This is a genomic window from Citrobacter sp. CK198 (assembly GCF_030333295.1).
Taxonomy (GTDB): Bacteria; Pseudomonadota; Gammaproteobacteria; order Enterobacterales; family Enterobacteriaceae; genus Citrobacter_B; species Citrobacter_B koseri.
Map to the genome: position 1 here is coordinate 472,907 of NZ_JAOWGE010000035.1, position 213,706 is coordinate 686,612.

184 protein-coding genes, 1 tRNA gene and 2 pseudogenes are annotated in these 213,706 nt (G+C 54.5%); 107 read left to right on the plus strand and 80 right to left on the minus strand.

The features are described 5' to 3' along the window. Positions 1 to 346: 346 nt before the first annotated feature. Positions 347 to 892: an oligoribonuclease gene (gene orn / locus OGY62_RS20070; protein WP_049011514.1), complete on the minus strand. Its 546-nt coding sequence runs from the start codon at positions 890 to 892 to the stop codon at positions 347 to 349. A gap of 106 nt (positions 893 to 998) precedes the next feature. Here orn and rsgA point away from each other — a divergent pair, with 106 nt between their 5' ends. From rsgA to mscM, 3 genes are all read left to right on the plus strand, one after another. Continuing rightward, on the plus strand, positions 999 to 2,051 hold the full coding sequence (gene rsgA / locus OGY62_RS20075) for a small ribosomal subunit biogenesis GTPase RsgA (protein ID WP_058668459.1): 1,053 nt from the start codon (positions 999 to 1,001) through the stop codon (positions 2,049 to 2,051). Between the two features lie 91 nt (positions 2,052 to 2,142). Further along, positions 2,143 to 3,111, plus strand: coding sequence for an archaetidylserine decarboxylase (asd, locus tag OGY62_RS20080; protein ID WP_012134448.1), 969 nt, complete (start codon positions 2,143 to 2,145; stop codon positions 3,109 to 3,111). Between the two features lie 16 nt (positions 3,112 to 3,127). After that, positions 3,128 to 6,454 carry a miniconductance mechanosensitive channel MscM gene (mscM, locus tag OGY62_RS20085; protein WP_024130797.1) on the plus strand — a complete coding sequence of 1,109 codons (3,327 nt, stop codon included), beginning with the start codon at positions 3,128 to 3,130 and terminating at the stop codon, positions 6,452 to 6,454. Between the two features lie 84 nt (positions 6,455 to 6,538). Here the strand turns inward: mscM and yjeM are convergent, their stop codons facing one another. Continuing rightward, a complete protein-coding gene (gene yjeM / locus OGY62_RS20090; RefSeq protein ID WP_047459482.1) occupies positions 6,539 to 8,041 on the minus strand; it encodes a glutamate/gamma-aminobutyrate family transporter YjeM in 1,503 nt (500 codons plus the stop codon). 218 nt (positions 8,042 to 8,259) lie between these two features. Continuing rightward, the gene (gene epmA / locus OGY62_RS20095; protein WP_012134451.1) at positions 8,260 to 9,237 is read right to left on the minus strand and encodes an elongation factor P--(R)-beta-lysine ligase; all 978 of its coding nucleotides are present in this window, start codon (positions 9,235 to 9,237) and stop codon (positions 8,260 to 8,262) included. Positions 9,238 to 9,561: 324 nt separating this feature from the next. Here epmA and frdA point away from each other — a divergent pair, with 324 nt between their 5' ends. From frdA to OGY62_RS20120, 5 genes are all read left to right on the plus strand, one after another. Then, on the plus strand, positions 9,562 to 11,346 hold the full coding sequence (gene frdA / locus OGY62_RS20100; protein ID WP_047459485.1) for a fumarate reductase (quinol) flavoprotein subunit: 1,785 nt from the start codon (positions 9,562 to 9,564) through the stop codon (positions 11,344 to 11,346). Continuing rightward, positions 11,346 to 12,080, plus strand: coding sequence for a fumarate reductase iron-sulfur protein (frdB, locus tag OGY62_RS20105; RefSeq protein WP_012134453.1), 735 nt, complete (start codon positions 11,346 to 11,348; stop codon positions 12,078 to 12,080). Before frdA ends, frdB begins: the two co-directional genes overlap by 1 nt. Positions 12,081 to 12,090: 10 nt before the next feature. Then, positions 12,091 to 12,486 (plus strand): fumarate reductase subunit FrdC, encoded by a 396-nt coding sequence (frdC, locus tag OGY62_RS20110; protein WP_012134454.1) that lies wholly within the window; start codon positions 12,091 to 12,093, stop codon positions 12,484 to 12,486. Positions 12,487 to 12,496: 10 nt separating this feature from the next. Next, positions 12,497 to 12,856, plus strand: a complete 360-nt coding sequence (gene frdD, locus OGY62_RS20115) for a fumarate reductase subunit FrdD (RefSeq protein ID WP_012134455.1) — start codon at positions 12,497 to 12,499, stop codon at positions 12,854 to 12,856. A gap of 109 nt (positions 12,857 to 12,965) precedes the next feature. Beyond that, positions 12,966 to 13,499, plus strand: a complete 534-nt coding sequence (locus OGY62_RS20120; RefSeq protein ID WP_047459488.1) for a lipocalin family protein — start codon at positions 12,966 to 12,968, stop codon at positions 13,497 to 13,499. A gap of 16 nt (positions 13,500 to 13,515) precedes the next feature. Here OGY62_RS20120 and sugE read toward each other — a convergent pair whose 3' ends face one another. Next, on the minus strand, positions 13,516 to 13,833 hold the full coding sequence (sugE, locus tag OGY62_RS20125; RefSeq protein WP_012134457.1) for a quaternary ammonium compound efflux SMR transporter SugE: 318 nt from the start codon (positions 13,831 to 13,833) through the stop codon (positions 13,516 to 13,518). 255 nt (positions 13,834 to 14,088) lie between these two features. Between sugE and OGY62_RS20130 the strand changes: the two genes are divergently transcribed. Further along, entirely contained in the window at positions 14,089 to 14,688 is a 600-nt protein-coding gene (locus OGY62_RS20130; protein ID WP_286460459.1) for a LuxR C-terminal-related transcriptional regulator, read from the plus strand. Between the two features lie 30 nt (positions 14,689 to 14,718). Here the strand turns inward: OGY62_RS20130 and ecnB are convergent, their stop codons facing one another. The 3 genes from ecnB to efp form a co-directional block, all read right to left on the minus strand. Then, the gene (ecnB, locus tag OGY62_RS20135; RefSeq protein ID WP_024130801.1) at positions 14,719 to 14,865 is read right to left on the minus strand and encodes a lipoprotein toxin entericidin B; all 147 of its coding nucleotides are present in this window, start codon (positions 14,863 to 14,865) and stop codon (positions 14,719 to 14,721) included. Between the two features lie 108 nt (positions 14,866 to 14,973). Beyond that, positions 14,974 to 15,108 carry a lipoprotein antitoxin entericidin A gene (ecnA, locus tag OGY62_RS20140; RefSeq protein ID WP_024130802.1) on the minus strand — a complete coding sequence of 45 codons (135 nt, stop codon included), beginning with the start codon at positions 15,106 to 15,108 and terminating at the stop codon, positions 14,974 to 14,976. A 189-nt stretch (positions 15,109 to 15,297) separates the two neighbouring features. Continuing rightward, on the minus strand, positions 15,298 to 15,864 hold the full coding sequence (gene efp / locus OGY62_RS20145) for an elongation factor P (RefSeq protein WP_012134461.1): 567 nt from the start codon (positions 15,862 to 15,864) through the stop codon (positions 15,298 to 15,300). Positions 15,865 to 15,905: 41 nt separating this feature from the next. Between efp and epmB the strand changes: the two genes are divergently transcribed. Both epmB and OGY62_RS20155 read left to right on the plus strand, forming a co-directional pair. Next, a complete protein-coding gene (gene epmB, locus OGY62_RS20150) occupies positions 15,906 to 16,934 on the plus strand; it encodes an EF-P beta-lysylation protein EpmB (protein WP_110494772.1) in 1,029 nt (342 codons plus the stop codon). 183 nt (positions 16,935 to 17,117) lie between these two features. After that, positions 17,118 to 17,981 (plus strand): YjeJ family protein, encoded by an 864-nt coding sequence (locus OGY62_RS20155; protein ID WP_286460460.1) that lies wholly within the window; start codon positions 17,118 to 17,120, stop codon positions 17,979 to 17,981. 179 nt (positions 17,982 to 18,160) lie between these two features. On the opposite strand, the gene OGY62_RS20160 is transcribed toward OGY62_RS20155, so the two are convergent. From OGY62_RS20160 to OGY62_RS20170, 3 genes are all read right to left on the minus strand, one after another. Beyond that, positions 18,161 to 18,514 (minus strand): DUF4156 domain-containing protein, encoded by a 354-nt coding sequence (locus OGY62_RS20160; protein ID WP_024130803.1) that lies wholly within the window; start codon positions 18,512 to 18,514, stop codon positions 18,161 to 18,163. Between the two features lie 248 nt (positions 18,515 to 18,762). Beyond that, complete coding sequence (gene groL / locus OGY62_RS20165; protein WP_012134466.1) at positions 18,763 to 20,409, minus strand: chaperonin GroEL; 1,647 nt, start codon at positions 20,407 to 20,409, stop codon at positions 18,763 to 18,765. A 43-nt stretch (positions 20,410 to 20,452) separates the two neighbouring features. Then, on the minus strand, positions 20,453 to 20,746 hold the full coding sequence (locus OGY62_RS20170; protein ID WP_000027827.1) for a co-chaperone GroES: 294 nt from the start codon (positions 20,744 to 20,746) through the stop codon (positions 20,453 to 20,455). 275 nt (positions 20,747 to 21,021) lie between these two features. Here OGY62_RS20170 and yjeH point away from each other — a divergent pair, with 275 nt between their 5' ends. Then, positions 21,022 to 22,272, plus strand: coding sequence for an L-methionine/branched-chain amino acid transporter (yjeH, locus tag OGY62_RS20175; RefSeq protein WP_286460461.1), 1,251 nt, complete (start codon positions 21,022 to 21,024; stop codon positions 22,270 to 22,272). An 84-nt stretch (positions 22,273 to 22,356) separates the two neighbouring features. Here yjeH and OGY62_RS20180 read toward each other — a convergent pair whose 3' ends face one another. Next, on the minus strand, positions 22,357 to 22,833 hold the full coding sequence (locus tag OGY62_RS20180; protein ID WP_071257314.1) for an FxsA family protein: 477 nt from the start codon (positions 22,831 to 22,833) through the stop codon (positions 22,357 to 22,359). 338 nt (positions 22,834 to 23,171) lie between these two features. Here OGY62_RS20180 and aspA point away from each other — a divergent pair, with 338 nt between their 5' ends. The 17 genes from aspA to OGY62_RS20265 all read left to right on the plus strand — a co-directional run bounded on the left by aspA (position 23,172) and on the right by OGY62_RS20265 (position 40,712). After that, the gene (aspA, locus tag OGY62_RS20185; protein WP_024130804.1) at positions 23,172 to 24,608 is read left to right on the plus strand and encodes an aspartate ammonia-lyase; all 1,437 of its coding nucleotides are present in this window, start codon (positions 23,172 to 23,174) and stop codon (positions 24,606 to 24,608) included. 114 nt (positions 24,609 to 24,722) lie between these two features. Continuing rightward, positions 24,723 to 26,024, plus strand: coding sequence for an anaerobic C4-dicarboxylate transporter DcuA (gene dcuA, locus OGY62_RS20190; RefSeq protein ID WP_012134471.1), 1,302 nt, complete (start codon positions 24,723 to 24,725; stop codon positions 26,022 to 26,024). A 121-nt stretch (positions 26,025 to 26,145) separates the two neighbouring features. Continuing rightward, positions 26,146 to 26,493, plus strand: coding sequence for a divalent cation tolerance protein CutA (gene cutA / locus OGY62_RS20195; RefSeq protein WP_012134473.1), 348 nt, complete (start codon positions 26,146 to 26,148; stop codon positions 26,491 to 26,493). Further along, a complete protein-coding gene (locus tag OGY62_RS20200) occupies positions 26,469 to 28,178 on the plus strand; it encodes a protein-disulfide reductase DsbD (protein ID WP_286460462.1) in 1,710 nt (569 codons plus the stop codon). The genes cutA and OGY62_RS20200 overlap by 25 nt, the downstream gene beginning before the upstream one ends. Positions 28,179 to 28,214: 36 nt before the next feature. Beyond that, positions 28,215 to 28,790: a transcriptional regulator gene (locus tag OGY62_RS20205; RefSeq protein WP_024130805.1), complete on the plus strand. Its 576-nt coding sequence runs from the start codon at positions 28,215 to 28,217 to the stop codon at positions 28,788 to 28,790. Positions 28,791 to 28,905: 115 nt separating this feature from the next. Further along, positions 28,906 to 28,981: transfer RNA gene (locus OGY62_RS20210), tRNA-Phe, on the plus strand. A gap of 498 nt (positions 28,982 to 29,479) precedes the next feature. Beyond that, a complete protein-coding gene (locus OGY62_RS20215) occupies positions 29,480 to 29,854 on the plus strand; it encodes a CDI toxin immunity protein (RefSeq protein WP_071257308.1) in 375 nt (124 codons plus the stop codon). A 672-nt stretch (positions 29,855 to 30,526) separates the two neighbouring features. Next, a complete protein-coding gene (locus tag OGY62_RS20220) occupies positions 30,527 to 31,129 on the plus strand; it encodes a tyrosine-type DNA invertase (protein WP_012134478.1) in 603 nt (200 codons plus the stop codon). 404 nt (positions 31,130 to 31,533) lie between these two features. Further along, positions 31,534 to 32,172 carry a tyrosine-type DNA invertase gene (locus tag OGY62_RS20225; protein ID WP_012134479.1) on the plus strand — a complete coding sequence of 213 codons (639 nt, stop codon included), beginning with the start codon at positions 31,534 to 31,536 and terminating at the stop codon, positions 32,170 to 32,172. A 473-nt stretch (positions 32,173 to 32,645) separates the two neighbouring features. Beyond that, positions 32,646 to 33,194 carry a type 1 fimbrial major subunit FimA gene (fimA, locus tag OGY62_RS20230; protein WP_049008432.1) on the plus strand — a complete coding sequence of 183 codons (549 nt, stop codon included), beginning with the start codon at positions 32,646 to 32,648 and terminating at the stop codon, positions 33,192 to 33,194. Between the two features lie 72 nt (positions 33,195 to 33,266). After that, positions 33,267 to 33,806 carry a type 1 fimbrial minor subunit FimI gene (gene fimI, locus OGY62_RS20235; RefSeq protein WP_286460463.1) on the plus strand — a complete coding sequence of 180 codons (540 nt, stop codon included), beginning with the start codon at positions 33,267 to 33,269 and terminating at the stop codon, positions 33,804 to 33,806. A 56-nt stretch (positions 33,807 to 33,862) separates the two neighbouring features. After that, positions 33,863 to 34,567, plus strand: coding sequence for a fimbria/pilus periplasmic chaperone (locus OGY62_RS20240; RefSeq protein ID WP_161799976.1), 705 nt, complete (start codon positions 33,863 to 33,865; stop codon positions 34,565 to 34,567). A gap of 82 nt (positions 34,568 to 34,649) precedes the next feature. Next, a complete protein-coding gene (locus OGY62_RS20245; RefSeq protein WP_214143870.1) occupies positions 34,650 to 37,274 on the plus strand; it encodes a fimbrial biogenesis usher protein in 2,625 nt (874 codons plus the stop codon). A gap of 10 nt (positions 37,275 to 37,284) precedes the next feature. Continuing rightward, positions 37,285 to 37,815 (plus strand): type 1 fimbrial adaptor subunit FimF, encoded by a 531-nt coding sequence (gene fimF, locus OGY62_RS20250; RefSeq protein ID WP_049008429.1) that lies wholly within the window; start codon positions 37,285 to 37,287, stop codon positions 37,813 to 37,815. 12 nt (positions 37,816 to 37,827) lie between these two features. Then, positions 37,828 to 38,331: a type 1 fimbrial minor subunit FimG gene (gene fimG, locus OGY62_RS20255; protein ID WP_286460464.1), complete on the plus strand. Its 504-nt coding sequence runs from the start codon at positions 37,828 to 37,830 to the stop codon at positions 38,329 to 38,331. 16 nt (positions 38,332 to 38,347) lie between these two features. Next, positions 38,348 to 39,250, plus strand: a complete 903-nt coding sequence (locus OGY62_RS20260) for a fimbrial protein (protein ID WP_058668445.1) — start codon at positions 38,348 to 38,350, stop codon at positions 39,248 to 39,250. 79 nt (positions 39,251 to 39,329) lie between these two features. After that, entirely contained in the window at positions 39,330 to 40,712 is a 1,383-nt protein-coding gene (locus OGY62_RS20265) for an EAL domain-containing protein (protein WP_286460465.1), read from the plus strand. 129 nt (positions 40,713 to 40,841) lie between these two features. Here the strand turns inward: OGY62_RS20265 and OGY62_RS20270 are convergent, their stop codons facing one another. The 3 genes from OGY62_RS20270 to dcuC form a co-directional block, all read right to left on the minus strand. Next, the gene (locus OGY62_RS20270; protein ID WP_080750339.1) at positions 40,842 to 42,740 is read right to left on the minus strand and encodes a methyl-accepting chemotaxis protein; all 1,899 of its coding nucleotides are present in this window, start codon (positions 42,738 to 42,740) and stop codon (positions 40,842 to 40,844) included. A 356-nt stretch (positions 42,741 to 43,096) separates the two neighbouring features. After that, positions 43,097 to 44,791 carry an NAD-dependent malic enzyme gene (locus OGY62_RS20275; protein WP_286460466.1) on the minus strand — a complete coding sequence of 565 codons (1,695 nt, stop codon included), beginning with the start codon at positions 44,789 to 44,791 and terminating at the stop codon, positions 43,097 to 43,099. 27 nt (positions 44,792 to 44,818) lie between these two features. Beyond that, positions 44,819 to 46,186: a C4-dicarboxylate transporter DcuC gene (gene dcuC, locus OGY62_RS20280; protein ID WP_198447254.1), complete on the minus strand. Its 1,368-nt coding sequence runs from the start codon at positions 46,184 to 46,186 to the stop codon at positions 44,819 to 44,821. Between the two features lie 347 nt (positions 46,187 to 46,533). Between dcuC and OGY62_RS20285 the strand changes: the two genes are divergently transcribed. Beyond that, positions 46,534 to 47,427, plus strand: a complete 894-nt coding sequence (locus OGY62_RS20285) for a MurR/RpiR family transcriptional regulator (protein WP_047463819.1) — start codon at positions 46,534 to 46,536, stop codon at positions 47,425 to 47,427. Positions 47,428 to 47,464: 37 nt separating this feature from the next. Here the strand turns inward: OGY62_RS20285 and OGY62_RS20290 are convergent, their stop codons facing one another. Further along, positions 47,465 to 48,835: a class-II fumarase/aspartase family protein gene (locus OGY62_RS20290; RefSeq protein WP_286460467.1), complete on the minus strand. Its 1,371-nt coding sequence runs from the start codon at positions 48,833 to 48,835 to the stop codon at positions 47,465 to 47,467. Between the two features lie 414 nt (positions 48,836 to 49,249). Between OGY62_RS20290 and OGY62_RS20295 the strand changes: the two genes are divergently transcribed. Both OGY62_RS20295 and OGY62_RS20300 read left to right on the plus strand, forming a co-directional pair. Further along, entirely contained in the window at positions 49,250 to 50,287 is a 1,038-nt protein-coding gene (locus OGY62_RS20295) for a porin (protein ID WP_012134495.1), read from the plus strand. Between the two features lie 10 nt (positions 50,288 to 50,297). Next, on the plus strand, positions 50,298 to 51,074 hold the full coding sequence (locus OGY62_RS20300) for an SGNH/GDSL hydrolase family protein (protein WP_012134496.1): 777 nt from the start codon (positions 50,298 to 50,300) through the stop codon (positions 51,072 to 51,074). A 255-nt stretch (positions 51,075 to 51,329) separates the two neighbouring features. Here the strand turns inward: OGY62_RS20300 and OGY62_RS20305 are convergent, their stop codons facing one another. Beyond that, on the minus strand, positions 51,330 to 53,537 hold the full coding sequence (locus tag OGY62_RS20305; RefSeq protein WP_049011916.1) for a TonB-dependent receptor: 2,208 nt from the start codon (positions 53,535 to 53,537) through the stop codon (positions 51,330 to 51,332). 341 nt (positions 53,538 to 53,878) lie between these two features. On the opposite strand from OGY62_RS20305, the gene OGY62_RS20310 reads away from it, so the two are divergent. Continuing rightward, complete coding sequence (locus OGY62_RS20310) at positions 53,879 to 54,946, plus strand: LacI family DNA-binding transcriptional regulator (RefSeq protein ID WP_326999281.1); 1,068 nt, start codon at positions 53,879 to 53,881, stop codon at positions 54,944 to 54,946. A 38-nt stretch (positions 54,947 to 54,984) separates the two neighbouring features. Here OGY62_RS20310 and OGY62_RS20315 read toward each other — a convergent pair whose 3' ends face one another. The 7 genes from OGY62_RS20315 to uxaC form a co-directional block, all read right to left on the minus strand. Next, the gene (locus OGY62_RS20315) at positions 54,985 to 55,404 is read right to left on the minus strand and encodes an RbsD/FucU family protein (RefSeq protein WP_012134501.1); all 420 of its coding nucleotides are present in this window, start codon (positions 55,402 to 55,404) and stop codon (positions 54,985 to 54,987) included. Between the two features lie 45 nt (positions 55,405 to 55,449). Further along, the gene (locus OGY62_RS20320) at positions 55,450 to 56,214 is read right to left on the minus strand and encodes an SDR family NAD(P)-dependent oxidoreductase (protein WP_012134502.1); all 765 of its coding nucleotides are present in this window, start codon (positions 56,212 to 56,214) and stop codon (positions 55,450 to 55,452) included. 117 nt (positions 56,215 to 56,331) lie between these two features. Beyond that, positions 56,332 to 58,206: a TRAP transporter large permease gene (locus OGY62_RS20325; RefSeq protein ID WP_012134503.1), complete on the minus strand. Its 1,875-nt coding sequence runs from the start codon at positions 58,204 to 58,206 to the stop codon at positions 56,332 to 56,334. A 76-nt stretch (positions 58,207 to 58,282) separates the two neighbouring features. Then, a complete protein-coding gene (locus OGY62_RS20330; protein ID WP_012134504.1) occupies positions 58,283 to 59,326 on the minus strand; it encodes a TRAP transporter substrate-binding protein in 1,044 nt (347 codons plus the stop codon). 372 nt (positions 59,327 to 59,698) lie between these two features. Further along, entirely contained in the window at positions 59,699 to 61,162 is a 1,464-nt protein-coding gene (locus OGY62_RS20335) for a mannitol dehydrogenase family protein (RefSeq protein ID WP_049011920.1), read from the minus strand. Between the two features lie 73 nt (positions 61,163 to 61,235). Further along, positions 61,236 to 62,780, minus strand: coding sequence for an MFS transporter (locus OGY62_RS20340; protein ID WP_047459551.1), 1,545 nt, complete (start codon positions 62,778 to 62,780; stop codon positions 61,236 to 61,238). A gap of 20 nt (positions 62,781 to 62,800) precedes the next feature. Continuing rightward, the gene (uxaC, locus tag OGY62_RS20345) at positions 62,801 to 64,210 is read right to left on the minus strand and encodes a glucuronate isomerase (protein WP_286460468.1); all 1,410 of its coding nucleotides are present in this window, start codon (positions 64,208 to 64,210) and stop codon (positions 62,801 to 62,803) included. A gap of 478 nt (positions 64,211 to 64,688) precedes the next feature. Here uxaC and uxuA point away from each other — a divergent pair, with 478 nt between their 5' ends. From uxuA to pmrB, 15 genes are all read left to right on the plus strand, one after another. Beyond that, the gene (gene uxuA / locus OGY62_RS20350) at positions 64,689 to 65,753 is read left to right on the plus strand and encodes a mannonate dehydratase (RefSeq protein WP_012134508.1); all 1,065 of its coding nucleotides are present in this window, start codon (positions 64,689 to 64,691) and stop codon (positions 65,751 to 65,753) included. A 150-nt stretch (positions 65,754 to 65,903) separates the two neighbouring features. Continuing rightward, a complete protein-coding gene (gene hemP / locus OGY62_RS20355) occupies positions 65,904 to 66,140 on the plus strand; it encodes a hemin uptake protein HemP (protein ID WP_077956852.1) in 237 nt (78 codons plus the stop codon). A 75-nt stretch (positions 66,141 to 66,215) separates the two neighbouring features. Then, positions 66,216 to 68,198: a TonB-dependent hemoglobin/transferrin/lactoferrin family receptor gene (locus OGY62_RS20360; RefSeq protein ID WP_286460469.1), complete on the plus strand. Its 1,983-nt coding sequence runs from the start codon at positions 66,216 to 66,218 to the stop codon at positions 68,196 to 68,198. 45 nt (positions 68,199 to 68,243) lie between these two features. Then, on the plus strand, positions 68,244 to 69,272 hold the full coding sequence (gene chuS / locus OGY62_RS20365; RefSeq protein ID WP_198447250.1) for a hemin-degrading factor: 1,029 nt from the start codon (positions 68,244 to 68,246) through the stop codon (positions 69,270 to 69,272). Beyond that, on the plus strand, positions 69,269 to 70,090 hold the full coding sequence (locus OGY62_RS20370) for a heme/hemin ABC transporter substrate-binding protein (protein ID WP_200076098.1): 822 nt from the start codon (positions 69,269 to 69,271) through the stop codon (positions 70,088 to 70,090). The genes chuS and OGY62_RS20370 overlap by 4 nt, the downstream gene beginning before the upstream one ends. Beyond that, entirely contained in the window at positions 70,090 to 71,082 is a 993-nt protein-coding gene (locus tag OGY62_RS20375; RefSeq protein WP_047459566.1) for a FecCD family ABC transporter permease, read from the plus strand. The genes OGY62_RS20370 and OGY62_RS20375 overlap by 1 nt, the downstream gene beginning before the upstream one ends. After that, a complete protein-coding gene (locus OGY62_RS20380; RefSeq protein ID WP_286460471.1) occupies positions 71,075 to 71,854 on the plus strand; it encodes a heme ABC transporter ATP-binding protein in 780 nt (259 codons plus the stop codon). The genes OGY62_RS20375 and OGY62_RS20380 overlap by 8 nt, the downstream gene beginning before the upstream one ends. Before the next feature lie 105 nt (positions 71,855 to 71,959). Continuing rightward, positions 71,960 to 72,913: a nickel/cobalt transporter gene (locus OGY62_RS20385; RefSeq protein ID WP_049011927.1), complete on the plus strand. Its 954-nt coding sequence runs from the start codon at positions 71,960 to 71,962 to the stop codon at positions 72,911 to 72,913. A 109-nt stretch (positions 72,914 to 73,022) separates the two neighbouring features. Continuing rightward, a complete protein-coding gene (locus OGY62_RS20390; protein WP_047459570.1) occupies positions 73,023 to 74,654 on the plus strand; it encodes a sensor histidine kinase in 1,632 nt (543 codons plus the stop codon). After that, on the plus strand, positions 74,651 to 75,370 hold the full coding sequence (dcuR, locus tag OGY62_RS20395) for a two-component system response regulator DcuR (protein WP_012134518.1): 720 nt from the start codon (positions 74,651 to 74,653) through the stop codon (positions 75,368 to 75,370). Before OGY62_RS20390 ends, dcuR begins: the two co-directional genes overlap by 4 nt. A 597-nt stretch (positions 75,371 to 75,967) precedes the next feature. After that, positions 75,968 to 77,308: an anaerobic C4-dicarboxylate transporter DcuB gene (dcuB, locus tag OGY62_RS20400; RefSeq protein ID WP_012134520.1), complete on the plus strand. Its 1,341-nt coding sequence runs from the start codon at positions 75,968 to 75,970 to the stop codon at positions 77,306 to 77,308. Positions 77,309 to 77,394: 86 nt separating this feature from the next. Further along, entirely contained in the window at positions 77,395 to 79,041 is a 1,647-nt protein-coding gene (gene fumA, locus OGY62_RS20405; RefSeq protein WP_012134521.1) for a class I fumarate hydratase FumA, read from the plus strand. A gap of 197 nt (positions 79,042 to 79,238) precedes the next feature. After that, entirely contained in the window at positions 79,239 to 80,882 is a 1,644-nt protein-coding gene (eptA, locus tag OGY62_RS20410) for a phosphoethanolamine transferase EptA (RefSeq protein WP_047459576.1), read from the plus strand. Then, positions 80,879 to 81,547, plus strand: coding sequence for a two-component system response regulator PmrA (pmrA, locus tag OGY62_RS20415; RefSeq protein ID WP_012134524.1), 669 nt, complete (start codon positions 80,879 to 80,881; stop codon positions 81,545 to 81,547). The genes eptA and pmrA overlap by 4 nt, the downstream gene beginning before the upstream one ends. Further along, positions 81,548 to 82,633: a two-component system sensor histidine kinase PmrB gene (pmrB, locus tag OGY62_RS20420; protein WP_219936233.1), complete on the plus strand. Its 1,086-nt coding sequence runs from the start codon at positions 81,548 to 81,550 to the stop codon at positions 82,631 to 82,633. It abuts the gene before it with no gap. Here pmrB and pmrR read toward each other — a convergent pair. Together pmrR and proP are read right to left on the minus strand one after the other, a co-directional pair. Next, positions 82,627 to 82,716: an LpxT activity modulator PmrR gene (pmrR, locus tag OGY62_RS20425; RefSeq protein WP_052194426.1), complete on the minus strand. Its 90-nt coding sequence runs from the start codon at positions 82,714 to 82,716 to the stop codon at positions 82,627 to 82,629. The genes pmrB and pmrR overlap by 7 nt on opposite strands. Before the next feature lie 178 nt (positions 82,717 to 82,894). Beyond that, complete coding sequence (gene proP / locus OGY62_RS20430) at positions 82,895 to 84,397, minus strand: glycine betaine/L-proline transporter ProP (RefSeq protein ID WP_047459579.1); 1,503 nt, start codon at positions 84,395 to 84,397, stop codon at positions 82,895 to 82,897. 708 nt (positions 84,398 to 85,105) lie between these two features. Here proP and kdgT point away from each other — a divergent pair. Beyond that, the gene (kdgT, locus tag OGY62_RS20435) at positions 85,106 to 86,104 is read left to right on the plus strand and encodes a 2-keto-3-deoxygluconate transporter (RefSeq protein WP_012134529.1); all 999 of its coding nucleotides are present in this window, start codon (positions 85,106 to 85,108) and stop codon (positions 86,102 to 86,104) included. Positions 86,105 to 86,121: 17 nt separating this feature from the next. Here kdgT and OGY62_RS20440 read toward each other — a convergent pair whose 3' ends face one another. Next, the gene (locus OGY62_RS20440; RefSeq protein WP_071257261.1) at positions 86,122 to 87,015 is read right to left on the minus strand and encodes a diguanylate cyclase regulator RdcB family protein; all 894 of its coding nucleotides are present in this window, start codon (positions 87,013 to 87,015) and stop codon (positions 86,122 to 86,124) included. Continuing rightward, the gene (gene crfC / locus OGY62_RS20445) at positions 87,012 to 89,366 is read right to left on the minus strand and encodes a clamp-binding protein CrfC (RefSeq protein ID WP_199976369.1); all 2,355 of its coding nucleotides are present in this window, start codon (positions 89,364 to 89,366) and stop codon (positions 87,012 to 87,014) included. The genes OGY62_RS20440 and crfC overlap by 4 nt, the downstream gene beginning before the upstream one ends. A 431-nt stretch (positions 89,367 to 89,797) precedes the next feature. Here crfC and OGY62_RS20450 point away from each other — a divergent pair, with 431 nt between their 5' ends. The 16 genes from OGY62_RS20450 to phnP all read left to right on the plus strand — a co-directional run bounded on the left by OGY62_RS20450 (position 89,798) and on the right by phnP (position 101,671). Beyond that, entirely contained in the window at positions 89,798 to 90,133 is a 336-nt protein-coding gene (locus OGY62_RS20450; RefSeq protein ID WP_003031835.1) for a zinc ribbon domain-containing protein YjdM, read from the plus strand. Positions 90,134 to 90,253: 120 nt separating this feature from the next. Further along, positions 90,254 to 90,700 (plus strand): VOC family metalloprotein YjdN, encoded by a 447-nt coding sequence (yjdN, locus tag OGY62_RS20455; RefSeq protein WP_104867883.1) that lies wholly within the window; start codon positions 90,254 to 90,256, stop codon positions 90,698 to 90,700. A gap of 132 nt (positions 90,701 to 90,832) precedes the next feature. Next, positions 90,833 to 91,621, plus strand: coding sequence for a phosphonate ABC transporter ATP-binding protein (gene phnC / locus OGY62_RS20460; protein WP_012134537.1), 789 nt, complete (start codon positions 90,833 to 90,835; stop codon positions 91,619 to 91,621). A gap of 23 nt (positions 91,622 to 91,644) precedes the next feature. Continuing rightward, a complete protein-coding gene (gene phnD, locus OGY62_RS20465) occupies positions 91,645 to 92,661 on the plus strand; it encodes a phosphonate ABC transporter substrate-binding protein (RefSeq protein WP_024130817.1) in 1,017 nt (338 codons plus the stop codon). Positions 92,662 to 92,765: 104 nt separating this feature from the next. After that, on the plus strand, positions 92,766 to 93,545 hold the full coding sequence (phnE, locus tag OGY62_RS20470) for a phosphonate ABC transporter, permease protein PhnE (RefSeq protein WP_012134539.1): 780 nt from the start codon (positions 92,766 to 92,768) through the stop codon (positions 93,543 to 93,545). A 20-nt stretch (positions 93,546 to 93,565) separates the two neighbouring features. After that, positions 93,566 to 94,291, plus strand: coding sequence for a phosphonate metabolism transcriptional regulator PhnF (phnF, locus tag OGY62_RS20475; RefSeq protein WP_024130818.1), 726 nt, complete (start codon positions 93,566 to 93,568; stop codon positions 94,289 to 94,291). Between the two features lie 4 nt (positions 94,292 to 94,295). Continuing rightward, a complete protein-coding gene (gene phnG, locus OGY62_RS20480; RefSeq protein WP_286460472.1) occupies positions 94,296 to 94,748 on the plus strand; it encodes a phosphonate C-P lyase system protein PhnG in 453 nt (150 codons plus the stop codon). Then, positions 94,745 to 95,329 carry a phosphonate C-P lyase system protein PhnH gene (gene phnH / locus OGY62_RS20485; protein ID WP_012134542.1) on the plus strand — a complete coding sequence of 195 codons (585 nt, stop codon included), beginning with the start codon at positions 94,745 to 94,747 and terminating at the stop codon, positions 95,327 to 95,329. Before phnG ends, phnH begins: the two co-directional genes overlap by 4 nt. Continuing rightward, positions 95,329 to 96,396: a carbon-phosphorus lyase complex subunit gene (locus tag OGY62_RS20490; protein ID WP_286460473.1), complete on the plus strand. Its 1,068-nt coding sequence runs from the start codon at positions 95,329 to 95,331 to the stop codon at positions 96,394 to 96,396. Before phnH ends, OGY62_RS20490 begins: the two co-directional genes overlap by 1 nt. Before the next feature lie 46 nt (positions 96,397 to 96,442). Further along, positions 96,443 to 97,234, plus strand: a complete 792-nt coding sequence (phnJ, locus tag OGY62_RS20495) for an alpha-D-ribose 1-methylphosphonate 5-phosphate C-P-lyase PhnJ (protein ID WP_174234025.1) — start codon at positions 96,443 to 96,445, stop codon at positions 97,232 to 97,234. Beyond that, positions 97,231 to 97,989, plus strand: a complete 759-nt coding sequence (phnK, locus tag OGY62_RS20500) for a phosphonate C-P lyase system protein PhnK (RefSeq protein ID WP_047459591.1) — start codon at positions 97,231 to 97,233, stop codon at positions 97,987 to 97,989. Before phnJ ends, phnK begins: the two co-directional genes overlap by 4 nt. A gap of 123 nt (positions 97,990 to 98,112) precedes the next feature. Further along, positions 98,113 to 98,793 carry a phosphonate C-P lyase system protein PhnL gene (gene phnL, locus OGY62_RS20505; protein WP_047459594.1) on the plus strand — a complete coding sequence of 227 codons (681 nt, stop codon included), beginning with the start codon at positions 98,113 to 98,115 and terminating at the stop codon, positions 98,791 to 98,793. Further along, the gene (gene phnM / locus OGY62_RS20510) at positions 98,790 to 99,926 is read left to right on the plus strand and encodes an alpha-D-ribose 1-methylphosphonate 5-triphosphate diphosphatase (protein WP_114848690.1); all 1,137 of its coding nucleotides are present in this window, start codon (positions 98,790 to 98,792) and stop codon (positions 99,924 to 99,926) included. The genes phnL and phnM overlap by 4 nt, the downstream gene beginning before the upstream one ends. A 2-nt stretch (positions 99,927 to 99,928) precedes the next feature. Beyond that, positions 99,929 to 100,483: a ribose 1,5-bisphosphokinase gene (gene phnN / locus OGY62_RS20515; protein WP_012134548.1), complete on the plus strand. Its 555-nt coding sequence runs from the start codon at positions 99,929 to 99,931 to the stop codon at positions 100,481 to 100,483. Then, positions 100,470 to 100,904 carry an aminoalkylphosphonate N-acetyltransferase gene (gene phnO / locus OGY62_RS20520; RefSeq protein ID WP_198447244.1) on the plus strand — a complete coding sequence of 145 codons (435 nt, stop codon included), beginning with the start codon at positions 100,470 to 100,472 and terminating at the stop codon, positions 100,902 to 100,904. Before phnN ends, phnO begins: the two co-directional genes overlap by 14 nt. An 8-nt stretch (positions 100,905 to 100,912) precedes the next feature. Beyond that, entirely contained in the window at positions 100,913 to 101,671 is a 759-nt protein-coding gene (gene phnP / locus OGY62_RS20525) for a phosphonate metabolism protein PhnP (RefSeq protein WP_286460474.1), read from the plus strand. Positions 101,672 to 101,726: 55 nt separating this feature from the next. On the opposite strand, the gene yjdP is transcribed toward phnP, so the two are convergent. Together yjdP and rpiB are read right to left on the minus strand one after the other, a co-directional pair. After that, a complete protein-coding gene (yjdP, locus tag OGY62_RS20530; RefSeq protein WP_286460475.1) occupies positions 101,727 to 102,059 on the minus strand; it encodes a DDRRRQL repeat protein YjdP in 333 nt (110 codons plus the stop codon). 69 nt (positions 102,060 to 102,128) lie between these two features. Further along, positions 102,129 to 102,578 carry a bifunctional allose-6-phosphate isomerase/ribose-5-phosphate isomerase RpiB gene (gene rpiB / locus OGY62_RS20535; RefSeq protein WP_024130821.1) on the minus strand — a complete coding sequence of 150 codons (450 nt, stop codon included), beginning with the start codon at positions 102,576 to 102,578 and terminating at the stop codon, positions 102,129 to 102,131. A 359-nt stretch (positions 102,579 to 102,937) separates the two neighbouring features. Here rpiB and OGY62_RS20540 point away from each other — a divergent pair, with 359 nt between their 5' ends. The 6 genes from OGY62_RS20540 to alsK all read left to right on the plus strand — a co-directional run bounded on the left by OGY62_RS20540 (position 102,938) and on the right by alsK (position 109,139). Beyond that, positions 102,938 to 103,828 (plus strand): MurR/RpiR family transcriptional regulator, encoded by an 891-nt coding sequence (locus tag OGY62_RS20540; protein ID WP_047459603.1) that lies wholly within the window; start codon positions 102,938 to 102,940, stop codon positions 103,826 to 103,828. A 53-nt stretch (positions 103,829 to 103,881) separates the two neighbouring features. Continuing rightward, on the plus strand, positions 103,882 to 104,817 hold the full coding sequence (alsB, locus tag OGY62_RS20545; protein WP_012134557.1) for a D-allose transporter substrate-binding protein: 936 nt from the start codon (positions 103,882 to 103,884) through the stop codon (positions 104,815 to 104,817). Positions 104,818 to 105,043: 226 nt separating this feature from the next. After that, complete coding sequence (alsA, locus tag OGY62_RS20550) at positions 105,044 to 106,576, plus strand: D-allose ABC transporter ATP-binding protein AlsA (RefSeq protein WP_012134558.1); 1,533 nt, start codon at positions 105,044 to 105,046, stop codon at positions 106,574 to 106,576. Next, on the plus strand, positions 106,555 to 107,535 hold the full coding sequence (gene alsC / locus OGY62_RS20555) for a D-allose ABC transporter permease (protein ID WP_012134559.1): 981 nt from the start codon (positions 106,555 to 106,557) through the stop codon (positions 107,533 to 107,535). The genes alsA and alsC overlap by 22 nt, the downstream gene beginning before the upstream one ends. 10 nt (positions 107,536 to 107,545) lie before the next feature. After that, positions 107,546 to 108,241: a D-allulose-6-phosphate 3-epimerase gene (alsE, locus tag OGY62_RS20560; protein WP_047459608.1), complete on the plus strand. Its 696-nt coding sequence runs from the start codon at positions 107,546 to 107,548 to the stop codon at positions 108,239 to 108,241. Beyond that, positions 108,225 to 109,139, plus strand: coding sequence for an allose kinase (alsK, locus tag OGY62_RS20565; protein ID WP_047459611.1), 915 nt, complete (start codon positions 108,225 to 108,227; stop codon positions 109,137 to 109,139). Before alsE ends, alsK begins: the two co-directional genes overlap by 17 nt. A 14-nt stretch (positions 109,140 to 109,153) precedes the next feature. Here alsK and OGY62_RS20570 read toward each other — a convergent pair whose 3' ends face one another. Beyond that, on the minus strand, positions 109,154 to 111,424 hold the full coding sequence (locus tag OGY62_RS20570) for a hybrid sensor histidine kinase/response regulator (protein WP_286460476.1): 2,271 nt from the start codon (positions 111,422 to 111,424) through the stop codon (positions 109,154 to 109,156). A 114-nt stretch (positions 111,425 to 111,538) separates the two neighbouring features. Here OGY62_RS20570 and OGY62_RS20575 point away from each other — a divergent pair, with 114 nt between their 5' ends. The 6 genes from OGY62_RS20575 (at position 111,539) to OGY62_RS20600 (ending at position 117,767) form a co-directional block, all read left to right on the plus strand. Next, positions 111,539 to 113,059, plus strand: a complete 1,521-nt coding sequence (locus OGY62_RS20575) for a sugar ABC transporter ATP-binding protein (RefSeq protein ID WP_058668426.1) — start codon at positions 111,539 to 111,541, stop codon at positions 113,057 to 113,059. Next, positions 113,056 to 114,051 carry an ABC transporter permease subunit gene (locus OGY62_RS20580; RefSeq protein WP_047459617.1) on the plus strand — a complete coding sequence of 332 codons (996 nt, stop codon included), beginning with the start codon at positions 113,056 to 113,058 and terminating at the stop codon, positions 114,049 to 114,051. Before OGY62_RS20575 ends, OGY62_RS20580 begins: the two co-directional genes overlap by 4 nt. A gap of 101 nt (positions 114,052 to 114,152) precedes the next feature. Then, positions 114,153 to 115,094 carry an ABC transporter substrate-binding protein gene (locus tag OGY62_RS20585; RefSeq protein WP_286460477.1) on the plus strand — a complete coding sequence of 314 codons (942 nt, stop codon included), beginning with the start codon at positions 114,153 to 114,155 and terminating at the stop codon, positions 115,092 to 115,094. Between the two features lie 125 nt (positions 115,095 to 115,219). Further along, entirely contained in the window at positions 115,220 to 115,900 is a 681-nt protein-coding gene (locus tag OGY62_RS20590) for a D-lyxose/D-mannose isomerase (protein WP_024130824.1), read from the plus strand. A 14-nt stretch (positions 115,901 to 115,914) separates the two neighbouring features. After that, positions 115,915 to 116,775 (plus strand): ketose 1,6-bisphosphate aldolase, encoded by an 861-nt coding sequence (locus OGY62_RS20595; protein ID WP_115609748.1) that lies wholly within the window; start codon positions 115,915 to 115,917, stop codon positions 116,773 to 116,775. Next, positions 116,772 to 117,767, plus strand: coding sequence for a carbohydrate kinase family protein (locus OGY62_RS20600; RefSeq protein ID WP_286460494.1), 996 nt, complete (start codon positions 116,772 to 116,774; stop codon positions 117,765 to 117,767). The genes OGY62_RS20595 and OGY62_RS20600 overlap by 4 nt, the downstream gene beginning before the upstream one ends. Positions 117,768 to 117,854: 87 nt before the next feature. On the opposite strand, the gene OGY62_RS20605 is transcribed toward OGY62_RS20600, so the two are convergent. Next, entirely contained in the window at positions 117,855 to 118,586 is a 732-nt protein-coding gene (locus OGY62_RS20605; protein WP_012134571.1) for a response regulator transcription factor, read from the minus strand. Between the two features lie 289 nt (positions 118,587 to 118,875). On the opposite strand from OGY62_RS20605, the gene fdhF reads away from it, so the two are divergent. Both fdhF and yjcO read left to right on the plus strand, forming a co-directional pair. Further along, on the plus strand, positions 118,876 to 121,023 hold the full coding sequence (fdhF, locus tag OGY62_RS20610) for a formate dehydrogenase subunit alpha (protein WP_077956844.1): 2,148 nt from the start codon (positions 118,876 to 118,878) through the stop codon (positions 121,021 to 121,023). Positions 121,024 to 121,205: 182 nt separating this feature from the next. Beyond that, entirely contained in the window at positions 121,206 to 121,895 is a 690-nt protein-coding gene (gene yjcO / locus OGY62_RS20615) for a Sel1 family TPR-like repeat protein YjcO (RefSeq protein ID WP_012134575.1), read from the plus strand. Positions 121,896 to 121,998: 103 nt separating this feature from the next. Here the strand turns inward: yjcO and gltP are convergent, their stop codons facing one another. The 7 genes and pseudogenes from gltP to nrfA form a co-directional block, all read right to left on the minus strand. Then, the gene (gltP, locus tag OGY62_RS20620; protein ID WP_024130825.1) at positions 121,999 to 123,312 is read right to left on the minus strand and encodes a glutamate/aspartate:proton symporter GltP; all 1,314 of its coding nucleotides are present in this window, start codon (positions 123,310 to 123,312) and stop codon (positions 121,999 to 122,001) included. Between the two features lie 346 nt (positions 123,313 to 123,658). Further along, the gene (nrfG, locus tag OGY62_RS20625) at positions 123,659 to 124,390 is read right to left on the minus strand and encodes a heme lyase NrfEFG subunit NrfG (protein WP_502873558.1); all 732 of its coding nucleotides are present in this window, start codon (positions 124,388 to 124,390) and stop codon (positions 123,659 to 123,661) included. Next, a pseudogene (gene nrfF / locus OGY62_RS20630) lies at positions 124,387 to 126,601 on the minus strand (heme lyase NrfEFG subunit NrfF). The gene nrfG and the pseudogene nrfF overlap by 4 nt, the downstream one beginning before the upstream one ends. Before the next feature lie 18 nt (positions 126,602 to 126,619). After that, a complete protein-coding gene (gene nrfD / locus OGY62_RS20635) occupies positions 126,620 to 127,576 on the minus strand; it encodes a cytochrome c nitrite reductase subunit NrfD (RefSeq protein WP_012134581.1) in 957 nt (318 codons plus the stop codon). Next, a complete protein-coding gene (gene nrfC / locus OGY62_RS20640) occupies positions 127,573 to 128,244 on the minus strand; it encodes a cytochrome c nitrite reductase Fe-S protein (RefSeq protein ID WP_012134582.1) in 672 nt (223 codons plus the stop codon). The genes nrfD and nrfC overlap by 4 nt, the downstream gene beginning before the upstream one ends. Next, entirely contained in the window at positions 128,241 to 128,807 is a 567-nt protein-coding gene (gene nrfB, locus OGY62_RS20645) for a cytochrome c nitrite reductase pentaheme subunit (RefSeq protein ID WP_024130827.1), read from the minus strand. The genes nrfC and nrfB overlap by 4 nt, the downstream gene beginning before the upstream one ends. A 112-nt stretch (positions 128,808 to 128,919) precedes the next feature. Next, entirely contained in the window at positions 128,920 to 130,356 is a 1,437-nt protein-coding gene (gene nrfA, locus OGY62_RS20650) for an ammonia-forming nitrite reductase cytochrome c552 subunit (protein WP_012134584.1), read from the minus strand. A 435-nt stretch (positions 130,357 to 130,791) separates the two neighbouring features. Between nrfA and acs the strand changes: the two genes are divergently transcribed. From acs to actP, 3 genes are all read left to right on the plus strand, one after another. After that, positions 130,792 to 132,750 carry an acetate--CoA ligase gene (gene acs, locus OGY62_RS20655; protein WP_012134587.1) on the plus strand — a complete coding sequence of 653 codons (1,959 nt, stop codon included), beginning with the start codon at positions 130,792 to 130,794 and terminating at the stop codon, positions 132,748 to 132,750. Positions 132,751 to 132,886: 136 nt separating this feature from the next. Beyond that, positions 132,887 to 133,201 carry a DUF485 domain-containing protein gene (locus tag OGY62_RS20660; RefSeq protein WP_024130828.1) on the plus strand — a complete coding sequence of 105 codons (315 nt, stop codon included), beginning with the start codon at positions 132,887 to 132,889 and terminating at the stop codon, positions 133,199 to 133,201. Then, positions 133,198 to 134,847 carry a cation/acetate symporter ActP gene (gene actP, locus OGY62_RS20665; protein WP_012134589.1) on the plus strand — a complete coding sequence of 550 codons (1,650 nt, stop codon included), beginning with the start codon at positions 133,198 to 133,200 and terminating at the stop codon, positions 134,845 to 134,847. Before OGY62_RS20660 ends, actP begins: the two co-directional genes overlap by 4 nt. Positions 134,848 to 134,886: 39 nt before the next feature. Here the strand turns inward: actP and OGY62_RS20670 are convergent, their stop codons facing one another. Further along, entirely contained in the window at positions 134,887 to 135,576 is a 690-nt protein-coding gene (locus OGY62_RS20670) for an LrgB family protein (protein ID WP_012134590.1), read from the minus strand. Continuing rightward, entirely contained in the window at positions 135,569 to 135,979 is a 411-nt protein-coding gene (locus OGY62_RS20675; protein ID WP_058668419.1) for a CidA/LrgA family protein, read from the minus strand. The genes OGY62_RS20670 and OGY62_RS20675 overlap by 8 nt, the downstream gene beginning before the upstream one ends. Before the next feature lie 103 nt (positions 135,980 to 136,082). Between OGY62_RS20675 and OGY62_RS20680 the strand changes: the two genes are divergently transcribed. Further along, positions 136,083 to 136,970 (plus strand): LysR family transcriptional regulator, encoded by an 888-nt coding sequence (locus OGY62_RS20680; protein ID WP_012134592.1) that lies wholly within the window; start codon positions 136,083 to 136,085, stop codon positions 136,968 to 136,970. A 99-nt stretch (positions 136,971 to 137,069) separates the two neighbouring features. Here the strand turns inward: OGY62_RS20680 and OGY62_RS20685 are convergent, their stop codons facing one another. The 4 genes from OGY62_RS20685 to soxR form a co-directional block, all read right to left on the minus strand. Then, positions 137,070 to 138,716: a Na+/H+ antiporter gene (locus tag OGY62_RS20685; RefSeq protein ID WP_049011571.1), complete on the minus strand. Its 1,647-nt coding sequence runs from the start codon at positions 138,714 to 138,716 to the stop codon at positions 137,070 to 137,072. Between the two features lie 152 nt (positions 138,717 to 138,868). Further along, the gene (gene ghxP, locus OGY62_RS20690; RefSeq protein ID WP_024130830.1) at positions 138,869 to 140,218 is read right to left on the minus strand and encodes a guanine/hypoxanthine transporter GhxP; all 1,350 of its coding nucleotides are present in this window, start codon (positions 140,216 to 140,218) and stop codon (positions 138,869 to 138,871) included. Between the two features lie 324 nt (positions 140,219 to 140,542). Beyond that, positions 140,543 to 141,211, minus strand: a complete 669-nt coding sequence (locus OGY62_RS20695) for a glutathione S-transferase family protein (RefSeq protein ID WP_012134597.1) — start codon at positions 141,209 to 141,211, stop codon at positions 140,543 to 140,545. A 318-nt stretch (positions 141,212 to 141,529) separates the two neighbouring features. Further along, positions 141,530 to 141,988 carry a redox-sensitive transcriptional activator SoxR gene (gene soxR, locus OGY62_RS20700; protein WP_049011570.1) on the minus strand — a complete coding sequence of 153 codons (459 nt, stop codon included), beginning with the start codon at positions 141,986 to 141,988 and terminating at the stop codon, positions 141,530 to 141,532. Positions 141,989 to 142,074: 86 nt separating this feature from the next. Here soxR and soxS point away from each other — a divergent pair, with 86 nt between their 5' ends. Further along, complete coding sequence (gene soxS / locus OGY62_RS20705) at positions 142,075 to 142,398, plus strand: superoxide response transcriptional regulator SoxS (RefSeq protein WP_012134599.1); 324 nt, start codon at positions 142,075 to 142,077, stop codon at positions 142,396 to 142,398. Positions 142,399 to 142,400: 2 nt separating this feature from the next. On the opposite strand, the gene pdeC is transcribed toward soxS, so the two are convergent. After that, positions 142,401 to 143,987, minus strand: coding sequence for a cyclic di-3',5'-guanosine monophosphate phosphodiesterase PdeC (gene pdeC / locus OGY62_RS20710; protein ID WP_012134600.1), 1,587 nt, complete (start codon positions 143,985 to 143,987; stop codon positions 142,401 to 142,403). A gap of 576 nt (positions 143,988 to 144,563) precedes the next feature. On the opposite strand from pdeC, the gene OGY62_RS20715 reads away from it, so the two are divergent. The 9 genes from OGY62_RS20715 to OGY62_RS20755 all read left to right on the plus strand — a co-directional run bounded on the left by OGY62_RS20715 (position 144,564) and on the right by OGY62_RS20755 (position 155,766). Continuing rightward, entirely contained in the window at positions 144,564 to 144,845 is a 282-nt protein-coding gene (locus OGY62_RS20715) for a YjcB family protein (RefSeq protein WP_012134601.1), read from the plus strand. 156 nt (positions 144,846 to 145,001) lie between these two features. Next, positions 145,002 to 145,520 (plus strand): ferric citrate uptake sigma factor FecI, encoded by a 519-nt coding sequence (gene fecI, locus OGY62_RS20720; protein WP_134769878.1) that lies wholly within the window; start codon positions 145,002 to 145,004, stop codon positions 145,518 to 145,520. Then, positions 145,517 to 146,473 carry a ferric citrate uptake sigma factor regulator FecR gene (fecR, locus tag OGY62_RS20725; RefSeq protein ID WP_012134603.1) on the plus strand — a complete coding sequence of 319 codons (957 nt, stop codon included), beginning with the start codon at positions 145,517 to 145,519 and terminating at the stop codon, positions 146,471 to 146,473. The genes fecI and fecR overlap by 4 nt, the downstream gene beginning before the upstream one ends. Before the next feature lie 97 nt (positions 146,474 to 146,570). Beyond that, entirely contained in the window at positions 146,571 to 148,886 is a 2,316-nt protein-coding gene (gene fecA, locus OGY62_RS20730; protein WP_286460478.1) for a TonB-dependent Fe(3+) dicitrate receptor FecA, read from the plus strand. Positions 148,887 to 148,986: 100 nt separating this feature from the next. Beyond that, positions 148,987 to 149,889, plus strand: a complete 903-nt coding sequence (locus OGY62_RS20735) for a Fe(3+) dicitrate ABC transporter substrate-binding protein FecB (RefSeq protein ID WP_286460479.1) — start codon at positions 148,987 to 148,989, stop codon at positions 149,887 to 149,889. Continuing rightward, positions 149,886 to 150,872 (plus strand): iron-dicitrate ABC transporter permease FecC, encoded by a 987-nt coding sequence (fecC, locus tag OGY62_RS20740; RefSeq protein ID WP_114848701.1) that lies wholly within the window; start codon positions 149,886 to 149,888, stop codon positions 150,870 to 150,872. The genes OGY62_RS20735 and fecC overlap by 4 nt, the downstream gene beginning before the upstream one ends. Then, entirely contained in the window at positions 150,869 to 151,825 is a 957-nt protein-coding gene (fecD, locus tag OGY62_RS20745) for a Fe(3+) dicitrate ABC transporter permease subunit FecD (RefSeq protein WP_130028466.1), read from the plus strand. The genes fecC and fecD overlap by 4 nt, the downstream gene beginning before the upstream one ends. Then, on the plus strand, positions 151,826 to 152,593 hold the full coding sequence (gene fecE, locus OGY62_RS20750; RefSeq protein WP_286460480.1) for a Fe(3+) dicitrate ABC transporter ATP-binding protein FecE: 768 nt from the start codon (positions 151,826 to 151,828) through the stop codon (positions 152,591 to 152,593). A gap of 455 nt (positions 152,594 to 153,048) precedes the next feature. Beyond that, positions 153,049 to 155,766 carry a cation-transporting P-type ATPase gene (locus tag OGY62_RS20755; RefSeq protein ID WP_427031734.1) on the plus strand — a complete coding sequence of 906 codons (2,718 nt, stop codon included), beginning with the start codon at positions 153,049 to 153,051 and terminating at the stop codon, positions 155,764 to 155,766. A 109-nt stretch (positions 155,767 to 155,875) separates the two neighbouring features. Here the strand turns inward: OGY62_RS20755 and OGY62_RS20760 are convergent, their stop codons facing one another. Both OGY62_RS20760 and ssb1 read right to left on the minus strand, forming a co-directional pair. Next, positions 155,876 to 156,307, minus strand: coding sequence for a universal stress protein (locus tag OGY62_RS20760; RefSeq protein ID WP_275376297.1), 432 nt, complete (start codon positions 156,305 to 156,307; stop codon positions 155,876 to 155,878). Between the two features lie 261 nt (positions 156,308 to 156,568). Then, positions 156,569 to 157,105, minus strand: a complete 537-nt coding sequence (gene ssb1, locus OGY62_RS20765; protein WP_047459655.1) for a single-stranded DNA-binding protein SSB1 — start codon at positions 157,103 to 157,105, stop codon at positions 156,569 to 156,571. 250 nt (positions 157,106 to 157,355) lie between these two features. Here ssb1 and uvrA point away from each other — a divergent pair, with 250 nt between their 5' ends. Continuing rightward, positions 157,356 to 160,178 (plus strand): excinuclease ABC subunit UvrA, encoded by a 2,823-nt coding sequence (gene uvrA, locus OGY62_RS20770; RefSeq protein WP_012134614.1) that lies wholly within the window; start codon positions 157,356 to 157,358, stop codon positions 160,176 to 160,178. A 95-nt stretch (positions 160,179 to 160,273) separates the two neighbouring features. Here the strand turns inward: uvrA and OGY62_RS20775 are convergent, their stop codons facing one another. From OGY62_RS20775 to dnaB, 5 genes are all read right to left on the minus strand, one after another. After that, on the minus strand, positions 160,274 to 160,630 hold the full coding sequence (locus OGY62_RS20775; protein WP_012134615.1) for an MmcQ/YjbR family DNA-binding protein: 357 nt from the start codon (positions 160,628 to 160,630) through the stop codon (positions 160,274 to 160,276). Positions 160,631 to 160,879: 249 nt separating this feature from the next. Continuing rightward, on the minus strand, positions 160,880 to 161,593 hold the full coding sequence (aphA, locus tag OGY62_RS20780) for an acid phosphatase AphA (protein WP_012134616.1): 714 nt from the start codon (positions 161,591 to 161,593) through the stop codon (positions 160,880 to 160,882). A gap of 307 nt (positions 161,594 to 161,900) precedes the next feature. Further along, the gene (gene tyrB / locus OGY62_RS20785) at positions 161,901 to 163,094 is read right to left on the minus strand and encodes an aromatic amino acid transaminase (protein ID WP_286460481.1); all 1,194 of its coding nucleotides are present in this window, start codon (positions 163,092 to 163,094) and stop codon (positions 161,901 to 161,903) included. A gap of 148 nt (positions 163,095 to 163,242) precedes the next feature. Continuing rightward, positions 163,243 to 164,322: an alanine racemase gene (gene alr, locus OGY62_RS20790; RefSeq protein WP_275155470.1), complete on the minus strand. Its 1,080-nt coding sequence runs from the start codon at positions 164,320 to 164,322 to the stop codon at positions 163,243 to 163,245. A gap of 118 nt (positions 164,323 to 164,440) precedes the next feature. Further along, the gene (gene dnaB, locus OGY62_RS20795) at positions 164,441 to 165,856 is read right to left on the minus strand and encodes a replicative DNA helicase (RefSeq protein WP_012134629.1); all 1,416 of its coding nucleotides are present in this window, start codon (positions 165,854 to 165,856) and stop codon (positions 164,441 to 164,443) included. A gap of 81 nt (positions 165,857 to 165,937) precedes the next feature. On the opposite strand from dnaB, the gene OGY62_RS20800 reads away from it, so the two are divergent. Beyond that, positions 165,938 to 166,921, plus strand: coding sequence for a quinone oxidoreductase (locus OGY62_RS20800; RefSeq protein ID WP_012134630.1), 984 nt, complete (start codon positions 165,938 to 165,940; stop codon positions 166,919 to 166,921). 176 nt (positions 166,922 to 167,097) lie between these two features. Here the strand turns inward: OGY62_RS20800 and pspG are convergent, their stop codons facing one another. The 5 genes from pspG to tssD form a co-directional block, all read right to left on the minus strand. Next, the gene (pspG, locus tag OGY62_RS20805; protein WP_012134631.1) at positions 167,098 to 167,340 is read right to left on the minus strand and encodes an envelope stress response protein PspG; all 243 of its coding nucleotides are present in this window, start codon (positions 167,338 to 167,340) and stop codon (positions 167,098 to 167,100) included. Positions 167,341 to 167,502: 162 nt separating this feature from the next. Then, positions 167,503 to 168,540, minus strand: a complete 1,038-nt coding sequence (gene dusA / locus OGY62_RS20810; protein WP_286460482.1) for a tRNA dihydrouridine(20/20a) synthase DusA — start codon at positions 168,538 to 168,540, stop codon at positions 167,503 to 167,505. A 215-nt stretch (positions 168,541 to 168,755) separates the two neighbouring features. Beyond that, complete coding sequence (locus tag OGY62_RS20815; protein WP_200031342.1) at positions 168,756 to 169,439, minus strand: DUF2931 family protein; 684 nt, start codon at positions 169,437 to 169,439, stop codon at positions 168,756 to 168,758. 21 nt (positions 169,440 to 169,460) lie between these two features. Next, positions 169,461 to 170,150, minus strand: a complete 690-nt coding sequence (locus OGY62_RS20820; RefSeq protein ID WP_286460483.1) for a DUF2931 family protein — start codon at positions 170,148 to 170,150, stop codon at positions 169,461 to 169,463. Next, entirely contained in the window at positions 170,147 to 172,129 is a 1,983-nt protein-coding gene (gene tssD / locus OGY62_RS20825) for a type VI secretion system tube protein TssD (protein ID WP_286460484.1), read from the minus strand. Before tssD ends, OGY62_RS20820 begins: the two co-directional genes overlap by 4 nt. Positions 172,130 to 172,639: 510 nt before the next feature. Between tssD and zur the strand changes: the two genes are divergently transcribed. Then, positions 172,640 to 173,155 carry a zinc uptake transcriptional repressor Zur gene (zur, locus tag OGY62_RS20830; protein ID WP_012134638.1) on the plus strand — a complete coding sequence of 172 codons (516 nt, stop codon included), beginning with the start codon at positions 172,640 to 172,642 and terminating at the stop codon, positions 173,153 to 173,155. Positions 173,156 to 173,248: 93 nt separating this feature from the next. Here the strand turns inward: zur and OGY62_RS20835 are convergent, their stop codons facing one another. From OGY62_RS20835 to OGY62_RS20850, 4 genes are all read right to left on the minus strand, one after another. After that, positions 173,249 to 173,458, minus strand: a complete 210-nt coding sequence (locus OGY62_RS20835) for a CsbD family protein (protein WP_024130835.1) — start codon at positions 173,456 to 173,458, stop codon at positions 173,249 to 173,251. A 137-nt stretch (positions 173,459 to 173,595) separates the two neighbouring features. Next, the gene (gene dinF / locus OGY62_RS20840) at positions 173,596 to 174,915 is read right to left on the minus strand and encodes an MATE family efflux transporter DinF (protein WP_286460485.1); all 1,320 of its coding nucleotides are present in this window, start codon (positions 174,913 to 174,915) and stop codon (positions 173,596 to 173,598) included. Between the two features lie 189 nt (positions 174,916 to 175,104). After that, positions 175,105 to 175,713, minus strand: coding sequence for a transcriptional repressor LexA (gene lexA / locus OGY62_RS20845; RefSeq protein ID WP_012134642.1), 609 nt, complete (start codon positions 175,711 to 175,713; stop codon positions 175,105 to 175,107). A 123-nt stretch (positions 175,714 to 175,836) separates the two neighbouring features. Beyond that, complete coding sequence (locus OGY62_RS20850; RefSeq protein ID WP_012134643.1) at positions 175,837 to 176,205, minus strand: diacylglycerol kinase; 369 nt, start codon at positions 176,203 to 176,205, stop codon at positions 175,837 to 175,839. Between the two features lie 170 nt (positions 176,206 to 176,375). Between OGY62_RS20850 and plsB the strand changes: the two genes are divergently transcribed. Continuing rightward, positions 176,376 to 178,796: a glycerol-3-phosphate 1-O-acyltransferase PlsB gene (gene plsB / locus OGY62_RS20855; protein WP_049011993.1), complete on the plus strand. Its 2,421-nt coding sequence runs from the start codon at positions 176,376 to 176,378 to the stop codon at positions 178,794 to 178,796. Between the two features lie 91 nt (positions 178,797 to 178,887). On the opposite strand, the gene ubiA is transcribed toward plsB, so the two are convergent. The 5 genes from ubiA to malK all read right to left on the minus strand — a co-directional run bounded on the left by ubiA (position 178,888) and on the right by malK (position 184,139). Beyond that, the gene (gene ubiA / locus OGY62_RS20860; protein ID WP_012134645.1) at positions 178,888 to 179,757 is read right to left on the minus strand and encodes a 4-hydroxybenzoate octaprenyltransferase; all 870 of its coding nucleotides are present in this window, start codon (positions 179,755 to 179,757) and stop codon (positions 178,888 to 178,890) included. Between the two features lie 12 nt (positions 179,758 to 179,769). Further along, complete coding sequence (ubiC, locus tag OGY62_RS20865; protein ID WP_012134646.1) at positions 179,770 to 180,267, minus strand: chorismate lyase; 498 nt, start codon at positions 180,265 to 180,267, stop codon at positions 179,770 to 179,772. Positions 180,268 to 180,448: 181 nt separating this feature from the next. Next, a complete protein-coding gene (gene malM, locus OGY62_RS20870; RefSeq protein ID WP_286460486.1) occupies positions 180,449 to 181,390 on the minus strand; it encodes a maltose operon protein MalM in 942 nt (313 codons plus the stop codon). A 154-nt stretch (positions 181,391 to 181,544) separates the two neighbouring features. Then, the gene (locus OGY62_RS20875; protein ID WP_024130837.1) at positions 181,545 to 182,897 is read right to left on the minus strand and encodes a maltoporin; all 1,353 of its coding nucleotides are present in this window, start codon (positions 182,895 to 182,897) and stop codon (positions 181,545 to 181,547) included. A 132-nt stretch (positions 182,898 to 183,029) separates the two neighbouring features. Further along, positions 183,030 to 184,139, minus strand: coding sequence for a maltose/maltodextrin ABC transporter ATP-binding protein MalK (malK, locus tag OGY62_RS20880; RefSeq protein ID WP_012134650.1), 1,110 nt, complete (start codon positions 184,137 to 184,139; stop codon positions 183,030 to 183,032). Positions 184,140 to 184,510: 371 nt separating this feature from the next. On the opposite strand from malK, the gene malE reads away from it, so the two are divergent. From malE to malG, 3 genes are all read left to right on the plus strand, one after another. Continuing rightward, a complete protein-coding gene (gene malE, locus OGY62_RS20885) occupies positions 184,511 to 185,701 on the plus strand; it encodes a maltose/maltodextrin ABC transporter substrate-binding protein MalE (protein ID WP_286460487.1) in 1,191 nt (396 codons plus the stop codon). Between the two features lie 128 nt (positions 185,702 to 185,829). Further along, positions 185,830 to 187,374 (plus strand): maltose ABC transporter permease MalF, encoded by a 1,545-nt coding sequence (gene malF / locus OGY62_RS20890; protein ID WP_286460488.1) that lies wholly within the window; start codon positions 185,830 to 185,832, stop codon positions 187,372 to 187,374. Positions 187,375 to 187,388: 14 nt separating this feature from the next. Continuing rightward, on the plus strand, positions 187,389 to 188,279 hold the full coding sequence (gene malG / locus OGY62_RS20895) for a maltose ABC transporter permease MalG (RefSeq protein ID WP_012134654.1): 891 nt from the start codon (positions 187,389 to 187,391) through the stop codon (positions 188,277 to 188,279). A 105-nt stretch (positions 188,280 to 188,384) separates the two neighbouring features. Here the strand turns inward: malG and psiE are convergent, their stop codons facing one another. Further along, positions 188,385 to 188,795 (minus strand): phosphate-starvation-inducible protein PsiE, encoded by a 411-nt coding sequence (gene psiE, locus OGY62_RS20900; RefSeq protein ID WP_012907714.1) that lies wholly within the window; start codon positions 188,793 to 188,795, stop codon positions 188,385 to 188,387. Between the two features lie 141 nt (positions 188,796 to 188,936). On the opposite strand from psiE, the gene OGY62_RS20905 reads away from it, so the two are divergent. Then, positions 188,937 to 189,389: an acyltransferase gene (locus OGY62_RS20905; RefSeq protein WP_024130839.1), complete on the plus strand. Its 453-nt coding sequence runs from the start codon at positions 188,937 to 188,939 to the stop codon at positions 189,387 to 189,389. Here OGY62_RS20905 and OGY62_RS23440 read toward each other — a convergent pair. The 6 genes and pseudogenes from OGY62_RS23440 to pgi form a co-directional block, all read right to left on the minus strand. Beyond that, positions 189,372 to 189,470, minus strand: a pseudogene (locus tag OGY62_RS23440) (hypothetical protein); the annotation flags it as partial. The gene OGY62_RS20905 and the pseudogene OGY62_RS23440 overlap by 18 nt on opposite strands. A gap of 16 nt (positions 189,471 to 189,486) precedes the next feature. Continuing rightward, positions 189,487 to 191,583, minus strand: a complete 2,097-nt coding sequence (locus OGY62_RS20910) for a YjbH domain-containing protein (RefSeq protein WP_012134657.1) — start codon at positions 191,581 to 191,583, stop codon at positions 189,487 to 189,489. Continuing rightward, positions 191,583 to 192,320 (minus strand): capsule biosynthesis GfcC family protein, encoded by a 738-nt coding sequence (locus tag OGY62_RS20915; protein ID WP_286460489.1) that lies wholly within the window; start codon positions 192,318 to 192,320, stop codon positions 191,583 to 191,585. The genes OGY62_RS20910 and OGY62_RS20915 overlap by 1 nt, the downstream gene beginning before the upstream one ends. After that, entirely contained in the window at positions 192,317 to 192,955 is a 639-nt protein-coding gene (locus OGY62_RS20920; RefSeq protein ID WP_286460490.1) for a YjbF family lipoprotein, read from the minus strand. The genes OGY62_RS20915 and OGY62_RS20920 overlap by 4 nt, the downstream gene beginning before the upstream one ends. Positions 192,956 to 193,062: 107 nt before the next feature. Further along, a complete protein-coding gene (yjbE, locus tag OGY62_RS20925) occupies positions 193,063 to 193,305 on the minus strand; it encodes an exopolysaccharide production protein YjbE (RefSeq protein WP_012134661.1) in 243 nt (80 codons plus the stop codon). Between the two features lie 459 nt (positions 193,306 to 193,764). Continuing rightward, entirely contained in the window at positions 193,765 to 195,414 is a 1,650-nt protein-coding gene (gene pgi, locus OGY62_RS20930; RefSeq protein ID WP_012134663.1) for a glucose-6-phosphate isomerase, read from the minus strand. A gap of 305 nt (positions 195,415 to 195,719) precedes the next feature. On the opposite strand from pgi, the gene lysC reads away from it, so the two are divergent. The 3 genes from lysC (at position 195,720) to OGY62_RS20945 (ending at position 198,515) form a co-directional block, all read left to right on the plus strand. Further along, complete coding sequence (gene lysC / locus OGY62_RS20935; protein WP_286460491.1) at positions 195,720 to 197,081, plus strand: lysine-sensitive aspartokinase 3; 1,362 nt, start codon at positions 195,720 to 195,722, stop codon at positions 197,079 to 197,081. A gap of 92 nt (positions 197,082 to 197,173) precedes the next feature. Then, positions 197,174 to 198,112, plus strand: coding sequence for a ketopantoate/pantoate/pantothenate transporter PanS (gene panS / locus OGY62_RS20940; protein ID WP_047459702.1), 939 nt, complete (start codon positions 197,174 to 197,176; stop codon positions 198,110 to 198,112). Positions 198,113 to 198,242: 130 nt separating this feature from the next. Next, entirely contained in the window at positions 198,243 to 198,515 is a 273-nt protein-coding gene (locus OGY62_RS20945; RefSeq protein WP_012134667.1) for a YjbD family protein, read from the plus strand. On the opposite strand, the gene rluF is transcribed toward OGY62_RS20945, so the two are convergent. After that, the gene (gene rluF, locus OGY62_RS20950) at positions 198,512 to 199,387 is read right to left on the minus strand and encodes a 23S rRNA pseudouridine(2604) synthase RluF (protein ID WP_012134668.1); all 876 of its coding nucleotides are present in this window, start codon (positions 199,385 to 199,387) and stop codon (positions 198,512 to 198,514) included. The two genes, OGY62_RS20945 and rluF, sit on opposite strands and share 4 nt — an antisense overlap. 227 nt (positions 199,388 to 199,614) lie before the next feature. Between rluF and pepE the strand changes: the two genes are divergently transcribed. Continuing rightward, positions 199,615 to 200,304, plus strand: a complete 690-nt coding sequence (pepE, locus tag OGY62_RS20955) for a dipeptidase PepE (protein ID WP_012134669.1) — start codon at positions 199,615 to 199,617, stop codon at positions 200,302 to 200,304. Between the two features lie 116 nt (positions 200,305 to 200,420). Here pepE and OGY62_RS20960 read toward each other — a convergent pair whose 3' ends face one another. Beyond that, on the minus strand, positions 200,421 to 202,052 hold the full coding sequence (locus tag OGY62_RS20960; RefSeq protein ID WP_024130841.1) for a Na/Pi cotransporter family protein: 1,632 nt from the start codon (positions 202,050 to 202,052) through the stop codon (positions 200,421 to 200,423). Between the two features lie 210 nt (positions 202,053 to 202,262). Further along, on the minus strand, positions 202,263 to 205,946 hold the full coding sequence (metH, locus tag OGY62_RS20965) for a methionine synthase (RefSeq protein ID WP_286460492.1): 3,684 nt from the start codon (positions 205,944 to 205,946) through the stop codon (positions 202,263 to 202,265). 197 nt (positions 205,947 to 206,143) lie between these two features. Between metH and iclR the strand changes: the two genes are divergently transcribed. Further along, on the plus strand, positions 206,144 to 206,968 hold the full coding sequence (gene iclR / locus OGY62_RS20970; RefSeq protein ID WP_047459716.1) for a glyoxylate bypass operon transcriptional repressor IclR: 825 nt from the start codon (positions 206,144 to 206,146) through the stop codon (positions 206,966 to 206,968). 83 nt (positions 206,969 to 207,051) lie between these two features. Here the strand turns inward: iclR and aceK are convergent, their stop codons facing one another. From aceK to metA, 4 genes are all read right to left on the minus strand, one after another. Continuing rightward, positions 207,052 to 208,779: a bifunctional isocitrate dehydrogenase kinase/phosphatase gene (gene aceK / locus OGY62_RS20975; RefSeq protein WP_115615260.1), complete on the minus strand. Its 1,728-nt coding sequence runs from the start codon at positions 208,777 to 208,779 to the stop codon at positions 207,052 to 207,054. A gap of 97 nt (positions 208,780 to 208,876) precedes the next feature. Continuing rightward, a complete protein-coding gene (gene aceA / locus OGY62_RS20980; protein ID WP_115626198.1) occupies positions 208,877 to 210,181 on the minus strand; it encodes an isocitrate lyase in 1,305 nt (434 codons plus the stop codon). A 31-nt stretch (positions 210,182 to 210,212) separates the two neighbouring features. Then, positions 210,213 to 211,814 carry a malate synthase A gene (gene aceB / locus OGY62_RS20985; protein WP_286460493.1) on the minus strand — a complete coding sequence of 534 codons (1,602 nt, stop codon included), beginning with the start codon at positions 211,812 to 211,814 and terminating at the stop codon, positions 210,213 to 210,215. A 268-nt stretch (positions 211,815 to 212,082) separates the two neighbouring features. Then, on the minus strand, positions 212,083 to 213,012 hold the full coding sequence (metA, locus tag OGY62_RS20990) for a homoserine O-acetyltransferase MetA (protein ID WP_012134677.1): 930 nt from the start codon (positions 213,010 to 213,012) through the stop codon (positions 212,083 to 212,085). 156 nt (positions 213,013 to 213,168) lie between these two features. On the opposite strand from metA, the gene OGY62_RS20995 reads away from it, so the two are divergent. Continuing rightward, positions 213,169 to 213,615 carry an acetyltransferase gene (locus tag OGY62_RS20995; protein WP_049010140.1) on the plus strand — a complete coding sequence of 149 codons (447 nt, stop codon included), beginning with the start codon at positions 213,169 to 213,171 and terminating at the stop codon, positions 213,613 to 213,615. Positions 213,616 to 213,706 lie beyond the last annotated feature (91 nt).

Genomic DNA, 213,706 nt, shown 5'->3' on the forward strand with positions numbered 1-213,706 from the left:
GGAAACGAGACTCGAACTCGCGACCCCGACCTTGGCAAGGTCGTGCTCTACCAACTGAGCTATTCCCGCTTAATCTTCGTTTTTCAGACTGTTATCTGAAATTCTGTGATTAAATTTGTTGCTGTCGTAATTCGCATTTCTGCGTCGTTACGGGAGGCGCATTATACGAGAAATCCTTTCTGCTGCAACCCCCTAAAACGCAATTTTTTCCGTTTTCGTTCTGAGTGTTGAATTTATCAGCAAAGCGTACAATTTAGCGCCAAATTCACCCCGCCGCAAGCACACCCGGCAGGCAAATCGTAAGCCGGATAAGACTCTTCGCTTCGCCATCCGGCAAATACGCCGTTTACAGCTTAATAAAATTCTCGCGGTAATAAGCCAGCTCCGCCACCGACTCGCGAATATCATCCATTGCCTGGTGCGTCCCCTGCTTGGTAAAACCGGCAAGGATTTCCGGCTTCCAGCGACGCGCCAGCTCTTTCAGCGTACTCACATCCAGATAGCGATAGTGGAAATAGGCTTCCAGTTCAGGCATGTACTTAAACAGAAAACGGCGATCCTGGCCGATGCTGTTGCCACAAATCGGTGATTTACCTGCCGGAACCCACTCTTTTAAAAATTCAATGGTCGCCAGTTCTGCGGCGCGATCGTCAAACGTGCTGGCTTTCACCCGATCCACCAGACCACTTCCGGTATGAGTACGCACGTTCCAGTCATCCATTAACGCCAGCTGTTCAGCAGACTGATGCACTGCAATCGTCGGCCCTTCCGCCAGGATATTCAGGTTGGCATCGGTCACCAGCGTCGCGATCTCAATAATGCGATCGCGCTCGGGATCCAGGCCGGTCATCTCAAGATCTATCCAAATGAGGTTGTTTTCATTGGCACTCATGCTATTTTCCACCCTTCAGAGGTCACAGTCAGTGTGACTATATTCATCTAAAATAGCGTGTATCATAGATGTTTTGCCCATTGCGGGCGACCAGGAGCCAGTACGATTGAGTAAAAATAAACTCTCCAAAGGCCAACAGCGCCGCGTGAAAGCCAATCACCAGCGTCGTCTAAAAACGTCCACGGAGAAGGCAGACTTCGATGACAACCTGTTCGGCGAGACCGCTGAAGGTATCGTCATCAGCCGCTTTGGCATGCATGCCGACGTAGAATCCGCCAATGGCGAGATTCACCGCTGCAACATCCGTCGCACGATCCGTTCGCTGGTCACCGGCGATCGCGTCGTCTGGCGTCCGGGTAAAGCGGCGGCTGAAGGCGTCAACGTCAAAGGGATCGTCGAAGCCGTACACGAACGCACCTCCGTGCTAACGCGCCCGGATTTCTACGACGGCGTGAAGCCTATTGCCGCCAATATCAACCAAATCGTCATTGTCTCCGCCATTTTGCCGGAGCTGTCACTCAATATTATCGACCGCTACCTGGTGGCCTGCGAAACGTTGCAGGTTGAACCGATAATCGTGCTCAATAAAATCGATCTGCTGGATGACGAAGGGATGGACTTCGTTAATGAGCAGATGGATATCTATCGCGGCATCGGCTATCGCGTGTTGATGGTATCCAGCCATACGCAAGATGGCCTCAAACCATTAGAAGAGGCGCTAACCGGCCGTATCAGCATCTTTGCCGGGCAGTCTGGCGTTGGAAAATCGAGCCTGTTGAACGCCCTTCTGGGCCTACAGGAAGCGATCCTCACCAATGATGTGTCGGATAACTCCGGTCTGGGGCAGCACACCACGACCGCCGCGCGCCTGTATCACTTCCCGCACGGCGGCGATGTGATTGACTCCCCTGGGGTACGCGAATTTGGCCTCTGGCATCTCGAACCGGAACAAATCACCCACGGATTTGTCGAATTTCATGACTACCTGGGCCATTGCAAATATCGCGACTGCAAGCATGATACCGACCCAGGTTGCGCCATCCGTGAAGCGGTAGAAGACGGTAAAATTGCAGAAACCCGTTTCGAAAATTATCACCGCATTCTGGAAAGCATGGCACAGGTAAAAACACGTAAAAACTTTTCTGATATGGACGACTGACAACTACGCTAAGCATCGCTAGAATCGTCCCCTTTTTTCAGGATGCCGGCGTCAATGCCGGTTCAGGAACAACAATGGCCTGGAGGCTACCTTGTTAAACTCATTTAAACTTTCGCTACAATACATTCTGCCGAAACTATGGCTCACTCGCCTGGCGGGCTGGGGCGCGAGAAAACGAGCGGGCTGGCTGACCAAACTGGTTATCGATCTGTTCGTGAAATACTACAAGGTCGATATGAAAGAGGCGCAGAAGCCGGATACCGCCAGCTATCGCACCTTTAACGATTTCTTTGTTCGTCCGCTGCGTGACGACGTCCGTCCGGTGAATACCGATCCAAACGTACTGGTGATGCCGGCTGACGGCGTGATCAGCCAGTCAGGTAAAATCGAAGAAGATAAAATCCTGCAAGCAAAAGGTCACAACTACAGCCTGGAAGCGCTGCTGGCAGGTAACTACCTGATGGCGGACCTGTTCCGCAACGGTTCGTTTGTCACCACCTACCTCTCTCCGCGCGACTACCACCGCGTACACATGCCGTGCAACGGCATCCTGCGCGAGATGATCTACGTACCGGGCGATCTGTTCTCGGTGAATCACCTGACCGCGCAGAACGTGCCAAACCTGTTTGCCCGTAACGAACGCGTGATCTGCCTGTTTGACACGGAATTTGGTCCAATGGCGCAAATTCTGGTCGGGGCGACCATTGTCGGCAGCATCGAAACCGTCTGGGCGGGAACCATTACGCCGCCGCGTGAAGGCGTGATCAAACGCTGGACCTGGCCGGAAGGGGAAAGCGAAGGGTCTGTGGCGCTGTTGAAAGGTCAGGAGATGGGCCGTTTCAAACTGGGTTCAACCGTGATCAACCTGTTTGCGCCGGGTAAAGTCACGCTGGCTGAACAGCTACAAAGCCTGTCAGTGACCAAAATCGGTCAGCCGCTGGCCGTTTCTACCGAACTCTTCGTGACCCCTGAAGCGGAACCCGCGCCGCTGCCGGAAGAAGAGATCAACGCCGAACACGACGCCAGCCCGCTGGTTGACGACAAGAAAGACGAAAGTTAAATAAAGGATCGCTGCTGTGCGCCTGATTATCACTTTTCTGATGGCCTGGTGCCTCAGCCTGGGGGCGTACGCTGCGACGGCCCCCGACGCCAAACTGATTGCCCAGGAACTGGAGCAGGCTAAAGCGGCAAAACCCGCTCAGCCAGAGGCCGTAGAGGCCCTCCAGTCTGCGCTGAACGCGCTTGAGGAACGAAAAGGTTCTCTTGAGCGCGCCGAACAATATCAGCAGGTTATCGACAATTTCCCTAAGCTGTCCGCGACGCTACGCGCACAGCTCAATAACTTGCGCGATGAACCGCGCAGCGTGCCGCCAGGCATGTCCACCGATGCGCTAAGCCAGGAGATCCTCCAGGTCAGCAGCCAGTTGCTGGATAAAAGCCGTCAGGCCCAGCAGGAGCGAGAGCGCGCCCGTGAAATCGCCGATTCGTTAAGCCAGCTTCCACAACAGCAAACGGATGCCCGTCGCCAGTTAAATGAGATTGAGCGGCGCATTGGCACCGCCAGCGGCAACTCCCCGCTCAACCAGGCGCAAAATCTGAGTATGCAGGCCGAATCCGCCAGACTCAAAGCGCAGGTTGATGAGCTGGAACTGGCGCAGCTTTCGGCGAATAACCGTCAGGAACTGGCGCGAATGCGCTCCGAACTGGCGGAAAAACAGAGCCAACAGCTGGATGCCTGGTTGCAGGCATTACGCAATCAATTAAACAGCCAGCGCCAACGAGAAGCAGAGCGAGCGCTGGAAAGCACCGAACTGCTGGCAGAAAACAGCGCTGACCTGCCGCCGGGCATTATCGAACAGTTCAAGGTGAACCGCGAGCTGTCACAGGCGCTTAACCAGCAGGCGCAACGCATGGATCTGGTGGCCTCACAGCAACGCCAGGCCACCAGCCAGACGCTACAGGTTCGTCAGGCCCTGAACACCCTGCGGGAACAGTCGCAGTGGTTAGGCGTATCGAATATGCTGGGGGAAGCCCTGCGCGCGCAGGTATCGCGTCTCCCGGAAATGCCCAAGCCGCAGCAGTTAGATACCGAAATGGCGCAACTGCGCGTACACCGTATGCGCTACGAAGACCTGCTCAACAAACAACCGCAACTACGTCAGATTCGCCAGGCCGACGGTCAAACGCTGACCTCTGAGCAGAGCCGCATTCTTGACGCCCAACTGCGTACCCAACGCGAGCTGCTGAATTCACTGTTGCAGGGCGGTGATACGCTGATCCTCGAACTCACCAAGCTGAAAGTGTCCAATAGTCAACTGGAAGACGCGCTGAAAGAGGTCAACGAAGCCACTCACCGTTACCTGTTCTGGACGTCTGACGTGAGTCCGATGTCGCTCTCGTGGCCTATCAGCCTCGTTCAGGATCTGCGTCGACTGATCTCACTGGATACGTTCAATCAGCTCGGCAAAGCCAGCATCATGATGCTTACCAGCAAGGAGACACTGCTGCCGCTGTTTGGCGCGCTGGTGCTGGTTGGTTTTAGTCTCTATTCGCGCAAACATTTTACCCGTTTTCTGGAGCGTTCATCCTCCCGCGTCGGGAAAGTCACGCAGGATCACTTCTGGCTGACGCTGCGCACCGTGTTCTGGTCGATTCTGGTCGCCTCCCCGCTGCCCGTACTGTGGGCCACGCTGGGCTATGGGTTGCAGGAGGCATGGCCTTATCCTCTGGCCGTCGCCATCGGCGACGGGGTGACAGCAACGGTTCCGCTGCTGTGGGTCGTCATGATTTGCGCCACCTTTGCCCGCCCTAACGGTCTGTTTGTGGCGCATTTTGGCTGGCCCCGAAACCGTGTCGCGCGCGCCATGCGCTATTACCTGATGAGCATCGGGCTGATTGTCCCGCTCATTATGGCGCTGATTATGTTTGATAATCTTAACGATCGGGAGTTCTCCGCGTCGCTGGGGCGTCTCTGCTTCATCCTGATCTGCGGCGCGCTCGCGATTGTCACGCTGAGCCTGAAGCGCGCCGGTATCCCGCTGTACCTCGATAAAGAGGGCAGCGGCGACAATATGGTCAACAGTATGCTCTGGAACCTGCTGATGGGCGCGCCGCTCATTGCGATCCTTGCGGCCGCTGTCGGCTATCTGGCCACCGCGCAGGCGCTGCTGGCGCGACTGGAGACCTCCGTCGCCATCTGGTTCCTGCTGCTGGTTATCTATCACGTCATTCGCCGCTGGATGCTGATTCAGCGTCGCCGTCTGGCGTTCGATCGCGCTAAGCATCGCCGGGCCGAAATGCTGGCGCAACGTGCGCGCGGCGAAGAAGAACCCGCCCACTCCACCAGCCTCGAAGGGGCCGTCGAAGTGGATGAAAGCGAAGTGGATCTCGACGCCATCAGCGCCCAGTCGCTGCGCCTGGTACGTTCTATCCTGATGCTTATCGCCCTGCTGTCGGTCATTGTGCTGTGGTCGGAAATCCATTCCGCCTTTGGCTTCCTGGAGAATATCTCGCTGTGGGATGTCACCTCCACGGTGCAAGGGGTTGAAAGTCTGGAGCCGATTACGCTGGGCGCGGTGTTGATTGCGATCCTGGTGTTTATCATCACCACGCAACTGGTGCGTAACCTGCCCGCCCTGCTGGAGCTGGCGCTCTTGCAGCATCTGGATCTGACGCCCGGCACCGGCTACGCCATCACCACCATCACCAAGTATCTGTTGATGCTGATTGGCGGGCTGGTCGGTTTCTCGATGATTGGCATTGAATGGTCGAAGTTACAATGGCTGGTCGCCGCGCTCGGTGTCGGTCTGGGCTTTGGTTTACAGGAGATCTTCGCCAACTTTATTTCCGGCTTAATCATCCTGTTCGAAAAGCCGATTCGTATTGGCGATACGGTGACCATTCGCGACCTTACCGGCAGCGTGACCAAAATCAACACCCGCGCCACCACCATCAGCGACTGGGACCGTAAAGAGATCATCGTGCCGAACAAAGCGTTCATCACCGAGCAGTTTATCAACTGGTCGCTGTCTGATTCGGTAACGCGTGTGGTGCTGACCATCCCGGCGCCGTCAGACGCTAACAGCGAAGAGGTGACGCAAATTCTGCTGACTGCGGCGCACCGCTGTTCACTGGTGATCGACAACCCGGCGCCAGAAGTATTCCTGGTTGACCTGCAACAGGGGATTCAGATCTTCGAACTGCGTATCTATGCCGCAGAGATGGGGCACCGTATGCCGTTGCGCCACGAAATCCACCAGTTGATTCTGGCGGGCTTCCATGAGCACGGTATTGATATGCCATTCCCGCCGTTCCAGATGCGCCTGGAAAGCCTGAATGGCAGGCAGACTGGAAGAACGCTGACATCCGCCGCCAGGAAAAGTCGCCCGGCGGGAAGTTTGTAAGCCGTAATAATGCCGGATGGCGGCTTCGCCTTATCCGGCCTACAGAACAGCAATGAACGCGTAGGCCGGGTAACGGCAAAAAGATTACTCCACCGCCCACCGAGGCTGTTTCGCCATCCGGCGGCTGTAGTTCTGATAAATCGCCATCGCTAACAGCGAGAAGAATATCGGGCCGCCGGTCATCCACAGCGCACTATTCCAGTCCCCGGCTTCAATCACCGGCTGAATGATGGTAAACACATTCGCAAACGTCACCACCAGCACGACCACGCCCGTTGCCAGCATCGTAGAAACATGGGTTTTGAAGATCACAAATGGCCGTTCCAGGCCTTCGCGAGACTTAAAGAACGGGAAGGCCAGCGCGAGGAACAGGTACGGCAACGTCATCGACACGTTCGCCATCAGCGTCAGTTTGTTGTAGAACGCCGACGCGGTATCACCGCCAAAAGAGACCAGCAGAATAAACAGACTCACCAGCAGACACTGCATCCACATTGCGGTGGCTGGCATACCTGCCGCGTTCAGCGTCGTCATCGGCGCAGGCCACAGCGCTTTTGGCGTTCCCTGGATAATGGCCTTCAATGGCGAGTAGCTCAGCGTAAAAAACGCGCCGGTATAGGCAAGGAACATGGAGAGGCCAGTGATACGCGCAAACCAGACGCCGGTCGCCATTGCCGCTTCCGGCGACAGATGCAGCGCGTTACCCAACGTCATCCCCAGGCTTTTCATCAGAATATAGGTGATATTTCCGAGGTTAACGGAGCCATTACTTAATACCTGTTGCCAGTTGGTGCTAACGCCCCATAAAAATATCGCCAGCGAATAACCAACGGAAATAACAATTGCCGCAAAAACAATTCCTTTCGCAAAGTTCTTTTCCGGCTTTTCTGTTTTATCCACCAGGCCGCCTACCGCTTCAATTCCGCCGTAGGCAAAAATAGCGAAAACAACAAATGAGAGCATGGCCAGGCCGGATTGATATCCGGGATTGGGCGAGGAGACAAAATTAATATTTTCCGCAAAATGCCCACCATTTAATAACAAAATAGCGACACTCACTAACAACAAAACTAAATTAAGACACATCACGGCAATCCCCCCTACTGCCGTAATACGCGCAATTTTATTAATTCCCTTTGATGCGATACAGGTCACCAGAATCATCCAACCGACGGCGAGCAGACCAACAACCTGCGTCGGTTCAAGCCCGGCGATCCGCCAGTGCTGCGTCATATCTGCGCCAAACAAGAACGTAGAGAAAGGCACCCAGACTTTTGCCGCAGTGCTCACCATCCAGATAACATAGGAGGAGAACCACATAAAAGTGCCGATAAACGCATAACGCGGGCCAACGCTATTATTCATCCACGAATAGATTCCGCCCTCTTCTTTTCGATAAGCAGAACCCATTTCAGCCATCATTAAGGCAAATGGAATAAAGAATAATAATGCAGAAAAGATATACCACGGGATCGCGCTATACCCCATTAAATAAAACGCCGACGGGCTATTGGCAAAACCAAAAACGGACGTAAATATCATCAGGATGAGGCCAGCCAGGCTCATCTTCTTTATTGTCTGGTTCATGAAACCATCCCTTACTCTGGGCACGTTGGCTAAACGGCGCTCACCGGTTTGCACTGCCCCCTTGCAGAGGTCAGCAATAAAAATCAACACAGAATTGATACCTGAATGGTATCAAACATCCAGACTTATATTGTGGCTATAAGAGGGGAATTGAAAAAATGTGCTATAAAATGGCGCTCATTGCGCCATTTTGTTTCGCAAAAGAGGGGTTTTCAGATTTATGCCCGATCAACGGTAAAAGCGATAACCTCAGCGAGGCTTTCCGCCCCCAGAGCCAGCATCACCAGACGATCCACGCCCAGCGCCACGCCGGAACAGTCAGGCATCCCCACCTTCAGCGCCTCCAGCAGATTGTTATCGATAGGCTGCTGCGGTAAGCCTCGCGCGGCGCGCTTACGGTTATCCTGCTCGAAGCGTTGTTGCTGCTCGCGCGCATCCGTCAGTTCGTGGAAACCATTCGCCAGCTCAATACCTTTGAAGTAAACCTCGAAGCGTTCAGCCACCCGATGGTCTTCAGTGCTGATTTGCGCCAGCGATGCCTGGCTTGCCGGAAAATGGTACACAAACGTCGGCTTCTCTTTGCCAATGTGCGGTTCCACGCCCATAGTAAACAGCAGTTGCAGCAGCGTATCGCGATCTTCTTCGGTATCCGCGATATTGCTTAAATCCAGCTTCGCCGCCGCTTCGCGCAGTTGAGTTTTATCCGCAGACAGCGGATCAATCTCCAGATGGCGCTGAAACACCTGCTGGTAAGAAAGACTCTCCGCAGGTTGACATTCCAGCACCTGTTGCAGCAGGTCGTCCACTTCGTTCATCAAACGGTACATGTCGTAGTGGGGACGATACCACTCCAGCATGGTGAATTCCGGGTTGTGATGACGCCCCATCTCTTCGTTGCGAAAGCTACGGCACAGCTGGAAAACCGGGCCGCATCCCGCCACCAGCAGGCGTTTCATGTGGTATTCCGGGCTGGTCATCAGATAAAGGTTCATGCCCTGAGAGTGGCCAGGGCCGACGAAACGCGTTTCGAACGGGAACAGATGAATGTCCGTTACCGTCGCCTGGCTCATGCAGGGCGTCTCAACCTCCAGCACTCCACGATCGGCAAAGAAACGACGGATCTCCGTCATAATTGCCGCACGTTTTAACAGGTTAGGAATGGACGCGCTCGGCTGCCAGGTTGCCGTTTCGCTCATGGTACTTTCTCCGATTTAAGACAAGGGCACGAAGTCTACTCGTAACACGCCAGTGAAACAAATTTTGTGCGGGAATAATGCGCTCCGCCGGAAAAGTAAAAAAAGTGAAGCCAGGTGGTTTAGTAATTAAATTAATCAGAATCAATGATAAATCGACCCGTTGATGCGCTAAAAAAATCGAACACGTCAAATTTCCCTCACATCCGTAAGACTATACTGTTGTACCTATAAAGGAGCAGTGGAAACGCGTTCGCAACCCGCATCAATCAGGAGTTCAATCTGATGGTGTACGGGGACGAAATAACAACAATCTGGAGGAATGTCGTGCAAACCTTTCAAGCCGATCTTGCCATTATAGGCGCCGGTGGCGCGGGATTACGTGCTGCAATAGCTGCCGCGCAGGCGAATCCTAACGCTAAAATCGCACTGATCTCAAAAGTGTACCCGATGCGCAGCCACACCGTTGCTGCCGAAGGGGGTTCAGCCGCTGTCGCCCAGGATCATGACAGCTTTGACTACCATTTTCACGATACGGTAGCGGGCGGAGACTGGCTGTGTGAACAGGATGTCGTGGATTACTTTGTCCACCATTGTCCAACTGAAATGACGCAACTTGAGCAATGGGGTTGCCCGTGGAGCCGTCGCCCGGACGGCAGCGTCAACGTACGTCGTTTCGGCGGTATGAAAATTGAGCGTACCTGGTTTGCCGCGGATAAAACCGGCTTCCATATGCTGCATACCCTGTTCCAGACCTCTTTGCAGTTCCCACAAATCCAACGCTTTGATGAACACTTCGTCCTGGATATCCTGGTCGATGACGGTCATGCCCGTGGCCTCGTGGCCATGAACATGATGGAAGGCACGCTTGTGCAGATCCGCGCCAACGCGGTGGTGATGGCTACCGGCGGCGCAGGCCGCGTGTATCGCTACAACACCAACGGCGGCATCGTGACCGGCGACGGTATGGGCATGGCGCTGGGCCACGGCGTACCGCTGCGTGATATGGAATTCGTTCAGTATCACCCGACCGGTCTGCCGGGTTCCGGTATCCTGATGACCGAAGGCTGCCGTGGTGAAGGCGGTATTCTGGTCAACAAAAACGGCTACCGCTATTTGCAGGATTACGGCATGGGCCCGGAAACGCCGCTTGGCGAGCCGAAAAACAAATACATGGAACTGGGGCCGCGAGACAAAGTGTCTCAGGCGTTCTGGCACGAATGGCGCAAAGGCAACACCATTTCCACGCCGCGTGGCGATGTGGTTTACCTCGACCTGCGTCATCTGGGCGAGAAAAAACTGCTCGAACGTTTACCGTTCATCTGCGAACTGGCGAAAGCCTACGTGGGTGTCGATCCGGTTAAAGAGCCGATTCCGGTTCGTCCGACCGCGCACTACACCATGGGCGGCATCGAAACCGATCAGAATTGCGAAACCCGCATTAAAGGTCTGTTTGCCGTTGGCGAGTGCTCCTCTGTGGGTCTGCACGGCGCTAACCGTCTGGGTTCTAACTCTCTGGCGGAACTGGTGGTCTTTGGCCGTCTGGCGGGCGAACAAGCAATGGAACGCGCCTCAACCGCAGGCACGGCTAACGACGCCGCGCTTGACGCGCAGGTTGCGGGCGTTGAACAACGTCTGAAAGACCTCGTTAACCAGGAAGGCAACGAGAACTGGGCGAAAATCCGCGATGAAATGGGCCTGTCGATGGAAGAAGGTTGCGGTATCTACCGTACGCCGGAACTCATGCAGAAAACCGTGGATAAGCTGGCGGAGTTGCAGGAACGCTTCAAGCGCGTTCGTATCACCGATACCTCCAGCGTATTCAACACCGACCTGCTGTACACCATCGAGCTGGGTCATGGTCTGAACGTAGCGGAATGTATGGCGCACTCCGCGCTGGCACGTAAAGAATCACGCGGCGCTCACCAGCGTCTGGACGAAGGCTGCACCGAGCGTGACGACGTCAACTTCCTCAAACATACCCTCGCCTTCCGCGATGCTGATGGCACAACTCGCCTGGAATACAGCGACGTGAAAATCACCACTCTGCCACCGGCAAAACGTGTGTATGGCGCTGAAGCGGAAGCCGCCGATAAGAAGGAGAAGGCGTAATGTCTGAGATGAAAAACCTGAAAATTGAGGTGGTGCGCTATAACCCGGAAACCGACACCGCGCCGCACAGTGCTTTCTACGAAGTGCCTTACGATGAAGCGACGTCGCTGCTGGATGCGTTAGGCTACATCAAAGATAACCTGGCGCCGGACCTGAGCTACCGCTGGTCCTGCCGTATGGCGATCTGCGGTTCTTGCGGCATGATGGTTAACAACGTGCCAAAACTGGCGTGCAAAACCTTCCTGCGTGATTACACCAAGGGTATGAAGGTTGAAGCCCTGGGGAACTTCCCGATCGAACGCGATCTGGTCGTCGATATGACGCACTTTATCGAGAGCCTGGAAGCGATCAAACCGTACATCATCGGCAACCCGCGTACGCCGGATCAGGGGCCAAACACCCAGACCCCGGCGCAGATGGCGAAGTATCACCAGTTCTCCGGTTGCATCAACTGTGGTCTGTGCTACGCCGCGTGCCCGCAATTCGGCCTGAACCCTGAGTTCATCGGCCCGGCTGCGATCACGCTGGCGCATCGTTATAACGAAGACAGCCGCGACCACGGTAAGAAGGAGCGTATGGCGCAGTTAAACGGTCAGAACGGCGTATGGACCTGTACCTTCGTGGGCTACTGCTCCGAAGTCTGTCCGAAACACGTCGATCCGGCTGCGGCCATTCAGCAGGGTAAAGTGGAAAGTTCGAAAGACTTTCTTATCGCCACCCTGAAACCACGCTAAGGAGTGCAACATGACGACTAAACGCAAAGCCTATGTGCGGCCAATGACGTCCACCTGGTGGAAAAAACTGCCGTTTTATCGCTTTTACATGCTGCGCGAAGGCACGGCGGTTCCGGCAGTCTGGTTCAGCATTGAACTGATTTTCGGCCTGTTTGCCCTCAAACATGGCGCGGAATCCTGGATGGGCTTCGTTGGCTTCCTGCAAAACCCGGTAGTGGTGATCTTAAACCTGATCGCCCTGGCGGCAGCCTTGCTGCACACCAAAACCTGGTTTGAGCTGGCGCCAAAAGCCGCCAACATCATTGTTAAAGACGAAAAAATGGGGCCAGAGCCGATCATTAAAGGTCTCTGGGTTGTTACTGCGGTTGTCACCGTAGTCATACTGTATGTTGCCCTGTACTGGTAAGGAGTCCGGGATGATTAATCCAAATCCAAAACGCTCTGACGAACCCGTATTCTGGGGCCTGTTCGGTGCAGGTGGTATGTGGGGCGCGATTATTGCGCCGGTAATGGTTCTGTTGGTGGGTATTCTGCTGCCGCTGGGACTTTTCCCGGGCGATGCGCTGAGCTATGAACGCGTACTGGCGTTCGCCCAGAGCTTCATTGGCCGCGCGTTCCTGTTCCTGATGATCGTCCTGCCGCTGTGGTGCGGTTTACACCGTATGCACCATGCGATGCATGACCTGAAAATCCATGTGCCAAGCGGCAAATGGGTATTCTACGGTCTGGCGGCGATTCTGACCGTTGTCACGGCAATCGGCATCCTCACAATCTAAGCCATACGCCCTCTTATCTGCGCGATAAGAGGGCGCTTTTTTATTTCCCCTTCCCCCTTATTTTTCCCGCCAGGTTCTACACTTAGAAAAAACCGCTAAGGAAAATCCCATGCGCCTGCTGCCTGTCGTTGCCGCCGTTACCGCTGCGTTTCTGGTCGTCGCGTGTAGCACGCCTGTCCCGCCCAGGGGCGTTACCGTTGTCACTGACTTTGATGCCAGACGCTACATGGGCACCTGGTATGAAATCGCGCGTTTCGATCACCGCTTCGAAAGTGGTCTTGAAAAAGTGACGACAACCTACAGTCTGCGGGACGACGGTGGCCTGAACGTCCTCAACAAAGGCTACAACCCGGACAGGGGCATGTGGCAGAAAACAGAAGGGAAAGCCTGGTTTACGGGCGACCCCAGCCGCGCCGCGCTGAAGGTATCGTTCTTCGGCCCCTTCTACGGCGGGTATAACGTCATTGCGATCGACAGAGAGTACCGCCATGCGCTGGTGTGCGGCCCGGATCGCGACTACCTGTGGATACTCTCACGCACGCCGACGCTCTCCGAAGAGATGAAGCAGCAGATGCTGGCCGTCGCGACCCGGGAAGGGTTTGATGTCAGTAAATTAATCTGGGTAAAACAACCCGGCGCTTAACGCTTTTCCCGGAGGATTAGTGAGCGCTGAGCTTCAGCCCAATAATCCCCGCTACGATCAGCGCAAGGCTCGCCAGACGCGCAGGACTGGCGGATTCGCCAAGCAGCAAAATGCCGGTGATGGCAGCCCCTACCGCGCCGATGCCCGTCCAGACCGCGTATGCCGTGCCAACCGGCAGGGTTTTCATCGCCCATGACAACAGCGCCATACTGACAATCATCGCCGCAATGGTAATGACGCTGGGCGTCAGGCGACTGAATCCGTGGGTATATTTCAGACCAACCGCCCAAACGACTTCAAGCAGACCCGCAATGAACAAAATTATCCAGGACATATCTGGCTCCAGAAAAATGGGGCCGTCCCCGGTGAAAGATACATTTGCAGGTCGTCCTGCAAAGCAGAGGTGTGAGAAAGCATTTTTGCCTGCGAAAAAATCAAATTCAACCCTTTTATTTTCCACCGTTGCAAAAGCATGAATTGGGCGCAATTCGCAGCGCAGTTCACGCATTCGACGCTCATCGGACTTCTCTATGATGAGACGCTTTCTGAGGTCAGGAAGCCATCGCCTACTTCTGGATGCGGAAAGTTTATGTTAAAAATTTTAGTGATTGACCGCTGCCATTTCACCCGCACGGGGATAGAGGCCTGGCTTAATCATTCTGGCTTATTTGATTCTTCGTTCCTGGTATCAGGGTTGAATAACCTGCTACTGGCAAAAGAGCATATTTCCCAGTGGAAACCTCATCTGGTTATCGCTGACTTATATAGTTTTTTCAACTACAGCCACTCTTTTAAGCCAGCAGCGCCGCTCCTGATGGCCTGCGGAGCCACGCCTTTAATTTTGCTGCAATCAGGCGGCGGACAGTACCAGGCCGATAGCAACCCGCTGTATCAGGTTCATGCTGTAGTGTCGAAACAGGCCACGCTGCATGAGCTATCGCGGAATATTCAGGACGTGCTGCTTGCCCAGTCCGTTACTGACACGCCAAAAACCGCCACGCCGCTGCTTACGCCGCAAGAGGAAAAGGTGCTGACAATGTGGATGGAAGGTGCGGGAAACAACGCAATCGCGGCTGCGCTCGGTATTCACGGCAAAACGGTCTACACCTACAAACGCAATATCCGCATGAAATTGCATATGGATAATCGCTACTCGCCGTTTTTATCCTTACCGGAGCAAATCAATTAACGGTACGACGCCACGCCGTACCGTTCACATTTATTGCTGGGCTCTGGTCGCGGCGCCTGAAATGGCGCTGCCGCCTTCAGAGATATCCTGCCCAACGCCGCGTGTTGTATTACACGCAGTTAGCACGGAAGAAAGCACCAAAACAGAAAAGATCGCTGCAATTGTTTTCTTAACCATAACGTCTTCCTTTTCTAGCCAATGTTGTTTGTGTATAGCCACTTAAGCATAGACAAGATCCCGCAATGTGACGGGCGTTCGACGATTTTTTAAGACACCTGGAAGTAATTAGCTGGCAGCGTGAGAGATAGAATTGCCGAGATGTTTGATGTCTTCACCAAAGCCACGCGCGGTATTACACCCCGTCAGCAACGCGCCGGTGAAAAGGATGAGTGCTACAAGACTGATAAGACGTTTCATCATTCCTGCCCTGGAAAAGGTATGGCGCAGCTCAATGCTGCACCATAAATTCAACTTAGCAAATTGCTGACAAACTCCACGTCTGTTTTACCGGATGGCGGTAATACCCATGCGTCACGCAGTCGCCGTAGGCCCGATAAACTTGCGCCATCGGGCATTTCAGACGTTGTCATCAATATTAATGTCAGCGTCTTATTTAACGCGGGATACGTATTCGCCAGAGCGCGTATCCACTTTGATCACTTCGCCAATCTGGACGAACAGCGGAACTTTAACCACTGCGCCAGTAGACAGCGTAGCCGGTTTGCCGCCAGTACCTGCGGTATCGCCTTTCAGGCCTGGATCGGTATCTACGATTTCCAGTTCAACAAAGTTCGGCGGGGTCACGGTGATCGGCTGGCCGTTCCACAGGGTCACGATGCACTCAGCCTGATCCAGCAGCCATTTCGCGCTGTCGCCGATCGCTTTGGCGTCAGCAGACAGTTGTTCGAACGTTTCGTTGTTCATGAAGTGCCAGAACTCACCGTCGTTGTACAGGTAAGTCAGGTTCATATCGACAACATCGGCACCTTCAGCAGAGTCGGTGGATTTGAAGGTTTTCTCTACACGAGTGCCGGTCAGCAGGCGGCGCAGTTTTACGCGTGCGAACGCCTGGCCTTTACCCGGTTTAACGAATTCACTGGCTTCAACCGCATAAGGTTCGCCGTCCAACATGATTTTAAGACCAGCACGAAAATCGTTGCTATAGTACGTTGCCATAAGGCCCTCTGAAAATTGTTAACTGGTAGCTAAGCCACAAAATGGCGCATATTGTAACCCTAAATACCCCATCCAGAGAAGATTGGTTAGCGCAACTTGCCGATGTTGTGACCAATCCCGATGAACTACTGCATCTTTTGAATATAGACGCAGATGAAAAACTGTTGGCCGGACGCGACGCCAAACGCCTGTTCGCCCTGCGCGTACCGCGATCTTTCATCGCGCGTATGGAGAAAGGCAATCCCAACGATCCGCTTCTGCGTCAAGTACTTACCTCGCAGGACGAATTCGTAACCGCCCCCGGTTTTTCCACCGACCCGCTGGAAGAGCAGCACAGCGTCGTGCCCGGATTACTGCACAAATACCGCAACCGTGCGTTGCTGCTGGTAAAAGGCGGATGCGCGGTAAATTGCCGCTACTGCTTCCGTCGCCACTTCCCGTATGCGGATAATCAGGGCAACAAACGCAACTGGCAGGTCGCGCTGGACTACATCGCCGCACACCCTGAGCTGGATGAGATCATCTTCTCCGGCGGCGATCCTTTGATGGCGAAAGATCACGAACTGGACTGGTTGCTTACGCAACTGGAAACGATCCCGCACATCAAACGGCTGCGTATCCACAGTCGTTTGCCGATCGTGATCCCCGCGCGCATTACGGATGGGCTGGCAGCCCGCTTTACGCGCTCTTCTCTGCAAATTCTGCTGGTGAACCACATCAACCACGCCAACGAAATTGACGACACGTTCCGTCAGGCCATGACGACGCTGCGCAACGCGGGCGTTACCCTGCTCAACCAGAGCGTACTGCTACGCGGGGTGAACGATAACGCGCAAACTCTGGCAAACCTCAGCAATGCGCTGTTTGACGCCGGCGTCATGCCCTACTACCTGCATGTGCTGGATAAAGTTCAGGGCGCGGCGCATTTCATGGTGAGCGACGATGAAGCGCGGCGAATTATGCGTGAACTGCTGACGCGGGTATCCGGTTATATGGTGCCCAGACTGGCGCGTGAAATTGGCGGGGAACCGAGCAAAACACCATTAGATTTGCAGTTACGCCAGCAATAATTGTTCAAACGAGTGTCCGGTTTCGGACACTCGCCCTTAAAATCGCTTATTTGAATCCGTTCATATAGCGCGACGCTTTCCATATTATGTTATTTTAATAACATAACACACCGAATATATTTCAAAATTATATATTGATTCAAATTAAGTTACCTGATTAATAATTGGTTAGGGAGAACCTTTATGGCGATGAGTATCAAAGGCGTTAATACAGGCGTTATTCGCAAAGCGAATGAGTTTATTGCGCTGGCATTAAAAATAAAAGAACCGAGGAATAAAGAGTCGTTGTTTTTTCTGACGGCGCTGGAATTAAGAGATCTGCTGATCGCTCTGGAAAGCCGGCTGCACCAGAAGCATCACCTGTCCCCCAACGCTCGCCAACAATATGAAAAAGCACGGGATAGAGTCAGTAAAAAAATGCTTGAGGGTATTCCGGCCATTCAGGAAGAGGAACTCAAAAACGCAGATATTAATCGCCGGGTGAATACATTAACGCTGGTAGACGACCAGAGCGAAAACATCATGCTTTCTTTTACGCTGCATGACGGTAAAACATGCGAGCTGATGATTAATGAATTACAGATTGACGTTCTGGTGCGCGCAATTATTCGTGCTATAGATAATGCCGGTATGCGTGAGCTGGTGCTGCGTATTACATCACTACTGGATTTTCTGCCATTATATGATGCTGACTGTCTGGATAACGGTAATCTGGAATATGACGCCTACGCGCAACCTGAATGGAAGCACAATCTCTTCAGCCATTATCTGGCGGTGCTCTATCGTTATACCGATGAGACAGGTAAAACACATTTTAGCGGCGCCGTGGTGAAAAACCGCACCCCTTCTGGCAGCAAAGAGGCAGAGGCCATTTCACGCCGACTGCTTGATTTCAGCCCACGGCTGAAGAAGCTGGCCGGGAAACCGTGCCAGGTGTTTGTCAGAACGCTAACCGCTGATAAGACGCACAAACTCACTCAGGAGCAGTGCCTGCGCGCGTTGCATCATTTACGCGTTCAGTCGGTTGAGAAAACGAAAAACGCCTGATGGCGCTGCGCTTATCCGGCCTAAGACCACATGCGCCTGTATAGACCCACTGTATTACACAAAATCATTCAACCTGCATCGCAGCGGCAAGCAAAGAAATCCCCAGCAGCACAGATAACTATGTGACTGGGGTTTCACAGCGCAGCCAACAAAGAGGCAGGTTGAAGAATGAAGTGTAATCAGTTAGGGCACTTATAAACCTGACCGTTCATTTCACTGGCGGTCGGGACAAAGCTGGACAACATTCCCTGCGTTGGGCTGCTGACGCCATAAATCACATTTCCGCCCATTGCCGCAGCCTGGTTACGCAGGTCGTTCGCTGCACCACGCATGGAGCCGCCCTCTTCACCGTGCTGACCAGAAAGCCAGTTGCTTTGCTTACCGGTCGCAGTGCCGATCAACTGGCACTCTGCGCCAGGCTTGTCTTCCACAAAACGCACACTTTGCCCGGCAGCGGTCAGTTGGTTGCTGGAGCTACAACCCGCCATCAGCAGCGCAGCACCGACGATCCCTGCTAAATATTTTACGTGCATGTTATTCCCCATAATCAATGAGCTGGACGCCACTCACGTCGTCCATGTCTGAATCTTATACTAAAAAGATGACCAAAAGAAAAACCCCCGAACATTTCTGCCCGGGGGTTTCTAAATTCTGGGAGATGAGCCCCAAATCATTCTGGTTGCAGGAAGGCGTAATCCCCAGAAGCTTACTCAAGTAAGTGACTGGGGTTAGCAAACGCAGCCAACGCCTCTGCGGCCTGAAGGATGCAGGGTGTGGGCAATTACATCATGCCGCCCATTCCACCCATACCGCCCATGCCGCCGGCTGCACCTAAGTCAGGAGCATCGCCTTTCGGCAGGTCAGTTACCATGCACTCGGTAGTGATCATCAGACCAGCCACGGATGCCGCGTACTGCAAAGCAGAACGGGTTACTTTGGTCGGGTCCAGGATACCCATATCGATCATGTTGCCGTATTCTTCGGTTGCTGCGTTGTAACCGTAGTTGCCGTCGCCGCTTTTAACGGTGTTAGCCACAACAGACGGTTCTTCGCCGCAGTTCAGCACGATCTGACGCAGCGGGGATTCCATTGCGCGCAGCGCAACTTTGATACCCACGTTCTGGTCTTCGTTCTGGCCTTTGAGTTCCGCAATTTTAGACGCGACGCGAATCAGCGCAACACCACCACCAGCAACCACGCCTTCTTCAACCGCAGCACGGGTCGCGTGCAGGGCATCTTCAACGCGTGCTTTTTTCTCTTTCATTTCAACTTCGGTCGCAGCGCCAACTTTGATAACCGCAACACCGCCTGCCAGTTTCGCTACGCGCTCTTGCAGTTTTTCACGGTCGTAATCGGAAGTAGCTTCTTCGATCTGCTGACGGATCTGAGTGACACGGCCCTGGATCGCAGACTCTTCACCCACGCCATCAATGATGGTGGTGGTGTCCTTGTTGATCACAACGCGTTTTGCCTGACCCAGGTCTTCCAGGGTAGATTTTTCCAGCTCCATACCGATCTCTTCAGAGATGACGGTACCACCGGTCAGGGTTGCGATATCTTGCAGCATCGCTTTACGACGGTCACCGAAGCCCGGCGCTTTAACCGCCGCCACTTTCACGATGCCGCGCATGGTGTTAACCACCAGCGTAGCCAGCGCTTCACCTTCCACATCTTCCGCGATGATCAGCAGCGGTTTGCCTGCTTTCGCAACGGCTTCCAGAACCGGCAGCATTTCGCGGATGTTAGAGATTTTCTTATCAGCCAGCAGGATGAACGGGCTTTCCAGTTCTACTGCGCCAGTTTCCGGCTTGTTGATGAAGTAAGGAGACAGGTAGCCACGGTCGAACTGCATACCTTCAACCACGTCCAGCTCATCCTGCAAACCAGTACCGTCTTCAACGGTGATCACGCCTTCTTTACCGACTTTGTCCATCGCTTCAGCGATCAGTTTACCTACGGTTTCGTCGGAGTTAGCGGAGATAGTACCAACCTGAGCAATGGCTTTAGAATCAGAGCACGGTACGGACAGGGTTTTCAGTTCTTCAACCGCAGCAGCAACCGCTTTGTCGATACCACGTTTCAGATCCATCGGGTTCATGCCCGCAGCAACGGCTTTCAGACCTTCAGTGATGATGGACTGAGCCAGTACGGTCGCGGTGGTGGTGCCGTCGCCTGCCGCGTCGTTCGCTTTAGAGGCAACTTCTTTCACCATCTGCGCGCCCATGTTTTCGAACTTGTCTTCCAGCTCGATTTCACGCGCTACGGAAACACCATCTTTCGTGATGGTCGGCGCACCGAAAGATTTATCCAGAACCACGTTACGGCCTTTCGGACCGAGGGTCACTTTCACTGCGTCTGCCAGTACGTTTACGCCGCGCAGCATTTTCACACGAGCGTCGTTACCGAATTTTACGTCTTTAGCTGCCATTTTCTCTTTCCCTTAAATTCGTATGTTCAGTGTCGTTCGCGGATTACGCTTCAACAATTGCCAGAATGTCGCTTTCAGACATGATCAACACTTCTTCATTGTCGATCTTCTCAGATTTCACACCATAGCCATCGTTGAAAATAACGATGTCGCCAACCTTAACGTCCAGCGGCTGCACAGTACCGTTATCCAGGATGCGACCCTTACCGACAGCGATGATTTCGCCACGCGTTGATTTACCCGCTGCGGAACCGGTCAGAACAATGCCGCCAGCAGATTTGGATTCAACTTCTTTACGTTTGACGATCACACGATCATGTAACGGACGAATACTCATTGATAGCTCTCCTTTGAGAAAGTCTTTATCAGTTATGGGTGACGCCGGCCCGTGAACGGTTTCCCGGCTAGTGACCAGAGAGATGGGGATGGGTTTTTGCCCCTTCAAGGGGGCAGATGAAAAAAAATTCTTATCAGCAGAAAATCGCGCGAAAACGGTAGCTCACCTCACATTTCATAACGATTTAAGGCGGCCCGTCATAAGTAAATCCGATTGTGTTACCATCGAAAATCTGCGCAGTTGCCCAAAAATTGGGCGTAACCGGATAGTGACTCATGAGTGGACTAAAACAAGAGCTGGGACTGGCTCAGGGCGTGGGCCTGTTGTCGACATCACTGTTAGGAACCGGCGTCTTTGCCGTCCCGGCGCTGGCCGCGCTGGTGGCGGGCAATAACAGCCTGTGGGCCTGGCCTGCGCTCATCGTTTTAGTCTTTCCTGTGGCGATTGTTTTTGCCATCCTGGGACGTCATTTCCCCAGTGCGGGCGGCGTGGCGCATTTTGTCGGGATGGCGTTTGGTTCGCGAATGGCGCGCGTCACCGGATGGCTGTTCCTGTCGGTCATCCCCGTCGGCCTGCCGGCGGCGCTGCATATCGCCGCCGGGTTCGGTCAGGCGATGTTTGGCTGGCACGGCTGGCAGCTTTTACTGGCGGAATTCGGCACGCTGGCGCTGGTGTGGTTCATTGGCTCTCGCGGCGCCAGTTCCAGCGCCAACCTGCAAACGATCATTGCCGGGCTGATTGTGGCGCTGATTGTCGCCATCTGGTGGGCGGGCGATCTCAAGCCGAACAAAATTCCATTCCCTGCCCCTGCGGATATTGAGCTGCCCGCCCTGTTCGCCGCGCTGTCGGTTATGTTCTGGTGCTTTGTCGGCCTTGAAGCGTTCGCCCATCTGGCATCGGAATTTAAAAACCCTGAACGCGATTTCCCGCGCGCGCTGATGATCGGCCTGCTGCTGGCCGGCTCCGTTTATTGGGCGTGTACGGTGGTGGTTCTGCATTTTGACGCCTACGGCGCGCAAATGGCGGCGGCAGCGTCGCTCCCTGACATCGTCGTGCGATTATTTGGCGTACAGGCGCTGTGGGTCGCCTGCATTATTGGTTATCTGGCCTGCTTCGCCAGCCTGAATATCTATATCCAGAGTTTCGCCCGCCTTGTCTGGTCACAGGCGCAGGACAGGCCAGATCATTATCTGGCACGCCTTTCTGCCCACCGCGTTCCCCGCAATGCGCTGAACGCCGTACTGGGCTGTTGCGTACTCAGCACATTGTGCATTTACATCCTTGAGATCAATCTCGACGCGCTGATCGTCTATGCCAACGGCATTTTCATTATGATCTACTTGCTGTGTATGCTGGCCGGGTGTCGGTTGCTGGCAGGACGCTATCGCGCGCTGGCGGTGACTGGCGCTCTGCTGTGTCTGTTATTGCTGGCAATGGTGGGATGGAAGTGTCTGTACGCGCTGATTATGCTGACGGCGCTGTGGCTGTTTTTACCCCGCAGGTTGGCTAAGCGTCAGCATTCGTAGGCCCGGTAAGCATAGCGCCACCGGGCATTTATGCCGGATGGCGCCGCTGAAGCGGTTTATCCGGCCTACGGTTCAACGTTTGATTTAATCCTTGCGGTCGTCTTTATGATCTAAACGGTCACGCTCGTCCTCTTTACGCTGAAACTCACCGTCAAACGTCTCGCCGCCGCCCGTTCCGGCGCTAAAACCGCCGCCAGGCATACGGGAAAAACGCAAATGCGGCAGCAGCTTCATGGTCAGGTGTTTCTGCACGGGCGGCAATAAAAGAAGCAGCCCCAGGAAGTCGGTGAAGAAGCCGGGCAGCACCAGCAGCAGGCCCGCGATGATCAGCGACACGCTCTTGATCATCTCCGCCGCCGGACTTTCGCCAGCCGCCATTTTCTGCTGCATCAACAAAAAGTTCTTGAAACCCTGGTTTCGCACCAGCGACATACCAATGACCGAGGTGAAAATCACCAGGATCAGCGTCATCAGGACGCCCAGCACATGGGCGACCTGGATAAAAATAGAAATCTCAATGTAAACATAGAGAAAGATGGCAATAAACGGTATCCAGCGCAAAGGACTCTCCTGTAAATGACAGCCGTTTTCATCACGTCTGTCTGATATGGGTGCGCGATTCGCATGCGTCAGATGTTGAGACGGTTAGCAAAATTTCAAGCTGTTTGTACACTTATTTTTAGTGGTAATCCCAAAGCGGTGACCTATTTCACAAAATAATAAATAAGGGGTAACTTCCCACACTTTAAGTGATCCAGGTTACGGTAGAAATCCTGAAGCAGAATATGATCTCGAGTATCAGACCGATGCAGGGGATAATCGTCGGTCAGGAAACATTCGAAACCACATATATCCTGTGTGTTTATGTAATTATTGGCAGCTTGAAAAAGAAGGTTCACATGTTAAACAACATTCGTATCGAAGAAGATTTGTTGGGTACCAGGGAAGTTCCAGCGGATGCCTACTATGGTGTTCACACTCTGAGAGCGATTGAAAACTTCTACATTAGCAATAACAAAATCAGCGATATCCCTGAATTTGTACGCGGTATGGTAATGGTAAAAAAGGCAGCGGCCCTGGCCAACAAAGAGCTGCAAACCATCCCTAAAAGTGTGGCCAACGCCATCATTGCCGCATGTGATGAAGTCCTGAATAACGGCAAATGCATGGACCAGTTCCCGGTAGACGTTTACCAGGGCGGTGCAGGTACTTCCGTCAACATGAACACCAACGAAGTGCTGGCCAATATCGGGCTGGAGCTGATGGGTCATCAGAAAGGTGAATATCAGTACCTGAACCCGAACGACCATGTGAATAAATGTCAGTCCACCAACGACGCCTATCCGACCGGTTTCCGTGTTGCCGTTTACGCGTCTATCGTCAAACTCATTGATGCAATCAATCAGTTGCGTGAAGGCTTCGAGCGTAAAGCCGTTGAGTTCCAGGACATCCTGAAAATGGGTCGTACCCAGTTGCAGGATGCTGTACCGATGACCCTCGGCCAGGAATTCCGCGCTTTCAGCGTACTGCTGAAAGAAGAAGTGAAAAGCATTGAACGTACTGCTGAGCTGCTGCTGGAAGTTAACCTCGGCGCGACGGCAATCGGTACTGGCCTGAACACCCCGAAAGAATACTCTCCGCTGGCGGTGCAGAAACTGGCTGAAGTCACTGGCTTTGCCTGCGTACCGGCAGAAGACCTGATTGAAGCAACGTCCGACTGCGGCGCTTATGTCATGGTACACAGCGCGCTGAAACGTCTGGCTGTGAAGATGTCTAAAATCTGTAACGACCTGCGTTTGCTCTCCTCAGGCCCACGCGCGGGTCTGAACGAGATCAACCTGCCGGAACTACAGGCGGGCTCTTCTATCATGCCAGCGAAAGTAAACCCGGTAGTACCGGAAGTTGTTAACCAGGTATGCTTCAAAGTCATCGGTAACGACACCACCGTAACGATGGCAGCCGAAGCAGGCCAGTTGCAGCTGAACGTAATGGAGCCGGTTATCGGCCAGGCGATGTTCGAATCTATCCACATTCTGAGCAATGCCTGCTACAACCTGCTGGAAAAATGCATTAACGGCATTACCGCAAACAAAGAAGTGTGCGAAGGATACGTTTATAACTCCATCGGCATCGTCACCTACCTCAACCCGTTCATCGGCCACCACAACGGCGACATCGTTGGTAAGATTTGCGCCGAGACCGGTAAGAGCGTCCGTGAAGTGGTGCTGGAGCGCGGCCTGTTGACTGAAGCAGAGCTGGACGATATTTTCTCCGCACAGAACCTGATGCACCCGGCTTACAAAGCAAAACGTTATACTGATGAAAGCGAACAGTAATCGTACAGGGTAGTAACACAGGAGGCACGTCAGATGACGTGCCTTTTTTCTTGTCATAAGTTACCAAATAACAACAATTTAATATCAACTTGTTAAACAACAAGGAAGGCTAATATGATAGTTTTAGAACTTATCATCGTTTTGCTGGCAATCTTTTTGGGTGCCAGACTTGGGGGCATCGGTATTGGATTTGCAGGTGGGCTTGGCGTTCTGGTTCTTGCAGCCATCGGCGTTAAACCAGGGAATATCCCGTTCGATGTTATTTCCATCATCATGGCGGTTATCGCTGCCATCTCCGCAATGCAGGTTGCGGGCGGTCTGGACTATCTGGTTAACCAGACGGAAAAACTGCTGCGCAAAAACCCGAAATACATCACGATCCTTGCACCGATCGTCACTTATTTCCTGACTATCTTTGCCGGTACTGGCAACATCTCTCTGGCAACCCTGCCGGTTATCGCTGAAGTGGCGAAGGAGCAAGGCATCAAACCTTGCCGTCCGCTCTCCACCGCGGTGGTTTCCGCACAGATTGCGATCACCGCATCGCCTATCTCTGCGGCGGTTGTGTACATGTCTTCCGTCATGGAAGGTCATGGCATCAGCTATATTCACCTGTTGTCCGTGGTGATTCCGTCCACTCTGCTGGCGGTACTGGTGATGTCCTTCCTGGTCACAATGCTGTTTAACTCTAAACTTTCTGACGACCCGGTTTACCGCAAACGTCTGGAAGAAGGGCTGATCGAGCTGCGCGGCGAAAAGCAAATTGAAATCAAACCGATGGCAAAAACCTCGGTCTGGCTGTTCCTGCTGGGCGTTGTCTGCGTCGTGGTTTATGCCATCGTCAACAGTCCAAGCCTCGGTCTGGTCGCAACACCGCTGATGAACACCACCAACGCGATTCTGATCATCATGCTGAGCGTCGCGACGCTGACGACCATCGTCTGCCGCGTCGAAACGGACTCCATCCTGAACTCCAGTACCTTTAAAGCGGGTATGAGCGCCTGTATCTGTATTCTGGGCGTAGCATGGTTGGGCGATACTTTCGTTTCTCACAACATCGACTGGATCAAAGACACTGCGGGTAGCGTGATTCAGGGCCATCCGTGGCTGCTGGCCGTCATCTTCTTCTTTGCTTCCGCTCTGCTGTACTCTCAGGCAGCCACAGCGAAAGCGTTGATGCCAATGGCGCTGGCGCTGAACGTCTCTCCGCTGACCGCTGTCGCGTCTTTCGCTGCGGTTTCCGGCCTGTTCATTCTGCCGACCTACCCAACGCTGGTCGCTGCGGTTCAGATGGATGACACCGGTACAACCCGTATCGGTAAATTCGTCTTTAACCACCCGTTCTTTATCCCAGGTACGCTGGGTGTTGCCCTTGCCGTTTGCTTCGGCTTCCTGCTGGGCAGCGTCATGCTGTAAGTTCTCCTCGCGGGGCGTATACGCGCCCCGCTTTCTTACCTCCGCTTTGACTAACATCCCGCCGCCTTCCGTTGTATAGTGACCACACTCTTGCTGCTCTTTCTGTTCTTTCGAGGTGTTTATGCTTGATGATAATAGTCAGGATATCTCCATCCCCGAGGCCGTCGTGGTGCTCTGTACCGCGCCGGATGAAGCAACAGCCCAGGATCTGGCCGCTAAGGTGCTGGCAGAAAAACTGGCCGCCTGCGCCACGTTACTGCCGGGCGCGACATCCTTGTATTACTGGGAGGGCAAACTGGAGCAGGAATACGAAGTGCAGATGATTTTAAAAACCACCGTTTCGCACCAGCAAGCGCTTCTTGAATGCCTGAAGTCTCATCACCCGTATCAAACGCCTGAACTTCTGGTTTTACCCGTCACTCACGGAGACACTGATTACCTCTCATGGCTCAACGCATCCTTACGCTGATCCTGCTGCTGTGTAGCACATCCGCCTTCGCCGGATTATTTGACGCACCAGGCCGCTCGCAGTTTGTCCCTGCTGACCAGGCTTTTTCCTTTGATTTTCAGCAGAATCAACATGACCTGAACCTCTCCTGGCAGGTGAAAGACGGCTACTATCTTTACCGCAAACAGATAAGCATCACCCCCTCTCAGGCCGAAATGGCCGAAGTCCGGCTCCCGGCGGGCGTCTGGCATGAAGATGAGTTTTATGGCAAAAGCGAAATCTACCGCAAGCGCTTAAACATTCCGCTCATCGTTAACCAGGCCGCACCCGGCGCGACGTTAACCGTGACGTATCAGGGCTGTGCTGACGCAGGCTTCTGCTATCCGCCGGAAACCAAAACCGTGCCGTTAAGCGAAGTGAGCGCCAGCACGGTGGCTAAATCCACGCCGTCGCCGGTCGCGGCGCAAACGAAAGAGACGCCGCAACCTGCCGCCCGGCTGCCTTTCTCCGCACTGTGGGCATTGCTGATTGGTATCGGGATCGCCTTTACGCCCTGCGTCCTGCCGATGTATCCGCTGATTTCCGGCATTGTACTCGGCGGTAAACAACGCCTCTCAACCGGACACGCGCTGCTGCTGACCTTTATCTACGTACAGGGTATGGCGCTTACCTACACCGCGCTGGGGCTGGTTGTGGCCGCTGCCGGGCTACAGTTCCAGGCGGCGCTCCAGCACCCTTATGTGCTAATCGGCCTTGCGCTGATCTTCACGCTGCTGGCGCTGTCAATGTTCGGACTGTTCACGCTACAGCTGCCTTCTTCACTGCAAACTCGCCTCACGTTGATGAGTAACCGTCAGCAGGGCGGCTCTCCTGGCGGCGTATTTGTCATGGGTGCGATTGCCGGGCTTATCTGCTCGCCATGCACCACCGCGCCGCTGAGCGCCATTTTGCTGTACATCGCCCAGAGCGGGAACATGTGGCTTGGCGGTGGAACGCTGTATCTCTACGCGCTGGGCATGGGGCTGCCGCTGATTCTGGTCACCGTGTTTGGCAACCGTCTGCTACCAAAAAGCGGCCCGTGGATGGAACACGTCAAAACCGCTTTTGGCTTTGTGATCCTCGCGCTACCGGTCTTTTTGCTGGAGCGGGTAATCGGCGACGAGTGGGGGCTGCGTCTGTGGTCGCTGCTGGGCGTCGCCTTCTTCGGCTGGGCGTTTATTACCAGCCTGCACGCCAGACGCGGCGGGATGCGCATTGTGCAAATCATCCTGCTGGCGGCGGCGCTGGTCAGCGTACGCCCGTTACAGGACTGGGCGTTTGGCGCAACGACCGCCCAGACGCAGGCGCACCTGAACTTCAAGCCGATTACGACAGTCGATGCGTTAAATCAGGCGCTGGCAGAGGCAAAAGGAAAGCCGATAATGCTGGATCTCTACGCCGACTGGTGCGTCGCCTGTAAAGAGTTTGAGAAGTACACCTTCAACGATCCGCAGGTTCAGCAGACGCTGGGCGACACCGTGCTGCTACAGGCTAATGTCACCGCCAACAATGCGCAGGATGTCGCCTTGCTCAGGCACCTGAATGTGCTGGGTTTACCGACAATACTGTTTTTTGATGCGCAAGGCCATGAGCACCCGAATGCGCGAGTGACGGGCTTTATGGATGCGACGACCTTTAGCGCACATTTGCGCGATCGCCAACCGTGAGCGACACTTTCTGTGGGAAAGACGGAGGAGAATACCGTGCAACGTGAAGATGTCCTGGGAGAAGCCCTGAAATTACTTGAGGTTCAAGGGATAGCAAACACTACGCTTGAGATGGTGGCAGAACGCATTGATTATCCGCTTGATGAGTTACAGCGCTTCTGGCCCGATAAAGAGGCTATTCTGTACGACGCCCTGCGTTATCTGAGTCAACAGGTAGACATCTGGCGTCGCCAGCTTTTGCTTGATGAAACCCTTACCGCAGAACAAAAACTGCTGGCGCGCTATAACGCGCTTTCGGAGTGCGTGAGCAACAACCGCTACCCCGGTTGTCTGTTTATTGCTGCCTGTACGTTTTATCCCGATCCTGCCCACCCTATTCACCAACTGGCCGATCAGCAAAAACGGGCGGCGCATGACTTCACCCACGAATTGCTGACAACGCTCGAAATTGACGACCCGGCGATGGTGGCGAAACAGATGGAACTGGTGCTGGAAGGTTGCCTCAGCCGAATGCTGGTCAATCGCAGCCAGGCTGATGTGGATACTGCTCACCGTCTGGCGGAGGATATACTGCGCTTTGCCCGCTGCCGTCAGGGTGGCGCGTTGACGTAATTAGAGCCAATTTTGCGCTTTTTGCGTGAAAAGCAGGCAGTCAGCTGTCTTTTGTCATTTTTTTCATGGAAAGCCGTTGACGCCTGCGCCCCTTTACGGTTTAATGCGCCCCGTTGCCCGGATAGCTCAGTCGGTAGAGCAGGGGATTGAAAATCCCCGTGTCCTTGGTTCGATTCCGAGTCCGGGCACCAAAATTTAAAGAAACCAGCCTACGGGCTGGTTTTTTGCTTTCTGGCGTTCCGGTAGATTTCTGGTCATTGCAGGACGTTATTTGCTTGCTGGATTTCTCGTCGTTTTCTTAGATGTTCGTTGCATTTAAAGACATATATACCCTCTGACAAGCCTATCTCTTACTTCCAGCTACGGTTATTTTCATTTCTAACTGTTCATAATGATGCAAAAGCACGAGGAAAACGGGGGAATCTGACAACATACGCCCTCCACTAGTCATATGGGGATCTTCACAAGTCCGTCCACCCGCAACATACACTTCTTTCCCTTTCACTTCTTACCATTACCAGAATCCCCCACCATAAAATGATTTATCAGTAGTAATACTACTTGAGCTGAACGTATTGCATTATTAAACCTGAGTGTCCGCTCTGAGCGAGGAGCGGAAGTTCATAATTCCTTTAGACAATCCTCCAGGGAGGTTATGATAAAAATATACAGCCACAAAGGGAGTGGACATGACATTGTTTGAGGAATGTAAGGAGTTGCTCAAGGCAGATTTTGATGTTGTGGAAGGGGATGATTTGAGTATGGTAATGGATATTTTTCATCAATATCCATGGCATAGCGGTAATCTCATATGGTCAGAAATGGATTTCAGCGATTATGAACTCACTCATGATATGTTTAATGGGAGCGGCTTAGGCAATGAAACTGTATTTGTCATAGCGGATGATGCCGATGTGCCCGTGTTCAGAACCCATCTACAACTCATTGTCGATAATATCTACGATGTCATCGCCATATCACCTAACCTATTTATTTTTAACGATAAGATAATGATTACGCCTTTATTCCCTCATAATTTTATACGGTTGGGTCTGCGAAAGTGATGAGCAGAAATACTGACCTGCTCCCCGTTGATCAACTCAGACTGTTGTTAGCAACGTCTCCTCCTGGCACAGAGCTGCCTGTCAGATTAGATTAAACTCTGTATTGTGACAAAGCCAGATCAAGTCTGAGCTAATACATATGAAGAGTGTATACAGGCTTCGCACCGCAGCAAACCGTTCTGACTTAATGGTAGATATCACAGCGAGAAAGATTGAAAGACATATACAAACTAAAGAAAACCTGCACCCCCGGTAAAAATGAACTGTGTGAAAGAGTGGAATAGCCTCTTGAAATAACAATACACTGCACACGCCGAAAAAATCAGTCCATTAAGAATAATATATTTATGTAGAATCTTATGTGGTTCATTCACCTTATCTTTTCGCCATTCAATTATCCTTAAGTTAAATTTATCATATTACTATATGATAACTACAGCGATAGTCCCGTCATTACGGATATGTAATTCATCTACGAGATCAAAAAACAAATTAGTTCTGCATATGACTAATTATTCATTTGTGACGCCACATAAATTTAAGAACATATCATTATTTTTAACTACACCTGGTTATTTCCTGAAGAAAAAGCTATTATTCGGCAGATTTTAATCCATTAGAAGAGAGTCAGGTATAAGCGGAATGTCGGCAAAATAAAGGATAACAGGTGATATGAAAAATAATAATGGACTAGAGAAACGCAGGTTTATGACACAAAATGAAATCAATTTAATTCTTAATGCTGTTAGTACAGGAACCTATGCAGTGCGTAATCGCTGTCTGGTTTTGCTGTGTTTTATTCATGGGTTAAGGGCAAGCGAAATATGTCGTCTGCGTATCTCAGATATTGACCTTAAGGATAAATGTATACATATTTACCGATTAAAAAAAGGATTCTCAACTACCCATCCCTTACTTGAAGAGGAAATTCGTTCGATAAAGTCCTGGCTGAAAATTCGCCTTACAAGCCAACATTCAGAAACTGAATGGTTATTTTTATCACGTAAAGGCAATCCCCTTTCAAGACAGCAATTTTATCAGATAATCGCCAGGGCCGGGAAGAAAGCAAAACTAGCAATTTGTGCCCACCCGCATATGCTTCGCCATTCCTGTGGATTTGCTCTGGCAAATATGGGGATAGATACCCGCTTGATTCAGGATTACCTTGGCCATCGCAATATTCGTCATACTGTCTGGTATACTGCCAGTAATGCTGGTCGTTTTTATGGCATCTGGAATAAAACAAAAAACAGAGATGTCTGTAGCAGACTGTAAGGAAAGAAAAATATAGACAGTAAATAAGTCTGAATAAAGCTATGTGCCATGGATGGCACTGCAATAGTCGCATTATCAGTATGGTTATCTATTTTATGTTTCTGCACTATATCCTGTGTTATTTTTTCTTACCAGTATAATTGACACCTCTGACATGGTCTGAATAGTTATTCCCCCGCTGAATACGTTTTTCCCCTCTGAGAATATACGGAATAGTCTTCTTGTGATGTCTGATGAAATCTTTAGAATGAAGTCGCCCAATGACATGGGGCTTTGTGAGCTTCATAGAATAAAATGGGATAGTGGTCAATATGTGCAATTAATAATACATCCCTAGCTTTAGCTATCAGTTATTCGTATCACTGGAGCTGACTCTTTATCATTCTGATACCAGGAGAAATATTATGAACCGACGCCGTTTTCTTACTGCCAGAGAAGTTCAGGCCATGATGAAAGCCGTACGTCATGGTCAGACAGGAGAGCGAGATTATTGCCTTATCCTGCTGGCCTTTCGTCATGGAATGCGTATAAGTGAACTACTGAACCTGCATTACCGGGATTTTGATCTTTATGAAGGTCGGATCAATATCCGCCGACTGAAAAATGGTTTTTCTACTATTCATCCCCTCATGCCGGACGAGTGTGAAGCCATTGAATGCTGGAGCCGGGTTCGTGCGAGTTGGAAAGGAGCGCAGAAAATAAACGCGGTGTTTATTTCCCGTAAAGGCTCACAACTTTCCCGCCAGCAGGCATACCGTATAATACGTTCTGCTGGCCAAAAGGCCGGAACCAGCACCACCACACATCCGCATATGCTGCGACATGCATGTGGTTATGAACTTGCTGAAAGAGGTACAGATACACGTCTAATCCAGGATTACCTTGGTCACCGAAATATTCGCCACACCGTACGTTATACAGCCAGTAATGCCGCCCGGTTTGCAGGATTATGGGAAAGGGTAAATCCGCTAGAGGAAAAGCTACTAAAACAGAAGATCAAAAATGATGAACTATATAGTTCATTGATAACTAAGGAAAAATAAGACATTGAACAGGTCAATTGGGACCAAACTGTCTATATCGTAGAGGAATTTTGTAATTTTCTGCAACCTGTAAGTCCATTTTTTTTGCGAAAAAAAAATATCCAACTGATTTAAAATTGTTTTTTTACTCACATTTTTTTACGTTTCATACATCCTCACCTTTTTTCCGCACCTTTTCTCCGCACGTCGAGTTCTGCTTTCCACTTGTCTTGTTGATATAACTCACGATCACCTCAGATATATTCATCTATATAAAACCAAAAAATAAGAATTAAATTCCAGAGCAACGCATAAAAAAACGAAATTAAGAAATTTATTGCTACGAGTCAAAATGGTCCCAATTGACTCATCAGTTGGGTAAAAACTGCGCAAGATCGGCAGTCGAACTATTCGGCTTAAACCTGAAATGCCAGGAAGGTACAACGACTGCCAGTTTCGGTTCGTAATATCGACATTGTTTAAAGGAAAACCGCATGAAAATCAAAACACTGGCAATCGTTGTTCTGTCAGCACTGTCCCTGAGCTCCACAGCAGCCCTGGCCGACACCACCACGGTAAACGGCGGCACCGTGCATTTTAAAGGGGAAATCGTTAACGCCGCTTGTGCAGTTGATGCCGGTTCTATCGATCAGACAGTTCAGTTAGGCCAGGTTCGTTCCGCCAAACTCGCTGCTGAAGGCAACACCAGCTCCGCTGTGGGTTTCAACATTCAACTGGATGATTGCGACACGACCGTTGCGACCCAGGCATCCGTTGCGTTCACAGGTACTGCTGTTGATGGCGCCAACCCTACCGTTCTGGCGCTACAGGGTTCCGCATCAGGCGGCGCGACTAACGTCGGCGTACAGATCCTCGACAAAACTGGCACCGCTCTGGAGCTGGATGGCGCAACCTTCAGCAGCGCTACCACGCTGAATGACGGTACTAACATCATTCCTTTCCAGGCTCGTTACTACGCAACTGGCGCAGCAACTGCCGGTACTGCGAACGCAGACGCAACCTTCAAAGTGCAATACCAGTAATTCAAACGTCTGACAGGGAAGCATTCCGGGCCAGGATGGCCCGTTATCCATAACAGGACAGGGGTGATAACGATGCAAGGAGTGAGATCAGGTCTGCTGATATTTCTGTTTCCGTCGCTGGCACTGGCTGGCAATCACTGGAACGTGACGTTGCCCGGGGGAAACATGCGTTTCCAGGGGGTCATTATTGCCGAATCCTGCCGCGTTGAAGCAGGAGATCAACAGATGACGGTCAATATGGGGCAGATCAGCAGTAATCGGTTTCATTCGTCAGGGGAAGATGCCAACCCCGTGCCATTCGATATTCATCTACAGGATTGCAGCACTGCCGTGAGTCAGCGCGTAGGCGTGTCATTTCGCGGAGTTGCCGACGGCAAAAACCCGGAGGTGCTTTCAGTTGGCGAAGGGCCGGGGATAGCAACCGGCGTAGGCATCGCTTTATTTGATAAAGACAATCAATTGATTCCACTCAACAGCCAGCCGGGCGCCTGGACGCGGCTGTATAGCGGCCCCACCACGCTTCATTTCGTGGCGAAGTATCGGGCGACCGGGAAGCAGGTCACCGGGGGAGCCGCCAATGCTCAAATCTGGTTCTCTCTGACCTATCAGTAATTAGCCAGCAGGCATGCCGGAAACAGGAAACAACGGTGAGTACGAAAGGGGAAAATGTGAAAAAAACACTGGAGATGACACGCGGCTTACTGGCGGGCTTTTTGATGCTCGCCGCAAGCGGTTTTTCCACCAGCGCTGAAGCAGGCGTGGCGCTGGGCGCAACCCGGGTTATCTATCCGGCTGGACAAAAACAGGTTCAGTTGGCGGTGACCAATAACGACAATAACAGTACCTATCTGATTCAGTCATGGGTTGAAAACGCCGATGGCGGCAAAGATGGTCGTTTTGTCATCACCCCTCCGCTGTTTGCGATGCAAGGTAAGAAAGAGAATACCTTGCGCATTATTGATGCCACCAACAACCAGTTACCGCAGGACCGGGAAAGCCTGTTCTGGGTAAACGTAAAAGCCATTCCTTCGATGGATAAATCAAAGCTCAGCGATAACACCTTACAACTGGCGATTATCAGCCGCATCAAACTCTACTACCGCCCAACGAAACTGGCTCTGCCACCGGATCAGGCGGCGGAAAAACTGACCTTTAACCGTGACGGTTCATCGCTGACGCTCAACAACCCGACGCCGTATTACCTGACGGTGACCGAACTCAATGCCGGTACGCGCGTACTGGAAAATGCGCTGGTGCCGCCAATGGGTAAAACCTCGGTCAAGTTGCCACCTGATGCCGGTAGCAACATTACCTACCGGACGATTAATGACTATGGCGCACTGACCCCGCAAATGAAGGGCGTTCTGCGTTAACACAGGGGCCGTCCACCAACAGGACTCCCCCGCACATTACAATTAAGAACTGACAGCCGGGCGACTTCGGACCGGAGGGACTATGTCACATCTCAAATACGGACTGGACCGTTTGGGTTCCCAACGCGCCCGGCGCAAAGCATTCTCTATTTTTGTCCTTGCGCAGATACCATTGGCGCTTTGCCTCGCGGGTTTCGCGCGGGCAGATCTCTATTTTAACCCCCGTTTCCTGGCCGACGATCCCTCGGCCGTTGCGGATCTCTCTGGATTTGAAAACGGGCAAGAGGTGCCGCCTGGCGCCTATCGCGTGGATATCTATCTGAACGATGGCTTTATAACTACCCGCGACGTCACGTTTAACGCTGGCGCAAACGGTCATCGACTGGAACCGTGCCTGACCCGTAGCCAGCTCGCTGGCATGGGGGTCAGCACGTCGGCCATCACCGGTATGGATACGCTGGCGTCCGACGCCTGCGTACCGTTGACGGAAATGGTCAAAGATGCCACCACCCGCTTCGATGTCAGCCAACAGCGCCTGTACCTGAGTGTCCCGCAGGCTTTCATGGGCAATCGCGCGCGCGGTTATATTCCACCGGAACTCTGGGATGACGGGATTAACGCCGGTTTGCTGAACTATAACTTTACCGGCAACAACGTACATAACGATGCCAGCGACAGCAGCAATTACGCGTATTTAAACCTGCAAAGCGGCCTCAACCTTGGCGCCTGGCGTCTGCGTGATAACACCATCTGGAGCTACAGCAGTGGCGGTAGCGCGTCCAGTAATGAGAATAAATGGCAGCATGTGAACAGCTGGCTGGAGCGCGATATTACCCCCCTGCGCGCCCGCCTGACGCTTGGCGACAGCTACACCAACGGCGATATCTTCGACGGGATTAACTTCCGTGGCGCCCAGTTAGCCTCTGACGACAATATGCTGCCGGATAGCCAGAAAGGCTTTGCGCCGGTCATCCACGGCATTGCGCGCGGCACGGCGCAGGTCTCTATCAAACAAAACGGCTATGAAATCTACCAGAGCACGGTGCCGCCGGGCCCCTTCACAATTAACGATCTCTACGCCGCAGGCAACGGCGGCGATCTCCAGGTCACCATCAAAGAGGCCGATGGCACCAGCCAGGTCTTCAGCGTGCCGTGGTCTACGGTGCCAATGTTACAGCGTGAAGGGCACACCCGTTATGCAGTGACCGCTGGTGAATACCGCAGCGGCAACGACCAGCAGGAAAAACCAAAGTTCTTCCAGAGCACCCTCCTGCACGGGCTCCCGGCAGGCTGGACGCTGTATGGCGGCACCCAACTGGCCGACAACTATCGCGCCTTCAATTTAGGGGTCGGTAAGAACATGGGCGAGTTCGGCGCGGTTTCGCTGGATGCAACTCAGGCCAACGCCACCCTGCCTGACGACAGCTCTCACCAGGGGCAATCGATACGCTTCCTTTATAACAAGTCGCTCTATGAGACCGGCACCAACGTCCAACTGGTGGGATACCGTTATTCCACCCAGGGCTATTACAGCTTTGCCGACACCACTTACCGCAGGATGAGTGGCTATGACGTTGAAACCCAGGATGGCGTGATTCAGGTCAAACCCAAATTCACCGACTACTACAACCTTGCTTATAACAAGCGGGGCAAGGTTCAGATGAGCATAACGCAGCAGTTGGGACGCACTGCCACACTGTATGTGAATGGCAGCCGTCAAACTTACTGGTCAACCAACAAGGCCGACGAACAGCTACAGCTGGGGTTAAATGCCGCCGTTGACGATATCAACTGGACGCTGAGCTACAGCCTGACCAAAAACGCCTGGCAACAGGGCCGCGACCAGATGTTAGCGTTCAACGTCAATATTCCGTTTAGCCACTGGCTGCGTTCCGACAGCAAATCCGTCTGGCGGCACGCAAGCGCCAGCTACAGCATGTCGCACGACCTGGATGGCCGGATGACTAACCTGGCCGGTCTTTACGGCACGCTGCTGGAAGACAATAACCTGAGCTACAGCATGCAAACCGGTTATGCCAGCGGTGGCGAAGGCAACAATGGCGGAACCGGCTACGCGGCGATGAACTATCGCGGCGGCTACGGCAACGCTAACGTGGGCTACAGCCACAGCGATGGATTTAAACAGCTGTACTACGGGATGAGCGGCGGTGTACTTGCCCATGCCAACGGCATCACCTTAAGCCAGCCATTAAATGACACGGTAGTGCTGATTAAAGCGCCTGGCGCCGGAGACGTGAAAGTCGAGAACCAGACCGGCGTACGTACCGACTGGCGCGGTTATGCCGTCATGCCGTACGCCACTGAGTACAGGGAAAACCGCGTCGCGCTGGATACCAACACCCTGGCGGATAACGTCGATCTCGATGATGCGGTGGTCAGCGTCGTGCCGACCCACGGCGCCATCGTCCGCGCCGAATTTAAAGCCCACGTCGGGGTAAAAATCCTGATGACGCTGACGCACAACGGCAAACCCGTGCCATTCGGCGCTATGGTCACCTCCGGCGATAACCAGAGCGGCAGCATCGTGGCAGATAACGGCCAGGTCTACCTGAGCGGCATGCCGCTGGCGGGAAGCGTTCAGGTGAAATGGGGCGAAGGCCCGAGGGCTAACTGCATGGCCCGGTATCGCCTGCCGGAAGAGAGCCAGAAACATGTGCTGAGCCAGCTCTTTGCAGAGTGCCGTTAAGGAAGGAATGATGATGAAAAAACCACTGTATTTCCTCGGCGCTGTGCTGACGCTGGCCTGCGTCAATGTCTTCGCCGCCGACAGCACGATTACGATTAGCGGCTACGTCCGCGACAATGCCTGCGCTGTCGCGGGAGAGTCAAAAGATTTTACCGTTGACCTGATGAATAACGCCGCTAAACAGTTTAATGCGGTGGGGGCGACAACCCCGCTCGTCCCATTCCGTATTGTCCTCTCTCCCTGCGGTAACTCGGTTACGGCAGTCAAAGTCGGCTTTACCGGCACGGAGGATGGCAGCAACACCAGTCTATTGAAGATCGATAGCGGTGCCTCGGCAGCCGCAGGCATGGGCGTGCAGATCCTCAATAACCAACAGACGATGCTGCCGCTCAATGCCGCGTCATCATCCATCGCGTGGACCACGCTCACGCCTGGGCAGACCAACATCCTCAACTTTTATGCACGCCTGATGGCTACGCAGATTCCGGTCACCGCCGGGCACGTCAATGCCACAGCAACATTCACGCTTGAATTTCAGTAACCGGAGGCTGAGATGAAATGCAACTATGTAGGGTGGCTTCTGGCAAGCGTACTGACAGCGGCTTCTTCAGGGCTTCAGGCCGCTGATATCACGATTACCGTCAACGGGAAGGTGGTGGCGAAGCCGTGCACGGTGTCTACCACCAATGCCGCCGTTGACCTCGGTGACCTGTATACCTTCAGCCTGGTAACCACAGGTTCGGCTTCCGCCTGGCACAGTACCGCGCTGGAACTCACTAACTGTCCGATCGGCACCTCCCGGGTCATCGCAACCTTTAGCGGAACCGCAGACAGCACCGGTTATTACAAAAACCAGGGGACCGCCGGCAATATTCAGCTCGAATTGCAGGATGACGCAGGCACCACGTTAAACAATGGCGCCACGAAATCCGTTCAGGTGGATGACTCAACGCAGTCCACCCGCTTTCCGTTACAGGTCAGAGCGTTAACGGTCAACGGCGGCGCCACCCAGGGAACTATTCAGGCGGTGATTAGCGTCACCTATACCTACGCCTGAGTCAGGAGAGTTTGTCATGAAAAAAATCATCGCGCTATTCACCACGCTGCTGCTGATGGGTTGGTCGCTGGATGCTGCGGCATTCACCTGTAAAGTCAATGATACCGGGCAGACCATGACCTCAGGGTCAGCGAATGTCTATGTAAACCTGACGCCATCTGTTGGAGTGGGTCAAAACCTGGTCGTAGATTTATCCTCTTCAGTTTCCTGTAAAAACGACTCCTCCGGCGGCTCTATCATTGACTACATCAATTTAACCAGCGGTTCCGCCTTCGGTGGCGCGCTTGCGGCGTTTACGGGGAGCGTTTACTGGGCGGGGAATACGTATCCTTTGCCGATGAACGGTAATTCATCCGTCTATACCATCACTCATACGGATTATCGCGGATTGCCGCTGCGCATGTATCTGACCGCGACCGGAGCAGCGGGAGGCGTCGTCATCAACTCTGGCGAACTCATCGCGCAATTGAATATGCATAAAGTGGCCAGCGACGGAAACCCGAATAATTTCATCTGGAATATTTACGCCAACAATAATGTTGTTGTCCCTACTGGGGGATGCGACGTATCAGCGCGTGATGTCACCGTGACGCTTCCAGACTATCCCGGCTCAATGGCCGTGCCGGTTACTGTCCACTGTGCGCAAAACCAGAACCTCGGCTATTACCTTTCAGGTACGACCGTCGATGCCGCCAACTCTATCTTCAGCAACACCGCGTCCTCCTCAGCGGCGCAGGGTATCGGCGTTCAGATGACCCGATACGGTAGTGTTGTTCCCGCTAACAACACCGTAGCACTGGGCACGGTCGGCACATCGCCGGTAAATCTTGGCTTAACCGCAACCTACGCGCGCACCAGCGGCCAGGTCACGGCGGGCAACGTACAGTCGATCATCGGGGTGACATTTGTTTACCAGTAACCCTCCCTCCCCGCTGGAGAAAACAAGGGTGGACTATATCCTGTCTCCCTGTTCAATGGCGGCGGAAGGAATCGCCAGAATGATGACCAGTAGTCAACGGCGACCGGTGCTGCTGCAACACCAGACGCAGGAGCGCCTTTCGCTACAGCTAACATCCGAGGTCGGAAGGATTGTCGTTTTTCTCCCTGACGATCCTTACTGGCTGCTGTTTATTCTTAAGGAAGCCGCCTTCCTGCTTGCTGAGGCAGAAACACCGCTGCCCATGCTGATCCTTAGCCGTAGTCCATCCGCCTGGCTATGGCAAACGCTGCTCTACCATGTTCCTGATAAACGGCAACTTACCGCCGTCCGGGCGGTCGCCTCCGACCTTCCTGGGGAACAACTGGCAGCGCTGCTACAGGGTGACTTCCTGCAATACCCGAAACTCCAGCAATTGTCCTTTTTAGACGTGCAGATACAGGGCAAACCGGCAGCGGGGTTAAGTAAAACGGAATTGAGCGCCACCCTCTCTCTTCTGTACGGGTACAGCATCAACACACAGGCGAAGATCCGCGGTGTGAGCCAGAAAACACTTTATAATCAAAGAACGTCAGGACTAAAAAAGATGGTGGCGTCTCACCCGCATCTGATTACCCGCTTTCCTGGAAGCCAGAGCAAGACTCACAACAATCAGCTCATCGCCGCGCTATCTCCCTTTGAGCGCGAATTTATCCATGCCATTCATAGCCAACAGGTATTCCCGGTATTTCAACCCATAACCGACGGCCACCTGCGGTTGCAGGGGGTTGAAATCCTTTCCCGCTGGAGAAGAGGCGACAACGTATTGCTTCCCGGCGAATTTCTGCCGCAGATCCACGCCGAATACGCCTGGCTCCTGCTCACGGCCTTTGTGCTACAAATAGCAATCCAGAACATTAACCAACACCAGGGTAAGTTCTGGTTCTCAATAAATATTCCACCCTGCATCGCCAACCACGAAAACCTGCTGCGGATGATGGAAACGGCGCGCCAGCAGCTACAGCAGCCGCAATGGTCGGGTCGATTAGTGCTGGAATTTGCAGAAACGGTCGATCTGCATCAGCAAGGAAGAACAGCAGAAAATATGGACAAAATCCAACGGCAAGGCTTTCGCATCTTCCTCGATGACTGCTTTTCACACAGCAGCGTAATGTTTCCCGTCAGGACAATCCGCTTTAGCGGCTACAAGCTGGATATGAGTATCGTGAATGATTTTCAACGCGATCCACATGCACTGGCGCTGATAAAGAGCCTGCTCTACTACTGCCAGTTGACGCAGAGTCGCTGTATTGCCGAAGGCGTCGATAGTCTGGAGAAATTCAATCAGTTGAAAGCGCTGGGAGTTGACCGCTTTCAGGGCTATCTTTTCTCGCCGCCCATCACTCACGATCGTCTGCCGGAGATAATCCAGCAATTTTTACCGAAACATCCCGCACCTCGCTGAACGCACGCTGCGCCTTACTGATTTCATAGAGCGCCGCATGACAGGGGATAACTTTTCTGAGACCGACGTGTTCCACGGTCCGGCGAAGGGCTAACCCCCATCATGCTGCGCGTTTTGTTATACCGCTTTTCAGAGTTTGAAGCTGCCGACCACTTTTTCAAGCATCTCGGTTTGCGATTCCATTGACTGGGCCGCTGCGGCAACCTCTTCTACCAGCGCCGCATTCTGCTGGGTCGCGCTATCAAGCTGAGTAATGGCGATATTAATCTGCTCAATTCCGCGACTTTGCTCATCGCTTGAGGAGCTGATCTCAGAGATTAAAACGCTCACGTCTTCAACCTTCTCCATTAAGCCGTCCATTGTCGTACCCGCCTGGCGAACCAGACCGCTACCTTGCTCAATACTGCTGACCGATTCTTCAATGAGCTTCTTAATTTCCTGCGCGGACTGAGCGCTTCGCTGCGCAAGAGAACGCACTTCACCGGCAACGACGGCAAAACCACGGCCATTCTCACCGGCCCGCGCCGCTTCAACCGCCGCGTTCAGCGCCAGAATATTGGTCTGGAACGCGATGCCATCAATTACGCTGATGATTTCCACCACTTTTGAGGATGAATCATTGATGTTGCTCATTGTGGCAACCACGTCATTGACCACTGAAGCCCCCGCCTTCGCCGCGTCGGAAGCCTGTGTCGCCAGCCTGTTCGCCTGCAACGCATTCTCCGCATTTTGCCGTACGGTGCTGGTGAGTTGCTCCATCGACGCCGCCGTTTCAACAATGGAAGCGGACTGTTCTTCCGTACGGGAAGAGAGATCCAGGTTTCCTCCGGCGATCTGCCGCGAAGCGGAAGAAATTGCCGAGGAGCTGTGCCCAACCTGCTGCATCAAATCCTGAAGGAACGCGATGAATTTATTAAAGTTATTGATGATGGCATTAAATTCCGGGCTTTTACTTTCCACAAGCCGTTGCGTGAGATCGGCGCCGCCGCCGGATAGCGCCTCTATGTTCCTGTTCAGCAGCGTCACATTCCTGAAAATGTTGCGCACAATCAGCATCAGGACAAGAACAATGATAAGGCCGATCACCGTCTGCACGAGCGTGAGTGTTGTCAGTATCGCATTAGACTGGCGCACCAGGTTGCTGCTGGGCGTATCAATCACCAGATACCACGGGCTGCCTTCTATCGACAAAACAAACAGCGAATGGGCGCCGTCTTCGCCGTCATAGCCGCCCTCATATTCCGCTTTTTGCCCCTGGCTCAGCAGATTGAGCAGCGGTAAAGCTGACGGAATATTCAAATCGCGCACATTCATCAATGCGGTATTGCCTTGAGTCGGCGCGCCGTTCCCAACAATTTTGCCATCAGACTCAACAATTAATACGGTTCCCTCGACCGCCTTCCCCATCTCTTTTGCCAGTTGGTTAAAAAAGCCCAACGTCACATCAATAGTGGCGACACCCCAGGCCTTTCCCTCTTTCCAGATTGTCATCGCGCAGTTGGTTCTCGGCTGCGGGCTGGCCGAATCCTGGTAGGCTTTGGCCCATGCACACTCACCTTTTGGCGCAGCCATACCGTCTTTATACCACGGCTGTTCCCAGTATTTTTCTGACTCCGGCTGGTTCCAGACCGTATTAAGCTGGAGCACGCCACCGGCATCGCGCGCATAAAAAGTGCTGAATTTGTCGCGGCCCGGCTCGCGCAGCCCGGGTAATGGCCAGATGCCGCCGCCAAAAACGTTCAGATCGCCATACTGGTTCACAAACAGCGGCAAGAGCGCGTCAATTTGATCGCTCTGAAGCCCGGAAACCAGTTCGGTGATCGTGCGCTGCTGCGCTTTAACGCGGTTCATTTGCTCTTTTATCGCGTCACTTTGCAACTCGACCGTGGCTCTTATATTTCTGGTTTCCGTTGCAATAATCTGCGGAGAGACAAATTGTTTGATAACAACAAACGTAACCAACAGTAATATAACAAAAAAACTTATAAGCAGGAGTGTCACTCGGGCTTGAGTTGTTTTCCACATCATGGGGTAGGGTCTCGATCGGTTTGGATAAGTGTTATAACGACATTTATCCGCAATTCTTTACTTATTTCGATCGCTCTGAATAAGGTTTTCCCCACATAAAATAAAAACAGCATTTTAATTAACCGTCGTCCATCTGACCTTGTATAAGGCCGCACATCCGCTTTCAAAAATAATTAAATACATATCATGAAGTTGCACAATCCGCGCAATGCATCGCAGGCTAATGAAGTTTTATTTTTCAACTTATGATGTCAGTTTTATTCCTTACCTTTATTTTTTATCGCCTTGTATTTTTTATTAATACGCCCGGCCCCGCTCCGGCGCGACTGCCGAAGCGGGGCATTCATAGCCAAAAACTAGATAGCACGGCGTTTATAAGGACGATAGTGCGGTAGCCAAAAATGCGCCATAATGCGCTGTGTTAGCACAGCATCATCCAGCGCATCCGCTACGCCAGACAGCTGCGCCGCCTTCCCCACTTCAAAGGCAATACGGCGGGTTACGTCGCATATCATGTTGATTTCCGGCAGCAATCCTCCGCCATGATGACGCACCGAAGGCGAGGCGTCGGCAAGCGCGCGGCTCGCCGCCATCAGCATCGTTTCCGTGATCCTCCTGGCGCCGCTGGCAATTGCGCCAAGACCGATGGCAGGAAAGATATACACGTTATTACACTGCGATACCGGTATCGTACGTCCGGCAAAATCTACCGGCTCACAAGGGCTTCCCGTTGCGATAATCGCCTGTCCATCAGTCCAGCGGATAAGATCCTGCGGCCGGGCCTCCATTCTGGAGGTCGGGTTAGACAACGGCATAATAATCGGGCGCTCGCAGTGGCGATACATCGTACGCACCACCTCTTCAGTGAACAGCCCCGCCTGCCCTGAAACGCCCAACATCACGCCAGGTTTCGCGTTATGAATGACCTCCAGCAAGGACGGCGTCGCGCCAGCGTATGCCCATCCAGATAGCATTTCAGGAGGCTGCGCCAGCGGAACCTGAAAATCAGCCAGCGACGAGGCGGTGGTCATCACCAGGCCGTCGCGATCCACCATGAAAATCGTTTTGCTGGCCTCTGCGGCGTCCATACCTTCGGCCACCCGGCAGGCGATGATATGGCGGGCAATGCCGCAACCCGCCGCCCCTGCGCCAACGATGACCATCGTCTGCTGATTAAAATCACGCTGGCTGGCGCGGCAGGCCGCTAAAATTGTCGCCAGCGCGACCGACGCCGTTCCCTGAATATCATCATTAAAACAGCACAGCTCATCACGATAACGATGCAGCAAAGGAACCGCAGTATGCTGGGCAAAGTCCTCAAATTGCAGCAATACATCCGGCCAGCGACGTTTCACCGCAGCGATGAACATACCGATAAACGCAAAGTAGTCTTCACCGATGATGCGCGGATGCCGCCAGCCCATATAGCGGGGATCGTCTAATAATCGCGGATTGTTTGTCCCGACATCCAGCATAACGGGCAACGTATGCGCCGGATTTACCCCGCCGCAAACGGTATACAGAGACAGTTTGCCAATCGGTATCCCCATTCCCCCAACGCCCTGATCGCCCAGTCCCAGAATGCGTTCCCCGTCCGTCACCACAATCACTTTGATATCGTGTCTCGGGATATCATGCAGAATATCGTCAATTCGTTCGCGATCGGGCCACGAAATAAAGACCCCTCTGGCGCGACGATAAATCCCGGAAAACTTTTCACATGCCGCGCCAACAGTCGGGGTATAAACAATCGGCAGCATTTCCGGGAGATGTTTTTTCAGCAGGTAATAAAATAGCGTCTCATTCGTATCCTGGATATTACGCAAATAAATATGCCGCGCGTTATCAGACTCCGCCTCCAGATATTGTTGGTAAGCGCGTTCCGCTTGCTCATCAATATTTTCGATAGCGCAGGGCAGCAATCCATTAAGATTAAAATCATTCCGCTCTTGCTGAGTAAAACTGCTCCCCTTATTCAATAACGGCGATTCCAGTAACAGTTTCCCCGTAAACGGGACGTATAAAACATCGTGTGTCACGTTGCTGTCCATGAGTTAAATCCGGTAATAAGAAAAGCGCTAAATCAGCACATAGTTGGCAATCAACATCGCGGCAATCCCCGCCAGCGCCGGGAGCAGCGTTCTTCTGACGATCATAAACGGTGAGCATTCGCCCGCTTTGCTCACGGCGATAATGATGCCCGCAACCGGAGAAATAGAGCGCCCCATTCCCGCCATCAGTTGCATAGGCAGAATCATATTGACCGCGCTTTCACCAAACTTTGCCGCGATAGAGGGCGCCAGCCCGGAAAAGGAGAAGAATGCCGCCACGCCAGAACCGGTTAATACCGCAGTAACGCCCACCAGCGCCGTCATCACCAGCGTCATACTGGTAAAGCCCAGACCGGCGCTTTGCACGGACTGAAGGAGATAGTCCACTGCGCCGATCTTCTGTAGCCCCTGGGCATAGATATCCGCGCAGACCAGTAAAGAAACGATACTGGTAAACATGCTTCCCATTCCTTTGAAAAATACCTGCAACCCTTTGCAACAGGCGCGGAAATCACGCGTGGTGAACAGCTCGAAGAAAAAAGCGACCACCGCCCCGAGGATCATCGCCGTCACAACGTCAATTTTGATGGATGCGATCGCCAGCGGGCTGAAAACCAGAACCAGAATGACGGGCAATACAGGCAGCAGCGCATAAATGGCGGGCACTTTGCGTCCTTCTTCTTCCGCTTCGGCAACCTCTTCCATCCCCGGAACAAACCCATCTTTTTTATCGAAATATTTGGCGGTAAAGAAAATCACCACCGCGACGGCCAGCATAACCACAACTGCCACCGGCATCTGATAGTGCGCAAAGTAAATCGCGCTTTCCATTCCGGCATGTTTGGCCGCAAGATTCGCCGTTCCAACCGCCGGGCCAAGATCCATAAACGCGCACAGGCCGATCATCGCGGCAGCGGACGCTTTACTGACGCCCAGCCGCACCAGAACGGGAAAGAACGTCACCAGTAATAACATCGCCAGCCCGGCTGCGCTGGAGATCGCCACATGCAGAAGCTGCGCGCAAATGTAGCCCAGCGCAAGAATAAGATAAGGCGCTTTAATGACCTGCAAGGGACGAATACACATATTCACCATCGCATTCGAGGCTTTGATGTGATCCATATAACTGGCGAATCCCCCCGCCGCCATAATAATTAAGCCGATACCCGCGATTTGCGTGGTCAAAGACTCTTTTGCAAAACTGAAGATATCCAGCCAGGTTGACCCGGTAGATTTTGCTTTTCCATAAAGAATACTATTCTCTGGGTAAAACAGAACGGTAACTGTTAATAACGCCAGCCCCGCGAATAATAACACAGTTTGCGGCTGGTAATTTTTCACAATTAACCACGCGGCAATTACTGTTATCACTATTGCTATAATAAATGCAGTCATAACAACAATCCCTATACCATACAAATCAGAGATGTCAGCCTTATGCAAGCAGCGTTTTCACCAACAGCTAAAAACCTGCTCATACATATTGCCATGAGAATATGTCCGTCAGTTCACGGTATTAAATAATTGTACTGTCGATTTAATCGTAATAAACCACCGTGCTATAAAATATGGGAAAGGGCTTTTCCCATATTTTTTTGTGAGTAAGATCGCATCTTATCTACATGGGGCGCGATCCCGCAGAAAATAAGACGTTTTACTAAATTGCCAGCCACGGAATGATTGACGGCAGAGGTATCTTTTCATATAACAATCTCAATATAAAACGTCACCGGGTACTGCACATGTACAGAAAAAACACATTAAGTCTGGATGAGTATAATTCACTCACCCAAAATATTGGTGACCTGACCGAGTCTGAATGTCGGCTTAATGACTATATTAATAAACACTTCAGCGAATTACCTTATCATGGGATTGTCGATCTTTCCCAGAATGCCGCCGTGAGCAAAGCAACCATCGGGCGCTTTCTGAATAAAGTTGGTTTTACTGGCTATGCGGCTTTCAGAAGAGCGCTGGATACCACGCTGTCAAAAAACAAAATCGCCGCGCCTTTTGAGAAAAACAGTCGCCAGCGACCTAAAAACACCACCAAAACAGAACAGATTGTTGAGACCTTTAATAATAAAGTCACTTCATTATTTAATGGTTTTAAACAGACTATCAGCATCGATAGCCTGAATAAATTCATCGAACTGGTACTCAACAGCCAGCGCCATATTTATGTGGTCGGCCCTTCCTCCTCCCACGCGATGGCGCTGCATTTTTGTACGTTGTTAAAGTACTTTCGCAGCAACATCACTCTTCTGCCTACCGACATCAGCGAGCTGCCCAAGTGCCTGATAAACATCGAACCAGATGATGTTCTGATCGTATTCTCCTACTATCGCTTTAACCGGGTCGCACTCAATATCGCGAAATGGTTCAGAAAGAAAAATGCGACCGTCGTGCTGATCACCAATTCTGATGCTAATCCTTACGGTAAATTCTGCGATCTTCAGTTTGTACTGCCAAGCGACGTGGAGTCCATTTTTCAAAGCCGAATTCTCGGTTTCTTTTTTATCGAACTGATTCTGCATCTGGCTTATGAGAAGAGTGACAATGAAGGCAACTTTGCCCAACTGGAAGAGTTGTTTCTCTTCTTTGAGACATTTTCCGCTTCTTCACATAATACCTGACCAGCAGAGTCGGGAGGGACGCTCCCGACATAAAGCGCTACGCAATATCGATGACTTTCATTTCATCAAACCGCGCGAGGGTCTCGGCAATCAGCGCATCGTTGCAACCAATATAAGACAACGGCTCGCAGGCATCGGCAATTTCTTCTGCGGATAACGACGCCCGAATTTCCGGGCTGGCGTGGACAATGTCGATAAGACTTTGCTCACCATTTGCCTGACTGAGCAGCGCTTTAACTAAATTATAAGCGGGTTCTCGCCCTATTTTGTTCGCCAGACTCATCGTAATCGATTCCGACATAATGAAAGATTTCGAGCAGTCAAAATTAGCGCGCATTCTGTCTTCATTCACAATAAGGTGGGAAAGCAGCTTTTTGGCCCGGCTAAGGCTGACCGATAAGGCGTTCGACGCCTCGGGTAGAATCGTCCAGTTCAATACTCTCATCGACGCCGCGCGCACATCCTGCTGATCCAACATCGCAGGCGCGCCGGAGGCGTACATCCAGCCCATCCTCGCCAGCGTCTGAATCATATTGCTGGCGCGCGGATTAGCCTTGTGCGGCATGGTGCTGGAGCCTCCGCCGCCCTCGCCTTCAAGCACTTCCGCGATGGGGGTGCGTCCCAGGGTTTCCACGTCATTCGCCAGGCGGCAGAGCGTACCGTGAATCAGCGCAAAGCATTGAACCACTTCAACAATTACATCCTGGCTGGCATTGTTTATACCACAGGGAACGTTTAGCCCCAGCGCCCGCATCAACCGCTCACGCGTCGCCATTCCCTGAGAACCGACGGAGGCAAGATTCCCCACCGCGCCACCAAACAGACCCGTAATCGCCCGGGGATAGAGCTGTTGCAGCCGGTTCAGATGCCGATTCACCTCCGCCAGATAGCCGGAGACATGCAGCCCCCAGGTCGTGGCGGAGGCATCAACCGAATTGGTGCGCGCAACCATAACGGTGCGGGCATGCTTTAAGGCCATGCCCTTCATCTCTTCCCCTACCTCAATCAGTTGCTGATATACCCGTTGCAGCGTCTGCTGTAATCGCATCGCCACACCGGAGTCCAGAAGATCCTGGGTGGTGCATCCCCAGTGGAGATAGCGGCTAACCAACGGAGAGCCAGCAGCCGAAATCTGGTCGATCAAGGGCTTAATCGCCATGCCCACCGTTTGCGTTCCCTGGGCTAAGGCAGGCCAGTTTATCTCGATGTTCTGACATGCCTGCTCGATTTCAATCGCCGCCTGTTCAGGAATAATGCCCAGCTCGCTTTGCACGCGCGCTACCGTTGCTTCAAATGTCAACCAACAGCGAAGCAGATTGTCGTCAGACCAGATTTCCCGCATCCGACTCTCGGTAAAGAGCGATGAATAGAGGTCAGAATCAAATACTGTTGTTTGCTTACCGTACATACTGCGACTCTCCGGCAATATAAAGCATATTAATATAAAAGGTCGTGAATGAATCTTGCGGGATCGGCCAACTGATTAACAGGGGAAAATAAAATTCCCATTCATAAAATACGTCATGAGAATTTTGCTTTCCCTTTTTAACGCCCGAAAAACACAAAAATGAGATAGCTATCACAATGAGTTGCCTTGTTAGTGCAACGCGTATTTCGCTTTGCTTTAACTTTTCGCAAATAATCACCATTAAATTTAGCAACACGATAAAACAGGACATCGTTATGCGCTAAAAATCACATTTTGTAATGAGAAAAAATAATTCCCATATCATGACTTTCCTTTTTTCCAGAACAATCCCCCCTGCGATAAACCGCTCACTCGAACAGACAAATAAGCTAACTATTGTTTTCTGGGGATGCTATGAAAATAAAAATGATTTCACTCATTCTACTGACGGGGATGACAACCTCCTCATATGCGATGAGTATCTATAATAAAGATGGAAATACGCTGGATATTTATGGCCGTGTGGAAGGTAAAATTGCCAGCGGAGAAAACTCTTATGCCGGAAGCGAAACACGAACGAATCTGGGTGGCCGTCTGGGGATTTACCTCACCCGGGATTTGGATTTTATCCCCGAGACAAAGATCGTAGGCCGTCTGGAATGGCAGGTGCGAACCGAAAAAAACGACAGCAATACCGGGGATAGCGATTTAAAAGCGCGCTACTCCTATATTGGTTTGTCCAATAAAACCTGGGGCGAACTGATTGTCGGCAGGACCAAAAACCCGTTGTATCAGGTCATGAAAATGACTGATAAATATAAAAACTTTACGCCGAATATTTACAGCTACGGCATCACCACCATTGATGACTCCTACCAGTTCAACCGCCAGGACGGCACCGTACAATGGAATGCTAAATTTGCAGGCAATGAGATACAGCTGGCGTGGGTCGCGGGCAATGGCAGCAGTAATGAAGCCCTGGATTATGGCGCAATGGCCAGTTACAGAAACACGCTCAGACTGGGGGATTTCAGACTCACACCGGCGATTGCCGCCAGCCGTTATAAACGCCAGGATGGCGTAAAAACCACCGATGGCCGGAATCAAAACGACCAGATCATGGCAGGCTTGCAGCTCAGCTATAAGAACGTTGAAGCCGCCGTCACCGCATTACGCACATCCATTGCGCGCGATAATAAAAGCGACAATGACTTTAAAGGCATGGATTCATTACTGTCCTGGAAATACGGTAAATTTAAATTCCTTACCGGTTACAGTTTCCTGGATGAGAAAGATAAATCCGTCTATGAAAAAGAGGACTGGCGTGTCGAAACACAAATAACATTAGCCGATGATACCTGGTTATCATTTACTTACGATAAAGCCTTCGCCAATAAAAACCAAAAAGTCAATGATGACGCGCTCATCGTTGGACTCCGCTATGACTTCTGACAGGTGATTTATGAAAAGAATAATGCAGTTATCCCTTGCATCAACTTTTTTATTTGGCAGTTTATGTGTGCATGCTGATGCGCTATTAGCGCCCTCACCCTATGCAAAAATAGAGGGGGATAATAAAATTGTCGCGCTGTATGGCAACTCGTTTACGTTCTATAACAACAATATTAATACCCGGTTGCGAGATCTGACGCGCTCTTTACTGCCGAATCACGCGAAAGGGTATAAATATCGGGGGATCACCATCTCAAGCGGTCATTTAGGCTGGCAAATTCATAATCTCGCCTATCAGAATACATTGCAAAAATGGGACGTTGTCATCTTGCAAGGCAACTCCACGGAGACGATCTCACAGAAAGAGAGCACCCGGCAGAATTTCATCGAATCCGCGACAAAAATGGCGGATATGGCGCATCAGGCAGGTTCAAAAGTCGTGTACTTCATGACCTGGGCAAAGCGGGATCAACCAGAGGATATACAGAAACTTGCTGACGCCTATGTTTCCATTGCGCAGAAAACTGGCGGCTATGTCGCGCCGGTCGGCCTGGCTTTTGAAAAAGCGCGTAAAGCACACCCGGAAATTAATCTTTATTACCACGATGGCGTACACCCTTCCATCGCAGGAACCTATTTAGCCGCCTGTGTGTTCTTTGCCACGCTGTATAACCAGTCGCCAGTGGGCGGAGCGCTGCCCGTAGACACGGATATGACCCCAGCCACCGCAAAAGCATTGCAGCAGATTGCGTGGGAAACCGTCAGCGAGTTTCAGAAATCATCATAGCCGGTTCGGTTGCCCGATGGCGCAAGCTTATCGGGCCTACAATCTCACCACACCGTAGTACCGTAGGCCGGATAAGGCGAAGCCACCATCCGGCATTACTACCGGGCATCCCTGCCCGTTTTTAACTCAGTACCGTAGGCCGGATAAGGCAAAGCCGCCATCCGGCATTACCCGCACCATACCGTAATACCGTAGGCCGGATAAGGCGAAGCCGTCATCCGGCATTACTACCGGGCATCCCTGCCCGTTTTTAACTCAGAAGTCGTAATTAACAGACAGCTTCAGGGTACGCGGTTCGCCACGGAACACATACACGCCATCGTAGTCGGATACACCAGACCAGTATTGCTCGTTGGTGACGTTATCCACCCCTAAACGCCATACCATCTCATTCTGCTCCTGGTTTACGCGCATCCGGTAACGAACGCCGAGGTTAAGCGTGGTGTAACTGTCCAGCTTCTTCTCATTAGCGGCGCCGTCATACTGCGAGCCGGTGTGATTCAGTCGCGCGGTAGCGGTCAGCCCATCAACCTGCCGGATATCATATTCAGCACCGAGAACGGCGGTGAAACGTGGAGTACCGGAAGCATCATTCCCCTGGTTGACGCCATCCTGCGTTTTGGTCAGTTTCGGCTGTAACCAGGTCGCACTGCTGTTCAGACGCAGACCGTAGACCGGCTCACCAAACAGGTTAACTTCCACACCCCGGTTACGCTGCTCGCCATCAGTCGAATATTCCTGCGTCGTCTCGTTCTTAATCACGGACGGTTTCTTAATCTCAAACAGCGCCAGGCTACCGCCGACGGTGCCGAAATCAATTTTCACGCCCACTTCATTTTGCTTAGAGTGCAGAATACCGATGCTTTTACCGTAATCCGGCGACTCCTGATCGGTAATGTTTTCACCCGGCTGTAATGCCTCGGTGTGGTTGGCATACAGTGACACCGTGTCCCACGGCTTATATACGATACCGTAGGTCGGCATCCATCGACTTTCCGTATAGCGAGAAGCAGTGTCTTCTTCACCGGTCGCATTGCTGTAGTTACGCACCACCACTTTCTGATTACGCGCGGCGACGGTCAGCAGCACCTGGTCATCAAAGAATCCCAGCGTATCGCTGAGGAGATAACCCTGAGTACGGTTTCGGGAGGTTGTCAGCGGATCGTGATAGTTGCCGCCGGCGAGATCCCACTGCGGCATCGGCACGTCATGGTTGTCATAGATATTGGTCATGGAGCCAGGGTTGGCCCAGTTCATACGCCATGCCGTTTTATCGCGTTTGATCACCGCCGAATAGCCCAGGTTCACCTTATGGCTGACCGACCAGGTATCAAATTCGCCGCGAATACCCGCCATACTGCTGAACGCGTCAATAATACGGTTGGTATACAGCACATTGACGACAGCATCACCCGATCTGTCCAGTAATTTTGGCGCGGTATAAATCCCGGTTTCATGCGCATGTTGCGCCCCGGCGCCGCCGTAGACCGTCCAGTTATTCAGGATGTCGTATTCAGCGCGCGCCATACCGAACTGGTTGGTAATATCACTGTAGCCCCACTTCTGGCTGTAGTTATCCGTGTTGTTCGGTACATCCGGCACGAAATCGACGCCGCTTAAGTTAATCCCCATCGTCCCGCCGTGGAACGTCTTTTTCTGGGCAGCGACATCCAGCGAGGAGCGCAGTTTATCGCCGCGATAATCCAGCCCGAGGGCGGCCAGCGTCGTGCGCTTTTTCTCGTTATCAACGGCGGTTTCGCCTTCACGATGCAGAATGTTTACTCGCGCGCCAAACTGATTGTTATCGCCAAAACGACGACCGGCATCCAGCGTGGTGCCTACCTGAGTCGAAGAGGTGTAATCCACCCCCAGGCGCGTCAGCGGCAGGTCATCAGCATGTTTCGGCTCCATGTTGACCATACCGCCCACGCCGGAACTTGCTGCGCCGTTCACGAAAGAGCTGGCGCCTTTAAACACTTCCACGCGCTCAAACAGCGAAGCATCCACGACCTGACGCGGCAGCACGCCAGCCAGACCGCCCCAGGTCACGTCATCCCCCGCCAGCTCAAAGCCGCGAATACGATAGTTTTCTGAGAAGTTCCCGTATCCCTGTACGGGCTGTACTGCGGCGTCGTTTTTCAGCACCTCGCCGATGGTCTTCGCCTGCTGGTCTTCCACCAGTTTTGAGGTGTAACCGATAACGTTAAACGGCACATCCATCGCTTTTTGTTCGCCCAGAACCCCCAGTCGTCCTCCGTGGGCAACCTGCCCCTCCAGGAACGCGGGCACCTGCGCGTCGCCACCGGCTTTAAAACCACTGTTTGCGGATTTGGCCTCAACGACCATCGTATCTTCTTTCCCGGTAGTGTCTTCTGCTGCGTAAACACCGTGAGCGGCGGCACCAATCGCGAATGCCAGCAAGGATTTTTGCAGAGAATAATTATTTTTTGCGCTGCTTTTCATCATTAATCTCATGAATACAAGGACACGAAAAAACCCGTTTAAAATGGGGTTTTATTGAATGAAACCCGAACAAAAATGCTCGTTTTATGTATGGGAAGGGTTTTCCATATATATGTTCTGTGTCCATCCTTGATACGAAGAATAATCACCGAAACCCGCACAGCCAACATGATAATGAGAGTGAAACTCATTATCAATGTTATTTAGATTTTTCATTGTGTGAACAACGGTTACGGGATTTATGGCATTGACACGATTAGCTGTAACGTTACACTAAACCGTTGTAGTTTATACTCTGCTATCCAGATGGCGATACTGAATGAGCCGCCATTCACCGATTGCTGCAAAGGAGATGTATGGCAAACATTCGAGATGTCGCAAAGCATGCGGGCGTTTCCGTCAGCACGGTGTCCAATGTGCTTAACGGCCGCGCCGATCAAATGCGCCCGGAAACGCTGGCGCGCATTCAGCAAAGCATGCAAACGCTCAACTATTTCCCCAACCGGGTCGCCCAGCAACTCAAAACGGGGCAGGCAAAAATGATCGGGTTACTGGTGCCATCCATCGTGAACCCCAGCTTTGCGGCACTGGCGCGTGAAGTGGATCTGGCCGCCAAAAAACACCTCTACCGCGTGCTGATCGGCAACACCTATCGCCAAATCGAAGAAGAAGAAGCGTTTCTGGAAGATATGTTTGCTCATGGCGTTCGCGGGATTATTGTGGCCGCCTGTGATATCGAAAAGCCGCATTTCGCCCGCGCGGCGGCGCAGGGCATGATAATGGTGAACTACGATGGCCGTATGCCCGCAAGCGTTGACTCTGGCGGTTTCGCGCTGGACAGCGTGTCGATGGATAACGTTGAGGCGGGCCGAATGGCGGCAGAGCATCTTATCGCGCGCGGGTGTCGCCGCCTCGCGTTTGCGACCGTCGCAGGAATGACCCCCAGCCGCGCGCATAAAATAGAAGGCTTTCTCAGCGCGGTACGCCAGCACAACATGTATCGTGAAGGGATGATCATCGAAGGAAAAGCGATGGCCGCCTACGGAGATACCGAAATGACCGAACTGGGCCGTTCTCTGGCGCAAACCCTCTGCCAGCAATCCCTTCGTCCTGACGGCATCGTCGCCATTAACGATGCGCTTGGCATTGGTTTGATGAGTGGTTTGCACGAAGCCCGCATCCGCGTACCGGAAGAGATCTCTCTCGTCGGTATCGACAATATTTCACTCTCTGGCCTGGTTTACCCCGGCCTGACCTCTATTATGCCGCCGCTCACGGAGATGGCGGACGTGATGGTTGAGCGCCTGATCGCCCGAATAGAGACTCCGGCAATCCCTCCCGACGAGTTTTTGTTTCCCCCTTCCCTGGTATGCCGACAATCGGTGCGGGAAGCGGAAAATATACGATGAGAATAACGCGAGAAGAACGTCGCGTTCTTCTCGTCTTCTCAGAGTAATGTCGGGCCGACGGTGAGGAGAATATTGGCAAAACGGCGGGTTTCGCCCGACGCGATCACCAGCAGCGTATCCGATGATTTCGCCAGCGCGTAAAACGCATTTCGCTCAACATGAGCAAGTTCCGTCATTTCTGAAAGCAGACCACGGTATTCACGCTCAATCGTGTTATCAAATTCAGCCGGGCTCGTCATTAACGTCGCTTTCTCTACGTTAATATAACCAAGAATTTTCTCCAGAATCATCACGCTGCCAATTAAGCCGGGAGAAAAGTTAAGCCAGATAATACGTGCCTGCGGTGACGAGTTTGTCAGGAAAGAGTAATTCGCATCCGCGATCAGAATATTGGCTTTATGACCGCACTGCGCCAATGCCTGTAATAAATCAGGATGAATAATATCTGACTTTATCATAAAGAGTCCCTTTTAACTCAGGCGGGTTTTACAACCCGCCCGCTTTTACGCCCGATAAATACCGCCATTAATATCAATCGTCGCGCCGGAGACGAAACCATCATATTCAGAGGCGAGGAAACAGATTACCCGGGCGACATCTTCAGGCGTACCGGCGCGCCCCAAAGGAATAGCCTGAATCGTCTGGTCGGCAGACGCCTGCGTCGTATGCTGATTATGAAAACGGGTGCCCAGAATCAATCCTGGGGCCACGGCGTTCACCCGAATGCCAGATTCGCCCAGTTCGGCGGCAAGTGAGCGCGTCCAGGTCAAGACGGCGCCTTTCGTGGTGGAATAAACCAGAGAGCCCGCATGGCCGCCGGAACGACCGGCTAATGACGCCAGATTCACAATGCTCGCCCCATCTGGCGAGGCTTTCAGCCAGGGTAACGCCTGCTGGGTGACATTGAGCATCGTGGTCATATTCACGTCAATAACGGTACGCCAGAACTGTGGTTCGATCTCGCCGAGCCATTTTCGGGCGATAATTCCACCAACGTTATTCACCAGAATATCGATGCCGCCAAGAAACGCCGCGCCCTGCGCAACGCACCGCGCGGCATCTTCCTCATTCGTTAAATCAGCATAACCGCAAGCCGCCCGGCCTCCCTTTTGCTCCGCAATGGCCATTAATTCTCGTGGGCCTTCTTCGCCGCTGAAATAATGAATATAGATATCACATCCGGCCTCAATTAATTTTCTGGCCGTTTCTTTACCAATACCCTGTTCCGCACCGGTAATAAAAACTTTTTTACCCACTAATGATCCCATTTCATACTCCACTTATTCAGATTTAAACATCGCCAGGCGATAACCTGTCGCGTTACTGCTATTTTCAGCGCGCGGACATCCCCGCCACTGAGCGTGGCGAATATCCGTAATGAATAATCAGTAGCCTGCCAGTCCAGGCAACCAGGTGGTTAATGGCGGTGCCATCGCCACAATGATGATGCCGACGAAAACAACCGCCAGATATTTCGCCATTGGCCGAATAACATGTTTCATCTCCACACCGCAGATGGCGCAGGTGGTATACAGCCCTAATCCAATCGGCGGTGAAAATAAGCCAAAGCCCATCGCCAGAATCATGACAATACCGAAATGCAGCGGGTTAAACCCAAGCTGAATGGCGATTGGCACCAGGATAGGGGCGAAAATGATCAACGCTGGCGCACCTTCCAGAACCGCGCCAAAGATAATCAGAATCACAATGGTCAACAGCAGGAACAGCCAGGCGCCCTGCTCCATTCCAATCCCCACCAGCAGTTCAGCAATTTGCTGCGGAATCATCTGTATCGTCAGCGCATAAGAAAGGCTGGTCGCGCAGGCGACGATGAACAGCAGTACGCCGGACATGGCCGCGATATCAATAAACATTTTCACCGTCGCTTTCAGCGTCAGCTCGCGAAACGCCAGACGACCGACAACGATGGCGTAAATCACCGCAAAGGCAGAGATTTCTGTCGAGGTCGCAATCCCCATCATCACCCCACGGCCAATCATAAAGATCATGACCAGCCCCACGGCGGCGCCAAGGTAGAGCTGCGCACGCGGGCGTAAAACCGGGTAAGCCTCGCTGACGTTAATTTTTCCGCCGAAACGATTGGCCGCGATCATCAGCAGTACCAGCAGGCAGACGGCGGGAACCAGGCCGGCGATAAACAGCGCGCCGATGGAGATATTCGCCACAAACCCCATGACGATCAGGTTTACGCACGGAGGAATGGTCTCCGCCATCACCGCCGATGCGGCGAACACCCCTGCGGCCTCTTCGCTGTCCTGCTTAGCGCGACGCACCGCAGGCATCAAGACACCGCCCACCGCGGCGACATCCGCCAGTTTGGAACCGGAAATCCCGGAGAAGAAGGCCATCGACAGCACGGTCGTCATGTTTAACCCGCCGCGAAAGCGCCCCATCCCGCGCACAATCAGCTCAACCAGACGCGTTGACATCCCGTTGATTTCCATTGCCGCCCCGGCAAGTAAAAAGAACGGAATCGCCAGCAGAACGAAGTGATCCACCCCGGCGGCAACCTGCTGAGAGAAAAAGACAAACGGTAACGACGGATCGCAAATAAAGAACACCATTGCGGACATGCCCAGCGTAAACGCGATAGGCACACCGGCCAGGATACCCAGCGCAAAACAGATCAGCATCAGTCCCGCCGCCGCGCTGGCCGGATCGGCCATCAGCGAGAGTTTCAGATACCCCAGCGCCGCCAGCACCAGGATTCCGCCGCCGCTGAGCAGAACAACCCGCGCGCGTTCATGCAGCGCATGTTCCAGCGCGGCCACCATCATTACCACGGAACCGATCAACACCGGGATAACGTAAATCGTCTGCGGCAGGCCGGTCTCGGTCGTTTGTACCCGCGCGGCCTGCACCAGGTCATAGCTGGAAATCACCAGCCCCACCGACACCAGAAACAGCACCCAACGACTGGCATGGATAACATAAGGGCGCACCTGCTCGGGCAAAAAACGCAGGAACAGATCGACGCCAATATGCCCGCCTCTGCCTGTGGACGTGGCCACGCCAAAAAAGACGAGGGCAATCATCAGCGCACGCGCCACCTCTTCCGCCCAGTGAATCGGTGAATGCAATGCGTAGCGCCAGATAACTGATGCGAATACCACCAGTACGTTGATAAACAGCACCAGTGCCCCGGCCCAGGATGTTAAGGTCGTTAAGCCTCTGCTCAGTCGGCCTAACAGCATCAGCAAAGCATTTTCATCCTTTGCTTTCATAGAGATATCTGCCATGTTGGACTCCTTTCATGGGCTTACCGGGTGATACCGCCGACCCACCCCAAAACCGGCTGAATCGGCGGCTCACGTATTACGACTTATCGCCTGGCGCCGCGGCGGTAATCTCATCAACAATCGGTTTCATATCAGGATATTGATCGAGGAATGCCTTCCAGACCGGCTGCACCTGCTGCGCAAAGTACGCGCGATCGGTCTCGCGGAATGTCACCCCTTTGGCTTCCAGGTTTTTAATCGCTTCCTGCTCTTTCTGGCTTGCCTGCTGGCGCTCGTACTCTGTGGCTTCCTGCGCCGCCGCAAGGACGTCGGCCCGCAGCGCTTCTGGAATTTGCTCGAAGCTCTTCTTATTCATGGCGATCATCAGCGGGTTAAAGCTATGGCGGGTCAGGGTGCCATTCTTGATAATTTCATAATATTTGCTGGAGTAGATGGTCGGCGCATCATGTTCAACGCCGTCGATAACGCCCATTTGCAGACTGGAATAGACCTCGCCGCCCGGCATCGGAATCGCCACCGCGCCCATATGATTCAGCGTGGCGATAAAGTTAGGCACTGGCAGAACGCGGATTTTCAGATTCTTTAAATCTTCAGGTTTTTCAATGGCCTTTTTGGTATACACGTTACGCGCGCCTAAGTTATAGCCATAACCCAGCACCATAACGTTGGCTTTATTCAGCATTAACGCAGAAAGCTGCTCGCCCGCTTTTCCGTCCAGCGTTTTGCCAACCTGGTCGTAATCTTTAAACAGATAACCCAGATCCAGAACGCCGATTTCAGGCACCAGCGTGGCCCAAATCGAGGTGCCGGAGATCATCATATTGATTGCGCCAATGCGTACCTGCTGCGTGGCATCGGCCTCTTTTCCTAACATCCCGTTGGCGAAATAGTTGAGCTTAATTTGCCCTTTCAATTTTTCGTTTTTGTTCAGGTTCTCCTGAAAACGGGTAAACCAGATATAGTGCGCGGAGGAATCATCCCCGGGCAAAGAGGAGTAAACGCGAAAATTAAGCGCTGCCTGAGCAAAAGAAGTCACCACACTGCCCGCTATCAGCGCGGTACTTAAGCAAGCTAAAGCTAAAAAACGTCTGGTCGAACGAAGCTGTTTTATTTCCATCATGATTGTCCTTCCACATACCATTAGGGTAGCGATAACGCCGTCTGGCACCGCTAAATCGCCAGGAGAGTAAATGAGAAAAACTGCTGTATGTTTCTTCTGTAACGTTTTAGTGTAACGTTACAGAAACTATCCGCCTCCCTGTACAAAAGCAAGTCGCTTCCTTTCATCAGTGGGAGTGATATGTGAATTTTGTGGCGGACATCGCTAATTCGCGCAGGTACGTTACATCGTTAAAACGACATCATTGCTGTTTAGTCACTGTTTAGCGCAGAAGGAAGCGACGGGAGAGAAAAAAGAGGAAAAGGGTTGGTGAATGGGGGGCGTCAGTCAACGCAGGAGTGCCGTCGTTATCTGGCGGCACTCCTTTACGCTTTACCGTTCAGAGATATAGCGGGCGACCGTCGCTTTCGCGCCGTTTTCCAGCAGCGACAGGTAAGCCTGCGTTACCTGCGCCACAAACAGCGGCTCATGCGGTAATTCGTTCCCGAAAATGGCCTCCACGCCCAGCAGCGCTTTTACCCGCGCCTCGCCTTCCGCGCTCTGCATCACCGCATTCTGCAAGACCGGCAACAGCGGATCGCTGACGTCAATACGGTTTCCCTGTTCGTCCACCCCGCCGACGTAACGCATCCAGCCCGCAACGCCCAGCGCCAGCAGATCAAAACGATGGTGGTGAACCAGGTGCCAGCGAACGGAATCCAGCATGCGCTGCGGCAGTTTCTGGCTGCCGTCCATCGCAATCTGCCAGGTACGGTGACGCAGTCCCGTGTTGCTGTAGCGCGCAATCAGCATATCGGCATAGCGAGTGAGATCCACCCCCGTCACGTTCAGCGTCGGCGCCTGCTCTTCCAGCATCAGCGCCCTCGCGGCGCGTCGGAAGTGCTCATCTTCCATACACTCATTAATGTGCTGATAGCCGGAAAGATAACCCAGATAAGCGAGGAAAGAGTGGCTGCCATTAAGCATACGCAGCTTCATCTCTTCAAACGGCAGCACGTCAGCCACCAGTTCGGCTCCGGCCTTTTCCCATTCCGGGCGGCCTGCGACAAAGTTATCCTCGATAACCCACTGGCGGAATGGCTCGCAGGCCACGCCTGCCGGGTCGCGCACGCCGGTAAGCTGTTCAATCTTATCCAGCGTTTCCGCCGTCATCGCCGGGACGATACGATCCACCATCGTGGAGGGGAACGTCACGTTCTGCGCAATCCAGGCAGCCAGCCCGGCATCAACGGCTTGCGCATAGGCGCATATTACGTTGCGCATAACATGACCGTTTTCCGGCATATTGTCGCAGGACATCACGGTAAACGCCGGGAGACCCGCCGCTCTGCGGCGCGCCAGCGCGGCGACAATAACGCCCGGCGCTGATTTTGGCTGCTGAGGGTTTTGCAGATCGGCAACGATAGCCGGGTGATCGAGCATCAACTGGCCGGTAGCCGGAGAGTGACAGTAACCTTTTTCCGTGATCGTCAACGATACAATGGCAACCTGCGGCTCGCACATGGCAGCCAGCACCGTTTCCAGGCCATCCACCTGCGCATGCAGCGCGTTCTTCACTACGCCAACCACGCGGGCGGTCCAGGCATCGGCCGACATTTCCGCCACCGTATAGAGGCGATCCTGATTTTTCAGATCGGCGATCTGCTGCTCGCCGCCAATCAGGTTAACTTCGGTGTATCCCCAGTCGCTGCCGTGTTCCGCAGCCAGAATATCCGCATAAACGGCCTGATGCGCACGATGAAACGCGCCGAATCCCAGGTGAACAATTCGCGGAACCAGCGCGTTGCGATCCCAGTTCGGAACGGTGGCATTCGCGTGTAATAGCTTATTTTGCATCTTTCTACTCACTGTATAAAAAGAGGGATTGGCGGCAGCAGGCCTATTGCGCCCTTGCTGCCGCCAGGCTGTATCAGCTCAGTATGGAGGTGGGTTCAGCGGGCTTTACCCGTTCAGGCGCGCTTTGACACCAGAGCGAGTCATAGCTGTAGCCCGTCAGGTCTTCCACAATATGGCGGGCTTCCGGCGTCACATCCTGTTTAAGACCGTCCGCTTTGAGACGTTCAATTTCGTCCACGAAAATTTTGTGCGTGCGCTTATTCAGATGGAAGGTCAGCGCTTGCCACAGTGCAATGATCAGAAGCCCGGCCGTACCAACGAACAGCAGCATGGCAATAGTCGTGATCGCTTCCTGCGGCTGCGTCTGGCTGCCTTTCACGAAGCCGCCGCTTTGCAGAAGCAGGCCCACGGCAAAGGTCGCAATAGCTACCGTTGTCTTACGGGAGAACGTCATGACGGCGGCAAACAGCCCTTCACGGCGCTGACGGGTGATCATTTCGTCAATGTCCGGGATGAACGGGAACACGTTCCACGGCGTGAACTCCAGAATGCAGCGCCCGACCTGGTAAACCCCGGCGAGAATCACCAACAATACGATTTTGTTGTCGGTCGGGAACTGGTAAACCAGGAAGAACCCGCCCAGGCACAGCATCATCAGGCTGTAGGAGAAGACATAGAGGCGAGAAGGGCCATATTTAATAATCGCCACGCCCGCCGCCAGCGTGACCGGCAAGCCGACGATACTCATCGACAGCAATGTTCCCGCCAGCGAGGATGAAACATTCAGGCAGTAGACGCAGAAAAAGACGAATACGGTGTTGTAGACATCCTTGGCGGTAAAGGAGAAGAGATAGATCGCCAGATGTTTACGGAACGCGCGCACTTTTAACGTTGAGGCATACTCTTTGAACAGGTTGCCAAACGCCGCCAGTTTTTCGCCAGCGGTCATCGGCTGACGCTCTTTTTCCATTTCCGCCAGCATTTCCGGCGTCAGTTCACGTTCCCAGGTCACTTTCCAGGAGATAAACACACAGACCGTAAACAGCACGGCAAATACAACGCCGTTGATCAGATATGCATCCGCGTTGTTTTCACCCAGCCAGCCGATCAGCAGGCCCGGAATAAAGGTGGCAAGGAACGTCCCGGATGCCGACAGGAACATGCGGCACGTTGACAGTTTGGTACGGTCATTGAAGTCTTTGGTCATCTCAGACGGCAGCGTTTCCCACGGGATCAGCACCATAGCGGCGATAATCTCAAAGGCCAGATATACCGCGAGGTAGAACCAGAAGTTCATGCCGTTCATCCATAACAGGATATAAACCAGCATGAGTGGCGCGCCAATGAGCAGGAAGAAACGGCGGCGGCCAAATTTCTTGCCCAAATAATGCTTATAGAAATGGTCCGTGAAGCTGCCCATAAACAGGCTCACGATCGCATCGACAATACGCGCGATCGCCACAATAGACGCCGCTTCAATCGGCGACAGACCAACAAAGGTGGTATAGAAGAAAAGCAGCCAGGCACCGATAACGGTAAATGCGCCGCCCCCCATGATATCCGTCAGGCCGTAGCCGATACTGACGGGAATGGTGACTTTTCTGTTCTTACGGGTCATCGTTTATTCCTGCATCAGTCTTATCGAAAACGGAAATAGCGGCGGGCGTTATCCACGCAGATGCCACGAATCATATTATTGAGGATCGCATCGTCCTCCGGCACTTCCCCTCTTTCGACCCACCCGCCAATCAAATCACAGAGGATTCGGCGGAAATAATCGTGTCGGGTATAGGAGACAAAGCTGCGGGAATCCGTCAGCATACCAATAAAGTTAGAGAGTAATCCCTGATCGGCAAGCGCATTGAGCTGATTCACCATGCCGCGTCGCGTATCGTTAAACCACCAGCCGGAGCCAAATTGCAGCGGGGATTTCACGCCATCTTCACCGCTCTGGAAATTAGCGATGGTGGAGGCAACCACATCGTTATAGCTGGCGTTGAGGTTATAGAGGATCGTTTTCGGCAGACCGTTGTTTTCCGCCATTGCGTTCAGCAGACCATTCAGGCTTTCCGCAAGGTGCGTCTGATCGCCAATGGAATCAAAGCCACAGTTAATGCCGATTTTTTCGAACATTGGCGTGTTGTTGTTGCGAATCGCGCCAAAGTGAATCTGCATTGCCCAATCGCGCTGTTTGTACATTTTGGCTAAGGCGACAAAAATAAGGCTATCCCAGGCCTGAAGTTCATCTTCAGTCAGCGCATCACCTGCCAGTCGGCGCTGGAACAGCGAGGCCTGCCCGGCAGCATCAAGCGGGCGAAAACGAACGGCCAGCGGCCCATGATCCGACACCCGGCAACCCGTGCTGTGGAAAAAATCGACGCGAGCTTCAAGCGCCGCGAGAAACTCATTCAGAGTGGTAATGGTTTTTCCGGTTTTCTGCGACAGACGAGAAACAAACGTCAGGAAACGATCGGGATGCGTTTCAAACAGTTCATCGGGACGGAAGGTCGGCAGCACGAGCGTTGAAAAATCACGCTTTTCCGCCAGTCGCTGATGATATTCCAGATCGTCAAGCGGCCCATCGGTTGTGCAAAGCGCTTCAACATTTGAACGGGTAATTAACGCCTGCGGTAAAAAATCATCGCGACGTAATTGTTCATTACACTGCGCCATAATCGTGCGCCAGTTCTTACTGTTTAGCGTTTCCTCAATCGCGAAATAATATTTCAGTTCAAGATGAGTCCAGTGATACAGCGGATTACCAAAACTGGCCTCAACGGTTTGCGCCCACGCTTCAAATTTTTCCTCTGAAGAGGCATCGCCGGTAATTTTCCGCTCGGGTATGCCATTGGCGCGCATCGCCCGCCATTTATAATGGTCCCCTTCCAGCCAAAGCTGGGTAATATCGGCAAAAGGTTTGTTTTCCCAAATCGCTTTCGCTTCAAGATGGCAGTGATAGTCAATAATAGGTAACGTCTTAGCCAGCTCAGAATACAACCGCTGACCCGGTTCGTTATTTATCATAAAACTTTTATTTATCATGGACATAATTACTCCGCACAAAGGGATGGCTTTTGCTAAAACGTCCCCAGGTTGAGGCTAAAATCGGTGTATGACAGGTACTTAATAGCCCCGACATTACCCCTCCCGCCCATTTAAAGTCTACTACCATACAAGTGTAATTAAGAAATTTGTGACTTAAATCATGTTATGCAACTTTCAATAAAAAAATCACTTTCAGTCGTAATGGCGTGTATTAATCCCTGTGCTATAGCGGTTATTTTCACGATAAACGACAAATAAGAACAAACTGATCATTATATTTTACAAAATTAAAACACTTACCGGAAATAAGCTTTCCAGTAAAAGCTTCCCCTTAACGGAAATGTATATTCCTGGCGGCATTTAATCTTTTTTCTACGGTAAGGTTGATCAAATTGTCATTACTGAATATGCTAGTCAATACTAGTATGGTATGAAGTCAAATATACGAAATACGCAATAAGATAAGAAAGGCGGACAAAGAATGCAGATGACAATGCGCTGGTTTGGGCCACAGGAAGACAAAATCCCGTTGGAATACATTCGCCAGGTGCCGGGTGTAGAAGGCGTCGTCGGGGCGCTCTATGATGTCGCCCCTGGAGAAGTGTGGCCGGTTGAAAAAATTAAGGCGCTGGTTGAGCAGGCGCACGCTGCGGGCCTGAAGATGGAAGTCATCGAAAGCGTCAATATCCACGATGACATCAAAATCGGCACCCCGGAACGCGATCGCTATATTGAGAATTACAAGCAGACGATCCGCAACCTGGCGGGCTTTGGCATAAAGGTCATCTGTTATAACTTCATGCCGGTCTTCGACTGGATGAAAACGGACATGAACTACGTCCTGCCGGACGGTTCTCTGACGATGGCCTTTGAAAAACATGGCATTGATAAGACGCTGGAAGAGGTCGTAAAAGAGGTTCTGGATAACTCCAACGGTTTCGCATTACCGGGATGGGAACCTGAGCGCCTGGCTAAAGTGCAGGAATTATTCGCGCGCTACAGTGGGGTGGATGACGACAAGCTGCGGGAAAACCTGTTTTATTTCCTCCGGGAGATTATTCCCGTGTGCGAAGAAGTGGGCGTGAAAATGGCCATTCACCCGGACGATCCGCCGTATTCTATTTTCGGCCTTCCGCGCGTGGTCAAAAACCACGCCGACCTGGCGATGATTTGCGATGCCGTTGACTCTCCGGCGAATGGCATCACCCTCTGTACCGGTTCGATCGCGGAAGATCCAGAAAATAACGTCTATGAAATCCTGGCTGAATTCACGCGTCGCAAGCGCCTCCATTTTGCGCACGTACGCAACATTAAGCTGATCAAAGATAAAGACTTCTACGAGTCGGCTCACCCTTCGCAGTACGGTTCGCTGGACATGTACCGCGTAATGCAGGCGCTCCACGATAACGGCTTTGATGGCTATATCCGCCCGGATCACGGTCGCTTTATCTGGGGAGAAACGGGACGCCCAGGCTATGGTCTTTACGACCGCGCGCTCGGCGTCACTTACCTGTCAGGTCTCTGGGAAGCGCTGGAGAAAAAATAAAGTCCGTTGTGAATCACGATGTAACGAGATAAAAAACCCGCCATTTTGCGGGTTTTTACTTGCCGTACCCCTCAATATCACCGCTTTTCTCACCAAAGTTGATCCAGACGCTATTTTACGAAAAAACGCTTGATGCAAAAATTAATCTTGATGATAATCATTCTTGTTATCATGTTTATTATCATTTTCATAACGGATGCGCCCGCTATGCATAACACTATGGCTGCAATAATAAAAAACAACGCTCCGCTTTCTCCTTCAGGCACCAAACGCCAGATAGACAGCAAAGTATTGCTCGGCGAAGAAGGCTGGGTACTGATTGAGCATAAGGGTGAACATTATCTGCTCCGCCAGACGCAATCCGGGAAACTGATCCTGACTAAATAAATAACCAATTTCGCCAGCCACCCAGGTCTCCCCCCAGGCAGCCAGCACTTTTCAATTTCCTTATGGAGAGTTGTTATGTTACGCCTGCAATCTGCCTCTTTGCGCCCATCTCTGCTGGCGCTGGCAATCGTTAGCACCCTGCCAGGGGCGGCTTACGCGACCACAGACGATATCACCGTCACTGCGACCGGTAATGTGCGCAGCACCTTTGAAGCCCCCATGATGGTGAGCGTTATCGATACGTCTGATCCCGAAAACCAGACTGCCAGCTCGGCAGCCGATCTGCTGCGTCCTGTTCCAGGGATCACCCTGAGCGGAAGCGGGCGAACCAACGGCCAGGATATCAGTATGCGTGGCTATGATCGTCGCGGCGTACTGATTCTGGTGGACGGCGTTCGTCAGGGAACCGATACCGGGCACCTCAACAGCACCTTCCTCGATCCGGCGTTGATCAAACGTATTGAGATCGTTCGCGGCCCTTCCGCACTGCTGTACGGCAGCGGCGCGCTGGGCGGCGTGATCTCTTATGAAACCGCCGATGCGAAAGATCTGCTTCAGGAAGGCCAGAACAGCGGTTTCCGCGTCTTTGGTACTGGCGGCACCGGCGATCACAGTCTGGGAATGGGCGCCAGCGCCTTTGGCCGAACCGATAACCTTGATGGACTGGTGGCATGGTCCAGCCGCGATCGTGGCGACCTGCGCCAGGGCGACGGCTCCACGGCGCCAAATGATGAATCGATCAATAACATGCTGGCAAAAGGCACCTGGTATATTAACGATGCGCAGGCGCTGAGTGGGTCATTACGTTACTACAACAACGACGCGCAAGAGCCGAAGAACCCACAAACGATTGATGCCTCCACCAGCAACCCTCTTGTGGATCGCTCGACCATCCAGCGCGACATGCAGCTCTCTTACAGGATCGCGCCGCAGGGCAACGACTGGCTGAATGCCGATGCTAAAGTGTACTGGTCTGAAGCGCGCATCAACGCCCAGAACGTCGATAACACGGGCGAATTTCGCAAACAAACCACCAAAGGCGGAAAAGTTGAAAACCGCACGCGTCTCTTCAGCGACGCTTTCGCCTCTCACCTGCTGACGTATGGCGGAGAGTATTACCGTCAGGAGCAAAAACCCGGCGGCGTGACAACCGGCTTCCCGGAAGCAAAAATCGACTTCAGCTCCGGCTGGTTGCAGGATGAAATCACCCTTCGCGACCTGCCCGTCACCCTGCTGGGCGGCACGCGTTACGACAACTACCGCGGCAGCAGCGACGGCTATGACGATGTTGATGCCGATAAATGGTCATCCCGCGCCGGGTTAACCGTCAGCCCGACGGACTGGCTGATGCTGTTTGGCTCTTACGCCCAGGCATTCCGCGCGCCGACAATGGGTGAAATGTATAACGATGCAAAACACTTCTCCATTGGCAGCTTCTACACTAACTACTGGGTGCCAAACCCTAACCTGCGCCCGGAAACCAACGAAACGCAGGAGTACGGTTTTGGTCTGCGTTTCGACAATCTGATGCTGTCCAACGATGCGCTGGAGTTCAAAGCCAGCTACTTTGATACCAAAGCAAAAGATTACATCTCCACGACCGTCGATTTCGCCGCCGCGACCACCATGTCTTACAACGTCCCGAACGCCAAAATCTGGGGCTGGGATGTGATGACGAAATATACCGCTGATCTGTTCAGCCTCGACGTGGCCTACAACCGCACCCGTGGGAAAGACAAGGATACCGGAGAGTATATCTCCAGCATTAACCCGGATACCGTCACCAGTAAGCTGAATATTCCCGTCGCGCAGAGCGGCTTCTCCGTTGGCTGGGTAGGAACGTTTGCCGATCGCTCAACGCATATCAGCAGCGAATACAGCAAACAGCCGGGTTATGCCGTCAACGACTTTTACGTTAGCTACCAGGGACAGCAGGCGCTGAAAGGCATGACCACCACGCTGGTGTTGGGTAACGCCTTCGATAAAGAGTACTGGTCGCCGCAGGGCATCCCGCAGGACGGGCGCAACGGCAAGATTTTCGTGAGCTATCAATGGTAATCACCCGCCCCGGTTCGCCGGGGCAAACACTGGAAGGAAGAGACAATGAACCACTACACACGCTGGCTTGAGCTAAAAGAACAACATCCTGGTAAGTACGCGCGTGACATCGCTGGTTTACTGGGGATCAGCGAGGCGGAGCTGACGTTTGCCCGCGTCGGTCATGACGCATGGCGGCTGCGCGGCGACACGCGTGAAATTTTCGCGGCGCTGGAATCCGTTGGCGAAACAAAATGCATCTGCCGCAACGAGTATGCGGTACACGAGCAGGTCGGCGCATTCACCAATCAACACCTGAGCGGTCACGCCGGGCTGGTACTGAACCCACGCGCGCTCGATCTGCGCTTATTTTTAAATCAATGGGCCAGCGTGTTCCACATTAAGGAAGCGACCGCCCGCGGCGAGCGCCAGAGTATTCAGTTCTTTGATCATCAGGGCGATGCGCTCCTGAAGGTGTATGCCACAGACAACACCGACACCGCCGCCTGGGACGAGCTTCTGCAACATTTTATCGTGACCGAGAATGCGCCGCTGGCGCTGAAAGCGGCTGAACCCCCTGTTAACGAAACGGCTGCCGATGCCGTGACCGTTGACAGAGAGTGGCGCGCGATGACCGACGTTCACCAGTTCTTCACGCTGCTCAAGCGCCATAACCTGACCCGCCAGCAGGCTTTTGAACGGGTCGCTGACGATCTGGCCTGCAAGGTGCCGAACAGCGCGCTGGCGCAGCTCCTCGACGCCGCCCTTAAAGACGGCAATGAAATCATGGTGTTCGTCGGCAACAGAGGCTGCGTGCAAATTTTCACCGGCGTGGTCGAAAAAGTCGTGCCGATGAAAGGCTGGCTGAATATTTTCAACCCGACGTTTACGCTGCATCTGCTGGAAGAGACGATTGCCGAGACCTGGATAACCCGCAAACCTACCGCAGACGGCCACGTCACCAGTCTGGAACTCTTTGCGCATGACGGCACGCAAATCGCTCAGCTTTACGGTCAGCGTACGGAAGGCGAACCAGAACAGACACAGTGGCGCAAACAGATTGAGGCGCTGATGCCAAAAGGGCTGGCGGCATGAAAAAACTGCTTGCCCTGATTGCCGCCCTGCCGCTGACGGTTCTTGCCGCGAAACAGGATAAGATCGTCGCGCTCGGCGGAGATGTCACCGAGATCGTGTACGCGCTCGGCGCACAGTCTTCGCTGGTCGCCCGCGACAGCACCAGCCAGTGGCCGCCGGAGGCCACTGCCCTGCCGGATGTGGGGTATCTGCGCCAGCTAAATGCCGAAGGTATCCTCGCCACGCGTCCCGATCTTGTGCTGGCAAGCAGCCAGGCTCAGCCCTCGCTGGTACTCAAACAGGTCGAGCAAAGTCATGTTCGGGTCATTACCGTACCGAGCCGCAACGACCTGCGCGTCATCGACGAGAAAGTGCAGGTCATCGCCAACGCCACCGACCGGGTGGCTGAAGGCAAGGCGCTGCGCCAGACGCTGAATAAAGAGATTTCCGCGCTGCCGACCACGCCGCTCAATAAGCGGGTGCTGTTTATTCTTAACCACGGCGGAATGAGCGCGATGGCCGCCGGACAGCAAACGGGAGCGGATGCCGCCATTCGCGCGGCAGGGCTACAAAATGCGATGCAGGGCGTCTCCCGCTATCAGCCGCTCTCACAGGAAGGCGTGATCGCCAGCCGGCCCGATCTGGTGGTGATTCCCCAGGAGGGATTAACGGCGATGGGCGGCGAAGAGAATCTCTGGAAGTTACCGGGACTGGCGCAGACCCCTGCCGGGCGCAATAAGCAGGTGTTCGCGGTTGATGATATGGCGCTGCTCGGTTTTAGCGTGCGTACGCCTCAGGCGATTCAGCAGCTACGCGCGAAAGCGGAGTCATTGCCCTGATGCCACGGCGGATCACGCTTTCTCTGTATACGCTGGCGCTGATGCTGGCAGTGGTGACGGTCGTGGCAAGCGGTTTTGGCGCATTACGCCTGCCGCTCAGCCTGCTCTGGCATGACGGCGACGACGCGTTACGCCAGATCTGGTTCAACATTCGTCTGCCCCGGGTTCTGCTCGCGCTGGTGATTGGTGGCTCGCTGGCGCTGGCCGGGTGCGTGATGCAGGGGCTCTTTCGCAACCCCCTCGCCGATCCGGGACTGCTCGGCATCAGCAGCGGCGCGGCGTTAGCCGTTGCGCTGTGGGTCGTCCTTCCGCTCACGCTGCCTCCCCTGATTATGCTGTATGCGCCGATGCTGGCGGCATTCATTGGCGCGCTCATCGCAACAGTCGTTATTTTCCTGCTCAGCCGACAGCGGGACAGTTCGCTCTCCCGGCTGCTGCTGGTCGGCATCGCCATTAATGCGCTATGCGGCGCGGCGGTGGGCGTGTTGTCGTGGATCAGCAATGACACCCAGCTACGCCAGCTCTCGCTATGGGGAATGGGCAGCCTTGGCCAGGCGCAGTGGTCAACGCTGCTGGCGGTCGCCTCTTTGATGATCCCAACGGTATTTCTCATCTGGCGTCTTGCTGGCGCGCTTAACCTGCTGCAACTGGGAGAGGAAGAGGCGCATTACCTGGGCGTCGATGTCCGGGTTGTTCAGCGAATCCTGCTGATCTGTAGCGCGTTGCTGGTGGCGGCGGCTGTCGCCGTCAGCGGCGTGATCGGTTTTATCGGTCTGGTCGTGCCGCATCTGATACGGATGTGGCTAGGGGCAGACCATCGTGCGGTGATCCCCGGCTCCGTGCTGGCGGGCGCCTTTCTGCTGCTGATTGCCGATACCATCGCCCGAACGCTGGTTGCCCCGGCTGAAATGCCGGTCGGGCTGCTGACCAGTATTCTGGGCGCGCCGTGGTTCCTGTGGCTTATTTTCCGCCGGGGAGGTCAGTATGGCTGAACGTTTTCTCGCTGACAGCGTCAGCTACGCCGCTGCGGGCAGAACAATTATTCGCGATATCTCGCTCTCCCTGACCCAGGGAGAACTGCTGGCATTAATTGGCCCCAACGGTGCCGGGAAATCGACGCTGTTAAGGCTGCTCACCGGTTATCTCACTCCGGCAGACGGACGTTGCCTGCTGGCCGGCAAACCGCTTGAGCAATGGCCTGCGCAGACGCTGTCCCGCTACCGCGCGGTCATGCTTCAGCAAACGCGAATGGGGTTCGACTGGCCCGTTGAGGCCGTAATCGGCATGGGGCGAATGCCCTGGACGCAGCAGCCCGAACCGGCGGTGATTCATCAGGTGATGCAGCTTACGGAATGTTTGCCGCTGGCGGGAAGACGCTACGCTTCCTTGTCCGGCGGCGAACAGCAGCGCGTACAGCTGGCGCGCGCGCTGGCGCAGCTATGGTGCGACGGCTCCCCACGCGGCTGGCTTTTTCTTGATGAGCCCACCTCCGCGCTGGATCTGTTCCATCAGCAGCATTTACTGCGGTTGCTGAAAACGCTGACCCGTAAGGGCCATCTGCATGTTTGCATCGTGCTGCACGATCTCAACCTGGCGGCCCTGTGGGCGGATCGAATCGTGTTGCTGCATGGCGGCAACATCGTTGCCGAAGGCGCACCCGCCGAGGTTCTGCAAGCCGATACGCTAACCCGCTGGTACGGCGCGGAAGTCCACGTCGGAACACACCCGACAAGCGGCGGGCCGCAGATCTTCCTCGCGCCTTAACCGGGAAATGCCGGATAGCGGCTTCGCCTTATCCGGCAGACAATTCTGCGGAGAATCGCTTTCCTCAGGCTATACTTTCCGCAAAACTCATTACCAGGCGGAATCATGATCGCACCAAAACAGCTTCCCTCCCTGCGTTTACCGCTGGCAGGACTCCTGATGTTGACGCTGCTGTGGGCAGGTTTCACCGTGCACAGCCATTGGGAAGCGTTTATCCAGTGGTGTCTCGCCGCCCAGATCACCCTGCACCGCTATCTGGTCATGTATTTGCTGCAACTCAATAACCACCAGTACACCGGCGGGCTATGGCTGCTGACCGGCGCGTTCTTCTATGGCGTACTGCATGCGATTGGGCCGGGGCATGGGAAATTTATCGTCACCACCTGGCTGAGCACGACGAAAGAGAGCCTGCTTGCCGCGCGGGTCGTACCCTTTATTGGCAGCCTGATGCAGGGCGTCAGCGCCATACTGTTCGTGTTTATTCTGGCGGTCGGCTTCAACCTGGCCGCCGGCGATCTCAGCACCAGCCGCTGGTACGTCGAGAAAATCAGCGCCGTCCTGATTGGCGCGTTCGGGCTATTTATCATCTACCAGGCGTTAAAAACCCTGCGTCCAAAGCCCATTTTCTCGCGTTTCTCCCAGCCGCACAGCCACGACGAACACTGTGGCTGCGGGCATCACGGCGTGGGCGCAGAACTCACCGACGGCAACTGGAAAACACGCCTCGGCGTGATTCTGGCGACAGGCGCCCGCCCCTGTAGCGGGGCAATCATGATTTTACTGTTCTCCAACGCGCTCGGTATTGTCAGTTGGGGGATTGCCGCCGTCATGACCATGTCCTTCGGCACGGCGCTGTCGATTATGGGGCTGTCGCTGGCGGTACGTTACGCACGCAACCAGACCCAGGCGCTGTTTGCCGGTAACCATGCCCCCCTGCGCTGGCTGGGGCCGGTTATCCGCATCATCGGCGGGCTGGCGCTGGTACTGTTTGCCCTCATTCTGTTTCTGACGGTGATCCCCATCAGTGCGAACGGTGATTATATTGCGGCGGGGTGTTAACCTGTTTGCCGGGCGATAGCGTGCTTATGTCCCTGTCTTTCCCTACCTCCTTTGAATTACCCGTCCCATCAGGGATAATACCCACACAATGTGTAATCTCAGGATCGCGATGAAACATTCTCTGCAACGCCGCGCTGGACGAAAACGCCAGATGAAACTCGGCACGACCGTGATATTGATGGTCAGCGCCGTGTTGTTCTCCGTGCTGCTCGTCGTCCATCTGATTTATTTCTCACAGATCAGCCACATGACGCGCGACGCGCTGGCAGACAAAGCGCTGGCGGTCGCCCGTACGCTGGCGGACTCCCCGGAAATTCGCCAGCGTATGAAGCAAAAGCCGACAGAGAGCGGCATTCAGGCGATCGCCGAGGCGGTTCGCAAACGCAACGATATGTTATTTATCGTGATTACCGATATGAAGAGCATTCGCTATTCGCACCCGGAAGCGCAGCGAATCGGCCAGCCGTTTAAAGGCGACGACATCCTGCTGGCGCTACAGGGGCATGAAAACGTCGCCATCAATCGCGGTTTTCTTGCCAAAGCGCTGCGGGTTTTCACGCCCATTTATGACGACAATCATCAGCAGATCGGCGTCGTGGCGATTGGCCTTGAGCTCAGCAGAGTAACGGAGCAGATCAACAACAGCCGCTGGAGCATCATCTGGTCGATTCTGTTCGGCGCGCTGGTGGGGCTGCTGGGCACTTACGTGCTGGTGAAGGTGCTCAAACGCATCCTGTTCGGCCTGGAGCCGTATGAAATTTCCACGCTGTTTGAGCAGCGCCAGGCGATGCTGCAATCCATCAAAGAGGGGGTAGTCGCCGTTGACGACAGCGGCGAGGTGACATTAATCAACCAGGCGGCGCAGGAACTTCTTGATTACCGCAAATCGCAGGATGACGCGCACTTATCCTCGCTTAGCCACGCCTGGTCGCAGGTAGTGAATCTGAACGACGTGCTCCGCGACGGTACGCCGCGCCGGGATGAAGAGATTACCGTTAAAGATCGTCTGCTGCTTATCAACACCGTTCCGGTACGCAGCAATGGAAAAATCATCGGCGCGATCTCCACGTTCAGGGACAAAACAGAAGTCCGCCAGCTCATGCAGCGTCTGGACGGAATGGTCAACTACGCGGATGCACTCCGTGAACGATCCCACGAATTTATGAACAAATTACATGTCATTCTGGGATTATTGCATCTGAAGAGTTATAAGCAGCTTGAAGATTATATTATTAAGACGGCTAATAACTATCAGGAAGAGATCGGCTCACTGTTGGGGAAAATAAAGTCGCCCGTTATCGCAGGCTTTTTGCTCAGTAAGATTAATCGCACCTCCGATTTAGGGCACAGTCTGGTGATTAGCAATGAAAGTCGATTACCGGACAGCCGTAATGAAGATCAAATCACCGTATTGATTACCATTCTGGGCAATTTAATTGAAAACGCGCTGGAGGCGCTAGGTCAACAACCCGGCGGTGAAATCAGCGTATCCTTGCATTATCGGCATGGCTGGCTGCATTGTGAAGTCAACGATGACGGGCCGGGAATTGACCCCGAACGCATAGAGCAAATTTTTGACAAAGGCGTCTCGTCAAAAGGAACGGAGCGTGGCGTCGGTCTGGCGATAGTAAAACAGCAAGTTGAGAGTATCGGCGGCAATATTACCGTCGAATCGGAACCCGGGATCTTCACACAATTTTTTGTTCAAATACCCTGGGACGGGGAGAGGACCAGCATATGATCAATGTTTTAATTGTCGATGACGATGCGATGGTAGCAGAGTTAAACCGCCGCTATGTTGCGCAGATCGCTGGCTTTCACTGCTGCGGCACCGCGTCTACGCTGGAGAAAGCAAAAGCGTTTATCTTCGATGGCGAAAACCATATTGATCTGATTTTACTGGATATTTACATGCAGAAGGAGAACGGGCTGGACCTGCTGCCCGTCCTGCACAGCGCCGGATGCAAATGTGACGTCATCGTTATCTCTTCCGCCGCCGACGCCACCACCATCAAAGATTCGCTCCATTACGGCGTGGTCGATTATTTGATCAAACCGTTTCAGGCTTCCCGCTTTGAAGAGGCGCTGACCGGCTGGCTGCAAAAGAAAACGGCGATGGAGAAGCACCAGTATTATGAACAATCAGAGCTGGATCGGCTGATTCACGGCAGTGCATCCAATGAGCCGGATACCCGACGCCTGCCTAAAGGGCTGACGCCGCAAACGCTGCGCACCCTGTGTCAGTGGATCGATGCGCACCAGGACCAGGAATTTTCAACTGACGAGCTGGCGAATGAGGTCAATATTTCCCGCGTTTCCTGCCGTAAATATCTTATCTGGCTGGTCAATTGCCATATTCTGTTTACCAGCATCCATTATGGCGTGACCGGCAGACCGGTTTACCGTTATCGTATTCAGGCCGAACATTATTCTTTACTTAAGCAATATTGCCAGTAGAAAAGAAGCCGCTTCGCATTATGCGTTATATAAAGGTAACAATTATTACAATAATGAAAAATAACAAAGGCACAAGTTACACCTTCAAAAATAGAGAATTTGTGCCAGATCAAATATGAACACAAATATGTTTTAATTCATCAGCTTATTATTCAGAAGCGTCACGTTGTTTTTAATTTCAAAAACGGTAACAAAAGTTAATTAAGTATTATGTGACTCGTAGAGTGTGTATTTTTAACTATAAAGGAGTAGTCTGGGATTCACCGGACACATAAAAAAAATTAAAATAACGCTATTTTTGTGAGCAGACGATATGTTCCTGAAATTCAGTGACATAGAATACAAAACACACAACCTGCCCTGCTCTTCTTTGTTAACCAGCCCATCGCCAGGGAGCTTCGTTCTCTGAATACGCCATAAACAGAAGCCAAGAATGACTCATGATTTACTGAAAAATTCTTATTTCATGTTTAGAGATTAATCATCAATACAGACAAAGCGAATATTCGTCAGGCTCTGAGGACAATTCACAAAAAACAGAACATGACTGTGATCTATTTATCAAAAATTAAACAGGTTTATCGCGAGGGTAGATAAATGTTATTTAGTATACAACTTATCATAATATTAGTGTGTTTGTTTTATGGCGCCAGAAAAGGCGGTATCGCGCTGGGTTTATTAGGCGGTATCGGTCTGGTCATTCTGGTCTTTGTTTTCCACCTCCAGCCGGGTAAACCGCCCGTCGACGTGATGCTGGTGATCATCGCCGTGGTCGCCGCCTCCGCCACGCTACAGGCCTCCGGCGGCCTGGATGTGATGTTGCAGATTGCCGAGAAGCTGTTGCGTCGCAACCCCAAATACGTCTCCATCGTCGCCCCGTTTGTAACCTGCACGCTGACCATCCTGTGCGGTACGGGCCATGTGGTGTACACCATTCTGCCCATCATCTACGACGTCGCGATTAAGAACAATATTCGCCCGGAACGTCCTATGGCAGCCAGTTCTATCGGCGCGCAGATGGGGATCATCGCCAGCCCGGTTTCTGTGGCGGTCGTTTCGCTGGTCGCGATGCTGGGTAACTTCACCTTTAACGGTAAGCATCTGGAGTTCCTTGACCTGCTTTCCATCACCATTCCATCGACCCTGCTGGGTATCCTGGCTATCGGTATTTTCAGCTGGTTCCGTGGTAAAGATCTGGATAAAGACGAAGAGTTCCAGAAGTTCATCTCCGTCCCGGAAAACTACCACTACGTGTATGGCGACACCGCCACGCTGCTGGATAAAAAACTGCCGAAAAGCAACTGGCTGGCCATGTGGATCTTCCTGTCGGCCATCGCCGTTGTCGCTCTGTTAGGCGCCTTCTCTGAACTGCGTCCGGTCTTCGGCGGCAAACCGCTGTCGATGGTACTGGTCATTCAGATGTTCATGCTGCTGACCGGCGCGCTGATTATTATCCTGACAAAAACCAATCCTGCTTCTATCTCAAAAAATGAAGTCTTCCGTTCAGGTATGATCGCGATTGTGGCGGTGTACGGTATTGCCTGGATGGCGGAAACCATGTTCGGCGCGCACATGACTGAAATCGAAAGCGTGCTGGGCGAAATGGTGAAAGAGTATCCGTGGGCCTATGCGATTGTTCTGCTGCTGGTCTCCAAGTTTGTAAACTCCCAGGCGGCGGCGCTGGCGGCGATCGTTCCGTTAGCACTGGCTATCGGCGTAGACCCGGCTTACATCGTGGCGTCAGCACCAGCGTGCTATGGCTACTACATTCTGCCGACCTACCCGAGCGATCTGGCCGCGATTCAGTTCGACCGTTCCGGCACCACCCACATTGGTCGCTTCGTCATTAACCACAGCTTTATTCTGCCCGGTTTGATTGGCGTAAGCGTCTCCTGTGTATTTGGCTGGATCTTCGCCGCCATGTACGGGTTCCTGTAACAGCACCTTGCGTGCCGCCCGTTATCGCGCGGCACGCCATCTATACAATTCAAATAATTCAGGATAATTAAAAAGGCTGGAAGCATATGTCGAATAAAGAATTTATATATCAGGCGCCTTTCCCGATGGGGGAAGACAAAACGGAGTATTATCTCCTGACCTCCGATCACGTTAGCGTTGGCGAATTTGAAGGAGAGTCGATACTGAAGGTTGAGCCACAGGCCCTGACGCTCCTGGCCCAGCAAGCCTTCCACGATGCCTCCTTTATGCTCCGCCCGGAGCACCAGCAACAAGTCGCCTCCATTCTCCATGACCCCGAAGCCAGCGAAAACGATAAGTACGTCGCGCTGCAATTTTTACGCAACTCCGAAATCGCCGCTAAAGGCGTTCTGCCGACCTGCCAGGATACCGGCACGGCGATTATCGTCGGTAAAAAGGGCCAGCGCGTCTGGACGGGCGGCGGCGATGAAGCCGCGCTCTCCAAAGGCGTGTTCAACACCTATATCGAAGACAACCTGCGCTATTCGCAGAACGCCGCGCTGGATATGTACAAAGAGGTCAACACCGGCACCAACCTGCCCGCGCAAATCGACCTCTACACGGTTGATGGCGATGAATACAAGTTCCTCTGCGTGGCAAAAGGCGGCGGCTCGGCGAACAAAACCTATCTGTATCAGGAAACCAAAGCGCTGCTGACGCCCGGCAAGCTGAAAAACTTCCTCGTTGAGAAAATGCGTACCCTGGGCACCGCAGCCTGCCCGCCGTACCACATCGCGTTTGTGATTGGCGGGACATCGGCGGAAAGCACGCTGAAAACCGTGAAGCTGGCCAGTGCGCATTATTACGACGGTCTGCCGACTGAAGGTAACGAACACGGCCAGGCCTTCCGCGATATTCAACTGGAACAGGAACTGCTGGAAGAGGCGCAGAAGCTCGGCCTCGGCGCACAGTTTGGCGGTAAATACTTCGCGCACGATATCCGGGTAATCCGCCTGCCGCGTCACGGCGCGTCCTGCCCGGTCGGCATGGGCGTCTCCTGCTCGGCTGACCGCAACATCAAAGCCAAAATCAACCGTGAAGGGATCTGGATCGAAAAACTGGAGCACAATCCCGCGCAGTACATCCCGGAATCCCTGCGTCAGGCCGGTGAAGGCGAAGTGGTGAAAGTTGACCTCAACCGGCCGATGAAAGAGATCCTCGCCCAGCTTTCACAGTACCCGGTATCAACCCGCCTGTCGCTGAGCGGCACCATCATCGTCGGTCGCGATATCGCCCATGCGAAGCTGAAAGAGCGCATCGAATCCGGCGAAGGTCTGCCGCAGTACATTAAAGATCACCCCATCTACTACGCAGGCCCGGCGAAAACGCCAGCAGGCTACCCGTCCGGCTCCCTGGGGCCAACCACCGCAGGACGCATGGACTCCTACGTTGACCTGCTGCAATCTCACGGCGGCAGCATGATCATGCTGGCGAAAGGCAACCGTAGCCAGCAGGTCACCGACGCCTGCCACAAATACGGCGGCTTCTATCTGGGCAGCATTGGCGGCCCGGCTGCGGTGCTGGCGCAACAGAGTATCAAGCATCTGGAGTGCGTGGAGTACCCGGAACTGGGGATGGAAGCAATCTGGAAAATCGAAGTGGAAGACTTCCCGGCGTTTATCCTGGTGGATGACAAAGGCAACGATTTCTTCCAGCAGATTGTCAGCAAACAGTGCGCGAACTGCGCGAAATAACCTGCCCGGCCCGGTTATCTCATCGGGCCGTTTTTCCCTTTATTTACAGCATGGCGGATACGCCGTTTCCCCCCGATGGCGCTACGTTTATCAGTCCTGTGGCGACGATCGCAGGTCGCCCCACAACCTTAAAAACTTAAGGTTGGCTTAATGTTGCTTTGCGAGGATCGGCGCACTTAGTTGATGGACATACCATAATGCTGAAGCGCGTTTTAAAAAGACCGACCCTCGGACACATTACCTGGCTGTTACTCCTTTCATTCTACATCGCCGTCTGTCTGAACATCGCTTTCTACAAGCAGGTGATGCAAGCCCTGCCGCTGGATTCAATGCACAACGTGCTGGTGTTTTTATCCATGCCGCTTGTCGCGTTTAGCGTCATCAATATCGTACTGACGCTGGCGTCGTTCCTGTGGCTTAACCGCCCGCTGGCCTGCCTCTTTATTCTGACGGGCGCCGCCGCGCAATACTTCATCATGACCTACGGCATCGTCATGGACCGCTCCATGATCGCCAACATGATGGATACCACACCGGCAGAAACGTTCGCGCTGGTCACGCCGCAAATGGCGCTTACGCTGGGATTAAGCGGCCTTCTGGCGGCGGTAATCGCCTGTAGCATCAAAATCAAACCGACCTCTCTGACATTACGCAGCGGCGCGTATCGCGCCCTCAACGTGCTGGCTTCGCTTCTGCTGATCGTGCTGGTCGCCGCCTGCTTCTACAAAGATTACGCCTCGCTTTTTCGCAATAACAAAGAGCTGATCAAGTCTCTCAGCCCGTCGAATAGCCTGGTCGCCAGTTGGTCGTGGTATTCACATGAGCAACTCGCCAACCTGCCTTTGGTACGCATTGGCGAAGATGCGCATCGCAATCCCGCGATGCTGAAAGAAAAACGGCATAATCTGACCATCCTGATCGTCGGCGAAACCTCGCGTGGGGATAACTTCTCGCTGTCTGGCTATTCACGGCAAACCAACCCGCGTCTGGCGCAGGATAATGTGGTCTACTTCCCGCACACCACCTCCTGCGGCACCGCAACGGCGATCTCGGTTCCCTGCATGTTTTCCGGTATGCCGCGTAAACACTACAATGAAGGGCTGTCGCACCATCAGGAAGGGTTGCTGGACATCATTCAGCGAGCCGGAGTTAGCGTGCTGTGGAACGATAACGACGGCGGCTGTAAAGGCGCCTGCGATCGCGTGCCGCATCAGGATATGACCGCGCTGAAATTGCCGGGTCAGTGCATTAACGGCGAATGTTACGACGAAGTGCTCTTTCACGGGCTGGAGGAATACATCGATAAACTCCAGGGCGACGGCGTCATTGTGCTGCACACCATCGGCAGCCACGGCCCGACCTATTATCACCGTTATCCGCCGCAGTTCGCGCAATTTACCCCGACCTGTGACACCAATGAAATTCAGACCTGTTCGCAGCAACAGTTAGTGAATACTTACGATAATACCGTGCTGTACGTGGACTATATTGTTGATAAGGCAATCAATATATTAAAAGCGCATCAGGATAAATTCACCACCAGCCTGGTCTATCTTTCCGACCACGGTGAATCTTTAGGAGAAAATGGCGTCTATTTGCATGGGCTGCCATACGCCATTGCGCCGGATGCGCAAAAGCATATCCCGATGCTCCTCTGGCTCTCGGAGGATTATCAGAAACGTTACCGGACAGACCTGACATGTTTGCAAAAGCGGGCAGCCCAGGAGGATTTCTCGCAGGACAACCTTTTCTCAACCATGCTCGGATTAACGGGCGTACAGACCAGGAACTACCAGGCCGCAGACGATATTCTGCAACCTTGCAGGAGGCTAACTGAATGAAAATTCTGATTGTTGAAGACGATACGCTGTTATTACAGGGACTGATTCTTGCTGCACAAACGGAGGGTTACGCCTGCGACGGCGTTTCTACCGCCCGGGCGGCGGAACACTGTCTGGAAACAGGGCATTACAGCCTGGTCGTGCTGGATCTTGGGTTGCCTGATGAGGACGGTCTGCATTTTCTGACGCGAATAAGACAGAAAAAATACACCCTTCCGGTATTGATCCTCACCGCCCGCGACACGCTCAACGACCGCATCACCGGGCTGGATGTCGGGGCGGATGATTATCTGGTGAAGCCGTTTGCGCTGGAGGAGTTACATGCGCGTATTCGCGCGCTGCTGCGTCGTCATCACAATCAGGGTGAAAGCGAATTGACCGTCGGCAATCTGATGCTGAATCTGGGGCGTCGTCAGGTGTGGCTGGCCGGGCAAGAGCTTATCTTAACGCCCAAAGAGTATGCGCTGCTGTCGCGGCTGATGCTCAAAGCAGGCAGCCCGGTACACCGTGAAATCTTGTATAACGACATCTATAACTGGGACAACGAACCGTCAACCAATACCCTGGAAGTGCATATTCACAACCTGCGCGACAAAGTGGGGAAATCACGTATCCGCACGGTGCGCGGGTTTGGTTATATGCTGGTTGCCGTTGAGGAAAACTAAGTGAACCTTACGCGTTTTCTGCACAGACCGATGACCCTTCGTCAGCGTCTGATGCTGACCATTGGCTCTATCCTGCTGGTGCTGCAACTGATCAGCACCTTCTGGCTATGGCACGAGAGCACCGAGCAGATTGAGCTTTTCGAGCAGGCGCTGCTGGAGGACAGGAATAACGATCGGCACATCAGGCATGAGGTTCGCGAAGCGGTCGCCAGCCTGATCGTTCCCGCCGTGTTTATGGTCAGCCTGACGCTGCTGATCTGCTATCAGGCCGTCCGGCGCATCACCCGCCCGCTTGCCGACCTGCAAAAAGAGCTGGAAGCCCGCACGGCCGATAACCTGACGCCCATCGATATTCACAGCTCGACGATTGAAATTGAAGCCGTCGTCTCGGCGCTTAACCAGCTGGTCACTCGCCTGACGACGACGCTGGAGAATGAACGCCTGTTCACCGCCGACGTCGCCCACGAGCTACGCACGCCGCTGGCGGGCGTGCGTCTGCATCTGGAACTGCTGGCGAAAGCGCACAACGTTAACGTCACGCCGTTGATTACGCGTCTTGATCAAATGATGGACAGCGTTTCGCAGCTGCTGCAATTAGCACGCGTGGGGCAGTCGTTCTCATCCGGTAATTACCAGTCGGTGAAGCTGCTGGATGACGTGATCCTGCCCTCTTACGATGAACTGAACACCATGCTGGAAACACGCCAGCAGACGCTGCAACTGCCGGAAAGCACAGCAGACGCCACCGTGCGCGGCGATGCCACGCTACTGCGTATGCTGTTGCGTAATCTTGTGGAAAATGCGCACCGCTACAGTCCGAAAGGGTCAACCATCACCATTATCCTCAATAATGCGGAAAGCGACGCGATGATGGCCGTCGAAGACGAAGGGCCGGGAATTGATGAAAGTAAATGCGGGGAGTTAAGTGAAGCGTTTGTCCGCATGGACAGCCGCTATGGCGGTATCGGGCTGGGGTTGAGCATCGTCTCCCGCATCACGCAGTTGCACCACGGGCAATTCTTTTTGCAAAACCGTGTGGGAACGACGGGAACCCGCGCGTGGGTGCTGTTGAAAAGAGATCAGTAAGTCGTAACCCAGACATACAGGAAACTGCTGACAATCAGCATACTGAACAGGGTTGTCAGACTTTCATACATTCGCGTTTTCATCACACTCTCCTCCGATGGTCTGGAGGAGAGTATGCCTGACGAAGATTAAGCGAACATTAAGATTTGTCGGCCTGATAAACGCAGTCTGTAGGCCTGATAAGCGTAGCGCCATCAGGCAAAGGTGTTGCGCCGTCTGTAGGCCTGATAAGCGTAGCGCCATCAGGCGGTGCGCTAAAGCTTACTCGTCAATACGCGGATGCTGCTGCACTAACCGCGAACGTTTAGCCTGCAACTCCTCAATCTCCTGATCGATATCTTCGATTTTCTGCTCGATATTATCGTAGTGCTCGCCAAGGATTTCTTTCGCTTCCTGGATATCCGAGGCCGCTGGCGTCGCCCCTTTCAGCGGACGGTTGGCGGTCTCTTTCATGGTAATACCGGTAATAAAACCGACGACCGCAATCGCCATCAGGTAATAGGCTGGCATCATCAGGTTCTGCGAGCTTTCCACCAGCCAGGCGGCCAGGGTCGGCGTCAGACCCGCAATCAGCACCGAGATATTAAACGCCGCCGCCAGCGCGCTGTAACGGATGTGCGTCGGGAACATCGCTGGCAGAGAAGAGGCCATCACCCCGGTAAAGCAGTTCAGGATCACCGCCAGCATCAGCAGACCGGCAAAAATCAGGCCGATAATATTACTGTTGATCAGAATGAAGGCCGGAATAGCCAGCGCAAACAGCGCGATACTGCCCATAATAACAAACGGACGACGACCGAAACGGTCACTGAGCAGCCCCATCACCGGCTGCACAAACAGCATCCCGATCATGATGGCGATAATAATCAGCACGCCGTGGTCTTCCGAGTAGTGCAGGTTATGCGACAGGTAGCTCGGCATATAGGTGAGCAGCATGTAGTAGGTCACGTTGGTGGCAATCACCAGGCCGATACACGCCAGCAGGCTGCGCCAGTGTTTGGTTGCAATCTCTTTAAAGGAGACTTTTGGCCCTTCCTGCAAACCTTCACGATCGCCCTGCTCCAGCTTATCCACATGCTGCTGGAAGGCCGGGGTCTCTTCCAGCGCATGGCGCAGATAAAGACCAATGATCCCTAGCGGCAGTGCGATGAAGAACGGAATACGCCAGCCCCAGTCGAGGAAGTTCTCCTCGCCGACAACGGTGGAGATCAGCACCACCACGCCCGCGCCCAGCACGAAGCCCGCAATGGAGCCGAAGTCCAGCCAGCTTCCCATAAAGCCGCGTTTACGGTCTGGCGAGTATTCGGCGACAAAGATCGACGCGCCGGTATATTCGCCGCCGACCGAGAAGCCCTGCGCCATCTTACACAACAGCAACAGTATCGGCGCCCAGATGCCGATAGAGGCATAAGAGGGAATCAACCCGATACAGAACGTACTGATCGACATAATCACAATCGTGATGGCAAGAATCTTCTGGCGACCATATTTATCGCCGAGCATACCGAAGAATAAGCCGCCAAGCGGTCGAATCAGGAAGGGAACGGAGAAGGTGGCGAGTGCGGCAATCATCTGCACGCTGGGGTCAGCCCCCGGGAAAAACACTTTACCTAACGCGTAGGCGACAAACCCATAAACACCAAAATCAAACCACTCCATCGCATTACCCAGCGAGGCTGCGGTAATCGCTTTACGCAGTTTACCATCATCAATAATGGTCACATCGCGAAGCGTAATCGGTTTTACTTTTTTCCTTTTCAGCATAGCTGTCCTCGTAGACTAAGCCCTGTCTCGCTACATACTGCATTCATTGGCGCACAAAGCGCTAACGTCACCGTCGAGCGTTGGAATCGTGCGGGCACAATTCCTCGTAGAACAAGCGTAGCAGGTTTACTTACACTGACTGGTCAAGGTCTGTACAACCGAACCTGTTGACGCCTGATTGGGCGGTTAATGACCTCTTTACCCTACCAGTGTTTAAATTTGTGATCAACTTCACACATATATTGCCGTTTCGTCAGCGAGCGTAAATAAGGGCATTTTTATCTGTATTTTTACATTGTCAGCAAAGCGCATTATTGACAATAAATGGGAGGCGATTTCGTTATTCTTTTCGAAATATCACGTCCGTCACTATTATGCTGCTAGCAAAAAATCCGCCATAACTCTTCACAAACAATTTACAGCATTTTTAATAATCATCGCGTTCCCTGGCCTTTACGCAAAATATGTGATGAAGATAACTAAAACAGTGTTTTATTTTGATTGAATCAATATTCCACTGAATGCAAGATAACACCCGACGCAACATCCCTGAGGATTGTGACAAACAGACGTATGCCACATTCGATTATGTATCACGCAGGGAGAAAGAGGGTTTCCCGCCGTTCTCTTTGTGAAATAACAAATTGAAATTAAATAATATTTATCGACTTGTCCGTTAGTTCCGCGCGACAAGATGTGAGGACTTTTATGAAAATTAAAGCCACGATTGAACGCATCCCTGGCGGGATGATGTTGATCCCTCTGCTGCTCGGCGCAATTTTAAATACCCTGGCCCCGGATACCGGCGCCTATTTTGGTTCATTTACAAAAGGCATGATCAGCGGCACCGTGCCGATTCTGGCCGTCTGGTTCTTCTGTATTGGCGCCTCGATTGATTTGCGCGCTACCGGGACGGTATTACGTAAATCGGGTACGCTGGTTATTACTAAAATAGCCGTGGCGTGGGTGGTCGCGATGATTGCCGCCTCGTTTATCCCGGATACCGGTATTCAAACCGGCTTCTTCGCCGGTTTGTCCGTACTGGCGATCGTCTCCGCAATGGACATGACCAACGGCGGCCTGTACGCCAGCCTGATGAACCAGTACGGCACCAAAGAAGAGTCCGGCGCGTTCGTCCTGATGTCTCTGGAATCTGGCCCGCTGATGACGATGGTGATTCTGGGTTCCGCAGGTCTCGCCTCCTTCGAACCGCATCACTTTGTCGGCGCCGTGCTGCCGTTCCTGATTGGCTTCACATTAGGCAATCTGGACCACGACCTGCGCGCGTTCTTCAGCAAAGCCACACCAGTGCTGATCCCGTTCTTCGGCTTTGCGCTGGGTAACACCATTAACCTGAGCGTGATTGTCGATACCGGCCTGCTGGGCATCCTGCTGGGTGTCGCGGTTATCATTATTACCGGTATCCCGTTGATTATCGCAGACCGCGTCATTGGCGGCGGTAACGGCACTGCGGGCGTCGCGGCCTCCTCTGCGGCAGGCGCTGCGGTAGCGAACCCGGTGATCATCGCGCAGATTAACCCGGCGTTTGAACCCGTCGCCGCGTCCGCCACGGCGCTGGTCGCCGCCAGCGTGATTGTGACGGCGATTCTGGTTCCGATTATCACCGCCCTGTATGCAAAACGTTTCGGCAACGTCCCGGCGCCGGGCAATGCGGAGGCAAACCCAACGGAATCCCTCCATCACTAAACGTCATACGTCCCCTCTCAGCCCACGAGAGGGGACGGCGCAAAAATCTCCTCAATCATCGCATCCACCAGGCGCTGTGCCGAACACAGCCTTGGCATCCCCAACGCCACCGTCTGCCAGCGCTGGGTCACTGACCAGCACACCGGATGTTTATCGGGATCGCACCAGTCGCCAATCCAGCTCAACATGTCATTGTGCTCCCCCGCGCCGACCACGGCGGGCGAATGAAGCCACTGATGGTAATAATGACGCGTGGTGGGCGCGGCGTGAATACTGTGCGCCAGATAATCGGTAGCCATCGCGCGCAAATTATCTTTCAGCATCGCGACCACTTCCATATTGCCCAACCGACAGGCATCGCCAAACGGCCCCCAGCGCAACTCCTCCAGCGCGACAAAACAGCGCCCCGGCAATGACCAGCCGTCATAGGCTCCGGCGCGCCAGCGGGTAAAAATCTGCTCGCTGTGTTCGCCCGCCTGCACCGTCAATCCACGCCGGGTCAGCGCCTTCTCTTTATGTTCGCTGCGCCGGGCAAACCCGTCGCTCAGCGCCGCTAACTGCTGCGTGATGCCAGGAATAGCTTGCCCTCTGGGGCTTTCCGTCTGTTGCAGAAGGGTCAATTGCCGGGAAATGCGCGTTAGCGCCAGATGGCCGGGATCGAGCATCCCCGCCAGTTTTTCCACCAGCTTAAGACGCATCATCAGATGCTCATTGAATACGCCCGCCATGACCCAGGCGCGAAGCTGCGTCTGGCTCAGAATTTCTTGCGTCAGGCGTTCGCGAAAACGCTGCTGCTGTTGCAGGTTGCCGCCAGGTCGCTTCGGCTCTTCTCCCTGAACCAGATCGACCATAAACTTCGGGTGAATGCATTCCAGCATCCGTCCCGGGCCTTCCAGTAACACGTTCGTCATGAGTGCTCGGCTGCAAAAAGGGTCTGGATATCATCACGTAACAGGCGGGAATCTTCATGAATCCACCGGGTGGCGGAGATACTGTGCTGTAACTGTTGGCTCAGTCTGTTCACAACCGATTCATGTTGCTGGCGCGTCACCAGACTCTCGCGCAAGCTCTCCTGCAATCCCGACAGACACAACGAAAAATCGGCAAAAAAGGTCGCCATACCTGCCGTAACAGAAACATCGACCTGGGCATCTAAAGCTTTATGAATTTGTTGGAAGAAATGGCTGACATGCTGGATCAGAGTGTTATGCAATGCCGTTATATCAATGACATAGCGTGTCCTGGCTTCCACATAATCATTCCATCCCCAGTTCGGTTGATTCAGCCAGCGCGCAAAGGTGTCGCGCACGCCGCCCGCGCGAGGCGCGGCGCCTTCCGGCGGGTTCTCCTGAGCGACCGCCTCGCTAAACAACGGTTGAGTATTGAAGTTAAACATACTGGCATGAAACGTCGGGAAGCTGATTCGCGCCCGGAACCCCGCCTGGCTCAGATCGTCTTTTACCCGCGCCTCAATTGGCCGCATCGCGTCATTTAACACCCGGCTTAGCGTCGATTCGAGCTGTTCGAAGCGCAGCGCCAGATCGCGGCTAATGTTCTCCTGCGCCGCCAGTAATACCGCTTCGCATGACGCACGCATTTTGCTTAAAACGACCTGCGCCTGCCTTTCGTTATGCAGCACCAGCGTTTCGCCCTCGACCACCGCCTCCTGCTCAGGGGAAAGCGGATCGCGCGGCAGCCACGCCACCACGCTCTCTTCGCGAAAAAGCGGCGCGATACGGTGCAAAATATCGGCCTGCTGCTGGCTCAGGAACGTGTTCGCCGCCTCCATCATCCGTTCAACTTCATGGCCGACCTCATCGCTCACGCGATCCTGGCTCACCTGAAGCTGCCGCATATCTTCTTCGACGCGGGAAATATTGACCTGCAACGCGTCATGCGCCACCGTCAGCCCGTGATAGCGAAAATCCAGATATTCACGCGCGCGCTGTGCGTAATTCAATAACTTATGCGACGCCGACCGGAGCGCATACAGTGAGGCGTTGGCGTAAGCGGCGTGAATCAGCCGCTGTACGGGCTGTTCAAATAGCGAATCTTCCCACAGCAGATCGGCGGCATGACGAATATGTTCGATATCATCAAGATCTGCGCTCCGCCAGCGCCTGCCGAGCGCCGCCTCGGCAAAATCCTGCACCCAGCGCTGTTCCTGATGATCCGGCAACCGCCCGTGCACCCGCAGTTCGTGACGCGCACGGTTCGCCAGATACCCCCACATGGAAGAGACCGGAAAAATTTGCCCGGGCGTAATGCTGCCATTCATCAGCGTGCCGGAAATCAGCGCGCGAACCTGTTCTTCATCGTCGCTGTTGCGGTCTTTCTGATCGAACTTATTCACCAGTGCGTACAGAGGCACGGATTTCCCCACCGCCGCAATGGCCTGGCGCACCTCTTCATCCGAAATGGATTTCAGTTGGGTGTAATCCATCACCGCCAGTACGGCAGAAGCGCGCGCCAGCTGTTCATTAAGCATCTTTTGCAGGTGCGGCTGCCCGGCTTCATTAGGGCCGGGCGTATCCAGTAGCGTCAGTTGCCCCGGATAGTTCTCCAGCCCCGCCAGATGCACAAACTCCACCTCAATCACCGGAATATGTTCAATCGCGGCATACGCCGCAAAAGGAAAATCGACCCCCAGCGCTTTTGACAAGCGCACCAGATCGTTCAGGCTTTTCAGACAGTGGAAGATGGGCTGCGCGCCCAGGTAATGACGCTCAAAAGCCACGCCCTTTTCAATTCGCTGGAGCAGCGCATTCATGTCTTTATCGATTTCCAGCACCTGGGTCAGATGCTGGCGATCGCACGCCTGCATACGCTGTTGCAGCGTTTGCATGAGCGTATCAATCGGCGCGACGTGAGAAAAATGCAGCACCGGCTCTTTCTGCCCTGGCGTATGGCGAATCAGCGTCGGTAACGCCGTCATCGGCCGATTACGGTTGGGCAGGACTTCGGTTCCGACAATGGCGTTAATTGTCGTCGACTTCCCAGCCTTCATCGTCCCGACAATCGCCAGCACCATCTCCAGGCGCGTTATTTTACGTAGCTCATTATTGAGCGTGCCGTGCTGAGCCTCCACGTCACGCCCGCTAACAGGCTGAGGCCGGGTATTTTCATTCCCTTCCCCATCTTCCTGAGCGACGCCATCCAGCGAAGCCACAGGCAGTTGTTGCAATAACCGGAGATGTTCCAGAGAAAGCAGCAACAATCTTTCCGCTTCCTGGCTTAATTCATATATTGTCTGTGTGTACATGGAAAATCTTTCCTTAACGCAAACTTTATTACTTTTATTTAGCCGGATGATTTTATTTGTTTGCTTTTCGGCTTTTATAATTACGTGTGGAAATAATTTTATTAAAATAACTTATTGTTAATATTAGAGATATTTTTATCAACCACACCTGTCTCTCTTACCGTGTAAAAGTAAGAGGGATAAAGATTTATAACGCGTCTGGTCGTTCCTCTCACCTTATCTTAAATAGTAAAACGTAGCAATTTCCCTTAAAAAAATAGTCATGACATTTTTCTTACCCTGGCGGCAACCTTCAGCCACAGGTTGTCGTATCCTTAAATTGCGAGTAGTCCCGACAACGTTAAGGATTTTGTGTATAATTGCGGCCTTTTTCGGCAATCTGCCATTTTTTGGGCGCTTTTGCCCCTGCTGACTTTTTTGAGGAAATCGACATGTCATTACCCCATTGCCCACAATGCAACTCCGAATATACCTACGAAGATAACGGCATGTTCATCTGCCCGGAATGCGCCCATGAATGGAACGACGCAGAACCGGCGCAGGACAGCGACGAGCTGATCGTAAAAGATGCCAACGGCAACCTGCTGGCAGACGGCGACAGCGTGACCGTTGTTAAAGATCTGAAAGTAAAAGGCAGTTCTTCCATGCTGAAAATTGGCACCAAAGTGAAGAACATCCGTCTGGTTGAAGGCGACCACAACATTGATTGCAAGATCGATGGCTTTGGCCCGATGAAGCTGAAATCTGAGTTCGTGAAAAAGAACTGATTTTTCCAGGCCCGGTAAGGCGTTTACGCCGCCATCCGGCATTTATTGCCCGGTGGCGCTTCGCTTACCGGGCCTACGATAACTACACTTAACTGGCTTCTCTTACCTGAGGTCACGATTATGCCGTTAAGTCCCTACATCTCTTTTGCCGGTCACTGTGCCGACGCTATCGCGTACTACCACAAAACGTTAGGCGCGGAACTCCTCTATAAAATCACCTTCGGTGAAATGCCCCCGCCAGAGCAGGGCAGCGAAGACGGTTGCCCGTCAGGCATACAATTCCCTGATACCTCCATCGCCCACGCCAACGTGCGCATTGCAGGCAGCGACATCATGATGAGCGACGCCGTCGCGTCGGGGAACGCGAGTTACTCCGGCTTTACGCTGGTGCTCGACACGCAGGATGTCGCCGAAGGGAAACGCTGGTTTGATAACCTGGCCGCACAGGGACAAATCGAAATGGACTGGCAGGAAACCTTCTGGGCGCACGGTTTCGGGAAAGTGACCGATCAATATGGCGTACCGTGGATGATCAATGTGGTGAAACAGCCGCAGCCGACAGAGTAAACCGACGGGAGGCGCGCCCTCCCGTGCTGTCATCGAAGCCCCTTCAATTCTTCATCGTCAAGTAACCATCCCTTAACTAAAACGTCACATTAATCCGCCACGATGGGGCCACTTTTTTAGGGAGGCCGCATCATGCAAACGGTTATTCGCGTCGAGAAACTCTCCAAAACGTTCAATCAGCATCAGGCGCTGCATGCGGTTGATCTGAACATCTCTTCCGGTGAGATGGTGGCTCTGCTTGGGCCTTCCGGTTCCGGCAAATCCACCCTTTTACGTCACTTAAGCGGTTTGATTACCGGCGATAAAGCGCCGGGCTGCCATGTCGAGCTACTGGGCCGCACGGTACAGCGTGAGGGCAAACTGGCGCGGGACATCCGCAAAAGCCGCGCTCACACCGGCTACATCTTCCAGCAGTTCAACCTCGTGAACCGTCTGACCGTACTGGAGAACGTGCTGATTGGCGCGCTCGGCAGCACGCCGTTCTGGCGTACCTGTTTTAGCTGGTTCACCCAGGCGCAGAAGCAGCGCGCGTTACAGGCGCTGACCCGCGTCGGGATGGCGCACTTCGCGCATCAGCGCGTATCGACGCTTTCCGGCGGACAGCAGCAGCGCGTCGCCATCGCCAGGGCATTGATGCAGCAGGCGAAAGTGATCCTCGCCGATGAGCCGATCGCCTCGCTGGACCCGGAGTCGGCGCGCATTGTGATGGACACCCTGCGCGACATTAACCAGACCGACGGCATCACCGTGGTCGTCACGCTGCATCAGGTGGATTACGCCCTGCGCTACTGCGAACGCATTGTGGCGCTGCGTCAGGGGCATGTGTTCTATGACGGCAGCAGCCAGCACTTTGATAACGATCGTTTTGACCATCTCTACCGCAGCATGAACCGCGTCGAACAGAACGCGCAGGCTGCTTAACATCCCCACAATGAGGAATGGAAATGAGCTACAAAGCCGTTGCCGCGCTGGCGTTCACCAGCATGTTCAGCATCAGCACCTTGTTAAGCCCGGCACATGCGGAAGAACAGGAAAAAGCACTGAACTTTGGCATTATTTCGACCGAATCACAGCAAAACCTGAAGCCGCAGTGGGACCCGTTCCTGAAGGACATGGAAAAGAAACTGGGCGTCAAAGTGAACGCCTTTTTCGCGCCTGACTATGCGGGCATCATTCAGGGAATGCGCTTCAACAAAGTGGATATCGCCTGGTACGGCAACCTCTCGGCGATGGAAGCCGTGGATCGCGCTAACGGTCAGGTATTTGCCCAGACCGTCGCCGCAGATGGATCGCCGGGCTACTGGAGCGTGTTGATCGTCAACAAAGACAGCCCGATCAATAACCTGGACGATCTGATCGCCAAACGTAAAGATCTCACCTTCGGCAATGGCGATCCGAACTCCACCTCTGGCTTCCTCGTCCCCGGTTATTACGTCTTCGCCAAAAACGGCATCTCCGCCAGCGACTTCAAACGCACCGTTAACGCCAGCCACGAAACCAACGCGCTGGCCGTCGCCAACAAGCAGGTGGATGTCGCAACCAATAACACCGAAAACCTCGACAAACTGAAAACCTCCGCGCCGGACAAGCTGAAAGCACTGAAGGTTGTCTGGAAGTCGCCGCTGATCCCGGGCGATCCGATCGTCTGGCGTAAAAATCTCTCCGAAACCACCAAGGACAAGGTGTACGACTTCTTTATGAATTACGGCAAAACAGCGGAAGAGAAAACCGTGCTGGAACGCCTGGGCTGGGCGCCATTCCGCCCCTCCAGCGACCTGCAACTGGTGCCGATTCGCCAGCTGGCGCTGTTTAAAGAAATGCAGGGTGTGAAGGACAACAAAGGGCTGAACGAGAGCGAAAAAACCAGCAAAACCTCCGCGATTAAAGCGCAGCTGGACGATCTCGACCGCCTGACCGCCGCGCTGGGCGCGATGACCAGCGTCACCAAAGCGGTGCAGTAAACCTGATACCCGGTGGCGCTTCGCTTACCGGGCCTACGATGTTCTGTAGGCCAGATAAGGCGCTTGCGCCGCCATCCGGCAATAAACGACGCACGGAGCTAAACATGCAAAGCATCACCGTCGCCCCGCCAAAGCGTAGCTGGTTCTCGCTCCTGAGCTGGGCCATCCTTCTCGCCGTCCTGGTCGTTTCGTGGAAGGGCGCCGAAATGGCCCCGCTCACGCTAATTCAGGATTCCGGCAACATGGCGACCTTCGCCGCCGACTTCTTCCCGCCGGACTTCAGCCAGTGGCAGCACTATCTGGGCGAAATGGCCGTCACCCTGCAAATCGCCGTCTGGGGCACTGCGCTGGCGGTCATTCTGTCGATTCCCTGCGGCCTGATGTGCGCCGATAACCTCGTGCCGTGGTGGATTTACCAGCCGATGCGTCGCCTGATGGACGCCTGCCGCGCGATTAACGAAATGGTTTTCGCCATGCTGTTCGTGGTCGCCGTTGGTCTCGGGCCGTTTGCCGGGGTCATGGCGCTGTTTATCCACACCACCGGCGTGCTCTCCAAGCTGCTTTCTGAAGCGGTGGAAGCCATTGAACCCGGCCCGGTTGAAGGCATTCGCGCCACCGGCGCCAACAAAATTGAAGAGATCCTCTACGGCGTGCTGCCGCAGGTTATGCCGCTGCTCATCTCCTACTCGCTGTACCGTTTTGAGTCCAACGTCCGCTCCGCCACGGTGGTCGGCATGGTGGGCGCAGGCGGCATCGGCGTCACGCTGTGGGAAGCGATTCGCGGCTTTCAGTTCCCGCAGACCTGCGCCCTGATGGTGTTAATCATCATTACCGTCAGCCTGCTGGATTTCCTCTCCCAGCGTTTGCGTAAGCACTTTATCTGATTAGCGAGGCATTGATGGCTATGCACTTGTCTACACATCCGACCAGTTACCCAACGCGCTATCAGGAGATTGCCGCGAGACTTGAGCAGGAGCTTCGCCAGCATTACCGCTGCGGCGATTACCTTCCGGCGGAACATCAGCTTGCCGCCCGCTATGAGGTGAACCGCCACACGCTGCGCCGCGCCATCGACCAGCTCGTGGAGCGCGGTTGGGTGCAGCGTCGCCAGGGCGTCGGCGTACTGGTGCTGATGCGCCCGTTCGATTACCCGCTCAATGCCCAGGCGCGCTTTAGCCAGAATCTGCTGGAACAAGGCAGTCATCCCACCAGCGAAAAACTGCTGGCGGTGCTGCGCCCGGCATCCAGCCACATCGCCGATGCGCTGAGCGTCAAAGAGGGCGATAACGTCATCCACCTGCGCACCCTGCGCCGGGTAAATGGCATCGCCCTGTGCCTGATCGACCATTACTTTTCCGACCTCGCCCTCTGGCCGCTGTTGCAGGGCTTTAACCACGGTTCGCTGCATGACTACCTGCGCGAGCAGTGCGGTCTGGCGTTACAGCGCACCCAGACGCGCATCAGCGCCCGCCGTGCGCAGGCCAAAGAGAGCAAGGTGCTGGAAATTCCCAACATGGCGCCGCTGCTGTGCGTGCGCACGCTGAACCACCGTGACGGCGAGGAAAACGCGACGGAGTACTCCGTCAGCCTGACCCGCGCCGACATGATCGAATTCACTATGGAGCACTGACGGAATGCACTTCGATACCGCCACTCGCCAGCGCTGGATGCGCGCGCTGGCTTACAGCAACGCCGACGCGCTTAACGTGAAAATGCAGGCGCTGAAACTCACGCCGGAATATGAACTGATTCGCGCCCCGGAAACCGGGCTGATGCAGATTCAGGCCCGCATGGGCGGCACCGGCAACCGCTTTTTCGCCGGAGATACCACGCTGACCCGTGCGGTGGTGCGTCTTAAGAACGGCACGCTGGGCTACAGCTACCTGCTGGGGCGCAACAAACACCACGCCGAGCAGTGCGCCGTCATCGACGCGCTGTTGCAGGAGCACACTCACTTCCAGACCTTAATGGAAACCTTAATTGCCCCGCTGGAGGCGGAACGCGACGCACACATTACCGCTCGCCGCGCCGAAGTAAACGCCAGCCGGGTCGACTTCTTTACGCTGGTACGCGGAGATAACGCATGACCCTACAAACCGCCTTTACCCTGCCCGTTCAGGACGCGCAACAGAGTTTTCGTCGCCTGCTGAAGGCGATGAGCGAGCCGGGGGTGATTGTCGCCCTGCATCAACTGAAACACGGCTGGCAGCCGCTGAATCTGGCCACCACCAGCGTATTGCTCACTCTGGTCGACGGCGACACGCCGGTATGGCTCGCGCCGTCCATCAACAACGACATTGCCAGTCAGAACCTGCGCTTTCACACCAGCGCGCCGCTGGTTGAACAGCCGCAGCAGGCCGCCTTTGCCGTCGCCGATGAACGCATCAGCAGCGAGCAGCTAAACGCCCTTTCCGCCGGAAGCGCCGTCGCGCCGGAAACCAGCGCCACCCTGATCGTCCAGGTCGCCAGCCTGAGCGGTGGACGTATGCTGCGCCTGACCGGGGCGGGTATCGCCGAAGAACGCATGATTGCCCCGCAGTTGCCGGAGTGCCTCATCCATGAACTGACTGAGCGCCCGCACCCGTTCCCGCTGGGGGTCGATCTCATCCTCACCTGCGGCGAGCGACTGCTGGCGATTCCGCGAACCACCCATGTGGAGGTGTGCTGATGTACGTAGCCGTCAAAGGGGGCGAAAAGGCGATAGCCAACGCCCACGCGTTGCAGGAAAACCGACGCCGGGGCGACGACACCCTCGCCGAACTGAGCGTGGCGCAAATCGAGCAACAGTTGAACCTGGCCGTGGATCGCGTGATGACCGAAGGAGGCATCGCCGACCGCGAACTGGCCGCGCTCGCCTTAAAACAGGCCAGCGGCGATAACATCGAAGCCATCTTCCTGCTGCGCGCGTACCGCACTACGCTGGCAAAGCTGGCGGTCAGTGAGCCGCTGAACACCGCAGAGATGCGTTTAGAGCGCCGTATTTCCGCCGTCTACAAGGATATTCCCGGCGGGCAGTTGCTGGGGCCGACCTACGATTACACCCATCGCCTGCTCGATTTTACCCTGCTGGCGAACGGCGAAACGCCGCCGCTGCGTACCGCTGACGCCATGCAGGACGCCGCGCCGCACGTTTTTTCTCTGCTGGCGAACCAGGGGCTGGCGAAGCGTGAAGAAGACAGCGGCGCCGTACCGGACGACATCACCCGCACGCCGCCGGTTTACCCTTGTTCGCGCTCCTCACGCCTGCAACAGCTGATGCGCGGCGACGAAGGGTATCTGCTGGCGCTGGCGTATTCCACGCAACGCGGCTACGGGCGCAACCACCCGTTTGCCGGTGAGATCCGCAGCGGCTACGTCGGGCTGGAAACGGTGCCGGAGGAGCTGGGATTTGCCGTGAACGTCGGCGAACTGCTGATGACGGAATGCGAAATGGTCAACGGCTTTGTCGCACCGGAAAACGACACGCCGCACTTTACCCGCGGCTACGGACTGGTGTTCGGCATGAGCGAACGTAAAGCAATGGCGATGGCGCTGGTGGAAAGAGCCCTACAGGCACCCGAATACGATGAAACGGTCACGGGACCGGCGCAGGACGAAGAGTTCGTGCTGGCGCATGCGGATAACGTCGAGGCGGCGGGTTTTGTTTCGCACCTCAAACTCCCCCACTACGTCGATTTCCAGGCTGAACTGGAACTGCTCAAACACCTGCAACAGGAGGCCGCCCGTGACGACTAACCTCTCCGGCTACAACTTTGCTTATCTCGACGAGCAAACCAAACGCATGATCCGCCGCGCTATTTTAAAAGCGGTGGCGATCCCCGGTTATCAGGTGCCGTTCGGCGGGCGTGAAATGCCGATGCCCTACGGCTGGGGAACGGGCGGCATTCAGCTTACCGCCAGCGTGATTGGCGAGCCGGACATTCTGAAAGTGATCGACCAGGGGGCGGATGACACCACCAACGCCGTGTCGATCCGCAACTTCTTTAAGCGCGTAACCGGCGTGAACACCACCGAACGCACGGAAGACGCGACGCTGATCCAGACCCGTCATCGGATCCCGGAAACGCCGCTGACCGAAGATCAGATCATTATCTTCCAGGTGCCGATCCCTGAACCGCTGCGTTTTATCGAACCGCGCGAAACCGAAACCCGCACCATGCACGCGCTGGAAGAGTACGGCGTCATGCAGGTGAAGCTGTACGAAGATATCGCCCGCTTCGGCCATATCGCCACCACCTACGCCTACCCGGTGAAGGTCAATGACCGCTACGTCATGGACCCGTCGCCGATCCCGAAATTCGACAACCCGAAGATGAATATGATGCCCGCGCTGCAACTGTTCGGCGCGGGGCGAGAAAAACGCATCTATGCCGTGCCGCCCTGGACCCGCGTGGAAAGCCTCGATTTCGACGATCACCCGTTCACCGTACAAACCTGGGATGAGCCCTGCGCCATCTGCGGTTCAACGCACAGCTATCTCGACGAAGTGGTGCTGGATGACACCGGCAAACGGATGTTTGTCTGCTCCGACACCGATTATTGCCGCCAACAGAGCGAGGCACTCAGCAAATGACGCAACCGCTGCTTTCAGTCAATAACCTGACCCATCTCTACGCGCCGGGCAAAGGCTTCAGCGATGTTTCTTTTGACCTGTGGCCTGGTGAAGTGCTGGGCATTGTCGGGGAGTCCGGTTCCGGCAAAACCACCCTGCTGAAATCCATCTCCTCACGCCTGACGCCGCAGTCCGGCGACATTTTGTACCAGAACCGTTCACTGTACGGCATGAGCGAAGCCGACCGCCGCCGCCTGCTGCGCACGGAATGGGGTGTGGTGCATCAGCATCCGATGGACGGACTGCGCCGCCAGGTCTCGGCGGGCGGCAATATCGGCGAACGCCTGATGGCCACCGGCGCGCGTCACTATGGTGAAATTCGCGCCACGGCGAAGCGCTGGCTGGAGGAAGTAGAAATTCCGGCCTCGCGCATCGACGACCTGCCGACCACTTTTTCCGGCGGGATGCAGCAGCGTTTGCAGATCGCCCGCAATCTGGTCACTCACCCGAAGCTGGTGTTTATGGACGAACCCACCGGCGGGCTGGACGTTTCCGTACAGGCAAAGCTGCTGGACCTGCTGCGCGGCCTGGTGGTGGAACTGGATCTGGCAGTGGTGATTGTCACCCACGATTTGGGCGTGGCGCGCCTGTTAGCAGACCGTCTGCTGGTGATGAAGCAGGGTCAGGTGGTGGAAAGTGGATTAACCGACCGCGTGCTCGACGATCCGCATCATCCGTATACCCAGTTGCTGGTGTCGTCGGTATTGCAGAACTGATTTTTTGTTTTGCTGATTTTTTGTTTTGCCGGGTGGCGCTTTGCTTACCCGGCCTACAAAAAGCGCACCTGTAGGCCGGATAAGGCGAAGCCGCCATCCGGCAATCAGAATTAAGAGGCCAAAATGATTCGCGTAGAAAACGTCAGTAAAACCTTTGTGCTGCACCAGCAAAATGGCGTGCGCCTGCCGGTGCTGCAAAACGCCTCTCTGGAGGTACAAAACGGTGAATGCGTGGTGCTGCACGGTCACTCCGGGAGCGGTAAATCGACGCTGTTGCGCTCGCTATATGCCAACTATCTGCCGGACGAAGGGCACATCCACATTCGTCATAGCGATGAGTGGATCGATCTGGTGCAGGCCCCGGCGCGCAAGGTGCTGGAAGTGCGTCGCTCGACGATCGGCTGGGTGAGCCAGTTTCTGCGCGTGATCCCCCGGATCTCCGCGCTGGATGTGGTGATGCAGCCGCTGCTGGATCTGGGCGTCGCCCGCGAAACGTGCGCCGCGAAAGCCGCGAACCTGTTGACGCGCCTGAACGTCCCGGAACGGCTATGGCATCTCGCTCCCTCCACCTTTTCCGGCGGCGAGCAGCAGCGCGTGAATATCGCGCGCGGGTTTATCGTCGATTACCCGATCCTGCTGCTTGATGAACCCACCGCCTCGCTGGACGCCAAAAACAGCGCCGCCGTGGTCGCGCTGATTGAAGAAGCCAAAGCGCGCGGCGCGGCGATTGTCGGCATTTTTCACGATCAAACCGTACGCGATCGCGTAGCGGATCGTTTGCATCTGATGGGAACCACATCATGATTATCAACAACGTAAAGCTGGTGCTGGAAGACGAAGTGGTGCAGGGATCGCTGGAAATGCAGGATGGGATTATCCGCGCCTTTGCGGAAAGTCAGAGCCGTCACCCCGAGGCGCTGGATGGCGAAGGCGGCTGGCTGCTGCCGGGTTTAATTGAGCTGCATACCGATAATCTCGACAAATTCTTCACCCCACGCCCGAAGGTGGACTGGCCCGCCCATTCCGCCATGAGCAGCCACGACGCGCTGATGGTCGCCAGCGGTATCACCACCGTGCTGGATGCCGTTGCGATTGGCGATGTCCGCGACGGCGGCGATCGCCTGGAAAATCTGGAAAAGATGATCAATGCCGTCGAAGAGACGCAGAAACGCGGCGTTAACCGCGCCGAACACCGTCTGCATCTGCGCTGTGAATTGCCCCATCACACCACCCTGCCGCTGTTCGAAAAGCTGGTGGATCGCGAGCCGGTAACGCTGGTCTCGCTGATGGATCACTCGCCAGGTCAGCGCCAGTTCGCTAACCGCGAGAAGTACCGTGAATACTATCAGGGCAAATATTCACTCAATGATGAGCAGATGGCCCACTACGAAGAGGAACAGCTTCAGCTTGCGGCGCGCTGGTCGCAGCCGAACCGCGCCGCCATCGCACAGATGTGCCGCGAACGTCATCTCGCGCTGGCGAGCCACGATGACGCAACGCCCGATCATGTGCTGGAATCGCATCAGCTTGGCAGCGTGATCGCCGAATTTCCCACCACGTTCGAGGCGGCAGAGGCGTCACGCAAGCATGGGATGAACGTACTGATGGGCGCGCCCAACATCGTGCGCGGCGGTTCGCACTCCGGCAACGTGGCGGCGCATAAGCTGGCAGAACTGGGGTTGCTGGATATCCTCTCCTCCGACTATTACCCCGCCAGCCTGCTCGACGCGGCATTCCGCGTGGCGGACGACGAGGCCAACACATTTACGCTGCCGCAGGCAATACACCTGGTGACACGCAACCCGGCGCGCGCGCTGAATCTCGACGATCGCGGCATCATCGCCGAAGGCAGGCGCGCCGATCTGGTGCTGGCGCACCGTAAAGGCGATCACATTCATATCGACCACGTCTGGCGTCAGGGTAAAAGGGTGTTCTGACTATGGGAAAACTGATCTGGCTGATGGGGCCGTCCGGCTCCGGTAAGGACAGTTTGCTGGCGGCGCTCCGCCAGCGGGAACATACGCAGTTGCTGGTTGCGCACCGCTATATCACGCGTGCGGCTAACGCGGGCAACGAGAACCATATTGCGCTGAGCGAGCAGGAGTTTTTCACTCGGGCAGGGCAAAATTTACTGGCGCTGAGCTGGCACGCTAATGGCCTGTACTACGGCGTTGGCGTGGAGATCGATCTGTGGCTGCACGCCGGTTTTGACGTGGTGGTTAACGGCTCACGCGCCCATCTGCCGCAGGCGCAGGCCCGCTACGGCAAAGCGCTGCTGCCCATCTGTTTGCAGGTCTCTCCCGATATTTTGCGCCAGCGCCTACAGGCGCGCGGGCGTGAAAGCGAAACCGAGATTGCCGCTCGCCTGGCGCGCGCGGCCCGTTACGCCCCTTTTAACTGTCATATCCTCAATAATGACGGAAGTTTGCTACAGTCAGTCGATACCTTATTAACGTTAATGGGCCGCCAGGAGAAAAGCCATGCCTGTCTGTGAACTACGCCGGGCCACGCCGGACGATACCGACGCGGTGTATCAACTGATCTGCGAACTGAAACAAGCGGAGTTCGATCGCCAGGCCTTTCGCACCGGGTTTGCCTCAAATTTGCAGGATCGCACGATACGCTACCAGCTGGCGCTGCGCGACGGGCAGGTTGTCGGGATGATCGGCCTGCATATGCAGTACCACCTGCATCACGCTAACTGGATCGGGGAGATCCAGGAACTGGTGGTGATGCCGCAGGCGCGAGGTCTGAAAGTCGGCAGCCGATTGCTGGCATGGGCGGAAGAAGAAGCCCGCCAGGCCGGCGCGGAGATGACGGAGCTTTCCACCAGCGTGAAACGCCATGATGCGCACCGGTTTTATCTGCGTGAAGGGTATGCGCAAAGCCATTTTCGTTTTACCAAAGCGCTTTGAGGTGACTAATGAGCCTGACGATTACGCTTACAGGAACCGGCGGCGCACAGGGCGTGCCAGCATACGGCTGCGATTGTCTCGCCTGCCGTCGGGCACGCTTACAGGAGCAGTATCGCCGCCGCCCCTGTAGCGGCGTCGTCAAATTCAATGACGCGGTAACGCTGCTTGATGCGGGCCTGCACGATCTTACCGATCGCTGGCCCGCCGGATCTTTTCAGCAGTTTCTGCTCACGCATTATCATATGGATCATGTTCAGGGGGTGTTCCCCCTGCGCTGGGGCGTGGGCGCCGCGATTCCGGTTTATGGCCCGCCGGATGAACAGGGCTGCGACGATCTGTTTAAACACCCCGGCATCCTTGATTTCAGCCATACCGTCGAACCGTTTGTGGTCTTCGATCTCCAGGGATTACAGGTAACGCCGCTGCCGCTTAACCATTCAAAACTGACGTTTGGCTATCTGCTGGAATCTGCGCACAGCCGCGTCGCGTGGCTATCGGACACCGCAGCGCTGCCGGACAAGACAGTAAAATTTCTGCTGAATAACCAGCCGCAGACGATCGTCATCGACTGTAGTCACGCGCCACGCGCGGAAGCGCCGCGTAATCACTGCGATGTAAACACGGTTATCGCGCTCAATGAGGTGATTCACTGCCCACGGGTCATTCTCACCCACATCAGCCACTCGTTCGACGTATGGCTGATGGATAACCCCCTGCCGGGCGGCATTGAAGCCGGATATGACGGGATGGAGATTGTGCTGGAGTAGCCTTACGCCGGATGGCGGCGCATTGCGCCTTATCCGGCCTACGATTGTCGCGCGGTTAACGATCGTACTCGTCTTCCATTCTGCGCTCTTCATCTTTCAGCTGACGACGTTCCTGATCGAGCTGGCGTTGGCGATCGTCCAACTGGCGACGCCGATCTTCAAACTGACGGCGTCTGTCGTCATATTGTCTGCGGCGATCGTCGCTCATCTGGCGCTGCCACTCTTCATCACGGCGGTCATCCTCATAATCCCGCCCGTTGTCAGATTTATACGCGTCATTGATCGCCTTCTGAATATTACCGATGGTGTCATCAACAATATCGGCATGCGCAGGAAGCGTCGTCAGCGACAACAGACCCAGAGCAATGAGCGTAGAATAGCGTTTCATAAAACCAGCCTCGCAGAGATCTTCCCCTCACGGTAGCGAATGGCCTGTTCGACGTGTAGCGGAGGAATCTCATTTGCCCTGCTGTTCTATCGCCATAATCGCCTCCACGCGCTTTTGATGGCGCCCCCCTTCAAACCCCGCATCCAGCCAGGCATCCACGATCATTTTTGCCAGCTCCAGCCCAACAACCCGCGAGCCAAAAGCCAGCACGTTGGTATCATTATGCTGGCGCGAAAGCTGTGCCGAATAGGGTTCGCTGCAAACGACGGCGCGGACCCCGGCAAACTTGTTTGCCGTTATCGAAATCCCCACACCGGTGCCACACACCAGAATACCGCCATCAACCTCGCCAGAGACAACGGCTTGTGCCACCTCGCTGGCATAATGCGGGTAATCCGTGCGCTCCGGCGACCAGGTTCCCTTATCAATCACCGTAATACCGCGCTGGGTTAAGTGCGTCAAAATATCCTGTTTCAGGATAAAACCAACGTGATCACAGCCAAATGCAATCTTTTTCATACTCATTCTCGCCCCGGCCAAACTTTACGAATAAAAAATATTTGTGATTTAAATGAATTTAAAAGAACAATAAATCGACAGAAAGACGCTGTATGGGCCTGTTCTACACACCTCCGTTCGGCAAAGCAAGAGCGACAAATACCCGACATTGATGCTTACACAGGCTGCGCCTGAACAAGCAAAAACTATAATTCATTGTTTTATATTGACTTATTTTCATTCCGTATTTTTATCAACGCTATTAAATTCACAAAATGACAAACTTTATAAATTTAACTATTTTGTGAAGTGGTCAGCATCTTTTCTGTTCCTGCTGTGGTGATATAGTGGCGTCTTCATTTCAAGGACAAGAGAGCGTAATGAGTCAGTCAGAATTTGATTCAGGGCTTCCAAACGGCATCGGGCTTGCGCCTTACCTGCGCATGAAGCAGGAAGGCATGACGGAGAACGAGAGCCGTATCGTCGAGTGGTTACTCAAGCCGGGTAATCTCAGTAGCGCGCCAGCCATTAAAGATGTCGCAGAGGCGCTGGCGGTATCTGAAGCCATGATTGTTAAGGTATCGAAACTGCTGGGATTCAGCGGGTTTCGCAACTTACGCAGCGCGCTGGAAGACTATTTTTCTCAGTCTGAGCAGGTATTGCCTGCCGAACTGGCCTTTGATGAAGCGCCGCAGGATGTGGTGAATAAGGTATTCAACATTACCTTGCGCACCATTATGGAAGGTCAGTCAATCGTCAACGTGGATGAGATTCATCGCGCCGCACGCTTCTTTTATCAGGCGAAGCAGCGTGATTTGTATGGCGCTGGCGGGTCGAATGCCATCTGCGCGGACGTACAGCATAAGTTCTTACGCATCGGCGTGCGCTGCCAGACTTACCCGGACGCGCACATCATGATGATGTCCGCATCGCTATTAAAAGAAGGCGATGTCGTGTTGGTGGTGACCCATTCCGGGCGCACCAGTGATGTAAAAGCCGCGGTTGAACTGGCGAAAAGGAATGGTGCCAAAATTATCTGTATCACCCACAGCTACCATTCACCTATCGCCAAATTGGCTGACTATATTATTTGTTCGCCAGCACCAGAAACACCGTTATTAGGGCGTAATGCTTCCGCACGCATATTACAACTCACTCTACTGGATGCATTTTTTGTTTCCGTCGCCCAACTGAATATCGAACAGGCAACCATTAATATGCAAAAAACTGGCGCAATTGTTGATTTCTTTTCACCAGGCGCGCTGAAATAAAATGCTCGTTGCTCTCATTTTCGGGAGCAACACCCTACACTGAGAATACTGCTATGAATAAATATCTGAAATATTTCAGCGGTGCGGCTATGGGCTTAATGTTGTCCACCAGCGCATTTGCCGCCGCCGAATATGCCGTAGTATTAAAAACATTATCCAATCCATTCTGGGTGGATATGAAAAAAGGTATTGAAGATGAAGCAAAAACGCTGGGCGTCAGCGTCGATATTTTTGCCTCGCCTTCGGAAGGCGACTTTCAGTCTCAGTTGCAGCTATTCGAAGATCTCAGCAATAAAAATTACAAAGGTATCGCCTTTGCGCCATTATCCTCAGTAAACCTGGTGATGCCCGTCGCCCGCGCGTGGAAGAAAGGGATTTATCTGGTCAATCTCGATGAAAAAATCGATATGGATAACCTGAAAAAAGCGGGCGGTAACGTCGAAGGGTTTGTCACTACCGATAACGTCGCCGTAGGCGCCAAAGGCGCGGAGTTCATTATTGAAAAACTGGGCGCCGAGGGCGGTGAAGTCGCCATTATTGAAGGTAAAGCCGGTAACGCCTCCGGCGAGGCGCGCCGCAATGGCGCAACCGAGGCTTTCAAAAAGGCAAGCCAAATCAAGCTGGTCGCCAGCCAACCCGCAGACTGGGACCGAATCAAAGCGTTAGACGTTGCCACCAACGTGCTGCAACGCAACCCGAATATCAAAGCGATTTATTGCGCTAACGACACCATGGCGATGGGCGTCGCCCAGGCCGTGGCTAACGCCGGGAAAAGCGGAAAAGTGCTGGTAGTGGGTACAGACGGTATCCCGGAAGCCCGCAAAATGGTGGAGGCCGGACAGATGACGGCGACCATCGCTCAGAACCCTGCGGATATCGGCGCGACAGGGCTCAGGCTGATGGTGGATGCCGCGAAATCAGGCAACGTGATCCCGCTGGATAAAGCGCCGGAATTTAAGCTGGTCGATTCCATCCTGGTCGCAAAGTAAGTCCGTAAATAGGCCGGATGGCGACGCGAACGTAGGCCTGATAAGCGTAGCGCCATCAGGCAATGGCACTGATTTAGTCAATATTTTTCTTACACAAAATCATTCGAGATGCATCGAGGCGGCAACTGAGTAAATCCCCAGGAGCTTACATAAGTAAGTGACTGGGGTGAGCGAAGGCAGCCAACAAAGAGGCAGCTTGAAGGATGAAGTGTAAAAGAGGTTAATTATGGTCACGCCATATATCTCGATGGCGGGGATCGGCAAATCCTTTGGTCCGGTTCACGCATTAAAATCGGTTGATTTAACGGTTTATCCTTATGAAATACACGCATTATTAGGAGAAAATGGCGCCGGTAAATCAACGTTGATGAAGGTTCTATCGGGAATACATGAACCGACCAAAGGCACCATTACGATTAATAACGTTAATTACGACAAGCTGGATCATAAATTAGCGGCACAACTCGGTATCGGCATTATTTATCAGGAACTCAGCGTGATTGATGAATTAACCGTGCTGGAGAATTTATATATTGGTCGTCATCTGACGAAAAAAGTCTGTGGCGTCAATATGATTGACTGGAAAGAGATGCGCGTACGGGCCGCCATGATGTTGCTGCGCGTCGGTTTAAAAGTCGATTTAGACGAAAAGGTGGCGAATTTATCCATCAGCCATAAGCAAATGCTGGAAATCGCCAAGACGCTGATGCTCAACGCCAAAGTGATCATCATGGACGAACCCACCTCCTCGCTCACCAATAAAGAGGTGGACTACCTGTTTCTGATCATGAACCAGCTACGCAAAGAGGGCACCGCCATCGTCTACATCTCGCATAAGCTGGCGGAAATTCGCCGCATCTGCGATCGCTATACGGTGATGAAAGACGGCAGCAGCGTTTGCAGCGGGATGGTGAGCGACGTCAGCAACGACGATATCGTCCGCCTGATGGTTGGCCGCGAACTGCAAAACCGCTTTAACGCCATGAAAGAGAGCACCGGCAATATCGAGCGCGATACGGTATTCGAGGTGAAAAACGTCACCAGCCGCGACAAGAAAAAGGTTCGCGATATCTCCTTTAGCGTCAGCCGGGGCGAAATTTTAGGCTTCGCCGGACTGGTCGGCTCCGGGCGCACCGAGCTGATGGATTGCCTGTTCGGCGTCGATAAACGCGCAAGCGGCGAGATCCGTCTGAACGGGAAAACCATCTCCCCGCGCTCACCCCTGGATGCGGTGAAAAAAGGGATGGCTTACATCACCGAAAGCCGCCGGGATAACGGCTTCTTCCCCAATTTCTCTATCGCCCAGAACATGGCGATCGGCCGCAGCCTGAAAAGCGGCGGCTTTAAGGGGGCGATGGGCCTGTTCCACGAAGGCGACGAGCAGCGTACCGCCGAAGCGCAGCGCGAACTGCTGGCGCTGAAGTGTCATTCCGTTAACCAGAACATCACCGAACTCTCCGGCGGAAACCAGCAGAAGGTGCTGATTTCCAAATGGTTGTGCTGTAGCCCGGAGGTGATCATTTTCGACGAGCCGACCCGTGGTATCGACGTCGGTGCGAAAGCCGAAATTTATAAAGTGATGCGCCAGCTGGCGGACGACGGAAAAGTCATCCTGATGGTGTCATCTGAACTTCCTGAAATTATCGCCGTCTGCGACCGCATCGCCGTGTTCTGCGAAGGACGACTGACGCAAATCCTGACCAATCGCGATGACATGAGCGAAGAGGAGATAATGGCATGGGCATTACCACAAGAGTAAAAGGTGACGTGAACGGGAAGAAACCGTTCAACTTTGCGCTGTTCTGGGATAAATACGGCACCTTCTTCATCCTGGCGATTATCGTCGCCATCTTCGGTTCGCTGTCGTCAGAATATTTTCTGACCACCAACAACATCACCCAGATTTTTGTCCAGAGTTCGGTAACGGTGCTGATCGGCATGGGTGAATTTTTTGCCATCCTGGTCGCCGGTATCGACCTCTCCGTCGGGGCGATTCTGGCGTTGTCCGGGATGGTGACGGCCAAACTGATGCTGGCAGGCGTCGATCCGTTCTTTGCGGCGCTGATTGGCGGCGTGCTGGTCGGCGGTGCGCTGGGGGCGATTAACGGCTGCCTGGTGAACTGGACTGGCCTGCATCCGTTCATTATCACCCTTGGCACTAACGCGATTTTCCGTGGTATCACGCTGGTGATTTCCGACGCCAACTCGGTATACGGCTTCTCATTCGACTTCGTGAACTTCTTCGCCGCCAGCGTGTTAGGTGTCCCCGTGCCGGTCATCTTCTCGCTGATTGTCGCGGTGATCCTCTGGTTCCTCACTACCCGCATGCGGCTTGGGCGCAACATCTACGCGCTCGGCGGCAACAAAAACTCGGCGTTCTATTCCGGGATTGACGTGAAGTTTCACATCCTGGTGGTGTTTATCATCTCCGGCATTTGCGCGGGACTGGCAGGCGTGGTTTCTACTGCGCGACTCGGCGCCGCAGAACCCTTAGCCGGAATGGGTTTTGAAACCTACGCCATCGCCAGCGCCATCATTGGCGGCACCAGCTTCTTCGGCGGCAAGGGACGCATCTTCTCGGTGGTAATTGGCGGCTTAATCATCGGCACCATCAACAACGGTCTGAATATTTTGCAGGTACAAACCTATTACCAACTGGTGGTGATGGGCGGATTAATTATCGCGGCTGTCGCCCTTGACCGTCTTATCAGTAAGTAAGGAATGGATCATGAAAATCTCTCCCTCTTTAATGTGTATGGATCTGCTGAAGTTTAAAGAACAGATCGAATTTATCGACAGCCATGCAGACTATTTTCATATTGATATTATGGATGGCCACTTTGTGCCGAATCTGACGCTGTCCCCCTTCTTCGTCAGCCAGGTCAAGAAACTGGCGAGCAAACCTCTTGATTGTCATCTGATGGTGACGCGTCCGCAGGATTATATTGGTCAACTGGCGCGCGCCGGTGCGGATTTCATCACGCTGCACCCGGAAACCATCAACGGTCAGGCATTCCGTCTGATTGACGAAATCCGCCGCCACGGTATGAAAGTGGGCCTGATTCTCAACCCGGAAACACCGGTTGAGGCGATGAAATACTATATCCATAAGGCTGATAAAGTGACGGTGATGACCGTCGATCCCGGCTTTGCCGGGCAACCGTTCATCCCGGAAATGCTGGATAAAATCGCCGAGCTGAAAGCCTGGCGCGAGCGTGAAGGGCTGCATTACGAAATTGAAGTGGATGGCTCCTGCAATCAGGCCACCTACGAAAAATTAATGGCGGCAGGTGCGGATGTCTTTATCGTCGGCACCTCCGGGCTGTTTAACCACGCGGAGAATATCGACGACGCATGGCAAGTGATGACGGCGCAGATCCTGACGGCGAAAAACGAGGTACTGCCTCATGCAAAAACAGCATAGCGTTGTGGCGGGTGTGGATATGGGGGCGACCCATATCCGTTTTTGCCTGCAAACGGCAAGCGGTGAGACTCTGCACTGTGAGAAACAGCGTACGGCGGAGGTGATCGCGCCCGGCGTGGTGGCCGGTATTGCGCAGATGATTAGCGAACAGATCGCACGCTACGGGGCGCGCTGCCGTGGTCTGGTGATGGGATTTCCGGCGCTGGTCGGCAAAGACAACCGCACCATCATTTCGACACCCAATTTGCCGCTGCAACCTGAAGAAGTGCATGACCTCGCGGGAAAACTGGAGGATGCGCTGGGCTGCCCGGTCGCGTTTTCCCGCGACGTGAACTTACAGCTGTCGTATGACGTCGTGGAAAATCATCTCACACAGCAGCAGGTGCTGGCTGCCTACCTCGGCACGGGAATGGGCTTCGCGGTGTGGATGAACGGCGCGCCCTGGACTGGAGCGCATGGCGTGGCGGGCGAACTGGGGCACATTCCCCAGGGCGACATGACGCAGACCTGTGCCTGCGGCAATCCAGGTTGCCTCGAAACGGTCTGTTCCGGGCTGGCGCTGAAACGCTGGTACGAACAACAGCCACGGGATTTCGCGCTGGACGCACTGTTTGTCCACGCCGGAGAGGCGCCATTCGTCCAGGCGCTGCTGGAAAGCGCCGCCCGCGCGATTGCCACCAGCATAAATCTGTTCGATCCCGATGCGGTGATTTTGGGCGGCGGCGTGATGGATATGCAGGCTTTCCCGCGCGAACAATTAATTACCCTGATCCAAAAATACCTGCGCCGACCGTTGCCGTATCAGGCCGTACGTTTTATTGCCGCCTCGTCCTCCGCGTTTAACGGCGCGCAGGGCGCGGCAACGCTGGCGCGCTGCCGTTTTCTGTCGTCGCGGTGATATCGCGACGCTTATCAGGCCTGCACATGCGCCGCCCGCAGCGCCTGCGCGAGCTGCGCCCGGGTAAACGGTTTACGCAGCAGCGCCACATCCGGCAGCGCGGGGTTATGCGCCGGGCGTAAATCCTGCCCGCTGATAAGCAGCAGCGTCAGGCGGGGATAATGCTTGCGGGCATGGTTGATCACCTCCACGCCGCTCAGACTGCCTGGCAGCATTAAGTCGCTGATAAGAAAATCAATCTCGCCGGATGACGCCAGCATCTGCATCGCCTGCTCGCCGTTGGCGGCCTCCAGCGTCAGATACCCCAGCAGATGCAGTTGCTCGCACAACGTCTGACGAACATCCGCTTCATCTTCCAGTACCAGCACCAGTTTCTCGACGCTGGCGGTACTTTGCACCGCGACCGGCTCCAGGTTTGCCACCGCAGGCGCGATGGCGCGGGGAAGCTGCAATCTGACCGTCGTCCCCTGCCCCGGCGCGCTCTCAATTTCGACACGACCGCCTGACTGGCGCACAAAGCCGTAAACCATCGATAACCCAAGCCCGCTGCCGCTGCCGGTCTGTTTGGTGGTGAAGAACGGCTCGAACACCTGCGTCTTCACCTCCTGCGACATACCGCAGCCGTGATCGATCACCTCCAGCGCCACCATATCCTGACGACGTCCGTCACTGCGCGTAACCCGCTGATTCCAGGTGCGGATTTTGATCGTCCCTGTCTGCCCTTCCATCGCATCGCGGGCGTTCATCACCAGGTTGATGATCGCGTTCTCCAGTTGACTGACGTCTATCCATGCGGCCCAGGCGGGCGACTGGGCTTCTATCTCCAGCGTCAGCGTGGCCGGTAGCGAGTGACGCATCAGTTCGCTCAGGTTTTCCAGCAGCGTTTTCAGTTCCACCGAGTGCGGGTGCAGCGACTGTTTACGGGAGAATGCCAGCAGGCGTTGCGTCAGCAGCGCCCCGCGCTCGGCGGCCTTCAGCGCGCGGGTAATGCGCGGCGCATCCGGCGAGTCGGGGCTGACCAGTTCCAGACTGCCGATAATCACCGCCAGCAGATTGTTAAAATCATGCGCCAGCCCGCCCGTCAGTTGCCCTACCGCTTTCAGTTTCTGGCTGTGCAGCAGCGCCTCTTCCAGCCCCTGACGCTCCGTTCGGTCGATCTCCATCTGGGAGGTCTTTTCTTTCAGCAGGCGGGAGGTGCGCTCCAGCGACGCCGTATTGCGGGCAAAAACGTTAAACGCGCGCGCCAGTTCCCCCAGCTCGTCCCGCCGCTGCAAGGCAGGGACGCTGACATCCGATTCGCCGTGCGCCAGCCGGGTCATGGCGCGCGAAATCGCCGTCAGGTTAGAACCGAGGTTGCGGTAGATATACCACCCGGCAAAACCGGTAATCACCACCGCCAGCAGGGCGAAGGTCATGATAAACAACGCGCCGGAGCGCAATTCCTGATGGCTTTGCGCCACCCGCTGTTCTGAGATGATCGCCACCTGCGCCGCATACTGATTGATGTCGCTGTTTAAAATCGCCACCAGCGCTTTGATGTGGAACATGTACCAGCTGATGGCCAGGTCGCTTTGCTCCAGCGCCGCCGAGAGCGGTTCAAGTTTGCGTAACTCCTGGTTAAAGTCAGACAGAATCACGTTCACCAGCGGATCGGCATGTTGCTCAGGCAGAGCGCGCATCACGCCATCCAGCTGTTTAATGACGGCGCGCGGCGTCGGCGTTTCGATGGCGGCGCTAATCAGGCGATCCATTTGACTGAACAACGCCGCATCCTGCGCCGCATCAAGCTGTTGCAGATGCCGCAGGTAACTCTGATTCTGATACAGCGAACTCAGCAGCGTATTACGTTCCAGATGCCGCCGCTGCCCGCGCTGCAACATGCCCGCCACGCTGGTCTGCAACTCGTTGCTGCGTTGAATAATGCGGGCCACCAGCCCCGGTTCCTGCTGCGCCAGCGGAGCGGTCGCCAGTTGTTCGAGTGAATGCCTGAGCGCCCGCTGAGTCTCCTGCAACCGCTCCGCTTCGCCCTTGTACTCCAGCGCGCCGACCACCTGCGACAGCCGCACCGCCGCCGTCGCCACGTTCGCCGTATCGCGCGCCAGGTTCATACTGCCGGTCATGTCATCGACGGTTTGCTGCTGCACCTGCTCCTGTATTTGACTCGCATGCTGAAAACCCAGCACCGCCACGCCGCTCACCATCAGCGTCACCGCCACTACCAGCAGATTAAAAAACAGCAGTCGCCCGCGCGCACTGGCGAAAAAGTGACGTCTGTGCTGCGGCATATCACGCTCCATGAAGAAAAATCGCAATATGACAAATATGAACGGCTTCTGACATTTTGCATTTACTTTCCTGTGATGGAGTGCTGATATCGCTAACCCCGCAGGAGATCCGCCATGAGCAGGACACCGGTTCTGGAGATGCGCAATATTGCCAAAGCGTTTGGCAAATTTTACGCGCTGAAAGGGGTCGATCTGACGGTATACCCCGGTGAAATCCACGCGCTGATGGGCGAAAACGGCGCCGGTAAAAGCACCCTGATGAAGATTCTCGCCGGTGCATATACCGCCACCAGCGGCGAGATTCTGATCGACGGTCAGCCCTTTCATATTCGTGGGCCGAAAGATGCCCTGAGCGCAGGCATTACTCTGATTTATCAGGAGATGCAGCTTGCGCCTAACCTTACCGTCGCCGAAAATATTTTCCTCGGCAGCGAACTGTCGCGCGGCGGCATCGTGCAGCGTAAAGAGATGGTGTTGCAGGCGCAAAAGGTCATCGACCGGCTCGGCGCGCAGTTTAAAGCCAGCGATCGGGTAATGCGGCTGACCATCGCCGAACAGCAGCAGGTGGAGATCGCCCGCGCCCTGCATCGCAACAGCCGTATCCTGGTGATGGATGAACCAACCGCCGCCCTCTCATCTCGTGAAACCCACCGTCTGTTTGAGCTGATCATGCGCCTTCGCGATGAAGGGATGGCGGTTATCTATATCAGCCACCGCATGGCGGAGGTGTATGAGCTGTCCGATCGCGTCAGCGTCCTGCGCGACGGACAGTACGTCGGCAGCCTCACCCGCGACAAACTCAACGCGTCCGAACTGGTGCGCATGATGGTGGGGCGTCCGTTAAGCGACCTGTTCAACAAAGAACGCGACATCCCGCTCGGTAAACCGCGCCTGAACGTTCATCACCTTACCGACGGCGGTAAAGTGCAGCCGTGCAGCCTGCTGGTACGTTCCGGCGAAATCGTCGGCCTGGCCGGGCTGGTCGGCGCCGGGCGCTCCGAACTGGCGCACCTGATTTTCGGCGTGCGTAAAGCCACCGGCGGGATGATCGAGGTGGATGGCGAGCCGGTGGTGATCCACTCCCCGCGTGAGGCCATTGAGCACGGTATTGGCTACCTCACCGAAAACCGCAAAGAACAGGGGTTGTTTTTAGAACTGGCGGCGGCAGAGAACATTACGATGGCGACGCTGGAACGCGACGCCAACTGGGGGATGCTGAACCGTAAAAAAGCCCAAAGCATCTCCGATGACGCCATTCAGTTGCTCAACATTCGCGTGCCGCATGCCCAGGTTCGCGCCGGAGGTTTGTCCGGCGGCAATCAGCAAAAGCTCCTGATCTCACGCTGGGTCGCCATCGGCCCGCGCATTCTGATTCTGGACGAACCGACGCGCGGCGTGGATGTCGGCGCGAAAAGCGAGATCTATCGCATCATGAACGAAATGGCGCGTAAGGGCGTGGCGATCCTGATGATCTCCAGTGAATTGCCGGAAATCGTCGGCATGAGCGATCGCGTCTACGTCATGCATGAAGGCAGCATTGCCGGGGAATTGTACAGCCAGGACATCACACAGGAAAACATCATGCGGCTGGCGACCGGCGTAAACGACTCCCACCTTGAGGCGGTGAAATCATGAATAACCCAACCACTCCCCAGCAGGTGGCGAAGTCCGCCTCCGCAAAAAAGATGTTGATGAGCGATCTGATGCAAACGGTCGGTATTTTACCGATTTTAGTGCTGATCGTGGCGGTATTTGGCTTTATCGCACCTAACTTTTTCACTGAAAGCAACCTGCTGAACATCACCCGCCAGGCGTCGATCAACATCGTGCTGGCGGCGGGGATGACGTTCATCATTCTGACCGGCGGCATCGACCTCTCCGTGGGGTCGATTCTCGGCACCACCGCCGTGGCGGCGATGGTGGTCTCTCTGATACCGGAGTTCGCCATGCTGTCGATTCCGGCGGCGCTGATGCTCGGCCTGGGGCTGGGGCTGATTAACGGCGCGCTGGTGGCCTTCGCCGGGCTGCCGCCCTTTATTGTCACGCTCGGCACCTATACGGCGCTGCGCGGCGCGGCCTACCTGCTGGCGGACGGCACCACGGTGATCAACTCCAACATCAGCTTCGAGTGGATTGGCAATAACTATCTTGGCCCGATTCCGTGGCTGGTGGTTATCGCCCTCGCGGTGATCGTGCTGTGCTGGTTCATTCTGCGCCGCACCACGCTGGGCGTACATATTTATGCCGTGGGCGGCAACATGCAGGCGGCGCGTTTAACCGGCATCAAAGTGTGGCTGGTGCTGCTGTTTGTGTACGGCATGAGCGGCCTGCTGTCGGGGCTGGGCGGAGTAATGAGCGCCTCGCGTCTCTACAGCGCCAACGGCAACTTAGGCATGGGGTATGAGCTGGACGCCATCGCGGCGGTGATCCTCGGCGGTACCAGTTTTGTCGGCGGGATCGGCACGATCACCGGCACGCTGGTGGGCGCGCTGATCATCGCCACCCTGAATAACGGCATGACGCTGATGGGCGTCTCTTACTTCTGGCAACTGGTGATCAAAGGGGCGGTGATCATCATAGCGGTGCTGATCGACAAATACCGTACCCGACACCATCAAAGTGCATAGACAAGCTTGCCGGATGGCGGCGCAGGCCTGCCCGTTCGCAGGCCGGATAAGCGCAGCGCCATCAGGCTTATAACAACAATACCCTACGTGAGGAAAAGAGTATGCGTTTGAAACCATTAGTGACCGCGCTCTGTGCTGGCGCGTTACTGGCCGCATCGCCGTTTGTACAGGCCAAAGAACTGAAATCCATCGGCGTGACGGTGGACGACCTTGCCAACCCGTTCTTCGTGCAGATAACAAAAGGGGCGGAGCTGGAAGCACGCAAACTAGCCGGTGATGGCGTAAAAGTGACGCTGGTCTCCAGCGGCTACGATCTGGGTCAGCAGGTTTCGCAGATCGACAACTTTATTGCCGCGAAGGTGGATATGATCATCCTTAACGCCGCAGATTCAAAAGGGATCGGCCCGGCGGTGAAACGGGCGAAAGACGCCGGGATCGTGGTGGTCGCGGTTGACGTAGCTGCCGAAGGCGCAGACGCCACCATCACCTCTGATAACACCCAGGCGGGCGAAATGGCCTGTAAATACATTACCGATCGTCTGAAAGGCAAAGGCAATGTGGTGATCATCAACGGGCCGCCGGTTTCCGCCGTGCAGAACCGTGTCGAGGGCTGTCAGACCGAGTTCAAACGCCACCCGGATATCAAGGTGCTCTCCTGGAACCAGAACGCCAAAGGCAGTCGCGAAGGCGGGCTGGAAGTGATGACCGCCCTGCTGGCTGCGAATCCGAAGATCGACGGCGTATTTGCGATCAACGATCCGACGGCGATCGGCGCCGATCTGGCGGCGAAACAGGCACAGCGCAATGAGTTCTTTATCGTCGGTGTGGATGGTTCGCCCGATGGCGAAGAGGCGCTGAAGCGTGAAAATTCCCTGTTTGTGGCGACCCCCGCACAAGATCCGCAGGTGATGGCGGCAAAAGCGGTGGAGATCGGCTATGACATTCTACAGGGCAAACCGGCGCCTGGTGAACCTGTGCTGATTCCGGTGACGATGATCGATAAAAACAACATCGGCAGCTACAAGGGCTGGACGGTGAAATAACGGAAAGCGGCCTCTGCGTAGGCCCGATAAGCGCAGCGCCATCAGGCAGTAAACCCATGCCGGATGGCGGCAAAAATGCCTTATCCGGCCTACAAGGCTACATCACAATAAGGAGAATTCTTTCAATGAAACGCTCCGAAATAAACGAAATTCTCGGCCACACGCGGCAATTCTTTTCCATGCATGACGTCCACCTGCCGCCTTTCGCCAGCTTTGCCCCATCGCAATGGCGTCAGCTTGATGCCGCCTGGAGCGAAGTATTCGATCTCAGGCTCGGCTGGGATGTTACCGCGTTCGGCGGGACAGATTTTGCCGCTCAGGGACTGACGCTGTTTACCCTGCGCAACGGCTCGCCCAAAGGTATGCCTTATGAGAAATGCTACGCGGAAAAAATCATGCATGTGCGCGACGCGCAGGTTACGCCGATGCATTTCCACTGGCGCAAGCGTGAAGACATTATCAATCGCGGCGGCGGTAATTTAATCGTTGAACTGTGGAACGCCGACTCCCGGGACCAGACCGACAATACCGACGTCACTATTGTGATAGACGGCTGTCGACAGACCCATGCGGCAGGCAGCCAACTGCGCCTTTCGCCAGGAGAAAGCATTTGCCTGACGCCGGGCCTGTATCACAGCTTCTGGGCGGAAAAAGGGTTTGGCGACGTGCTGGTCGGCGAAGTTTCTTCCGTCAATGACGATGACCATGACAACCATTTTCTCCAGCCGATCGCCCGCTATAACGACATTGAAGAAGATGAACCGGCGCAACTGGTGTTGTGTAACGAGTACCGCCTGTTCTGCTGAACAAGGAGCACATTATGCCGTTGATTTCTCTTGCCGATGGACTCGACCATGCCCGCAAGCATCGCTATGCGCTGGGGGCGTTTAACGTTCTGGATTCCCACTTTTTACGCGCGCTGTTCGCCGCCGCCAGGCAGGAACGCTCGCCGTTTATCATTAACATTGCCGAAGTCCATTTTAAGTATGTTTCGCTGGACTCGCTGGTCGAAGCGGTAAAATTCGAAGCCGCCCGACACGATATTCCGGTGGTGCTTAACCTCGACCACGGGCTGCATTTTGAATCCGTGGTGCGGGCGTTACGTCTGGGCTTCAGCTCGGTAATGTTTGATGGTTCCACGCTGGAGTATGAGGAAAACATCCGCCAGACCCGGGAAGTGGTGAAGATGTGCCACGCCGTTGGCGTGTCGGTAGAGGCGGAACTTGGCGCAGTTGGCGGCGATGAGGGCGGCGCGCTGTATGGTCATGCCGACGAATCGCTGTTTACCGATCCGCAGCTGGCGCGCGATTTTGTTGACCGCACCGGTATTGATGCCCTGGCCGTCGCCATCGGCAACGCTCACGGCAAATATAAAGGCGAGCCCAAACTCGATTTCCCGCGTCTGGACGCCATTCGCCAGCAAACGGCGCTGCCGCTGGTACTGCACGGCGGTTCCGGCATCAGCAATGAGGATTTTCGTCGCGCCATTACGCTGGGCATTCACAAAATCAATTTCTACACCGGCATGTCGCAGGCCGCGCTGGCGGCGGTGGAATCACGGATGGCTAACCGCCAGCCGCTGTACGATGAGTTCGCCGAACTGCTGCTGGGCATTGAAGAGGCGATCACCGATACGGTATCGGAACAGATGCGCATTTTTGGCAGCGCGGGGCAGATCTGATGGAACGCAAAGGCATTATCGCGGCGGGCAATATGCTGGTCGACCATGTGCACCAAATCGTACAGTGGCCGGAGCGCGGCTGGCTGGCGGAAATCACCCATAGCGAACGTTCGACGGGCGGCGCGCCGCTTAATGTCCTGCTGACGCTGGCAAAGATGCACACCGGGCTGCCGTTACAGGCTGTGGGATTAATCGGCCAGGACGCCGACGGAGACTACATTATGGCGATGCTGGAGCAGTATCACGTCAATCGCCAGCATGTCCAGCGCACCACGTTTGCCCCCACGTCGATGTCGCAGGTGATGACCGATCCCAGCGGGCAGCGCACCTTTTTCCACTCCCCCGGCGCTAACCGTCTGTTGGATCTGCCCGCGTTCGATGAGCTTGATGCCTCGATGAAGATTTTCCACCTGGGCTATCTGCTGCTGCTCGACAGTCTGGATATGCCGGATGATGACTACGGCACCCGCAGCGCACGGCTGATGGCGCAGATGCATGAGGAGGGCTTTGAGACTTCGCTGGATCTGGTGTCCCGCAAAGGCGATCCGCGCTATCAGCCGCTGGTTTTGCCCGCGCTACGCCATCTGGATTATCTGGTGATCAACGAGCTGGAGGCCGGAGAGTTCAGCGATCTGGAGATCCGCCAGCCCAACGGCGAACCGCATATTCCGCACATCGCCGCAGCCGCCCGCGAATTGCTGGATGCAGGCGTCCGCCAGCGGGTGGTGATTCATTGCCCGGAAGGCGCCTGGGGCGAAACGCCGGATCAGCCTGGCGTCTGGATACCGTCGCAAAAGCTGGAGCAGAGGGAGATAGTCGGTAGCGTTGGCGCGGGAGATGCGTTCTGCGCCGGTTTTTTGTATGGCTGCCACGAAGCATGGCCGCTGGCCGAGAGCATTAAGCTGGCGCACGCCTGCGCGCGGGTCAGCCTGCTGTGCGCCAATGCGATTGATGGCGCGAAAACGCTTGAGGAGTTGCGAACGCTTTTGTAGCCATTTCGCCTGATGGCGCTACGCTTATCAGGCCTACAGTAGGCCGGATAAGGCGTTTACGCCGCCATCCGGCAACTGCGCGCCTGATTACGCGGCTTTATCGTGGTGCTGCACATCGGCGGCAAAAACATACCCGAGGCCGCGCAGGGTTTTGATCAACGTCGGCTGATGCGGATTGATTTCAATTTTGCGGCGCAGACGCATAATCAACACGTCAATGGTGCGATCAAAAACCTCAACGCTGTCGCTGTGCGTTAATTCCAGCAACTGCTCACGGCTGAGCACCCGACGGGCGTTTTGCGCCAGCGCCAGCAGCAAACTGTATTCCCCCTGGGTGAGATCCACCGCCTGCTGCTGCGGATTGTGCAACTGACAGCGCGCGGTATCCAGATGCCAGCCATTGAAAGAGAGGCCAGACGTCTGCACGCTTCCGCCTTCGGCGATCAGCACGCCAACCCGACGGAGTACGGCTTTCATTCGCGCCACCACCACGCGCGGGTTAAACGGTTTGCTGATGTAATCATCAGCGCCCATCTCCAGCCCGACCACCACATCCGACTCGCTCCCCAGCCCCGTGAGCATCACCACCGGCAGCGTAGGCCTGATCTTCTGTACCTGCTGCAACACCATCAAACCGTTCGTGTCGGGCAGCATCATATCCAGCAACACCAGCGCAATCTCCGGCTGGGTTTCGACGCACGCCAGCGCAGCCTGCCCGGTATGGCAGACCGTCACCGCAAAAACGTGCTCGTTCAGGACATCCTGCAACAATGCGCAGACCGCCGCGTCATCATCCACGACCAGTATGGCTGGTTTCATCACCCTTCCCCATTTCACATCCCCTACAGATGAGTGTGATTGATTCTGCCCGGAGTGACAGATATTGCGCAGCAGGAGATGCAGGAAACATAACCCTGGTCACACTGCCGGGCCGTCACCGCTTTTCCTGTTCGTCACGTCAAAACTGACGACAGCCTGTTTTTCGTCAGGGTTTTGACCAAATTTTACCCGTAATATCAGGGAAAGACCCCAATAAAAACATGGCATAAAAGATGCATAATGAGGCCGACAGCGCGTATGCGCGATTTGATTAACTGGAGCGAGACCGATGAAAAAAGTCGTCACGGTTTGCCCGTATTGCGCATCAGGTTGCAAAATCAACCTGGTGGTCGATAACGGCAAAATCGTCCGGGCAGAGGCGGCGCAGGGGAAAACCAATCAGGGTACTCTGTGTCTGAAGGGCTACTATGGCTGGGATTTTATTAACGATACCCAGATCCTGACCCCGCGCCTGAAAACCCCTATGATTCGTCGCCAGCGTGGCGGCAAACTGGAATCCGTTTCCTGGGATGAAGCGCTGAACTACGTCGCCGATCGCCTGAGCGCCATCAAAGCGAAGTATGGCCCGGACGCCATCCAGACGACCGGTTCGTCTCGCGGCACAGGTAACGAAACCAACTATGTAATGCAAAAATTCGCGCGCGCCGTTATTGGTACCAATAACGTTGACTGCTGCGCTCGCGTCTGACACGGCCCATCGGTTGCAGGTCTGCACCAGTCGGTCGGTAACGGCGCAATGAGTAATGCGATTAACGAAATTGATAACACCGATTTAGTGTTTATCTTCGGCTATAACCCGGCGGATTCCCACCCTATCGTGGCGAATCATGTGATTAACGCTAAACGCAACGGCGCGAAAATTATCGTCTGCGATCCGCGCAAAATTGAAACCGCGCGCATTGCCGACATCCACATCGCGTTGAGAAACGGCTCGAATATCGCGCTGCTCAACGCTATGGGTCATGTCATTATTGAAGAAAATCTGTACGACCAGGCGTTCGTCGCCTCCCGTACTGAAGGCTTTGAAGAGTACCGTAAGATTGTCGAAGGCTACACGCCGGAATCCGTTGAGGATATCACCGGCGTGAGCGCGCACGATATTCGCAAGGCGGCGCGTATGTACGCCGAAGCGAAAAGCGCCGCAATCCTGTGGGGCATGGGCGTGACCCAGTTCTATCAGGGCGTGGAAACCGTGCGTTCGCTGACCAGTCTCGCCATGCTGACCGGCAACCTCGGTAAGCCAAGCGTGGGCGTAAACCCGGTTCGCGGCCAGAACAACGTTCAGGGCGCATGTGACATGGGCGCGCTGCCGGATACCTATCCGGGCTATCAGTACGTGAAAGACCCGGCTAACCGCGAAAAATTCGCCAAAGCCTGGGGCGTGGAAAGCCTGCCAGCGCATACCGGCTATCGCATCAGCGAACTGCCACACCGTGCTGCGCATGGCGAAGTTCGCGCGGCGTACATTATGGGTGAAGATCCGCTGCAAACCGATGCGGAACTCTCTGCGGTGCGCAAAGGGTTTGAAGACCTGGAACTGGTCATCGTGCAGGACATCTTTATGACCAAAACCGCGTCGGCGGCGGATGTTATCTTACCGTCTACGTCGTGGGGCGAGCATGAAGGGGTGTTTACCGCTGCTGACCGTGGTTTCCAGCGCTTCTTTAAAGCCGTTGAACCGAAGTGGGATCTGAAAACGGACTGGCAAATCATCAGTGAAATCGCCACTCGTATGGGCTACCCGATGCACTACAACAACACCCAGGAGATCTGGGATGAGTTGCGTCATCTGTGCCCGGATTTTTACGGGGCGACTTACGAGAAGATGGGCGAACTGGGCTTCATTCAGTGGCCTTGCCGCGACACGTCGGATGCCGATCAGGGGACGTCTTATCTCTTCAAAGAGAAGTTCGACACCCCGAACGGTCTGGCGCAGTTCTTCACCTGCGACTGGGTCGCGCCGATCGACAAACTCACCGAAGAGTACCCGATGGTGCTGTCTACGGTGCGTGAAGTCGGCCACTACTCGTGTCGCTCGATGACCGGGAACTGTGCCGCGCTGGCGGCGCTGGCGGATGAGCCTGGCTATGCGCAAATCAACACGGCCGACGCCGCGCGTCTGGGCATTGAAGATGAAGCGCTGGTCTGGGTTCATTCACGTAAAGGCAAAATTATCACCCGTGCGCAGGTCAGCGATCGTCCGAACAAAGGGGCGATTTACATGACCTACCAGTGGTGGATTGGCGCCTGTAACGAGCTGGTGACAGAGAACTTAAGCCCGATTACCAAAACGCCGGAGTACAAGTACTGCGCCGTGCGCGTCGAGCCGATCGCCGATCAGCGCGCCGCCGAGCAGTATGTGATTGATGAATACAGCAAGTTGAAAACCCGTCTGCGCGAAAGCGCAATGGGGTAATCTGCCGAATGGCGGCATGAGAATGCCTTATCCGGCCTACGACCTGTTTCCACTGTCGGCCTGATAAGATGCGTGAGCATCGCCATCAGACATTTTCCTTGCAACAGCCTCCGCCGGAGGCTGTTTTTTTATCCATACGATCTCTTTATACTGTCTACTCCGTACCCTAAATAAAACTCAAAATGAAACCACTTCTTGCATTGATGTTCTTAATGACATTCTTTGCCCATGCCACCGATACTGAGCCTGGCAGCCAGTATCTGAAGGCGGCGGAAGGCGGAGACCGACGCGCACAGTATTTTCTTGCCGATACCTGGTTCAGTTCCGGCGATCTCAGCAAAGCGGAATACTGGGCGCAAAAAGCCGCAGACAACGGTGATGCAGATGCCTGCGCATTGCTGGCGCAAATCAAAATCACCAACCCCGTCAGTCTGGATTATCCGCAGGCTAAAACGCTGGCCGAAAAGGCGGCACAAGCGGGCAGCAAAGCCGGAGAAATCACTCTGGCGCGCATTCTGGTCAACACCCAGGCGGGGACGCCTGACTATCCAAAAGCCATTTCACTGCTGCAAAACGCCTCAGAAAACCTGGAGAGCGATTCTGCCGCCGATGCGCAGATGCTGCTCGGGCTGATTTATGCCAACGGCGTGGGCATTCCTGCCGATGACGATAAGGCGACCTGGTATTTCAAACGCAGTTCCGCCATTTCCCGTACCGGCTACTCCGAATACTGGGCCGGAATGTTATTCTTAAACGGCGAACAGGGCTTTATTGAGAAGAATAAACAGAAGGCGCTGCACTGGTTGAATCTGAGCTGTACGGAAGGGTTTGATACCGGCTGCGAAGAGTTTGATAAGTTAACCAACGGGTGAATGTAATATTGCCGGATGGCGGCGCAAGCGCCTTATCCGGCCTACAGACCACAGCTTCCCGTAGGCCGGATAAGCGTAGCGCCATCCGGCAATCTGTCATAAATTACTGATTCGCGGTCTTATCAAATTTGCCCAATACCTCGCGCTCATACGCCAGCGCTTTCTTACGGTCAAACTTGTGTTCCCACTTGGCGATAACCAGCACCGCCAGCGCATTACCCACCACGTTCAGCGCGGTACGCGCCATATCGAGGATACGGTCAACACCGGCGATAAACGCCAGCCCTTCCAGCGGAATGCCTACGCTACCCAGCGTCGCCAGCAGCACCACGAAGGAAACGCCCGGCACGCCCGCAATCCCTTTCGAGGTGACCATCAGCGTCAGCACCAGTATGATTTCCTGCCACAGCGACAGGTCGATACCGTACAGCTGCGCGATAAAGATCGCCGCAATACTCTGGTACAGCGTCGAGCCATCAAGGTTGAAGGAGTACCCGGTCGGCACCACAAAGCTGGTGATCGACGCCGGAGCGCCATAGGCCTCCATCTTCTCGATAATGCGCGGCAGCACGCTCTCAGAGCTGGCAGTGGAGTAAGCCAGAATCAGTTCATCTTTCAGGATACGAATCAGAATCCAGACGCTCAGACCGCACAGACGCGCCACGATGCCCAACACCACCAGCGCGAAGAACAGAATCGCGAAGTGTACCAGCAGCACCAGTTTCGCCAGCGGCCACAGCGACGCAAAACCAAAGTTCGCCACGGTAACAGCGATCAGCGCAAACACCCCGACCGGCGCGTAACGCATCACCATGTGGGTCACTTTAAACATGGTTTCTGAGATGGAGCGGAACACGGTGACCAGCGGTTCACGGTGAGTCGCAGGCAGGGAAGACAGACCCAGGCCAAACAGCACCGAGAAGAAGATAATCGGCAGCATGTCGCCCTTCGCCATCGACGCGACAATGTTGGTCGGAACCAGTGACAAAATCGTGCCCATCAAACCGTGCGCATGGCTCTGTACTTCCGCCGTCGTGCTTTGGTATTTCGAAATATCCACGGTCGCCAGTTGCGACATATCAATCCCGGAACCGGGTTGAAACACGTTCGCCAGTGTAATACCGAGGATAATGGCGACGGTCGTGATCACTTCGAAATAGATAATGGTTTTGGCACCGATACGTCCTAACTGTTTCGCATCGCCGACACCGGCAATACCGACAATCAGGGTGGAGATAACAATCGGAACGACGATCATTTTGATCAGATGGATAAAGATATCGCCCGCCGGTGACAGCAGGTTGGCAACCAGCCATTCGCGGCTGTCGCTGTGATAATGCAGATAACTGCCCAGAAGAATACCCAGCACCATGGCCAGCAAAATCTGCCAGGCCAGGCTGATTTTCAAGTTTTTCATAACAACAGACTTCCTCAATGAAGCGCCGTTCTGCATTCAAAAAAGGATGAGAACAGTACATACTGAAAGGGTATGAATTGTGTTGCGTTCGTTTGTGGAGTTTTTTAACGCGCATAATCAGTACCATTTGCATGGCATACTGCGCAACCCTTTCAGAACAGGGCTTCTAACTGATTTTATGCATAATAACGCGAGTTTATCGCGATCATCATGAATAACTATTTGTTATGGAAAGATTTTTATTTCCTCAAAAACGAATAATACCTTTCTGGAATTATTTTAACGCCACCGTTCATTCGCTTACTTTTTAAACAGCAAAAACGACACAAATCACAAAAAAACAAAATTATTTCTGACGATTCTGCAACAACTTCGCCATATTAATAGCGTCAATGAGTTGCACGCGATTAACCCTTGGCGAGTTCAAATCCAGTAATTTTTGCCAGAATGCGATGGCCTGCACATAATCAGCCTGCATAAACGCATCAGCGGCCAGCAGCATTAACGCGGTGACTTCCGAAGCATCAAGCGCCAGCGCTTTATCGATCATTTCACGCGTTTCCGGCGTCATATGCTGCCCGGACTGGTAATAGCGCACCGTCGCCAGCGCCGAATAGATCTCCGCGTTCTCTCCCCGCAGGCGCAGCGCCTGCTGATACGCCAGCAGAGCATTGTCATAGGCATTACGCCAGAGGTAGTACTCGCCCAGCGTCGCCCACTGCGCGCTGTCCTGCGGGTTTGCGCGAATCGCCGCCTGCAACGTCAGCAACTGCTTTTCCGCCGTCGGTTCATCGGTAAACGCCCGCAGCGGATCGGCCAGACGCTGCTGTTCCTGGCGAACGGCCTGCCATTTTGACGACGCCAGATAGCCGCCGACGCAAGCCATCACCATGACGATCGCAACGGCCAGCAGCGCTTTCACCGGTAGCGGGCGCGACGGCGCGTCCGAAGCCACAGGCTCCGCCAAATCATGATGCAATTCCTGTTGTAGCTGCGCCGTGTCCTGACCCGCCAGCGCCTGCTGCGCCTGGCGCTGGCTGTGACGCAGCAGCAGTACGCTCACCTGATGCAGACTCATTCACGCCCCTCCTCTTTACGCTGACGCGCTATCACTCGCCACAGCGCCACGCCCACCAGCAGCAACAGCAGGAAAGGCAGCGCCCACAGCAGCAACGTTTGCCCGGTTAGCGCCGGGTTGTAGAGGACAAACTCACCGTAGCGTTCGGTCATCCAGGCGGTGATTTCCTCTTCGCTTTTACCTTCCGCCACCATGGTATAGACCTGATGGCGCATACTGACCGCTACCGGCGCGTTGGATTCCAGCAAGTTTTGATTCTGGCACTGCGGGCAGCGCAGCTGGCTGGCAATAAATAGTGATTTTTCCTGCTGTTGCGCGTTTTCAAAGCGCCAGGTGTCCACAACCTGGGCATGCGCTGCAAAGGTGATGAAAAACAAAATGATAGCCAAGAGTAAACCTATTCTGCCGGATGGCGCTGCGCTTATCTGGCCTACAATGTGTTGCGCACCCCGTACGCCGCCATCCGGCAACGCGTTGATTAATTTACTCATCACGCTTCCTCCCACGCCAGCCGCTGAGCGCCGCGCCTGCAATCATCAACAGCCCTCCGCCCCAGATCCAGCGCACGCCGGTCTGGACATACAGGCGCATGGCATAGCGATCCTGCCCGGTTTTTTCGCCCATCACCGCATACCAGTCATGCAGCAGATTCCAGCGAATCCCCGGCTCCATCATCTGCTGACGGCGCGCCGCGTAAAAACGCCGCTCGGGCGTGACGCGCCCGATGTGCCGTTTATCCTGCTCAATGGCGATCTGCGCTTTCTCGGTGGTGTAATTGCCTTTCGCCTCCAGATCGAGACGTTCAAAACGAAACGTGTAGCCTGCCAGTTCCACCTGCTCTCCGGGGCGCAGATTAAGGCTGATCTCGTGCCGACTGCCGCTGGAGAAAATAATCCCGGCGGCGACAACCAATACGCCGGTGTGCGCCAGCAGCGCCGGAAGCTGACAACGCACAGACACTTTCCGGCTTCTGATTGTCGCCAGTACGATAACTAACAGCATCAGCAGCCCAAACGGCAGCGTGGCGCGATTAAAATAGGGCGCGCCGACGGAGAGTCGCCCCCAGCCGAACAGGCCGTAAATCATCGGATAGAGCGTCCCGATAAGCACAATCAGCAGCACGGCGCTAAAAAGCAGCAGCGCGGCCAGAATCATCATCTCACGCGACCAACTGCCAAAACGCGCATTCTGGCGGACTTGCTGGCCTCGCCACGCGTACAACCCGAGCGACGCCAGGCTCAACACGGTAAACAGCGCGAACAGCGGCACCGCACGCACGTTGTCCAGCGCAAAGGCATGGACAGAGACCAGAATGCCGGAGCGCACAATCAGCGTGCCCAGCAGGGATAAAATCAGCGTCAGAATCGCCAGCAGCAAAGACCAGTGGCGAAAGATGCCGCGCTGGCGGGAAACGAACAGGCTATGCAGTAGCGCGCTGGCAGAAAGCCAGGGTAATAAAGAAGCGTTTTCCACCGGGTCCCAGAACCACCAGCCGCCCCAGCCCAGTTCGCAGTACGCCCACCACGACCCGAGAATGATGCCCAGCGTCAGCGCGCACCAGCCGGGGAGCGCCCAGCGCCAGCAGACCCAGGCGGTGGCCGCGCTAAAGCCGCCACGCAGCAATGACGCCAGCGCAACGCCCGCTGCGACCATCAGGCCGCCATAGCCCAGATAAAGCAGCGGTGGATGGAGAATCAGCCCCAGGTGTTGCAGCATCGGATTGAGATCGCGCCCCTCAATCGCGGGCGGAAAGATACGCACAAACGGGTCCGACCAGACCACGACAAACAGCAGCAGCAGGGCGGTCATCATCGACAGAATACAGAGCGTTAGCGGAAAGAGCGCATCGCGCTCGCCTTTGCACCGCCAGGCGAACAGCGCGCTCCAGCCGGAAAGGAACAGCACCCACAGCAGCAGCGATCCTTCATGACCGCCCCACACCGCCGCCAGTTTTAATCCCCACGGCAGCTGGCTGTAGCTATGCTGTGCAACGTAGACAACCGAAAAATCGCTGGTAAGAAAGCAGAAAACCAGAATAGCGAACGCCAGTGATAACAGCGCGAATTGCGCCAGGACGCCGATTATCGCCAGACGTCTGATGCCCTGCCAGCGCTGGCGCAACCCCACCAGCGTGGCAAGTGGGGTCAACACGTTGACCCCAAGACTCAGCAGTAATGCCAGAAAACCGGCTTCAGGAAGGAATACGTCCAGAGATCACCCTGCCTAAGCTCACGCGACCGTTAGCTGTCCCGCATAAAGAATGAAAAAGCGCAGCAGCAGGACACCGGTCAGGCTGGCGCCACATACCGCCAGCACGCCGTGAAACGTCGAACCGCGATTCGCCCAGGGCTTCAGCAGCATTGGCACAATCAGCCCCAGCCCCGCGACGCCAAGCCAGAACCACCATGTCCAGAATCCACCACCCAGCGCCGCAGTCAGCGCGCGCATTTTGCCGTCATCGCCCAACGCCAGCCCAACAAAGAACGCCGCCAGCAGGAAGATTTCCAGCCAGACGACCGGCGTTTCCATGCGATGCACAAAATGCGCTTCAGTGCTGTGCGGATTGCTGCGATGACGCAAGGCCATCGCAATCAGCGCCACCGCCGCCCCGGAAGAGATCCCCGAGAACAGGAACAGCACCGGCAGGATCGGGTTATTAAGGAACGGATAGGACTTCAGCGCCGACAGCAGGAAGCCGGTATACGCCCCCAGCAGTACCGCCAGCACCAGCATTACCGTCTCAAGCAGGCGATGGAACGGCGTCAGCAACGTCAACGCTTTTTGCACCATCCCCAGACGCGGCAACCAGCGCTGTTGCAGGGCAAGCACTTCTTTTTCAAAGATTTTCGCCAGCCACAGAACCAGCACCACCATATAGAGCTGGAACAGCATGACGCCCATCGACATCACCGACGTGAAGCTGTAGTGGAACATCAGTTTCCAGAAGGTCCACGGGCGCGTCAGGTGAAAGATCAGGATCAGCAGGCCAAGAATAATTGCCCCCGGCCCCACCACCAGCGTCGTACGCAGCAGCGTGCTGTCCGCCCCGCCCGCTTCCGGGTGAATGCGGCGCAGCAAAATAGCCAGCGTCACTAACCCGGCAGAAATACCAATCAGAAACAGATAGATGGCGATGGGCCAGTCCCACACCAGCGATTCAAAATGGAAAGCAGAAGCGTGCGTCATTGGCTCACCTCCCCAAATTTAAAGGGAACGCGGTAGACCTTCGGTTTCGTACCCAGCGCCAGCTTGTAGCGGTAGGTAGTTTTCTGCCGCAGCAGACGAGAGATATCGCTGTTGGGATCGTCCAGGTTGCCAAACGTCAGCGCCTTTGTCGGGCAGGACTCGACGCAGGCGGGCAACTTACCCGCTTTCAGGTTGGTTTTCCGGCAGAAATCGCACTTATCTGCCGTCTTGCTGACCGGATGGATAAAGCGTACGCGATAAGGACACGCCGCAATGCAATACTGGCAGCCGACGCACAGATCCGGGTTCACATCGACGATACCGCTGGCGGCATCGCGGAATGAGGCACCGGTCGGGCAAACGTCAACGCAGGGCGCATGGTCGCAGTGCTGGCACGAATGACGGAAGAATTGATACTTCACGTCAGGAAACGTCCCCTGCGGCTCGCTGCGGATAATCGTCAGACGCGACACGCCCTCCGGTACCTGGTTCACTTCCCGACAGGCATCCATGCAGGCGGTACAGCCGATGCATAATGACTCATCATGCACCATACCGTAACGCACGCCGTTGATATTCAACGTTTTCGCCACCACGCGTCCTGCTGTTCCGCTGACCGCCACCAGCGCGCCGACGCGGGTGATAAACTGGCGACGAGAGCAACTCATGGATGCTCCTTAAGCAAGGGAACGGACGCCGGGTTAAAGTGCGGATTAGTGCGCTGATCGCTGTGGCAATCGACGCAAATTTTAATCCGTCCTTTCTCATTGAGCGTCTGCATCGTATCTTGCTGTGGATGCAGCGAGTGACAGCTGGCGCACGCCACTTTGGTCACATGGACATCATGCGGCCAGAACGCTTTTTGCAGCTGCTCAGGCAGGTGGCAGGACATACAGACGCTGTTCTGCTGCTCTACCGTATACATCGGGTCGTTAAAGCGCATCACATCTTTCACCCCTTCGCGGTGTTTAGGCGATGGCTGACCGTGACAGTTGGTGCACGTAACCGGCAGCTTGTTGTTTGGGTTAACGACAGAAGCGTGCTTACCGTGCATACCCTCGGTATCCGGCTTGTGGCAATCCAGACAAGCAGCATCTGGATTACGCTGCTGGGTGACCGTCCAGCGTTGCTCCGAGTCCTGCGGCGTTGGGGTAGCGGTTATCCCACACAGGCTCCAGAACAGACCTGACGCCAGCACCCCAGCAGTTAATAACGAACGTAATACGCTCATATTCACTCCGTTGCATAATGCCTGATGGCGCTACGCTTATCAGGCCTACAAGACTTCCGTAGGCCGGATAAAGCGCTTGCGCTGCCATCCGGCAAATTTGTCACATGTGAGGTTATTGGCTTAACAGACCGTTTTTACGCGCCTGATCTTCCCATTGCGGAATCACCGTCTTGATGAAGTCCTGCTTCTCGGCGTTGATTTGCTGCATGTTCAAACCAATCGCTTTCTGGGCTTTCTCTTTGGTGGAGATATCCGGCAGCGGGATTTCATGAGTGATGCCTTTACTGCCCAGCAGACGCACCAGTTTGGTACGGGCATCCGCCGCTTTATCCATCGCGCCGCCCAGCATACGCAGACCTTCATCCGGGGCATGCATATGGATGCCGTGCGAGGCAATCGCCAGATCCCAGCGCCACTGCGCATGACGGATATCGTCCAGAATCGGTTTCATTTCCGCTTCTGTCGCGCCCGCATCCCACGCCGCTTTCGCTTCGAAATGCGCGTGTACTAACTGATCTTCAACCTTGATTTTCAGGTCATGAATCGCCTGTTTACGCTCAGCAACCACTTTTTGCAGGGAGGCTTTATCCTGGGTGTGGCAGTTGGCGCAGGTCTGGGCGAAGTTATCAAACGGGTTGCCAATCTTATGGTCGGTGTAGAGTTTGCCTTCGGCGTTCTGCACTTTCGGCATGTGACAATCAATACAGGTCACGTTGTTCTTGCCGTGAATGCCCACGCTCCAGGTTTCATATTCCGGGTGCTGCGCTTTCAGCATTGGCGTTTTCGACAGCGGGTTTGTCCAGTCAGAGAAGGCGATGGCGTCGTAATATTTCTCCATATCCTCGACTTTTGTTCCCTCATCCCACGGGAATTTGACGGCTTTATTTTTACCGTCAAAGTAGTACTCCACATGGCACTGCCCGCACACCATAGATTGCTGGTCAAAACGGCTGGCTTTATCAAACGGTTTGCCGATGGTTTCCATCGCGCGCTCGGCATAAGGACGGGAGAGCGTTAACGCCGGTTTACCTTTGGCGAAATCGTCTGAGGCGGTGTTATGGCAGTCGGCGCAGCCCAGGGCATTGACGATTTCCGGGCCGCCGCGCGCCCATTTACCGTGGAAGTAGCCGTCTTCGCCATCTTTCTGGATCAGACGCGCCACATCCGGGCTTTTACAGCTCCAGCAGGCCATCGGCAATGGGCCATCTTCGGCATTTTTCGGTGCGCCGGTACGCAGAGTTTCACGCACATCGGTAACCGCATAAGCGTGCCCACGCGGCTTATTGTAGTCACGCGAGAAGGGGTATCCCGCCCACAGGATCACCAGACGTGGGTCTTCTGCCAGCGCATCTTCACGCGTTGACTGTTCTGACGTCGCTTTCCATGAGAGATATTGATCGGGATGCTGAGGGGCGAAGGTTTCATTCTTCGCTTCAACGGTGACGGTCTTTGCGGGAACGGACGTTTGTTCAGCGTATACAGAGGAAATGAAAAAAAACGGTAATATCAGGCTGAAGAAACGGCGTGCGCGTAATATTGTCCTTGCCATAGAGGTCTCATCCAGATTGCGCCATTGCCTTCAATGGCGGTTCTTTATTTTGTTTTTCCACAACAGCAACCGCACGAATACTGTCATGACATTGCTCCCCTCTATGTGTAACAAAAAACCCCATTAAAAATGTTGTCTTTAATCAATTGTAAGTGCATGTAAAATACCACTTTAGAGTTATACACCCCTCCTTAAACCTACTCCTTTCGTTAGCATTCGACGCGGATCACTTTTTCAACAACTCGCCTGTAACTGCATGTTATCGCGGGTATTAATCCATTTTTGCGAGATTCCTTCAAAAATCACTTTGCCGTTTATTTGCACAGTTCCGTTATTGCGTGATCTGCCGCGCAAATACTAAACAAAACTGCCAAAGCCCCTACATTTAACTTTTGTGAGACATATTATTAACATCTTACAAGGAGAACAAAAGCCATGAGCCAAATACATAAACACGCTATTCCCGCAAACATTGCGGATCGTTGCCTGATAAACCCGGAGCAGTATGAGGCGAAATATCAACAATCTATTAACGAGCCAGATACCTTTTGGGGTGAACAGGGAAAGATTCTCGACTGGATTACACCGTATAAAAAAGTGAAGAACACCTCCTTTGCGCCCGGCAACGTGTCGATTAAATGGTATGAGGATGGCACGCTGAACCTGGCGGCAAACTGCCTTGACCGCCATCTGCAAGAAAACGGCGACCGTACCGCCATCATCTGGGAAGGCGATGACGCCACCCAGAGCAAACACATTTCATATCGCGAATTGCATCGCGATGTTTGTCGTTTCGCCAATACGCTGCTGGAGCTGGGCATTAAGAAAGGCGACGTCGTGGCTATTTATATGCCGATGGTGCCGGAAGCGGCGGTGGCGATGCTGGCCTGCGCACGCATTGGCGCGGTGCATTCGGTGATCTTCGGCGGCTTCTCGCCGGAAGCGGTTGCCGGGCGAATCATCGACTCCAGCTCACGTCTGGTGATCACCGCCGATGAAGGCGTGCGTGCCGGACGCGGCATCCCGCTGAAAAAGAACGTCGATGATGCGCTGAAAAACCCGAATGTGAACAGCGTTGAACATGTGGTGGTTTTAAAACGTACTGGCGGGAAAGTCGACTGGCATGAAGGCCGCGATCTGTGGTGGAGCGACGTGATTGAGAAATCCAGCGCTGACCATCAGCCGGAAGAGATGAATGCGGAAGACCCACTGTTTATCCTCTACACCTCCGGTTCAACCGGCAAGCCAAAAGGCGTGCTGCATACCACCGGCGGCTATCTGGTTTATGCCGCCACCACCTTTAAGTATGTCTTTGACTATCACCCGGACGATATCTACTGGTGCACCGCAGACGTAGGCTGGGTGACCGGGCACAGCTACCTGCTGTATGGGCCGCTGGCCTGCGGCGCAACCACCCTGATGTTTGAAGGCGTGCCAAACTGGCCGACGCCAGCGCGGATGGCGCAGGTGGTGGATAAGCACCAGGTTACTATTCTCTACACCGCCCCAACCGCTATTCGCGCTCTGATGGCGGAAGGCGATAAGGCGATTGAAGGCACCGATCGCTCTTCGCTGCGCATCCTCGGTTCCGTCGGCGAACCGATCAACCCGGAAGCGTGGGAATGGTACTGGAAGAAGATCGGTAACGAAAAATGCCCGGTAGTAGACACCTGGTGGCAGACCGAAACCGGTGGATTCATGATCACGCCGCTGCCTGGCGCGACTGAACTGAAAGCCGGTTCCGCCACGCGTCCGTTCTTTGGCGTGCAGCCCGCGCTGGTGGATAACGAAGGCCACCCGCAGGAAGGGGCGACCGAAGGCAATCTGGTGATTACCGACTCCTGGCCGGGTCAGGCGCGTACCCTGTTCGGCGATCACGAGCGTTTTGAGCAGACCTACTTCTCTACCTTCAAAAACATGTATTTCAGCGGCGACGGCGCGCGTCGTGATGAAGATGGTTACTACTGGATCACCGGGCGCGTCGATGACGTACTGAACGTTTCCGGCCATCGTCTGGGCACGGCGGAGATTGAATCCGCGCTGGTGTCGCATCCGAAGATTGCCGAAGCCGCAGTGGTCGGTATTCCGCACAACATCAAAGGCCAGGCCATCTACGCCTATGTCACGCTGAATCACGGCGAAGATCCGTCGCCGGAGCTGTATACCGAAGTACGCAACTGGGTACGTAAAGAAATTGGCCCGCTGGCAACACCGGACGTGCTGCACTGGACAGACTCACTGCCGAAAACGCGTTCCGGCAAAATCATGCGCCGTATTTTGCGCAAAATCGCAGCGGGCGATACCAGCAATCTGGGCGATACCTCAACCCTCGCCGATCCTGGCGTGGTCGAGAAACTGCTCGAAGAGAAGCAGGCCATCGCAATGCCTTCATAACCCTAACCGTGAAATGCCCGATGGCGCGCTGCTTATCGGGCCTACAGGTTCAACATCGCTTGTAGGCCGGATAAGGCTTCAGCCGCCATCCGGCAAAATAAAAAAATCCCCCTACCTTATCTCTGGAGACTCTGTGATGAATGACAATATTTATCAACGGATAGAAGACAGTGCGCGTTTCAGGGAGTTAGTCGAAAAACGGCAACGGTTTGCCACCATCCTGTCGGTCATCATGCTGGCGGTTTATATCAGCTTTATTTTACTGATCGCCTTCGCACCGGGCTGGCTGGGCACCCCGCTACACGCCGGCACCAATGTCACCCGGGGTATTCCAATTGGGGTGGGCGTCATTCTGATCTCCTTCATCCTGACCGGTATTTACATCTGGCGGGCGAATGGTGAATTCGACCGTCTTAACAACGCCGTACTGCACGAGGTTAAAGCATCATGAAGAGAGTCCTGACGGCGCTTGCCGCCACACTACCCTTCGCTGCAAACGCAGCGGATGCCATTAGCGGTGCAGTAGAACGCCAGCCAACCAACTGGCAGGCAATCGTTATGTTCCTGATTTTCGTGGTGTTTACGCTCGGCATCACCTACTGGGCCTCTAAACGCGTCCGTTCACGCAGCGACTATTACACGGCAGGCGGGAATATTACCGGCTTCCAGAATGGGCTGGCGATCGCCGGCGACTATATGTCCGCCGCGTCGTTCCTCGGGATTTCCGCTCTGGTGTTCACCTCCGGTTATGACGGGCTGATCTACTCCCTTGGCTTCCTGGTGGGCTGGCCTATCATTCTGTTCCTGATCGCCGAGCGCTTGCGTAACCTGGGTCGCTATACCTTTGCTGACGTCGCCTCTTACCGACTGAAACAGGGGCCGATCCGCATTCTGTCTGCCTGTGGTTCGCTGGTGGTGGTGGCGCTTTACCTCATCGCCCAGATGGTGGGGGCAGGTAAACTGATCGAGCTGTTGTTCGGTCTGAACTACCACATTGCGGTGGTGCTGGTGGGCGTTCTGATGATGATGTACGTCCTGTTCGGCGGCATGCTGGCAACGACATGGGTACAGATTATCAAAGCCGTACTGCTGCTGTTCGGCGCCAGCTTTATGGCCTTTATGGTCATGAAGCACGTCGGCTTTAGCTTCAACAACCTGTTCACCGAAGCGATGGCGGTACACCCGAAAGGTTCAGCCATTATGAGCCCGGGCGGTCTGGTCAACGACCCGATCTCCGCGCTGTCATTAGGCCTGGGGCTGATGTTCGGTACGGCAGGCTTACCGCACATTCTGATGCGTTTCTTTACCGTCAGCGATGCCCGCGAAGCGCGTAAGAGCGTGTTCTACGCCACTGGCTTTATGGGTTATTTCTACATCCTGACCTTTATTATCGGCTTTGGCGCAATCATGCTGGTCGGCGCGAACCCGGAGTATAAAGATGCCGCAGGCGCGTTAATCGGCGGCAACAACATGGCGGCGGTTCATCTGGCGAACGCGGTAGGCGGCAACCTGTTCCTCGGCTTTATCTCTGCGGTGGCCTTCGCAACGATCCTGGCGGTCGTGGCCGGTCTGACGCTGGCAGGCGCATCGGCGGTATCTCACGACCTGTACGCGAACGTGTTTCGTAAAGGCGCGACCGAACGCGAAGAATTGCGGGTATCGAAAATTACCGTACTGGTGCTGGGCGTGATCGCCATCATTCTGGGCGTGCTGTTTGAAAACCAGAATATCGCCTTCATGGTCGGCCTGGCGTTTGCTATCGCGGCGAGCTGCAACTTCCCAATCATCCTGCTCTCCATGTACTGGTCGAAGCTGACCACGCGCGGCGCGATGATGGGCGGCTGGTTAGGCCTGGTGACGGCTGTCGTGCTGATGGTTCTCGGCCCAACGATTTGGGTGCAAATCCTCGGCCACGAAAAAGCCATCTTCCCGTATGAGTATCCGGCGCTGTTCTCCATCAGCGTTGCCTTTATCGGGATCTGGTTCTTCTCCGCTACCGATAACTCTGCGGAAGGTAATCGCGAGCGTGAGCAGTTCCGCGCCCAGTTCATCCGTTCCCAGACCGGGTACGGCGTTGAGCAAGGCCGCGCGCATTAATTCAGCGCACTCCTCCGGCCCCCGGGTCGGAGGACAACATCAGAACATCACTTTTGCGACCAGCGGCGCCGCCAGCACCATCATCACACCGGACAGCATCATCACCAGACTGGCGACGACGCCCTCCTGTTGACCCAGTTCATACGAACGCGCCGTACCGGCCCCATGTGATGCCGCGCCAAACCCGGCGCCTTTCGCCATTCCTTCACGAATAGACAGGCGCAAAAACAGCGCATCGCCAACCGCCATCCCGAACACGCCGGTCACCACCACAAAGAGCGCCACTAAATCCGGCTGACCACCCAGCGGCTCTGCCGCCGCCAGCGCAAATGGCGTGGTGACGGAACGCACGGCCAGGCTGCGCTGAATCTCATCCGGCAGCGTAAACAGGCGCGCCAGCCAGACGGAACTGGTGACCGCCACCACGGTTGCCGTTACCACGCCCGCCGTCAGCGACATCCAGTGGCGTTTAATGATGGCGAGATTATCGTAAACCGGAACGGCAAACGCGATGGTCGCCGGGCCTAACAACCACAGCAACCAGTGCGATTCGCCAATGTAGTTCTGCCAGGAGATATGGCCAAACACCAGTATCAATACCAACAGCGCGGGCGTGAGCACCAACGGCATCAACGGCAGCTTACGAAAGCGACGGTACAGCCGCTTATTGACGAAATAGATCCCCAGCGTGATGACCAGGCACAGTACGCTTAGCTGAAAATTACTCACGGTTTACCCTGCTCATCTCATAGCGGTACACGTTATCCACCACCCATGCGGTTGCGCCAAGCACCATCAGCGTGCTGATCGCAATCACGGCGAAGATGCGCCAGCCGTCCATCAACAGCAGTTGCGCATAGTTAACGACCGCCACCACGGCGGGGACAAAGAACAGCAGCATTTCCGCCAGCAGCCAGCGTGCGCCCGCACGAACCCAGTTAAGCGGGATCACCCGACAGACAATCAGCGCCAGCATCAACGCCATCCCAACCAGATTGGCGGGAAGCGGCAGATGCAGCCATGAAACAAGATATTGAGCAAAAATAAATAAACCTGCATACAGCAGTACCTGAACCGGTATCTGGAGTCGTTGCATAACAGCAGGCGTAACGCGGCTTATCGCCACAGCCATGAGGGAATGTCCTGAAAAATAAAACGGAACGCCAGTATAGAGAGCGCCCGTCCGCTACTGAAATGAATTAAACTCATTGCAGGCATAGTCTTAAGGAATAATCATGGATATCAGAACGCTGCGTTATTTTGTCGAGGTGGTGCGCCAGCAGAGTTTCACCCGCGCAGCGGAGAAGTTATTTGTCACTCAGCCCACCATCAGCAAGATGCTGAAGAATCTGGAAGATGAGCTTAATTGCACGCTGCTGATCCGCGATGGGCGACGTCTGCTGCTGACGGATACCGGGCGCGTGGTGTTCGAGCGCGGCCTGGCGATCCTTGCTGAATTTCGCCAGCTGGAAGCGGAGCTGGGCGATATTAACCATCTCAATAAAGGGCTACTGCGGCTTGGCATCCCGCCGATGGTCGGCATGCTGATGGCCGGGCCGATTAGCCTGTTTCGCCAGCGTTATCCGGGTGTGGAACTGAAGATTGCAGAATTCGGCGGTTTGACGGTACAGCAGGCGGTAATGAACGGCGAGCTGGATGTGGCGATGACCGCGCTGCCGGTGGAGGAAGAGAGCGGACTGACGACCTTGCCGCTGTTCAGCCACCCGCTATGCGTGCTGGTGCCGCGTTCCGGTAAGTGGATGGCGTGCGAGTCGATTTCCCCCGAAGCGCTGGCGGAGCATCCTCTGCTTATCTACAACGAAGATTTTGCGTTGAATCGCCAGTTGATGCGGCTTTTTAAGCAGCATGATGTGAAGCCGCGTATTGCGGTACGCAGCGGTCAGTGGGATTTCCTGGCCGCTATGGTGCAGGCCGGCGTCGGAATTGCGATTTTGCCGGAGCCGATTTGCCAACGGCTGGATAAACAAACCCTGCGTTGGCTCCCGCTGGAGAGTGATTTACGCTGGCAGTTGGGCATGATCTGGCGCGAAGGCGTTTATTTGTCCCACAGCGCCAGGGCGTGGTTGACGTGTTGCGAAGGGTTCTGGTTAACGCAGGAATAACACCTCGCTCGCCGGATGGCGGCGCAAGCGCCTTATCCGGCCTACGGGAATGCATTTTGTAGGCCCGGTAAGCAAAGCGCCACCGGGCGATACGGGTGCTTACTGATTTTCGATCAACAATGCTTCCAGCAAATCCAGGTCATGCAGCAGTTTTTGCAGGGTTTCGTTACTGATCTCACGCGTCGCGCGCAGGTGGTACAACTCTGCACGTTCCGAGCGTAGCGCCGCCAGGCGGAAGCGCCGTTCAAGGTTCTCTTCCTGCATTGAGCTTTCCACATCGTTACGCCCATCGGCGCGGCGACGCAGGTTACCAATCACACGGGAGCTGACCTCGGTGAGCAACTGGTTATCAATGTTCTCTTCGGTATCCGCCGCCAGACGCTCTTCCATCTTCTGAATCGCGACAATCGCCACTTCCGCCGTGGCGGCGCGGGCGATTCGCTCCTCTTTCTGCTGCTGTGAGTGATCGCCCACTTCCAGATGTTGCAGCAGAATCGGCAGCATCACGACCCCCACAAACAGCGAGAACAAAATCACGCCCGCCGCAAGGAATACCAGCTCATAGCGCGCCGGGAAGCCGTTACCATCCGGCAACAATAGCGGGATAGAGAGCACACCGGCCAGCGTAATCGCCCCGCGAACCCCCGCAAAGGAGGCGATGAGGATTTCACGCATCGTCCAGGCGCCAAACTCCATCGGCTTTTTCTTCAGGAAGCGATTACTGAAGTTCTTCATCGTCCACAGCCAGCCAAAGCGCACCAGCATCAGCGCGGCATAAATCAGCACGATATCGGTGAACAGCATCCAGGTTTCAACGTTGGGATCGGCTTCCGCCGCCACCAGCGACGACTCCAGAATCCCTGGCAGTTGCAGACCCAACAGCAGAAAGACCATGCCGTTAAAGACAAACTCCAGCATCGCCCAGGTGCTGTTGGCGCGCAGACGCATCGCCAGCGGCGCGCGGCGCATAACGCCGGAACGGGTGATGGTCATCCCGGCCGCCACAGCGGCAAGAATGCCGGATACGCCGATATGTTCCGCAATCAGGTAGGAGGCGAACGGCAGCAGGAACAGCAGGACGATTTGCGTCGCTGGCTCATCCCCGCCCCAACGGCTCAGGAAACGCAGGGAGCGACCGTATAACCAACTGACGACAAAGCCCGCCAGAATACCGCCCACTGCGACTTTGAAGAACTCCACCGTCGCCCCGCCGACGGTAAACACCATCGTCCCCATCGCCACAGCGACGGCAAATTTCAACGACACCAGGCCGGACGCGTCGTTCATCAACGCCTCGCCTTGCAGGATGCCCATAATTTTCTTCGGAATGCGCCCCTCGCCGACAATGCCGGAAAGCGCAACCGCATCGGTCGGCGACAGCACGGCAGCCAGCGCGAAGGCCGGTATCAGCGGAATGCCCGGCACCAGCCAGTAAATCATAAAGCCAATTCCGACCACCGTGACCAGCACCAGCGCCAGCGCCAGACCGAAAATCTCTCGCCCATGTTCGAGAAACTCCCGGGTCGGCGTTTTCCAGCCGTCAGCGAACAACAGCGGCGGAATAAACAGCACCAGGAACAGTTCAGGGTCAAATTCCACATGCAAACCAAACGTCGGCCATGCCAGCAGCGCGCCAATGGCGATTTGCATGAGGGGTAAAGGAAGCTGGAAGGGCAATACACGAGTAAATACCCCCGACAGCGAGACCACAAGGGTCATGATGAGTATTGTGAAGAAGATTTCCATGCGTTCCCTGTTTGCGATATTTCTTATGTTTTAAAACGTGAGGCGTCGTGCCTCAATTCTATCTTCCTCAGAGTAACGCAAAAGACAACGGGATGTGTCCTGAAAATAAAAACGGGCGGCAAAAGCCACCCGTTTTTAGAGGACGCCAGGAATCAGATAGCCCAGCCGCCCGCATAGAAGGCGACCAGCGCTACGGCAATCACCACGGTGCCGACGTTCAGCTTACGCCATTCGCCCGACACAATGCGGCCGATCACCAGCGTAGCAAAACCAATCATAATGCCGGTTACGATGTTGCAGGTCAGGACGATAAACACCGCCGTGATCAGACCCGCCATCGCATCCACAAAGTCAGCGAAGTCGATTTTCGCCACGTTGCTCAGCATCAGCAGGCCGACGTACATCAGCGCGGGCGCGGTCGCGTAGACCGGAACCAGATAAGAGAGCGGAGAGAGGAACAGGATCAGCAGGAACAGGACGCCGACGGTGATCGCCGTCAGACCCGTTTTACCGCCTGCCGCCGTACCCGCCGCCGATTCAATGTATACCGCCGCAGGCGCTGCGCCAACCAGACCAGAGAACACGCTGCTCAGGGAGTCGGTGGTCAGCGCTTTGCCGCCATCAATAATCTGCCCGTCTTTATCCAGCAGGTTCGCCTGGCCAGCGACCGCGCGAATCGTGCCGGTGGCGTCGAAAACAGCGGTCATCACCAGCGCCAGCACGCTCGGCAGGACGATCGGGTTCAGCGCGCCCATAATATCCAGGCTGCCAATCAGCGAGTTGCCGTGTTCATCACTTAAAGACGGCATAGCAAAAAAGCCGGAGAAATGGACGGATGGATCGAAGATCAAACCCACAACCGAAATACCAATAATGGTCAGCAGAATGCCACCCGGCACCTTCAGTTTTTCCAGGCCGATAATGACCGCCAGACCAATCAGCGACATGATAACCGGGAAAGAATCAAAGTTACCCAGCGCGACCGGCAGACCGTCCAGCGGGTTCTTAATCACCAGACCCACGCCATTCGCGGCGATCAGCAACAGGAACAGGCCGATACCAATGCCGGTGCCGTGCGCCACGCCATGCGGCAGGTTGCGCAGGATCCAGCTACGGATACCGGTCGCCGAGATGATGGTAAACAGCACGCCCATCAGGAATACCGCACCCAGCGCAACCGGAACGCTAATGTGCTGACCCAGCACCAGGCTAAACGCGGTGAAGGCGGTCAACGAGATGGCGCAACCGATAGCCAACGGCAGGTTCGCCCACAGCCCCATAACAATAGAACCGACGCCAGCCACCAGGCAGGTCGCCACAAATACGGCGGCAGGCGGGAATCCGGCTTTACCCAGCATCCCCGGAACCACGATAACGGAGTAGACCATCGCCAGGAAAGTCGTTAATCCGGCAACCACTTCCTGACGGACGGTGCTTCCACGGTGTGAAATTTTAAACCAGGCGTCGAGTGAACCGCCGGTACGCGCTGAAGGCGTAGACATAGAAAACATCCCCTGAGAGTTTATTTTTCGTCGAGTATGCGTGGTGGACAATCCACTGCCAGCGAAACGTCATCTCCTTGTGCTACGTTTGCAACAATAAGGGGTGTCGCAAAAAAGCAAACGTTTAACTCCGCGCATACAAAACGGGTAGTAAAAAAAGCAAACGATTATCCAGCGATAATACGGGGCTTTTCAACTAAACTTTGCGGCTTTTTGCTTATTTCTTTTCATCACGCTCAATAAATCGCCAGTCGATGCGCAAACGTTATCGTCAATGCGCAATCTGATAACATTTTTTCTCGGGCGGACGACTGACACATCCGTCTACCCGCCAGGGATCTCAAAAGGACCGCCTTGCTGGATAGCCCTTTGCCACGCCGGGCGCATCTCTACGCGCTTCTTCCAGGCGCTAATGTGCGTCAGGTCGTTAATTCCGCCTCGGCTCAGTAACGCAAACAGAGGAAAACTCATCTGGATATCCGCCATGCTGATATGTTCCCCGGCAAACCAGGGCTGCGCGGCAAGATGCGCATCAATGTAGCGCGCATGCGTCTCCAGTTGCGGGTTGAGATACGCTTTTTGCACGCCCTGCCCCAGAATGCCGCCCAGCGTGCGTAACCCAAATGGCACCGGCGGTTTACCCAGGCTGACAAACACCAGTTTCATTAACAGCATTGGCATTAACGAGCCTTCCGCATAATGCAGCCAGAACCGATACTGCCGTTTTTGCCGGGCATCGGCAGGTTTAAACTGCCCTGCGTGGTCATAGGTTTCCTGCAAATACTCCAGGATGGCGCCGGATTCGGCGAGGATCTCACCGTTATCCTCAATAACGGGCGATTTTCCAAGCGGGTGGATTTTTTTCAGCGCCGGTGGCGCAAGCATGGTTTTTTCACGCTGGTAGCGAACAATCTGGTAGGGCAGCGACAGCTCCTCCAGCGCCCAGAGCACGCGCTGGGAACGAGATTGATTCAAATGATGCACCGTCAGCATGGCTGTCTCCTGTTTTTCATTCAAATTAACTATAGAAAAGAGCGAGAGATGGCGTAAAAATTTCGGCTAAAAAACAGACAATACACTGGCAAACGGGCGGGCATGGCATACAATTACAGTATCAACACAAACCGGAACCTCCACCACGTGCTCGACTGAGGGGTGTTGATGTCGGGGGAAACCCTCCCGTGAACCAACGGGATAGAGCGAAAGACAAAGACCGGAAACAAACTAAAGCGCCCTTGCGGCGCTTTAGTTTTATGCGCAGCAATATGGCGCTCGCTTATCCGGCCTACGCGCGTCCCGGCGAAACGACATTTAATCATCTTCCAGCAATCGCGCCCCTGTTCCCTGCGTGCCGAGCTGATCGCCTGGGTTGCGCAGCGGGCAATCGCTACGCGACAAACAGCCGCAGCCGATGCAGCCGTCCAGCTCATCACGCAACGCCACCAGAGTATGAATACGTCTGTCCAGCTCCTCGCGCCATTGCGAAGAAAGCTGCTTCCACTCCTTTGCGCTCAGCGTATGCCCCTCAGGCAATACGCCAAACGCTTCTCCAATGGTCGCCAGCGGAATGCCAATACGTTGAGCAATCTTGATGATCGCCACATAGCGCAGCACATCGCGCTTATATCGCCGCTGATTGCCGCCATTACGGACACTGCTGATAAGCCCTTTGCTCTCATAAAAGTGCAGCGCCGATACCGCCACACCGCTACGTTTCGCCACCTCACCCGGCGTAAGCAGGGACTTTATACGCGGTAATTTCTTTTCCATAAATCGCTTTACCTCAAGTTAACTTGAGGAATTATACTCGCCCGCAGACAAAACGACGAATCGAACACTGAGAAAGAGGCAGCAATATGTCCCATCAGCAGATAATTCAGACCCTTATTGAATGGATTGATGAACATATCGACCAACCGCTGAACATTGATGTGGTCGCAAAAAAATCAGGTTACTCGAAGTGGTATTTACAGCGGATGTTCCGCACGGTGATGCATCAGACGCTGGGCGACTATATTCGTCAGCGCCGACTCCTGCTGGCCGCCGTAGAGCTACGAACGACCGAGCGCCCCATTTTTGATATCGCGATGGATCTGGGATATGTGTCGCAACAGACATTTTCGCGCGTCTTCCGCCGCGAGTTTGACCGCACGCCCAGCGACTACCGTCATCGTCTGTAACCTTACTGCCCGCGCTGCATCAGGAGTGCGGGCGACTGTTGCAGCCACTGAATAAACGCCTGCGGCGGCATCGCCTTCGCAAAATACCATCCCTGACAATACTGAACGCCGCGCTTGAACAGCCAGTTCACCTGATCTGCCGTTTCCACACCTTCGGCAATGGCCTTCAGGTGTAAGCTTTGCGCCATTTCGATGATATGTTCCGCGATCAGATGGCTGGTGCTATTGGTGGTCAGCGTGTCGATAAAGGATTTATCAATCTTCAGAATATCAACATTCAATGAATACAGGTTGTGCAGGTTTGAATACCCTGTTCCAAAATCATCAATCGCCACTTCAAAACCCGCCTGACGAAATGCCTGAATAACCGGCGTGGTTTTCGGCACGTCAATAAAGCCGCGCTCCGTCACTTCCACCTTAATTTGTTGCGCAAGAACGGAATGCTGACGGGCTTTCTCCGCAATTAATGCGATAAGCCGGGAGGAGTGGAAATCAGAAGCAGAGAGATTAATAGAGATATAAAGATGAGGTTGCGAGGCGAGAAAATGTCCCAGATCGTTGAATACTTCTTCCACCACGTAATCGGTAATCTGCGCAATCATCCCCTCTTTTTCAGCCAGCGGGATAAACTCTGCCGGGCTCATCACCTGCCCTTCAAAACCAGGCCAGCGCAATAGCGCCTCCGCCCCCACGCATTTTTCATTTTGAATATCAATAATGGGCTGATAATAAAGACGCAGTTGACGTTTATCGATCGCTCGCTGCAACAAACGGCGCGGTGAATGATATTCCTCGCGCGTACGCGACCACATCAATAACACAATGATGCTACAGATAATGCCTAACGGCAGCGTTAACGTCGCCTGATGGTACAGGTTCTGATAGAAACGCGCGTTATCAGTGGAAACAATTATCGCGATCGGACGTTTTTCTGAATGGGCAATGGTATAGAAGCGATTATTTTGCTGAAAGGTAGATTCATCACGGTGCAGTAACGGTAATAATTGCTCGACGTTTGCCTGTTCGCTCACGGAGAAAAAGGAGTTCGTCACCGTGTCATATACGCCCCAGGCCAGAGTCGGATCGTCTGACATCACCTCGCTGTAAGACAACGGGTTTATTACCGCGACATAGTGCCCTCTTTGCATATACGTCATTTTGTAGCCAGCAAAGAATGGCGTATCACGATAGTAATAAATAGAAACGTCTGGTTCTCGTTTATAATCTGCGGCAGGGATAATATAAGGACTGGCAGGCGCCATTACCGTAGAGCATAAAAAATGATCGTCTTGCGCATAAATTAACTCGCTGATATACAGACGACCACGAATAATATCCTGCATTCGTTTTTGATGCGCAGGAGTACAGGCTTTTCCCTGATACTGCTGTATCGCGTCGCGGGCCAGCTCCACCTGCTGGACAACCAGTTCCGTTTTTTCTAATGCCAGCTCGGCAAAAGAGTGCAGTTGATTACGGGTTTCAGACACCGCCCGCATGTGGGCAAACCATAGCGCCAGCATCACGGGGAGTAATACCACCATGATTGTTCCAAGGAATCTCAGCAACTTTCGTTGCGCGCTATGATTCATTTCGGCCCTGTATCCCTGAATTGTCTGTGCCTGTCATCATCAAGGCGGATGCTATAACAAACAGGTGATTACGTTGCATGAATTAAGCGACATTAGCAACAGACTTTTCCTGGTAAAAGTCTGATATTGACGGATGACGATAATATTTTCCCGTAAGGCAAACTTAAAGTTATGCTTATTTTTATTAGGGAATATTCTAATCCAAAAGGAGTAAGAATTTTCCAGGGTTTTTTCCGATTAATGCAGAAAAATTAAGTTAAATTTCCAGGCTGGTTAATTTTCCGGCGCTAATAAAATGGTAATAAAAATACATCTTCAATAACCAGTCCCATAATCTTCCGGTATAGCCCCCTTCAGATACCCATATTTAATTTGTGGTTATAAAGCGCACAAAAAAGGGTGCCCTGCACTGGCTAACAAACAATTTATTGTGATATAGTTCACAAAAATAATGAAACAGAAACGTTGTTTCATTCAGTGTCGATGTCATGCCCGTCGATAGCCAGAGTGTACCACGCCTTCCGTGAGCAACGCCGCGCTGTCCAGGGCACCTGCTATTCTCAGAGGAAATGTTTCATGGCTACCATAACCACTGGCGTGGTTCTTCTCCGCTGGCAACTGCTGAGCGCTGTGCTCATGTTTTTAGCCAGCACGCTCAATATTCGCTTTCGTAAATCCGACTATATCGGACTCGCGGTGATCAGTAGCGGCCTTGGCGTCGTATCGGCCTGCTGGTTTGCAACCGGGTTACTCGGCATCACTCTGATGGATGTCTCCGCAATCTGGAACAATATCGAAGCCGTGATGGTGGAAGCCATGAGCCATACCCCGCCAGAGTGGCCGATGGTGTTGACCTGATGCTGATATAAGCCTCCGCCCGGAGGCTTTTTTATTCTCTCAAAAACAGCCAGTTAACCTTTCTCCCGCTAAAATCGCCGTATCATTTATTGTAATGAGAACTATTCTCATATTAACATCCCCGCCGTGATGATTAACTTTTGATACTTTTCCGCTATGCCGACTCCAGTTCAGTGCGCTCCTTTAACGTTTGAATCGCTGTATCGCGCGCATCACGGCTGGCTGACGCACTGGCTGGCGCGAAAGTTACAGTCGGCGTTCGACGCCGACGACGTCGCCCAGGACACCTTCCTGCGTATTATTAACGGTGAATCTCTGACGGCGATTCGCGACCCAAAGTCGTTTCTCTGCACCGTCGCCAAACGGGTGATGATCGACCTTTTCCGCCGCAATGCGCTGGAAAAAGCGTATCTGGAGATGCTTGCGCAGTTACCCGAAACGCTGGCGCCTTCCGCTGAAGAAAAGCAGTCGCATCTCGAAACGCTGCAACTTGTCGACAGGATGCTGGACGGGTTGAGCGCCAAAGCGAGAACGGCCTTCCTGCTTTCTCAGCTTGACGGGCTGACCTACAGCGCCATCGCGCAACGTCTGAATGTTTCCGTCAGCTCGGTGAAAAAGTACGTCGCGAAAGCCACGGAACACTGCCTGCTGTTCCGCCTGGAGCATGACCTGTGAAAACCTCCCTCACCGATGCCCGCCGCCAGGCGCTACGTTCAGCCTCACACTGGTATGCCGTTTTAAGCGGGGAGCGCGTAAGCCCCCAGCAGGAAGCGCGCTGGCAGCAGTGGTATGAACAAGATCAGGATAATCAATGGGCCTGGCAGCAGGTCGAAAACCTGCGCTGCCAGATGAGCAGCGTCCCCGGCAAACTCGCCAGCCACACGCTGAAAGACAGCCGCCTGACGCGCCGCCACGTACTGAAAGGGTTGCTGTTGCTGGTCTGCGCGGGCGGCAGCTGGCAGCTCTGGCGATCGGAGTTGGGCGAAGGCCTGCGTGCTGATTATCGTACCGCCCGGGGGCAGACTCGCCAGCAGACGCTGGAGGATGGCACGTTGCTTTCGCTGAATACCGACAGCGCGGTTAACGTGCGATTTGACGGTAGCCAGCGCCAGATCCAGCTCTGGTACGGCGAGATCGCCATTACCACCGGTAAAGACGCGCTGCAACGCCCGTTTCGTGTACAGACGCGCCAGGGCCAGCTCACCGCATTGGGTACGGAATTTACCGTGCGCCAGGACGGCGATGAAACCGTCCTTAGCGTCCGCCAACATGCAGTCGAAGCGATTCTCGCCGGAGATCCGCAACAAAAACGGGTTATTCAGCAAGGTGAAACGGTGCGCTTCAGCGCCTCGCAGTTTGGCGACGTCGCATCATTGAATGACGAGTCTGCAAGCTGGACGCAGGGCGTGTTAAGTTTCAGCGACAAACCTCTGGGCGACGTCATCGCCACACTCTCGCGCTACCGGCACGGCATACTGCGTTGTGACCCGGCCGTTGCCGGATTACGCCTGACAGGGACGTTCCCGCTCGGCAACACCGATGCCGTACTGAATGCGATCGCGAAAACGCTTCCTGTGAAAATTCAGTTTGTTACGCGCTACTGGGTCACGCTGTCTCCCGCCATTTAAACGATAACGAAAAAAATTATCATTTTTATTGTCCCTTTTGCCCCGCTCGTTCGACTTCATAACTGAATACAAATAAAGAAATGATGATGGAGACGTGATGGCCTTTCATAACACAGCACCTCTGGTGATGGCGATTCGTTTAAGCCTGCTTCCGCTTGCCGGACTGGCTTCACTGCCTGCATTTGCCACGCAGTTCGATATTGCCGCCGGAGACTTAGACAAAGCACTTAATCAATACGCTGCCCGCAGCGGCATTATTATGTCAGTGGATGCTTCGCTCACGCGGGGCAAACACAGCGACGGACTGCACGGCGACTACGCGCTTGAAGATGGCCTGCGCACGCTGCTAAAGGGGAGCGGCCTACAGGAAAAATCGTTAGGCGATAACACCTGGACGCTGGAAGCCGCCCCGGTTGCCAGCGAGGACTCGTTGACCGTAGTCGGCGACTGGCTGGGTGAAGCCCGGGAAAACGACGTGTTCGAACATGCCGGCGCGCGTGACGTTATCCGTCGGGATGATTTCACCAAAACCGGCGCGACGACCATGCGCGAAGCGCTGAACCGTATCCCCGGCGTCAACGCCCCGGAAAACAACGGCACCGGCAGCCATGACCTGGCGATGAACTTCGGTATTCGCGGCCTTAACCCACGCCTGGCCAGCCGCTCGACGGTATTGATGGACGGCATCCCCGTACCTTTTGCGCCATACGGTCAGCCGCAGCTGTCGCTCGCGCCGGTCTCTCTGGGCAATATGGATGCCGTTGACGTGGTGCGCGGCGGCGGCGCGGTGCGCTATGGGCCGCAAAGCGTGGGTGGTGTGGTGAACTTCGTGACCCGCGCGATTCCGCAGGATTTCGGTATTGAAGCCGGCGTTGAAGGGCAACTCAGCCCCACCTCGTCGCAAAACAATCCAAAAGAGACGCACAACCTGATGGTAGGCGGAACGGCGGATAACGGTTTCGGCACGGCCCTGCTCTACTCCGGCACGCGCGGCAGCGACTGGCGCGAACACAGCAACACCCGTATCGACGACGTGATGCTGAAAAGCAAATACGCACCTGACGAGGTACACACCTTCAATAGCCTGCTGCAATACTATGACGGTCACGCCGATATGCCCGGCGGACTGTCCCGCGCCGACTACGACGCCGATCGCTGGCAGTCCACGCGCCCGTATGACAGCTTCTGGGGCCGCCGCCAGCTTGCCAGTCTGGGGTATCAATACCAGCCCGACAGCCAGCACAAATTCAATATTCAGGGTTTCTACACCCGCACCCTGCGCAGCGGTTATTTAGAGCAAGGAAAACGCATTACGCTCTCACCGCGCTACTACTGGGTTCGCGGCATTGAACCGCGCTACAGCCAGAGTTTTATGATTGGCCCGTCTGCGCATGAAGTCGGCGTAGGCTATCGCTATGTCAATGAATCCACGCATGAAATGCGTTACTACACCGCAACCACCAGCGGTCAGTTGCCGTCAACATCCAGCCCTTATGACCGTGATACGCGTTCAGGAACCGAAGCTCACGCCTGGTATCTCGATGACAAAATTGATATCGGCAACTGGACCATTACGCCAGGTATGCGTTTTGAGCACATTGAATCCTACCAGGACAACAACGTTAAAGGTACGCACGAAGAGGTGAGCTACAACGCCCCGCTTCCGGCGCTTAACGTCCTCTACCACCTCACTGACAGCTGGAATCTTTATGCCAACACTGAAGGCTCGTTCGGCACCGTACAGTACAGTCAAATTGGCAAGGCTGTGCAAAGCGGCAATGTGGAACCGGAAAAAGCGCGAACCTGGGAAGTCGGAACCCGATTCGACAACGGCGCGCTGACGGCGGAAATGGGGCTGTTCCTGATTAACTTTAATAATCAGTACGACTCCAACCAGACTAACGATACGGTCACCGCCCGTGGCAAAACCCGTCATACCGGGCTGGAAACGCAGGTACGTTACGATCTCGGCGATATGACGCCCACGCTGGAAAATGTCGTCGTTTACGCTAACTACGCGTACGTTAACGCCGAAATTCGCGAAACAGGCGACACTTACGGCAATCAGGTACCGTTCTCACCGAAGCATAAAGGGACGCTGGGCGTGGATTACAAACCCGGCAACTGGACGTTCAACCTGAACAGCGATTTCCAGTCCAGCCAGTTTGCCGACAACGCCAATACCGGGAAAGAGAGCGCGGACGGCAGCACCGGGCGTATTCCGGGTTACATGCTGTGGGGCGCGCGCGTGGCGTATGACTTCGGCCCCGAGATGGCCAACCTGAACCTGGCGTTTGGCGTGAAGAATATCTTCGACCACGAGTATTACACCCGCTCGTATGACGACAACAACAAAGGCATCTATGCTGGACAGCCGCGAACGCTATACCTGCAAGGGTCACTGAAGTTCTGATTGTTCATTTGTTGCCGGGTGGCGGCGTAAATGCCTTACCCGGCCTACAGAGTGACGTAGGCCAGGTAAGCGCAGCGCCATCCGGCAACCGGAGTTGACTATGTTTGCTTTTATTCGCGTTTATTTTTTCAGCCTGATCGTCCTGGCTGCGCCGGTTTTTGCTGTGACGGTGCAGGATGAACACGGCGCCTTTACCCTGAATAAAACGCCGCAACGGATTGTCGTACTGGAACTGTCGTTTGCCGATGCGCTGGCGGCGGTGAACGTCAGTCCGGTGGGGATCGCCGATGACAACGATCCCACGCGTCTGCTGCCGGAAGTGCGCCAGATTATCGGGCAATGGCAGTCCGTCGGCACCCGCGCTCAGCCGAGCCTTGAGGCGATCGGCGCGCTAAAGCCTGACCTGATTATCGCTGACAGCAGCCGCCACGCAGGGATTTACGCCGCGCTGCAAGAGATCGCCCCCGTGTTGTTGCTCAAATCCCGCAATGAAACGTACGCTGAAAATCTGCAATCCGCTGCGATCATCGGGAAAGTATCAGGTAAAGATGCCGAAATTCAAAAACGGCTGACGTTGCATCGGGAACGTATGCGCGCGTTTGCCGCCCACTTGCCGAAAGGGGCCAGCGTGGTATTCGGCACCTCACGCGAACAGCAGTTTAATCTGCACAGCCGCGAATCATATACGGGCGGCGTGCTCGCCGCGCTGGGTCTGCGCGTGCCGGAGGCAATCAACTCTGCGCCAATGACCACGATTAATCTGGAGCGGCTACTGGCGCTCGATCCGCAGTGGCTGATTGTCGCGCACTACCGCCAGGAGAGCATCGTTAAACGCTGGCAGCAGGATACGTTGTGGTCCATGCTCCAGGCGTCGCAACACCACCAGGTTGCCGCTGTCGATAGCAATAGCTGGGCGCGGATGCGCGGGATTTTCGCTGCGGAACGCATTGCCGGCGATACGGTGAAAATCTTTCATCACCAGATGCCTGATACCACGCAATGAGGACATTGATCATTTGGGGAGCGCCCGTACTGGCGCTCCTGGCGGCGTTCTGGCTGAGCCTGTTCTGCTACTCGGCGATCCCGATTTCACCCGTCAGTGCTCTGCATGCCCTGTTTCCTTCTTCAACGCCTCCGCTTTCGGAGGCGTTGGTGCGTAATTTACGTCTGCCGCGCAGCCTGGTGGCATTGCTGATTGGCGCCAGCCTTGCCCTGGCGGGAACATTGCTGCAAACCCTGACCCATAACCCGCTGGCCTCCCCTTCTCTGACCGGCATTAACAGCGGTGCGGCACTGGCAATAGCGTTAACCAGCGCATTCAGCCCCATGTTGCTCAGCGGGTATTCCATCGCGTTTATCGCCGCCGCAGGCGGAGGCCTCGCCTGGCTTCTGGTGATGCTGGCTGGCGGCGGCTGGCGACAGGAGCCCGACCGCAACAAACTGATTCTCGCCGGAATCGCGCTCTCCGCGCTGTGTATGGCGCTGACCCGCATCACGCTGTTATTGGCGGAAGACCACGCTTACGGCATTTTTTCATGGCTGGCGGGCGGTATTGCCCATGTGCGCTGGGCCGAGTTCTGGCAGCTCTTTCCTTTTGTTCTGGTGATTATTCCCGTCATGCTGCTGCTGGCGAACGCCCTTAATCTGCTCAACGTCAGCGATGTCGCCGCACACACGCTCGGCGTAAACCTGTTTCGGCTGCGGCTTACCGTCAATATCGGCGTGCTGGTGCTGGTCGGCGCCTGCGTCAGCGTGGCGGGGCCGGTGGCGTTTATCGGCCTGTTAATGCCGCATCTGGCCAGGGCGTGGTCAGGTCACGACCAGCGTAAGTTGCTGCCGATGAGCCTGCTGATGGGCGCAACGTTTATGCTGCTGGCGGATATTCTGGCGCGAGCGCTGGCCTGGCCGGGCGAGCTTCCGGCAGGCGCAGTGCTGGCGCTGATTGGCGCGCCGTGTTTTGTCTGGCTGGCAAGGAGGCGTGGATGAAAGCCTTTATTCTGCTCATCACGTTGCTCCTGCTGAGTATCACCGCGCTGCTGTCATTGCGTCTGGGCGTGGTTCCCCTACCCTGGTCCGCGCTGATCGATGGCTGGCATACCGGTCACGAGCACCACTATGTTCTGACCCAGTATCGCCTGCCGCGACTGCTGCTGGCGATATTCGTCGGCGCCGCCCTGGCGATTTCCGGTGTACTGGTGCAGGGCATCGTGCGTAATCCGCTGGCCTCGCCGGATATTTTAGGGGTGAACCATGCCGCCAGTCTGGCGACGGTAAGCGCACTCATGCTGCTGCCATCGCTGTCGGTCGTCTGGCTGCCGCTGCTGGCATTTGTGGGCGGGCTTTGTGCACTGATCTTGCTGCGTGCGATTGCGGGTCGCTCCTCCCCCCTACGTCTGGCGTTAATCGGCGTGGCGTTGTCGGCAACCTGGGCCAGCCTGACGGATTACCTGATGCTCTCCCGCCCGCAGGACGTTAACAACGCGCTGCTGTGGCTGACCGGCAGTTTATGGGGACGCGGCTGGTCGTTTGTGTATGTGGCGCTGCCGGTAATGCTGGCGCTTATTCCACTCAGCGCCTGGTTTTGCCGCGATCTGGATCTGCTGGCGCTGGGCGATGATCGCGCCAGCACGCTCGGCGTCCCGGTCAGTCGGGCGCAGCGCCTGGGATTGCTCCTCGCCGTCGCGCTGGCAGCCACCAGCGTGGCAGTTTGCGGGCCGATAGCTTTCGTCAGCCTGGTCGTGCCCCACCTGACCCGACGCCTGCTGGGAGGGCGCCATCACTGGCTACTGCCCGGCGCTGCGCTAATCGGCGCATTTGTCTTAACGCTGGCCGATTTGCTGGCAAGGATCATTAACCCTCCCACGGAGCTTCCGGCAGGCATGCTCACCGCCATTATCGGCGCGCCGTGGTTTATCTGGTTGCTTGTGAGGATGCGCTAAATGGATATCAGATGTGAAAACCTGACTGCCGGATACGGTGATAAACGCATTCTTGACGGCCTGTCGGTTACGCTACCCGCCGGGCAGATCACCGCATTACTGGGGCCTAATGGCTGCGGCAAATCGACGCTGCTGAAATGCCTTGCCCGCCTGCTCATACCGCAATCCGGCACCTTGCACATTGCGGGTAAGCCGCTGTCGGCCTTCTCACCCCGCGCGCTTTCGCGTCACCTGGCGCTACTGCCGCAACAGCACATGACGCCGGAAGGGATCACCGTGCGGGAACTGGTCAGCTATGGCCGCAGCCCGTGGCTGCCGCTGTGGGGGCGGCTTTCTCGCGACGACCATCAGCATGTCAACCAGGCAATGGCGCAGACGCACACTGACGCGCTGGCAGAAAGGCGGCTGACGGAGCTGTCCGGCGGTCAGCGGCAGCGCGTGTTTCTGGCGATGGTGTTAGCGCAGGATACGCCCATTGTATTACTGGATGAACCCACCACCTGGCTCGACATTAATCATCAGGTGGAGTTGATGGCGCTCATGCAGATGCTAAAACAGGCGGGAAAAACGGTCGTGACGGTACTGCACGACCTGAATCAGGCAAGTCGCTATTGCGATCATCTTGTCGTGCTGGCGCAGGGGAATGTGATTGCGCAAGGGCAACCTGTTGATGTGATGCAACCAGAATTATTACGCAAGGTCTTTCAGGTTGATGCGGAAATTCACCCTGAACCGCTGACAGGAAAACCAATGTGTATTATTCGTTAGTCTGCTAGCCATATTTTTACCTGTCCAGAGCAGTCTGTTCATCCTGTCAGACTGCTCATCAAAAATATATTCTTATGCCCTTTATTTTTATTCTCTGTCATTAACTTTAAATATTTAAAAGTTATGTAAGGAACACTATATTTAGTGTTTTTCAACCCAGATATTTAACGAAGGCGTAGGTTGAAATCCCGCTAATTACCGCGATGATGATTGCAAAAATAACCAGTAACATCAATCGCCTACCGCTATATATTCCTAACATAATTACCTCCTTTACTAAATTTACACTTCCATCAAAACACTGAAAATATACGCTACAAGCGTTATCTAACCATAAAGATAAAATAATCTTTAACGAAACGCTATTGATTAATGTCAATAATTCAGACTCTTTATTTTAATAGTATAATCGCGATTCAAAACATTATGCATTTTATACTTCGAGGAATTTTAAATTGACCAGAATGCCGAATAAAAATCGTCTCCATTCTGCGCCATGCGTTGAAAAAAAACCGTACCAGCAATCTGTTAACGAGGTACTTGAAAAAAAGCAGAGTCAGCCTTCCGGGCTGACGCAAAATGAAGCCAGCGCGCGCCTCGCGCAGCATGGGCCTAACGCGCTGCCAGAAAAAGCAGACAAACCGGCATGGTTACGCTTCCTGGCGCATTTCCACGATGTTCTGATTTATGTCCTGATCGCTGCGGCGGTGCTGACTGCGGTCATGGGTCATTGGGTGGATACGGCCGTCATTTTGGGTGTTGCCGTTATCAACGCCCTGATTGGCCACATTCAGGAAAATAACGCGGAAAAGTCGCTGAAAAGCATCCGCAATATGCTGTCGAACTCAGCGGTCGCGATCCGCAACGGTCAACATGAAACCGTCCCCACAACCGAACTGGTGGTGGGCGATATCGTCGTGCTGCGCGCAGGCGATCGCATCCCGGCAGATCTTCGCGTTATGGAAGCCCATAACCTGCGGGTTGAAGAGGCCATCCTGACGGGTGAGTCCACCGTTGTCGATAAAACAGCCGACACCCTTACCGGCGAACTGCCGTTAGGCGATCGTAAAAATCTGCTGTTCTCCGGCACCACCATCAGCGCAGGCGCCGGGCTGGGTGTGGTTATCGCCACCGGTGAAGAAACTGAACTCGGCCACATCAACCAGATGATGACGGGTATTGAGAAGCACCGTACCCCGCTGCTGGTTCAGATGGATAAACTCGGCAAAGCCATTTTCGCCATTATCGTCGCCATGATGGCAGGACTATTTGTGTTCAGTCTGCTGCTGCGCGATATGCCGATGGGCGAACTGCTGCTTTCTCTGATTAGCCTTGCCGTCGCGGCCGTACCGGAAGGGCTACCCGCGATCATCTCGATTATTCTGTCGCTCGGCGTACAGACGATGGCCCGCAAACGCGCCATTATCCGCAAGCTGCCGACGGTCGAGACGCTGGGTGCGATGTCCGTGATCTGTTCCGATAAAACGGGCACCCTGACCATGAATGAGATGACGGTAAAAGCCATTATTACGGCGGACAAAAATTACCGCGTTCAGGGCAACAGCTATGAGCCAATGGGCGAGATCCATACTGAGGAGAGCGACGCTGCGGTAGAGATCCTGCCTGGCAGCCTGCTGGAGAACTACCTTCGCACTATCGACCTGTGTAATGACAGCCAATTGATTCAGGACGAAAACGGTCACTGGGGCATCACCGGCGGGCCAACGGAAGGAGCCTTAAAAGTGCTGGCGGCAAAAGCGCGCCTTCCCGCCATTGAAACTGAACTGCGCAGCAAAATCCCGTTCGATTCGCAGTACAAATACATGGCGACGCACCATCGCATTGGAAATGAAGAGCGCGTACTGGTGACCGGCGCGCCAGATGTGTTGTTTAAACTGTGCCAGCTACAGCAGACTGCTACCGGTACTGAAGCTTTTACGCAAAATCACTGGGAAGCGGAGATCGCGCGCTATGCGAAAGAAGGTCTGCGCATGGTTGCGGCAGCCTGGAAGCCAGGGCGTGCAGAAGCCGCCTCTCTCACCCATGAGTGCCTGAATGACGGTCTGATCTTCCTGGGCATCGCAGGTATGATGGACCCGCCGCGCCCAGAGGCCATTGACGCAATCCAGGCCTGCCAGCAGGCGGGGATTCGCGTGAAGATGATCACCGGCGATCACCCGCAAACGGCCATGAGTATCGGCGGCATGCTGGGGATTCATAACAGCACCCACGCGGTAACGGGCTACGAACTGGAGCAGATGGACGATGCGGCATTAGCCGAAGCCGCTGTCACCTACGACATCTTTGCCCGCACCAGCCCTGAACATAAACTGCGTCTGGTGAAGGCGCTGCAAAACAAAGGCGAGATTGTCGGTATGACCGGCGACGGAGTCAACGACGCCCCCGCGCTGAAGCAGGCGGACGTCGGCATCGCGATGGGCATCAAAGGCACGGAAGTGACAAAAGAAGCCGCGGACATGGTACTGACGGACGACAACTTCGCCACCATCGCCAGCGCCGTGCAGGAGGGGCGTCGCGTTTACGACAACCTGAAGAAAACGATTCTGTTCATCATGCCCACCAACCTGGCACAGGGTCTGCTGATCATCATTGCCCTGTTGGCTGGGAACCTGATTCCGCTCACGCCGGTACTGATTCTGTGGATGAACATGGCGACCTCCGCCACGCTGTCGTTCGGGCTGGCATTTGAAGCCGGTGAGCGCAACATCATGCGACGCCCGCCACGCCAGAGTAATGAGAACGTCATGGATGCCTTTGCTATCTGGCGCGTCGGTTTTGTCGGAACGTTAATTGCGGCCTGCGCCTTTGCGCTGGAAGCCTGGTTGCAGCCTCGCGGCCACAGCCCGGAGTTTATCCGTACCGTGCTGTTGCAGACGCTGGTCACCGCACAGTGGGTATATATGCTCAACTGCCGGGTTTCGGATGGTTTCTCGCTGGGACGCGGGCTGCTGATGAATAAAGGCATCTGGATGGTCAGCGGCATTCTGTTGCTGTTACAGCTAGCGATTATCTATATGCCTTTCATGCAGATGCTGTTTGGCACAGAAGCGCTGCCGCTGCGTTACTGGGGCATAACCTTCGCTATCGGCGCAGTGCTGTTCTGCATTGTGGAGATAGAGAAACCGCTCACCCGTAAATTCCGCCGGAAATAGCCGGCGGTTCACCGCGAAGCAAAAAGCCTCCCGTAGCGGAGGCTTTTTTTTTGCCGATGGGAGAGGGGTTTTGTAGGCCCGGTAAGCAAAGCGCCACCGGGCAGGCAGATTAACGAATGACCATCACCGGAATTTTCGCGTATCGCAAAATATTCGCCGCAGCCGAACCGAGCAAATGCGTTGCAATACCCGGCTTGCGCGAACCGATGATAATCATCTCGGCGTTATGCGCTTCTACCGCGTTATTTACTTCATCACGAATATTGCCATGACGGACTTCAAAACGAATATTCTCCAACGGCGTTTTGAATTTTCTCGCAAGGTTAAGCATTTTCTCTTGCGCATCATTCGTCATGTATTCCTCGTATTTTCTGATATCTGAGGCAAAACCACGCATTGGGGAGGTACCCAGTTTAGGGAACACATGCAGCAGATGGATCACGCCGTTTTCTTTGTTCACCATATGATCAGCATAGGCAATGGCTTTGTCAGAGAGATCCATCGCCAGAATATCAACGGGCATTAAAATGACTTTATTCATGATGATTTCCTTAAGTTAGCTGACAGGCCAATCACATATCCCTGAAAAGACCTGGCAAGATTCAGCATTCATTTGACCAAAATAACGGGGGAATAATAATCAATAATACCCTGTATTTTTTGATCATAAGCAAGAAAGGAAATAACCCATAAAGTCTGTAGATATATTTACGTCCGGTGACAAAACTGACAAGCCTGCTATTTAATTGCACGCTATTTCAGCCAAAAAAAAAGCTCCCGTGAAGGGAGCTTTTTAAATTCATCAGAACGGGATGTCGTCGTCGAAATCCATTGGCGGTTCGTTAGACGGTGCCGGAGCGGATTGTTGCTGCGGACGGGACTGCGCGCCGCCGCTGAACTGGTTGCCGCCCTGCGGTTGCTGAGGCTGACCCCAACCACCCTGCTGCTGACCGCCGCCCATATTGCCGCCAGCCGGAGCGCCACCGCCCTGACGGCCACCCAGCATCTGCATGGTGCCGCCAACGTTGACCACCACTTCAGTGGTGTATTTGTCCTGACCGGACTGATCGGTCCATTTACGGGTACGCAGCTGACCTTCAATGTAAACCTGAGAACCTTTACGCAGATATTCGCTGGCCACTTCCGCCAGTTTGCCGAACAGCACAACGCGGTGCCATTCCGTCTGCTCTTTCATCTCACCGGTCTGCTTATCACGCCAGGATTCGGAAGTAGCCAGCGTAATGTTGGCAACTGCGCCACCATTTGGCATGTAGCGTACTTCCGGGTCCTGGCCCAGATTACCGACGAGAATCACCTTGTTTACGCCTCTGCTGGCCATGATCGAGTCTCCTGAAAAACGTTTCTGAATAAGTGTAAACGCGCGATTGTAGCATTACCAATAGCGTTTTTACTACGATGCGAGGCTGATTCCAGTAAACAACCTTGGGCGGACATTGTTACACAGTAGCCTGTGTTTTGCATTCTAATACTGTATATCCATTCAGGTTGAGTTGTGTCATAATTAACCGTTTGTGATCGCCGGTAGCGCCATGCGGCCGGGAAAAAGCGTTTTAATCCGGGAAAGGTGAATGGATAAGATCGAAGTTCGGGGCGCCCGCACCCATAATCTCAAAAACATCAACCTCGTCATCCCGCGCGACAAACTGATTGTCGTCACCGGGCTTTCGGGTTCTGGCAAATCCTCGCTCGCTTTTGACACCTTGTATGCCGAAGGGCAGCGTCGCTACGTTGAATCCCTTTCCGCGTATGCGCGTCAGTTTCTGTCTTTGATGGAAAAACCAGATGTCGACCATATTGAGGGGCTGTCGCCCGCTATCTCAATTGAGCAGAAATCGACATCCCATAACCCGCGCTCTACGGTAGGTACAATTACCGAAATACATGACTATCTGCGTCTGCTGTTCGCCCGCGTGGGTGAACCGCGCTGCCCGGATCATGACGTCCCGCTGGCGGCGCAAACCGTCAGCCAGATGGTGGATAACGTGCTGTCTCAGCCAGAAGGTAAACGCCTGATGCTGCTGGCGCCCATTATTAAAGAGCGCAAAGGCGAGCACGCCAAAACGCTGGAAAACCTGGCCAGCCAGGGCTACATCCGCGCCCGTATTGATGGCGAGGTCTGCGATCTCTCCGATCCGCCGAAGCTGGAGCTGCAAAAGAAACACACCATTGAGGTCGTGATCGATCGTTTCAAAGTCCGTAGCGATCTGTCCCAGCGCCTGGCGGAATCTTTTGAAACCGCGCTGGAACTCTCCGGTGGCACCGCGATCGTCGCGGATATGGACGATACGAAAGCGGAAGAGCTGCTCTTTTCCGCCAACTTCGCCTGCCCAATTTGCGGCTACAGTATGCGCGAGCTGGAACCGCGTCTGTTCTCGTTCAACAACCCGGCGGGAGCCTGCCCGACCTGCGACGGCCTCGGCGTACAGCAATATTTCGATCCCGATCGCGTGATCCAGAACCCGGAACTTTCTCTGGCTGGCGGCGCGATTCGCGGCTGGGATCGCCGTAACTTCTATTACTTCCAGATGCTGAAATCGCTGGCGGAACACTATAAGTTCGACGTGGAAGCGCCGTGGGGAAGTCTGAGTCAGAATGTGCATAAAGTCGTTCTGTACGGTTCCGGCAAAGAGAGCATCGAGTTCAAATACATCAACGATCGTGGCGACACCTCCGTGCGTCGCCATCCGTTCGAAGGCGTGCTGCACAACATGGAGCGCCGTTACAAAGAGACGGAGTCCAGCGCGGTACGTGAAGAGTTAGCTAAATTCATCAGCAACCGTCCGTGCGCCAGCTGTGAAGGCACGCGTCTGCGCCGTGAAGCACGTCATGTCTTCGTCGAGAATACTCCGCTGCCTGCGATCTCCGACATGAGCATCGGCCATGCGATGGACTTCTTCAACAATCTCAAGCTCGCAGGCCAGCGTGCAAAGATTGCGGAGAAGATCCTCAAGGAGATTGGCGACCGCCTCAAGTTCCTGGTAAACGTCGGCCTCAACTACCTGACGCTGTCCCGTTCGGCAGAGACCTTGTCCGGCGGCGAAGCCCAGCGTATCCGTCTGGCCAGCCAGATTGGCGCGGGGCTGGTAGGCGTGATGTATGTGCTGGATGAACCGTCTATCGGTCTCCATCAGCGCGATAACGAACGTTTGCTGGGAACGCTGATTCACCTGCGTAATCTCGGCAATACCGTGATTGTGGTGGAGCATGACGAAGACGCCATCCGCGCCGCCGACCATGTGATCGATATCGGCCCCGGCGCTGGCGTACACGGCGGTCAGGTCGTGGCCGAAGGGCCGCTGGAGGCGATTATGGCGGTGCCGGAATCCCTCACCGGCCAGTACATGAGCGGCAAACGCAAGATTGAAGTGCCGAAACAGCGCGTTCCCGCGAACCCGGAGAAAGTGCTGAAGCTGACCGGCGCGCGCGGCAACAACCTGAAAGACGTCACCCTGACGCTGCCGGTTGGCCTGTTTACCTGTATTACCGGCGTATCCGGGTCGGGTAAGTCCACGCTTATCAACGACACGCTGTTCCCGATTGCCCAGCGCCAGTTAAACGGGGCGACCATTGCGGAACCTGCGCCGTATCGTGATATTCAGGGGCTGGAGCATTTCGACAAAGTCATCGACATCGACCAGAGTCCGATTGGCCGTACGCCGCGCTCTAACCCGGCAACGTATACCGGCGTGTTTACGCCCGTACGTGAGCTGTTCGCTGGCGTGCCGGAATCACGCTCACGCGGCTATACGCCGGGACGTTTCAGCTTTAACGTGCGCGGCGGGCGCTGCGAAGCCTGTCAGGGCGACGGCGTCATCAAGGTTGAAATGCACTTCCTGCCGGATATTTACGTACCGTGCGACCAGTGCAAGGGCAAGCGCTATAACCGCGAAACGCTGGAGATTAAGTACAAGGGCAAGACTATCCACGAAGTGCTGGATATGACCATCGAAGAAGCGCGCGAATTTTTTGACGCCGTTCCGGCGCTGGCGCGTAAGCTGCAAACGTTGATGGACGTGGGTCTGACCTACATCCGTCTCGGTCAGTCCGCCACCACGCTCTCCGGCGGTGAAGCACAGCGCGTGAAGCTGGCGCGTGAATTGTCGAAACGCGGCACCGGGCAGACGCTGTACATTCTGGATGAACCGACCACCGGTCTGCATTTTGCCGATATTCAGCAACTGCTGGACGTGCTGCACCAGTTGCGCGATCAGGGCAACACCATTGTGGTGATTGAGCACAACCTGGACGTCATTAAGACGGCGGACTGGATTGTCGATCTCGGCCCGGAAGGCGGCAGCGGCGGCGGCGAAATTCTTGTTTCCGGGACGCCGGAGACGGTCGCAGAGTGTGAAGCGTCACATACTGCCCGTTTCCTCAAGCCAATGCTGTAATAATGCCCGATGGCGCTGCACTTGTCGGGCCTACAGAATATGCGTAATAGTTTGTAGGCCCGATAAGGCGCTTGCGCCGCATCCGGCAAAACGGCTCACGGCTGCACCAACAGCTTACGCTTGTCCTCCGGCAGAGTACTTACCGCCAGTTGATAAGAGGCATCCACCAGATAATAGATTTGCGAATCCGGTAGCGAACCGTCCAGGTAGACGGTGCTCCAGTGCGCTTTATTAAGATGTCGGCTTGGTCGCACATCGCTGTGTTGCTGGCGCAGCAACTCCGCCAGTTCAGGGCTGGTTTTCAAAGATACCGCCGGGCGATTTTCCACCTCTTTCACCATGGCAAAAAGCACATCTTCAACCTTGATTTGTGTGGCTTTCCAGTCACTGTGAACGCTCTGTTCCGCGCCTGTTTTTGCCATGCAATATTGCAGTAACTCCGAATTGGTCATCTTCTTATTCCCCTTTTAAGCATATTGCCCCACTGAGAACGTCTCTTACTCAGTTTGCAGCAAGTCCGCCAAAGGTAAAAGCCAGCAGCTCAATTTTGTTCAAAAAAACAGCGATTGAGAATCTTACCGGATGATGCCACTGTAGGCCGGATAAGGTGCCTGCACCGCCATCCGGCACCCGTGCCGCTTATTGCCGGATGGCGACGCTAATGCGTTTTATCAGTCCTGGGGCAAAAGGTTCCGCCGGTTTTAATATTCCGAGTTCACAATCACCTCTTCTCCAAACGCTCCGGCCTGCGGCAACGGTTTATAGGTAGAGTTGGAGGCGCGCAGGATGCGGATGCCACGGATGCCCGCGTCACGGGCTGCCGTAATGTCATTGTCGGAGTCGCCGTAGAAGATGCGGATATTTTTCTCCTGTAGCCACTGCGTTTTGGTGTTCTGGCCCGGCTTGTCGCCTGCAAAAATCACAGGATTCATATTGGCTGCGGGAATGTGGAAATCATCAGCCAGCGTTTTCGAGACGGTTTCGGTTTTCGTCTGGCTCCGCCCCGTGACAAAAAAGATGCTGTCGCCACGCCGAACGTGCATATCGATGAGCAGACGCGCCACCTCTTTCGGAATGCTGAACTCATCCCAGCCGTTGTTCATCTTCTCCCAGAATGCCGGATTTTTCAGATAGTCCTCACTTTCTGGCGAATAGACTTTTTTGCCGCGCCAGAAGCCAGGGCTGGAAAACAGCACGGTGTCATCAATATCAAACCCGACAGCAATGGGAGGACGACCCGCCAGGCTATTTTCGATCTGCGCGACAGAAACCCAGTGGATGGGAGACTGCTCGGCGAGTTTCGCGACGTTGGTGCCAGGATTTAGCGGCGACGGCGAGGACGCCAGGGCGATTGCTGAATTATTTAACGTGAAAAGTAAACAAAAGGCGCTCAAGGCCAGGGTTATCTTGCGCATATTTTTCCCTAAATAGTCAGTTAGTTATGATTTTTAATTATATTGACTGGTCAAAAAACTCTCTGACCATAACCCCAGCGGCAGGTGAAAGGAAGAATTTTCTGCGGTTTTGTTACAGAAAAAGAGGATGATCACATATGAATGGAGGGGGCAGCGCTACCGCTTACCGGGCCTACGAGTTGCTTTGTAGGCCGGATAAGGCAACGCCGCCATCCGGCAGGTCGCCCGGTGGCGCTACCGCTTACCGGGCCTACGGGCTGCTTTGTAGGCCGGATAAGGCAACGCCGCCATCCGGCAACACAATAACTTACATCACCGCAGCAAACGCCCTCGCCACGCGCTGGACATTGCCGGAATTCAGACCCGCCACGCACATGCGTCCGCTGGCGATCAGGTAGACGCCGAACTCATCACGCAGACGGTCCACCTGTGCAGCGCTCAGGCCGGTATAGCTGAACATGCCGCGCTGTTGCAGCAGATAATCAAAGTTACGGCCCGGTATCTCGGCGTTCAGGACATTCACCAGTTCCTGACGCATCGCCAGGATACGCGTGCGCATTGCTTCGACTTCCGCCAGCCAGCTGGCTTTGAGCGCCTCATCGTTCAGTACGGCGGCAACCACCTGCGCGCCAAAATTCGGCGGGCTGGAGTAGTTACGGCGCACGGTGGCTTTGAGCTGACCCAACACGCGGCCTGCGGCCTCAGCGTCTTCACAGACCACCGAAAGCCCGCCCACACGCTCGCCATACAGCGAGAAGATCTTCGAGAAAGAGTTACTGACCAGCGCGGGCAATCCGGCGCTGGCAATGGCGCGAATCGCGTAGGCATCATCTTCCATACCAGCGCCAAATCCCTGATAGGCAATGTCGAGGAACGGAATCAACTCGCGCGCTTTCAGGATCTCAATAACCGCGTCCCACTGCGAATGGGTTAAATCAGCACCGGTCGGGTTATGGCAGCACGGATGCAGCAGCACAATGCTGCGAGCAGGCAAGGTGTTGAGGGTCGCCAGCAAGTCGTTGAAACGCACGCCGTTAGTGGCGTTGTCATACCAGGGGTAAGTACTTACTTCGAAACCAGCGCCTTCAAAAATTGCGATGTGGTTTTCCCAGGTCGGGTCACTGACCCACACGGCGGATTCAGGAAAATAACGCTTCAGGAAATCCGCCCCTACCTTCAGCGCACCGGAACCGCCCAGCGTCTGAATTGTCGCCACGCGTTGCTGCTGAAGAACCGGATGATCGGCGCCAAACAGCAACGGCGCAATGGTATGGCGATAGGTATTGAGACCTTCCATTGGCAGGTACAGCGACGCGCCGTGCGGCTGCGCATTAATCCGGGCTTCCGCTTCGGCAACGGCTTTAAGCTGAGGAATAATGCCCTCTTCGTTGTAATACAGACCGATGCTGAGATTCACTTTGTCGCTACGCGAATCCTCTTTGAAACGCTCCATAAGCGAAAGAATCGGGTCGCCAGCGTAGGCGTCAACTTTTTGAAACACGCTGTGGTTCTCCAGGTTTACAGGCAGGGGGTTAAAACACAATAAACCGGAAGCGAGAGAAGATCGAGAGGATGTTGATGTGAATATCGCCGGATGGCGGGGGTATCCGCCTTATCCGGCCTGGGATCAATGCGCCACCCGGCACGCATTAATCGATGTACTTCATCGCAACCCTTGATGTCAGGCGTGTGATAAGTTCGTAAGCACTCACTTTTGTCATTTCCGCAATGCGCTCAACGGGCAGACCTTCACCCCACAAAATGACCGGATCGCCTGCTTTGTCCTGCGCCTGAGGGCCTAAATCGACGCAGATCATGTCCATCGCCACGCGACCGACAATCGTCACTTCCCGACCGTTAACCAGCACCGGCGTACCGGACGGCGCCGCACGCGGATAACCATCGCCATAGCCCATAGCAACCACGCCCAGACACGTATCGCGCTCGCTGATCCATGTGCCGCCGTAGCCCACCGGTTCGCCCGCTTTATGCTCGCGAACGGCAATGAGGCTGGAGGCTAGCGACATGACCGGCTGGCAGCCAAAATCTTCGCCAGTTGACTGATTTTCCAGCGGCGAGACGCCGTAGAGGATGATGCCCGGTCGCGCCCAGTCAAAATGAGACTGTGGCCACAGCAGGATGCCGCCGGAAGCGGCGATGGAACGTTGCCCCGGTTTACCTTCGCAGAAGGTATTAAAAATATCGAGTTGCTGCTCGGTCGCACCGCATTCCGGCTCATCGGCGCGGGCGAAATGGCTGACGATATTTACCGGCTGGCGCACGTTTTTACACTGCGTAAGCCGTTGATAAAACGCTTCGGCTTTTTCAGGACGCACGCCCAGACGATGCATTCCCGTATCCAGTTTCATCCACACCGTTACCGGCTCATCCAGCTCGGCGGCTTCCAGCGCGGCAAGCTGTTCCTCGTTATGCACGGCGGTATGCAGATGCTGTGCAGAGATGACTGGCAGATCGGTGGCTTCAAAAAAACCTTCCAGCAACAGAATGGGCTGCGTGATCCCGCCCGCCCGCAGGCGCAGGGCTTCTTCAAGGCGGGCGACGCCAAAAGCGTCGGCATCAGGGAGCGTTCGCGCGGTCTCCAGAAGACCGTGTCCGTAAGCGTTCGCTTTCACGACCGCAACCAGCTTGCTGGCAGGCGCCAGTTCACGCAGACGTTGCAGATTGTGTCGCAGAGCGCGGCGGTTAATGACTACAGTTGCCGCTTGCATTTGAATTCCTTATAAAAAGAATCGCCAAAATCATTCGCGTTGCAGGACAAAACGCGCTGTCCCCGAAGGGGTAAGCGGGCGCAGTCAACGCATCTGCGGCGTGAATGATGAAGGAGATTTACTCGTCGTCGTATTGCGGTCCCGCATAGTTATCAAAACGCGACCATTGCCCGTTAAACGTCAGACGTACCGTACCGATTGGGCCGTTACGTTGTTTACCAATAATAATTTCTGCGATGCCTTTTAAGTCGCTGTTTTCGTGATAAACCTCGTCACGATAGATAAACATGATCAAGTCGGCATCCTGCTCGATGGAGCCGGATTCACGCAGATCCGAGTTGACCGGACGTTTATCGGCGCGTTGTTCCAGAGAGCGGTTAAGCTGCGACAGCGCCACCACCGGCACCTGTAGCTCTTTTGCCAGCGCTTTCAGCGAGCGAGAGATTTCCGCGATTTCCAGCGTACGGTTATCGGAGAGCGACGGCACGCGCATCAGTTGCAGGTAGTCGATCATGATCAGGCTTAACCCGCCATGTTCACGGTAGATACGACGGGCGCGCGAGCGAACTTCCGTCGGCGTCAGGCCGGATGAATCGTCAATATACATATTGCGCTTCTCCAGCAGGATGCCCATCGTACCGGAAATACGCGCCCAGTCTTCGTCATCCAGCTGACCCGTACGAATGCGCGTCTGGTCCACGCGCGACAGCGACGCCAGCATACGCATCATAATCTGTTCGCCGGGCATCTCCAGACTGAAGATCAGTACCGGTTTCTCCTGCAACATCGCGGCGTTTTCGCAGAGGTTCATCGCAAATGTCGTTTTACCCATCGACGGACGCGCCGCAACGATGATCAGATCCGAGCGCTGCAAACCGGCGGTTTTTTTGTTTAAGTCCTGATAACCGGTATCGACCCCTGTCACACCGTCATGCGGCTGCTGGAAAAGGGTTTCAATGCGCGCCACGGTCGCATCGAGGATTTGATCGATGCTTTTCGGGCCTTCGTCTTTATTGGCGCGGTTTTCCGCAATCTGGAAAACACGAGATTCCGCGAGATCCAGCAGCTCGTCGCTGTTGCGCCCCTGCGGATCGTAACCCGCATCGGCAATTTCATGGGCGACGGAAATCATATCGCGAACAACGGCACGTTCGCGGACAATATCCGCATAAGCGCTGATGTTCGCCGCACTTGGCGTATTTTTGGATAACTCCGCCAGGTAAGCAAAACCGCCAACGCTGTCCAGCTGCCCCTGAATTTCCAGCGACTCCGCCAGCGTGATCAGGTCAATGGGTTTCCCCATCTCCTGCAAACGGTGCATTTCGGTAAAAATATGCCGGTGCGGCCGGGTATAAAAGTCATCCGCCACTACGCGTTCGGCGACATCGTCCCAGCGTTCGTTATCCAGCATTAAACCGCCCAACACCGACTGTTCCGCTTCAATCGAGTGCGGCGGTACTTTTAGCCCGTCAACCTGCAAATCACGGTCACGCGCATCAGTCTGTTGTTTGTTGAAGGGTTTATTTCCTGCCATAGTGAATGGAGTTACCGAGATAAAGAATGGGTCGAAACTTTACCATATAAGTGGACCCTTACGATACGTTCTGGAGGAAGCATGGCAACACGAATTGAATTTCACAAGCACGGTGGCCCTGACGTCCTGAAAGCAGTGGACTTTACCCCTGTAGACCCGGCAGAAAACGAAATCCAGGTCGAAAATAAAGCTATTGGCATCAACTACATTGATACCTATATTCGCAGCGGGCTCTATCCACCGCCATCCCTGCCCAGCGGGTTGGGCACCGAAGCGGCGGGCGTGGTGAGTAAAGTCGGCAGCAACGTTAAACATATTAAAGCGGGCGACCGCGTCGTTTATGCCCAGTCTGCGCTCGGGGCTTACAGTTCGGTACACAATGTTCCCGCCGATAAGGCCGCCATTCTCCCTAAAGCGATCTCTTTCGAGCAGGCTGCCGCCTCTTTTCTGAAAGGATTAACGGTCTTTTATCTGCTGCGCAAAACCTATGAGGTTAAACCCGACGAACCGTTTTTGTTCCATGCCGCCGCCGGGGGCGTGGGCCTTATCGCCTGCCAGTGGGCTAAAGCGCTGGGCGCAAAACTTATCGGCACGGTAGGCAGCGCGCAGAAAGCGCAAATTGCCTTACAGGCTGGCGCATGGAAAGTGATTAACTATCGTGAAGAAAATATCGCTGAACGGGTGAAAGAGATTACCGGCGGCAAAAAAGTACGGGTGGTTTACGATTCAGTCGGGAAAGATACCTGGGAAGCGTCGCTGGATTGCCTGCAACGCCGGGGGCTGATGGTGAGTTTTGGTAACGCTTCCGGCCCTGTGACCGGCGTTAACTTAGGCATCCTGAACCAAAAAGGCTCGCTGTACGTCACTCGCCCTTCTCTCCAGGGTTACATCACCAGTCGCGATGAATTGACCGAAGCCAGCAACGAGCTGTTTTCACTGATTGCCAGCGGCGTGATAAAAGTCGAGGTCGCGGAGAATCAGAAATACGCGTTGAAAGATGCGCAGCGCGCGCATGAGGTGCTGGAAAGCCGGGCAACGCAGGGATCGAGTCTGCTCATTCCGTAGTATGACGGGGAAAAGAATTAGGGCTTCCACATGGGAAGCCCTTTCTTTTTTAGTTCGGCTGTATGTAGGGTACAGCTCGATGAATTCATTAGCCGCGCAATAGTGACAGATTTGATAATCAATTCCTATTTGCTTCTAAGAAGAAAGTTACAGGTTGTGATCCTCTGCACAATACCTTAGTAAAACCGACGGTTATTGCGCTGATACTGTGGGATTTTTGGCGTTTTTACCGCTTTGATGACCCACACCACGGCAACAGCCAACAGCAACCACGGCAGCAGTTTGATCACCAGCGCAAACATCCCGCCCAGGAACATCACGGCGGTCGCCACCATCAGCGCGGCCAGAATCCCCAACAATGACACGCCGGTGGCCATCAGCATGATAAAAAAGCCCATCACAAAAAGTAGTTCCAGCATGATTCCCCCTGAATATGGAATGCCCGGTGGCGTAGCGCTTTGCGGGCCGGCATATTCAGACCATTACAAGAAACATGCCAAAATTAATCTATTGATTTGCAAACAAAACGCCCCGCGACTGTGCGCAGGGCGTGGTGAAATTGACTAACTTTTAGTGAGAACTTAACGCTTATCCGCCACCCGTTTCAGCGCATGTTCCAGCACGTCAATGTTGGCGCCTGCTTTATGGGCATTTTCGCTCAGATAACGGCGCCACTGCCGCGCGCCAGGAATCCCCTGAAACAGCCCCAGCATATGACGGGTAATATGCCCGAGGTATGTCCCCTGGCTCAGTTCACGCTCAATGTACGGATACATGGCGCGAACGACAGCCACAGGATCGGCATCCGCCGTGGTCGCGCCAAAAATCTCACGGTCAACGGAGGCCAGAATACCCGGATTTTGATAGGCTTCGCGCCCAATCATCACGCCATCCATATGCTCCAGATGCGCTTTCGCCTCTTCCAGCGACGTAATACCGCCGTTGATGGACATGGTCAGATGCGGGAAGTCACGCTTTAACTGGTAAACGCGCGGATAATCCAGCGGTGGGATCTCGCGGTTTTCCTTCGGACTGAGCCCGGAGAGCCAGGCCTTGCGCGCGTGGATAATAAACATCTCGCATTCGCCTTTACCGGCGACCGTATTGATGAAGTCACAGAGAAATTCATAGCTGTCCTGATCGTCAATACCGATACGGGTTTTGACCGTTACCGGGATCGACACTACGTCCCGCATCGCCTTCACGCAATCCGCCACCAGTTGCGCATTTCCCATCAGACAGGCGCCAAACATGCCGTTTTGTACGCGGTCAGACGGGCAGCCTACGTTAAGGTTAATTTCGTCATATCCTCGCGCCTGCGCCAGTTTTGCGCATTGCGCCAGCGCAGCCGGATCGCTGCCGCCAAGCTGCAACGCCACCGGATGCTCTTCCTCGCTGTATGCCAGATAGTCGCCTTTGCCATGAATGATCGCCCCGGTAGTTACCATCTCGGTATAGAGCAACGTCTGGCGAGACAGCAGACGCAGGAAGTAGCGGCAATGTCTGTCCGTCCAGTCGAGCATCGGCGCGATAGAAAAACGATGAGCAGGGTACAGGGCTAATTTCTCTGGCATCACGTTGGTTTGCAACGTGTTTTGTGACTCTTTATTTTGATGCATTTTTAAACTTTTTAACGTATTTTTGCATTCTCGGTACCCCTGACAGGCCCCCTAAAAATGGGAACCTACAGAGGAGAATGGAATGAGATATGGCCTACTATAGCATAGAGAAACACCCGCACGCAGATGGCACATTGAGGTTAAAAAGATGCCATGAGAAATAATGCCTGAATCATAACTGTTCGTGCGTTCATCATTGTTTCCCATCCATGTTATTACCACTCCCCGTAGGGGTAGGTTTTTCCTTTGATAAACGCTTCTGTATCGCTGGAATAACGGTATTCGCGCAGGAAGTCGCTGTTTGCCCCCTCCTTACAGATCGTCAGTTCATTACCCGACAGGGTGTGGATTTTCCGGGGTGTTACAGGAATGGCAGGATAATCTCCTGCATCAGGGAACCAGATCCTGACCTTGCCGCCAGGCGCAAGGCCGAACAGGATATTGTTGTACCACAGAGGCTCCCCGCCAAACAGATGATCGGCAGGTGTCTTCATACGCTGCCACATTGCGGGTGAAAATATCACGCGGGTTTCATAAGTCTGGCGATCGATGAATGAATCCCAGCAGAACACGATAAACTGCGGAGGCTTGTTGATTTTATTGAAGTTAACGCTTCCGCCATACAAAATATCTCCCCATCTATCAATGGAAACCGGGTCACGGGATGTTGAGTCCAGCGTGTAAAAGGTATAAAGATAGCCGTCGGTATCAATTACCCGTGCATGTCTTACCCGCGCGGGTAATGCCCAAGGGGTGATAAAAGAAAAACTCCCTTTCCCGTAGGGCAATGTCCAGTCGCCGCTGGCGGCCTGCTTCGACTGTAAGGGGTACGTCTGTGGGTGACTGCACCCCGCCAGCACCAGCAGGACTGCCAGAATATGTAACCGTCGTGTGCTCATCGTTGTTTCCTGTCCCTGTTATTACCACTCCCCGTAGGGGTAGGTTTTTCCTTTGATAAATGCTTCCGTTCTCTCTGAATAACGGTATTCGTGCAGGAAGTCGCTGTTTGCCCCCTCCTTACAGATCGTCAGTTCATTACCCGACAGGGTGTGGATTTTCCGGGGCGTTATGGGGATGGCAGGATAATCCCCTGCATCAGGGAACCAGATCCTGACCTTGCCGCCAGGCGCAAGGCCGAACAGGATATTGCGATACCACATGGGTTCACCAGAGCGACGAGTATGATCGGCAGATGTCTTCATACGCTGCCACATTGCGGGTGAAAATATCACGCGGGTTTCATAAGTCCGGCGATCGATGAATGAATCCCAGCAGAACACAATAAACTGCGGAGGCTTGTTAATTTTGTTGAAATTAACGCTTCCGCCATGCATATTTTTGGTCCATTTATCAATGGAATCAGGATCTTTTGGTGTGGAGTCCAGTGTGTAAAAGGTATAGAGATACCCGTCGGTATCAATTACCCGTGCATGTCTTACCCGCGCGGGTAATGCCCAAGGGCTGATAAAAGAAAAACTCCCTTTCCCGTAGGGCAATGTCCAGTCACCGCTGGCAGCCTGCTTCGACTGTAAGGGATACGTCTGCGGGTGACTGCACCCCGCCAGCGCCAGCAGGACTGCCAGAATATGTAACCGTCGTGCGTTCATCATTGTTTCCCGTCCATGTTGTAAACTGTTCTGAGCCATCCTGCGTCAGGCCGGTTAACGAAACCGATCGTTTCAGAAGCAGAAGCCCCGCCTTGTGGTTTACCCGTTTTACTTACGGCGACGGCATTCCAGTTTGCTGAACAGTGGATATAGGTTTTGGCGATAATTTCAATGTCCTGCTTAGTGAAACCGATAGTTGGCCGTCTCAAGCGTGCAGACTTTCCCATTGAAATTGCACGTTCCATGAAGAGAGAAAGGTCAGCAGGAATTTTAAGTTCATCCACGTCCAGGTTCTCATCAAACATCACCCCCGCCTCCTTCGCCGCATCGACCATCACCCGCAGAATTACCTTTGACCAGTCATTTCGGACAATGCGCTGACGTAGCGTCAGTGCGGCAAAGCTGCGCTTTTGCATCTGACCATAACGGTCGGTAGCGGCGTAGTCGTCTGACCAAACTTCAGGAGTGATTTCATTAGTACGCATAATCGGTGCGATAGCAGGAGAGGCTTCCAGAACCGGTAGTTGTGCCATGGTCTTCCGGTAAGCGCCGGAACGTTCATCAGGCTGATTTAATGGTAAAGTGTCCACCTGTGGGCGGGTAAGAAACAGATCCTCACGCGTCTTAGGCAGGTAACCGCCGCCAATGTCGGAATGCACTCCGGGTAAGGTTATCTCCGGCCAGGCAGGTGCCACGCTGTTAAGCGCAAAGTTATAGCGACATTCATGCTGAGCGGTGATATGGAAAACTTTTTGCGCCACGCCGGGCTGCAAATGAATATTGACGTCGCCCGTATCAGCGCTGTGCGGATTCAGGCCATTAAAGGGAGTTCCAACGGCCGTGACGGTATCAAAAATACCAATAAAGCGGGTCTTTCCTGCAGGTTTCCCCGTGTAGACCTGCTTTACCATGCCAGCATTAATGGCATTCACAATTGCACCATCTTCTGACTGTACGCGATTCGCAAAATGACGGGCCGCCGCCGAACCGCGACTGAAGCCGAAAATATCAAACAGCAAGGTATCAACACTAAACTCACCATGTAGTTGATCCAACGCCGCTTTTATTGCTTCAGCCAGTTGCGCTACCGCATCATCAGTTTTAGCGATTACACCGTAATCAGACGTGCCAAGCCCAAGGCCAATCATACTGTCCGCTTCACCAGCCTGCGTACCTATGCCCTCAATATATACGGCATGTTGAATATATTTCCCGTAAGCTGGAAATCGTTGCAAATACAATTCATTTAGCCAATGTATATTTGTATAGTACCCGTAGTAGCTGGTTGCCTCTGTACCACTCAGCCCCATTTTTTCGGAAGCACTCTTTTGGAGAATTCTTTCCGCATCAGGGTTATCAATGTCAAAATGCTGCGCGGTACAAGCCGCCAGCATATTTCGCGTATTGACCGCGTTATTGCCCGTACCATCGAAGAAGATCCCCAGCACCAGCGTAACCTTTCGTTTCTCCGGCTCCGGAGGAGGAGATATAACCTGCGCCACTGGAAAGAGCTGATTATATCGTTCAGGCGTAACAAGGTAATCGAATTCAGTACCAGCGAGAAGATGCTGACAATGAATATAATCATAATCCAGCGAAATATATTCATAATCCAAACTATTTTGCCGTGATTCAGATACCAGCCGATTTAATCTTGCCCCTCTCAGTTTAATGACATAATACTTCTCCCACCGGCCAAATCTATTGATCCGATAAATATCAAAGCGCATTTTAAGATTTTCATTATTATTGATCGCATTTGTCAGTAACGGTGACGCCCTGTCAATTACTTTGCTAAAGGACAGCCTCTGATGCTTCACCCCCATTCCAGTGTTTGATATCCCCTGCGTAAGGCTAAAAACGAAAATTTCATCTTCATGTCCCTGCTGCCAACGATTCCCCACTGAAGTTGTGGTTCCACAACCAGAGGAAATATCCCCTTGATGCTCACCCTCAATGGTTACATAAATAATATCACCCATTTGTGCTCCTGATTTATTACACCACTTTTATGAGAGTAATTCTCTGGGGACAGTAATATTTTGTGCATCGTCAAAAAATAACGTATTGCCACCACGATTTAAGAATAATAATGTTACAAATAAAAAGCAGAACAATAAATACCCTTAAAGCATACTGAACATGAATATCATAAAATTTTCATAGGTGAACGCTTATAAAAGGCCCTCACTTAAGTTTCATGATAATTTTACTGAGCAATTTTAATAATACGATTAGCGTTAATAGATAACCGTTCAATGATAGAAAATAATACCACCGGGTGAAAGTCCAGTGACGCTATGGACTATTCCTCCCGGTTCAATTTACCCACTTACAGAAACCAGTGACAGACGCGCCGCCGTGCAGGTATTGTTTTTTGCATGAAACGGTTATGTGTAGCAACCAGAGCTGTGTTATGAGCTGCTTCTCGGCGTTTTACGCAGAACATGGTAAAGTAGAAGATTAACCTTTCACGCAATCCGAGGTGCCACATGGAAAAGACCACCACGCAAGAGCTTTTAGCGCAAGCTGAAAAACTCTGTGCGCAACGCAATGTGCGGCTGACACCCCAGCGCCTCGAAGTGTTGCGTCTGATGAGTCTGCAGGAAGGCGCGATCAGCGCCTATGACCTGCTGGATCTGCTGCGTGAAACGGAGCCGCAGGCCAAACCGCCGACGGTGTATCGTGCGCTCGATTTTCTGCTTGAGCAGGGTTTTGTTCACAAGGTCGAATCCACCAACAGCTACGTGCTCTGTCACCTGTTCGATCAGCCGACCCATAGCTCGGCCATGTTTATCTGCGACCGTTGTGGTGTGGTAAAAGAGGAGTGTGCTGAAGGCGTGGAAGACATTATGCATACGCTGGCGGCAAAAATGGGGTTCGCTCTGCGCCATAACGTAATTGAAGCACACGGGTTATGCCCGGCGTGTGTGGAAGTCGAAGCCTGTCGCCACCCCGGCGAGTGCCAGCACGACCATTCTATTCTGGTGAAGAAGAAACCACGTTAAATAAATCGGGCGGCTAATCCGCAGACGCCGCCCAAAGCAAGTATGTTGAACAGAGGGGAGTACGTCCTTGTACTCACGGGCAGGAGAAGTTGATTACCAGCGGTAGTCGTTACGGTTTTCCCATTCTTTCACTTCTTTTTCCGCCTCATCTTTTGCGTAACCATAGCGTTCCTGGACTTTACCCACCAGTTGATCACGCTTACCTTCGATGACTGTCATATCGTCATCGGTCAGTTTGCCCCATTGCTCTTTCACTTTACCTTTAAACTGTTTCCAGTTGCCGCCGATTTCGTCTTTATTCATCATCAAGTCCTCATCGTTCGGTTGTGAATAGCGGGAGAACGTCGCTCAAACGCATTACGTTTTCTGCTGAACGTGAGATTAATTGTAGTCAGTGATTCGGCCTTCGTTTTTTAATTCAGAGTTTTTAACCACCGGACTCAGGCAAACCAGGTCCCTTTTCGCCAGTGTCGCCGCCAGATAAATGCCAGAGAAAGCCCACGAAGCGCCAGAAAAACGGTTAGCGCAAGCCACAGTCCGTGGTTCCCCAGCAGCGGTATCGTCAGTAGGGTGAGCGCAAACCCGGCTGCGGCGACAGCCATGCTGTTACGCATTTCAGCCGCCCGCGTCGCCCCGATAAACATACCGTCCAGCAAATAGCACCAGACGCCCACCAACGGCAGAATCACCTGCCAGATAAGATAGCGATCGGCCAGAAGCTGAATCTGCGGCAGCGAAGTCAGCAGGGCGATGATGTACTCACCCGCCAGCACATAAACCAGCGCAAACAGCAGCGCCACAATTCCCGACTGGCGACACGCCGCCCGCCATACGTCCAGTAGCTGGCTGCCGTCCCGCGCGCCATAAGCCTGACCCGAATGGGCTTCTACCGCATAGGCGAAGCCGTCCAGCGCATAGGCAGTAAAGGTCAACAACGTCATAAGAACGGCATTCACCGCAATGATATCGCTTCCCATACGGGCGCCCAGTACCGTGATTGCGCCAAAACAGAGTTGCAGCAGCAGCGAACGCAACATGATGTCGCGATTAAGCGCCAGCAAACGACGGAAGTTCCCGCGCCAGGCTTGTTTCAACATACCGGGAGAGACACCGCGCAGATGAAGGACTTTGCGTACCATCAGCAGACCAATTAACAGCGTGGCATATTCAGCGATGACCGTCGCCAGCGCAGCTCCTTGCACGTTCATGTGCAGCCCCATAACCAGCCACAGGTCGAGGACGATGTTCAGGATATTCCCGACAATCAGCAGGATAACCGGTGCACGAGCGCACTGAACGCCAAGCAGCCAACCAAGCAAAACCAGATTCGCCAGAGATGCCGGGGCACTCAGCCAGCGGATCGCCAGAAAGCGTCTTGCCTGCTCCAGTACCGCTTCGCTACCGCCAACGATATGCAATGCCAGATCGATAATCGGCGTGCGCAGCAGCGCAATCAGCGCCCCCGCGCTCAGCGCCAGGATGAGTGGTTGCACCAACGCTCTCGCCAGCGCTTGCGGATTTTTCGCGCCAAAGGCCTGCGCCGTTAACCCGGTAGTGCTCATGCGTAAGAAGAGCAACAGCATGAAAAGGAAGCTGGTTGCGGTTGCGCCAATGGCAACACCACCCAGATAGACGGGGCTATCGAGATGACCAATAACAGCCGTATCCACCAGACCCAGTAAGGGGACGGTGATGTTGGAAAAAATCATGGGTAAGGCGAGGCGCCAGAGTGCTTTGTCAGAGGATGTGAAGAAAGGCATGCAGATGAGCCTGAGAAAAAGTCAAATAAACCAATCGATTAATCGCCGGATGGCGGCATAAACGCCTTATCCGGCCTACGGTACTACGGGTACATTTGCCGGATGGCGGCGTAAACGCCTTATCCGGCCTACGGGGATATTTGTAGGCCTGATAAGCGCAGCGCCATCAGGCGTTGTGCCAGCGCCTGATTACAGCCATTCACCGTTACGGATAACGCCTACCGCCAGCCCTTCGATGGTGAAGCTCTGCTCACGCAGGTCAACCACAATCGGTTTAAATTCGCTGTTTTCTGGCAAAAGTTCAACTTTATTGCCCTGTTTTTTCAGGCGTTTTACCGTGACTTCATCGTCAATACGCGCCACAACCACCTGGCCGTTACGGACATCCTGAGTTTTATGCACTGCCAGCAGATCGCCGTCCATAATTCCAATATCTTTCATCGACATGCCGCTAACACGCAGCAGAAAATCAGCATTGGGTTTAAACAGCGAGGGATCGACCTGATAATGGCCTTCGATATGCTGCTGCGCCAGCAGCGGTTCACCGGCGGCGACACGACCGACCAACGGCAACCCTTCTTCTTCGTCCAGAAGCAGGCGAATACCGCGCGATGCGCCGGAAACAATTTCAATCACCCCTTTACGCGCCAGCGCTTTCAGGTGTTCTTCAGCGGCGTTTGGGGAACGGAACCCCAAACGCTGCGCGATCTCCGCACGCGTTGGTGGCATACCTGTCTGGCTGATGTGATCCCGAATGAGATCAAACACCTCTTGCTGCCTGGCCGTTAACGCTTTCATTCCGCCCCCTGGGTGTATATACAGTTATGCTGTGAGTATATACAGCTAAAGGTGATTTTGGAACCATAAACTGCGCAGAAAACAGGAGTTTTATACCGTTATGAAATCTTTATCGAAAAAACCTTAGCGGAAATGTGACCATAGCAGGAGACCCCAGGTCATCAGCGCGACGAAAATAGACAGTAGCACCGCCGCAGACCCCATGTCCTTCGCGCGGCCGGAGAGTTCATGGTATTCAGAGCCAATACGATCAACAACAGCTTCAATGGCGCTGTTAAGGATTTCAACAATCATCACCAGCATCACGGAACCAATCAGCAGTACGCGAGTAATGGCATCCACATCCAGCCAGCAGGCAATCAGCACACCTGCCAGCACGGCGATGCTTTCCTGGCGAAACGCCGCTTCGTTGACCCATGCGGCGCGAAAACCTTTCCAGGAATAGCCTGCGGCTTTAATGATTCGGGTGAATCCAGTGGTATTATTGGCCATTAAAAGAACCTTTTTGCATTATTAGCGTCAATGAAATTATATCGTTGGCCCGTATGATTCGGGCGACGGCAACGCAGCGCGAAGTATGACGGGATACACCAGAAATTCACCAGACTTTCTGATATCCTTGCAGCGCATTTGCATTATTAACCAGAGGCTTTACATCGTTTATGTCCGGCTGGCCACGAATTTACTACAAATTACTGAATTTACCATTAAGCGTGCTGGTAAAAAGCAAGTCTATTCCGGCAGATCCTGCCCCGGAGTTGGGGCTTGATACATCGCGCCCTATTATGTACGTATTGCCGTACAACTCCAAAGCAGACCTGCTGACGCTGCGCGCCCAGTGTCTGGCGCACGATCTTCCCGACCCGCTGGAGCCGCTGGAGATCGACGGAACGCTGCTGCCGCGTTATGTCTTTATTCACGGCGGGCCGCGTGTCTTCACCTATTACACGCCAAAAGAAGAGTCCATTAAGCTTTTCCACAACTATCTCGATCTCCACCGCAGCAATCCCGATCTGGATGTGCAAATGGTGCCGGTATCAGTGATGTTTGGCCGCTCTCCGGGGCGCGAAAAAGGAGAAGAGAACCCGCCTTTACGTATGCTGAACGGCGTGCAGAAATTCTTTGCCGTCTCCTGGCTGGGACGCGACAGCTTTGTTCGTTTCTCGCCGTCCGTGTCTTTGCGTCGGATGGCTGACGAACACGGCACTGACAAGACAATAGCGCAGAAACTGGCGCGCGTGGCGCGTATGCACTTCGCCCGTCAACGTCTGGCGGCGGTCGGGCCGCGTCTGCCAGCCCGTCAGGATCTGTTTAACAAGCTGCTGGCTTCAAAAGCCATCGCTCGCGCCGTGGAAGATGAAGCGCGCAGCAAAAAAATCTCCCATGAAAAGGCGCAGCAAAACGCCATTGCGCTGATGGAAGAGATTGCCGCCAACTTCTCCTACGAGATGATCCGTCTGACCGACCGTATTCTGGGCTTTACCTGGAACCGTCTTTATCAGGGGATTAACGTCCATAACGCCGAGCGCGTTCGCCAGTTGGCGCACGACGGGCATGAAATTGTCTATGTGCCCTGCCACCGCAGCCATATGGACTATATGCTACTTTCCTACGTGCTGTATCACCAGGGGCTGGTGCCGCCGCATATCGCTGCGGGCATCAACCTGAACTTCTGGCCGGCGGGTCCGATTTTCCGCCGTCTGGGCGCGTTCTTTATTCGTCGTACCTTCAAGGGCAACAAGCTCTACTCCACCGTATTTCGCGAATACCTGGGCGAGCTGTTCAGCCGTGGTTACTCGGTTGAGTATTTCGTGGAAGGCGGTCGCTCGCGTACCGGTCGTCTGCTCGACCCGAAAACCGGCACGCTGTCGATGACCATTCAGGCGATGTTGCGCGGCGGCACGCGTCCTATCACGCTGGTGCCAATCTACATCGGCTATGAGCATGTGATGGAAGTGGGCACTTACGCCAAAGAGCTGCGTGGCGCGACGAAAGAGAAAGAGAGCCTGCCGCAGATGCTGCGCGGTTTAAGCAAACTGCGTAATCTGGGCCAGGGCTACGTCAACTTTGGCGAACCGATGCCATTGATGACTTACCTCAACCAGCATGTGCCGGAGTGGCGTGAATCCATTGATCCTATCGAGTCTATCCGCCCGGCCTGGCTGACGCCGACGGTGAATAACATTGCCGCCGATCTGATGGTGCGCATTAACAACGCCGGTGCCGCCAACGCCATGAACCTGTGCTGTACCGCGCTACTGGCTTCCCGCCAGCGCTCTCTGACCCGTGAGCAGCTGACTGAACAGCTCGACTGCTATCTGAGTCTGCTGCGCAACGTGCCGTACGCGGCGGATTCTACGGTTCCTGCGCAGAGCGCCAGTGAACTGATCGACCACGCCTTGCAGATGAACAAGTTTGAGGTCGAGAAAGACACCATCGGCGATATCATCATTCTGCCGCGCGAGCAGGCCGTGTTGATGACCTACTATCGCAACAACATCGCGCATATGCTGGTTCTGCCTTCCCTGATGGCGGCCATCATTACCCAGCACCGCCACATCTCGCGTGACGCGCTGATGCAGCATGTTGACGTGCTCTATCCGATGCTGAAAGCGGAACTGTTCCTGCGCTGGGAACACGATGAGCTTGCCAGCGTGATTGACGCGCTGAGCAGTGAGATGCAACGTCAGGGGCTGATCGCCGTGCAGAATGATGAGCTGCATATCAATCCGGCACATTCTCGCACACTGCAACTGCTGGCGGCTGGCGCGCGCGAAACGCTGCAACGCTATGCCATCACCTTCTGGCTGCTGAGCGCGAATCCGTCGATCAACCGCGGTACGCTGGAAAAAGAGAGCCGCACGGTCGCGCAACGTCTTTCCGTTCTGCACGGCATTAACGCGCCGGAGTTCTTCGATAAAGCGGTGTTCAGTTCTCTGGTGCTGACTCTGCGTGATGAGAAATACATCAGCGATACCGGTGACGCCGAGCCTGAGCAGACGATGAAGGTGTATCAGATGTTGGCCGATTTGATCACGTCGGATGTGCGTCTGACCATTGAGAGCGCAACGCAGGGCGAGTGACAATAAAAATCCGGGTGGCGGCTTCGCCCTACCCGGCCTACGTTCTGCGCAATATGTTATGTAGGCCCGGTAAGCGCTACCGGGCTTTTTTTCAGCCAACGTAACTCATCGCCAGCCCTAAAAACAGCACCAGGCCGACGTAGTTATTGTTCATAAACGCTTTAAAACAGGCTTCACGTTCGCGCCCGACAATCAGTTTCTGCTGATACACAAACAGCGCGCCAGCCACCAGCACCGACCAGTAATACCCCCAGCCCAGCCCGTTCAGCCAGCCAATCAGCGCCATTAGCGCCAGCACCGCAATCTGCAAAATCCCGATAATAAGTTTGTCATGTCGCCCGAACAGAATGGCCGTCGATTTAATGCCGATTTTCAGATCGTCGTCCCGGTCAACCATCGCGTACTGCGTGTCGTAGGCTACCGCCCAGAGGATATTGGCCAGGAACATCAGCCAGCAGCTCAGCGGCACGGACTCACTCACCGCCGCAAACGCCATAGGAATAGACCAGCCAAACGCCGCGCCCAGCACAACCTGCGGCAAATGGGTGTAACGCTTCATGAAGGGATAGACCCACGCCAGCGCCAGCGCCGCAATCGACAGCAGAATGGTCATCGTATTCAGCGTTAACACCAGCAGGAAGGAGAGCGCTACCAGTACGACAAACAGCGTACGCGCCTCTTTCTCCGTGACCGCCCCGCTGGGCAACGGTCGGTTGGCCGTGCGTTTCACATGTCCATCAAACTTACGATCGGCATAATCGTTGACCACGCAACCGGCGGCGCGCATTAACCAGACCCCGGCGACAAACACCGCCAGAATCCACAGTTGCGGTACTCCCGGCGTTGCTACCCACAGCGCCCATAATGTCGGCCAGAGCAGCAGTAAGGCGCCGATTGGCTTATCCGTACGCATCAGGCGGTGAAACGCCAACAGCTTATTCTGCGTCAGACTCCACTCCATTTTGTTTTCCTCTTAATACAACGGTGATGCGGGCAAAAACAGCTCGGTAAGCATCAGCGGCTTACCGCTCAGACGCAGGCGGGAACGACGCCCCCACAGTGCGGCATCACGACCAATCTCAATAAAATCTCGGGTCAACGTTGATGATGTAAACAGGTAGCGCCCTAACGGCGTTTTTCCCAGATTTTGTAAGGCCAGCTCAGGGCCGCACAACGTTGATTCAGGCACGACGGTACGCCCGGCAAGCCAGGGTTCGCCGTCTGCACATAACAAAATTTCACGTAACCAGTAGCGGGATTCGACCGGTAGCAGCGCCACCTCTTCAGCCACTTCATGTGGACCAACAAACGCTTCCCGAAGCAATGTCACGCTTACCCGTTTCCCTTCTTGCTCAAAACGTTTGGTCATGGAATCTTCCAGAAGTAACCAGTCGAGCAACCGGGAATCCAGCGCAGGAATCTCTTTAAAATAGCGCAGCGCACGCAGTTGCGTTAACGCAGGGTGTGACATGCCGTACTCTCCGTTTCATAACGTAAAGGCATTGTATCGCAGAAAAGAGATTACGGGAGGCGTAAACATAATTAAGTGATCGGTTGCGCAACAGAAGTGTAACAACTCGCATGGAATGCTAAAAAAAAGGTGCGCCAGGAGACGCACCAGTTGTTGCAAAATCAGCAATGTGGGGAGACGCTTACCCCTTGCCTTTTACACTGCTGATAAACGTGGAACGGGCAGATGTCGATCCCAGGCGTTCGGCTTCATCAAGCAGTTTCAGAGCTTTATCAACGTCACCTTTCGCTACCGCGTCCTTAATCGCATTGTTGAAGTAGCTTTCCGTGTCGTTCAGCATTGGCTCGCTTTTCTTCGCCGGGGCAGGCGCTGGCGCGGCAACGGCTGGTGCGGTATAGGCGGTCGCCGGTGCCGCAGTGTTGCCGACGGTGACAGGTCCCGGACCGGAAGAACCAAACAGCGGGCCAACCAGTACGCTGGAGCTGCTGTTGGTTTTCACTTTCAGTTTCAGCAGGCCATCAGTCGTGTGGCGCGCGATCGGATCGGGAATATCCGGGACGGCATTACCCACGCCTTTCGCATACGCTTTTGCCGGGTCAAGCAGCGTGGTGGTCTGCTGGAGATCGTTATTGGTGGTAAACACCAGAACGTACAGCTTCTGCTGGCCCAGCGCAGGCGTCAGGCGCATCACCCCTTCCAGACGATCCGCGCTCATCACGCCGGGGGCCTGGTAGGTAAAGTAGCTGCTGGGGAAATACGCTGAAGGCGTCAGGTTCTGGTCGAGAATCAGCACGTTCGGTGCAAATACGCTGGTTTGTTTGTTAACTTCGCTGCTCAATGTCAGCGTGAGCTCACCGATGTTCGCCGGTACGCTATACGCGGCAACCGGGCCTGTAATACCGGCGACGTCAAGCTGCTGACCACCGGTAGAAAGCTGTGTGGACTGCGTACTGGACTGGTCGACAGGCGTCCAGGTGAGTTGTTGTAGTGCGGCGGTCGGAATCGCAGGCGCTGCGCTGGTGTTTTGCGGAACATAGTTTACATCCGCCAGGCTGATGCCTGGTGCGCTTGCCAGCAACCCCGCCGATAAACAAAGGGCGACGAGACTCTTCTTCATTTTCATTGTTATCACCTCAGATAGCACGGGTTCAGCGGTGGCCAGGCAATAGCGCGCTAAACCGCGAGAAACGGTGCAGATAATGCCGGATAGCGGCTACGCCTTATCCGGCCTGCATCTCGTTACCGGGGGACTTGCGCCCCCCTCGTTATGTCACGTATTACCACCAGATTTCCATCTGGGCGCCGAAGGACCACTCATCGTTGTCGCCACGGCTGGTTGTGTTGAAGCCGGAGTTATTCGATGCGGCATAACGCAATGTGTTATCGCCATCTTTGATATAGCCCCATTTCTCATCCCACTTCGCGTAGGTTGCGAAGAGACGGATGGCCGGGCGGGACCAGATGCTGTCGCCAGCCTGCCATTGTTGCGCCAGGGTGATTTTGTACTGGTTGTTGCGATCGCCAGTCTGTTGAGATTTGACGTTGTCGTAACCGACTTCCAGCAGGGTGCTCATGATCGGCGTCCATTTGAACATCGGACGAACGCCCACGGTCCACCAGTCAGTACCCAGATCGTTATCCAGGTCCTGTTTCTGGAACATACCGACGTACATCAGGTCCCAACGGTCGCCCAGAGAGATCGCCCCGTGGTCCAGAATACGCCACAGCTTACCGTTGTTATTGACGTAACGATCGACATAATGGAGCTGATCGTCGCCTTCGCCGATATCAAAGGTCGAGCCGTAAGAACCCTGAGGAATACCTTTACCCTGCGTGGTCATCGCGTCAGTGGCGTACTGAACCACAAACTTGTTGTAGCCCTTCAGCATGCTCTGGGTATGTTCAGCAGTGAACATCCAGCCGTCTTTAGATGCGCCGTCAGCCAGACGATAATCGTCAGTGGTGTTTGCGCGACCATAGTCGACACCCAGTTCCAGCACGCCGTCCGGGTTCGTTTCCAGACCGGCTAAACGCACGTCGAAGACGTCGTTGGCGGTGTCTTTAGAAGAGTTGTAAATATCCTGGCTGCTGAAGGTGTAGGAACCACCGGCTTCCTGAGAGCGGGTCGCTGCCAGAGACAGTTTACCGAAGCCCAGGTCGATGTTTTCGATACCCGCACCAGGACCAGAAATATCCCAGTAGTAGAAGTCGATCATGTGAACGTCATGACGCTGATAGAAGCGCTTACCCGCCCAGATGGTGGAGCCTGGCAGCCAGTCAATCAGGTTTTTACCCTGCACGTTGGCTTCACGGAACGCCGGATCGGTTGCTTCCCAGTCATTCTGTTGCGCTACGGAGTAGGCCACGTTAGTGTCGAAATAGAAGCTCTTGTCGCCTTCTTTCCACACTTCCTGACCCAGTTTCAATTCCGCATAGGTTTCACATTCGTTACCAAGACGGTATTTACTTTGAGCGCCAGTTGCCTGGAAACATTGTTGTTCGCCGCCACTACCCGTCCAGCCGATACCGGAACGAGCATAACCATGGAAATCCACTGCCATTGCCTGAGCAGACATAACGCCTGCTGCGACGGCAACCGCCAGAGGAAGTTTGCGCAGAGTAATCATTATTCTATCTCCTGAGATCATTGCTTTTCTTTAAACGCGTCCCCCTTCGGACTGCCTCTTTGTTGGCGGTGTTTTTTCACTTGCCGCCTTGATGCATCCTCGAATGGTTTTGCGTTTTGTTTTTTAATGGGGACCTTAAACGCCCGGCTCCTTATGCAGCCGACGGCATGCGGAACCATCTTCACGGAACAGATGGCAACGCTCTGGCGGCAGACCGATAGCGAATGTGGCACCCTCTTCTACCAACACCACGTCGTTCTGGCGGTAAACCAGGTTTTGACGAATGGCGGGGATCTGGATATGAATTTGTGTTTCGTGACCAAGTTGTTCGACGACCTGAACCTCGCCTTCCAGGGTGACATCGGCGATGTCGCTGGGCAGCAGATGCTCTGGACGAATACCTAACGACATATTTGCCCCGACCTGAACGCCGTTGCTTTCTACCGGCAGCCAGACGTTCTGGCGGTTCGGCAGCTCAACCTGCACCTGCTCGATAGCGGTCGCGGTGACTTTCACCGGCAGGAAGTTCATTTTCGGGGAACCGATAAAGCCTGCGACGAAGCGATCCGCCGGATAGTGGTACAGCTCCAGCGGCTTACCGACCTGCGCCACGCGGCCGGCATCCAGCACCACGATTTTGTCGGCCAGCGTCATCGCTTCGACCTGATCGTGGGTGACGTAAATCATCGTGCGGCCCAGACGCTTATGCAGGCGGGAGATTTCGATACGCATCTGCACGCGCAGAGCGGCATCAAGGTTAGACAGCGGCTCATCAAGCAGGAACACGCGCGGTTCCGCCACCAGCGTGCGGCCTATCGCCACGCGCTGGCGCTGGCCGCCGGAGAGCGCTTTCGGCTTGCGCTCCAGCAGGTGCGCCAGTTGCAGCACTTCCGCCACCTGATTCACACGCTGATTCATCACCTCTTTTTTGGCCCCCGCCAGCTTCAAACCAAAAGACATGTTTTCTGCCACGGACAGGTGGGGGTAGAGCGCATAGGACTGGAAAACCATCCCCACGCCGCGTTCGGCGGGCGGGATGTCGTTCATACGGGCTTCCCCAATGAACAGATCTCCGCTGGTGATGGTTTCAAGTCCGGCGATCATACGCAGCAAGGTCGATTTCCCGCAGCCTGACGGTCCGACAAACACCACGAATTCCCCTTCGTGAATGTCGAGATTGATATCTTTCGATACCACCACGTCACCCCAGGCTTTCGTTACATTTCGTAGCTGTACGCTCGCCATGCCCTTCTCCCTTCGTTACAACCTGTCATCGACAGCAACATTCATGATGGCCTGACTATGCGTGATCCCTTGATTGCGTAAATCCTCCACCCCCCGGCTTTTTTATGGGGGAGGAGGCGGGAGGATGAGGGAGCAGCGTCTGAGACCCGTGCCGCGCCCCGCCGAGGAATTTCGTGATGTCACCTGCAAAAATCGCGGTGTTTTTATGTGCGCCAACACGCATTACTCACATTTATGCAACACAGATCACATAAAGAAGGGGTGGGGCGTAGGGGTAAGGAGGATGGAAAGAGGTTGTCGTATAAAGAAACTAGATACCGTTAAGCCACCTCTGTGTATCCACGAGCACATCACCAAAAAGGATGGGAGATATGAAAATCAAAACTGGCGCACGCATCCTCGCATTGTCCGCACTGACGACGATGATGTTTTCCGCCTCGGCTCTCGCCAAGATTGAAGAAGGTAAGCTGGTTATCTGGATTAACGGCGACAAAGGCTACAACGGCCTCGCTGAAGTGGGCAAAAAATTCGAACAAGACACCGGCATTAAAGTCACCGTTGAGCACCCGGACAAGCTGGAAGAGAAATTCCCTCAGGTTGCGGCCACCGGTGACGGCCCGGACATCATCTTCTGGGCGCATGACCGTTTTGGCGGCTACGCACAGTCTGGCCTGCTGGCTGAGATCACCCCGGACCAGGCGTTCCAGGACAAGCTCTATCCGTTCACCTGGGATGCGGTGCGTTACAACGGCAAGCTGATCGCCTACCCGATCGCCGTTGAAGCGCTGTCCCTGATTTACAACAAAGACCTCGTTCCGAACCCGCCGAAAACCTGGGAAGAGATCCCGGCGCTGGATAAAGAGCTGAAGGCGAAAGGTAAGAGCGCGCTGATGTTCAACCTGCAAGAACCGTACTTCACCTGGCCGCTGATTGCCGCCGATGGCGGTTACGCGTTCAAGTTTGAGAATGGTAAGTATGACGTGAAAGATGTCGGCGTAGACAGCACAGGGGCGAAAGCCGGTCTGGGCTTCCTGGTCGATATGATCAAAAACAAACACATGAACGCCGATACCGATTATTCCATCGCGGAAGCCGCCTTTAACAAAGGCGAAACGGCGATGACCATCAACGGTCCGTGGGCGTGGTCAAACATCGACAAGAGCAAAATCAATTACGGCGTGACACTGCTGCCGACATTCAAAGGCAAACCGTCTAAACCGTTCGTTGGCGTGCTGAGCGCGGGCATTAACGCCGCCAGCCCGAACAAAGAGCTGGCGAAAGAGTTCCTCGAAAACTACCTGCTGACCGATCAGGGTCTGGACGACGTGAACAAGGACAAACCGCTGGGCGCGGTTGCGCTGAAATCTTTCCAGGATCAGTTAGCGAAAGATCCGCGTATCGCCGCCACGATGGATAACGCCCAGAAAGGCGAAATCATGCCGAACATTCCGCAGATGTCAGCCTTCTGGTATGCGGTTCGTACGGCAGTTATCAACGCTGCCAGCGGTCGTCAGACTGTCGACGCCGCGCTGAAAGACGCGCAGGGCCGTATCACCAAGTAATGTTCAGGTCGTGTGCCGGATGGCGGCATCAATGCCTTCTCCGGCCTACAGAACAGGTAGGCCGGATAAGCGCAGCGCCATCAGGCACGCTGACCTACAGGATTTCAAAGTTGTAGAGGAAGATCCCCATGGATGTCATTAAAAAGAAACATTGGTGGCAAAGCGACGCGCTGAAGTGGTCAGCGATTGGTCTGCTGGGCCTGCTGGTGGGTTACCTTGTAGTTTTAATGTACGCACAAGGGGAGTACCTGTTTGCCATCATGACGCTGATTTTAAGCTCTGCTGGCCTGTATATTTTCGCGAATCGTAAAACCTATGCCTGGCGCTATGTTTATCCGGGCATGGCCGGTATGGGGCTGTTTGTCCTGTTCCCGCTGATCTGCACTATCGCCATCGCCTTTACCAACTACAGCAGCACCAACCAGCTCACCTTTGAACGCGCCCAGCAGGTGCTGATGGATCGTTCTTATCAGGCGGGCAAAACCTATAACTTTGGCCTGTATCCGGCGGGTGACGAGTGGCAACTGGCCCTCACCGACGGCGAAACCGGCAAGAATTATCTCTCCGACGCCTTTAAATTCGGCGGCGAACAAAAACTGCAACTGAAAGAGACTGACGCACTGCCGACCGGTGAACGCGCCAACCTGCGCATCATCACCCAAAATCGTCAGGCGCTGAACCAGCTTACCGCCGTTTTACCCGATGAAAGCAAGGTCATCATGAGCTCGCTGCGCCAGTTTTCCGGCACCCAGCCGCTCTATACCCTCGCCAGCGACGGCACGCTGACAAATAACCAGAGCGGCGTGGCGTATCGGCCAAACAACGATATTGGCTACTATCAGGCCATCAACGCGGACGGCAACTGGGGCGACGAAAAACTGAGCCCAGGCTACACCGTGACCATCGGCTGGGACAATTTCTCCCGCGTCTTTACTGACGAGGGCATCCAGAAACCGTTCTTCGCGATCTTCGTCTGGACCGTGGTGTTCTCAATTCTCACAGTGCTGCTGACCGTGGCGGTTGGGATGGTACTGGCCTGCCTCGTACAGTGGGAAGCGCTGAAAGGTAAAGCGATTTACCGCGTGCTGCTGATTCTGCCGTATGCGGTGCCGTCGTTCATCTCGATTCTGATCTTCAAAGGTTTATTCAACCAGAGCTTTGGTGAGATCAACATGATGCTGAGCGCGCTGTTTGGCCTCAAACCGGCCTGGTTCAGCGACCCGAACACCGCCCGCACGATGGTCATTATCGTCAACACCTGGCTGGGCTATCCGTACATGATGATCCTCTGCATGGGCCTGCTGAAAGCGATTCCAGACGATCTGTACGAAGCCTCGGCAATGGACGGCGCGGGGCCGTTCCAGAACTTCTTTAAGATTACATTCCCGCTGCTGATTAAGCCGCTGACGCCGCTGATGATCGCCAGCTTTGCCTTTAACTTTAACAACTTCGTACTGATTCAGCTTCTGACTAACGGCGGCCCGGACCGCCTCGGCACCACTACGCCAGCCGGTTATACCGACCTGCTCGTGAGCTACACCTACCGCATCGCCTTTGAAGGCGGCGGGGGCCAGGACTTCGGTCTGGCGGCCGCGATCGCCACGCTGATCTTCCTGCTGGTTGGCGCGCTGGCCATCGTGAACCTGAAAGCCACGCGTATGAAGTTTGATTAAGGGAGATAACAACAATGGCAATGGTTCAACCCAAATCTCAAAAGCTGCGTCTCTTCATCACGCACTTAGGGCTGCTGATTTTTATCGCGGCAATCATGTTCCCGCTGCTGATGGTCGTCGCCATTTCGCTGCGTGAAGGCAACTTCGCAACCGGGAGCCTGATCCCGGAACGCATCTCCTGGGAGCACTGGCGGCTGGCATTGGGCTTCAGCGTGGAACACGCTGATGGCCGTGTCACGCCGCCCCCCTTCCCGGTTCTGTTATGGCTGTGGAACTCGATCAAAGTCGCGGCGATCACCGCCATTGGCATCGTGGCGCTCTCTACGACCTGCGCTTACGCGTTTGCCCGTATGCGCTTTCCCGGCAAAGCGACGTTGCTCAAAGGGATGCTGATTTTCCAGATGTTCCCGGCGGTGCTGTCACTGGTGGCGTTGTACGCGTTGTTCGACCGTCTCGGCCAGTACATTCCGTTTATCGGTCTGAATACCCACGGCGGGGTGATTTTCGCTTACCTGGGCGGGATTGCGCTGCACGTCTGGACGATTAAAGGCTATTTCGAAACCATCGACGGTTCGCTGGAAGAAGCGGCGGCGCTGGATGGCGCGACGCCGTGGCAGGCTTTCCGCCTGGTGCTGCTGCCGCTCTCGGTGCCGATTCTGGCGGTGGTCTTTATTCTGTCGTTCATTGCCGCCATCACTGAAGTTCCTGTCGCCTCGCTGTTACTGCGTGATGTAAACAGCTATACCCTGGCGGTAGGTATGCAGCAGTACCTCAACCCGCAAAACTATCTGTGGGGCGATTTTGCCGCCGCAGCCGTGTTGTCCGCCATCCCGATCACGCTGGTGTTCCTGCTGGCCCAGCGTTGGCTGGTCAACGGCCTGACGGCAGGCGGTGTGAAAGGCTAAGTTTCATTGATGTACCTGCCCGGAAACGGGCAATGCCACTGCAACCCTCAACTTATATTATCCCAACTTGTGACTGTTCTTCGGCGCTCCTCGGAGCGCCTTTTTTTATTCCCGTTTTAGCCGTTTCGAATTACATAACCACAGGGTGATCACCAATAACAGGATCGCCGCAGAGTAGATCAGCACATCCATCGGCGATTTATGATCGACGATGATCAGCCGCACAATCGCGGTGATCCCGATATAGACAAAGTAGCGTAGCGGGAAATGAAAACCTGACTGGAAATACTTCACAATCAACGCAATAAACTCAAAGTAGAGAAAGTAGACCACCAGCCCTTCCACCAGTTCGTATTTGCTGGTTTGCTCCGGCGCGAACAGCACATCCGCCAGATGTAAGGTCTCTTTACCGAGGAAAACGACCAGGATCAGGCCCAGACTTAACAGCCCAAGATTCAGCACGGTCTGTAGGATCGTGGAGATAAACTCCACGCGTGGACGAGATAGTGACGTCATAGCAGCACCCTCTTTCTCAGTAGCAAGGTTCCTGTATAACGCAAAAATGTGACGGAGATCTATATTTTTTGTTTATGTTTTGTGCAGCAAAGGTCAGCGGAGAATTATCTCTGTCATGGCATGTTTCAAAGAGAAGGGAAAATGCAGTTAAAACACGCTACCGTCCGCAACGTCACCTGCGGTGAAAATGTGGTGATTTATGAGCCCGCAAACCTGTACGACTGCCAGCTTGGCGACAATGTTTTCATCGGACCTTTTGTCGAAATACAGGGCAATACACAGATTGGCGCAAACACAAAAATTCAGTCCCATACGTTTGTTTGCGAATATGTCACGATTGGACGCGATTGCTTTATCGGCCACGGCGTAATGTTCGCTAACGACATGTTTCGTGAAGGAAAACCTGACCCGAACAGGCAGAACTGGGGGCGAATTGAGATCGGCAGCAATGTTTCCATCGGCAGCGGCGCGACCATCCTGGCCGTCAGCATTTGCGACGGCACAGTGATCGGCGCGGGAAGCGTGGTCACTAAATCGATCACCGAGAAAGGCGTATATGCCGGAAACCCGGCAAAATTATTGCGTCGCCTGTAAATTGCCGGATGGCGGCGTAAACGCCTTATCCGGCCTACAATGAATGCGGTTTGTAGGCCGGATAAGCGTAGCGCCATCCGGCTGGCAAACGGCTCGATCAGCGGAAATTCACGTTGCGGTCGCTGGTCATATCGTACAGACCAAACTTCCGGCCAAGCTGCTGACCGCCGTCACGCGTCAGCGGCGTCCAGCCAATCGCTGCGCGGCTGCGGGTTGGGCTGGACGAGAAGAGATCCAACGGCACCGACACGTACACGCCTTTGGTGAAATCCCCTTCCCCGTACTCGTCCGGCGACACATCGGTGATCGTGGCATAGCCGCCAACCACCACGCCGCTGTCAAAGCGTTTCGCGATTTCCAGCGTACCGCCCTTGTCGCCAGCCAGATATTGACCGACGCTCGCTTTCACCAGCACATCCTGAGCAAACGACGGCGTCCAGTAGGCGGTCAAGTGACCGGTTTTCACGCTGTAATCGGTGAATTTCATCATATCCTGCGCGCTACGCCAGTCACGCTGTTTCACGTAGTTAGCGTCAAGACCAAACGCCCAGTTGCTGTCGACCGGGCGATACAGCACTTCCGCCCCTGCGCCGCCGTACATGGTCTCCAGATAACCGCCGTAAACCTGGCCGTAGAAACCGTTGCCGAGGTACTGGAAGTAGTTGGCTTGCAGGTTATTCACATAGATATCGTTCTGCACATATTCGCGCACATGGGTACGCACACGCGGAAGATGCGAATCGTTCGGTGGATTGGTGTAGTTAAATTTGTCGTAGTTGTTGGCGATATTGGCAAACAGACTGCCGGTGGTAAGCAGATGATCCGTTACCCACAGATCCGCCGTCCCCATCACGCCAAGCTGGTACATATAGAAATTTTCCGGGCCGCCGACAGACTGGTTCAACACCGGATCGATATGGAAATCAAAGCGCGATTTATCGATATACCAACCCTGCTCAGTTGTTTCCGGCACGATCGGCTCCACACGTTTTTGCGCCAGTGGGGTCTCGTGTCCTAATGGCTCGCCTTCCAGATGGCGTTTCAGGCTGGCGACATCGGTTTCCGTAGTGACCTGCGGCATATTGAGACGGTTTTCCGTCACGCGGATCGTGCGAATCCCTTCTGGCAGATCGTTCATGACGATCCGATTCGCGCGTTCGATCCCTTCCCGCGAGTCACGGTATTTCACCTGCTCGCCGGTGACGTACAGCGTATCGCCTTTCACCTGAATTTTAGGGTCCGCCAGTCCGGCGTTGTATTTCAGCAGCGTCAACTGGTTAGCGACGACCGAGTGTTGCAGGATGGCGTCCTGCGGCTCAGGCTGATATTTCGGTCGCGCGTTATCGTTATACGATGGGCGCAAATCGTTGAAGTTTGTCCGCAGCGTCACGCCAAACATAAAGGTGTTGCCGCGTTCATAGCTGAGGTTAACGTCGGCCCAATCGGTGACGCGGTAAATGGCGCCGACGTTAAACTTGCTCTTCTGCTCCAGCTTACCCGCGAAATCCTGCTGATAATTGTTGCCTTCATACTCCAGTTTCAGGCGCAGCGGCTGCCAGGGCGTTTGATACTCCACCCCGCCAAACAGCGACGCTGGCCCGTGGAACATATCGCTGCCGTTGACGGAACCGGCCTGTTTATAACTGTTATCGCGGTGACAGAATTTATCGCTGTATGAGCAAAACGGATTGCTCACGTTGCCGCTGGTGCCCAGATAACCCCAGCCAAGACCGAGCGAGAAATCAAACGGCCCCCAGGCTTTGTTCGCCACAATGTATTCCGCATCGAACAGCCCCGTCCCGCCGATATCCCTTGCGCCGACCGCCACCTGCGGCATCCAGTAGCTCTCTTCCCATAACCGCAGTTTCAGGTCGAAGGCTTTGTCTTTGTAGGTCTGGTTGCCGGAAAACGACTCCACGCTGCTGTATTGTCTGGTACGCACGTCGGTATAGCGCAGCGTGGTTTCCAGCCACGGGAACAACTGTATCGACGCGGAGTAGTAACGATACTGATCGTTATCACGATAGTTCAGGCTCATCTCCCCTTCCCGCGCCATTCGCGCCGTTGGCGTTTGCAGCAGTCCCACGCCGCCGAAGTCAGATTGTGACGGCCCAATGGGGGCCGGATATGTTTCGGCATGGCAGGCTGCGCTGATGCCCAGCGCCAGTAAGCTGAGCAGATGTGTTTTTTTCATTATTCGGGTATCCGCTGCGTCAGAGTACGAAGAATGTCGGCGTTAAGCGCATCCGGCGTGTTGCTCCATAGAGAATCCGTAAGACCGACAAAAATGATGCTGCCAGGCATCGGCTCAACGTGACGCTTGTTCCAGTAAGCGACCGGCGCTTTCTGCGTGCGTCCGTCGGGATAGACAACCCACGCATAGCTGCGATCCGCCCCGCTGAGCAGGCTTTGCTCATCAAGGTAGCTGGCCACGTCCAGCCCCGGGCTGAAGGGGCGTTTACCCGGCTGACTAACCAATCCAAACAGCGTGATATCTGTCGGCTGCCCGCCGACCCACAGCGTGTAATGGCCCTGCAACAGCGGATTGCCCCGTTCGCTGACGCGTACGGTATCCGGGTCAAGGTTAACGAGCTGTCTGCCGGTCACTTTCAATGTCTGCACCTGCTGGCGCAGCGTATTGATTGCGGCGGCGTCATCGCCGCTTTTCTCTGCGCCAAACGCAGCCAGGCGGCTCAATAATTCCTGCTGCTGGCGCTGCGCCGTGGCGGTAGCCCGCTCTTCGCTGATAACCGCGCCAGGCCACCAGCTGTTCGCCAGTTTCGGCTGCCCGACCAGATCGATCAGATGTTCCGCGCCGGTGAGCGTCTTCGGTTCTGTGCTGTCTGCGGCAAACACCTTCACGGTGCCTGCGGCAAAAGATGAGGAAGCGCACAAACTCAGGGCCAGCGCTGCAATGGTCTGTTTCATCATTGTTTTGCCGCCTTAATGAGCGTGGTTTTCACCGGGAAGTAGTCCGCCCCCAGATACTGTTCCGACTGGCGGATTTGCCCTTCGCTGTCGATCCAGTAGCGGTTATGCCAGCGCGCCTGGTCGGTTGTAACCTCTTCATCCAGTACGCGAACGGCGGTTACATCGCTACCGACCTTAATGCTGTCAGTGCCATCCCATTTGAAGACCGAGCGGGTGGTGGCGTAACGCACCTGTTTATGTTCCGTCCAGCCCATCGTGCGCGTCCACGTTGCGCCATCTACGATTTGTGCCGGTCTGGCCAATGGGTCAGCCGCCAGATTGTTCACACCGATCAGATTGTCGCCGCCGAGCAGGGTTTTAATCAGGCGACCATGCTGAGTCACGATGGTGGCCTGATCCTGCGTCACCCATTTCTGCTGCCCGTTCTCTGCGAAAGCGAGCACCACAAACAGCTGCGGCCCGCCATTGAGTTGCATGTACTGGCTGGCATAAGGCATGTTTTGAATGTCATCGTCCGTCAGTTGTACGCCCGGCGTACCGAACAGACTGTCCCACAGCGAATTACCCAGACCTTTAGTGGTGGCTGAGCAAGCCTGTAACAGCAGGCAAATGATGATAATTCCAGGTCGCTTCACGACTCTTCTCCGCATTATTGCCGGGTGGCCCCGGCCAGGAAGTCCCACAGGCTCAGGCAAGCTAAAATAACCACACCGAAGTGTGGTTATGATTAAACGTACCGGTGTTACTGGGTACTGGTGGTTGTGGTGGTAGTGGTTCCGGTATTAGAACCATCGCCACCGCCGGTCGCCGCCAGAGCGACGCCCACCGCCGAGCTTACGGTGCTGACGCTGGTCGCGGAGGAACTTCCCGCTGATACCGACGTCGCCGCCGACCCTGCTGCTTCACCCACCTGAACGGGGGCGGCCCAGACAGAAGTCGCCGCAAGCGCAGATATGGCAAAAATGCCATACAGAGCTTTTTTCATCACAATATCCCTTCATTGAATGAATGGAGATTTACCCGAAAAACGATTCAGGCGGGATCGAGTATACACAACTAAAGCATGTGGATTGCGACAGGTCTAAATAGCGAGGCGGTTTTAGGATAATTAAACTTTTGGCTGGAATGGCATTTATATGCTAATTAAATACCTTTTAAAAACATCATATTAAAATAAAACAATGCAATATTTATTATCCGTATACTCTGAAAATAACACCGAGTAACTTATGGGTTATTCATTATTTTAGGATTAAGCTCAATATAAATTTTTGCGGAATAGCACAGACAACCGGAATTATCTTATAAAAAAAGCCGATAATAATATCGGCTCTAATTACAGATATATCACTTTTCTGCCGGATGGCGGCGGAACGCCTTATCCGGCCTACAGGACGCACCATTTGTAGGCCCGGTAAGCGTAGCGCCACCGGGCGTTACGCCATCAGGCACGCCATGCTTTATAACGGTTAATCAGACCGTTAGTTGAACTGTCATGGCTGGAAATCGCTTTATCATCACCCAGTTCCGGCAGGATACGGTTAGCCAGCTGTTTACCCAGCTCAACGCCCCACTGATCGAAGGTGAAGATGTTCAGGATCGCGCCCTGAGTGAAGATTTTGTGCTCATACAGCGCAATCAACGCCCCCAGGCTAAACGGCGTAATTTCACGCAGTAGGATGGAGTTCGTCGGGCGGTTGCCTTCGAACACTTTGAACGGCACCACATGCTCAAGCTGAGACGGATCTTTCCCCTGATCGCGATATTCCTGCTCAACCACCTCACGGGATTTGCCGAACGCCAGCGCTTCGGTCTGAGCGAAGAAGTTAGACAGCAGTTTCTGATGGTGATCGGACAACGGGTTATGGGTTATCGCCGGGGCGATAAAGTCGCAAGGCACCATCTTCGTCCCCTGGTGAATCAGCTGGTAGAACGCGTGCTGGCCGTTGGTGCCCGGCTCACCCCAGATGATTGGGCCAGTCTGGTAGTCTACGGCATTGCCGTTACGGTCAACATACTTGCCGTTGGACTCCATATTGCCCTGCTGGAAGTAGGCCGCAAAACGGTGCATATACTGGTCGTACGGCAGAATCGCTTCGGTTTCTGCGCCAAAGAAGTTGTTGTACCAGATACCGATCAGCGCCAGCAGCACCGGCAGGTTTTTCTCAGCCGGTGTTGTGGAGAAGTGTTTATCCATCGCATGCGCGCCGGACAGCAGTTCAACGAAGTTGTCAAAGCCGACAGACAGGATGATAGACAGGCCAATCGCCGACCACAGAGAGTAACGACCGCCGACCCAGTCCCAGAACTCGAACATGTTGGCGGTGTCGATACCAAACTCACCCACCGCTTTTGCATTAGTGGAAAGCGCCGCAAAGTGTTTCGCGACGTGTTTTTCATCATTTGCGGTGCTCAGGAACCAGTCGCGCGCGCTGTGGGCGTTGGTCATGGTTTCCTGCGTTGTGAAGGTTTTAGACGCCACCAGGAACAGGGTGGTTTCCGGGTTTACTTTCTTCAGCACTTCGGCGATGTGGGTGCCATCGACGTTAGACACAAAGTGCATATTCAGATGGTTTTTGTACGGGCGCAGCGCTTCAGTCACCATGAACGGCCCCAGGTCGGAACCACCGATACCGATGTTGACCACGTCAGTGATCGCTTTACCGGTGTAACCTTTCCATTGACCTGAAATAATCGCTTCAGAGAAGGCTTTCATCTTCTCCAGCACCGCATTCACTTCCGGCATCACATCTTTGCCGTCAACGATAATCGGGGTATTGCTACGGTTACGCAGCGCAACGTGCAGCACGGCACGGTCTTCGGTACGGTTGATTTTTTCGCCAGAGAACATGGACTTAATCGCACCGGCCAGATCGGTCTCTTTCGCCAGATCCTGCAATTTCGCCAGCGTCTCTTCGGTGATGCGGTTTTTAGAGAAATCCACCAGCATCAAATCGTCAAACGTCGCGGAAAATCGGGTAAAACGGTCGCTATCTTTCGCGAAAAGATCCGCGATAGTAACGTCCTTCATGTCGTCGTAGTGTTTTTGTAGTGCCTGCCAGGCAGAAGTCTGCGTCGGATTGATGTTTTTCATTAGCAATACTCTTCTGATTTGAGAATTGTGACTGAGATCGATTGTAACGCCAGTCACAAAAAAGTGTGATTGTTTTAGTGCCGTTAGCCCGAACGCGAATCAAACGCGGATAAAAAGCAGCAAAAAGTATAGTCGTTATAAGCACTGTTACTGAGGGCTAAGACAGCATAAAAAATCCGCATAATCCCGGCGTTGACAGTCCCAGCCACACATTTTATTTATAAATACGGTATTTGCGCCTGCACCGGTTTCTGTTCTGCCCTTGTGCCATGGTCGCTTTTTTCATTCCCTGACACGAGGTTGATATGACAACTGCTGTTTCCCCGCTCGTCGTCGCCAAATTTGGCGGAACCAGCGTCGCCGATTTTGACGCCATGAACCGTAGCGCCGACGTGGTGCTTTCCGATGCTAACGCACGCTTAGTGGTGCTTTCCGCCTCTGCGGGCGTCACCAATCTGCTGGTAGCGCTGGCAGAAGGGCTGGAACCGTCAGAGCGCTTCGAAAAACTCGACGCCATCCGTAAAATTCAGTTCGATATTCTGGAGCGTCTGCGTTACCCGAACGTTATCCGCGAAGAGATCGAGCGTCTGCTGGAAAACATTACCACGCTTGCCGAAGCGGCTTCACTGGCGACGTCAATGGCCCTGACCGACGAGCTGGTGAGCCACGGCGAGCTGATGTCCACCCTGCTGTTTGTGGAGATCCTGCGCGAGCGCAATATTCAGGCGCAGTGGTTTGACGTGCGTAAGGTGATGCGCACCAGCGATCGTTTTGGCCGCGCGGAACCGGATATCGCAGCGCTGTCGGAGCTGGCCACGCTACAGCTTGCCCCACGCCTGGCAGAGGGTCTGGTCATCACCCAGGGATTTATCGGCAGCGAAAGCAAAGGCCGCACAACGACGCTGGGACGCGGCGGCAGCGACTACACGGCGGCGCTGCTTGCAGAAGCGCTGCACGCGGCGCGCGTCGATATCTGGACGGATGTGCCGGGCATCTACACCACCGACCCGCGCGTGGTGCCTGCCGCGCAGCGTATTGATGAAATCGCCTTTGAAGAAGCGGCGGAAATGGCGACCTTTGGCGCGAAGGTGCTGCACCCTGCAACGCTGCTGCCCGCCGTACGCAGCGATATCCCGGTTTTCGTCGGCTCCAGTAAGGATCCAAAAGCGGGCGGGACGCTGGTATGCAATAAAACCCAAAACCCACCGCTCTTCCGCGCGCTGGCGCTGCGTCGCAAACAGACGCTGTTAACGCTGCACAGCCTGAATATGCTGCATTCGCGTGGTTTCCTGGCGGAAGTGTTCGGCATTCTGGCGCGGCACAATATCTCCGTAGATTTAATCACCACCTCGGAAGTGAGCGTGGCGCTGACGCTGGATACCACCGGTTCCACTTCAACGGGCGACACGCTGCTGACGCAGTCTTTGCTGATGGAGCTTTCCGCGCTATGCCGGGTAGAAGTGGAAGAAAATCTCGCGCTGGTCGCGCTGATTGGCAACGATCTGTCTAAAGCCTGCGGCGTCGGTAAAGAGGTGTTTGGCGTACTGGAGCCGTTCAATATTCGCATGATTTGCTATGGCGCATCCAGCCATAACCTCTGTTTCCTGGTGCCTGGCGCCGAAGCGGAGCAGGTCGTGCAGAAGCTTCATCATAATTTGTTTGAATAAAATTTCCTCACGCGATAAATAATACCTATAGCCGGGCTCGAACCCGGCTTTTTTATAACTAAACAACACGACAATACTGCAAGGAATTTATTATGTTATCCGTTATCACCCGGCTGTTCCCGTTATGGGCGCTGCTGCTCTCTGTTATTGCGTATTACACGCCATCGACCTTCACCCCCATTGGCTCGTGGGTGACCACGCTGCTGATGCTGATTATGTTCGGCATGGGCGTACACCTTAAGCTCGACGACTTTAAACGCGTGCTTTCCCGCCCGGCGCCTGTCGCTGCCGGTATTTTCCTGCATTATCTGGTGATGCCGCTCGCCGCCTGGCTACTGGCGATACTGTTTAACATGCCGCCGGATCTCTCTGCCGGGATGGTACTGGTGGGCAGCGTCGCCAGCGGAACGGCATCTAACGTCATGATCTATCTGGCGAAAGGGGATGTGGCGCTTTCGGTTACTATCTCATCGGTTTCCACGCTGGTTGGCGTGGTCGCGACACCGCTACTGACGCGCCTGTATGTGGATGCGCATATTCAGGTGGATGTGATGGGGATGCTGCTCAGCATTTTACAGATCGTCGTGGTTCCAATCGCGCTTGGGCTGGTCATTCACCACCTGTTTCCTCGCGTGGTAAAAACCGTGGAGCCTTATCTGCCTGCGTTCTCAATGGTGTGCATTCTGGCGATCATCAGCGCAGTGGTGGCCGGTTCCGCCTCGCATATCGCATCCGTTGGTTTTGTGGTGATTGTGGCGGTGATCCTGCACAACACCATTGGTCTGCTCGGCGGTTACTGGGGCGGTCGCCTGTTTGGCTTTGATGAGTCCACCTGCCGCACGCTGGCGATTGAAGTTGGAATGCAGAACTCCGGCCTTGCGGCGGCGCTCGGTAAAATTTACTTCTCTCCGCTGGCCGCGCTCCCCGGCGCGCTGTTCTCGGTCTGGCATAACCTCTCCGGCTCACTGCTGGCCGGTTACTGGTCAGGCAAGCCGATTGCCGAGAAGCCGCGTGATAGGGTGAAGGTGTAGACCTGATAAGCGTAGCGCCATCAGGCGCAATCCGTGCACGTCGCCGGATGGTGGCTAACGCCTTATCCGGCCTACACAGCCTCTGCACTTTGCCGTACACTGGGTTATCTGACTGACCGAGGGTACATTTATGGCACTCCCACGCATCACCCAAAAAGAGATGACCGAGCGCGAGCAGCGTGAACTGAAAACGCTGCTCGACCGCGCGCGCATTGCACATGGCCGTCCGCTCACGAATGCGGAAACCAACAGCGTGAAAAAGGAGTACATTGATAAGTTAATGGCGCTGCGCGAAGCAGAGGCCAAAAAAGCCCGCCAGTTGAAGAAAAAGCAGGCTTATAAACCAGATACTGAGGCGTCGTTTTCCTGGTCGGCCAATACGCCGACGCGCGGCAGACGTTAACGCCCTTTCTTCTTCCGCCCCGGCGAGGTAAAGCGTTTTCCGTTTGACGCCGGGCGCGCTTTCTCATTGGTTTTTTCGATTTTCACCACCGGACGCTTAATACCCGCCGTTTTCGGCTTCGCTTTCGCCTTCGACGTCGGTTTGGCTTCTGATGAAGAGTTTTCGATCAGCTTAAACAGAGCGATGAGTTCGTCATCCGTCAGATCCCGCCACTCGCCGGGCGGCAGACCGGATAAACTCACGTTCATAATGCGCGTGCGTTCGAGTTTCGTCACTTCATAGCCAAAGTGCTCGCACATGCGGCGGATCTGGCGGTTCAGCCCCTGAATCAGGGTAATGCGGAAAACAAACGGCGCTTCCTTCTTCACCTTGCACTTTTTGGTCACCGTGCCGAGGATCGGGACGCCTGCGCCCATACCGCGAATAAAGTCATCCGTTACCGGCTTATCAACCGTGACCAGATACTCTTTCTCGTGATCGTTACCGGCACGGAGGATTTTGTTGACCAGATCGCCGTGATTGGTAAGAAAGATAAGCCCCTGGGAGTCTTTATCCAGGCGGCCAATCGGGAAAATACGTTTGCTATGGTTCACGAAGTCCACGATGTTATCGCGTTCGCTGTCTTCCGTGGTACTGACAATCCCTACCGGCTTGTTCAGCGCGATAAAGACCAGATCTTCCGCTTCGCGCGGCTCAATCAACCGACCATTCACCTTCACCACGTCGCCTGGCATCACCTGATCGCCAATGGTGGCGCGTTTGCCATTAATGAAGACATTCCCTTGTTCAATGTAGCGATCCGCCTCGCGACGCGAGCAAATTCCGCTTTCACTGATGTATTTATTTAATCGGACAGATGAGTCGGGCAGCATAAATTCTCCTGTAAAAGCGAAATATACCGCACCTTGCGGTCAGGGAAAAAGCGTCGAATGACAGGAGTGCGGCTCACCGCTGATCATAAAGTCGATGACATCACGAAATCCCCCTGCGAGACGCGTTCCAGAATATCGATAACCACATCGTGAGCCACATCAGCAAGCGGTAAGATGAGCGGTGGTAGCATCACGGATGTTTTTACTTTTTGATTACTGGAGATGTCATGGAACTGCTGTTATTGAGTAACTCCACTCTGCCGGGAAAAGCCTGGCTGGAACACGCGCTGCCGCTGGTGGCGGAACAACTGCATGGCCGCCGTTCAGCGGTGTTTCTCCCGTTTGCTGGCGTCACGCAAACCTGGGACGATTACACAGCGAAAACCGCCGCAGTCCTTGCGCCGCTCGGCGTTTCAGTGACCGGTATTCATAGCGTTGCCGATCCGGTCGCAGCGATTGCCGATGCGGAAGTGGTGATTGTCGGCGGTGGGAACACTTTCCAGTTGCTAAAAGAGAGCCGTGAACGTGGGCTGCTGGCGCCCATCGTGGCTGCCGTTAAGCGTGGCGCGTTGTATATCGGCTGGAGCGCGGGCGCGAACCTTGCCTGTCCGACCATTCGCACCACCAACGATATGCCAATCGTTGACCCACAAGGATTTGATGCGCTGGGTCTGTTCCCGTTGCAGATTAACCCGCACTTCACTAACGCGTTGCCGGAAGGTCACAAAGGCGAAACCCGCGAACAGCGTATTCGCGAGCTGCTGGTGGTCGCGCCGGAGTTAACGGTGATAGGCCTGCCGGAAGGCAACTGGATTCAGGTGAGTAAGGGGCAGGCGACGCTCGGCGGCCCGAACACGACGTATGTGTTCAACGCGGGTGAAGAAGCGGTTCCTCTTGAAGCCGGCCATCGCTTCTGATTGTCGCCATGTAGAATGTAAAATGCCTGATGGCGCTACGCTTATCAGGCCTACAGGATAGTGCTTATAACGTAGGCCGGATAAGGCGTTTCACGCCGCCATCCGGCAATCAGCAATCAATAGTCATCCCGCTCGTCGTCTTCATCCGGCTGCTCCAGCACGCTGTAAGCCACCGAACAAAACAGCGAATTCAGGCGTTGCATATCGCCCAGCAGTCCCAGATGCAATGAGCTGGTTTCGATGCTCTGTACGTTCTGCTGATGCAGGCGATCCACATGCGCATGTGAATAACGACGATTGAGAATACGGAAACGATGTTTGCTGCGACGCAAACGTCGGGCGCTGGTGACGTCGCCGGAGAAAAACACCGACATCGCCAGTTGCAGGTTGCTGAGTAACTGATCATACAGCGCATCCAGCTCTTTCAGCCCTTCAATGGAAAACGCCCGCCGCGCCGCCAGCGACTTGTCGGCAATCTCGCTGCCCATCCGTTCGACGATATCTGAGGCCTGCTCCAGGTTCAGGGACATCTCGATGATTTCCGCCCAGCGCCGCGACTCTTCCTCCGCCAGTTCCTCTTTCGGCATCCGCGCCAGATAGAGTTTGATGGCGGTGTAAAGCACGTTGATATCATCCGCCAGCTTGCGCAACTCTTTCTCTTCGCGCGGCTCGCCGTGCATCACCTTTTTCAGACCTTCCATCATCTGCTCCATCGCATCACCAATGCGCAGCGCTTCCCGGGCGGCATTGGCCAGCGCGAGCGTTGGCGTGTCCAGCGCGCTGACATCCAGATGTTTAGGCTTCAGATGGGCATCCAGTTCCGGTTCATCGCGGATAATACGTTTACAGAAACGCGCCATCGGTTCGGCGAACGGAATCATCACCAGACACCGCGCCAGGTTGTAAAAAACGTGGAAGTAGATAACCAGTTCGGATTTTGGCAGCGGTAACGCATCCATCGTATCGGCCAGCACATGGACAAACGGCAGGATAATCAGGCTGCCCACCAGCTTAAACAGCAGACTGCCCAGCGCCACGCGGCGAGCGGCGGCATTGGCTGCGCTGTTGTTGAGCATCGCCAGCAGGCCGGAACCGAGGTTGGCGCCGATGACCAGGCACAACGCGACCGGGAACGATATGATGCCCGCCGCCGTCAGCGTGGCCGTCAGCAGGACGGCTGCCAGGCTGGAATAGCTGATGATGGCAAACATGGCGCCAATCAGCGCATCCAGCATGATGTCGCCGGTCAGCGAGGCGAAGATGACCTGTACGCCATTCGCCTGAGTAATCGGCGTCACCGCCTGCACAATCAGCTCCAGCGCCAGCAGTATCAGGCCAAGACCGATCCCCACTCGCCCCAGTTGTCCGGCGCGTGACTGCTTACGCCCCAAAAAGAAGATAACGCCGATGAAAATCAGCAGCGGCGATAACCATGACAAATCAAAGGTAAGGATACGCGCCATCAGCGCGGTCCCAACGTCGGCCCCCAACACAATCACCAGTGCAGGCGTCAGGGCGACCAGATCCTGGGCGACAAATGACGTCACCAGCATAGTCGTGGCGTTACTGCTTTGCACCAGCGCAGTAACGCCGATACCCGCGCAGAAGGCGAGCGGTTTCTTTTCAACACTGCGGCTGAGAACGGTACGCAGACGAGCGCCGAAAACGCGCATCACGCCGGTACGCACAATATGGGTGCCCCACACCAGCAGGGCAACAGCAGAAAGCAGGTGTAGCAGAGTTAACACAGAATCAGGTACTCCTTATCATTATTATGATGTTCAGCCTTTTTACCGGATGGCGTACGGGGATATTTGTAGGCCGGATAGGCGTTTACGCCGCCATCCGGCAAGCAGCCCCGTGAACCTTCTTCCAGTATAAGGGTTTCAAAACAATAAAGAGACAGGGCGCCCGATGAGCACCCTGTTTGTTGTAAGGAAAAATGACAGTTTTATGAACTAGTCGGCATCATAGCCCAGGTTGGAGGCCAACCAGCGCTCCACCTCTGCGACCGTCATCCCTTTACGCTGCGCATAATCCTCCACCTGATCGCGCTGTATTTGCGCGACGGTGTAGTACTTGCTGTCAGGATGGCTGAAGTACCAACCGGAAACGGAAGCGCCCGGCCACATGGCGTAAGATTCGGTCAGCTTCATGCCGGTGTGTTTTTCCACGTCCAGCAGTTGCCAGATGGTGCCCTTCTCAGTGTGCTCCGGGCAGGCCGGATAGCCTGGCGCCGGACGAATCCCCTGATAGTTTTCGCGGATCAGCTCCTCGTTGCTGAGGTTCTCATTCGCCGCATAGCCCCAGTAAACTTTACGCACCCGCTCATGCAGGTATTCCGCAAAGGCTTCCGCCAGACGGTCGGCGATCGCTTTGACCATAATCTTGTTGTAATCATCATGCTGCGCCTCGAATGCCTCTGCCAGCGCATCCTCTTCCAGACCGCCCGTGACGGCGAAGGCGCCGATGTAATCCTCTTTGCCGCTCTGTTTCGGCGCAACAAAGTCAGACAGGCAATAGTTGGCGAAACCCACCTTCTCCGTTTGCTGACGCAGATGATGGCTGACCGCCAGCACATGGGTACGCGTCTCATCGCGGTAAATTTCGATATCATCACCCACACGGTTTGCCGGGAACAGCCCCACCACGCCACGCGGATTGAGCGTCTTCTCCGCACTCAGTTTATCCAGCATGTCGTTGGCGTCTTTAAACAGGCGTTTCGCTTCTTCGCCTACCACCTCGTCTTCGAGAATGCGCGGATATTTCCCGGCCAGCGACCAGGTCATAAAGAACGGCGTCCAGTCGATGTAGTTGCGCAGCGTTTCGATACTGGCCTCAACGTCCTGCACGCCCAGACGGTGAGCGACAGGCGGTGTATAGCTTTCCCAGTCAAATGCCAGGTCATTATCACGCGCGACGGCCAGCGTCACCGGCGGCGTGCGCGGTTTCTTGCGCGCATGCTGGATGCGCACGGTTTCATACTCTTTACGGGTACGGGCGACAAACTCATCGTGCTGGGTTTCAGACAGCAACGCCGCCACGACGCCCACGGTACGCGAGGCGTTCTGGACATAGACCGTCGGGCCGCTGTAGTTCTGCTCAATCTTCACCGCCGTGTGCGCTTTAGACGTGGTCGCGCCGCCAATCAGCAGCGGGATGGTGAAGCCCTGACGTTCCATCTCCTTCGCCACGTTGACCATTTCATCCAGCGACGGGGTAATCAGGCCGGAGAGACCAATCAAATCCGCATTCACTTCCTTTGCGGTTTTGAGGATTTTTTCTGCCGGCACCATAACGCCAAGATCGATGATTTCATAGTTGTTGCACTGTAAAACGACGCCAACAATGTTTTTGCCAATGTCATGCACGTCGCCCTTCACGGTGGCGATAACCATTTTACCGTTGCTGGAACCCTGCTCTTTGCTGGCTTCAATAAACGGTTCCAGATACGCCACCGCCTGCTTCATGACGCGGGCCGATTTCACCACCTGCGGCAGGAACATTTTGCCTTCGCCGAACAGGTCGCCCACCACGTTCATACCGTCCATCAGCGGCCCTTCGATAACCTCGATCGGACGCGTCGCCTGCTGACGGGCTTCTTCGGTATCCTGTTCGATAAACTCGGTAATGCCTTTTACCAGCGAATACTCAAGGCGTTTTTTCACTTCCCAACTGCGCCATTCCGCCTGTTGCGCATTGGCTGAATCATCGGCTTTGCTGCCACGGTATTTTTCCGCCAGCGCCAGCAGACGCTCGGTGCTATCGTCGCGGCGATTGAGGATCACATCTTCCACCGCGTCGCGCAGTTCGGCGGGCAGGTCGTCATAAATCGCCAGTTGCCCGGCGTTGACGATCCCCATGTCCATGCCGTTACGGATGGCGTAGTAGAGGAACACCGCATGAATCGCTTCGCGCACCGGATCGTTGCCGCGAAACGAGAAGGAGACGTTAGAGACGCCGCCGGAGATCAGCGCGTGCGGCAGTTCGCGTTTGATATCTTCACAGGCGCCGATAAAGTCCTGCGCATAGTTGTTGTGCTCGTCGATGCCGGTCGCTACGGCAAAAATGTTCGGGTCAAAGATAATGTCTTCCGGCGGGAAGCCCACCTCTTTGGTGAGAATGTTGTACGCCCGGCGGCAAATCTCGATCTTACGCGCGCGGGTATCGGCCTGCCCTTGTTCATCAAAGGCCATCACCACCACCGCCGCACCATAGCGACGCAGCAGCTTCGCATGGTGGATAAAGGTTTCCACGCCCTCTTTCATCGAAATGGAGTTAACGATGCCTTTACCCTGAATGCATTTCAGCCCTTTTTCGATGACCTCCCATTTTGAGGAGTCGATCATGATCGGTACGCGGGCGATATCCGGCTCACCGGCAATCAGGTTGAGGAAGCGCACCATCGCGACTTCGGCGTCGAGCATCCCCTCATCCATGTTGATATCGATAATCTGCGCGCCGCTCTCCACCTGCTGGCGGGCGACATCCAGCGCTTCGCTGTATTTCTCTTCTTTGATCAGCCGCTTAAATTTAGCGGAACCGGTAACGTTAGTACGCTCACCCACGTTTACAAACAGGCTGTCATCGCCAATATTCAACGGCTCAAGGCCAGAGAGGCGACAGGCAACCGGAATATCGGGCAGTTTACGCGGCGCTAAACCATCAACCGCGCGGCTCATCGCGGCAATGTGTTCCGGCGTTGTCCCACAGCAGCCGCCGACAATGTTGAGAAAGCCCGACTCCGCCCACTCGCGGATCTGCTTCGCCATCGTATCAGCATCAAGATCGTATTCGCCGAAGGCGTTAGGCAGACCGGCATTCGGGTGCGCGGTGACATAGCATTCGGCAATGCGCGCCAGTTCCTGCACATACTGGCGCAGTTCATCCGGCCCCAGCGCGCAGTTAAGACCAAAGGTGAGCGCTTCGGCGTGGCGCAGCGAGTTATAAAACGCTTCGGTAGTCTGGCCGGAGAGCGTGCGCCCGGACGCATCGGTGATCGTGCCGGAGATCATAATCGGCAGCTCGACGCCCAGCGCTTCAAATTCTTCTTTCACCGCAAAAACGGCGGCTTTCGCATTCAGCGTGTCAAAGACGGTTTCAATCAGAATCAGGTCTGACCCGCCTTCCACCAGCGCTTTAGTGGATTCGCGATAGGCCGCGACCAGCTGATCGAAGGAGATATTGCGAAACGCCGGGTCATTCACGTCCGGCGAGATGGATGCGGTGCGGTTGGTTGGGCCAAGCACGCCCGCAACGTAGCGCGGTTTTTCCGGCGTGCGCGCCGTCCATTCATCGGCGCAGACGCGGGCCAGTTTCGCAGCGGTAAAGTTGATTTCCGCCGACAGGGATTCCATCTGGTAATCCGCCATCGCAATCGTCGTGGAGTTAAACGTGTTGGTTTCGATGATATCCGCACCCGCCTCAAAGTAAGCGTGATGAATCGCGGTAATCACCTCCGGCTTGCTGAGTACCAGCAGGTCGTTGTTGCCTTTCAAATCGCAGGGCCAGTCAGCAAAACGCTCGCCGCGAAAATCCTCTTCACTCAGGCGATAGCTCTGGATCATTGTCCCCATGCCACCATCCAGAACCAGAATACGTTCATCTAACTGCGCACGCAGTTGTTCAACTTTGCTGCTCACGACTTGCTCCCGACAACACTCAACCTGGACCGAAAAAAGGCCAACAAACCATACTGGCATAAACACGACAGGCGGAAAAGAGAACAACGGGCAACATGAGACATGTTCAGCTTCACTCCTCCGATCAGTGCAGGAATTCTTGCATTATATTTTAATAAAACGAAAATGATTTCCACGATACAGAAAAGGAGTCCGCCATGGTTGCCCCTGTCCCCGCGAAACGCGGTAGAAAACCCGCCGCTGCCACTGCGCCCGCAACCGGGCAGGTTCAGTCGTTGACCCGTGGCCTGAAGCTGCTGGAGTGGATTGCCGAATCCAACGGCAGCGTCGCGCTGACCGAACTGGCGCAGCAGGCGGGCCTGCCGAACTCCACGACACACCGTTTGTTGACCACCATGCAGCAGCAGGGCTTTGTGCGACAGGTGGGAGAGCTGGGCCACTGGGCCGTGGGCGCCCATGCGTTTATCGTCGGCAGCAGTTTTTTGCAGAGCCGTAATCTGCTGGCGATTGTCCATCCTATCCTGCGCAAACTGATGGAAGACTCCGGCGAGACGGTCAATCTGGCGGTGCTGGATCAGAGCGATCACCAGGCGATTATTATCGACCAGGTACAGTGCACACAGCTGATGCGCATGTCTGCGCCCATCGGCGGCAAACTGCCAATGCACGCTTCCGGCGCCGGGAAAGCGTTTCTGGCGCAACTCAGCGAAGAGCAGGTGACTGGCCTGCTGCACCGTAAAGGGCTGCATGCCTATACCCACGCCACGCTGGTGTCGCCGGTACATCTGAAAGACGACCTCGCCCAGACGCGCAAACGCGGTTATTCCTTTGATGATGAAGAGCACGCGCTTGGCCTGCGTTGCGTTGCGTCGTGCATTTACGACGAGCACCGCGAGCCGTTTGCCGCGATCTCAATTTCCGGGCCGATTTCCCGCATCACTGACGATCGTGTCACCGAGTTTGGCGCGATGGTGATTAAAGCGGCGAAAGAAGTCACGCTGGCATACGGCGGGTTTAGATAAGCAAGGCTTGCCGGATGGCGGCGCAAGCGCCTTATCCAGCCTACAGTCACGTGTAGGCCCGGTAAGCGTAGCGCCACCGGGCGTCAAGCCGCAAATCTGAAGCAAAACCGCTGTTTGCGCCGATAGGCGTAAACATCTTCCACGTGCCCTTCGCGGATACGCGTCTGTAACGCCCGCCAGTAGTCGGCGCGGAACAGGTCGGCGTGCATCTCCTCAAATAACGGCCCAATTCTTGGGTCAGCGCACAGCCAGTGGCGAAACTCTTCCGGGAAAACATCCCCTGGCGAAACGCTGTACCAGGGCTCGCTGGCCAGCTCATCTTCCGGGTAGCGCGCTTGCGGAATGTCGCGGAAATTCACTTCCGTCATATAGCAAATTTCATCGTAATCGTAGAACACCACGCGCCCGTGGCGGGTGACGCCAAAGTTTTTAAACAGCATGTCGCCGGGGAAGATGTTGGCGGCGGCAAGCTGGCGAATCGCATTGCCGTACTCTTCAATCGCGTCACGCAGTTGCTGGCCCTCCACCTGCTCCAGCCAGATATTCAGCGGCACCATACGACGCTCAATGTAGAGATGGCGAATCACTATCTGATCGCCAAGGTCGATGATTTTCTCCGGCGCCTCCTGGCGCAACAGCGTCATCAGCGCTGGCGCGATTCGCCGCTTCTCCAGCACAAAGTTCTCGAACTCCTGCGTATCGGCCATCCGCCCGACGCGATCGTGTTCTTTAACGAGTTGATAGCAGGCGCGCACATGGGCGGCCGACATCTCCTTTTGTGGGGCAAACGTATCCTTGATGATCTTAAACACCCGGTCAAAGCCCGGCAGCGTAAACACCAGCATCACCATGCCGCGAATACCGGGCGCTTCAATAAACTGCTCATCGCTGTTCGCCAGATACAGTAAATACTCGCGATAGCTCTCGGTTTTCGCATGCTTCTGACAGCCAATCGCCATGTACAGCTCGGCGGTGGTTTTACCTGGCAGGATCTCACGCAGCCACTCAACCAGCGCGGCAGGCAACGGCGCGTACACCATGAAGTAGGAACGGGCAAAACCAAACACGATACTGGCCTCAGCCGTGGTGGTCAGGCAGGTATCGACAAACAGTTCGCCTTCATCGGTGCGATGAATCGGCAGCAAAAACGGCAACGTGCCGGCTGGGGTCAGCAACTTCCCCACCAGCCAGGCGGCTTTATTGCGATAAAACAGCTCATTCGCCACCTGCAAATGGCTGCGGTGCAAAGCCTCCGCTCCGAACGCTTCCGTCAGGTGAGCAATGATGTAATGAATATCACGGCTTTTGTTTTGCCAGGGCAAACGCAGCGGTAGATCGCTGAGAATACGCGTCAACAGCGGTTCCCAGCCGTGATCGGGGAAGAAATCTTTCGCCAGCGGGCGCGGGATCGTGCGAAACCGGCGTTCAGGCTGGGAGCTAAAGATAAAAAGCCGCTCGGGAGTGAGCGAGCGGTGGTCAAATAACCGACAGTAGACGGAGTTAAAAAAGCTCTCCGCAATCTCGAAGCGCGGGTAATCCGGCAACAGCCGGGTGTAATGCTCTTTGACACGCAGTAAAAAGGCCGCATCGGTGCTTTTGCCGTCAGTAATGCAGCGCAACTGTTCCACCACCAGACCAACGTGATGATCGTAGAGGTGGATACGGCTTTTCATCGCCTGCTGCACGGCATGCCAGTCGGCCTGTTCAAAGCGCTGCTGCGCGCCGGAAGTCACTTCCAGAAATCGACCATACTGCGCGTCAAAGCCTTGCAGGATGGTTTGAGCAATCAGTAATTCCAGGCCACGCGACATGGTTTGTCCTCATCGGTTGCCGGATGGCGGAGCAAGCACCTTATCCGGCCTACGGTTCGGGGTAGGCCGGATAAGCGTAAGCGCCATCCGGCATGAATCAGAACTGCGATTCTTCAGTAGAACCCGTTAATGCCGTCACTGAGGAGGTACCGCCCTGAATAATGGTGGTCACTTTGTCGAAGTAGCCTGTCCCCACTTCCTGCTGATGGGACACGAAGGTGTAACCGTCTTTGGCCGCCGCAAATTCTGGCTGCTGAACCTTCTCAACATAGTGGCGCATGCCTTCACCCTGCGCATAGGAATGTGCCAGATCGAACATGTTGAACCACATGCTGTGGATGCCCGCCAGGGTGATGAACTGGTACTTGTAGCCCATGTCCGACAGCTGCTGCTGGAAGCTGGCGATGGTTTTATCGTCCAGGTTCTTCTGCCAGTTAAACGACGGCGAGCAGTTGTAGGCCAGCAGTTTACCCGGGTATTTCGCATGGATGGCATCGGCAAAGCGCTTCGCCAGTTCAAGGTCCGGCGTGGAGGTTTCGCACCACACCAGGTCTGCGTAAGGCGCATACGCCAGCCCACGGCTGATCGCCTGCTCAATACCGGCACGCGTGCGGAAGAAGCCTTCGCTGGTGCGTTCGCCGGTAATAAATTCACTGTCGTACGCGTCGCAGTCGGAGGTTATCAGATCTGCCGCATCCGCGTCGGTACGGGCAATCAGCAACGTCGGTACGCCCATCACGTCAGCCGCCAGACGCGCAGCCACCAGTTTCTGAATGGCTTCCTGCGTCGGCACCAGAACTTTGCCGCCCATATGGCCGCACTTCTTCACCGATGCAAGCTGATCTTCGAAGTGAACAGCCGCTGCACCGGCTTCGATCATCGATTTCATCAGTTCAAACGCGTTCAGTACGCCGCCAAAACCGGCCTCCGCATCGGCAACGATCGGCAGGAAGTAATCGACAAAGCGCGGATCGCCAGGCTCAATGCCGGATGCCCACTGGATCTGATCCGCACGACGGAAAGTGTTATTGATCCGATCCACGACCGCCGGAACAGAGTTTGCCGGGTACAGCGATTGATCCGGGTACATGCTGGAGGCCAGGTTAGCGTCCGCCGCCACCTGCCAGCCGGACAGATAGACCGCCTCAATGCCCGCTTTCGCCTGTTGCAGCGCCTGGCCGCCGGTCAGTGCGCCGAGGCTATTGACGTAGCCTTTTTTCGCGTCGCCATGCAGCAGACGCCACATTTTGGCTGCGCCAAGCTGCGCCAGCGTACATTCCGGGTTGACCGAGCCGCGTAATTTCACCACTTCCTCCGCGCTATACGGGCGACGGATGCCTTCCCAGCGCGGTTGCGTCCATTCTTTCTGTAACTCTTCGATTTGTTGGGTACGGGTTTTCATGTGCAGATGCTCCATATTGTTATGTGGTGAGTTAAGCCAGCAGGCGGTAGCCTGGCAGGGTCAAGAAATCGATCAGTTCATCAGAGGTAGTGATCTGCTCCATCAGGCGCGCGGCTTCATCAAAGCGCCCGCTGCTGAAGCGGTGCTCTCCCAGCTCATCCTGGATCACCAGCATCTCTTCGGCCAGCATCTGGCGGAATAGCGCTTTCGTGACGGGTTTGCCGTTGCTCAGGGTTTTCTCGTGATGAATCCATTGCCAGATAGAGGTACGGGAGATTTCAGCCGTTGCCGCATCTTCCATCAGGTCATAAATCGGTACGCAGCCATTACCGGAAATCCATGCTTCGATGTACTGCACCGCCACGCGAATATTGGCACGCATCCCCTCTTCGGTACGATCGCCCTCGCAGGGCGCCAGCAGCTGTTCGGCAGTAATGGGCGCATCTTCATCACGGGTAACAAACAGCTGGTTCTGGTTTTCGCCCAGCGCCTCGTTAAAGACCGTCATCGCGGTGTCCGCCAGCCCCGGGTGCGCGATCCAGGTGCCGTCATGACCGTTATTGGCTTCCAGCGCTTTGTCCGCTTTCACTTTGTTGAGCACTTGATTGTTGCGCTCGGCGTCTTTGCTCGGGATAAACGCCGCCATGCCGCCCATCGCAAATGCGCCGCGCTTGTGGCAGGTTTTGATCAACAGCCGTGAATAGGCGCTGAGGAACGGTTTATCCATCGTCACCACCTGACGGTCCGGCAGGACGCGATCCGGGTGATTTTTCAGTGTTTTGATATAGCTGAAAATGTAATCCCAGCGGCCGCAGTTAAGACCAACAATATGGTCACGCAGCGCGTGCAGGATCTCATCCATCTGGAAGACGGCAGGCAGCGTTTCAATCAGCAAGGTGGCTTTGATGGTGCCGCGCGGCAGATTAAAACGGTCTTCGGCATAGCTGAAGACTTCGCTCCACCAGGCGGCTTCCTGCCAGGCTTGAGTTTTCGGCAGGTAGAAATACGGGCCACTGCCTTTTGCCAGCAACGCTTTATAGTTGTGGAAAAAGTAGAGAGCGAAATCAAACAGGCTGCCAGGAATGGCTTCACCACGCCAGGTCACATGTTTTTCCGGCAGGTGTAAACCGCGTACGCGACAAATCAGTAACGCCGGGTCCGGCTTGAGTTGATAGATTTTCCCGGCTTCGTTGGTGTAGCTGATGGTGCCGTTCACCGCATCACGCAGGTTGATCTGACCATCAATCACTTTGCTCCACTCCGGCGCCAGTGAATCCTCAAAGTCAGCCATGAACACTTTCACGTTAGCATTCAGCGCGTTAATCACCATTTTACGTTCTACCGGGCCGGTGATTTCCACGCGACGATCCTGTAAATCGTCAGGAATGCCGCGAATTTTCCAGTCACCCTCACGAATGGAAGCGGTTTCCGAAATAAAATCAGGCAACTTACCGTCATCAATATCCTGCTGTTGCTGAATACGAGCAGCGAGGAGTTTGTTACGCTTTGGCGTAAAACGCGTCACCAGTTCGGTCAGAAACTCTACCGCTTCTGCGGTCAGAATTTGCTTCTCCTGCTCACCATGCGGCCTGGTAAAGGTCAGTTCATCGGTTGTCGTTGCCTGTTGATTCATTATGCAGCTCCTCGTCATTGATCCGAATACATCCCCAATGCGAACGAAGGATCGTTGTGTGGTTTTCGTTCAGCACAACTAAGACTACTCAATTAAATTCCAAAATCAAAAACAATTTCCATTTTTAATTTAATTATCAATTAACTTATTGATAACAATAAAAATAAAGTTTAATTACAAGATGAGCGGCATTTCAGAAATAAAAAAGGCACCCGAAGGTGCCTGTTTCAACATGCTGAAACGCTTTAGGATCGTGCGCTACAGAAGATTAATCCAGCGTTGGATTCATGTGACGCAGATCATATGGCGTGATCTGGTAGACGTAATAGTTGAGCCAGTTGGTAAACAGCAAATTACCGTGGCTGCGCCAGGTCGCGCGAGGTTTGTTTTGCGGATCGTTTTTCGGGAAATAGTTGTACGGTACATTCGGACTTAAACCTGCTTCAACATCCCGGAAATATTCACTGGCCAGCGTATGGGCATCGTACTCCGGGTGACCGGTTACAAACGCGATTCGTTTATCTTTGCTGGCGAACAGGTAGGCATCTCCATCTTCGGTTTCCGCGAGGATCTCAAGGTCGGTATAGTCCCGAATCAGCGCCGCCGGGAAGTCGGCATAGCGTGAGTGCGGAGCAAGGAATGAATCATCAAAACCACGAGTCAGTAAAGCATGAGGATGAAGGATGTGATGTTCGTAGACGCCGGAAAGTTTATCTGTGCGGGTTTGCTTCGGAATGCCATAGAGAATATTAAGCGCGGCCTGTACCGCCCAACAGACAAACAGCGTTGAGGTGACGTGATCTTTCGCCCACTCCAGCACCTGCTTAATCTGCGGCCAATACGCAACATCATTAAACTCCACCAGGCCCAGAGGTGCGCCGGTGACAATCAGCCCATCGAAGTTCTGATCGCAGATATCCTCGAAGTTACAGTAGAAGTTGTTCAGATGCTCTGCCGGTGTATTACGCGATTCACGGGCATCAATCCGCAAGAGCTGAACATCGACCTGAAGCGGTGAGTTTGACAACAGGCGCAGGAACTGGTTTTCCGTTTCGATCTTCTTCGGCATCAGGTTGAGGATAAGCACCTTCAGCGGACGAATTTCCTGACCAGAAGCGCGGGATGTCGTCATAACAAAGACGTTTTCCTCACGTAAGAAATTGACGGCGGGTAGCTCGTCCAGCACGCGAATTGGCATAACCTGATAACCTCACTACATACGTTTAAACGTTTAGACATCCAGATAGCTGAAGATACCCAGAAATTCTTCTAATGTCGAGCCTGCATGTTGAAGGTGAGAAAGTTTCACGGCGGTGTTTACGATAGAATATAAGCACAAAGAAAAGGAGATAATATGGTTATTAGCATTCGCCGATCGCGGCAGGATGAAGGGGAAAAACTGATTGCTATCTGGTGTCGTTCTGTTGATGCTACGCACCATTTTCTGTCTGCATCCTATCGGAGCGAGCTGGAAGAGCTGGTGCGTTCTTTTTTACCAGAAGCGCCGTTATGGGTGGCAGTGACAGAGCAGGATGAGCCCATCGCGTTTATGCTGCTGACCGGGCAGCACATGGATGCCCTGTTTGTCGATCCCGACGTTCGTGGCTGCGGCGTAGGGAAATTGCTGGTTGAGCATGCGTTTACGCTGGCCCCCGAGTTAACAACCAACGTTAACGAACAGAATGAACAAGCGGTTGGGTTCTACAAAAAGATGGGATTTAAAGTGACAGGACGTTCAGAGGTAGACGATCTTGGCAGACCGTATCCGTTATTGAATCTGGTTCATACGTTGGCCGGATAAGGCGCAGCTGACATCCGGCAGAACAGCGCATATATGCCGGATGGCGGTGTGAACACCTTATCCGGCCTGTAAAAACATCCCGGGTATTTTG

Coding starts and splice junctions, on each gene's coding strand:
- orn (WP_049011514.1), bottom strand. CDS start 892: ATGAGTGCCAATGAAAACAACCTCATTTGGATAGATCTTGAGATGACC.
- yjeM (WP_047459482.1), bottom strand. CDS start 8,041: ATGAACCAGACAATAAAGAAGATGAGCCTGGCTGGCCTCATCCTGATG.
- epmA (WP_012134451.1), bottom strand. CDS start 9,237: ATGAGCGAAACGGCAACCTGGCAGCCGAGCGCGTCCATTCCTAACCTG.
- frdB (WP_012134453.1), top strand. CDS start 11,346: ATGTCTGAGATGAAAAACCTGAAAATTGAGGTGGTGCGCTATAACCCG.
- frdC (WP_012134454.1), top strand. CDS start 12,091: ATGACGACTAAACGCAAAGCCTATGTGCGGCCAATGACGTCCACCTGG.
- frdD (WP_012134455.1), top strand. CDS start 12,497: ATGATTAATCCAAATCCAAAACGCTCTGACGAACCCGTATTCTGGGGC.
- OGY62_RS20120 (WP_047459488.1), top strand. CDS start 12,966: ATGCGCCTGCTGCCTGTCGTTGCCGCCGTTACCGCTGCGTTTCTGGTC.
- sugE (WP_012134457.1), bottom strand. CDS start 13,833: ATGTCCTGGATAATTTTGTTCATTGCGGGTCTGCTTGAAGTCGTTTGG.
- OGY62_RS20130 (WP_286460459.1), top strand. CDS start 14,089: ATGTTAAAAATTTTAGTGATTGACCGCTGCCATTTCACCCGCACGGGG.
- ecnB (WP_024130801.1), bottom strand. CDS start 14,865: ATGGTTAAGAAAACAATTGCAGCGATCTTTTCTGTTTTGGTGCTTTCT.
- ecnA (WP_024130802.1), bottom strand. CDS start 15,108: ATGATGAAACGTCTTATCAGTCTTGTAGCACTCATCCTTTTCACCGGC.
- efp (WP_012134461.1), bottom strand. CDS start 15,864: ATGGCAACGTACTATAGCAACGATTTTCGTGCTGGTCTTAAAATCATG.
- epmB (WP_110494772.1), top strand. CDS start 15,906: ATGGCGCATATTGTAACCCTAAATACCCCATCCAGAGAAGATTGGTTA.
- OGY62_RS20155 (WP_286460460.1), top strand. CDS start 17,118: ATGGCGATGAGTATCAAAGGCGTTAATACAGGCGTTATTCGCAAAGCG.
- OGY62_RS20160 (WP_024130803.1), bottom strand. CDS start 18,514: ATGCACGTAAAATATTTAGCAGGGATCGTCGGTGCTGCGCTGCTGATG.
- groL (WP_012134466.1), bottom strand. CDS start 20,409: ATGGCAGCTAAAGACGTAAAATTCGGTAACGACGCTCGTGTGAAAATG.
- OGY62_RS20170 (WP_000027827.1), bottom strand. CDS start 20,746: ATGAGTATTCGTCCGTTACATGATCGTGTGATCGTCAAACGTAAAGAA.
- yjeH (WP_286460461.1), top strand. CDS start 21,022: ATGAGTGGACTAAAACAAGAGCTGGGACTGGCTCAGGGCGTGGGCCTG.
- aspA (WP_024130804.1), top strand. CDS start 23,172: ATGTTAAACAACATTCGTATCGAAGAAGATTTGTTGGGTACCAGGGAA.
- dcuA (WP_012134471.1), top strand. CDS start 24,723: ATGATAGTTTTAGAACTTATCATCGTTTTGCTGGCAATCTTTTTGGGT.
- cutA (WP_012134473.1), top strand. CDS start 26,146: ATGCTTGATGATAATAGTCAGGATATCTCCATCCCCGAGGCCGTCGTG.
- OGY62_RS20200 (WP_286460462.1), top strand. CDS start 26,469: ATGGCTCAACGCATCCTTACGCTGATCCTGCTGCTGTGTAGCACATCC.
- OGY62_RS20215 (WP_071257308.1), top strand. CDS start 29,480: ATGACATTGTTTGAGGAATGTAAGGAGTTGCTCAAGGCAGATTTTGAT.
- OGY62_RS20220 (WP_012134478.1), top strand. CDS start 30,527: ATGAAAAATAATAATGGACTAGAGAAACGCAGGTTTATGACACAAAAT.
- OGY62_RS20225 (WP_012134479.1), top strand. CDS start 31,534: ATGAACCGACGCCGTTTTCTTACTGCCAGAGAAGTTCAGGCCATGATG.
- fimA (WP_049008432.1), top strand. CDS start 32,646: ATGAAAATCAAAACACTGGCAATCGTTGTTCTGTCAGCACTGTCCCTG.
- fimI (WP_286460463.1), top strand. CDS start 33,267: ATGCAAGGAGTGAGATCAGGTCTGCTGATATTTCTGTTTCCGTCGCTG.
- OGY62_RS20245 (WP_214143870.1), top strand. CDS start 34,650: ATGTCACATCTCAAATACGGACTGGACCGTTTGGGTTCCCAACGCGCC.
- fimF (WP_049008429.1), top strand. CDS start 37,285: ATGATGAAAAAACCACTGTATTTCCTCGGCGCTGTGCTGACGCTGGCC.
- fimG (WP_286460464.1), top strand. CDS start 37,828: ATGAAATGCAACTATGTAGGGTGGCTTCTGGCAAGCGTACTGACAGCG.
- OGY62_RS20260 (WP_058668445.1), top strand. CDS start 38,348: ATGAAAAAAATCATCGCGCTATTCACCACGCTGCTGCTGATGGGTTGG.
- OGY62_RS20265 (WP_286460465.1), top strand. CDS start 39,330: ATGATGACCAGTAGTCAACGGCGACCGGTGCTGCTGCAACACCAGACG.
- OGY62_RS20270 (WP_080750339.1), bottom strand. CDS start 42,740: ATGATGTGGAAAACAACTCAAGCCCGAGTGACACTCCTGCTTATAAGT.
- OGY62_RS20275 (WP_286460466.1), bottom strand. CDS start 44,791: ATGGACAGCAACGTGACACACGATGTTTTATACGTCCCGTTTACGGGG.
- dcuC (WP_198447254.1), bottom strand. CDS start 46,186: ATGACTGCATTTATTATAGCAATAGTGATAACAGTAATTGCCGCGTGG.
- OGY62_RS20285 (WP_047463819.1), top strand. CDS start 46,534: ATGTACAGAAAAAACACATTAAGTCTGGATGAGTATAATTCACTCACC.
- OGY62_RS20290 (WP_286460467.1), bottom strand. CDS start 48,835: ATGTACGGTAAGCAAACAACAGTATTTGATTCTGACCTCTATTCATCG.
- OGY62_RS20295 (WP_012134495.1), top strand. CDS start 49,250: ATGAAAATAAAAATGATTTCACTCATTCTACTGACGGGGATGACAACC.
- OGY62_RS20300 (WP_012134496.1), top strand. CDS start 50,298: ATGAAAAGAATAATGCAGTTATCCCTTGCATCAACTTTTTTATTTGGC.
- OGY62_RS20305 (WP_049011916.1), bottom strand. CDS start 53,537: ATGAAAAGCAGCGCAAAAAATAATTATTCTCTGCAAAAATCCTTGCTG.
- OGY62_RS20315 (WP_012134501.1), bottom strand. CDS start 55,404: ATGATAAAGTCAGATATTATTCATCCTGATTTATTACAGGCATTGGCG.
- OGY62_RS20320 (WP_012134502.1), bottom strand. CDS start 56,214: ATGGGATCATTAGTGGGTAAAAAAGTTTTTATTACCGGTGCGGAACAG.
- OGY62_RS20325 (WP_012134503.1), bottom strand. CDS start 58,206: ATGGCAGATATCTCTATGAAAGCAAAGGATGAAAATGCTTTGCTGATG.
- OGY62_RS20330 (WP_012134504.1), bottom strand. CDS start 59,326: ATGATGGAAATAAAACAGCTTCGTTCGACCAGACGTTTTTTAGCTTTA.
- OGY62_RS20335 (WP_049011920.1), bottom strand. CDS start 61,162: ATGCAAAATAAGCTATTACACGCGAATGCCACCGTTCCGAACTGGGAT.
- OGY62_RS20340 (WP_047459551.1), bottom strand. CDS start 62,780: ATGACCCGTAAGAACAGAAAAGTCACCATTCCCGTCAGTATCGGCTAC.
- uxaC (WP_286460468.1), bottom strand. CDS start 64,210: ATGTCCATGATAAATAAAAGTTTTATGATAAATAACGAACCGGGTCAG.
- uxuA (WP_012134508.1), top strand. CDS start 64,689: ATGCAGATGACAATGCGCTGGTTTGGGCCACAGGAAGACAAAATCCCG.
- hemP (WP_077956852.1), top strand. CDS start 65,904: ATGATAATCATTCTTGTTATCATGTTTATTATCATTTTCATAACGGAT.
- OGY62_RS20360 (WP_286460469.1), top strand. CDS start 66,216: ATGTTACGCCTGCAATCTGCCTCTTTGCGCCCATCTCTGCTGGCGCTG.
- chuS (WP_198447250.1), top strand. CDS start 68,244: ATGAACCACTACACACGCTGGCTTGAGCTAAAAGAACAACATCCTGGT.
- OGY62_RS20370 (WP_200076098.1), top strand. CDS start 69,269: ATGAAAAAACTGCTTGCCCTGATTGCCGCCCTGCCGCTGACGGTTCTT.
- OGY62_RS20375 (WP_047459566.1), top strand. CDS start 70,090: ATGCCACGGCGGATCACGCTTTCTCTGTATACGCTGGCGCTGATGCTG.
- OGY62_RS20380 (WP_286460471.1), top strand. CDS start 71,075: ATGGCTGAACGTTTTCTCGCTGACAGCGTCAGCTACGCCGCTGCGGGC.
- OGY62_RS20385 (WP_049011927.1), top strand. CDS start 71,960: ATGATCGCACCAAAACAGCTTCCCTCCCTGCGTTTACCGCTGGCAGGA.
- OGY62_RS20390 (WP_047459570.1), top strand. CDS start 73,023: ATGAAACATTCTCTGCAACGCCGCGCTGGACGAAAACGCCAGATGAAA.
- dcuR (WP_012134518.1), top strand. CDS start 74,651: ATGATCAATGTTTTAATTGTCGATGACGATGCGATGGTAGCAGAGTTA.
- dcuB (WP_012134520.1), top strand. CDS start 75,968: ATGTTATTTAGTATACAACTTATCATAATATTAGTGTGTTTGTTTTAT.
- fumA (WP_012134521.1), top strand. CDS start 77,395: ATGTCGAATAAAGAATTTATATATCAGGCGCCTTTCCCGATGGGGGAA.
- eptA (WP_047459576.1), top strand. CDS start 79,239: ATGCTGAAGCGCGTTTTAAAAAGACCGACCCTCGGACACATTACCTGG.
- pmrA (WP_012134524.1), top strand. CDS start 80,879: ATGAAAATTCTGATTGTTGAAGACGATACGCTGTTATTACAGGGACTG.
- pmrR (WP_052194426.1), bottom strand. CDS start 82,716: ATGAAAACGCGAATGTATGAAAGTCTGACAACCCTGTTCAGTATGCTG.
- proP (WP_047459579.1), bottom strand. CDS start 84,397: ATGCTGAAAAGGAAAAAAGTAAAACCGATTACGCTTCGCGATGTGACC.
- kdgT (WP_012134529.1), top strand. CDS start 85,106: ATGAAAATTAAAGCCACGATTGAACGCATCCCTGGCGGGATGATGTTG.
- OGY62_RS20440 (WP_071257261.1), bottom strand. CDS start 87,015: ATGACGAACGTGTTACTGGAAGGCCCGGGACGGATGCTGGAATGCATT.
- crfC (WP_199976369.1), bottom strand. CDS start 89,366: ATGTACACACAGACAATATATGAATTAAGCCAGGAAGCGGAAAGATTG.
- OGY62_RS20450 (WP_003031835.1), top strand. CDS start 89,798: ATGTCATTACCCCATTGCCCACAATGCAACTCCGAATATACCTACGAA.
- yjdN (WP_104867883.1), top strand. CDS start 90,254: ATGCCGTTAAGTCCCTACATCTCTTTTGCCGGTCACTGTGCCGACGCT.
- phnC (WP_012134537.1), top strand. CDS start 90,833: ATGCAAACGGTTATTCGCGTCGAGAAACTCTCCAAAACGTTCAATCAG.
- phnD (WP_024130817.1), top strand. CDS start 91,645: ATGAGCTACAAAGCCGTTGCCGCGCTGGCGTTCACCAGCATGTTCAGC.
- phnE (WP_012134539.1), top strand. CDS start 92,766: ATGCAAAGCATCACCGTCGCCCCGCCAAAGCGTAGCTGGTTCTCGCTC.
- phnF (WP_024130818.1), top strand. CDS start 93,566: ATGCACTTGTCTACACATCCGACCAGTTACCCAACGCGCTATCAGGAG.
- phnG (WP_286460472.1), top strand. CDS start 94,296: ATGCACTTCGATACCGCCACTCGCCAGCGCTGGATGCGCGCGCTGGCT.
- phnH (WP_012134542.1), top strand. CDS start 94,745: ATGACCCTACAAACCGCCTTTACCCTGCCCGTTCAGGACGCGCAACAG.
- OGY62_RS20490 (WP_286460473.1), top strand. CDS start 95,329: ATGTACGTAGCCGTCAAAGGGGGCGAAAAGGCGATAGCCAACGCCCAC.
- phnJ (WP_174234025.1), top strand. CDS start 96,443: ATGATCCGCCGCGCTATTTTAAAAGCGGTGGCGATCCCCGGTTATCAG.
- phnK (WP_047459591.1), top strand. CDS start 97,231: ATGACGCAACCGCTGCTTTCAGTCAATAACCTGACCCATCTCTACGCG.
- phnL (WP_047459594.1), top strand. CDS start 98,113: ATGATTCGCGTAGAAAACGTCAGTAAAACCTTTGTGCTGCACCAGCAA.
- phnM (WP_114848690.1), top strand. CDS start 98,790: ATGATTATCAACAACGTAAAGCTGGTGCTGGAAGACGAAGTGGTGCAG.
- phnN (WP_012134548.1), top strand. CDS start 99,929: ATGGGAAAACTGATCTGGCTGATGGGGCCGTCCGGCTCCGGTAAGGAC.
- phnO (WP_198447244.1), top strand. CDS start 100,470: ATGCCTGTCTGTGAACTACGCCGGGCCACGCCGGACGATACCGACGCG.
- phnP (WP_286460474.1), top strand. CDS start 100,913: ATGAGCCTGACGATTACGCTTACAGGAACCGGCGGCGCACAGGGCGTG.
- yjdP (WP_286460475.1), bottom strand. CDS start 102,059: ATGAAACGCTATTCTACGCTCATTGCTCTGGGTCTGTTGTCGCTGACG.
- rpiB (WP_024130821.1), bottom strand. CDS start 102,578: ATGAAAAAGATTGCATTTGGCTGTGATCACGTTGGTTTTATCCTGAAA.
- OGY62_RS20540 (WP_047459603.1), top strand. CDS start 102,938: ATGAGTCAGTCAGAATTTGATTCAGGGCTTCCAAACGGCATCGGGCTT.
- alsB (WP_012134557.1), top strand. CDS start 103,882: ATGAATAAATATCTGAAATATTTCAGCGGTGCGGCTATGGGCTTAATG.
- alsA (WP_012134558.1), top strand. CDS start 105,044: ATGGTCACGCCATATATCTCGATGGCGGGGATCGGCAAATCCTTTGGT.
- alsC (WP_012134559.1), top strand. CDS start 106,555: ATGGGCATTACCACAAGAGTAAAAGGTGACGTGAACGGGAAGAAACCG.
- alsE (WP_047459608.1), top strand. CDS start 107,546: ATGAAAATCTCTCCCTCTTTAATGTGTATGGATCTGCTGAAGTTTAAA.
- alsK (WP_047459611.1), top strand. CDS start 108,225: ATGCAAAAACAGCATAGCGTTGTGGCGGGTGTGGATATGGGGGCGACC.
- OGY62_RS20570 (WP_286460476.1), bottom strand. CDS start 111,424: ATGCCGCAGCACAGACGTCACTTTTTCGCCAGTGCGCGCGGGCGACTG.
- OGY62_RS20575 (WP_058668426.1), top strand. CDS start 111,539: ATGAGCAGGACACCGGTTCTGGAGATGCGCAATATTGCCAAAGCGTTT.
- OGY62_RS20580 (WP_047459617.1), top strand. CDS start 113,056: ATGAATAACCCAACCACTCCCCAGCAGGTGGCGAAGTCCGCCTCCGCA.
- OGY62_RS20585 (WP_286460477.1), top strand. CDS start 114,153: ATGCGTTTGAAACCATTAGTGACCGCGCTCTGTGCTGGCGCGTTACTG.
- OGY62_RS20590 (WP_024130824.1), top strand. CDS start 115,220: ATGAAACGCTCCGAAATAAACGAAATTCTCGGCCACACGCGGCAATTC.
- OGY62_RS20595 (WP_115609748.1), top strand. CDS start 115,915: ATGCCGTTGATTTCTCTTGCCGATGGACTCGACCATGCCCGCAAGCAT.
- OGY62_RS20605 (WP_012134571.1), bottom strand. CDS start 118,586: ATGAAACCAGCCATACTGGTCGTGGATGATGACGCGGCGGTCTGCGCA.
- yjcO (WP_012134575.1), top strand. CDS start 121,206: ATGAAACCACTTCTTGCATTGATGTTCTTAATGACATTCTTTGCCCAT.
- gltP (WP_024130825.1), bottom strand. CDS start 123,312: ATGAAAAACTTGAAAATCAGCCTGGCCTGGCAGATTTTGCTGGCCATG.
- nrfG (WP_502873558.1), bottom strand. CDS start 124,390: ATGAGTCTGCATCAGGTGAGCGTACTGCTGCTGCGTCACAGCCAGCGC.
- nrfD (WP_012134581.1), bottom strand. CDS start 127,576: ATGACGCACGCTTCTGCTTTCCATTTTGAATCGCTGGTGTGGGACTGG.
- nrfC (WP_012134582.1), bottom strand. CDS start 128,244: ATGAGTTGCTCTCGTCGCCAGTTTATCACCCGCGTCGGCGCGCTGGTG.
- nrfB (WP_024130827.1), bottom strand. CDS start 128,807: ATGAGCGTATTACGTTCGTTATTAACTGCTGGGGTGCTGGCGTCAGGT.
- nrfA (WP_012134584.1), bottom strand. CDS start 130,356: ATGGCAAGGACAATATTACGCGCACGCCGTTTCTTCAGCCTGATATTA.
- acs (WP_012134587.1), top strand. CDS start 130,792: ATGAGCCAAATACATAAACACGCTATTCCCGCAAACATTGCGGATCGT.
- OGY62_RS20660 (WP_024130828.1), top strand. CDS start 132,887: ATGAATGACAATATTTATCAACGGATAGAAGACAGTGCGCGTTTCAGG.
- actP (WP_012134589.1), top strand. CDS start 133,198: ATGAAGAGAGTCCTGACGGCGCTTGCCGCCACACTACCCTTCGCTGCA.
- OGY62_RS20675 (WP_058668419.1), bottom strand. CDS start 135,979: ATGGCTGTGGCGATAAGCCGCGTTACGCCTGCTGTTATGCAACGACTC.
- OGY62_RS20680 (WP_012134592.1), top strand. CDS start 136,083: ATGGATATCAGAACGCTGCGTTATTTTGTCGAGGTGGTGCGCCAGCAG.
- OGY62_RS20685 (WP_049011571.1), bottom strand. CDS start 138,716: ATGGAAATCTTCTTCACAATACTCATCATGACCCTTGTGGTCTCGCTG.
- ghxP (WP_024130830.1), bottom strand. CDS start 140,218: ATGTCTACGCCTTCAGCGCGTACCGGCGGTTCACTCGACGCCTGGTTT.
- OGY62_RS20695 (WP_012134597.1), bottom strand. CDS start 141,211: ATGCTGACGGTGCATCATTTGAATCAATCTCGTTCCCAGCGCGTGCTC.
- soxR (WP_049011570.1), bottom strand. CDS start 141,988: ATGGAAAAGAAATTACCGCGTATAAAGTCCCTGCTTACGCCGGGTGAG.
- soxS (WP_012134599.1), top strand. CDS start 142,075: ATGTCCCATCAGCAGATAATTCAGACCCTTATTGAATGGATTGATGAA.
- pdeC (WP_012134600.1), bottom strand. CDS start 143,987: ATGAATCATAGCGCGCAACGAAAGTTGCTGAGATTCCTTGGAACAATC.
- OGY62_RS20715 (WP_012134601.1), top strand. CDS start 144,564: ATGGCTACCATAACCACTGGCGTGGTTCTTCTCCGCTGGCAACTGCTG.
- fecI (WP_134769878.1), top strand. CDS start 145,002: ATGCCGACTCCAGTTCAGTGCGCTCCTTTAACGTTTGAATCGCTGTAT.
- fecA (WP_286460478.1), top strand. CDS start 146,571: ATGGCCTTTCATAACACAGCACCTCTGGTGATGGCGATTCGTTTAAGC.
- OGY62_RS20735 (WP_286460479.1), top strand. CDS start 148,987: ATGTTTGCTTTTATTCGCGTTTATTTTTTCAGCCTGATCGTCCTGGCT.
- fecC (WP_114848701.1), top strand. CDS start 149,886: ATGAGGACATTGATCATTTGGGGAGCGCCCGTACTGGCGCTCCTGGCG.
- fecD (WP_130028466.1), top strand. CDS start 150,869: ATGAAAGCCTTTATTCTGCTCATCACGTTGCTCCTGCTGAGTATCACC.
- fecE (WP_286460480.1), top strand. CDS start 151,826: ATGGATATCAGATGTGAAAACCTGACTGCCGGATACGGTGATAAACGC.
- OGY62_RS20760 (WP_275376297.1), bottom strand. CDS start 156,307: ATGAATAAAGTCATTTTAATGCCCGTTGATATTCTGGCGATGGATCTC.
- ssb1 (WP_047459655.1), bottom strand. CDS start 157,105: ATGGCCAGCAGAGGCGTAAACAAGGTGATTCTCGTCGGTAATCTGGGC.
- uvrA (WP_012134614.1), top strand. CDS start 157,356: ATGGATAAGATCGAAGTTCGGGGCGCCCGCACCCATAATCTCAAAAAC.
- OGY62_RS20775 (WP_012134615.1), bottom strand. CDS start 160,630: ATGACCAATTCGGAGTTACTGCAATATTGCATGGCAAAAACAGGCGCG.
- aphA (WP_012134616.1), bottom strand. CDS start 161,593: ATGCGCAAGATAACCCTGGCCTTGAGCGCCTTTTGTTTACTTTTCACG.
- alr (WP_275155470.1), bottom strand. CDS start 164,322: ATGCAAGCGGCAACTGTAGTCATTAACCGCCGCGCTCTGCGACACAAT.
- dnaB (WP_012134629.1), bottom strand. CDS start 165,856: ATGGCAGGAAATAAACCCTTCAACAAACAACAGACTGATGCGCGTGAC.
- OGY62_RS20800 (WP_012134630.1), top strand. CDS start 165,938: ATGGCAACACGAATTGAATTTCACAAGCACGGTGGCCCTGACGTCCTG.
- pspG (WP_012134631.1), bottom strand. CDS start 167,340: ATGCTGGAACTACTTTTTGTGATGGGCTTTTTTATCATGCTGATGGCC.
- dusA (WP_286460482.1), bottom strand. CDS start 168,540: ATGCATCAAAATAAAGAGTCACAAAACACGTTGCAAACCAACGTGATG.
- OGY62_RS20815 (WP_200031342.1), bottom strand. CDS start 169,439: ATGAGCACACGACGGTTACATATTCTGGCAGTCCTGCTGGTGCTGGCG.
- OGY62_RS20820 (WP_286460483.1), bottom strand. CDS start 170,150: ATGATGAACGCACGACGGTTACATATTCTGGCAGTCCTGCTGGCGCTG.
- tssD (WP_286460484.1), bottom strand. CDS start 172,129: ATGGGTGATATTATTTATGTAACCATTGAGGGTGAGCATCAAGGGGAT.
- zur (WP_012134638.1), top strand. CDS start 172,640: ATGGAAAAGACCACCACGCAAGAGCTTTTAGCGCAAGCTGAAAAACTC.
- OGY62_RS20835 (WP_024130835.1), bottom strand. CDS start 173,458: ATGAATAAAGACGAAATCGGCGGCAACTGGAAACAGTTTAAAGGTAAA.
- dinF (WP_286460485.1), bottom strand. CDS start 174,915: ATGCCTTTCTTCACATCCTCTGACAAAGCACTCTGGCGCCTCGCCTTA.
- lexA (WP_012134642.1), bottom strand. CDS start 175,713: ATGAAAGCGTTAACGGCCAGGCAGCAAGAGGTGTTTGATCTCATTCGG.
- OGY62_RS20850 (WP_012134643.1), bottom strand. CDS start 176,205: ATGGCCAATAATACCACTGGATTCACCCGAATCATTAAAGCCGCAGGC.
- plsB (WP_049011993.1), top strand. CDS start 176,376: ATGTCCGGCTGGCCACGAATTTACTACAAATTACTGAATTTACCATTA.
- ubiA (WP_012134645.1), bottom strand. CDS start 179,757: ATGGAGTGGAGTCTGACGCAGAATAAGCTGTTGGCGTTTCACCGCCTG.
- ubiC (WP_012134646.1), bottom strand. CDS start 180,267: ATGTCACACCCTGCGTTAACGCAACTGCGTGCGCTGCGCTATTTTAAA.
- malM (WP_286460486.1), bottom strand. CDS start 181,390: ATGAAAATGAAGAAGAGTCTCGTCGCCCTTTGTTTATCGGCGGGGTTG.
- malK (WP_012134650.1), bottom strand. CDS start 184,139: ATGGCGAGCGTACAGCTACGAAATGTAACGAAAGCCTGGGGTGACGTG.
- malE (WP_286460487.1), top strand. CDS start 184,511: ATGAAAATCAAAACTGGCGCACGCATCCTCGCATTGTCCGCACTGACG.
- malF (WP_286460488.1), top strand. CDS start 185,830: ATGGATGTCATTAAAAAGAAACATTGGTGGCAAAGCGACGCGCTGAAG.
- malG (WP_012134654.1), top strand. CDS start 187,389: ATGGCAATGGTTCAACCCAAATCTCAAAAGCTGCGTCTCTTCATCACG.
- psiE (WP_012907714.1), bottom strand. CDS start 188,795: ATGACGTCACTATCTCGTCCACGCGTGGAGTTTATCTCCACGATCCTA.
- OGY62_RS20905 (WP_024130839.1), top strand. CDS start 188,937: ATGCAGTTAAAACACGCTACCGTCCGCAACGTCACCTGCGGTGAAAAT.
- OGY62_RS20910 (WP_012134657.1), bottom strand. CDS start 191,583: ATGAAAAAAACACATCTGCTCAGCTTACTGGCGCTGGGCATCAGCGCA.
- OGY62_RS20915 (WP_286460489.1), bottom strand. CDS start 192,320: ATGATGAAACAGACCATTGCAGCGCTGGCCCTGAGTTTGTGCGCTTCC.
- yjbE (WP_012134661.1), bottom strand. CDS start 193,305: ATGAAAAAAGCTCTGTATGGCATTTTTGCCATATCTGCGCTTGCGGCG.
- pgi (WP_012134663.1), bottom strand. CDS start 195,414: ATGAAAAACATCAATCCGACGCAGACTTCTGCCTGGCAGGCACTACAA.
- lysC (WP_286460491.1), top strand. CDS start 195,720: ATGACAACTGCTGTTTCCCCGCTCGTCGTCGCCAAATTTGGCGGAACC.
- panS (WP_047459702.1), top strand. CDS start 197,174: ATGTTATCCGTTATCACCCGGCTGTTCCCGTTATGGGCGCTGCTGCTC.
- OGY62_RS20945 (WP_012134667.1), top strand. CDS start 198,243: ATGGCACTCCCACGCATCACCCAAAAAGAGATGACCGAGCGCGAGCAG.
- rluF (WP_012134668.1), bottom strand. CDS start 199,387: ATGCTGCCCGACTCATCTGTCCGATTAAATAAATACATCAGTGAAAGC.
- pepE (WP_012134669.1), top strand. CDS start 199,615: ATGGAACTGCTGTTATTGAGTAACTCCACTCTGCCGGGAAAAGCCTGG.
- iclR (WP_047459716.1), top strand. CDS start 206,144: ATGGTTGCCCCTGTCCCCGCGAAACGCGGTAGAAAACCCGCCGCTGCC.
- aceK (WP_115615260.1), bottom strand. CDS start 208,779: ATGTCGCGTGGCCTGGAATTACTGATTGCTCAAACCATCCTGCAAGGC.
- aceA (WP_115626198.1), bottom strand. CDS start 210,181: ATGAAAACCCGTACCCAACAAATCGAAGAGTTACAGAAAGAATGGACG.
- aceB (WP_286460493.1), bottom strand. CDS start 211,814: ATGAATCAACAGGCAACGACAACCGATGAACTGACCTTTACCAGGCCG.
- metA (WP_012134677.1), bottom strand. CDS start 213,012: ATGCCAATTCGCGTGCTGGACGAGCTACCCGCCGTCAATTTCTTACGT.
- OGY62_RS20995 (WP_049010140.1), top strand. CDS start 213,169: ATGGTTATTAGCATTCGCCGATCGCGGCAGGATGAAGGGGAAAAACTG.